General features: G+C 70.2%; 226 protein-coding genes and 4 tRNA genes (1 of these 230 cut by a window edge). 188 read left to right on the forward strand and 42 right to left on the reverse strand.

The features are described from left to right. Positions 1–131: 131 nt before the first annotated feature. The 5 genes from F1721_RS13300 to F1721_RS13315 all read left to right on the forward strand — a co-directional run bounded on the left by F1721_RS13300 (position 132) and on the right by F1721_RS13315 (position 4854). The gene (locus F1721_RS13300) at positions 132–338 is read left to right on the forward strand and encodes an HC3 family zinc finger protein (protein ID WP_150066988.1); all 207 of its coding nucleotides are present in this window, start codon (positions 132–134) and stop codon (positions 336–338) included. Between the two features lie 13 nt (positions 339–351). Continuing rightward, positions 352–708 carry a hypothetical protein gene (locus F1721_RS13305; protein WP_246154812.1) on the forward strand — a complete coding sequence of 119 codons (357 nt, stop codon included), beginning with the start codon at positions 352–354 and terminating at the stop codon, positions 706–708. A gap of 515 nt (positions 709–1223) precedes the next feature. Further along, the gene (locus F1721_RS13310) at positions 1224–3041 is read left to right on the forward strand and encodes a RiPP maturation radical SAM C-methyltransferase (protein WP_150066989.1); all 1818 of its coding nucleotides are present in this window, start codon (positions 1224–1226) and stop codon (positions 3039–3041) included. 5 nt (positions 3042–3046) lie between these two features. Continuing rightward, positions 3047–3637 carry a DUF5825 family protein gene (locus F1721_RS34420; protein WP_170301474.1) on the forward strand — a complete coding sequence of 197 codons (591 nt, stop codon included), beginning with the start codon at positions 3047–3049 and terminating at the stop codon, positions 3635–3637. Then, a complete protein-coding gene (locus F1721_RS13315; protein WP_170301475.1) occupies positions 3634–4854 on the forward strand; it encodes an MFS transporter in 1221 nt (406 codons plus the stop codon). The genes F1721_RS34420 and F1721_RS13315 overlap by 4 nt, the downstream gene beginning before the upstream one ends. On the opposite strand, the gene F1721_RS13320 is transcribed toward F1721_RS13315, so the two are convergent. Next, positions 4851–5210: a MerR family transcriptional regulator gene (locus F1721_RS13320; protein WP_150066991.1), complete on the reverse strand. Its 360-nt coding sequence runs from the start codon at positions 5208–5210 to the stop codon at positions 4851–4853. The two genes, F1721_RS13315 and F1721_RS13320, sit on opposite strands and share 4 nt — an antisense overlap. 60 nt (positions 5211–5270) lie before the next feature. Here F1721_RS13320 and F1721_RS13325 point away from each other — a divergent pair, with 60 nt between their 5' ends. After that, positions 5271–6326: an alkene reductase gene (locus F1721_RS13325; RefSeq protein WP_150066992.1), complete on the forward strand. Its 1056-nt coding sequence runs from the start codon at positions 5271–5273 to the stop codon at positions 6324–6326. Here F1721_RS13325 and purU read toward each other — a convergent pair whose 3' ends face one another. From purU to F1721_RS13345, 4 genes are all read right to left on the reverse strand, one after another. Then, a complete protein-coding gene (purU, locus tag F1721_RS13330) occupies positions 6327–7199 on the reverse strand; it encodes a formyltetrahydrofolate deformylase (protein WP_150066993.1) in 873 nt (290 codons plus the stop codon). It abuts the gene before it with no gap. 323 nt (positions 7200–7522) lie between these two features. Next, the gene (locus tag F1721_RS13335) at positions 7523–8263 is read right to left on the reverse strand and encodes a maleylpyruvate isomerase family mycothiol-dependent enzyme (RefSeq protein WP_150066994.1); all 741 of its coding nucleotides are present in this window, start codon (positions 8261–8263) and stop codon (positions 7523–7525) included. A 186-nt stretch (positions 8264–8449) separates the two neighbouring features. Next, on the reverse strand, positions 8450–9322 hold the full coding sequence (locus tag F1721_RS13340) for a class I SAM-dependent methyltransferase (protein ID WP_150066995.1): 873 nt from the start codon (positions 9320–9322) through the stop codon (positions 8450–8452). Beyond that, a complete protein-coding gene (locus F1721_RS13345; RefSeq protein ID WP_150066996.1) occupies positions 9301–9810 on the reverse strand; it encodes a DUF2505 domain-containing protein in 510 nt (169 codons plus the stop codon). Before F1721_RS13345 ends, F1721_RS13340 begins: the two co-directional genes overlap by 22 nt. A 37-nt stretch (positions 9811–9847) precedes the next feature. Here F1721_RS13345 and F1721_RS13350 point away from each other — a divergent pair, with 37 nt between their 5' ends. Further along, positions 9848–10966 carry a UDP-N-acetylmuramate dehydrogenase gene (locus F1721_RS13350; protein ID WP_387510890.1) on the forward strand — a complete coding sequence of 373 codons (1119 nt, stop codon included), beginning with the start codon at positions 9848–9850 and terminating at the stop codon, positions 10964–10966. A gap of 122 nt (positions 10967–11088) precedes the next feature. Continuing rightward, positions 11089–12063, forward strand: coding sequence for a hypothetical protein (locus tag F1721_RS13355; RefSeq protein ID WP_246154816.1), 975 nt, complete (start codon positions 11089–11091; stop codon positions 12061–12063). Between the two features lie 49 nt (positions 12064–12112). Here the strand turns inward: F1721_RS13355 and F1721_RS13360 are convergent, their stop codons facing one another. Further along, the gene (locus tag F1721_RS13360; protein ID WP_246154818.1) at positions 12113–12859 is read right to left on the reverse strand and encodes an SDR family NAD(P)-dependent oxidoreductase; all 747 of its coding nucleotides are present in this window, start codon (positions 12857–12859) and stop codon (positions 12113–12115) included. Positions 12860–13079: 220 nt separating this feature from the next. Between F1721_RS13360 and F1721_RS13365 the strand changes: the two genes are divergently transcribed. The 12 genes from F1721_RS13365 to F1721_RS13420 all read left to right on the forward strand — a co-directional run bounded on the left by F1721_RS13365 (position 13080) and on the right by F1721_RS13420 (position 25318). Then, positions 13080–14234, forward strand: coding sequence for a L,D-transpeptidase (locus tag F1721_RS13365; protein WP_150066999.1), 1155 nt, complete (start codon positions 13080–13082; stop codon positions 14232–14234). Between the two features lie 269 nt (positions 14235–14503). Continuing rightward, entirely contained in the window at positions 14504–15799 is a 1296-nt protein-coding gene (mshA, locus tag F1721_RS13370) for a D-inositol-3-phosphate glycosyltransferase (RefSeq protein ID WP_150067000.1), read from the forward strand. Then, entirely contained in the window at positions 15796–16308 is a 513-nt protein-coding gene (locus F1721_RS13375) for a type III secretion system chaperone family protein (RefSeq protein ID WP_150067001.1), read from the forward strand. Before mshA ends, F1721_RS13375 begins: the two co-directional genes overlap by 4 nt. Positions 16309–16369: 61 nt before the next feature. Next, positions 16370–17191 carry a DUF4349 domain-containing protein gene (locus F1721_RS13380; RefSeq protein ID WP_150067002.1) on the forward strand — a complete coding sequence of 274 codons (822 nt, stop codon included), beginning with the start codon at positions 16370–16372 and terminating at the stop codon, positions 17189–17191. Between the two features lie 564 nt (positions 17192–17755). After that, entirely contained in the window at positions 17756–18187 is a 432-nt protein-coding gene (locus tag F1721_RS13385; protein ID WP_150067003.1) for an OsmC family protein, read from the forward strand. Positions 18188–18229: 42 nt separating this feature from the next. After that, positions 18230–18973 (forward strand): phosphoglyceromutase, encoded by a 744-nt coding sequence (locus F1721_RS13390; RefSeq protein WP_150067004.1) that lies wholly within the window; start codon positions 18230–18232, stop codon positions 18971–18973. A 282-nt stretch (positions 18974–19255) separates the two neighbouring features. Continuing rightward, positions 19256–20488: a sensor histidine kinase gene (locus tag F1721_RS13395; protein ID WP_195141758.1), complete on the forward strand. Its 1233-nt coding sequence runs from the start codon at positions 19256–19258 to the stop codon at positions 20486–20488. Further along, the gene (locus F1721_RS13400) at positions 20485–21165 is read left to right on the forward strand and encodes a response regulator transcription factor (RefSeq protein WP_093145679.1); all 681 of its coding nucleotides are present in this window, start codon (positions 20485–20487) and stop codon (positions 21163–21165) included. Before F1721_RS13395 ends, F1721_RS13400 begins: the two co-directional genes overlap by 4 nt. A gap of 131 nt (positions 21166–21296) precedes the next feature. Next, complete coding sequence (locus F1721_RS13405) at positions 21297–22325, forward strand: Ppx/GppA family phosphatase (RefSeq protein WP_150067005.1); 1029 nt, start codon at positions 21297–21299, stop codon at positions 22323–22325. Then, positions 22322–23383 (forward strand): hypothetical protein, encoded by a 1062-nt coding sequence (locus F1721_RS13410; protein ID WP_150067006.1) that lies wholly within the window; start codon positions 22322–22324, stop codon positions 23381–23383. The genes F1721_RS13405 and F1721_RS13410 overlap by 4 nt, the downstream gene beginning before the upstream one ends. A gap of 109 nt (positions 23384–23492) precedes the next feature. Beyond that, positions 23493–24350, forward strand: coding sequence for a sugar phosphate isomerase/epimerase family protein (locus F1721_RS13415; protein ID WP_150067007.1), 858 nt, complete (start codon positions 23493–23495; stop codon positions 24348–24350). 179 nt (positions 24351–24529) lie between these two features. Next, complete coding sequence (locus tag F1721_RS13420; protein WP_150067008.1) at positions 24530–25318, forward strand: thioesterase family protein; 789 nt, start codon at positions 24530–24532, stop codon at positions 25316–25318. A gap of 195 nt (positions 25319–25513) precedes the next feature. On the opposite strand, the gene F1721_RS13425 is transcribed toward F1721_RS13420, so the two are convergent. After that, positions 25514–27142: a long-chain fatty acid--CoA ligase gene (locus tag F1721_RS13425; RefSeq protein ID WP_150067009.1), complete on the reverse strand. Its 1629-nt coding sequence runs from the start codon at positions 27140–27142 to the stop codon at positions 25514–25516. Positions 27143–27299: 157 nt separating this feature from the next. On the opposite strand from F1721_RS13425, the gene proC reads away from it, so the two are divergent. The 8 genes from proC (at position 27300) to F1721_RS13465 (ending at position 35927) form a co-directional block, all read left to right on the forward strand. Then, positions 27300–28115: a pyrroline-5-carboxylate reductase gene (gene proC / locus F1721_RS13430; RefSeq protein WP_150067010.1), complete on the forward strand. Its 816-nt coding sequence runs from the start codon at positions 27300–27302 to the stop codon at positions 28113–28115. A gap of 357 nt (positions 28116–28472) precedes the next feature. Continuing rightward, positions 28473–28697 carry a helix-turn-helix domain-containing protein gene (locus F1721_RS13435; RefSeq protein WP_150067011.1) on the forward strand — a complete coding sequence of 75 codons (225 nt, stop codon included), beginning with the start codon at positions 28473–28475 and terminating at the stop codon, positions 28695–28697. Positions 28698–28900: 203 nt separating this feature from the next. Continuing rightward, entirely contained in the window at positions 28901–29002 is a 102-nt protein-coding gene (locus F1721_RS13440) for a 30S ribosomal protein bS22 (RefSeq protein ID WP_010241351.1), read from the forward strand. 634 nt (positions 29003–29636) lie between these two features. Next, positions 29637–30701 carry an NAD-dependent epimerase/dehydratase family protein gene (locus F1721_RS13445; protein ID WP_150067012.1) on the forward strand — a complete coding sequence of 355 codons (1065 nt, stop codon included), beginning with the start codon at positions 29637–29639 and terminating at the stop codon, positions 30699–30701. Continuing rightward, the gene (locus F1721_RS13450; protein ID WP_150067013.1) at positions 30701–31612 is read left to right on the forward strand and encodes a lysophospholipid acyltransferase family protein; all 912 of its coding nucleotides are present in this window, start codon (positions 30701–30703) and stop codon (positions 31610–31612) included. Before F1721_RS13445 ends, F1721_RS13450 begins: the two co-directional genes overlap by 1 nt. A 476-nt stretch (positions 31613–32088) precedes the next feature. Further along, a complete protein-coding gene (locus tag F1721_RS13455; RefSeq protein WP_150067399.1) occupies positions 32089–34611 on the forward strand; it encodes an ATP-dependent Clp protease ATP-binding subunit in 2523 nt (840 codons plus the stop codon). 135 nt (positions 34612–34746) lie between these two features. Continuing rightward, on the forward strand, positions 34747–35328 hold the full coding sequence (locus tag F1721_RS13460) for an HdeD family acid-resistance protein (protein ID WP_150067014.1): 582 nt from the start codon (positions 34747–34749) through the stop codon (positions 35326–35328). A 191-nt stretch (positions 35329–35519) separates the two neighbouring features. Then, the gene (locus F1721_RS13465; protein WP_150067015.1) at positions 35520–35927 is read left to right on the forward strand and encodes a VOC family protein; all 408 of its coding nucleotides are present in this window, start codon (positions 35520–35522) and stop codon (positions 35925–35927) included. Positions 35928–36579: 652 nt separating this feature from the next. Here the strand turns inward: F1721_RS13465 and F1721_RS13470 are convergent. Further along, complete coding sequence (locus F1721_RS13470; protein ID WP_425474405.1) at positions 36580–37455, reverse strand: HAD family hydrolase; 876 nt, start codon at positions 37453–37455, stop codon at positions 36580–36582. 182 nt (positions 37456–37637) lie between these two features. Then, positions 37638–38264, reverse strand: coding sequence for a sigma-70 family RNA polymerase sigma factor (locus tag F1721_RS13475; protein ID WP_150067400.1), 627 nt, complete (start codon positions 38262–38264; stop codon positions 37638–37640). A gap of 390 nt (positions 38265–38654) precedes the next feature. On the opposite strand from F1721_RS13475, the gene F1721_RS13480 reads away from it, so the two are divergent. The 20 genes from F1721_RS13480 (at position 38655) to F1721_RS13575 (ending at position 57693) form a co-directional block, all read left to right on the forward strand. Continuing rightward, the gene (locus F1721_RS13480; protein WP_150067017.1) at positions 38655–38891 is read left to right on the forward strand and encodes a glutaredoxin family protein; all 237 of its coding nucleotides are present in this window, start codon (positions 38655–38657) and stop codon (positions 38889–38891) included. Positions 38892–39252: 361 nt separating this feature from the next. Beyond that, on the forward strand, positions 39253–40092 hold the full coding sequence (locus F1721_RS13485; protein ID WP_150067018.1) for a redox-sensing transcriptional repressor Rex: 840 nt from the start codon (positions 39253–39255) through the stop codon (positions 40090–40092). Then, positions 40089–41471, forward strand: coding sequence for a glutamyl-tRNA reductase (locus tag F1721_RS13490; protein WP_150067019.1), 1383 nt, complete (start codon positions 40089–40091; stop codon positions 41469–41471). Before F1721_RS13485 ends, F1721_RS13490 begins: the two co-directional genes overlap by 4 nt. Continuing rightward, positions 41468–42403, forward strand: a complete 936-nt coding sequence (gene hemC, locus F1721_RS13495) for a hydroxymethylbilane synthase (protein WP_150067020.1) — start codon at positions 41468–41470, stop codon at positions 42401–42403. The genes F1721_RS13490 and hemC overlap by 4 nt, the downstream gene beginning before the upstream one ends. Before the next feature lie 18 nt (positions 42404–42421). Next, positions 42422–43954: a bifunctional uroporphyrinogen-III C-methyltransferase/uroporphyrinogen-III synthase gene (locus F1721_RS13500; RefSeq protein ID WP_150067021.1), complete on the forward strand. Its 1533-nt coding sequence runs from the start codon at positions 42422–42424 to the stop codon at positions 43952–43954. A gap of 216 nt (positions 43955–44170) precedes the next feature. Next, positions 44171–45154, forward strand: coding sequence for a porphobilinogen synthase (gene hemB / locus F1721_RS13505; RefSeq protein WP_150067022.1), 984 nt, complete (start codon positions 44171–44173; stop codon positions 45152–45154). Further along, positions 45151–45720, forward strand: a complete 570-nt coding sequence (locus F1721_RS13510; protein ID WP_150067023.1) for a hypothetical protein — start codon at positions 45151–45153, stop codon at positions 45718–45720. The genes hemB and F1721_RS13510 overlap by 4 nt, the downstream gene beginning before the upstream one ends. A gap of 36 nt (positions 45721–45756) precedes the next feature. After that, the gene (locus F1721_RS13515) at positions 45757–46254 is read left to right on the forward strand and encodes a hypothetical protein (protein WP_150067024.1); all 498 of its coding nucleotides are present in this window, start codon (positions 45757–45759) and stop codon (positions 46252–46254) included. 50 nt (positions 46255–46304) lie between these two features. Beyond that, positions 46305–46850, forward strand: coding sequence for a hypothetical protein (locus F1721_RS13520; protein ID WP_150067025.1), 546 nt, complete (start codon positions 46305–46307; stop codon positions 46848–46850). A 51-nt stretch (positions 46851–46901) separates the two neighbouring features. Further along, on the forward strand, positions 46902–47591 hold the full coding sequence (locus F1721_RS13525; protein WP_246154820.1) for a hypothetical protein: 690 nt from the start codon (positions 46902–46904) through the stop codon (positions 47589–47591). Further along, a complete protein-coding gene (locus F1721_RS13530) occupies positions 47591–48001 on the forward strand; it encodes a hypothetical protein (protein ID WP_150067026.1) in 411 nt (136 codons plus the stop codon). Before F1721_RS13525 ends, F1721_RS13530 begins: the two co-directional genes overlap by 1 nt. After that, a complete protein-coding gene (locus F1721_RS13535) occupies positions 47998–48432 on the forward strand; it encodes a hypothetical protein (RefSeq protein ID WP_150067027.1) in 435 nt (144 codons plus the stop codon). The genes F1721_RS13530 and F1721_RS13535 overlap by 4 nt, the downstream gene beginning before the upstream one ends. Positions 48433–48968: 536 nt before the next feature. After that, positions 48969–49307, forward strand: coding sequence for a hypothetical protein (locus F1721_RS13540; protein ID WP_150067028.1), 339 nt, complete (start codon positions 48969–48971; stop codon positions 49305–49307). Positions 49308–49416: 109 nt separating this feature from the next. Beyond that, complete coding sequence (hemL, locus tag F1721_RS13545; protein WP_387510893.1) at positions 49417–50688, forward strand: glutamate-1-semialdehyde 2,1-aminomutase; 1272 nt, start codon at positions 49417–49419, stop codon at positions 50686–50688. Then, positions 50685–51320, forward strand: a complete 636-nt coding sequence (locus tag F1721_RS13550; protein ID WP_150067030.1) for a histidine phosphatase family protein — start codon at positions 50685–50687, stop codon at positions 51318–51320. Before hemL ends, F1721_RS13550 begins: the two co-directional genes overlap by 4 nt. Beyond that, positions 51317–51907, forward strand: a complete 591-nt coding sequence (locus tag F1721_RS13555) for a TlpA family protein disulfide reductase (protein ID WP_170301477.1) — start codon at positions 51317–51319, stop codon at positions 51905–51907. Before F1721_RS13550 ends, F1721_RS13555 begins: the two co-directional genes overlap by 4 nt. A gap of 614 nt (positions 51908–52521) precedes the next feature. Then, positions 52522–53307, forward strand: coding sequence for a cytochrome c biogenesis CcdA family protein (locus tag F1721_RS13560; protein ID WP_150067031.1), 786 nt, complete (start codon positions 52522–52524; stop codon positions 53305–53307). Then, positions 53307–54929 carry a cytochrome c biogenesis protein ResB gene (gene resB / locus F1721_RS13565; protein WP_150067032.1) on the forward strand — a complete coding sequence of 541 codons (1623 nt, stop codon included), beginning with the start codon at positions 53307–53309 and terminating at the stop codon, positions 54927–54929. The genes F1721_RS13560 and resB overlap by 1 nt, the downstream gene beginning before the upstream one ends. Then, positions 54929–55933, forward strand: coding sequence for a c-type cytochrome biogenesis protein CcsB (ccsB, locus tag F1721_RS13570; RefSeq protein ID WP_150067033.1), 1005 nt, complete (start codon positions 54929–54931; stop codon positions 55931–55933). Before resB ends, ccsB begins: the two co-directional genes overlap by 1 nt. Before the next feature lie 236 nt (positions 55934–56169). Continuing rightward, positions 56170–57693 (forward strand): MinD/ParA family ATP-binding protein, encoded by a 1524-nt coding sequence (locus F1721_RS13575; RefSeq protein WP_150067034.1) that lies wholly within the window; start codon positions 56170–56172, stop codon positions 57691–57693. Positions 57694–57734: 41 nt separating this feature from the next. On the opposite strand, the gene F1721_RS13580 is transcribed toward F1721_RS13575, so the two are convergent. After that, complete coding sequence (locus tag F1721_RS13580; protein ID WP_150067035.1) at positions 57735–57926, reverse strand: hypothetical protein; 192 nt, start codon at positions 57924–57926, stop codon at positions 57735–57737. Between the two features lie 222 nt (positions 57927–58148). Then, a complete protein-coding gene (locus F1721_RS13585) occupies positions 58149–58373 on the reverse strand; it encodes a BldC family transcriptional regulator (protein WP_150067036.1) in 225 nt (74 codons plus the stop codon). Positions 58374–58546: 173 nt separating this feature from the next. Between F1721_RS13585 and F1721_RS13590 the strand changes: the two genes are divergently transcribed. The 7 genes from F1721_RS13590 to F1721_RS13620 all read left to right on the forward strand — a co-directional run bounded on the left by F1721_RS13590 (position 58547) and on the right by F1721_RS13620 (position 62959). After that, positions 58547–58858, forward strand: coding sequence for a DUF4229 domain-containing protein (locus F1721_RS13590; RefSeq protein ID WP_246154823.1), 312 nt, complete (start codon positions 58547–58549; stop codon positions 58856–58858). 8 nt (positions 58859–58866) lie between these two features. Beyond that, positions 58867–59964, forward strand: a complete 1098-nt coding sequence (cds1, locus tag F1721_RS13595; RefSeq protein WP_150067037.1) for an L-cysteine desulfhydrase Cds1 — start codon at positions 58867–58869, stop codon at positions 59962–59964. A 42-nt stretch (positions 59965–60006) separates the two neighbouring features. Beyond that, entirely contained in the window at positions 60007–60543 is a 537-nt protein-coding gene (locus tag F1721_RS13600; RefSeq protein WP_246154826.1) for a DUF3558 family protein, read from the forward strand. A 175-nt stretch (positions 60544–60718) separates the two neighbouring features. Then, on the forward strand, positions 60719–61048 hold the full coding sequence (locus F1721_RS13605; protein ID WP_150067039.1) for a hypothetical protein: 330 nt from the start codon (positions 60719–60721) through the stop codon (positions 61046–61048). 11 nt (positions 61049–61059) lie between these two features. Continuing rightward, positions 61060–62016 carry a WXG100 family type VII secretion target gene (locus F1721_RS13610; protein WP_150067040.1) on the forward strand — a complete coding sequence of 319 codons (957 nt, stop codon included), beginning with the start codon at positions 61060–61062 and terminating at the stop codon, positions 62014–62016. 18 nt (positions 62017–62034) lie between these two features. Then, positions 62035–62463, forward strand: coding sequence for a hypothetical protein (locus F1721_RS13615; RefSeq protein ID WP_246154830.1), 429 nt, complete (start codon positions 62035–62037; stop codon positions 62461–62463). Between the two features lie 19 nt (positions 62464–62482). Next, on the forward strand, positions 62483–62959 hold the full coding sequence (locus tag F1721_RS13620) for a hypothetical protein (RefSeq protein WP_150067041.1): 477 nt from the start codon (positions 62483–62485) through the stop codon (positions 62957–62959). Between the two features lie 51 nt (positions 62960–63010). Here F1721_RS13620 and F1721_RS13625 read toward each other — a convergent pair whose 3' ends face one another. The 3 genes from F1721_RS13625 to F1721_RS13635 form a co-directional block, all read right to left on the reverse strand. After that, a complete protein-coding gene (locus F1721_RS13625) occupies positions 63011–63883 on the reverse strand; it encodes a 1,4-dihydroxy-2-naphthoate polyprenyltransferase (protein WP_150067042.1) in 873 nt (290 codons plus the stop codon). Between the two features lie 52 nt (positions 63884–63935). Further along, entirely contained in the window at positions 63936–65102 is a 1167-nt protein-coding gene (gene menE / locus F1721_RS13630; protein WP_150067043.1) for an o-succinylbenzoate--CoA ligase, read from the reverse strand. 272 nt (positions 65103–65374) lie between these two features. Continuing rightward, a complete protein-coding gene (locus F1721_RS13635; protein ID WP_150067044.1) occupies positions 65375–66298 on the reverse strand; it encodes a 1,4-dihydroxy-2-naphthoyl-CoA synthase in 924 nt (307 codons plus the stop codon). Positions 66299–66432: 134 nt separating this feature from the next. Here F1721_RS13635 and menD point away from each other — a divergent pair, with 134 nt between their 5' ends. After that, the gene (menD, locus tag F1721_RS13640) at positions 66433–68103 is read left to right on the forward strand and encodes a 2-succinyl-5-enolpyruvyl-6-hydroxy-3-cyclohexene-1-carboxylic-acid synthase (protein WP_150067045.1); all 1671 of its coding nucleotides are present in this window, start codon (positions 66433–66435) and stop codon (positions 68101–68103) included. A gap of 201 nt (positions 68104–68304) precedes the next feature. Then, positions 68305–69807 carry a M1 family metallopeptidase gene (locus F1721_RS13645; protein WP_150067046.1) on the forward strand — a complete coding sequence of 501 codons (1503 nt, stop codon included), beginning with the start codon at positions 68305–68307 and terminating at the stop codon, positions 69805–69807. A 195-nt stretch (positions 69808–70002) separates the two neighbouring features. Here F1721_RS13645 and F1721_RS13650 read toward each other — a convergent pair whose 3' ends face one another. Continuing rightward, the gene (locus F1721_RS13650; RefSeq protein WP_246154832.1) at positions 70003–71295 is read right to left on the reverse strand and encodes an isochorismate synthase; all 1293 of its coding nucleotides are present in this window, start codon (positions 71293–71295) and stop codon (positions 70003–70005) included. Between the two features lie 88 nt (positions 71296–71383). Here F1721_RS13650 and F1721_RS13655 point away from each other — a divergent pair, with 88 nt between their 5' ends. The 4 genes from F1721_RS13655 (at position 71384) to F1721_RS13670 (ending at position 75956) form a co-directional block, all read left to right on the forward strand. Further along, positions 71384–71881, forward strand: coding sequence for a DUF3592 domain-containing protein (locus F1721_RS13655; RefSeq protein ID WP_246154835.1), 498 nt, complete (start codon positions 71384–71386; stop codon positions 71879–71881). A gap of 748 nt (positions 71882–72629) precedes the next feature. Next, a complete protein-coding gene (paaC, locus tag F1721_RS13660; protein WP_246154841.1) occupies positions 72630–73430 on the forward strand; it encodes a 1,2-phenylacetyl-CoA epoxidase subunit PaaC in 801 nt (266 codons plus the stop codon). Between the two features lie 320 nt (positions 73431–73750). Continuing rightward, on the forward strand, positions 73751–74329 hold the full coding sequence (locus F1721_RS13665) for a hypothetical protein (protein WP_150067047.1): 579 nt from the start codon (positions 73751–73753) through the stop codon (positions 74327–74329). Between the two features lie 325 nt (positions 74330–74654). After that, on the forward strand, positions 74655–75956 hold the full coding sequence (locus F1721_RS13670) for an ISL3 family transposase (RefSeq protein ID WP_150067048.1): 1302 nt from the start codon (positions 74655–74657) through the stop codon (positions 75954–75956). A gap of 189 nt (positions 75957–76145) precedes the next feature. On the opposite strand, the gene F1721_RS13675 is transcribed toward F1721_RS13670, so the two are convergent. Beyond that, positions 76146–77006, reverse strand: coding sequence for an inositol monophosphatase family protein (locus F1721_RS13675; protein WP_150067049.1), 861 nt, complete (start codon positions 77004–77006; stop codon positions 76146–76148). A 224-nt stretch (positions 77007–77230) separates the two neighbouring features. Here F1721_RS13675 and F1721_RS13680 point away from each other — a divergent pair, with 224 nt between their 5' ends. From F1721_RS13680 to F1721_RS13770, 19 genes are all read left to right on the forward strand, one after another. Next, positions 77231–78355 (forward strand): glycosyltransferase family 4 protein, encoded by a 1125-nt coding sequence (locus tag F1721_RS13680; RefSeq protein ID WP_211840476.1) that lies wholly within the window; start codon positions 77231–77233, stop codon positions 78353–78355. A 43-nt stretch (positions 78356–78398) separates the two neighbouring features. After that, positions 78399–79088 (forward strand): demethylmenaquinone methyltransferase, encoded by a 690-nt coding sequence (locus tag F1721_RS13685; protein ID WP_150067050.1) that lies wholly within the window; start codon positions 78399–78401, stop codon positions 79086–79088. Positions 79089–79474: 386 nt separating this feature from the next. Further along, positions 79475–80773 (forward strand): geranylgeranyl reductase family protein, encoded by a 1299-nt coding sequence (locus F1721_RS13690; protein ID WP_150067051.1) that lies wholly within the window; start codon positions 79475–79477, stop codon positions 80771–80773. Positions 80774–80958: 185 nt separating this feature from the next. Then, positions 80959–81324: an NADH-quinone oxidoreductase subunit A gene (locus F1721_RS13695; RefSeq protein WP_150067052.1), complete on the forward strand. Its 366-nt coding sequence runs from the start codon at positions 80959–80961 to the stop codon at positions 81322–81324. A 34-nt stretch (positions 81325–81358) separates the two neighbouring features. Next, positions 81359–82033 (forward strand): NuoB/complex I 20 kDa subunit family protein, encoded by a 675-nt coding sequence (locus F1721_RS13700; RefSeq protein ID WP_150067053.1) that lies wholly within the window; start codon positions 81359–81361, stop codon positions 82031–82033. Positions 82034–82039: 6 nt separating this feature from the next. Then, positions 82040–82756, forward strand: a complete 717-nt coding sequence (locus tag F1721_RS13705; protein WP_150067054.1) for an NADH-quinone oxidoreductase subunit C — start codon at positions 82040–82042, stop codon at positions 82754–82756. 100 nt (positions 82757–82856) lie between these two features. After that, complete coding sequence (locus F1721_RS13710) at positions 82857–84197, forward strand: NADH-quinone oxidoreductase subunit D (protein ID WP_150067055.1); 1341 nt, start codon at positions 82857–82859, stop codon at positions 84195–84197. Then, positions 84194–84967 (forward strand): NADH-quinone oxidoreductase subunit NuoE, encoded by a 774-nt coding sequence (nuoE, locus tag F1721_RS13715; RefSeq protein ID WP_150067056.1) that lies wholly within the window; start codon positions 84194–84196, stop codon positions 84965–84967. The genes F1721_RS13710 and nuoE overlap by 4 nt, the downstream gene beginning before the upstream one ends. 10 nt (positions 84968–84977) lie before the next feature. Next, positions 84978–86309 (forward strand): NADH-quinone oxidoreductase subunit NuoF, encoded by a 1332-nt coding sequence (nuoF, locus tag F1721_RS13720; protein WP_150067057.1) that lies wholly within the window; start codon positions 84978–84980, stop codon positions 86307–86309. Further along, complete coding sequence (locus F1721_RS13725) at positions 86306–88825, forward strand: NADH-quinone oxidoreductase subunit G (RefSeq protein ID WP_150067058.1); 2520 nt, start codon at positions 86306–86308, stop codon at positions 88823–88825. The genes nuoF and F1721_RS13725 overlap by 4 nt, the downstream gene beginning before the upstream one ends. Then, positions 88822–90120 carry an NADH-quinone oxidoreductase subunit NuoH gene (gene nuoH, locus F1721_RS13730; protein ID WP_150067059.1) on the forward strand — a complete coding sequence of 433 codons (1299 nt, stop codon included), beginning with the start codon at positions 88822–88824 and terminating at the stop codon, positions 90118–90120. Before F1721_RS13725 ends, nuoH begins: the two co-directional genes overlap by 4 nt. Beyond that, on the forward strand, positions 90107–90709 hold the full coding sequence (gene nuoI, locus F1721_RS13735; protein WP_150067060.1) for an NADH-quinone oxidoreductase subunit NuoI: 603 nt from the start codon (positions 90107–90109) through the stop codon (positions 90707–90709). Before nuoH ends, nuoI begins: the two co-directional genes overlap by 14 nt. Further along, positions 90706–91641 carry an NADH-quinone oxidoreductase subunit J gene (locus F1721_RS13740; protein ID WP_150067061.1) on the forward strand — a complete coding sequence of 312 codons (936 nt, stop codon included), beginning with the start codon at positions 90706–90708 and terminating at the stop codon, positions 91639–91641. The genes nuoI and F1721_RS13740 overlap by 4 nt, the downstream gene beginning before the upstream one ends. Then, on the forward strand, positions 91638–91937 hold the full coding sequence (nuoK, locus tag F1721_RS13745; protein WP_093155324.1) for an NADH-quinone oxidoreductase subunit NuoK: 300 nt from the start codon (positions 91638–91640) through the stop codon (positions 91935–91937). The genes F1721_RS13740 and nuoK overlap by 4 nt, the downstream gene beginning before the upstream one ends. A gap of 38 nt (positions 91938–91975) precedes the next feature. Beyond that, on the forward strand, positions 91976–93976 hold the full coding sequence (nuoL, locus tag F1721_RS13750; protein ID WP_387510725.1) for an NADH-quinone oxidoreductase subunit L: 2001 nt from the start codon (positions 91976–91978) through the stop codon (positions 93974–93976). Between the two features lie 55 nt (positions 93977–94031). Beyond that, a complete protein-coding gene (locus tag F1721_RS13755; RefSeq protein WP_150067062.1) occupies positions 94032–95609 on the forward strand; it encodes an NADH-quinone oxidoreductase subunit M in 1578 nt (525 codons plus the stop codon). 32 nt (positions 95610–95641) lie between these two features. Further along, the gene (gene nuoN / locus F1721_RS13760) at positions 95642–97192 is read left to right on the forward strand and encodes an NADH-quinone oxidoreductase subunit NuoN (protein WP_387510897.1); all 1551 of its coding nucleotides are present in this window, start codon (positions 95642–95644) and stop codon (positions 97190–97192) included. A gap of 48 nt (positions 97193–97240) precedes the next feature. Beyond that, the gene (locus tag F1721_RS13765; protein WP_150067063.1) at positions 97241–98269 is read left to right on the forward strand and encodes a polyprenyl synthetase family protein; all 1029 of its coding nucleotides are present in this window, start codon (positions 97241–97243) and stop codon (positions 98267–98269) included. Between the two features lie 117 nt (positions 98270–98386). After that, on the forward strand, positions 98387–99358 hold the full coding sequence (locus F1721_RS13770) for a LapA family protein (protein WP_246154843.1): 972 nt from the start codon (positions 98387–98389) through the stop codon (positions 99356–99358). A gap of 4 nt (positions 99359–99362) precedes the next feature. Here the strand turns inward: F1721_RS13770 and F1721_RS13775 are convergent, their stop codons facing one another. Beyond that, positions 99363–99806: an Lrp/AsnC family transcriptional regulator gene (locus tag F1721_RS13775; RefSeq protein ID WP_195141733.1), complete on the reverse strand. Its 444-nt coding sequence runs from the start codon at positions 99804–99806 to the stop codon at positions 99363–99365. Positions 99807–99880: 74 nt separating this feature from the next. Here F1721_RS13775 and ddaH point away from each other — a divergent pair, with 74 nt between their 5' ends. Continuing rightward, positions 99881–100735, forward strand: coding sequence for a dimethylargininase (gene ddaH / locus F1721_RS13780; RefSeq protein ID WP_150067065.1), 855 nt, complete (start codon positions 99881–99883; stop codon positions 100733–100735). A gap of 102 nt (positions 100736–100837) precedes the next feature. Here the strand turns inward: ddaH and F1721_RS13785 are convergent, their stop codons facing one another. Then, entirely contained in the window at positions 100838–101743 is a 906-nt protein-coding gene (locus tag F1721_RS13785) for a YceI family protein (RefSeq protein WP_150067066.1), read from the reverse strand. 243 nt (positions 101744–101986) lie between these two features. Between F1721_RS13785 and htpX the strand changes: the two genes are divergently transcribed. Continuing rightward, entirely contained in the window at positions 101987–102862 is an 876-nt protein-coding gene (gene htpX, locus F1721_RS13790) for a zinc metalloprotease HtpX (RefSeq protein WP_150067067.1), read from the forward strand. Between the two features lie 7 nt (positions 102863–102869). Here htpX and rfbA read toward each other — a convergent pair whose 3' ends face one another. The 4 genes from rfbA to F1721_RS13810 form a co-directional block, all read right to left on the reverse strand. Further along, a complete protein-coding gene (gene rfbA, locus F1721_RS13795) occupies positions 102870–103751 on the reverse strand; it encodes a glucose-1-phosphate thymidylyltransferase RfbA (protein WP_150067068.1) in 882 nt (293 codons plus the stop codon). A gap of 406 nt (positions 103752–104157) precedes the next feature. Then, the gene (locus tag F1721_RS13800) at positions 104158–104649 is read right to left on the reverse strand and encodes a YajQ family cyclic di-GMP-binding protein (RefSeq protein WP_150067069.1); all 492 of its coding nucleotides are present in this window, start codon (positions 104647–104649) and stop codon (positions 104158–104160) included. Positions 104650–104793: 144 nt separating this feature from the next. Beyond that, a tRNA-Tyr gene (locus F1721_RS13805) sits at positions 104794–104875 on the reverse strand. 86 nt (positions 104876–104961) lie between these two features. Further along, the gene (locus tag F1721_RS13810; protein WP_150067070.1) at positions 104962–105270 is read right to left on the reverse strand and encodes a hypothetical protein; all 309 of its coding nucleotides are present in this window, start codon (positions 105268–105270) and stop codon (positions 104962–104964) included. A 79-nt stretch (positions 105271–105349) separates the two neighbouring features. Between F1721_RS13810 and F1721_RS13815 the strand changes: the two genes are divergently transcribed. Beyond that, entirely contained in the window at positions 105350–105592 is a 243-nt protein-coding gene (locus tag F1721_RS13815; protein ID WP_150067071.1) for a hypothetical protein, read from the forward strand. 9 nt (positions 105593–105601) lie between these two features. Here the strand turns inward: F1721_RS13815 and F1721_RS13820 are convergent, their stop codons facing one another. Beyond that, positions 105602–106015 (reverse strand): TIGR03668 family PPOX class F420-dependent oxidoreductase, encoded by a 414-nt coding sequence (locus F1721_RS13820; RefSeq protein ID WP_150067072.1) that lies wholly within the window; start codon positions 106013–106015, stop codon positions 105602–105604. A 28-nt stretch (positions 106016–106043) separates the two neighbouring features. Between F1721_RS13820 and F1721_RS13825 the strand changes: the two genes are divergently transcribed. From F1721_RS13825 to F1721_RS13855, 7 genes are all read left to right on the forward strand, one after another. After that, positions 106044–107027, forward strand: a complete 984-nt coding sequence (locus F1721_RS13825) for an alpha/beta fold hydrolase (protein WP_246154846.1) — start codon at positions 106044–106046, stop codon at positions 107025–107027. 311 nt (positions 107028–107338) lie between these two features. Beyond that, positions 107339–109966 (forward strand): putative bifunctional diguanylate cyclase/phosphodiesterase, encoded by a 2628-nt coding sequence (locus tag F1721_RS13830; RefSeq protein WP_150067074.1) that lies wholly within the window; start codon positions 107339–107341, stop codon positions 109964–109966. A 133-nt stretch (positions 109967–110099) separates the two neighbouring features. Next, positions 110100–110172 (forward strand) — tRNA-Thr (locus F1721_RS13835). A gap of 105 nt (positions 110173–110277) precedes the next feature. Beyond that, positions 110278–110353, forward strand: a tRNA-Met gene (locus F1721_RS13840). 67 nt (positions 110354–110420) lie between these two features. After that, positions 110421–110585: a 50S ribosomal protein L33 gene (gene rpmG, locus F1721_RS13845; RefSeq protein ID WP_010315521.1), complete on the forward strand. Its 165-nt coding sequence runs from the start codon at positions 110421–110423 to the stop codon at positions 110583–110585. Between the two features lie 207 nt (positions 110586–110792). Next, positions 110793–111251, forward strand: coding sequence for a MaoC family dehydratase N-terminal domain-containing protein (locus F1721_RS13850; protein ID WP_150067075.1), 459 nt, complete (start codon positions 110793–110795; stop codon positions 111249–111251). After that, the gene (locus F1721_RS13855; protein ID WP_150067412.1) at positions 111251–111676 is read left to right on the forward strand and encodes a MaoC family dehydratase; all 426 of its coding nucleotides are present in this window, start codon (positions 111251–111253) and stop codon (positions 111674–111676) included. The genes F1721_RS13850 and F1721_RS13855 overlap by 1 nt, the downstream gene beginning before the upstream one ends. Before the next feature lie 40 nt (positions 111677–111716). Here the strand turns inward: F1721_RS13855 and F1721_RS13860 are convergent, their stop codons facing one another. Then, positions 111717–112946: a pyridoxal phosphate-dependent aminotransferase gene (locus F1721_RS13860; RefSeq protein ID WP_150067076.1), complete on the reverse strand. Its 1230-nt coding sequence runs from the start codon at positions 112944–112946 to the stop codon at positions 111717–111719. A 201-nt stretch (positions 112947–113147) separates the two neighbouring features. On the opposite strand from F1721_RS13860, the gene F1721_RS13865 reads away from it, so the two are divergent. From F1721_RS13865 to rplA, 5 genes are all read left to right on the forward strand, one after another. Beyond that, positions 113148–113220 (forward strand) — tRNA-Trp (locus F1721_RS13865). 30 nt (positions 113221–113250) lie between these two features. Further along, entirely contained in the window at positions 113251–113652 is a 402-nt protein-coding gene (gene secE / locus F1721_RS13870) for a preprotein translocase subunit SecE (protein ID WP_150067077.1), read from the forward strand. A gap of 79 nt (positions 113653–113731) precedes the next feature. After that, a complete protein-coding gene (gene nusG / locus F1721_RS13875) occupies positions 113732–114565 on the forward strand; it encodes a transcription termination/antitermination protein NusG (protein WP_150067078.1) in 834 nt (277 codons plus the stop codon). Positions 114566–114716: 151 nt separating this feature from the next. Next, positions 114717–115151: a 50S ribosomal protein L11 gene (gene rplK / locus F1721_RS13880; RefSeq protein ID WP_150067079.1), complete on the forward strand. Its 435-nt coding sequence runs from the start codon at positions 114717–114719 to the stop codon at positions 115149–115151. A 91-nt stretch (positions 115152–115242) separates the two neighbouring features. Further along, positions 115243–115953, forward strand: a complete 711-nt coding sequence (gene rplA, locus F1721_RS13885; protein WP_150067080.1) for a 50S ribosomal protein L1 — start codon at positions 115243–115245, stop codon at positions 115951–115953. Between the two features lie 493 nt (positions 115954–116446). Here rplA and F1721_RS13890 read toward each other — a convergent pair whose 3' ends face one another. After that, positions 116447–117253 (reverse strand): hypothetical protein, encoded by an 807-nt coding sequence (locus F1721_RS13890; protein WP_150067081.1) that lies wholly within the window; start codon positions 117251–117253, stop codon positions 116447–116449. Positions 117254–117573: 320 nt separating this feature from the next. On the opposite strand from F1721_RS13890, the gene rplJ reads away from it, so the two are divergent. The 13 genes from rplJ (at position 117574) to F1721_RS13955 (ending at position 130576) form a co-directional block, all read left to right on the forward strand. Continuing rightward, positions 117574–118101 (forward strand): 50S ribosomal protein L10, encoded by a 528-nt coding sequence (gene rplJ, locus F1721_RS13895; protein WP_150067082.1) that lies wholly within the window; start codon positions 117574–117576, stop codon positions 118099–118101. Between the two features lie 87 nt (positions 118102–118188). Continuing rightward, positions 118189–118575 (forward strand): 50S ribosomal protein L7/L12, encoded by a 387-nt coding sequence (rplL, locus tag F1721_RS13900; RefSeq protein WP_150067083.1) that lies wholly within the window; start codon positions 118189–118191, stop codon positions 118573–118575. A gap of 586 nt (positions 118576–119161) precedes the next feature. Continuing rightward, entirely contained in the window at positions 119162–120358 is a 1197-nt protein-coding gene (locus F1721_RS13905) for an ABC transporter ATP-binding protein (RefSeq protein ID WP_150067084.1), read from the forward strand. Further along, the gene (locus F1721_RS13910; RefSeq protein WP_150067085.1) at positions 120355–121146 is read left to right on the forward strand and encodes an MlaE family ABC transporter permease; all 792 of its coding nucleotides are present in this window, start codon (positions 120355–120357) and stop codon (positions 121144–121146) included. Before F1721_RS13905 ends, F1721_RS13910 begins: the two co-directional genes overlap by 4 nt. A gap of 21 nt (positions 121147–121167) precedes the next feature. Continuing rightward, the gene (locus tag F1721_RS13915) at positions 121168–122007 is read left to right on the forward strand and encodes an MlaE family ABC transporter permease (RefSeq protein WP_150067086.1); all 840 of its coding nucleotides are present in this window, start codon (positions 121168–121170) and stop codon (positions 122005–122007) included. Positions 122008–122041: 34 nt separating this feature from the next. Then, positions 122042–123418, forward strand: coding sequence for an MCE family protein (locus F1721_RS13920; protein ID WP_150067087.1), 1377 nt, complete (start codon positions 122042–122044; stop codon positions 123416–123418). Then, positions 123415–124437, forward strand: a complete 1023-nt coding sequence (locus tag F1721_RS13925; protein ID WP_150067088.1) for an MCE family protein — start codon at positions 123415–123417, stop codon at positions 124435–124437. Before F1721_RS13920 ends, F1721_RS13925 begins: the two co-directional genes overlap by 4 nt. Next, the gene (locus F1721_RS13930; RefSeq protein ID WP_150067089.1) at positions 124434–125414 is read left to right on the forward strand and encodes an MCE family protein; all 981 of its coding nucleotides are present in this window, start codon (positions 124434–124436) and stop codon (positions 125412–125414) included. The genes F1721_RS13925 and F1721_RS13930 overlap by 4 nt, the downstream gene beginning before the upstream one ends. Beyond that, the gene (locus F1721_RS13935) at positions 125411–126583 is read left to right on the forward strand and encodes an MCE family protein (RefSeq protein ID WP_211840477.1); all 1173 of its coding nucleotides are present in this window, start codon (positions 125411–125413) and stop codon (positions 126581–126583) included. Before F1721_RS13930 ends, F1721_RS13935 begins: the two co-directional genes overlap by 4 nt. Next, complete coding sequence (locus tag F1721_RS13940; RefSeq protein ID WP_150067090.1) at positions 126580–127782, forward strand: MCE family protein; 1203 nt, start codon at positions 126580–126582, stop codon at positions 127780–127782. Before F1721_RS13935 ends, F1721_RS13940 begins: the two co-directional genes overlap by 4 nt. After that, positions 127782–128885, forward strand: coding sequence for an MCE family protein (locus tag F1721_RS13945; RefSeq protein WP_150067091.1), 1104 nt, complete (start codon positions 127782–127784; stop codon positions 128883–128885). The genes F1721_RS13940 and F1721_RS13945 overlap by 1 nt, the downstream gene beginning before the upstream one ends. A 15-nt stretch (positions 128886–128900) precedes the next feature. Next, positions 128901–129410: a nuclear transport factor 2 family protein gene (locus F1721_RS13950; protein WP_150067092.1), complete on the forward strand. Its 510-nt coding sequence runs from the start codon at positions 128901–128903 to the stop codon at positions 129408–129410. A 38-nt stretch (positions 129411–129448) separates the two neighbouring features. Next, positions 129449–130576 (forward strand): putative sodium/potassium/calcium exchanger, encoded by a 1128-nt coding sequence (locus F1721_RS13955; protein ID WP_150067093.1) that lies wholly within the window; start codon positions 129449–129451, stop codon positions 130574–130576. A 546-nt stretch (positions 130577–131122) separates the two neighbouring features. On the opposite strand, the gene F1721_RS13960 is transcribed toward F1721_RS13955, so the two are convergent. Continuing rightward, positions 131123–134251 carry a CHAT domain-containing protein gene (locus F1721_RS13960; protein ID WP_150067094.1) on the reverse strand — a complete coding sequence of 1043 codons (3129 nt, stop codon included), beginning with the start codon at positions 134249–134251 and terminating at the stop codon, positions 131123–131125. A 996-nt stretch (positions 134252–135247) separates the two neighbouring features. Between F1721_RS13960 and rpoB the strand changes: the two genes are divergently transcribed. The 4 genes from rpoB (at position 135248) to F1721_RS13980 (ending at position 143915) form a co-directional block, all read left to right on the forward strand. After that, positions 135248–138742, forward strand: coding sequence for a DNA-directed RNA polymerase subunit beta (rpoB, locus tag F1721_RS13965; protein ID WP_150067095.1), 3495 nt, complete (start codon positions 135248–135250; stop codon positions 138740–138742). Between the two features lie 107 nt (positions 138743–138849). After that, a complete protein-coding gene (locus F1721_RS13970) occupies positions 138850–142761 on the forward strand; it encodes a DNA-directed RNA polymerase subunit beta' (RefSeq protein WP_150067096.1) in 3912 nt (1303 codons plus the stop codon). 192 nt (positions 142762–142953) lie between these two features. After that, on the forward strand, positions 142954–143391 hold the full coding sequence (locus tag F1721_RS13975) for a hypothetical protein (RefSeq protein WP_150067097.1): 438 nt from the start codon (positions 142954–142956) through the stop codon (positions 143389–143391). Next, the gene (locus tag F1721_RS13980; protein ID WP_150067098.1) at positions 143388–143915 is read left to right on the forward strand and encodes a DUF3558 domain-containing protein; all 528 of its coding nucleotides are present in this window, start codon (positions 143388–143390) and stop codon (positions 143913–143915) included. Before F1721_RS13975 ends, F1721_RS13980 begins: the two co-directional genes overlap by 4 nt. A gap of 122 nt (positions 143916–144037) precedes the next feature. On the opposite strand, the gene F1721_RS13985 is transcribed toward F1721_RS13980, so the two are convergent. Further along, entirely contained in the window at positions 144038–144238 is a 201-nt protein-coding gene (locus F1721_RS13985) for a DUF397 domain-containing protein (protein WP_150067099.1), read from the reverse strand. A 24-nt stretch (positions 144239–144262) separates the two neighbouring features. Beyond that, positions 144263–145147, reverse strand: coding sequence for a Scr1 family TA system antitoxin-like transcriptional regulator (locus F1721_RS13990; protein WP_150067100.1), 885 nt, complete (start codon positions 145145–145147; stop codon positions 144263–144265). A gap of 340 nt (positions 145148–145487) precedes the next feature. Here F1721_RS13990 and F1721_RS13995 point away from each other — a divergent pair, with 340 nt between their 5' ends. Further along, a complete protein-coding gene (locus F1721_RS13995; protein ID WP_150067101.1) occupies positions 145488–145700 on the forward strand; it encodes a hypothetical protein in 213 nt (70 codons plus the stop codon). A 43-nt stretch (positions 145701–145743) separates the two neighbouring features. Here F1721_RS13995 and F1721_RS34425 read toward each other — a convergent pair whose 3' ends face one another. The 3 genes from F1721_RS34425 to pdxR form a co-directional block, all read right to left on the reverse strand. Next, positions 145744–146127, reverse strand: coding sequence for a hypothetical protein (locus tag F1721_RS34425; protein ID WP_170301478.1), 384 nt, complete (start codon positions 146125–146127; stop codon positions 145744–145746). Between the two features lie 216 nt (positions 146128–146343). Continuing rightward, on the reverse strand, positions 146344–146793 hold the full coding sequence (locus tag F1721_RS14005; RefSeq protein WP_150067103.1) for a DUF6319 family protein: 450 nt from the start codon (positions 146791–146793) through the stop codon (positions 146344–146346). A 93-nt stretch (positions 146794–146886) separates the two neighbouring features. Beyond that, positions 146887–148272, reverse strand: coding sequence for a MocR-like pyridoxine biosynthesis transcription factor PdxR (gene pdxR / locus F1721_RS14010; RefSeq protein WP_150067104.1), 1386 nt, complete (start codon positions 148270–148272; stop codon positions 146887–146889). A 178-nt stretch (positions 148273–148450) separates the two neighbouring features. Between pdxR and F1721_RS14015 the strand changes: the two genes are divergently transcribed. The 36 genes from F1721_RS14015 to map all read left to right on the forward strand — a co-directional run bounded on the left by F1721_RS14015 (position 148451) and on the right by map (position 184446). Beyond that, positions 148451–148996, forward strand: coding sequence for a YbaB/EbfC family nucleoid-associated protein (locus F1721_RS14015; RefSeq protein ID WP_246154851.1), 546 nt, complete (start codon positions 148451–148453; stop codon positions 148994–148996). Between the two features lie 28 nt (positions 148997–149024). Further along, on the forward strand, positions 149025–149333 hold the full coding sequence (locus tag F1721_RS14020) for an ESX-1 secretion-associated protein (protein WP_150067105.1): 309 nt from the start codon (positions 149025–149027) through the stop codon (positions 149331–149333). A gap of 256 nt (positions 149334–149589) precedes the next feature. Continuing rightward, positions 149590–155361, forward strand: coding sequence for a hypothetical protein (locus F1721_RS35330; RefSeq protein WP_150067106.1), 5772 nt, complete (start codon positions 149590–149592; stop codon positions 155359–155361). 6 nt (positions 155362–155367) lie between these two features. Further along, positions 155368–155625 (forward strand): hypothetical protein, encoded by a 258-nt coding sequence (locus tag F1721_RS14030; RefSeq protein WP_150067107.1) that lies wholly within the window; start codon positions 155368–155370, stop codon positions 155623–155625. A 93-nt stretch (positions 155626–155718) separates the two neighbouring features. Then, the gene (locus F1721_RS14035; protein WP_246154859.1) at positions 155719–157764 is read left to right on the forward strand and encodes a type VII secretion system-associated protein; all 2046 of its coding nucleotides are present in this window, start codon (positions 155719–155721) and stop codon (positions 157762–157764) included. A gap of 193 nt (positions 157765–157957) precedes the next feature. After that, positions 157958–160054, forward strand: coding sequence for an ADP-ribosylglycohydrolase family protein (locus F1721_RS14040; protein WP_150067108.1), 2097 nt, complete (start codon positions 157958–157960; stop codon positions 160052–160054). A 19-nt stretch (positions 160055–160073) separates the two neighbouring features. Beyond that, complete coding sequence (locus tag F1721_RS14045) at positions 160074–163922, forward strand: ADP-ribosylglycohydrolase family protein (protein ID WP_150067109.1); 3849 nt, start codon at positions 160074–160076, stop codon at positions 163920–163922. Further along, positions 163919–165559: a TNT domain-containing protein gene (locus F1721_RS14050; protein WP_150067110.1), complete on the forward strand. Its 1641-nt coding sequence runs from the start codon at positions 163919–163921 to the stop codon at positions 165557–165559. The genes F1721_RS14045 and F1721_RS14050 overlap by 4 nt, the downstream gene beginning before the upstream one ends. 494 nt (positions 165560–166053) lie before the next feature. Beyond that, positions 166054–166428, forward strand: coding sequence for a 30S ribosomal protein S12 (gene rpsL / locus F1721_RS14055; protein ID WP_093155402.1), 375 nt, complete (start codon positions 166054–166056; stop codon positions 166426–166428). Further along, a complete protein-coding gene (gene rpsG / locus F1721_RS14060) occupies positions 166428–166898 on the forward strand; it encodes a 30S ribosomal protein S7 (protein ID WP_150067111.1) in 471 nt (156 codons plus the stop codon). Before rpsL ends, rpsG begins: the two co-directional genes overlap by 1 nt. A gap of 79 nt (positions 166899–166977) precedes the next feature. Beyond that, positions 166978–169080, forward strand: coding sequence for an elongation factor G (fusA, locus tag F1721_RS14065; protein ID WP_150067112.1), 2103 nt, complete (start codon positions 166978–166980; stop codon positions 169078–169080). Between the two features lie 203 nt (positions 169081–169283). Then, positions 169284–170477 carry an elongation factor Tu gene (gene tuf, locus F1721_RS14070; RefSeq protein ID WP_150067113.1) on the forward strand — a complete coding sequence of 398 codons (1194 nt, stop codon included), beginning with the start codon at positions 169284–169286 and terminating at the stop codon, positions 170475–170477. Positions 170478–171194: 717 nt separating this feature from the next. Next, positions 171195–171500, forward strand: coding sequence for a 30S ribosomal protein S10 (rpsJ, locus tag F1721_RS14075; protein WP_009948626.1), 306 nt, complete (start codon positions 171195–171197; stop codon positions 171498–171500). A gap of 36 nt (positions 171501–171536) precedes the next feature. Then, positions 171537–172187: a 50S ribosomal protein L3 gene (gene rplC, locus F1721_RS14080; RefSeq protein WP_150067114.1), complete on the forward strand. Its 651-nt coding sequence runs from the start codon at positions 171537–171539 to the stop codon at positions 172185–172187. Then, positions 172187–172870 carry a 50S ribosomal protein L4 gene (gene rplD / locus F1721_RS14085; RefSeq protein ID WP_150067115.1) on the forward strand — a complete coding sequence of 228 codons (684 nt, stop codon included), beginning with the start codon at positions 172187–172189 and terminating at the stop codon, positions 172868–172870. The genes rplC and rplD overlap by 1 nt, the downstream gene beginning before the upstream one ends. Further along, positions 172867–173166: a 50S ribosomal protein L23 gene (gene rplW, locus F1721_RS14090; RefSeq protein WP_150067116.1), complete on the forward strand. Its 300-nt coding sequence runs from the start codon at positions 172867–172869 to the stop codon at positions 173164–173166. Before rplD ends, rplW begins: the two co-directional genes overlap by 4 nt. Before the next feature lie 29 nt (positions 173167–173195). Continuing rightward, positions 173196–174029 carry a 50S ribosomal protein L2 gene (rplB, locus tag F1721_RS14095; RefSeq protein WP_150067117.1) on the forward strand — a complete coding sequence of 278 codons (834 nt, stop codon included), beginning with the start codon at positions 173196–173198 and terminating at the stop codon, positions 174027–174029. An 18-nt stretch (positions 174030–174047) separates the two neighbouring features. Continuing rightward, positions 174048–174329, forward strand: a complete 282-nt coding sequence (gene rpsS, locus F1721_RS14100) for a 30S ribosomal protein S19 (RefSeq protein WP_093155222.1) — start codon at positions 174048–174050, stop codon at positions 174327–174329. Between the two features lie 43 nt (positions 174330–174372). Then, positions 174373–174792 (forward strand): 50S ribosomal protein L22, encoded by a 420-nt coding sequence (rplV, locus tag F1721_RS14105; protein ID WP_029536138.1) that lies wholly within the window; start codon positions 174373–174375, stop codon positions 174790–174792. Next, on the forward strand, positions 174792–175628 hold the full coding sequence (rpsC, locus tag F1721_RS14110; RefSeq protein WP_150067118.1) for a 30S ribosomal protein S3: 837 nt from the start codon (positions 174792–174794) through the stop codon (positions 175626–175628). Before rplV ends, rpsC begins: the two co-directional genes overlap by 1 nt. Before the next feature lie 3 nt (positions 175629–175631). Further along, entirely contained in the window at positions 175632–176051 is a 420-nt protein-coding gene (gene rplP / locus F1721_RS14115) for a 50S ribosomal protein L16 (RefSeq protein ID WP_093414186.1), read from the forward strand. Continuing rightward, positions 176051–176293, forward strand: a complete 243-nt coding sequence (rpmC, locus tag F1721_RS14120) for a 50S ribosomal protein L29 (RefSeq protein WP_093155216.1) — start codon at positions 176051–176053, stop codon at positions 176291–176293. The genes rplP and rpmC overlap by 1 nt, the downstream gene beginning before the upstream one ends. Further along, positions 176290–176568 carry a 30S ribosomal protein S17 gene (gene rpsQ, locus F1721_RS14125; protein ID WP_150067119.1) on the forward strand — a complete coding sequence of 93 codons (279 nt, stop codon included), beginning with the start codon at positions 176290–176292 and terminating at the stop codon, positions 176566–176568. The genes rpmC and rpsQ overlap by 4 nt, the downstream gene beginning before the upstream one ends. Before the next feature lie 153 nt (positions 176569–176721). Next, positions 176722–177090, forward strand: a complete 369-nt coding sequence (gene rplN, locus F1721_RS14130) for a 50S ribosomal protein L14 (RefSeq protein WP_150067120.1) — start codon at positions 176722–176724, stop codon at positions 177088–177090. 76 nt (positions 177091–177166) lie between these two features. Further along, positions 177167–177481, forward strand: coding sequence for a 50S ribosomal protein L24 (gene rplX, locus F1721_RS14135; RefSeq protein ID WP_093155211.1), 315 nt, complete (start codon positions 177167–177169; stop codon positions 177479–177481). A gap of 2 nt (positions 177482–177483) precedes the next feature. Further along, the gene (rplE, locus tag F1721_RS14140; protein ID WP_150067121.1) at positions 177484–178047 is read left to right on the forward strand and encodes a 50S ribosomal protein L5; all 564 of its coding nucleotides are present in this window, start codon (positions 177484–177486) and stop codon (positions 178045–178047) included. A gap of 3 nt (positions 178048–178050) precedes the next feature. Continuing rightward, positions 178051–178236 (forward strand): type Z 30S ribosomal protein S14, encoded by a 186-nt coding sequence (locus tag F1721_RS14145; protein ID WP_150067122.1) that lies wholly within the window; start codon positions 178051–178053, stop codon positions 178234–178236. 228 nt (positions 178237–178464) lie between these two features. Continuing rightward, positions 178465–178863: a 30S ribosomal protein S8 gene (gene rpsH, locus F1721_RS14150; protein WP_150067123.1), complete on the forward strand. Its 399-nt coding sequence runs from the start codon at positions 178465–178467 to the stop codon at positions 178861–178863. Between the two features lie 16 nt (positions 178864–178879). After that, entirely contained in the window at positions 178880–179419 is a 540-nt protein-coding gene (rplF, locus tag F1721_RS14155) for a 50S ribosomal protein L6 (RefSeq protein ID WP_150067124.1), read from the forward strand. A gap of 2 nt (positions 179420–179421) precedes the next feature. Beyond that, a complete protein-coding gene (gene rplR / locus F1721_RS14160; protein ID WP_170301479.1) occupies positions 179422–179823 on the forward strand; it encodes a 50S ribosomal protein L18 in 402 nt (133 codons plus the stop codon). A 35-nt stretch (positions 179824–179858) separates the two neighbouring features. Continuing rightward, complete coding sequence (gene rpsE / locus F1721_RS14165; RefSeq protein ID WP_150067126.1) at positions 179859–180470, forward strand: 30S ribosomal protein S5; 612 nt, start codon at positions 179859–179861, stop codon at positions 180468–180470. Between the two features lie 5 nt (positions 180471–180475). Then, the gene (gene rpmD / locus F1721_RS14170; protein WP_150067127.1) at positions 180476–180658 is read left to right on the forward strand and encodes a 50S ribosomal protein L30; all 183 of its coding nucleotides are present in this window, start codon (positions 180476–180478) and stop codon (positions 180656–180658) included. 1 nt (position 180659) lies between these two features. Further along, positions 180660–181109 (forward strand): 50S ribosomal protein L15, encoded by a 450-nt coding sequence (rplO, locus tag F1721_RS14175; protein WP_150067128.1) that lies wholly within the window; start codon positions 180660–180662, stop codon positions 181107–181109. 429 nt (positions 181110–181538) lie between these two features. Further along, the gene (gene secY / locus F1721_RS14180) at positions 181539–182852 is read left to right on the forward strand and encodes a preprotein translocase subunit SecY (RefSeq protein ID WP_150067129.1); all 1314 of its coding nucleotides are present in this window, start codon (positions 181539–181541) and stop codon (positions 182850–182852) included. A 172-nt stretch (positions 182853–183024) separates the two neighbouring features. Further along, on the forward strand, positions 183025–183579 hold the full coding sequence (locus F1721_RS14185; RefSeq protein ID WP_150067130.1) for an adenylate kinase: 555 nt from the start codon (positions 183025–183027) through the stop codon (positions 183577–183579). Positions 183580–183651: 72 nt separating this feature from the next. After that, positions 183652–184446 (forward strand): type I methionyl aminopeptidase, encoded by a 795-nt coding sequence (gene map / locus F1721_RS14190; RefSeq protein ID WP_150067131.1) that lies wholly within the window; start codon positions 183652–183654, stop codon positions 184444–184446. Positions 184447–184759: 313 nt separating this feature from the next. Here the strand turns inward: map and F1721_RS14195 are convergent, their stop codons facing one another. Continuing rightward, positions 184760–185362: a class I SAM-dependent methyltransferase gene (locus F1721_RS14195; RefSeq protein ID WP_150067132.1), complete on the reverse strand. Its 603-nt coding sequence runs from the start codon at positions 185360–185362 to the stop codon at positions 184760–184762. A gap of 207 nt (positions 185363–185569) precedes the next feature. Continuing rightward, positions 185570–186232, reverse strand: a complete 663-nt coding sequence (locus F1721_RS14200; protein WP_246154860.1) for a class I SAM-dependent methyltransferase — start codon at positions 186230–186232, stop codon at positions 185570–185572. Positions 186233–186615: 383 nt separating this feature from the next. On the opposite strand from F1721_RS14200, the gene infA reads away from it, so the two are divergent. From infA to truA, 8 genes are all read left to right on the forward strand, one after another. After that, entirely contained in the window at positions 186616–186837 is a 222-nt protein-coding gene (gene infA / locus F1721_RS14205) for a translation initiation factor IF-1 (protein ID WP_009948665.1), read from the forward strand. A 54-nt stretch (positions 186838–186891) separates the two neighbouring features. After that, the gene (rpmJ, locus tag F1721_RS14210) at positions 186892–187005 is read left to right on the forward strand and encodes a 50S ribosomal protein L36 (RefSeq protein ID WP_010315372.1); all 114 of its coding nucleotides are present in this window, start codon (positions 186892–186894) and stop codon (positions 187003–187005) included. Between the two features lie 151 nt (positions 187006–187156). Next, complete coding sequence (rpsM, locus tag F1721_RS14215) at positions 187157–187534, forward strand: 30S ribosomal protein S13 (protein WP_150067133.1); 378 nt, start codon at positions 187157–187159, stop codon at positions 187532–187534. Positions 187535–187559: 25 nt separating this feature from the next. Further along, a complete protein-coding gene (gene rpsK / locus F1721_RS14220) occupies positions 187560–187964 on the forward strand; it encodes a 30S ribosomal protein S11 (protein ID WP_150067134.1) in 405 nt (134 codons plus the stop codon). 27 nt (positions 187965–187991) lie between these two features. Continuing rightward, complete coding sequence (gene rpsD / locus F1721_RS14225; protein WP_150067135.1) at positions 187992–188597, forward strand: 30S ribosomal protein S4; 606 nt, start codon at positions 187992–187994, stop codon at positions 188595–188597. Between the two features lie 145 nt (positions 188598–188742). Then, positions 188743–189822, forward strand: a complete 1080-nt coding sequence (locus F1721_RS14230) for a DNA-directed RNA polymerase subunit alpha (RefSeq protein ID WP_150067136.1) — start codon at positions 188743–188745, stop codon at positions 189820–189822. A 47-nt stretch (positions 189823–189869) separates the two neighbouring features. Then, entirely contained in the window at positions 189870–190400 is a 531-nt protein-coding gene (gene rplQ / locus F1721_RS14235; RefSeq protein ID WP_150067137.1) for a 50S ribosomal protein L17, read from the forward strand. A 17-nt stretch (positions 190401–190417) separates the two neighbouring features. Then, positions 190418–191296 (forward strand): tRNA pseudouridine(38-40) synthase TruA, encoded by an 879-nt coding sequence (gene truA, locus F1721_RS14240; protein ID WP_150067138.1) that lies wholly within the window; start codon positions 190418–190420, stop codon positions 191294–191296. 235 nt (positions 191297–191531) lie between these two features. On the opposite strand, the gene F1721_RS14245 is transcribed toward truA, so the two are convergent. Further along, complete coding sequence (locus F1721_RS14245; RefSeq protein WP_246154861.1) at positions 191532–192530, reverse strand: helix-turn-helix transcriptional regulator; 999 nt, start codon at positions 192528–192530, stop codon at positions 191532–191534. Positions 192531–192670: 140 nt separating this feature from the next. Between F1721_RS14245 and F1721_RS14250 the strand changes: the two genes are divergently transcribed. After that, complete coding sequence (locus F1721_RS14250) at positions 192671–193240, forward strand: DinB family protein (RefSeq protein WP_150067140.1); 570 nt, start codon at positions 192671–192673, stop codon at positions 193238–193240. Continuing rightward, entirely contained in the window at positions 193237–193698 is a 462-nt protein-coding gene (locus tag F1721_RS14255; RefSeq protein ID WP_150067141.1) for a VOC family protein, read from the forward strand. The genes F1721_RS14250 and F1721_RS14255 overlap by 4 nt, the downstream gene beginning before the upstream one ends. A gap of 236 nt (positions 193699–193934) precedes the next feature. Here the strand turns inward: F1721_RS14255 and F1721_RS14260 are convergent, their stop codons facing one another. Both F1721_RS14260 and eccE read right to left on the reverse strand, forming a co-directional pair. Then, positions 193935–194666: a hypothetical protein gene (locus F1721_RS14260; RefSeq protein WP_150067142.1), complete on the reverse strand. Its 732-nt coding sequence runs from the start codon at positions 194664–194666 to the stop codon at positions 193935–193937. Next, positions 194663–195985 (reverse strand): type VII secretion protein EccE, encoded by a 1323-nt coding sequence (gene eccE, locus F1721_RS14265; RefSeq protein ID WP_246154863.1) that lies wholly within the window; start codon positions 195983–195985, stop codon positions 194663–194665. The genes F1721_RS14260 and eccE overlap by 4 nt, the downstream gene beginning before the upstream one ends. Before the next feature lie 175 nt (positions 195986–196160). Here eccE and eccB point away from each other — a divergent pair, with 175 nt between their 5' ends. The 3 genes from eccB (at position 196161) to F1721_RS14280 (ending at position 199733) form a co-directional block, all read left to right on the forward strand. Then, positions 196161–197747 carry a type VII secretion protein EccB gene (gene eccB, locus F1721_RS14270; protein WP_150067143.1) on the forward strand — a complete coding sequence of 529 codons (1587 nt, stop codon included), beginning with the start codon at positions 196161–196163 and terminating at the stop codon, positions 197745–197747. A 334-nt stretch (positions 197748–198081) separates the two neighbouring features. Beyond that, positions 198082–198393, forward strand: coding sequence for a hypothetical protein (locus tag F1721_RS14275; RefSeq protein ID WP_150067144.1), 312 nt, complete (start codon positions 198082–198084; stop codon positions 198391–198393). A 2-nt stretch (positions 198394–198395) separates the two neighbouring features. Continuing rightward, positions 198396–199733, forward strand: coding sequence for a WXG100 family type VII secretion target (locus F1721_RS14280; protein ID WP_150067145.1), 1338 nt, complete (start codon positions 198396–198398; stop codon positions 199731–199733). Positions 199734–199850: 117 nt separating this feature from the next. Here F1721_RS14280 and mycP read toward each other — a convergent pair whose 3' ends face one another. Together mycP and eccD are read right to left on the reverse strand one after the other, a co-directional pair. After that, entirely contained in the window at positions 199851–201248 is a 1398-nt protein-coding gene (gene mycP, locus F1721_RS14285; RefSeq protein WP_150067146.1) for a type VII secretion-associated serine protease mycosin, read from the reverse strand. 11 nt (positions 201249–201259) lie between these two features. Continuing rightward, positions 201260–202696, reverse strand: coding sequence for a type VII secretion integral membrane protein EccD (gene eccD / locus F1721_RS14290; RefSeq protein ID WP_150067147.1), 1437 nt, complete (start codon positions 202694–202696; stop codon positions 201260–201262). A 292-nt stretch (positions 202697–202988) separates the two neighbouring features. Between eccD and eccCa the strand changes: the two genes are divergently transcribed. Then, positions 202989–207098 carry a type VII secretion protein EccCa gene (eccCa, locus tag F1721_RS14295; RefSeq protein WP_150067148.1) on the forward strand — a complete coding sequence of 1370 codons (4110 nt, stop codon included), beginning with the start codon at positions 202989–202991 and terminating at the stop codon, positions 207096–207098. A 255-nt stretch (positions 207099–207353) separates the two neighbouring features. On the opposite strand, the gene F1721_RS14300 is transcribed toward eccCa, so the two are convergent. Beyond that, positions 207354–207680 (reverse strand): ArsR/SmtB family transcription factor, encoded by a 327-nt coding sequence (locus tag F1721_RS14300; RefSeq protein WP_150067149.1) that lies wholly within the window; start codon positions 207678–207680, stop codon positions 207354–207356. A gap of 95 nt (positions 207681–207775) precedes the next feature. On the opposite strand from F1721_RS14300, the gene F1721_RS14305 reads away from it, so the two are divergent. Next, on the forward strand, positions 207776–208936 hold the full coding sequence (locus tag F1721_RS14305; RefSeq protein WP_342782930.1) for an MFS transporter: 1161 nt from the start codon (positions 207776–207778) through the stop codon (positions 208934–208936). Between the two features lie 627 nt (positions 208937–209563). Here the strand turns inward: F1721_RS14305 and F1721_RS14315 are convergent. Continuing rightward, a complete protein-coding gene (locus F1721_RS14315) occupies positions 209564–209779 on the reverse strand; it encodes a hypothetical protein (protein WP_150067151.1) in 216 nt (71 codons plus the stop codon). A gap of 110 nt (positions 209780–209889) precedes the next feature. On the opposite strand from F1721_RS14315, the gene F1721_RS14320 reads away from it, so the two are divergent. The 20 genes from F1721_RS14320 (at position 209890) to F1721_RS14400 (ending at position 225032) form a co-directional block, all read left to right on the forward strand. Further along, complete coding sequence (locus F1721_RS14320) at positions 209890–210732, forward strand: helix-turn-helix domain-containing protein (protein ID WP_150067152.1); 843 nt, start codon at positions 209890–209892, stop codon at positions 210730–210732. A gap of 6 nt (positions 210733–210738) precedes the next feature. Continuing rightward, on the forward strand, positions 210739–210972 hold the full coding sequence (locus tag F1721_RS14325; RefSeq protein ID WP_150067153.1) for a DUF397 domain-containing protein: 234 nt from the start codon (positions 210739–210741) through the stop codon (positions 210970–210972). Positions 210973–211107: 135 nt separating this feature from the next. Beyond that, the gene (locus tag F1721_RS14330) at positions 211108–211506 is read left to right on the forward strand and encodes a hypothetical protein (RefSeq protein WP_246154867.1); all 399 of its coding nucleotides are present in this window, start codon (positions 211108–211110) and stop codon (positions 211504–211506) included. 13 nt (positions 211507–211519) lie between these two features. Further along, the gene (locus tag F1721_RS14335; protein WP_150067154.1) at positions 211520–212053 is read left to right on the forward strand and encodes a DUF3558 family protein; all 534 of its coding nucleotides are present in this window, start codon (positions 211520–211522) and stop codon (positions 212051–212053) included. Between the two features lie 110 nt (positions 212054–212163). Next, entirely contained in the window at positions 212164–213483 is a 1320-nt protein-coding gene (locus tag F1721_RS14340) for a PPE domain-containing protein (RefSeq protein ID WP_246154870.1), read from the forward strand. 11 nt (positions 213484–213494) lie between these two features. Continuing rightward, positions 213495–214319, forward strand: a complete 825-nt coding sequence (locus tag F1721_RS14345; RefSeq protein ID WP_150067156.1) for an ESX secretion-associated protein EspG — start codon at positions 213495–213497, stop codon at positions 214317–214319. Between the two features lie 278 nt (positions 214320–214597). Beyond that, the gene (locus F1721_RS14350; protein WP_170301480.1) at positions 214598–216385 is read left to right on the forward strand and encodes a type VII secretion-associated protein; all 1788 of its coding nucleotides are present in this window, start codon (positions 214598–214600) and stop codon (positions 216383–216385) included. 112 nt (positions 216386–216497) lie between these two features. Further along, positions 216498–216833 (forward strand): hypothetical protein, encoded by a 336-nt coding sequence (locus F1721_RS14355; RefSeq protein WP_170301481.1) that lies wholly within the window; start codon positions 216498–216500, stop codon positions 216831–216833. A gap of 138 nt (positions 216834–216971) precedes the next feature. Next, the gene (locus F1721_RS14360) at positions 216972–217283 is read left to right on the forward strand and encodes a WXG100 family type VII secretion target (protein ID WP_150067159.1); all 312 of its coding nucleotides are present in this window, start codon (positions 216972–216974) and stop codon (positions 217281–217283) included. A gap of 54 nt (positions 217284–217337) precedes the next feature. Then, on the forward strand, positions 217338–217628 hold the full coding sequence (locus tag F1721_RS14365; protein ID WP_150067160.1) for a WXG100 family type VII secretion target: 291 nt from the start codon (positions 217338–217340) through the stop codon (positions 217626–217628). A gap of 357 nt (positions 217629–217985) precedes the next feature. Beyond that, positions 217986–218432: a 50S ribosomal protein L13 gene (rplM, locus tag F1721_RS14370; protein WP_150067161.1), complete on the forward strand. Its 447-nt coding sequence runs from the start codon at positions 217986–217988 to the stop codon at positions 218430–218432. Positions 218433–218458: 26 nt separating this feature from the next. Beyond that, positions 218459–218911 (forward strand): 30S ribosomal protein S9, encoded by a 453-nt coding sequence (gene rpsI, locus F1721_RS14375; protein WP_387510902.1) that lies wholly within the window; start codon positions 218459–218461, stop codon positions 218909–218911. A 155-nt stretch (positions 218912–219066) separates the two neighbouring features. Next, complete coding sequence (gene glmM / locus F1721_RS14380) at positions 219067–220401, forward strand: phosphoglucosamine mutase (protein WP_150067162.1); 1335 nt, start codon at positions 219067–219069, stop codon at positions 220399–220401. A gap of 51 nt (positions 220402–220452) precedes the next feature. Then, complete coding sequence (locus tag F1721_RS34430) at positions 220453–220611, forward strand: hypothetical protein (RefSeq protein ID WP_170301482.1); 159 nt, start codon at positions 220453–220455, stop codon at positions 220609–220611. Between the two features lie 7 nt (positions 220612–220618). Further along, on the forward strand, positions 220619–220756 hold the full coding sequence (locus F1721_RS34435; protein ID WP_170301483.1) for a hypothetical protein: 138 nt from the start codon (positions 220619–220621) through the stop codon (positions 220754–220756). 149 nt (positions 220757–220905) lie between these two features. Then, a complete protein-coding gene (locus F1721_RS35070) occupies positions 220906–221070 on the forward strand; it encodes a hypothetical protein (protein ID WP_246154872.1) in 165 nt (54 codons plus the stop codon). Positions 221071–221089: 19 nt separating this feature from the next. Further along, positions 221090–221323 carry a hypothetical protein gene (locus F1721_RS35075; RefSeq protein ID WP_246154875.1) on the forward strand — a complete coding sequence of 78 codons (234 nt, stop codon included), beginning with the start codon at positions 221090–221092 and terminating at the stop codon, positions 221321–221323. A gap of 154 nt (positions 221324–221477) precedes the next feature. Then, on the forward strand, positions 221478–221789 hold the full coding sequence (locus F1721_RS14390; RefSeq protein ID WP_150067163.1) for a type VII secretion target: 312 nt from the start codon (positions 221478–221480) through the stop codon (positions 221787–221789). After that, complete coding sequence (locus F1721_RS35335; protein WP_281288760.1) at positions 221786–224416, forward strand: WXG100 family type VII secretion target; 2631 nt, start codon at positions 221786–221788, stop codon at positions 224414–224416. Before F1721_RS14390 ends, F1721_RS35335 begins: the two co-directional genes overlap by 4 nt. Before the next feature lie 16 nt (positions 224417–224432). Next, positions 224433–225032: a hypothetical protein gene (locus F1721_RS14400; RefSeq protein WP_150067164.1), complete on the forward strand. Its 600-nt coding sequence runs from the start codon at positions 224433–224435 to the stop codon at positions 225030–225032. A 45-nt stretch (positions 225033–225077) separates the two neighbouring features. On the opposite strand, the gene F1721_RS14405 is transcribed toward F1721_RS14400, so the two are convergent. Further along, positions 225078–225719, reverse strand: coding sequence for a hypothetical protein (locus F1721_RS14405; RefSeq protein ID WP_150067165.1), 642 nt, complete (start codon positions 225717–225719; stop codon positions 225078–225080). Positions 225720–225811: 92 nt separating this feature from the next. Between F1721_RS14405 and F1721_RS14410 the strand changes: the two genes are divergently transcribed. Together F1721_RS14410 and F1721_RS14415 are read left to right on the forward strand one after the other, a co-directional pair. Continuing rightward, positions 225812–226561, forward strand: coding sequence for a hypothetical protein (locus F1721_RS14410; protein WP_150067166.1), 750 nt, complete (start codon positions 225812–225814; stop codon positions 226559–226561). Positions 226562–226634: 73 nt separating this feature from the next. Next, on the forward strand, positions 226635–227345 hold the full coding sequence (locus F1721_RS14415; RefSeq protein WP_150067167.1) for a hypothetical protein: 711 nt from the start codon (positions 226635–226637) through the stop codon (positions 227343–227345). Between the two features lie 4 nt (positions 227346–227349). Here the strand turns inward: F1721_RS14415 and F1721_RS14420 are convergent, their stop codons facing one another. Next, on the reverse strand, positions 227350–228186 hold the full coding sequence (locus F1721_RS14420; RefSeq protein WP_150067168.1) for a dienelactone hydrolase family protein: 837 nt from the start codon (positions 228184–228186) through the stop codon (positions 227350–227352). Positions 228187–228302: 116 nt separating this feature from the next. Here F1721_RS14420 and glmS point away from each other — a divergent pair, with 116 nt between their 5' ends. Both glmS and F1721_RS14430 read left to right on the forward strand, forming a co-directional pair. Then, positions 228303–230165 carry a glutamine--fructose-6-phosphate transaminase (isomerizing) gene (glmS, locus tag F1721_RS14425; protein WP_150067169.1) on the forward strand — a complete coding sequence of 621 codons (1863 nt, stop codon included), beginning with the start codon at positions 228303–228305 and terminating at the stop codon, positions 230163–230165. Positions 230166–230629: 464 nt separating this feature from the next. Continuing rightward, on the forward strand, positions 230630–230686 hold the start of the coding sequence (locus F1721_RS14430; protein ID WP_150067170.1) for an NAD(P)H-hydrate dehydratase. It continues 1458 nt past the right edge of the window; 57 of the gene's 1515 nt are visible here — the first part of the coding sequence; its start codon is at positions 230630–230632; its stop codon lies beyond the right edge, outside the window.

Consider the following 230686-nt stretch of genomic DNA (forward strand, 5'->3'; position numbering starts at 1 on the left):
ACGTCCAGGCGGGCCGGGCGGCCACTCCCTTCGAGCCGCACCACCAAGGCCGGCAAGAAACTACAGCCTCACCCGGCCCGCCCGGGTGATCTACCCATCGGCAGATCAACTACCAACTTAAGGAGAAGCTCATGTACCTGACCTACATCTGGCGGCCGGTGACCGGTGGGCGGCACGCGTTTCCCGTCAGGGCGCGGGAGGTTCCGGCCGGTGAGCAGGTGGCCGCTTACTGCGGCGCTGAGGTCGATGCCGCCGAGCTGCACGGGCGGTCCGAAGTGGACTGGGTTCGGGAGAAGTCCTGCATGCGCTGCTGGCGCATCCTCGCCGACCGCGACTAGAGGTGCGGGGCTGGTGGCGATTTCGCGCGAGATCGTCGCCCCGCCCGCCTGGCAACCGCCGATTTCGCGCGAAATCGCCTACCGACCACGGAAAGGTACCGAGATGTTCTGGGTCCAGCTGAGCACGTTCCTGCTGTTCAACCTGCTCATCATCGCCATGCTCGCCACGCAGATCCCGCTGCGCAGCTTCGGTTTCACGGCCGGTCAGCACGCCGGAAGAGGCGACGGCGAGTACACCGTCTGGCACCTCATAGCCGACGTCGAAGCCGAAAGGCGCGCCGCTGCAGCAGAAGTAGAGCCGATACCCGTCAGGTTCCCCACCGAGGCCCCCGACGACCCGCCCACCGGACGCCACCACCTGCGCGTCTGACGCGACCACCCAGCCGGGCCGCTGCGGACATACCCCCGACCCGCCGCAGCGGCCCACCCCGGTGGCCGGGCGCACGCCTCCCCTCCCGGCGCGCCCGGCCACCGGTGATCGTCCCGAGAACTCCGCCCACCGGCTCAGCGGTCATTCCTCCGATTGCCGAATCCCCTTAGCGGAACGGGAAAACCGGGAAACGCATCGGCGGGGTGCAAGAGCTGATCAGGTGACTTCGGCCGTGTCCTGGATCATCCGGCTCTGGCACCATGGCGGCGATCGGTGCTCCCCCTCTCGTTGCGATCCGTCCGCCGTTGATCCCGTGGCGCGGTCCCGGGCCGGGACCTCGACCCGACGCGTGGGGGAGAGGGGGTGAGTCCTGTGGAGAAGAAGACGGTGCACAACGACCCGAAGGCGGCTGCCGGAACCGGCAGCACCGTGCGAGTTTCCAAGTGATGCCGGGTGGGGCGGCGGCTCCGGCCACCGCCCCACCTCTCCGTTCAACCTGGGGGTGATCGGACGACGTGGACCTGACCTTGGTGAACATGCCCTGGGCATCGGTCGGATACCCGTCCTTGGCCTGCGGGATCCTGAAGGCCGCGCTCTCGCGCGGCGGCGAGCACCGGGCGCGCGTGGTCGACGGCAACCTCGACTTCTTCGACTGGATGCACCGCGAGCTGGGCATCGGGCTGCGCGAGTACGACTTCTTCGCGCTGGATTCCTACTTCCACGGCTGCGGGGACTGGGTCTTCAGCGCCGCGCTGCACGGCGAGCGCACCTGGCGGGTCGACGAGTTCCGCGCAGCGCACGCCGAGGTCCTCGGCGAGGAGCGGGTGCAGCTGTGCCTCCGGTTGCAGGAGCTGGTCCCGTCCTGGCTCGCGGAATATGCCGACCAGCTCGTCGAAACCGCCGGTGATCTGGTCGGTTTCACCACCACGTTCCAGCAGAACACGGCCTCCCTGGCGCTCGCCCGCGAGCTCAAGCGGCGCGATCCCGATCTGCGCGTCGTGCTCGGCGGGGCCAACTGCGACGGGCCGCAGGGCGCGGCCTGGCACCGCAACTTCGACTTCGTCGACCACGTCGTCCGCGGCGAGGGCGAGCGCGCGTTCCCCGATCTGCTGGACCAGCTGGACCGCGGTGGCGAGCTGACCCGGATCCCCGGGCTGTGCTGGCGCGACGACTCCGGGGCACCGCGCGTCAACGACATGGACGCCGCGCCGCTGCTGCCGCAGCACATCGTCGCCCCCGACTTCGACGGCTACTTCGAGCGCTTCGCCGCCAGCGCCGCCGCGGCCGAGGTCGATCCGAAGCTGGTGGTCGAGGGAGCTCGCGGGTGCTGGTGGGGCGAGAAGCACCACTGCACGTTCTGCGGGCTCAACGGGTCGTTCATGCAGTTCCGCAGCAAGAGCCCGGACCGCTTCCACGACGAGCTGATCGGGCTCGTGGAACGGCACCGGGTCATGGACCTCTACCTGGTGGACAACATCCTGGACATGGAGTACCTGCGCACCGTCCTGCCGCGGCTGGAGGAAGCCGGGTACGACCTGCGGCTGCAGTGCGAGATCAAGTCGAACCTGCGCTTCGACCAGCTGGCGCAGCTCGCCCGGGCCGGTGTCGTCCAGGTGCAGCCCGGCATCGAGAACCTCAGCAGCCGGGTGCTGCGCCTGATGGACAAGGGGGTGGACGGGTGCCAGAACGTCCGGATGCTCCGGGACGGGCACTCGCTCGGGCTCACCGTCCTGTGGAACTACCTCTACGGCTTCCCCGGTGAGCGGGACGGCGACTACACGTCGGTGGTGGCGCAGTTCCCGGCGCTGTGGCACCTGCCGCCGATGGACGGCGCCAGCCGCATCGCGCTGGAGAGGTTCAGCCCCCACTTCAACGACCCGGAGCTGGGCTTCGCCGAGCGGGAACCGGATCCGCAGTACCGGCTGAACTACGACCTGCCGCCGGAGGAGCTGAACGACCTGGCCTACCTGTTCGCGACCGAGCCCGCGGGCATCGGCGGCGAGGTGGAAGCCGCGCTCCTCGACCAGGTCCGCGCGTGGCAGGAGAACCACTCGAAGAGCCTGCTCGAACAGCTCGACCGGGGCGACGAGATCGTCGTGCTGGACGACCGGCCCGGGTTCGGGCACCGCGAGCACGTGCTGCGCGGGTCCGACGCGGAGCTGTTCCGGGCGCTGGACCAACCGCGCTCCCGGTCCTACCTGGGGACGAGGTTCGGCCAGGCGGACGAGCGCGTCGCCGAGTGGCAGTCGCTGGGGCTGGTCTTCACCGACGCCGACCGGTTCGTCCACGTGGTCCCGCAGGCGAACAACCAGGCCTTGCTCCGGCTGAGGTGAACTGCATGCGCATCGAGCTGTACCAGCACTACACGGGTTCCGCCGCGGAGCAGGTGGTGGGGACCTGCGAGGTCTCCGACGCCCCGGTCGCCCAGGCGCGTCGACTGTTCGACGAGCGGGTGCGCAAGGTCGCGTTCACCGAACCGGTCCCGCTCGCAGACGGTTCTTCGCGGCACGTGCTGGACCTGCTGCGCGAGCTGGCCGCCTGGGGCGTGCACGTCGACTGGCGCGCGAGCGGATCTCCCGTCGGCTGGCCGCAGTTCTCCCACCTGCCACCGCCGACCAGCGCGGATGGCTCGGTGGACCTGGGCGCGTGGCGCGCCGGGTTCTTCCCCGGGAAGTGCGTCTTCCGGGAAGGGCCGGGGTTCATCCAGATCCGCGACCGGCGTCGCGGCGCGCTGGACTGCTACACGGTGGACGAGCCCGCGCTGATGTCGGCGATCCGCGAGCTGTCCGGCGGTGCGGAGCCGCGCAGCTGCGAGCCGGACGCCGTCGAGCAGTTCCTGGAGCACGGCCTGCTGGTCCGCGCCGGGCAACTCCAGTGGTGGGCGCCGGCGCGGGTGCGGCGCTGGCCGGTCCCCGCCATGGTCGCGTGAGCCGGGAGGTCGTGGTGCCGGTCGGTCTCGACGATTCCGCGGTGGGGGTGCACACGCGGCCGTTCCGCTGCTTGCTCGGTGCGTGGGCGTTCTCCTCGGTCGGCGACGGCGTCCGCTCGGCGGCGTTGCCGCTGTTCACGGCGGTGAGCACGAGAGATCCGGTGGCCGTGTCGGTGGTTGCGGCGGCGACCGTGCTGCCGTGGCTGCTGGTCGCGCTACCGGCCGGTGCGATGGTCGACCGCTGGCGGCTGCGCAACACCCTCGCCGTCGCCCACGTCTTCCGCTCCGCCGTGACGTTGGTGCTGGCCGGGCTGATCTTCGCCGACGGCGCGGGCGTCGTCGTGCTCGCGATCTGCGGGTTCCTGCTCAGCAGCGCCGAGACCTTCGCCGACTCGGCGAGCCAGTCCCTGCTGGTCTCGTTCGCCGGTCCGGCGGACCTGGAGCGGGCCAACGGTCGGTTGGTGAGCGTGGAGACCGTGGGCGTGCAGATCGCCGGGCCGCTGGCCGCGGCCGCGCTCTTCGCCTGGGATCCCGCGCTGTGCTTCGCGATCGACGCGATCGCGCTGGGGTGCGCCGCCGTCCTGCTGATCGGTGTGCCGTCCCGGGCCGGAGCGGCTCGCGAACGGAGCTCGCTGCGGGCCGATGTGCTGGCCGGGTTGCGGTTCCTGGTCCGCCACCGGGCGCTGCGGACCATCGTCGGCGTGGTCGGCCTGACCGCGCTGCTCACCAGCGGGATCAACGTGGTGGCCTTCCTCTACGCGATCGAGTCGCTGGCCGTCCCCGCGGCGGCGGTGCCGACGCTGCTCGTCTGCACCGCGCTCGGCACCCTGCTGGCGACGCACGTCGCGGTCCGGCTGTCGAACCGGCTGGGCAGCGGAACCGTGATGGTCGGCGGGCTGCTGGTCCTCGCGGCCGGGATCGGGGTGCTGGGCGCGGTCCAGGTCGCGGGGGCGGCGTGGCTCGCGTACTTCGTCATGGGCTTCGGCGCGGGGAGCTGGAACGTGCTGTCCGCGGCGAACCGCCAACGCCTCACCCCCGGCCCGATGATGGGCCGCGTGACCAGCGCGCACCGGGTCCTGGCCTGGGGCCTGATGCCGTTGGGTGCGGCGCTGGCCGGGCCGATCGCCGATGCCACGTCGATGCGCACCGTCATCATCGGCGCGGCCGTGCTCACCGCGGCCATCGCCCTCGCGGCCGCGCCCCGGCTGCGCGGTTAGCCCACCCCGGCGGCGATGCGGGCGTCGGTGATCATGTCGTCGAGGATCGCCCGGGAAGCCAGCAGGTCGTCGATCATGCCGTTGATCCGCTCCCGCTCCGCGCAGAGGTCCGCGACGACCTCGGTCGTCGGCTTGGACTGCTCGCCGAAGACGCACGGGAAGATCTGGGCCATCTTCGCGCTCGGCACCCCGGCGCTGATCAGCCGCTGCACCAGCGCCACCTTGTCCACATCGGACTCGGCGTACTCCCGGTGGCCGCCCGGAGTTCGCGCGGCGGACAGCAGTCCCTGCTGCTCGTAGTAGCGGAGCGCGCGCACGCTGACCCCGGTGCGCCGGGACAGTTCACCGATCCGCATCGTGTGCTCCATCACCTTCGGTGGAATCTGACATGCACGTCAGATTCTACCGTCGTCGGCATGACGAACTCGCTGCTCAAGCCGTACGAACCGCTGTCGCTGCCGAACCGGATCGTGATGGCCCCCATGACCCGGTTCCGGGCCGACGCGCAGGGCGTGCCTCAGCCCTTCGTGGCCGACTACTACGCGCAGCGTGCCGGTGCCGGGCTGATCGTGACCGAGGGGATCTGGCCGAGCGTGCAGGGGCAAGGCGCGCTGCGAGGTCCAGGTCTGGTCTCGCCGGAGCAGGTCGCGGGCTGGCGCGCGGTCACCGGGGCCGTCCACGCCGCGGAGGGGCGGATCTTCGCGCAGCTCATGCACGCCGGGCGGCTGACGGTTCCGGAGAACAACCTCGGCGCCCTGCCACCGATCGCGCCCTCGCCGGTGCCCGCGGACATCGAGCTGCACACCGCTGGCGGCAAGGTGCGGGCGCTGGTCCCGCGCGAGATGACCAGCGCGGACATCGCGCAGGCGATCGACGAGCACGTCGCTTCCGCGCGGCGGGCGATCGAGGCTGGCTTCGACGGCGTGGAACTGCACGGGGCCAACGGCTACCTGCTGCACCAGTTCCTCGCCGACAACACCAACCTGCGCGGCGACCGGTACGGCGGGGCCGGGCGCATCCGGTTCGCCGTGGAGGTGGCCGAGGCGGTGGTGGGCGCGATCGGCGCGCACCGGGTGGGAATCCGCCTGTCGCCGGGGAACCCGCTCACCGGGCTCGTCGAGGCCGACCCCGCGCCGGTGTACCGGGCGCTCGTCGACGCCCTGGAGCCGCTGGGCCTGGCGTACCTGCACCTGACCGACAACAGCCGCTACCCGGCGCTGCGCGACCTCCGTCCACGTTGGACCGGGACGCTGATCGGCAACACCGGGTTCGGGCACCCGACCACGGCGGAGTCCGGCGCGGCGCTGATCGAGGGCGGCGTCGCGGATCTGGTCTCGTTCGGGCGGCTGTTCATCTCGAACCCGGACCTGCCGCGGCGGTTCGCCACCGGGGCCCCGCTGGCCGGGATCGAGGAGAGCACGCTCTACTCGCACGGCCCGGAGGGCTACGTCGACTACCCGGCCGCGGCCTGATCAGAAGACGACGGTGCGGCGGTTGTGGACCAGGACCCGGTCCTCGAGGTGGGCGCGGAGACCGCGGGCCAGCACGAGCTTCTCGATGTCGCGGCCCTTGCGGACCATGTCCGCCACGTCGTCGGTGTGGTCCACGCGGATCACGTCCTGCTCGACGATCGGACCGGCGTCCAGCTCCGCCGTCACGTAGTGGCAGGTCGCGCCGATGAGCTTCACGCCGCGGTCGTACGCCTGGTGGTACGGGCGGGCCCCGGCGAACGACGGCAGGAAGCTGTGGTGGATGTTCAGCGCGCGCCCGGCCCACGCCTCGCACAGCTCGGGCGGCAGGACCTGCATGAAGCGCGCCAGCACGATCGCGTCCGGGTCGTGCTCGTCCACCAGCTCCTGGACCTGCTTGAACGCCTCCGCCTTCGCCGCCGGGTCCTTGGCGAAGGGCACGTGGTGGAACGGGACGCCGTGCGCCTCGGTGATCGGGCCGAGGTGCGGGTGGTTGCCGATCACCGCGCGCAGGTCCACGTCCAGCTCGCCGGAGCTGATCCGGCCGAGCAGGTCGTGCAGGCAGTGGCCGTCCTTCGACACCAGGATCACCACGCGGCGCCGCTCGCCGGTGTCCGAGATGCGCCAGTTGCTCCGGCTGCCGAACTCCTCGGCGACGGCCGCGAAGCGCTGGCGCAGCTCGTCGATGCCGAACGGCAGCGAGTCGGCCAGGACCTCCTGCCGGGTGAAGAACCAACCGGTCTCGATGTCGGTGTGGTAACCGGCCTCGACGATCCAACCGCCGAAGTCGGCGAGGAAGGTCGAGATCCGGGCCACGATGCCGGTCCGGTCGGGGCAGCCGAAGCTGATGACGAAACGCCGTTCGGGAGTGCTCACGATCAGTCATTATCGCAGGTGACAAAGGCCATGCAGCCCGCAGGGGCGGTGCCCCGGGCCCCGCTCGCGACACCCCGGGGGCAACCCGCCACGCCGCCCCGCCACCCCAACGACCGACCCGCTTCACCCGCCCCGTGCGCGCTCCCCCCGCGAACAGCCGTCCCCCCGGGTGACGACCGATTCCGCGAGGTGCCCGGGCTGAGCACGGAGCGCACGTTTGTGCAGGTGGAGACCCGTGAGCATTTTCCGGGGCCATAGCCCCACAAAGTGCTCACGGGGGCTGACCAGCGGAAACGTTGCGGATGGCTTAGTGCGCGGTCGGGTCAGCGGCCGTTGATCAGGGCGGCCAGCGCGGTGTCGCCGGTGACCACGGCCGTGCTCGGGCGGCCCCAGACCCGGCGGTACACCGCATCGGCCGTCCCGGCGATCGTCGCGTCGGCCTCCAGCGCGGTACCGGTCGGGGGCCCGGCCTGCGGCGGCTCGCCCGGCCGGAACTGCACCAGCCACGCCTGGCCCGCGTCCGGCGCGTGCACGAGCACCTGGCCCTCGGCCTCGGACCCGGTCCAGTCGCCGAGCGGCAGCAGCTCGGTCAGGAACTCGTCGATGCCGTCGGCCGCCAGCTCCGGGTCGAAGATCAGCTCGTGCACGTGGTCCGGGCCCAGCTCGGCGAGGGCGTGCTCGGCGTCCAGGCGGTGGATCGCCGTCTCGTGCGCCGCCCGCCGGATCCAGTTGCGCGGCGTGCCGCCGTTGCTGAACCACCGCACCGGGCGATCCGGATCCACTGTGGACAAGGTCTGCCGCAGTTCGGCCAGCCGTTCGTCCCACCAGGTGAGCACGTCGTCGAAATCGGCCGGTGGGCGCGGAACTTCGGGCCGGGGGCTGCCCGGTTCCAGGTGCAGCGAGCGCTCCATCCTGGTGTAGGCCTGCGCCAGGTGCTGCACCAGGTGCCGGACGTCCCAGCCCGGGCAGGTCGAGACCTCGGCGTTCGGACCGGCCTGGAGCGCGGCGCTGCGGAAGGCCGCAGCCTGGTCGTGAAAAGCGTGCTGCAGGAACTCGCTCGCCATACCCCCAGCCTAGGCCCCGGAGCCGCCCGGAGTCTCCGCTCGGAGCCCCGGGTCGACGCGATTTCAATGGAAATCAGACGTCCGATTTCCATTGAACTTGTTCATCCTGCCCGTGGACCGCAGCTGCGAAGGGCGTCCGGCACCGCCACGCAGAACGAGGTGGGAAAACCTCAATGGAAATCGCGGTCAGGCGGGGGCGACTGAGGACCAGGGGACGGTCAGCTCGCCGAGGCGCCAGCGGCGACGGCGGTCCAGGACCGGCCAGCCGCGGTCGGCGAACAGCTGCACCGCGTGCGCCCAGCGGGCCCGGGGGCCGAACGGCGCCATCGGCGCCGCCGTCGCCCAGCAGGCGTCGAGCTCGGCGAGCATCGCGTGCACCTTCTCGCCCGGCACGTTGCGGTGGATCAGCGTCTTCGGCAGCCGCTCGGCCAGGTCGGACGGCTTGTCCAGGTCGGCGGGCAGGCAGGCCAGGGTGAAGGTCAGCGGCCCGCTGCGGTCCAGCGTCACCCAGCAGCAGCGGCGGCCGATCTCGTCGCAGGTGCCCTCGACCAGCAGCCCGTCCGGGGCCAGCCGAGCGCACAGCTCGTCCCAGTACTTCCACGCCTCCGGCTCGGAGTACTGCCGGAGCACGTTGAACGCCCGCACCAGCGCCGGACCGGGGAAGTCGCGGATCCCGGCGGCCAGCCCGGCCAGCTCGAACCCGCCGCGGCGGAACTCCAGCGCGGGCGGATCGGCGACCGCCTTGCCCGCCGCCACCCGCTCCGGGTCGATCTCCAGGCCGACCACCCGCAGCTCCGGGTGCAGCGGGCGCAGCCGGTCGGCCAGCTCCACGGTGGTCACCGGCGTCGCGCCGTAGCCGAGGTCGATCACCACCGGCTCGGCCGCGTCGCGCACCGCGCCGGAGACCCACGGCGTGCCGAGGATCCACCGGTCGATGCGGCGCAGCCGGTTCGGGTTCGTCGTGCCCCTGGTGGGCATGCCGAGCGCGCGGGCCCGTCCGGCCGCGAGCCTCGGCGCCCGCTTCTTCGGGACCGACGTCATGCCCGGCGGGCCAGCCATTCGGCGGTGAAGCGCTCCTCGGCGCTGAGCAGCTTCTGCACCTGGTCGGCCACCAGGTCCTCCAGCTTGCCGCCCACGAACGGCACGTTCACCCGCACGTTGCCGGACACCACGAACTCGCTGTTCGCCGACTCGGCAACGTCGCGCAGCCACATCGAGCCGGTGATGGTGCACGGCGCCTTGGCGATCTCGGCGGCGATCTCGCCGGTGTAGTGCCCGTCCTCCTCGCGGCGCCACGACTCGCTGCGGTCGATGGTCAGGTCCCCGCCGACCACGGTGCGCGCCACCGACGGCAGCGAGTCCGCCGGGACGGAGTGGCGGATCTGGAACCGCGCGCCGTCATCGGTCGCCACGTGCTGCACCAGCTCGGCGTTGGCGCCGCCGAGCTCCTCGAGGCGGTCGTTGAGGTAATCGATGTCGATCAGCGCCTCGTACAACCGGACCGCGGGCCACTCGGAGGTGCTTCGGTGCTCGATGCGGCGTGCCATGCAGCGGAGGTTACCTTTGGCAACCGTGAACCCCTCCATGTCCGGTGCTGAAGAAGTGCGCGGTGACACAGCGCGCGCGGCCGAACTGCCCGGTGAACGCGCTGGTGTCCCCCTGGCCGACCACACCACCCTGCGGCTGGGCGGTCCGGCGACCGGCCTGGTGGTCGCGACCCGGCCCGACGAGATCACCGACGCGGTGCGCGCGGCCGACGCGGGCGGCCACCGGCTTCTGGTGCTCGGCGGCGGGTCGAACCTGGTGGTGGCCGACGAGGGGTTCGACGGCCACGTGGTGCGCATCGCCACCAAGGGCCGCCAGTACGACAGCGTCGGCGACGGGCTGGTGCAGCTCACCGCGGAGGCCGGTGAGGACTGGGACGACGTCGTCGCGGACACCGCGCGCCAGGGCCTGGGCGGGCTGGAGTGCCTGTCCGGCATCCCCGGCCTGACCGGTGCGACCCCGGTGCAGAACGTCGGCGCGTACGGCGTGGAGGTCTCCGAGCTGCTGGTCTCGGTCGACCTGCTCGACCGGCGCACCGGCCAGGTGCGCACCGTCCCGGCGGCCGAGCTGGGCCTGACCTACCGCAACAGCGTCCTCAAGCACAGCGACGCCGCCGTGGTGCTGCGCGTCCGGTTCCTGCTGCGCGACGACAACCGCTCCGCCCCGATCCGGTACGGCGAGCTGGCCCGCGCGCTCGACGTCGAGCCCGGCTCGCAGGTGGACGTGGCGAGCGCGCGCGAGGCGGTGCTGGCGCTGCGACGCGGGAAGGGCATGGTGCTCGACCCGGCCGACCACGACACCTGGAGCGCGGGCTCGTTCTTCACCAACCCGATCGTCCCCGAGGCCGAGCTGCCCGAGGTGCTGGCGCGCATCGCCGACCGGGTCGGCGCCGACCAGCGGATCCCGCAGTACCCGGCCGACGGCGGGGCCAAGCTGTCCGCGGCGTGGCTCATCGAGCGCGCCGGGTTCGCCAAGGGCCACCAGGGGCCGGGCGGCCGGGTGAGCCTGTCCACGAAGCACACCCTCGCGCTGACCAACCGCGGCACCGCCAGCACCCGCGACCTGCTCATTCTTGCGCGTGAAGTTCGGGACGGAGTACGCCTGGCCTTCGGCGTTTCGCTGGCACCCGAGCCCGTCTTGGTGGACTGTTCGCTGTAGCAGCCGAAGAGCCGAACGGCCGTAAGGGTGACTCTTCGTGACTGATGCGTAACCCTGAGTGTTAAATGGTGTAGGTGGAGGGGGCCACCATGCTGAGCATCAGGGAGCTGAGGGATCGGGCCGTGATACGCCCGATCAAGCGGGCGGTCGAGGATCAGCTGCTCGACCTGCCCGGAGTGACGGCTGTCGACATCGGCGACAAGCTCCGCGCCGGGCGCAGCACCGGCGAGCAGGTCATCGTGGTCTCGGTCGCTCGCAAGAAGTCGCGCGAGCAGCTGAAACCCGGTGCCTGCGTGCCGGCGGACGTCTTCGGCATCCCGACCGACGTCGTCGAGGAGCGGCCGGTCCTGCAGCACATCCACTGCGCCGAGCACGAGCCGCTGACGCCGCGCCCGCGGCGCGCCGAGCGGACCGGGGTGATCTGCGGCGGCAGCGGGATAGCGCCGTGCCGGGCGGTCCACCTCGGGCCGCCGGACGTGTCGGAAGCCGGTCCGCACCGGCGGATCGGCACGCTGGGCGCGCTGGTGACCGGTGCCGCGCCGATGGCGGTCGCGATGGGGCTGACCACGTTCGACGTGGGCTGCCTGGACGACGGCTGGTCGGTGGGCGATCAGATGCTGGACCCGGAGGGCGGGCGGGTGCACGCCGAGCTCGCGCGGGCAGCGCTGTCCGGCCGGGTGGACGCGGCGGCGGTCGCCTTAGCGCCGGGATCGGCGACGACCTGCGTGGTCGAGGGCATCGGTCCGATCACCGGCCCGGCGACGGCCTACCCGGGCGAGCGGGTGCGCAAGAACGGCTTCGGCACCGGGGTGACCACCGGTGTCGTGACCTCGGTCGATGCGACCGTCCGGATCGACCACGGCGAGGCCCTCGGGGTCCGGGTGCTGCGCGAGCAGATCCGAGTGGTCGGCTCGCGCGAGCGCTTCTGCGGGCCCGGTGACGCCGGGGCGGCCGTGCTCGGTCCGGGCGGCCGGGTGATCGGCCTGCACGTCGCGGGCAGCTGCGACGGCGAGGTCGGCTTCGCCAGCCCGATCGCCGACGTCCTGGTGGAGCTCGACGTAGAGCTCTGCACAGAACCCCAGCGCATCCACGCCTGACCTTCGAATGCCCGCGCGCCGTTCCCGGAACCGCGCGCGGGCGCGGTGCTCACTCGTGGCGGTGCATTCGGGTCGCGGAGTGCTGGTCGCGGGGTTTGACCTCGAGGAAGTCGATGTTGACGTGGGGCGGGCGGGTCACCGCGAAGGTGATGACGTCCGCGACGTCGTCGCCGGTCAGCGGCGTGATGCCGCGGTAGACGGCCGCCGCGCGCTCCTTGTCGCCGCCGAAGCGGACCTCGGAGAACTCCGTCTCCACCGCGCCGGGCGCGATCTCGGTGAACCGCACCGGCTCGCCCAGGTGCTCGCCGCGCAGCGTGCGGTGCAGGGCGCCCTGCGCGTGCTTGGCCGAGGTGTAGCCGCCGCCGTTGTCGTAGACGCCGGTGGCCGCCACCGAGGTCACCGTCACCACGTGGCCGTTTCCGGAGGCCACCAGCTTCGGCAGCAGGGCCCGGGTGATCCGCAGCGTGCCGAGCACGTTGGTCTCCCACATCCAGCGCCAGTCGTCCTCGACCGCGTCGGCGATCGGGGCCAGGCCCTTCGCGCCACCGGCGTTGTTGATCAGCACGTGGCACTCGGGCACCTGCGCGACGAACGCGTCCACCGACTCCTGGTCGGTGACGTCCAGCGGCAGCGCCGTGCCGCCGATCTCCTCGGCCAGCGCGGTCAGCCGGTCGAGCCGCCGCGCGCCCAGCACGACGTTGAAGCCCGCGGCGGCGAGCTGCCGCGCGGTGGCGGCGCCGATGCCGGAGCTCGCCCCGGTGACCACTGCCCAGCGACCTGCAGAACTTGTGCTCACGTCTACGTCCTCCCGCCGGTTTCGGGTTGCCCCCATCATCCGATCACGTCACCGGGAGGGGCTCGTCGTCACCCGATCGATGTGACGCGACACACTGGGAGGACCAGACATCTTTTCGGGACTTCGGACGTCTTATGAATGTGGGTCATTTTTCACCGGTTGTTCGGCCGAATTTCGGCAAAGGGGACAGCGCGGTCGCAATTTCTCGGAAGGGATCGAAGTGAGTGGTGCCAAGCTGCGGCTCCTGTGGACGGCGCTCGCCGGAACGCTTGCGGCAGTGCTGCTGATCTCCGGCTGCGGTTCCTCCGCGCCGGACGGGGGCAAACCCGCCGGACCGGTCGCGAAGGTCTCCTTCGAACCGGGGCCCGGCGCGGGTGAGGTCAACCCGGCCGCTCCGATCAGGGCCAGCGTCGAGCACGGCAAGTTCGACTCCGTCGAGCTGACCAACGACGAGGGCAAGCAGGTGGACGGCCAGCTCGCCCCGGACGGCAGGAGCTGGCAGGCGACCACGGCCCTCGGCTACGGCAAGACCTACACCTGGTCCGGCCGCGCCACCGGCGAGGACGGCAAGCAGGTCCCGGTCGAGGGCACCTTCACCACCCTGCAGCCGCAGCGGACCATCCGCGCCACCATCAACCCGACCGACGAGGCCGAGGTCGGCATCGCGATGCCGATCAGCGTGAAGTTCGACGCGCCGGTCGAGGACAAGGCGGCCGTCCAGCGGGCGCTGACCGTGCAGACCTCGGTCCCGGTCGAGGGCTCCTGGGCGTGGCTGAACGACCGGCAGGTCGACTGGCGGCCCAAGGAGTACTGGCCCGCGCACACCCGCGTCAGCGTCAGCGCCAAGCTCTACGGCCTCGCCTACGGCGGCGGCGCCTACGGCCTGGCCGACCTGACCACGGACTTCAACATCGGCCGCGCGCAGATCGTCAAGGCCGACGTGGGCACGCACCGGCTGGTCGTGATGCGCGACGGCCAGCAGGTGGCCAACTACGCGGCCAGCTACGGCGAGGAGTACGACCCGGGCCGCAACACGCCCAACGGCACGTACATCATCATGGAGAAGAACCCGGTGGAGATCATGGACAACCCCCGGTACGGCTACCGCGACGTGCGCAAGACGTGGGCGGCCCGGTTCTCGAACCACGGCGAGTTCATCCACGAGAACCAGGAGAACGCCGCGGCCCTCGGCAAGGTCAACAACTCGCACGGCTGCATCAACCTCAGCGCGGCGGACGCGAAGGCGTACTACGACAGCGCCCTGATCGGCGACCCGGTCGAGGTGACGGGCTCGGCGAGCAGCATGCCGCCGCAGTACGACGTCTACGACTGGCTCCTCAACTGGGACCAGTGGACGGCCAAGTCAGCGGTCTGACGGTTCTCCGGCGAACGGCGGTGGTCATCGCGGCCACCGCCGTTCTGCTTTTTCCGGGCCTCGCGACCGGGGTCGGCGGTCCGCACCAGGCGGTGTGAGTAGTGCCACCCGGGATCGGTCGAGCAGCTGGTCCCGCAGGTCCGGGGCGGTACCGTCGCGGGTCGGCCCGGTGTTGCGGGACTGCGGCGGGAATGTTTCCGCCACGCCGGATGTCGGGTCCTACGTGCACCCCGAAACCCTCGGGGCGCCCCGCTCGCGATGGACAGCAGATGACCTCCAGAACGTTACGCATGCGGCCGCGCCGCGCGGCCGTCTTCTCGTTGCACACCTCACCGCTGGAGCAGCCGGGCACCGGTGACGCCGGGGGCATGAACGTCTACATCGCGCAGACCGCGCGGCAGCTCGCCGAGTTCGGCACCGAGGTCGAGATCTTCACCAGGGCGACGTCCTCGGACGTCCCGCCGATCGCCGAACTCGCCCCCGGCGTCCTGGTCCGCAACGTCGTCGCCGGTCCCTTCGAAGGCCTGGACAAGAACGAGCTGCCGTCGCAGCTGTGCGCCTTCGCCGCCGGGGCGCTGCGGGTCGAGGCCCGCCACGAACCCGGCTACTACGACATCGTGCACTCGCACTACTGGCTGTCCGGGCAGGTCGGCTGGCTGGCGCGGGAGCGCTGGGGCGTGCCCCTGGTGCACACCGCGCACACCCTCGCCAAGGTCAAGAACGCCAACCTCGCCGAAGGCGACACCCCGGAGCCGCGGGTGCGCGTGCTGGGCGAGGAGCAGGTCGTCCACGAGGCGGACGTGCTGGTGGCCAACACCGAGTTCGAGGCCGCCGACCTGATCAACCGCTACGACGCCGACCCGGCCTCGGTCGCGACCATCCCGCCCGGCGTCGACCTCGACGTGTTCACCCCGGGCGACCGTGCCGCGGCGCGCGCCGAGCTGGACCTCCCGGAGGACGCCGTCGCGCTCGCCTTCGTCGGCCGGATCCAGCCGCTGAAGGCGCCGGACGTGCTGCTGCGGGCCACCGCCGAGCTGCTGGCGCGGCACCCGGAGCTGCGCGAACGCCTGGTCGTGCTGGTGGTCGGCGGGCCGTCCGGCAGCGGTCTGGAGCGGCCGAGGGCGCTGCAGGAGCTCGCCGCGGAACTGGGGATCACCGACGTGGTGCGGTTCCTGCCGCCGCGCTCCGGGTCGGCGCTGGCCGCCGTCTACCGGGCCGCGGACGTCATCGCGGTGCCGAGCCACAACGAGTCGTTCGGCCTGGTCGCGCTCGAGGCGCAGGCCTGCGGGACGCCGGTGGTGGCCGCCGCGGTCGGCGGGCTGCCGGTGGCCGTCGACGACGGCGTGTCGGGGCTGCTGGTGGACGGGCACCGCACCGAGCAGTGGGCGGACGCGCTGGGTTCCGTCGTGCTCGACCCGCAGCTGCGGGCGCGCTTGGCCGCCGGAACGACGGCGCACGCGGCGCAGTTCTCGTGGCGGAGCACCACCGAGGCGCTACTGGATGCCTACGCGCAGGCGAAAATGGCCTTCCACGCGCAGCTGCGCATCCAGGAGGTGACGGCGTGAGCCTCGACGAGGTGATCAGGTCCACTTTGGACGAGAACGGGCTGGAGCACCGGGAGAAGGGGCCCGGCCGGTTCTTCGTCTCGCTGCCCGGGACCAAGAAGCTGCAGACCAACTGCTGGCTGATCGTGGCCGAGCACGCCCTGGTCGTCGAGGCGTTCGTGTGCCGCCAGCCGGACGAGGCGCACGAGGAGGTGTACCGGTTCCTGCTGCGCCGCAACGCGAAGCTCTACGGGGTGCACTACACCCTGGACGCCAACGGCGACATCTACCTGATCGGCCGGATCGGCCTGCACGCGGTGACCCCGGAGGAGCTGGACCGGGTGCTCGGCCAGGTGCTGGAGGCCGCCGACGGCGACTTCAACACGCTGCTGGAGCTCGGGTTCGCCACCGCCATCCGCCGGGAGTGGGGCTGGCGCGAGTCGCGCGGCGAGTCCCTGGCGAACCTGCAGCCGTTCCGCCAGCTCGTGGAGCGCGACGGCCCCCTGGAACCGCTGCACGACCAGCAGTAGGTGCAACCGGGAGATCGCACCGCTCCGTCCTCGCTGTGTCCGAACCGACGCGGAGGAGTTGATGGTGCGATTACGTTGGTCGTTCCTGGTCGTGGTGGCGGCCGGGTTGCTCGCGGGGTGCTCGTCGCCGACGAGCACCGAGTCCGGCAGCAGCGCGAGCGAACTGGCGCCCCAGCGCAGCGCCGACTTCAAGGCGGAGCAGCCGACCGCCAACAACACCGCTGACCAGCAGCGCGAGGTGATCCGCACGGCGGAGCTGGACCTCGAGGTGGACGACGTCGCTGGCGCGAGCGCGGAGGTCCGCCGCCGCACCGAAGCGGCCGGGGGCCACCTGGAGCAGGAGAACAGCTACCGCACGAGCACGACCCTGACGCTCCGCATCCCGGCGGCGGAGCTGGACCGAGCGCTGTCCGACCTCTCCGCGCTGGGCCGGGTGACCTCCCGCAGCCAGCAGGCCCAGGACGTCACCGACCAGCTGGTGGACACCCGGAGCCGCATCGACTCCCAGAGGGCCAGCGTCCAACGCCTCCGCGAACTGATGAACCGGGCCCAATCGGTCACCGAGATCGTCTCGATCGAGTCGGAGCTGACCACCAGGGAATCGGAACTGGAGTCCCTCCAACGCCGCGAAGCGGCCATGGCCAACCAGGTAGAACTGGCCACCCTCACGGTCCGCCTCGACACCGAACCAACGACGTCGGACGAGGACACGGGCTTCCTAGCAGGCCTGACCACGGGCTGGCGAGCCCTCACCGAAGCCGGAGCAACAATCCTCACGGCAACAGGAGCGATCCTCCCCTTCGCAGCAGCCCTCTCGGTCCCAGCAACGGCCCTCTACGTCCTCCACCGCCGCAAAAAAGCCCTCAAGAACCCAACGCCCTAAACCCCGTCCCGGGTCATACACAAGTCAGGGCACCCGGAGTCCAGGCGGGCGCTGAGGTTCCGCTACCGGCACCGCTGCGCAAACCAGCCACTCATTGAACGGAGGACCGCGGGGGCGGCTCGGGAGAGAGGGGGAGTCACGAGCTCGAGCCGCCCCGCGCGGGGGGTCCCGCCTGACGGGCCGATGGGCGGGGGGCACCCCGGGCCCGGCGGGCGCGGTCCGTTGGGGGATTCGGACCGCGTTCACGCTCTCTCGTGATCGGGGAGTGCGTGGGAGCCGATCAAGGAGAGCGTTGTCAACTTCGCAGAGTCATGCAGTCGCCACAAGGCCGCCACATTACTCCATTGGTGTGATGTTCGCGGCAAAAAGTAACGCATAGGAATCAAACTGTCGTCGATTCTCCAACGAAGGTGATGGTCGCCACTTTCGTGTCACGTTGCCGCGATGATCGCATAACTGTCGAGTGAACCGCACAACCAAATGTGCGGGTCACGGCGCGTTGCGGGAGGGTGGGTGCGGCGGAGGTCGGCCGCCTCCGCGGACCCCCCCACCAGGAGCGGTGAGATGACCGATCGCAATGCCACCACGCAGTGGACCGGGGACCTCAAGTCCGGTTCCGGTTCCGTCACCCTCGACTCGTCCAACGCTGGGCAGTTCCCGGTCACCTGGGCGTCGCGCGCCGAGGAGCCCGATGGTCGCACCAGCCCGGAGGAGCTGATCGCGGCCGCCCACTCGGCGTGCTACTCGATGCAGCTGTCCGGGCTGCTGTCCGCGGCGGGCACCCCGCCGGAATCGATCGACACCAGCGCCGAGGTCTCCTTCGGGCCGCGCGGCGACGGGTTCGCCATCACCGGCATCGCGCTCACCGTCCGGGCGAAGGTGCCGGGCATCAGCCCGGAGGTCTTCAACGAGACCGCGCTGAAGGCCAAGGAGATCTGCCCGGTCTCGGCCGCGCTCACCGGTACGTCGATCACGCTCGACGCCGCGCTGGGCTGACCGGCGGCGAGGACCGGCGGCTCGGCTCTATAGCCTGGGGATATGACTTCGACCCTGGTGCTGCTGCGGCACGGTGAAAGCACGTGGAACGCCGAGAACCTGTTCACCGGCTGGGTGGACGTCCCGCTGTCGGAGAAGGGGGAGGCCGAGGCCAAGCGCGGCGGTGAGCTGCTGCGCGAGGCGGGCGTGCTGCCGGACGTGCTGCACACCTCGCTGCTGCGGCGGGCGATCTCCACGGCGAACATGGCCCTGGACGTGGCCGACCGGCACTGGATCCCGGTCCGCCGCGACTGGCGGCTCAACGAGCGCCACTACGGCGCGCTGCAGGGCAAGAACAAGAAGCAGACCCTGGAGACCTACGGCGAGGAGCAGTTCATGCTCTGGCGCCGCTCCTACGACACCCCGCCGCCGGAGATCGAGCTCGGCAGCGAGTTCAGCCAGGACGCCGACCCGCGCTACGCGGACCTCGGCGCCGACCTGCCGCGCACCGAGTGCCTGAAGGACGTGGTGGCCCGCCTGCTGCCGTACTGGGAGTCGGCGATCGTGCCGGACCTGCGGGCCGGTCGCACGGTGCTGGTCGCCGCGCACGGCAACTCGCTGCGCGCGCTGGTCAAGCACCTCGACGGGATCTCCGACGACGACATCGCCGGGCTGAACATCCCGACCGGCATCCCGCTGCGCTACGACCTGGACGAGGACTTCAAGCCGACCAACCCGGGCGGCACCTACCTCGACCCGGAGGCGGCGGAGAAGGCCGCGGCCGCGGTCGCCAACCAGGGCCGCTGACCGGATCGACCCGAGCTGGAGGGCACTCGGCGCGCGCCGGGTGCCCTCCGCGCTTCCCCGGACGAGCGGAAGGTGCCGTGCATTCGTCACTCATGTGGGGGACTGGTGGCGAGAAATCGCCGTGGTGGCGAACGGAGCGCGACCGGCGTCCCTGCGGTACGTGAACTGGCTGCCAGCGCCGGGTGAAGCGGAGGTGAAGAAGCCCCCGTTTCGTGTCACGGGTATCACGGAACGCCCTCGTAGACTGGCCTTTCCCCACCCCGGCGCGCTTACGATGCTGGCGTGACCGCTTTGGGCTACACCGCCCTGATCATCGGCGTGCTCCTGGTGGGCGCGGCCGGTGGCTTCGCCATCGCGCGACTCCGCTACTACGGCCGCGGCAAACCCGAGGGGCCGACCGTCGCGGAACTGCTCCAGCGGCTGGTGCACACCAGCGCCAACGGCGTCGTCGTGCTCAACAAGTTCGGCGACGTGGTGCTGCACAACCCCCGCGCCGACGAGCTCGGCATCATCCGCGACCACCGCGCCGACCCGCGCGCCCAGAAGGCCGCCGAGCAGGCCCTGGAGACCGGCAAGGCCGTCCCGGTCGACCTCTCCCCGCTGACCGACCGCCCCGCGCTGCGCGGCCGCGGCCCGGCCGCGGTGCTCGGCGAGGTCCGGCCGCTGGGCGACGGCTTCGCCGTCGTCGACGCCGGGGACGAGTCCGATTCGGTCCGCCTGGAGGCCACCCGCCGCGACTTCGTCGCGAACGTCAGCCACGAGTTGAAGACCCCGGTCGGGGCACTCGCGCTGCTCGCGGAGGCGGTTCTGGACGCCGCCGACGATGCTGAGGAAGTGCGGCGGTTCTCCACCAAGATCCTGCACGAGTCGACCAGGCTGGGCACCCTGGTCTCCGAGCTGATCGCGCTGTCCCGGCTGCAGGGTGCCGAGCGGCTGCCCGAGATGACCACGGTCGAGGTGGACGCCGTGGTCGAGGAGGCGCTGGGCCGCTGCAAGCTCGGCGCGGAGTCCGCGGGGATAGAGATCGCCGTCGACGAGCCCACCGGCTACCTGCTGGACGGCGACCGGACGCTGCTGGTCACCGCGCTGAGCAACCTGATCGACAACGCCGTGTCGTACTCCCCGCCGGGCAGCCCGGTGTCGATCAGCCGCCGGCTGTCCGGGGACTTCGTGGAGATCGCGGTCACCGACCGCGGCATCGGCATCGAACCCGAGTACCACGAACGGGTCTTCGAGCGGTTCTTCCGGGTCGACCCGGCCCGCTCGCGCGCCACCGGTGGCACCGGCCTCGGCCTGGCCATCGTCAAGCACGTCGCCGCCAACCACGGCGGCGAGGTCAAGCTCTGGAGCCGCACCGGTACCGGCTCCACCTTCACGCTTCGGGTGCCCGGGCACGGCGCTCGCACGACCGACGGCCAACCGGCCGTTGATCCGGATCGGGCGGCGCTGCCCGCCCGGTCCACCGACGAGAGTGCGGACGGGGTCACAACCGTCGAAACGGGAGGAGTCCGGTGACCAGGGTGCTGATCGTGGAGGACGAGGAGTCCTTCGCCGACCCGCTCGCTTTCCTGCTGCGCAAGGAGGGCTTCACGGCGGCAGTGGCCGCGAACGGACCGGAGGCGTTGGACGAGTTCGACCGCAACGGCGCGGACATCGTGCTGCTCGACCTGATGCTGCCCGGCATGAGCGGCACGGACGTGTGCAAGCAGCTGCGCCAGCGCTCCTCGGTGCCGGTGATCATGGTGACGGCCCGGGACAGCGAGATCGACAAGGTCGTGGGCCTGGAGCTGGGCGCCGACGACTACGTCACCAAGCCCTACTCGGCGCGCGAGCTGATCGCGCGGGTGCGCGCGGTGCTGCGCCGCCGCGGCGAGGCCGAGGAGCTGCAGCCGCAGGTGCTGGCCGCGGGGCCGGTGCGGATGGACGTGGAGCGGCACGTGGTGACCGTCGACGGCGAGGACGTCAACCTGCCGCTGAAGGAGTTCGACCTGCTCGAGTACCTGCTGCGCAACGTCGGCCGGGTGCTCACCCGCGGTCAGCTGATCGACCGGGTGTGGGGCGCGGACTACGTCGGCGACACCAAGACGCTGGACGTGCACGTCAAGCGGCTGCGCTCGAAGGTCGAGCCGAACCCGGCCGATCCGCGCTACTTGATCACGGTGCGTGGCCTCGGCTACAAGTTCGAAGCGTGATCCCGCTCGCGTGACCGGGAGCACGACTTGCACCGGCGGAGCAGGTCCGAGGGCCGTTCGGGGCGCTCGGGTGGGCCGTTCGCGGGCCCACCCGACCCCCGGTCGTGTGCGCAGCCGGTAATTTGTCGGTCATGCGCCTAGGGGTGCTCGACGTCGGATCCAACACGGTCCACCTGCTGGTGGTGGACGCGCATCGTGGTGCCCATCCGACCCCGATGACATCGGAGAAGACCGTGCTGCGGCTCGCCGAGCGGATCGACGCGCACGGCGGCCGCCTCAGCGAGGACGACGCCGCCGAGCTGGTCCGCACGGTCGCCGACGCGCAGGAGTCGGCGATCGCGGCCGGGTGCGAGGAGCTGATGGCCTTCGCGACCTCGGCGATCCGGGAGGCCGACAACGCCGGCGAGGTGCTCGGCCGGGTGACCGCCGAGACCGGCATCGAGCTGGAGGTGCTGCCCGGCGAGGACGAGGCCCGGTTCACCTTCCTCGCCGCGCGCCGCTGGTACGGCTGGTCCGCGGGCAACCTGCTGGTGCTCGACATCGGCGGCGGCTCGCTGGAGCTGGCGATGGGCATCGACGAGCAGCCCGACCTGGCGGTGTCGCTGCCGCTGGGCGCCGGGCGGATGGCCCGCACCATGCTGCACGACCCGCCCCGCCAGGACGAGGTCAAGAAGCTCCGCGAGTGGCTGCAGGGCCAGCTCGCGCCCACCGCCAAGCAGTTCCGCAAGCTCAGCCGCCCGGACCGGGCGGTGGCCAGCTCCAAGACCTTCCGGTCGCTGGCCCGGTTGACCGGCGCCGCCCCGGCCTCGGCCGGTCCGCGGGTGCCGCGCACCCTGACCGAGACCGGCCTGCGCCAGCTGATCTCCTTCATCACCCGGATGTCGTCGCAGGACCTGGCCACCCTCGACGGGGTCAGCGCCGCGCGGGCGCACCAGCTCGTGGGCGGTGCGCTGGTGGCGGAGGCCACCATGAAGGCGCTGGGGCTGAAGGAACTCGACATCTGCCCCTGGGCGTTGCGTGAAGGGGTGATCCTGCGGCGGCTGGACCACACCAACGGAGACAGTCACACTGCCATCCAGGACCGAGCGGCGTTGCGGCTCGCCGGGCCTGAGGACGGAACTGGACGCTGGACGGAGCACGGGGCACGGTGGGAGCGATGAATCGGGACAGCGGGGCCGATCAGCCCACCCAGCGCACCGTTGCGGAGCTGCTGGCCGAGTACGGCAGCAGCGGCCAGAAGAGCAGCCGTCGGCGGCGCAGGCGCGCCGAGGACCCGAGCGAGACCGCGCCGCAGGCGATCATCGAGCGGGTGCTGTCGGACAGCGGCCAGATGCGCGCCATCCAGCCCGACGCCGAGCCCCCGCAGTACCGCAGCCACCGGGCCACCGGTCGCCGCCCGGCCGCTCCGCCACCGCCGCCCGCCGCCAAGCCACCGGTGCCGCCCGCGCCGGAACCCCCGGCCCCGGAGCCGCCCGCCGCCGAGGCGCCCGCGGAGCAGCCGGGTGGCCCGAGCTACTGGGCGCAGCGGTTCGCCACCGCCGGTGGCAACAAGCAGCCCGCGCCCGTCGAGGGCGATGCCGAGGCGACCATCCAGCAGCCCGCGCTGCGCGCCGATGCGCCGCCGGTGCCGCCGACGGCCCCCAAGGCTCCGCCGGAGCCACCGGTGCCGCCCAAGACGCCGCCGGAGGGCGTCACCGAGCAGCTGCCGCGCGTCGCCCCGCCCGCGGCACCCGTCCCGGACGAGGGCACCGAGGTGCTGGCCGTCCCCGCCGCACTGCCGGAGCGGGCCGAGGAGGCACCGGAGCGCGCGGACGATGACCCGTACGACTTCGACTCCTACGAGGAGCCGGAGCCGGAGTACGCCGAGGACGACGACTACGACCCCGAGCTGCCCGCGGGCATGGGCGCCGACGACTACCGCGAGGACGAGGCGGAGGAGGAACCGGAGCCGCCGTCGCCCGCCAAGGAGTGGGGCACGCTGGCCGTGCAGGGCGTCGCCGGGCTGGTCGGCGGCGGTGCGGTCTGGTTCGGGTTCCGCTGGCTGTGGGGCTTCCACGCGCTGGCGGCGTTGGCCGCCGCGCTGCTGTTCACCGGTCTGCTGGTGCTGATCGCGTGGAAGTTCCTGCGCAACAACGACCTGCAGACGATCCTGCTGGCCGTGCTGGTCGGCCTGTTCTGCACGGTCTCCCCAGCAGCTCTGCTCCTGATCAGCCACTGATCCACGCGGATTTGGCAGACTCGCCCCGGGAGCTGCGGTGTGAGATATCCGCCGCTCGCGGGTACCGCAGCGTGACCCTCCAGCGATCGTCGGTCATCCTTGGCAGGACATGACAGTGCAACCGCCACCGCGCGAGGACGCCCCGGGACGCATCCCGGTCGGGTTGTCCAGCGCCTCGGTGTGGCCGCAACCGGCCCGCGCCGCGTTCGAGATGGCCGCCGACCTCGGCTTCGACGGGGTCGAGGTGATGGTCTGGGCGGACGCGGTCAGCCAGGACGTGGCCGCGCTGCACCGGCTCTCCGAGCAGCACGGCGTGCCGATCCTGGCCGTCCACGCGCCCTGCCTGCTGATCACCCAGCGGGTCTGGTCGCCGGAGCCGGAGGAGCGGCTGCGCCGGTCCGTGGTGGTGGCCAGCGAGCTCGGTGCGTCCACAGTGGTCGTGCACCCGCCGTTCCGCTGGCAGCGCCGCTACGCCGACGGCTTCGGCGAGCTGGTCGCCGAGCTGGAGGAGACCAGCGGGATCGCGGTCGCGGTGGAGAACATGTTCCCGCTGCGCCCGCCGAGCACGCTGAACCGGCTGCGCGGCGGGAAGTCCAGCGGGCTGTCGGCGTTCAAGCCGTCGCCGGACCCGACCGAGGTGGGCTTCAACAACTACACGCTGGACCTCTCGCACGCCGCCGCCGCGCACGTGGACGCCATCGACCTGCTCAAGCGCATGAAGGGCGGGCTCGCGCACGTGCACCTCGCGGACGGGACCGGGGCGCCGCGGGACGAGCACCTGGTGCCGGGGCAGGGGAACCAGCCCTGCGCCGAGGTCTGCGAGGCGCTCGCGGCCGACGGGTACCAGGGGTCGGTGGTGCTGGAGATCAACACCCGGAAGGCGCGCAATCCCCAGCAGCGGGCGGCGTTGCTGGCCGAGGCGCTGCTGTTCGCCCGGATGCACCTGCAGCCGCTGCAGTCGGCCTGACGGTTTCGCGCGAAATCGCCGGTTCGGCGGGCGCGCGGAGTCCCCGCCCGGTGCGGAATCGCCCGTTCCTGGCGTTACCCGGTGCCTGATGATCAACTTCTGTCAAGGTCACTAGAATCGGTGACCATGAACCCGTTGCGCGCATCGGTCGTCGAGCGCATCCGACCACTGGACCGCATGTGACCGAGGCCCTGGACCCCTTCGCGGCGGCCACCTCGGTGCGCTCGCTCGGCGACGGCAGCTACGTCGCCAACCTGCATCCGGACTGGGCCGTGGGCGACCACCCGCACGGCGGCTACCTGCTGGCGCTGCTGACCAGGGCGCTGGGCGACGTGACCGGGCTCGAGCCGCTGGCGGTCAGCGCCCAGTACCTGCGCCCGCCCCGGGTCGGACCGGTGCTGATCCGCACCGAGATCCTCAAGGCGGGCAAGACGGTCACCGCGGCCCGGGCGCTGCTCGAGCAGAGCGGGAAGTCCTGCGTCGACGCCACGATCACCCTCGGCAAGGCGCCCGAGGGCGAACCGGCGTGGTCGGAGCTGCCCGACATGCCGGTGAACCCGCCGTCGAACGCGATCGACCTCGGCGCCGGCGAGCAGCGCAAGTACTTCTCGCTGGCCCAGGTCTGCGACATGCGGCTGGACGCGGACACCGCGGAGTTCCTCGACGGCCGCACCGGACCGCCCCGCCTGCGGATGTGGGTCAAGCCCCGGGAGGCCCAGCCGGACCTGCTGTTCGGCCTGGTCGCCGGGGACCTGACGGTGCCGGTCACGCTGAACCTGGCCCGCTTCGGCTGGGCCCCGACGGTGCAGCTGACGGCCCTGCTCCGCACGGCCCCGGCCAACGGCTGGCTCCGCCTCGCGGTGGACTGCCGAGCGGTCCAGGGCCAGTGGTTCGACGAGGACGTGACGGTGGTGGACTCGATGGGCCGCCTGATCTGCCAGGCCCGCCAACTCGCCATGGCCCCCTGACCTGCCGCAACTTCCATTGAAATCGAAGATCCGATTTCAATGGAAGTTGCACTTCCCCGGCGCGTCGAGCACCCGACACGCCGGAAGGTGTTGGACGGGTCGTCCGGACGGTGCCGGACCTCCGCGATTTCAATGGAAATCAGACGTCCGATTTCCATTGAAATCGCGTTCGGTGACGTGCGCGTCCGGACGGGCTCAGCCCAGGCGGGTCACGTCGAGCTCGCCGTCGGCGTGCTGCTTGCGGAGGCGCTTCTTGTCGAACTTGCCCACGCTCGTCTTCGGCGCCTCCGGGATGAACGTCCAGTACTCCGGCAGCTGCCACTTCGCCACCGAGCCCGCCAGGAAGTCGCGCAGCTCCGCGGCGTCCACCTGCTGGCCGTCGCGCAGGACCACCGCGACCAGCGGGCGCTCCGACCACTTCTCGTCCGGCACCCCGATCACCATCGCCTCCGCGACCGCGGGGTGGCCCATCACCTTGTTCTCCAGGTCCACCGACGAGATCCACTCGCCGCCGGACTTGATCACGTCCTTGGCCCGGTCGGTCAGCTGCACGAAGCCGTCCGGGCTGATGTGCCCGACGTCGCCGGTGCGCAGCCAGCCGTCGTGGAACTTCTCCGGGTCGTCGTCGCCGTAGTAGGAGGCGGTGATCCACGGCCCCCGGACCTCCAGCTCGCCGACGCTCTCGCCGTCCCACGGCAGCACCTGGTCGTCGTCGCCGACCAGCCGCGCCTGCACCCCGGCCGGCGGGCGGCCCTGGCTGGCCCGGTACTTCCAGAGCTGCTCGCCGGTGACCCCGGCGGGCGGCCGGGCCACGCTGCCCAGCGGCGAGGTCTCCGTCATGCCCCAGGCGTGCAGCACCGGGATGCCGTACTTCTCCTCGAAGGTCTTCATCAGCGACGGCGGACAGGCTGCCCCGCCCACCACCACCTCGCGCAGCGAGGACACGTCGTGCGGGTCGGCCGCCAGGTGCTGCAGCACGCCCTGCCAGATCGTCGGGACCGCCGCGGCCATCGTCGGGCGCTCCGCCGCGGTCATCTTCACCAGCGGTTCGGGCTGCAGGAACCGGTCCGGCATGACGATCGAGGCGCCCACCATGAACGCCGCGTACGGCAGGCCCCAGGACATCGCGTGGAACATCGGCACCACCGCCAGCGCCCGGTCCGCCTGCGACAGCGCCATCCCGTCGGTCATGCACACCTGCATCGAGTGCAGGTAGATCGAGCGGTGCGAGTACACGACGCCCTTCGGGTTGGCCGTGGTGCCGGACGTGTAGCACATCGCCGCGGCCGACCGCTCGTCCAGCTCGGGCCAGTCGAACTCCACCGGCTGCCCGGCCAGCAGCTCCTCGTAGCCGTGCACCTCGACGCCCTTCGGCGCCTCCAGCGCGGCCTTGTCGCCGCCCGAGACGATCACGTGCCGCACCGTCTTGAGCTCCGGCAGCAGCTTGCCGAACAGCGGCAGCAGCGTCGCGTCGACCAGCACCACCTCGTCCTCGGCGTGGTTGGCCACGTAGACGAGCTGCTCCGGGAACAACCGGATGTTCAGCGTGTGCAGCACGGCACCCATCGACGGCACCGCGAGGTAGGCCTCCAGGTGCTCGGCGTTGTTCCACATGAACGTGCCGACCCGCTGGTCACCGGTGACGCCGAGACCGCGCAGCGCGTGCGCCAGCTGCGCCGCCCGGCGGCCGACGTCGGCGTAGGCCCGGCGCCGCGAACCCTCGCCGGTCCAGGTGATGACCTGCGCAGACGCGCCGTGCGGTCCGCTGCCTTGCTCGAGGATCCGGGCGATCGACAGGGGTGCGTCCTGCATCGTGCTGAACATGATCAGAGCTCCTTCGGGTCTGGATCGCACGGCCGTGGCGGGCGCTGTGGTGGCAGACACAGTAACTGCTGTGATCGAGCTGCGGGAGATCTCCGGACGAACCGGGCAGCGGTCGGCTGGTGCTGCTCGCGGAGCGTGGTCTGGCACCCTGAGCGGCATGACGACGATCGCCGTACTCGGAGCCGGAAAGATCGGGGAATCCCTGCTGACGGGGTTGCTGAAGGCCGGACGCGCCCCGGCGGACCTGCTGTTCACCGAGCGGTTCGCGACCCGCGCCGCGGAGCTGACCAAGGCCTACGGCATCACGCACGTGGACGTGGCCGCCGCCGTGCAGCGCGCGGACGTCATCGTCGTCGCCGTCAAGCCCCAGGACATCGAACCGCTGCTCGACGAGATGGCCCCGAACCTGCCCGCCGGCAAGCTCGTGGTGTCGCTGTGCGCGGGCCTGCCCACCAAGCTGTTCGAGCGGCGGCTGCCCGAGGGCACTGCGGTGGTCCGGGTCATGCCGAACACGCCGATGCTGGTCGGCGAGGCCATGAGCGCCATCTCCGGCGGCTCCCGCGCCTCGGACGAGGACCTGGCGCTGGTCGAGGAGCTGCTCGGCAGCGTTGGCAAGGTGGTGCGGGTGCCGGAGGCCCAGCAGGACGCGGTCACCGCGCTGTCCGGCTCCGGCCCGGCGTACTTCTTCTACCTGGTCGAGGCGATGATCGACGCGGGCATCCTGCTGGGCATCCCGCGCGCCACCGCCGCCGAGCTCATCGTGCAGTCCGCGGTCGGCGCCGCCGCGATGCTCCGCGAGGGCGGCGGGCACCCGGTGATGCTGCGCGAGGCGGTCACCTCGCCCGCCGGAACCACCATCGCGGGCATCCGCGAGCTGGAGAAGCACGGCGTCCGAGCGGCGATGATCGACGCGATCGAGGCCGCCCGGGACCGGTCGGTGGAGCTCGGCGCGGTCCACGAGGACCGCGACTGAGTGCCTGTTCGGTGCTTGCGTTGCTCGGGTGGTCGCTTGGCGGAACCTGAGCGCTTCCCCGGACTGCGGGTGCCCCTCCTGATGTATGTCCAATACGCGGCGGAGGGGCCGTCCTCGCCGGGAAACCGCTCAGAACCCGCCGGTGGTCGCCCTGCGCAGGTGGATGCAAGCAGCTGACGCCGCTTCCACGAGCGAGGACGGCTTCGCCGACAGCTTTTGAAGGACGGACGAATACTCAGGTAATTCGGCCATCGCAGGTTCCCCAGCCGTCCCGCTACTCTCGATAGAGCACGTGCGTGAGGTTTCCGTCGGAGGGGAAGCCGACGGCGCGACACGTGCCGAAGGGCACGGTGAAGCATGTCTGCGAACTCCGAACCCAGCCAACAGGCGCCACCGAACATGGGTCAGGTGCGGTTCCTCACCGTCGCCGAGGTCGCCAAGCTGATGCGGGTGTCGAAGATGACGGTCTACCGGCTCGTCCACGCCGGCGAGCTGCCCGCAGCACGCGTGGGCCGGTCGTTTCGGGTGGCGGAGAAGGACGTCCACGCCTACCTGGAGAGCGCCTACTACAACGCGGGCTGACACTGGTCGACGGGCACCGCCGCCGGTCGCCGCGCGCACGCGCGGGGCCGCCGGACGGTGCCCGGCGGCGTTTCGAGGGACCACGGCGGCAGGGGCCCGCACCAGGGCAGGTAAAGTTCTGGGGTGGTCGTGCCTGGTGCGCTCATCGCGGCTGCGCCGGCGCGGGAGACGTTCGAACTGCCGTCAAGAGTGAAGGAGTCCGCATGGGCTCGGTCATCAAGAAGCGCCGCAAGCGCATGTCCAAGAAGAAGCACCGCAAGCTGCTCCGCAAGACGCGCGTCCAGCGTCGCAAGTTGGGCAAGTGACCTGCGCGCCGCCGCCGACCACCCGCAGGGGTCGGCGGCGGCTTTTGTTTCTGGGGTGGTCGTCTTGCGTGGCGGTGCAAGTGGCGGAACCTCAGCGCCCGCCTGGCTGTGGGTGCCCTGACTTATGTATGACCAATACACGGCGTCAGGGCCGTCCTCGCCAGGCGAACGCTGAGAACCCGCGGCGGTGCAAGCTGCGAGGGTGGGTTATGCGCCTAGCGGCGCATGCGACGATCTAACGATCGGTGCCGGACGCCCACCGCGGTCGCTGTCTACCGCCGGAAGCGGCTTCGCCGCTTGCCTGACGGTGGCCGATTCGCCGACTTCCCCTCACCACTCTTGCTCGCCTTGCGGCTGCCGGTTCCGGCCGTGGTCGGCTTGTGCGCTCACCTTGCTGCTTCTGCTTTGGTTGTGGGTTGTTTTGGCTGGTCCTGGGTTGTGAGTGCTGTCTGGGGTTGTGGCGCCAGAAAGTGGTCACGGGTTCTGAGCAGGCTGAACCGTGGCTTTGGCCGTGCGATCGGGGGTGGGTGCTGCCGGGGACCCGGCACTTGTCGGTAACCGCGGTGTAGCTGGTTGTGGTGCTGGTGGCGGTAGCATCGGGCTTGGTGGCCGTGGTCGAGACGCGGGGAGACGCATGGGCCCGAACGTCGTGCTGGTGACCGGGGTCAGCCGGTTCCTGGGCGGGCACCTCGCCGCTCGGTTGGCCGCCAACCCCGCGGTCGGCCGGGTGCTCGGGGTCGACACCGTGCAGCCCGGTCGGGACCTGCTGCGTCGGATGGGGCGCACCGAGTTCGTCCGCGCCGACATCCGCAACCCGCTGATCGGCAAGGTCATCGCCAACGCCGGGGTCGACACCGTGGTGCACGCGGCGGTCAACACCCACTCCGGTCCCGGGGGCCGCGCCGCGGTCAAGGAGATGAACGTCATCGGCACCATGCAGCTGCTGGCCGCCTGCCAGCAGTCGCCGCAGGTGCGCAAGGTCGTGGTCCGCTCCACGTGCGCCGTGTACGGGTCGAGCTCGCGGGACCCCGCGGTGTTCACCGAGGAGATGGAGCCCAAGGACCTCCCGTCGTCCGGGTACGCCAAGGACGCCGTGGAGATCGAGGGGTACGTGCGCGGCTTCGGCCGCCGCCGACCCGACGTGGACATCACCACGCTGCGGTTCAGCAACCTGATCGGCCCGCGCATCGACGCGATGCTCACCCGCTACTTCGCCCTGCCGGTGGTGCCCACCGTGCTCGGCTTCGACGCCCGGCTGCAGCTGCTGCACTCCGAGGACGCGCTGGCGGTGCTGGAGCGGGCGACGCTGGCCGAGCGGCCCGGCGTCTTCAACGTGGCCGGAGAGGGCGTGCTCATGCTCTCCCAGGCGATCCGGCGGGCCGGGCGGATCGCGCTGCCGCTGCCGGGCCCGGCGGTGCTGCCGGTGACGCAGTTCTTCCGCAGCGCGCGGCTGGTCGACTTCTCCTCCGAGCAACTGCGCTACCTCAACTTCGGCCGGGTGCTGGACACCACCAGGCTCCGCGAGCAGTTCGGGTTCACCCCGCGCTGGACCACGCAGCAGGCCTTCGACGACTTCGTCCGCGGTCGCGGCCTGCGGCCGGTGGTGGACCCCGAGACCGTCCTGGCCGCCGAGCGCGGCGCCGGGGACCTGCTGGTGAAGCTGCGCGGCTCGTCCACCGCGCGGGATGTGGAGTCGTGATGGCGGATGCGCAGGTGATCCCGCTGCGACCGGAGGACCGGGACCGGCAGGCCCCGGAGCCCGCCGAGCCGGGCTGGGAGGACGCCGTCGCCGAGGTCCTGGCCTTCGCCCGGCGGCGGCTGCTCGGCGACTACCGCGTCGACGAGTTCGGCTTCGACGAGGAGCTGACCGACGAGGTGTTCCTGCGGCTGCTGCGGCCGTTCTACGACAAGTGGTTCCGGGTGGAGGCGATCGGCACCCACCACGTGCCCGCGGACCGCGGCGCGCTGGTGGTGGCCAACCACTCCGGCACGCTGCCCTGGGACGCGCTCATGACCACGGTCGCGCTGCACGACCACCACCCGGCGTCCCGCCACCTGCGGATGCTCGGCGCCGACCTGGTGTTCCAGCTGCCGGTGCTCGGCGCGCTGGCCCGCAAGGCCGGGCACACGCTGGCCTGCAACCCGGACGCCGAGCGGCTGCTGACCGGCGGTGAGCTGGTGGGCGTCTGGCCGGAGGGCTTCAAGGGCATCGGCAAGCCGTTCAAGGACCGCTACAAGCTGCAGCGGTTCGGGCGCGGCGGGTTCGTCTCGGCGGCGCTGCGCACCGGGGCGCCGATCGTGCCCTGCGCGATCGTGGGCGCGGAGGAGATCTACCCGAAGTTGGCCGACATCAAGCCGCTGGCCCGGCTGCTCGGGGTGCCGTACTTCCCGATCACGCCGCTGTTCCCGCACTTCGGGCTGCTGGGCGCGGTGCCGCTGCCGTCGAAGTGGTACATCGAGTTCGGCGAGCCGATCGAGACCTCCTCCTACCCGGAGGGCGCGGCCGACGACCCGATGCTGGTGTTCAGCCTCAGCGACCAGGTCCGGGAGAACATCCAGCACACCCTCTACCGCCTGCTCTCCCAACGCACCAACGTCTTCCTCGGCTGATCCGCACCTCGCGATTTCATTGAGGTTTTTCCAGCCTCGTTCTGCGTGGCGGTGCGGGTGGCGGAACCTCAGCGCCCGCCTGGACTCCGGGTGCCCTGACTGATGTATGCCGATACACGGCGTCAGGGCCGTCCTCGCCAGGCGAACGCTGAGAACCCGCGGCGGTGCGAGTTGCGAGGGCGGGTTATGCGCCTGCGGCGCATGCGACACCGGCCGGCCGGTGCCGGTCGCCCTTCGCGGCTGCGGTCCACGGGCAGGATGAACAAGTTCAATGGAAATCGGACATCCGATTTCCATTGAAATCGCGGGTCCACGCCCGGCGCCGGGGCGGGGGATTGTACGGCCGGGAGGGGGTTGGTGCCGCGTTGCGGCGGGGGCCGGTCGTTGGTGTATTTGGGCTGGTAGACGCGCTTTGCGCGGGTGGTTGAGCGCGGCGGCGTCCCGGTCCCGACCTACACGTTCCCTGGTGGTGGATGATGAGTTTCCCCTCCGGCTTCGGCGCCCAAGACCCGTTCGCCGATCTGCTCAACCGGTTCTTCGGCATGTCGCCGCGCACCTCGCCGCCCGCCGTGCAGCGGGTGCCGATCGGGCGGCTGCTCACCGAGTCCGCCACCGACCTGATCCGCCGCGCCTCCGCCCGCGCCGAGCAGGACGGCAGCGCCGACCTGGACACCGAGCATCTGCTCTGGGCCGCCACCCAGGTGGAGGCCACCCGCAAGCTGCTGGAGCAGGCCGGGGCGGAACCGGACCACCTGGCCGAGCGGATCGCCGAGATCCTGCCCGGGGAGAGCGCGCAGCCGTCGGCGAACCCCGGCCTGACCCCGGCGGCCAAGCGGGTGCTGATCGGCGCGCACGCCCGCTCGCAAGCCGTCGGCGCCTCCTACATCGGGCCGGAGCACATCCTCGCCGCGCTGCTCGACGACCCGGACGCGGCGACGGTGCGGATGCTGGACTCGCAGGAGATCAACACCGACCGGCTCCGCGACCGCGTGGAGCGCTCCGCCGCGGCCGAAGGCACCCCGGCCGCGCCGAGCAGCGAGACCCCGACCCTGGACGAGTACGGCCGCGACCTGACCGCCGAGGCCCGCGCGGGCAAGGTCGACGTCGTGGTGGGCCGCGGCGACGAGATCGAGCAGACCGTGGAGATCCTGTCCCGGCGCAGCAAGAACAACCCGGTGCTGATCGGCGAACCCGGCGTCGGCAAGACGGCGATCGTGGAGGGCATCGCGCAGCGCATCGTCTCCGGCGACGTCCCGGAGACGCTGCAGGACAAGCGGGTCGTCGCGCTCGACCTGACCGGGCTGGTGGCCGGGGCGCAGTACCGCGGCGAGTTCGAGCAGCGGCTGAAGAAGGTCATCGACGAGGTCCGCGCCGCGGAGGGCTCGGTGATCCTGTTCATCGACGAGCTGCACACCGTGGTCGGCGCGGGCGCGGCCGAGGGCAGCATGGACGCGGGCAACATCCTCAAACCCGCCCTGGCGCGCGGTGAGCTGCACGTCGTCGGCGCCACCACCATCGACGAGTACCGCAAGCACATCGAGAAGGACTCCGCGCTGGAGCGCCGCTTCCAGCCGGTGATGATCCCGGAGCCGACCGTCGAGGAGACGATCCAGATCCTGGAGGGCCTGCGCGACTCCTACGAGGCGCACCACGGCGTGCGGTTCACCGACGAAGCGCTGGCCGCCGCAGCGACGCTCTCCGACCGCTACATCAGCGACCGGTTCCTGCCGGACAAGGCGATCGACCTGATCGACCAGACCGGCGCCCGGGTCCGGCTGCGCACGCTGCACCGCAGCGCCGGGACCCGCGAGCGCGAGGACGAGATCGCCAAGCTGCGGCGGGAGAAGGACCAGGCGGTCGCCGCCGAGGAGTTCGACCGGGCCGCCGAGCTCAAGCACCGGATCGAGGTCGCCGAGGGCGAGCTGGCCGGGATCGCCGAGCGCCGGGAGGGCATCACCGACGTCACGGTCCAGGACATCGCCGAGGTGCTGTCCAAGCGCACCGGAATCCCGGTGTCGCAGCTGACCGAGAGCGAGAAGGAGCGGCTGCTGAAGCTGGAGGAGGCGATGCACGACCGCGTCGTCGGCCAGGACGAGGCGGTCACCGCGGTCGCCGAGGCGGTGCGGCGCAGCCGGGCCGGGATGGGCGACCCGAATCGGCCGATCGGCTCGTTCCTGTTTCTCGGCCCCACCGGCGTCGGCAAGACGGAGCTGGCCAAGACGCTGGCCGAGATGCTCTTCGGCGACGAGCACCGGCTGATCCGGTTCGACATGAGCGAGTTCCAGGAGCGGCACACGGTGTCCCGGCTGCTCGGCGCCCCGCCCGGGTACGTCGGCTACGAGGAGGCCGGGCAGCTGACCGAGAAGGTCCGCCGCCAGCCCTACAGCGTCCTGCTGTTCGACGAGATCGAGAAGGCGCACCGGGACGTGTTCAACGCGCTGCTGCAGGTGCTCGACGACGGCAGGCTCACCGACGCGCAGGGCCGCACGGTGGACTTCCGCAACACCGTGGTGATCATGACCAGCAACATCGGCGCCCAGCGCATCCTCGCCCACGAGGGCCCGGTGGAGGAGATCCGCGACCAGCTGATGGACGACCTGCACGGCAGGTTCGCGCCGGAGTTCCTCAACCGCATCGACGACATCATCATCTTCCACCGGCTCGCCGAGGACGACCTGTCGCACATCGTCGACCTGCTGCTGGACCGCAGCAAGCGGCTGCTGCGCGCGCAGGAGGTGGACCTGGAGGTCACCGACGAGGCGAAGCGGTGGCTCACCAAGCGTGGCTACCAGCCGGAGTTCGGCGCGCGCCCGCTGCGCCGAACCATCCAGTCCGAGCTGGACAACCGGATCTCGAAGCTGCTGCTCGGCGGCGAGGTGCAGCCCGGCGACACCATCCTGGCGTCGGTCGAGGACGACGAGCTGGTCTGCACCCTGGCCCGCCCGTCGGTCCCGGAGCAGCAGTCCGGCACCCGGGAGCAGGAGACGTCGTCGGTCTGAGGCCGGACCACGCCGGTGCCGGGCGACGCAGTTTCAATTGAAACTGTGGTCCGGCTCGGGCGTGGCGGTCACCCGGACTGATGATCCGCGAGGTTGGGGACTGCGACACTCGCTGCTGCGTGCGGAGATTGGTTCATGAGCGTCTTTCCGGAAGAGCCCGCGCTGATCGCACAGCGCCTGGCGAAGATGGCCTGGCAGTCGATCCTGGTGGTCGGGGTCTGCTCGCTGGTGGTGGGCGTGCTGGCGCTGGTGTGGCCCGCCGCGACGCTGATCGTGGTCGGCGTCCTGTTCGGCGTCTACCTGCTGGTCAGCGGGGTGCTGCAGATCGTCGCCGCGTTCGGCACGCACGCCTCGGTGGCCATCCGGGTGCTCGCGTTCGTCAGCGGTGCGCTGTCGATCCTGCTCGGGTTGCTGTGCTTCCGCGGCGAGATGCAGTCGATCCTGCTGCTGGGCCTGTGGATCGGGATCGGCTGGCTGTTCCGCGGCATCACGGAGATCACCGCGTCGGTGGCGGACCGGGACAGGCCCGCGCGCGGCTGGCAGATCTTCCTCGGCGTCCTCACCGCGCTGGGCGGGGTGGTGCTGATCGTGTCGCCGCTGGCCTCGGTCGCGCTGCTGGTGCTGTTCGGCGGGATCTGGCTGCTGGTGGTGGGCGTCGTGGAGATCATCACCGCGTTCCGCATCCGCAGCGCGGCCAAGCGCGTCGCGAGCGGCTGACCTCCGCCGTCCGGGCGTGCGAGCGGGGTGGGGTGCGCCCGGCCGGACGGACGGGCCGGTGCGGTGGGCGGGGATGCCACCGCACCGGCCCGCTTTTCGTCGGAGCTCGCCGCGAGGATTTCCAGCGCGCCGTCGCGTCGCGGCGCGCCTAGCCTGCAATTGCCGAAAAACCGAGCAGAGGGGGACTTCCGGTGTCTTCTCGTCTCAACCCGTACATCAGCTTCGACGGCACGGCCCGCCAGGCGATGGAGTTCTACCAGCAGGTCTTCGGCGGGAACCTGCAGATCAGCACCTACGGCGACGCCGGGGCCACCGACGTGCCGGACGCCGACAAGGTGATGCACTCGATGCTGGAGACGGACCGCGGCTTCACGCTGATGGCCTCCGACGTCCCGCCGGGCATGGAGCACCGCCCGGGCAACAACATCTCGGTGAGCGTCACCGGCGACGACGACGCGGAGCTGCGCGACTACTGGGCGAAGCTCTCGGCGGACGGCGTCGTCGCGGTCCCGCTGGAGAAGCAGATGTGGGGCGACGTCTTCGGCATGTGCACGGACCGCTTCGGCATCACGTGGATGGTCGACATCAGCGGCGATTGAGGTTTCCAGGCTCGTTTTGCGTGGCGGTGCGGGTGGCGGAACCTCAGCGCCCGCCTGGCTGTGGGTGCCCTGGCTTATGTATGAGCCGATACAGGGCGTCAGGGCCGTCCTCGCCGGAAGGAACCCCAGAGGGGTGGGCACCGTGAACCCGCGGCGGTGCCGGTTGCGAGGGTGGGTTATGCGCCTGCGGCGCATGCGACACCTGCCGGTCGTCCTTCGCGGCTGCGGTCCACGGACGGGGATGAACAAGTTCAATGGAAATCAGACGTCCGATTTCCATTGAAATCGCGGGGGGAACCGACCGGTGTCGGCGTGTCGGACGTCGACGCGCCGACGGTGCGCAACTTCCATGGAGGTTTTTCCAACCTCGTTCTGAGTGGGGGTGCGGGTGGCGGAACCTCAGCGCCCGCCTGGCTGTGGGTGCCCAACTTGATGTATGCCAATACACGGCAGTTGGGCCGTCCTCGCCAGGCGAACGCTGAGAACCCGCGGCGGTGCCGGTTGCGAGGGTGGGTTATGCGCCTGCGGCGCATGCGGCACCTGCCGACCGGTGCCGGTCGCCCTTCGCGGCTGCGGTCCACGGCCAGGATGAAAAAGGCTCATGGAAATCGGATCTTCGACTTCCATTGAAATCGTGGACTCCCGGGGTCGGTCAGGAGCGGTCGCGGCGGCGGTAGGCGAGGCCCGCGGCGACGGCACCGGCGATGGCGCTCGCGCCGAGCATCGAGTTCAGGCCGATGCGGGCCGCCTTGCGGCCGGTGCGGAAGTCGCGGACCTCCCAGCCGCGGGCGCGGGCGATGTCGCGCAGCCGCTGGTCCGGGTTCACCGCGACCGCGGTGCCCACCACCGACAGCATCGGGATGTCGTTGGCCGAGTCCGAGTACGCCGTGCAGCGGCGCAGGTCCAGGCCTTCGCTGGCGGCCAGCGCGCGGACCGCGTGCGCCTTGGCCCGGCCGTGCAGCATCTCGCCGACCAGCCGCCCGGTGTAGACGCCGTTTGCGCTCTCCGCGACGGTGCCCAGCGCGCCGGTCAGGCCGAGGCGGCGCGCGATGATCTGCGCCAGCTCGACCGGCGTCGCGGTCACCAGCCAGACCCGCTGCCCGGCGTCCAGGTGCATCTGCGCCAGCGCCCGGGTGCCCGCCCAGATCCGGTCGGCCATCAGCTCGTCGTAGATCTCCTCGCTGAGCTCCACCAGCTCGGAGACCTTGCGCCCGGCCACGAAGGACAGCGCCTGCTCGCGGCTGGCCTGCATGTCCTGGTGGTTCTCCCGGCCGCCGACCCGGAACTTCAGCTGCTGCCAGGCGAACCCGGCCAGGTCGGTGGCGGTGAGGAACTTGCGGGCGGCCAGTCCGCGGGCGAAGTGGAACAGCGAGGCGCCCATCATCATCGTGTTGTCCACGTCGAAGAACGCCGCCGCGGTGAGGTCGGGCGGGGTGGCCAGCGAGCCGTCCGGGCCGGGGGCCGCGGCCACGGCCGCTTCCGCCGAGGCGCGACCGGCCACCTTCGCGCTGTCGACCTGCGTGGTCAGGCCGCGCTGCTCCGCGCCATCGGCCGAGCCCTGACGTGTCGGCACCGCCGCGCCTCCCTGGGGGTCCTCCGGAGTGTGAAGTTCCTGGTCTTGCCGACCCTGGGCCATCCGGCTCAGCAGACTCCTAGCTTAGAGCCTCCCGGCAACCACCTTTGCGCACCTCCGGCGGGCGCGGCAACGCCTCAGCGGAGATCGTCCGGCAGCAGCTGCGCCAGACGGCGGATCGCCCGGTGCTGCAGGGCTTTGACGGCTCCTTCGTTGCGCTGCATCGCGGCCGCGGTCTCGGTCACCGACAGGCCCTGCAGGAACCGGAGCCGGATGCACTCGCGCTGGTCGGGGTTGAGCTGGCGGACGCAGCGCAGCAGCTCGTGGTGGGTGGCCTCGGTGAGCACGTGCTGCTCGGGGCCGAAGGACGCGCGGTGCGTCGGGAGGTTGTCGGTCCAGTCGGCGGTTGGGATTTCCAGCCGGTACCGGCTGGACTTGATGTGGTCCAGGATCAGGTTCTTGGCGATGGTGATGAACCAGGCCGCCACGTCGCGGCCCTGGTAGCTGATGGAGGCGATCCGGCGCAGGGCGCGCAGGAAGGTCTCGCTGGTGATGTCCTCGGCCAGGCAGTGGTCGCTGACCCGGAACAGCACGTAGCGGTAGACGGTCTGGGCGTACTCGTCGTAGAGGTGCCCGAAGGCGTCGTTGTCGCCCTGCTGCGCGGCGCTGACGTAGGCCCAGCTCCCCGACCTCGGGGCGACCGGTTCGACGCGGCGGTGGGCGACTTCCGGGGCGGGGGGTGCGAGCGTGTTCGGGCTGCTCATCTCTTGCGACCTCCTGCCGTCGTTGGCGGACCGGTCCTGGTGCTCGACGGGACGCACCAGGTCCGGCGTCATGTCGCGGTGTCCTTCGGACACCCGCCTCCGGTCGCGGAGCGAGCAGTCGTTCGTGGCGGTGTCGGGGCGCTCGTTCGGGACTCCAGGTGCACCGGGGGCGTGGCGCTGGAGCAGCAGCATACGTGTTGTTACTCAGAAGTAGGTAGTGCAACGCGGTGATCGTGTCGTCACGCACCGTGCTCGCGAGGGCTTCCCGACGTCGTTCCGGGAGGTGATTTTGGACACTTGACCAGCGGGATTCCGGGCGCGGTCCGCGACCGGCGGCTCGGTACCGTGGAGCGCTGGGAACCGGCCCGAATTTCTCCCTGGAGCGGCGGTATGCACCAAGTGACCGTGATGACCCGCGAGGGCTGCCACGCGTGCGAGGACGCGATCTCCGACGTGCGGCGGATCTGCGCTGAGCTCGACGTCGCGTGGTCCGCGGCGGACGTCGACGCCGACCCGGAGCTGCGGGCCGAGTACGGCGACCGGGTCCCGGTGATCTTGATCGATGGAGCCGAGCACGGCTTCTGGCGGGTCGAGGAGGACCGCTTCCGCCGCGCGCTGGCCGGCTGACCGCGATCCGGCCCCGCGCGACGCCCGTCACGTGCCCCAGACCACGCGTTTTGGCACGTCGGGGGGCTATCGGCAATGATGGCGGGGAAGGTTTGCGCCTCCTGGCCACTGCGACCGCGGCGACTTTGTGCATGCGTTCACAAGTGGTTACGGTGTAGGGGTCGGGCCGCCGGAATTCTCGGCGCGGATCAGCGGACCAGGTGCCGTCCGCGGCGCCGGGACGACGCCGCCGAGGAGCAGACCGGCCGGCGTCGGTGCTCCCCGCCTGCGGATGAAGTCGGGAAGTCGACGACCACGGCAGCCACCCGCGGCGGAGCGCGGGTGGACAGGTGAGCGAGCAGCAGGGCGAGGGAGATCCAGCGTGACGGCCCACGGAGCGGACGTGCAGGACGGAGACGGGCAGGCCGAGGCCGATTCCCGGATCGAGTCCAAGCAGTCGGTCGAGGTGCCCGCGGCCCGCGAGCGGGCCCGCGCGATCCCGGAAGCCGCCGTCGCCCGCCTGGCGGTCTACCTGCGGGCCCTCTCCGGCCTGGCCGACCAGGACGTCACCACGGTCTCCAGCGACGAGCTGGCCGCCGCGGCGGGCGTGAACTCCGCGAAGCTCCGCAAGGACCTGTCCTACATCGGCTCCTACGGCACCCGCGGGGTCGGCTACGAGGTGTCGGTGCTGATCGGCCAGATCGAGCGCACCCTCGGCCTGACCCGCAAGCACAGCGTCGCGGTGGTCGGGATCGGCAACCTCGGCCACGCGCTGGCCAACTACGGCGGCTTCCCGAGCCGCGGCTTCCCGGTGTCGGCGCTGTTCGACCTGGACCCCGACCTGGTCGGCGTGCCGGTCGGCGGCATCCCGGTCAGCCACATCGACGACATCGTCGAGGTGTGCACCGACCGCGAGGTCACCATCGGCGTGATCGCCACGCCCGCGCAGGGCGCCCAGGAGGTCTGCGACCGTTTGGTCGCCGGGGGCGTTACGTGCATCCTGAACTTCGCGCCCGTCGTGCTGCAGGTCCCCGAGGACGTCGAGGTGCGCAAGGTCGACCTGGCGGTGGAGATGCAGATCTTGTCCTTCCACGTGGCCCGGCGCCAGCAGGAAGCCGCAGCGCAGTCCGATGTGGACGGTGCGGACCTGGGGCCGCCGGGTACCGGCGAACAGGTGCCAGGCGAGGTCGAATCGGCGAACAGGATGGTGGAACGGCTGTGAACCTGCTCACCGTCGGGATTTCCCACCGCAGCGCCCCGGTCCGGGTGCTGGAGCGGGTCTCGATCAGCGGCGACGAAGTCCGCAAGGTGCTCGACGAACTGCTGCAGCAGGACCACGTGTGCGAGGCGTTCGTGATCTCGACCTGCAACCGGGTCGAGGTGTACGCGATCGCGGAGACCTTCCACGGCGGCCTGGACGACGTCAGCTCGGTGCTGACCCGGCACGCCGGTGCGGACTTCCGCGAGCTGGCCGACCACCTCTACGTCTACTACGCGGGCGCCGCCGTCGAGCACCTGTTCTCGGTGGCCGCCGGGCTGGACTCGATGGTCGTCGGCGAGGCGCAGATCCTCGGCCAGCTGCGGCAGGCCTACGGCACCGCGGACGAGAACGGCACCGTCGGCAAGACGCTGCACGAGCTGGCCCAGCAGGCGCTGCGCGTCGGCAAGCGTGTGCACAGCGAGACCGGCATCGACGCTGAAGGCGCGTCGGTGGTCTCCGAGGCGCTCGCGGACGCCGAGGTGGCGCTGGACGGCTTGGCCGGGCGCAGCGCGCTGATCGTCGGCGCGGGCTCGATGGGCGGTCTGGCCGCCGCGCAGCTCAAGCGCGTCGGCATCGGCGAGGTCGTGATCGCCAACCGCACCCCCGCCAACGGGCAGCGGCTGGCCGAATCGCTGCGCGCCGACGGCGTCGACGCGCGCACCGCGGACCTCAGCGACCTCTCCGGCGCGATCGCCGCCGCCGACCTGGTAGTGGCCTGCACCGGTGCGATCGGCGCCGTGGTCACCTCGGACGTGGTCGCCGCGGCGCTGGCCGAGCGCGACGGCCGACCGCTGCTGTGCTGCGACCTCGGGCTGCCCCGCGACATCGACGCCGACGTGGCCGAGCTGCCCGGCGTCACCGTCGTCGACCTGGAGAGCCTGCAGCAGCGGCTCTCCGACCGGCAGGGCGGCAACGAGTCCGAGCGCGCCGCCCAGATCGTCGCCGAGGAGCTGCGCGGCTACCTGGCCGCGCAGCGCTCGGCCGAGGTGACCCCGACCGTGACCGCGCTGCGCAAGCGCGCCGCCGAGGTGGTGGACAGCGAGCTGCTGCGGCTCGACTCGCGCCTGCCCGAGCTCGACGGCGACGTGCGCGACGAGCTGGCGCGCACCGTCCGCCGCGTGGTGGACAAGCTGCTGCACGCCCCCACGGTGCGGGTCAAGCAACTGGCGTCGGTGCCGGGCGGAGCCGGGTACGCCGACGCGCTCCGAGAGCTCTTCGAACTCGATCCGCAGACCACCGCGGTGCTCGGTGCCCCGCAGGCCGAGGACGGCCTGCCCGGGACCACCGTCGCCCAGGCCCGCAAGCGCGATCGAGCTGCACAAGACGGGGAGGACCGTTGAACAAGACCCTCCGCATCGGCACCCGCGGCAGCGCCCTGGCGATGGCGCAGAGCACGTGGGTCGCCGAACAGCTGGAGCAGGCGGGTTACCCGACCGAGCTGGTCACCGTGAAGACCCCCGGCGACCTCTCGATGGCGCCGATCGCCGAGATCGGCGTGGGCGTGTTCACCTCGGCGCTGCGCGAGGCGCTGGCCAACGGCGAGGTGGACGTCGCGGTGCACTCCTTCAAAGACCTGCCGACCGAACCGGACCCCCGGTTGTCGCTGGCCGCCGTCCCGGTCCGGGAGGACCCGCGGGACGCGCTGGTGGCGCGGGACGGTCTGACGCTCGGCGAACTGCCCCCGGGCTCCGTAGTGGGCACCGGTTCGCCGCGCCGCGCCAGCCAGCTCCGGGCCCTGGGCCTGGGGCTGGAGGTGCGCAGCATCCGCGGCAATGTGGACACCCGCCTGCGCAAGGTGACCGACGGCGAGCTGGACGCCGTCGTCCTCGCCCGCGCCGGGCTGGCCCGCGTGGGTCGGCTCGAGGTGATCACGGAAACGCTCGATCCACTGCAGATGCTGCCCGCGCCCGCCCAGGGCGCGCTCGCAGTGGAATGCCGCGTCGACGACGTGGACACCGAGCACCTGCTGCAGTCCGTTCTGGACGATCAGGCCAGCCGCGCCGCGGCGGCCGCCGAGCGCGCCATGCTGAACGCGCTCGAAGCGGGCTGTAGCGCGCCGGTCGGCGCGCTGGCCGAAGTGGTGGAGGACCTCGACGAGGACGGGCGCGTGGCGCTGCGGCTGTCCCTGCGCGGGGTGGTGGCGGCCGACGACTCCCGTCTGGTCCGCGCCTCCATCACTGGTGAGACGACCGCCGCTGACCAGCTGGGCCGCGAACTGGCCGCTCAGCTGATCGAAGCCCGGACCGCACTGCTCAGCGGTCCCGGGCAGTAGTTGATGGGGAGTGCCCTGATGACCCGAGCACGCAAGACCCCCGGACGGATCGCATTCGTGGGCTCCGGTCCCGGAGATGCCGGACTGCTCACCGTTCGGGCCCGGGACGCGATCACCCGCGCCGCGCTGCTGGTGACCGACCCGGACGTACCCGCCGACATCGTCGGCCTGGCCGCGGACGGCGCCGAGGTGCGCCCCGCCGTGGGCGACCCGGCGGACGTGGCCAAGGACCTGGCGAACGAGGCCGCGACCGGGCGCGGTGTGGTGCGCCTGATCGCCGGTGACCCGCTGACCGCCGACGCGGTGGTCCGCGAGGTCCAGGAGGTCGCCAAGACCGGTGCCGCCTTCGACGTGGTTCCCGGCGTCGCAGGTGGCAGCGCGGTCCCGGCGTACGCCGGTGTCGCGCTCGGCGCCGCGCACACCGAGGTGGACGTCCGCGGTGACGTGGACTGGGCGGCGCTGGCCGCCTCGCCCGGTGCGCTGGTGCTGCACACCACCGGCAGCCACCTGGCCGAGGCCGCCTCGCGGCTGGTCGAGCACGGCAAGGCCGCGACCACGCCGGTCGCGGTGACCGCCTCCGGCACCACGGTGCAGCAGCGCACCATCGACACGACGCTGGCCTCGCTGGCCGCGGACGCCGGTGAGCTGCAGGGCCACCTGGTGGTGACCATCGGCGACGTCGTGTCCGAGCGCAGCAAGCTCTCCTGGTGGGAGTCCCGCGCCCTGTACGGCTGGAAGGTCCTGGTGCCGCGCACCAAGGAGCAGGCCGGTGTGATGAGCGAGCGCCTGTGGTCGCACGGCGCCGTCTCGCACGAGGTGCCGACCATCTCCGTCGAGCCGCCGCGCAGCCCCGCGCAGATGGAGCGCGCGGTCAAGGGTCTGGTCGACGGCCGCTACCAGTGGGTGGTGTTCACCTCGGCCAACGCCGTGAAGGCGGTGTGGGAGAAGTTCGGCGAGTTCGGCCTGGACGCGCGGGCCTTCTCCGGCGTGAAGATCGCCTGCGTCGGCGAGGCCACCGCGGAGCGGGTGCGCGCCTTCGGGATCATCCCGGAGCTGCTGCCCTCCGGTGACCAGTCCAGCGAGGGCCTGCTGCAGGACTTCCCGCCGCACGACGACGTCCTGGACCCGGTGGACCGGGTCCTGCTGCCGCGCGCGGACATCGCGACCGAGACGCTGTCGGCCGGTCTGCGCGAGCGCGGCTGGGAGGTCGACGACGTGACGGCCTACCGCACGGTCCGCGCGGCCCCGCCGCCGGCCGAGACCCGCGAGATGATCAAGACGGGCGGTTTCGACGCGGTGTGCTTCACCTCGTCGTCGACGGTCCGCAACCTGGTCGGCATCGCGGGCAAGCCGCACGCCCGGACGCTGGTGGCCTGCATCGGCCCGAACACGGCGGAAACGGCCAAGGAGTTCGGCCTCCGAGTCGACGTCCAGCCGGAGGTCCCCCGCGTCGAGGACCTGGTGGACGCCCTCGCCGAGCACGCGGCCCGCCTCCGCGCGGAAGGTGCCCTCCCGCCCCCGCGCAAGGCCAAGCGAGCCCGCCGCAGCTGACGCAACGCCCGAAGGGCGCCTCCCGACCCCGGTCGGAAGGCGCCCTTCGGGCGTTTCCGGGGGACTTCACTCGGATTTGGTGCGTCAGATGCAGCACCAGCGCGGACGAGCACCTCCGGTGGGATCCGGGGTGGGCGGTGACCCTCCGGCGTCCGGTTCGTCGGGGTGGCTACGCTCGGGGTGTCACCCCCGTCGAGCTGCTTGGGGAGCTGCTGGATGTATCCCTCGCACCGTCCGCGTCGGCTTCGCCGGAATCCGGCACTGCGTCGACTGGTTTCCGAGACCTCCGTGGAACCTCGGCAGCTGGTGCTGCCGATGTTCGTGCGGGAGGGCCTCGACGAGCCCGCGCCGATCCCCTCGATGCCGGGTGTCGTGCAGCACACCCGCGACTCGCTGCGGAAGGCCGCCGTCGACGCGGTCAGCGCCGGGGTCGGCGGGTTGATGCTCTTCGGCGTGCCCGCTGAGCGGGACGCGACGGGGTCCGGGGCGATCGATCCGGACGGCATCCTCAACGTCGCGCTGCGCGACCTGCACGCCGAGCTCGGCGACGACACCGTGCTGATGGCCGACCTGTGCCTGGACGAGTTCACCGACCACGGGCACTGCGGCGTGCTGGACGAGGACGGGACCGTCGACAACGACCGGACGCTGCAGATCTACGGCGAGATGGCCGTGGTGCAGGCGCAGTCCGGGGCGCACGTGGTCGGGCCCAGCGGGATGATGGACGGCCAGGTCGGCGTGATCCGCGACTCGCTGGACGCGACCGGCTTCGGCGACACCTCGATCCTGGCCTACTCGGCGAAGTACGCCTCCGCCTTCTTCGGGCCGTTCCGGGACGCGGTCGACTCGCAGCTGCAGGGCGACCGCAACACCTACCAGCAGGACCCGGCCAACGGCCGCGAGGCGCTGCGGGAGGCCGACCTGGACCTGGCCGAGGGCGCCGACATGGTGATGGTCAAGCCCGCCATGTCCTACCTCGACGTGCTGCGCGACATCGCGGGCGTGGCCGACGTGCCGGTGGCCGCCTACCAGGTGTCCGGCGAGTACTCGATGATCGAGGCCGCCGCCGCCAACGGGTGGCTGGACCGGCAGCGGACCGTGCTGGAGTCGCTGACCTCCATCCGGCGGGCGGGCGCGGACATCGTCCTCACCTACTGGGCCGCCGAGGCCGCGCAGTGGCTGCGGGGCGCTCGCGCATGACCGAACCGGGGCAGCGGGTCGACGCGTTCGGCCGGCCGACGCCGGAACCCGAGCCGCAGGTGCCGCAGTCGCTGCTGGTGGCGCGGTGGCTGTGGATCGGGTCGGTGCTGATCGGCGTCGTGCAGTCCTTCATCCAGCTCGCCGACCGGTCCGGGCTGATCACCAAGCTGCGGCAGCTGAACCCGGACCTGGGCCAGCAGGAGCTCGACGCCGCGGCCAACAGCTCGATCATGTTCGCCTTCCTGCTGAAGGCGCTGATCCTGATGGTGTACGTGGTGCTCACCAAGCGGATGCTGGAGGGGCGGAACTGGTCGCGGGTCGTGCTCACCGTGTTCGGCGGGTTCGGCGCGTTCAACGCGCTGATCACGGTGCTGACCGTCGGAGTGGTCGGCACCGCGATGGTCCACCAGCTCACCGGGGTCGCCATCAGCTGGGTCGAGGTGCTGTTCTCGCTGGTCGTGACGGCCGTCGAAGTCACCGCGATCGTGTTCATGTTCCGGCCGGACGCCAACCGGTACATCCGGGAGGCCGGGGCGCGCCTGCGCCTCGGCCGCCCGCTGCGCTGAATTGTGGCCGGACCCGGGGGTTCCTAACCTGGGCATGTGACGTCGCAGGAGCCCGACTCCGCGGCCCGGCCTGCTCGGCCGGGCACGATCGACGGGGCCTTCTGGGCCGGTGTCGCCAGCGTCGTGGTGGGGTTCGCCATCCTCGCCACCTCCTTCCTGGCGGTCTCGGACGCCGAGCTGCAAGTGGTGGTGGAGGAGGCCGCGGCGCAGGGCCAGCAGCTCACGCCGGAGCAGGCCCGCGCCGTCTACTCCGGGGTGATGGTGCTGGTCGCCGCGGTCGTGGTGGTCATCGCGGCGCTGTGGATCATGTTCCTGGTCTTCCTGCGCAACGGCCGGAACTGGGCGCGGGTCGTGATCACCGTGGTGGGCGCGGCGTGGATCCTGCTGACCATGCCGTCGCTGGCCGGTACGACGGTCGGCGGGGTGGGCACGGCGCTGCTGGCGCTGGTGCAGGTGCTGGCCGTCGCCGCGACGCTCGTGCTCGCCTACCTCGCGCCGTCGAACCAGTACTTCCAGCACGCGCGGCAGCGGTGAGTTCGGCCGAACCGGTGGACCGAGGATGATCTCGCCTCTACTGTCCCCCCGTGACATCGCCGCAGAACCCCTGGCAGCAGTTCCCGCCGCAGCAGCCGTTTCCCGGCCCTCCGCCCCAGTACGCCGTCGCGCGCCCGACGCCGCCCGGCTCGGTCGTCTTCGCGCGCTGGCTGGCCGCGGTGTGCCCGCCGCTCATCGCGCTGCTGGGCGTCATCGGGTACGCGATCTCGACGGTGCAGATCCTCGACGCCGGGTTCGGTCCGACGCTCTGGATCCTGGTCAACGGTGTGCTGACCCTCGGTGCCGCGGTGTGCGGGGTGCTCTGGTTGGTGCTGTCCGGCGGATTGCGGAAGGGGCGCAGGTCGGCGCGGATCGTGCTCGTGGTGCTCGCCATCGCGTGGCTGCTGCACACCCTCTACTCCGCCACGACCTTCGTGCTGAGCTTCGCGCATGATTTCGGGAGCATCACCCTCAACCCGATCCTCCTCCTCGGCATCGGTGATCTGCTGTTGTCGCTGGTCGTCCCGATCGTCTTCCTGATCTTGGTGGCCACCCCGTCGGCGAACGCGTACTTCAGGGCGATGGCCGGGCGGTGAGTTTGCCCAACCAAGTGGACAGCACATGAGTCGGGTTCATACTGTTTGCCGGTGACTTCACCGCAAAATCCTTGGCAGCAGGGCGGGTACCCGCAGTACCCCCAGGGGGGTACGCCGTCCGGCGGCTTCCCCCAGCAGTACCCGCAGGGCGGGTACCCGCAGCAGAACCCCTACGCGGCGCCGCCGGTGCCCGCGCAGGAGATGGCCCAGATCCCGCCGCCGATCACCGTGGAGATCGCCTTCTGGATCGCGATCGCGGTGCCGCTGCTGGTGACGGTCCTGTCCGTGGTCAGCTTCATGACCCTGCAGGGCTACCTGAACGACACGCTGGCGGGCGTGACCTCCGATCCGGAGCTGCCGAGCGAGTTCCAGGACGGGATGTCCGCGTTCGTCAACGGGGTCATGCTGTTCACCTTCATCTTCTTCACGGTGATCTTCCTGATCCTGACCGGGCTGTGGATCCTGTTCGGCTTCAAGATGCGGGCCGGTCGGAACTGGGCGCGGGTCACGCTCACCGTCTTCGCCTCGATCTGGCTGCTCAACTCGATCTTCAACCTGATCCAGGGCGGCAGCACCACGACCTTCACCGGTGACATGCCGGAGATCGCAATGCCCACGTCGTACTACGTGCTGACCTACGTCCAGGCCGGGCTCGGCCTGCTGTCCATGGGCGGGTTCATCGCGCTGGTCTTCGTGAAGCCGTCGAACTGGTACTTCAACGCGGCGCGGCGCGCCTACTGATGCCACGACCGCTGCGCTACGCCGTCGTCCTGTGGTGGACGGTGGCGATCCTCCTGCTGCTGCAGGCCGGGCTGATGTGGTCCGGCCGCGCCGAGCTCGTGCAGCAGCTCGCCGTGCAGCAGCAGCTGGCACCGGCGGACGCGGCGGCCCGGGCGCAGCAGCTGATCCTGGCCAACACCGGGATCGCGGTTGCGCTCGCGGCGGCCTACCTGGGGTTCGGCGTGGCGCTGTTCAAGCGGCGCTCGTGGGGGCGGATCGGGGTGACCGCGTTCGCCCTGCTGCACCTGGTGCTCGTGCTGGGGTCGGGGGCGGTGTTCAGCGTGCACACCGTCCTGCTAGTCCTGGGCGGAACGGCTGCGGTGTTGTTGTGGCGGGCACCTTGCACGGAATGGCTGACGGGTGAGCGATGAGCGAACCGGTGCTGTACTCGGAACGCGGTAGCAGCTGGTGGCCGGTGCTGTGGGGACCGGCGTTCGCGCTGCTGGGGTTCGGTGTCGAGGCGTTGACGCCCGGCCCGCTGAGCCCGTGGATGTGGACCCTGACCGGGGGACTGCTGGCCGTCGCGGCGGCGGTCTGGGTGCAGGGCCGCCGTCGGCTGGTCTCGGTGCGGCTGACGCCGGACCGACTCGTGCTCGGGCGCGAGGAGATCGAGGTCAGCCGCATCGCGGCGGTCACGGACGTGGGCGCCCCGGTGGGGGCGCGGGTGCTCGGCGGGAGCTGGACGGTCCCGAAGGGCACCGGCGAGGTGCCGCTCCGGATCGACGACGACAAGGTCGTCCTGGCCTGGGCGAAGAACCCCGAGGCCCTGTCGGCGGCCCTGGCGAAGCTCGTGGAGAAGTGACCGGACACGATTTCACTGAGGTTTTCCAGCCTCGTTCTGCGTGGCGGTGCGGGTGGCGGAACCTCAGCGCCCGCCTGGCTGTGGGTGCCCTGACTGATGTATGACCCGATACACGGCTGTATGACCCGATACACGGCGTCAGGGCCGTCCTCGCCGGAAGGAACCCCGGAGGGGTGGGCACCGTGAACCCGCGGCGGTGCGAGTTGCGAGGGTGGGTTATGCGCCTGCGGCGCATGCGCCCCTCGCCGATCGGTGCAGTTCGCCCTTCGCAGCTGCGGTCCACGGGCAGGATGCGATTTCAATGGAAATCGGAGGTCTGATTTCCATTGAAATCGTGGAAGTCCGGCACCGCCCGGACGACCCGTCCACACGCTCCGGCATGTCGGGTGCCCGACGCGCCGGGGGACCGCAGTTTCAGTTGAAACTGTGATCCGTCGTGGGTGGGAGTCGCAGTTTCAATTGAAACTGCGATGTCACCGGATCGCCGGGGGCGGGCAGGCGGTGCGCGTGCGGTGGGTCATGAGACGCTTCTGAGCGTGACCACTCCGGAACCGTGGCCTGCGGACGGGCCGAAGTTCAGCGCCGAGACCCTGGAACGCGCCGAGCGGCAGGGCCGGTTGAACCAGCCGTGGCGGGCCGCCGTGGCCGGGATCGAGCTGGTCGTGGCCGTGGTGCTGGTGGCGGTCGGCTGGTGGGCGTGGCAGCACGGCACCGTGACCATCTACCTGCCCGGCCCGCACGGCGCGATCGACGTGGTCACCCGGTCGGTCGGGAGCTGGTTGGCGTCCGCGGTGGCCGCCTCGACGCTCGCCGGGTTGCTGCTGCTCGACGCGATCCGGCAGGTGGTGCTGGCGCTGCGCGCCCGCGGCCGGTAGTCGGGGTGCGGCAGGTCACCGAGCTGCGCCTGTCAGACTGGGGGACGTGACAGCTTCTGCGAACCCCGCATCGAATCCGAACCACGATCCGGCTCCGCGGTCGCGGCAGCTGTTCGACCGCGCGCAGGACGTGACGCCGGGCGGCGTCAACTCCCCGGTCCGCGCGTTCCACTCGGTCGGCGGCACGCCCCGGTTCATGGTTCGCGGCGAAGGCGCCTACCTGTGGGACGCCGACGACAACCGCTACGTGGACCTGGTGTCCTCGTGGGGGCCGATGATCAACGGGCACGCGCACCCGGACGTGGTCCGCGCGGTGCAGGAGGCCGCTTCGCACGGCCTGTCCTTCGGCACCCCCGGGGCCGGTGAGATCGACCTCGCGCAGGAGATCATCGACCGCGTCGAGCCGGTCGAGCAGGTCCGGCTGGTCAACTCGGGCACCGAGGCGACGATGAGCGCCGTCCGGCTGGCCCGCGGGTTCACCGGCCGCCAGAAGATCGTCAAGTTCGCCGGTTGCTACCACGGGCACGTCGACGCGCTGCTGGCCAGCGCCGGGTCCGGGGTGGCGACGCTCGGGCTGCCGACCTCGCCGGGCGTCACCGGTGCGCAGGCCGCCGACACGATCGTGCTGCCCTACAACGACCTCGACGCCGTGCGGCAGGTCTTCGCCGATCAGGGCGACGAGATCGCCTGCGTGATCACCGAGGCCGCGGCGGGCAACATGGGCGCCGTCGCGCCGCTGCCCGGCTTCAACGAGGGGCTGCGCGAGATCACCCGTGCGGCCGGTGCGCTGCTGATCATGGACGAGGTCATGACCGGCTTCCGGGTCTCCCGCGCCGGTTGGTTCGGCGTCGACGGCGTGGCCGGTGACCTCTACACCTTCGGCAAGGTGATGTCCGGCGGGCTGCCCGCCGCCGCCTTCGGCGGCCGGTCCGACGTGATGGCCCGGCTCGCCCCGTCCGGGCCGGTGTACCAGGCGGGCACGCTGTCCGGGAACCCCGTCGCGGTGGCCGCCGGGCTGGCGAACCTGCGGGCCGCCGACGCCGAGGTCTACGCGGCGCTGGACCGCAACAGCAAGCGGCTCGGCGACCTGCTCGGGTCGGCGCTGACCGAGGCGGGCGTGCCGCACCAGGTCGCTTACGCGGCCAACATGGTCAGCGTCTTCTTCAGCGAGACCCCGGTGCACAACTACGAGCAGGCGCAGGCCCAGCAGACCTGGCGCTTCCCGCCGTTCTTCCACGCGCTGCTCGACCGCGGCGTCTACGCGCCGCCGAGCGCGTTCGAGTCGTGGTTCGTGAACGCGGCGATGGACGACGCGGCGTTCGAGGTGATCGCCGAAGCCCTCCCGCACGCCGCCCGCGCCGCTGCGGAGGCGACCGCATGAGCGACGAGCGGACCGTGGTGCACTTCATGCGCCACGGCGAAGTGCACAACCCGGAGGGGATCCTCTACGGGCGGCTCCCCGGGTACCGGTTGTCGGACCGGGGTGAGCAGCAGGCGAAGCTCGTCGCCGAGTTCCTGGCCGGGCGCGACATCGTGCACGTGGTCGCCTCGCCCCTGCAGCGGGCGCAGCAGACCGCCGAGCCGATCGGCGCGACGTTCCAGGTCGACGTGGCCACCGACGAGCGGCTGATCGAGTCGGAGAACCGCTTCGAGGGGCTGAAGGTCTCGGTCGGCGACGGTGCGCTGAGCTCGCCGAAGCACTGGCCGAAGCTCTGGAACCCGCTGCGGCCCTCCTGGGGCGAGCCCTACCTGCAGATCGCGCACCGCATGCTCGGCGCCGCGCACCGCGCTCGCGCGGCCGCGGCCGGGCACGAGGCGGTGTGCGTGTCGCACCAGCTGCCTATCTGGACGCTGCGGCGGTTCCTGGAGGGCAAGCCGATGTGGCACGACCCGCGTCGGCGCCAGTGCTCGCTGGCGTCGCTGACCAGCCTGGTGTTCCGCGGCGAGGAGCTGGTGCGCATCGCCTACGTGGAACCGGCCGGGGCAACCGATCCGAAGGTGACAGGGGCATGAAGAAGCTGTTGGTACGCCTGGGCCTGGTGGCCGCGGCGGTGGCGCTGGTCGGCGGCTGCGCGACGCAGGGCGACGACGCGGTGGCCAGCGGTGGCGAGTTCACCTTCGTCTCGCCCGGCGGGCAGACCCGCCTCTTCTACAGCCCGGACGAGCGCGGCCGGGTGTCCGGGCTGTCCGGCGAGAACCTCATGAAGGAGGGCGAGCAGCTCGGCCTGGACAACTTCAAGGGCCAGGTCGTGGTGCTCAACATCTGGGGCTCGTGGTGCGGGCCGTGCCGGGCCGAGGCCGACGACCTGCAGGCCGTGCAGGACAAGGCCGGGCCGAAGGGCGTGCAGGTGCTCGGCGTCAACGTGCGGGACAGCCGCTCGGCGGCGCTGGACTTCCACCGCGACCGCGGGCTGACCTACCCGTCGATCTACGACCCGTCCGGGCGCTCGCTGCTCGCGCTGCGCCAGTTCCCGCGCAGCACCGTCCCGGCGACGATCATCCTGGACCGCCAGCACCGCGTCGCCGCGGTCTTCCTGACCGCGATGCTGGAGAGCGAGCTGCTCCCCGAGGTGGAGAAGGTCGCCGCCGAGCAGGCGTGAGGACCGGCTCCCGGGCTCGTTGCTGGCGGGTGGCGGGACCGGGTGCGGACGCGATTTCACTGAGGTTTTTCCAGCCTCGTTCTGGGTGGCGGTGCGAGTGGCGGAACCTCAGCGCCCGCCTGGCTGTGGGTGCCCTGACTTGTGTATGAGCCGATACAGGGCGTCAGGGCCGTCCTCGCCGGAAGGAACCCCGGAGGGGTGGGCACCGTGAACCCGCGGCGGTGCCGGTTGCGAGGGTGGGTTATGCGCCTGCGGCGCATGCGACACCTGCCGAGCGGTGCAGTTCGCCCTTCGCGGCTGCGGTCCACAGACCGGGATGAACAATTTCAATGGAAATCGGAGGTCCGATTTCCATTGAAATCGCGGGAATCCCGACACCCCGTCGGCGTGTCCGGTGCCCGACACGCCGGTGATGCACAGTTTCAACTGAAACTGCGGTGTGGTGAGCGGCGGGTGCCTGGCGCCGTGGTGGGGACCGGCGGTCCTGAAATTGCGGGACCAATGGCCCTGGTGGGGCGTTCTCGGCTGTGAGCAAGGCCATCACCAGGCACGATGTGGGCCGGTTCACCGAGCCCGGTGCAGGGTCGTGGTCTTGACTTTCCTACCCTCGAAGTGTGAACCCCACCGAGCTCGCCCAGTCCGGCCCGCTTCTCCTGGCGGCCGCGGTGGCGGTGCTCGCCGGGGCGGTCAGCTTCGCCTCGCCGTGCGTGGTGCCGCTGGTGCCCGGCTACCTGGCCTACCTGGCCGGAGTCGTGGGCGCTGAGACCCCGCCGGTGGACGCGAGCGAGGACAAGCTCTCGCGGAGCGGTCGCTGGCGCGTTGCCGGTGCCGCCCTGCTGTTCGTCGCCGGGTTCACCGTCGTCTTCGTCGCCGGGACGATGCTGCTGCTCGGCCTGTCCGACGCGTTGCTGGCCAACGAACTCCTGCTGCAGCGGATCGGTGGCGTGGTCACCGTCGCGATGGGGCTGGTGTTCCTCGGGCTGGTTCCCTCGCTGCAGCGCGACGTCCGCATCCACCGGGTGCCGCGCGCCGGGATCTGGGGGGCTCCGCTGCTGGGCGCGGTGTTCGGCCTGGGCTGGACGCCGTGCATCGGCCCGACGCTGGCGGGCGTGGCCTCGCTCGCCGTCGCCACCGAGGCGTCCTCGTCCGGGACCGCGGGGCGCGGCGTCCTGCTGATCGCCGCCTACTGCCTCGGCCTGGGGTTGCCGTTCGTGCTGCTGGCCCTCGGCGCGCGGTGGGCGCTGCGCAGCGCGGGCTGGCTGCGGCGGAACGGACGTGCCATCCAGATCGCAGGTGGCGTTCTGCTGGTCGTGGTCGGCCTGCTGCTCGTCACCGGTTTGTGGGGAGAGTTGATCGCCTTGCTCCGTGGCCCGATCGCCGGATACGAGACGATCCTCTGATGGGCGGCTACCTGAAGATGGCGCTGGCCTTCCTGCGCAACACCTGGCGCGGGTTGACGTCCATGCGCACCGCCCTGGTGCTGCTGTTCCTGCTCGCCCTGGCCGCCCTGCCGGGCGCGCTGATCCCGCAGCGCTCGCTGAACATCACCGAGGTGGACCGGTACTTCGCCGAGTACCCGACGCTGGCGCCGATCCTGGACAAGCTCGGTGCTTTCGAGGTCTTCGGTTCGGTCTGGTTCGCCTCCATCTACGTCCTGCTGTTCATCTCGCTGATCGGCTGCCTGCTGCCGCGCTGCTTCGAGTACTACAAGCAGTGGCGCAGCAAGCCGGTCCGCACCCCGCGCAACCTCTCCCGGATGCCGCACCACGAGACGGCCACCCTCGACGCCTCGGTCGACGAGGTGATGGCCGCGACCCGCACCCGGCTGCGCGGCTGGCGGATGGTCGAGCGGGAGGAGGACGACGGCGCGAAGTCGATCAGCGCGGAGCGCGGGTTCCTGCGCGAGATCGGCAACCTCGTCTTCCACTTCGCCCTGGTCGGGCTGCTGGTCGGCGTCGCGGGCGGCAAGCTGTACGGCTACGAGGGCCAGGTCATCGTGGTCGCCGACGGCTCCGAGTTCTGCAACTCCGGCACCTACAACTACGACTCCTTCCGCGCCGGGCTCACCGTCGACGGCACCCAGCTCACCCCGTTCTGCGTGCGCGTCGACGACTTCGACATCGACTACCAGCCCAACGGCCAGGTCGGCGACTACCGGGTGAACATGCACTACCAGTCCGGCGAGGACCTGGAGACCAACACCTGGCAGCCGTACCTGCTGCAGGTCAACCACCCGCTGCGCACCGCGGGCGACCGGATCTACCTGACCGGCAACGGCTACGCGCCGCGCTTCACCGTCACCTTCCCGGACGGGCAGCAGCGCACCGACGTCATCCAGTGGCAGCCCGCCGACCCGGCGACGATGCTCTCGCAGGGCGCGACCAAGTTCGACCCGCCCGGCGTGCTCGACGAGGAGCAGCGCCGCCGGAGCCAGATCGCCGTCACCGGGCTGTTCGCGCCCACCGCCGCGTTCGACGGCGCGGTGCTGAGCTCCCGGTTCCCGGACCTGCTGGACCCGGCCGCGGCGGTCGACGTGATGCGCGGTGACCTCGGGCTCGACTCCGGCCGCGGCCAGTCGATCTTCGGCGTCGACCAGTCCATGGTGGACCAGGGCAGGCTCCAGCGGGTGGCCCGCCAGAACCTGCGCGTCGGCGAGGAGATCCGCCTCGACGACGGCACCACGGTCCGCTTCGACGGCGTCGAGCGCTGGGCCAACCTGCAGGTGTCGCACGACCCGTTCCAGCCGTGGGTGCTGCTGTTCTCGGTGCTGGTCATCTTCGGCATCAGCACCTCGCTGATGATCAAGCGCCGCCGGGTGTGGGTCCGCGCGGTGCCGCACCCGGACCAGGACGGGTCCGGTTCCGCACGTACCGTTGTCGAAGTCGGCGGGCTCGCCCGCACCGATCAAGCTGGCTACGGCGAGGAGTTCACCAGGCTCGCCGCCGACCTCCTCGGCACGGGGGTCGCCCACTCGCCGAAGTCCCGCGCGGCCGCTGGCCCCGCGCGCGAAAGGAAGAGCTGATGCCGGTCAACCAGACGCTGTCGACCTACAGCGACATGGCCTACGCCACCTCGGTGGTGGTCTACATCCTGGCGATGCTGCTGTACTTCGCGGAGTTCTCCCGGGGTCGCGTCGCAACGGTCGCCCGCAGCCGCGAGGCCGCGCTGGTCGGCGCCGGCGGCGACTCGGACGCCACCTCGACGCCGGTCGTCGGGCACGTGCCCGCCCCGGAGAAGCGGCCGATGGCCGAGCGGCTGGGCGGCATGGCCGTCGCCATGACGCTGCTCGGTGCGGTGGTGCACTTCGCCTCCCTGCTGCTGCGCGGTCTGGCCACCGGCCGGGTGCCGTGGGGCAACATGTACGAGTTCGGCTCGGCGATCTGCCTGGCCGCGGTGGTGGCCTGGTTGGTCGTGCTGTTCCGGCAGACGCGCACCGCTCGGCGCGACGCGACCCCGAGCCAGCTGCGCGGGCTCGGCGGATTCCTGATGCTGCCGGTGGTGGTGCTGCTCTTCCTGTCCGGCACCGTGCTGTACGCGCAGGCGGCGCCGCTGATCCCGGCGCTGCAGTCCTACTGGATCGTGATCCACGTCGCCGCGGCGATCATCTCCAGCGGTGTCTTCGTGTTCGCCGGGGTGGCGAGCCTGCTGTACCTGGTGCGCTGCCGGTACGAGAACAACCCGCTGAAGATGGTGAAGGTCGGCTCCCGGCTGCCCACCAGCCAGGCGCTGGACCGGGTCGCCTACCGCGCCACCGTGATCATCTTCCCGGTGTGGACGTTCGCCATCGTCGCGGGCGCGATCTGGGCGGAAGCGGCCTGGGGCCGGTTCTGGGGCTGGGACCCGAAGGAGACCTGCTCCTTCGTCGCCTGGGTGGTCTACGCCGCGTACCTGCACGCCCGCGCCACCGCGGGCTGGCGCGGGGTGCGCGCCGCGTGGATCAACATCCTCGGCCTGGCCGTCATGATCTTCAACCTGTTCTTCGTCAACATCGTCGTCGCCGGTCTTCACTCGTACGCTGGACTGTGAGCGGATGATCAGCGCCCTCCGGGGCGCGGCGCGGAACCCGCCGTGCGCGGCGGGTTCCGGCGTGCGGAGTCCGCCACCTGCGCAATTCGCGCCCGGTCGGCGAACGGCGCCGGGGGGTTCGACCGCCCACCCCCGGTGACTGGTGGGTCTCCCTGCGACTACCGTGCCTTGCGGAGACGGGGAGTTCTCGATTCGGTCCGGCAGGGCCCGGCTCGATTGTGGGAGGGACGGCAACGGTGACCGGACAGTACGAAGAGCCTGAAGCGAGGCGGAACGCGGGGACCACCGCGGCGCAGGCCGACGGCGCGGACGTCGAGTCCGGCAGCGCGGGGTCGGCGCCCGACGGCCAGTACGTCGAGCCGGAAACCCGGCCGGCGCACCCCACTCCGTCGTACGTCGACCCGTCGCAGGTCGACCAGTCCGGGAACCCGGTCGGCGACGCGCCGCAGCCGTACTACCCGGGCGGTGCGCCCGCGGCCCCGGGCTACGCCGACCCGAACCAGTCCGGGCCGCAGCAGGCCTACTTCCCCGACCCGACTGCGTCCGGCCCGCACCCGCAGGTGTCGGGACCGCACCAGGTCCCGGGCGCGCAGTCGGGCCCGTACTCGGTCTCCGGTGGACAGTCCGGTCCGTACCCGCCGGTCTCGGGCGGGCCTTCCGGTCCGTACCCGCCGGTGTCCGGCGGGCCGTCCGGCCCGTACCCGACCGGCGCTCAGCAGTACCCGCCGCAGAATCCGCAGGGCGGACCGCAACCCGGTCCGCAGCAGTCGTTCTCGTCATACCCCCAGGCTGCCCCGAACAGCGGCCCCGGGGATCAGCCGTTCGGCCAGGACCTCTCGTCCGCTCAGCTGCTTCGGCAGACCAAACGGTCTCCCCAATCCGGGTGGCGCAAGGCCGTCTACCTGGCCACCGGGAAGACTGTCAACCTCGGCGAGGGACCGGCCGACCGGCGCCGCCGCGAGCTGATCGCCCGGGTCAACCAGCCGCTGCAGGGCTGCTACAAGATCGCGATGTTGAGCCTGAAGGGCGGCGTGGGCAAGACCACCACGACCGCCACCCTCGGCTCCACGTTCTCCTCGCTGCGGGGCGACCGGGTGATCGCGGTGGACGCGAACCCGGACCGCGGCACCCTGGCGCAGAAGATCCCGCTGGAGACCACCGCGACGGTGCGGCACCTGCTGCGGGACGCGCACCGGATCCGCAAGTACAGCGACGTCCGCGCCTACACCTCGCAGGGCCCGTCCCGGCTGGAAGTGCTGGCCAGCGAGCAGGATCCGGCGGTCTCGGAGGCGTTCAGCGAGGACGACTACCGGCGCACCGTCACGATGCTGGAGCACTTCTACAACGTGGTGCTCACCGACTGCGGCACCGGCCTGATGCACTCCGCGATGAAGGGCGTGCTGGACCTCGCCGACTCGCTGGTGATCGTCTCGTCCAGCTCGATCGACGGCGCGCGCAGCGCATCGGCCACGTTGGACTGGTTGGACGCGCACGGCTACGGCGACCTGGTGGCCCGGTCCGTGGCGGTGATCAACTCGGTGCGCCCGGCCTCCGGCAAGGTGGACGTGGACAAGCTGGCCGCGCACTTCAGCTCGCGGTGCCGCGCCGTGTCGAAGATCCCGTTCGACCCGCACCTGGAGGAGGGCGCCGAGGTCGAGCTGGACCAGCTCGGCGCGTCCACCCGGATGGCGCTGCTGGAGCTGGCCGCGACGGTGGCCGACGACTTCCCGCACGCGCCCGGCCGGAACCGGCAGGGCTGATCAGCGGACCGGGGGCACCTGCCGGGGCAGGTGCCGTTCGGTCACTCGTCCTCCGCCGGACGCGACTTCCGCCGCTGCTCGTCCAACCGGCGCAGGAAGTCGGGGTCGTCGTCGGGCGCGATCGGCGCCTGCCGGGAACGAGGCCGGTCCGGCCCGGTCGCGACGGGGCCGAACGCCTTCCACATCAGCACCGCGATCGTGAGCGCACCGATCGCTGCCAGGACGTAGATCATCAGGCCACCTCCAACTCTGCCGCTCACCCGAGACTAGCCAATTCCAGGCCCGGCTGTCGGAGCCGCAGGTAGCCGCGCTGGGGCGGGCCCAGGTGATGCCTCGCCGTCGACGAGGCGCCACCTGGACCCGCCGACCGCGGGGCGCTCTTCAGATCTGCGTCCGGAGCACTCGCCGACGAGGGGCGCTGGCGAGCGGAGCTCGGAACAAGTCGTGCGCGTGCTTCAGACCGCGCGGTTGACGTCGTTGGTGAGCTCGGCGAGCAGGGCGCGAACCTCAGACTCGCGGAAGCGGCGGTGGCCGCCGGGGGTCCGGATGGAACCGATCCGGCCGGCGGTGGCCCACCGCGTCACGGTCTTGGGGTCGACCCGGAAGAGCGCCGCGACCTCACCGGGCGTGAGGAGCTGCTCCTGGCCGTTCTGGCGCGGCTGCTGGGTCGTCGCGGTCACAGGTGACCTCCACGTTGCGAGATGGTCATTCGGGCAATCCGGTCGCATCCTGGCACCTCGATGGCCAGGTACTCGAACATTTGGGTTTAGGTAAAGGGAAGGTAAGGGACGAAAACGGCGCTTCGGGCGGGTGCGCGGGACGGCCGCGCGATCCCTTGCTCTACCCTGGTGACGTGCAGGAACAGCAGCCCGAACCCGCGACCCAGGGGGCGAAGTCGACCCTCGCACGTGACATCGCGTTGTACACCGTCGCCCGGTTCTCCATGGTGATCGTGGTCGCCTTCCTGTTGATGCTGGTCACCGTGCCAGCGCTGGTGGCGTTCGCGGTGTCGGTCGTGGTGGTGATGCCGCTGTCGCTGCTGGTGTTCGGCAACCTGCGGCGCCGGGTGGCGGTCGGGATGGCCGAGCGGGCCGCGGTGCGCAAGGCCCGCCGCGAGGAGCTCATGGCGCAGCTGCGCGGTGAGCGCGCCACGGACGCCGGGTGAACCCGGGGATGGTCGGCAGCATCGATCGCTCCTGCGCGCGGACCAGGGCCTGGACCAGCGAGGCGGTCCGGATCATCGAGGCCGATGCGAACCGCAGCGCGGACACCCACCTGCTGCGCTACCCGCTGCCCGCGGAGTGGGGGATCGATCTCTACCTCAAGGACGAGTCAACACATCCGACGGGTTCACTCAAGCACCGGCTGGCCCGATCGCTGTTCCTCTACGCCATCTGCAACGGCTGGGTGACCGAGAACACGCCGGTGATCGAGGCCTCGTCCGGTTCCACGGCGGTGTCCGAGGCCTACTTCGCCCGGCTGCTCGGGTTGCCGTTCATCGCCGTGATGCCCCGCTCCACCAGCCGCGAGAAGGTGTCGCTGATCGAGTGGCACGGCGGCCGCTGCCACTTCGTGGACGAGCCGGGCGCGATCTACACCGAATCGCGCCGGTTGGCCGCCGAGCTCGGCGGCCACTTCATGGACCAGTTCACCCACGCCGAGCGGGCCACCGACTGGCGCGGCAACAACAACATCGCCGAGTCGATCTTCGAGCAGCTGGCGCTGGAACCGCACGCCGAGCCGAGCTGGATCGTGGTCGGCGCGGGCACCGGCGGCACCAGCGCCACCATCGGCCGCTACCTGCGGTACCGGTGCCACCGCACCGAGCTGGCCGTGGTCGACCCGGAGTGCTCGGTGTTCTTCGAGGCCTGGCGGGACGGCGATCCGGACCGCACCAGCGATCGCGGCTCGCTGATCGAGGGCATCGGCCGCCCGCGGGTGGAGCCGTCCTTCGTCGGGCAGGCCATCGACCGGATGATCAAGGTCCCGGACGCGGCCTCGATCGCCACCATCCGCTACGTCGAGCAGGTGCTGGGGCGGCGGGTCGGCGGTTCCACCGGGACCAACCTGTGGGGCGTGTTCGCCCTGGTGTCGGAGATGATCGCGGCCGGTCGGCGGGGCAGCATCGTGACGCTGCTCTGCGACGGCGGTGAGCGGTACGCCAACACCTACTACGACGACGAGTGGGTCTCGGCCCGCGGTTTGGACCTCGACGCGCCGCGCGCGGTGCTGGAGCACTTCCACGCGACCGGCGAGTTCCGGGCGGTTTAGGGAGGTTTGGTGCCGGTGAGGCTTTGGCGTTGGGCTGCTGCGGTGGCGTTGCTCACCGCGGTCACCGGATGCGCTTCCGAGCAGTCGCCACCGGCCGGGACGCCGTCGACGTCGGAGACCTCGACGGCGGAGTCGTCCACGGAGTCCGCGGAGCCCTCGATCACCCGGAACATCCCCCCGGAGCAGCGCGCGCACCTCGCAGAGCTGTCCGGCGAGCAGATCTGCCGCTTGGCCGACCCCGCCGACCTGGAGGCGCTGGCCTTCGCCGTGGAGCCCGGACGGCCGCGCGAGCTCGGCTTCGACCCGCCGGTGCGCGGCTGCGAGTTCGACGCCCGCTCCGGCGGCCGCTCGGTGCTGATCGGCGCTCAGCGGGAGGGCTTCGCCGAGCTGGGGCGGGACGAGGTCGAGCTGGGCGCGGCCCGCGGCACCAGGACGCTGCGCGCCAGCGACTGCACGATCTACGCAGGTGCGGCCGGTGCCACCCTGCAGATCTCGGTGACCGCGGCGGAAGCCGACTCGGACGACTGCGGCGTGGCGAAGCGCGTCGCCGAGTACGTGCTGCCCGCACTGGTCGGCTAGCCCCGGAATCCGCTGTGCGCCCGGGGTCCTAGACCGGCCTGCCGCCGGGTGGAACCGGTCAATTCGGCCGCTGCTTGTCACGACTGGAGAACGAGTCCACCAATTCGGGGAACGCCGAGCCGCCGGGTGTCGTCGAATCGTTCCGAACTGATGTGGGGACGAGTCGGGGGTTCGGATGGCCGAAAACCTCAAGGCGATTCCGGAGGAGATGAAGGCCTTCGAAGGTCTTCTGGAGCGGAACGCCGGGTATTTCAAGAAGATCGACGAGTGGGCGGAGAACACCGCGTCCGACACCAGCGGGTTCACCGGCCTGATGATGGTGCTGATCCCGGTCGTCGAAATGGTGACCGCGCTGTACGGCGAAACCCTGGAGTGGGCCAACAGCGCGCTGTTGAAGGTCAAGGAAGATCTGGCTGACGCCTCCGCGGAGTACGAGGAGATCGAGCAGAAGATCGTCGGGGTCTTCCAGAAGATCCAGGCCGAGCTCGACGACATCAAGATCTGAGGAGGACGGGAATGGCATCGTTCGCAGACGCCGAAGACCCGATGGGGGTCCTCACGGCGGATCCGAGCCAGAGCAACGCGGAATCGCAGAAGCAGGCGATCGAGGACGCCGGCTGGCAGGTGCAGGCGGTCAACTGGGTCTACGAGAAGGTCACCGGCCAGAACCTCATCGAGACGCTGATCTCGCCGATCACCGGCGACTTCTCGAAGATCGAGACCAACGCCGAGGCCTGGGGGCAGGTCGGCGACGCGCTGCGCGCCATCCGGAAGAACCTGAACCAGGGCATCAGCGATCTGCGCGAGAGCTGGGACGGTTCCGGTGCGATCGCGTTCGAGACGCTGCTGGTCTCCACCTGGACCGTGGCGCTCGAGGGCGACGCCATGCTGGCGCAGCTGATCGGCCAGGGCTTCCAGAAGGCCGCGGACATGTCGCGGAAGATGACCGACAAGGCCCTGGAGCTGATCAAGAAGCTGGTCGACCGGCTGATCGAGACCGCGGCCACCGGGTGGATCCCGGTCGCGGGCTGGGCCAACGTGGTGCGCAACGTCGAGAAGTGCGTCGAGATCGTGATGGCGATCCTGGAGCTCTTCGAGGCGCTGCAGCAGATGTACGACTCGGTGGTGCAGCTGGTCGAGTCGATCAAGAACGCGGGCACCAACCTGGCCAAGATCAAGGACGCCAACAGCCTCGGCGACGCGGTCAACATCGGCCTGCAGGCCAAGGACGACGTCACCGCGGTGTCCGAAGCCGCGACCGGGGTGAAGAACTCCGCGACGGGCGTCAAGGACGCGACGACCGGAGTGAAGGACGCCACGACCGGCGGGAACGGCGACGGCAACGGTGGGAACGGCGACGGCAACGGCACCGGGAACGGTGGCAACGGCGATGGTTCCGGCGGGGACAACGGCGGCACGGGGTCCGGTGGCGGCAACGGCGGCTACCAGACGCTGGCGTCCGGCAGCCTGTGATCGGGAGGATGACGCGACGTGAGTGACGACTGGAAGACCCCGGAGATCCGCGACGCCGAGGCGATGCTCGAGGAGCGCATGCGCCAGGCCGAGGAGGTGCTGGACCGGGTCAGCCGGTACGAGGCGGAGCTGCCGGAGATCAAGCTGACCGACGACCAGATCGAGGACATCGAACAGCGCATCCGCTCCGGCCAGGCCCCGCCGGAGATCGCGGCGCTGCAGGCGCGCATCGACGCGGGCGAGTTCACCTGGCAGGACATCGCCAGCGGCGAGGCGCTGCACGACGAATCGGTCCAGGCCGCGTTCGCCAAGAGCGTGGAGAACGCACAGCAGGCCAAGGAGTTGCTGGACGCCGGATACGATGCGGCGACGGTCATCAACAACGACCCGAACCGCGCGCCGGAGGACACCTACGACGACGAACCGCCGGATTCGTTCCTGCGGTGAGGGACTGAGTGATTCGACTATGAACCGCAAGACCCTGATCGGCATCACCATCGGCTGGGGCGTCCTGGTCGCCGCGGTCTTCGCGGTGCTCCTGGGCATGGCGATGTTCAGCGGCACCTCGCTGGCGAAGGCGGACACGGCGGACGGCTCCACCGGCCCGTACTACCGCTGGGACGGCGAGCCGATGCTGATCACCAGCACGCAGAGCAACAAGTCCGCGGTGTGCAAGGTCGTGCCGGACGAGGGCGAGGCGCGCGACATCTCCACCTACCGCGCCGAGGGGCGCCGGTACGTGGACCCGGTCACCCCGTGGTTCTCCGGCGGGGCGCGGATGTCGTGCACGACCCCGGTGAAGATCCGGGTCGGTTCCGAGGTCACGAGCTACGAGCTGTTCGCCAAGAACCGCGTGGTGCAGATCGGTGCCGCCGTCATCGCCGCCGGTCCGTTCCTGGCGGTGAGCGTCTTCGGTCTCGGCAGCCGCAAGGCGCGAGCCTGACCGACCAGCGCGAACGGCCCGTCCACCACCGGTGGGCGGGCCGTTTCGCCGTCAGCCGAGGGCGAGGGCGCCGCCGGTGACGGCCGCCCAGATCAGCATCGCGAGGCCGGTGTCGCGCAGCGCCGGGATCAGCGCACGTCCCTGCGCGCCGCTGATCACCGCGCGCAGCGGGACGACGAGCGGCAGGAGCGCGGCGAAACCGAGCAGCACCCACGAGTTCCGCAGCCCGATCAGCACGGTGATCAGGAACGGGACCAGCGCGAGCGCGACGTAGAGGGTGCGGGTGTCCCGGTCGCCGAGCAGCACGGCCAGGGTGCGCTTGCCGGTGACGCGGTCGGACGGGATGTCCCGCAGGTTGTTGGCCACCAGCACCGCGCAGGACAGCGCGCCGACGCCCACCGCGGCGCCGATGCCGAAGCCGGTGATCTTCCCGGCCTGCACGTACATCGTGCCCAGCACCGCGATCAGTCCGAAGAAGACGAACACGGCCAGCTCGCCGAACCCGGCGTAGCCGTAGGGCCGCTTCCCGCCGGTGTAGAACCAGGCACCGGCGATGCAGAGAGCGCCGATCGCGAGCATCCACCACTGGCCGCTGCGGAAGAGCACGCCCAGACCGGCGACCGCGGCCAGCCCGAAGCAGGTGAAGGCCGCGGTGCGCACCGCGGCCGGCCGGGCGGCGCCGGAGCCGACCAGGCGGAACGGGCCGACCCGGTCGTCGTCGGTGCCCCGGATGCCGTCGGAGTAGTCGTTGGCGAAGTTCACCCCGATGATCAGGAACATGGAGACCAGGAGGGCGAGGACCGCGGTCAGCGGGTCGAACCCGTCGACCCCCGCGGCGGCGCCGGTCCCGGCGAGCACCGGCGCGATCGCGTTCGGGAAGGTGCGGATCCGAGCTCCCTCGATCCACTGCGCAACAGTCGCCATGTGAGCCATCTTCGCGCACCGGGGTCACCCGCTCGTGGCAGCCTCCCCCGGATCAGCCCCGGAACAGGGCCGCCAGCGCCCGCCGGTCCGGCTTGCCCGGGCCGCGCAGCGGCAGTTCCGGGAGGAAGGCGAAGCGCTTCGGCGCGGCGGCGGCGTTGAGCCGCGCGCGGACGGCGGCGCGCAGTTCCGGCTCGGCCGGTGGCCGGTCCCGGTCGGTCGGCACGACCGCGGCGACCACCGCCTGCCCCCACTCGGGGTCGGGGACGCCGAGCACGCACGCCTCGCGGACGCCGGGCTGCTCGGTGAGGACCCGTTCCACCGGCAGCGGGGCGACGTTGACCCCGCCGGTGATGATCATGTCGTCGGCGCGCCCGAGCACCTCCAGCCGCCCGTCCTGCCAGCGGCCGAGGTCGCCGGTCCGGAACCAGCCGCCGGTGAACGCGGCGGCGTCCGGCCGGTGGCGGTACCCGCGGGCCAGCATCGGCCCGCTCAGCAGCACCGGCCCGGTCTCGCCGTCGACGCGGACCTCCGCGACGTCCAGCGGCTGCCCGTCGTACACGCACCCGCCCGAGGTCTCGCTCATGCCGTAGGTCGTGGTCACGCGGATGCCGTCGTCCAGGGCCCGGCGCAGGAGCGCGGGTGGGGTCGCGGCACCGCCGAGCAGCACCGCGTCGAACTCTCGGAGCGCGGCGAGACCGTCCCCGCCTGCGTTGATCAGCCGGGACAGCTGGGTGGGCACCAGCGCGGTGTAGTGCGGGCCGTCCGCGGCGAGGACGCGCTGCGCGGCTGCGGCGAAGCGGTCCGGGCGGAAGCCGTCGGCGGTGTCCACGGCGTCCGGGCGGGTGCCCGCGAGCAGCGCCCGGACCAGGACCTGGATCCCGGCGATGTGGTGCGCGGGCATCGCCAGCAGCCAGTGGCCGGGCCCGCCGAGCCTGCGGTGGGTGGCCTCGGCGGAGGCGCGCAGCGCGGAGGCCGCCAGCAGCACGCCCTTCGGGGCGCCGGTGGAGCCGGACGTGGCGATGACCAGCGCCGTCGGATCCTCGGCGGAGTCCTCTGCGCTGGTCAACGGCCCTGCCAGCGCTTCGGTCAGGCTGCCGTCGCCCCCCTGGACCGGGAGCAGCGCCGGGCCCTCGCCGTTCAGCGCCCGCTCCAGCGCGGGCAGGACGTCCAGCGCGCCCGCTCCCGGCGGCACGGGCAGCGGCTGCAGGGATCTCGACATGCGCTCCATTGTCGGTCGGCTCGCGAGCGGCGCCCGCGTGATTCCCGGCATCGATCACCTGTTCTAGCGATCAAGTGTTCGAACCGGCCGGTCGATCTAGTGGGTACGCGCTTGGAGAGGAGTTGCCGATGTTGGTTCTGATCGTGCTGGTGCGCGCAGCCGACGGTGGTCGGGTTCGCGCGGGCGAGGGCTCCGGATGTGGTCCCGCGACCCCCGGCCCCGGAGCCGCGCGGCCGAACGGCCGCGCGGGCGGAGCTCGGGGGCCGTCCGGCTCAGAAGTACCAGGGGAAGGCGGACCAGTCCGGGGTGCGCTTCTGCAGGAAGGCGTCGCGGCCCTCGACGGCCTCGTCGGTCATGTAGGCGAGGCGGGTGGTCTCACCGGCGAAGAGCTGTTGGCCGACCAGTCCGTCGTCGATGGCGTTGAACGCGTACTTGAGCATCCGCTGGGCGGTCGGGGACTTGCCGTTGATCTCGCGGGCCCACTGCAGCGCGGTGGTCTCCAGCTCCTCGTGCGGGACGACCGCGTTGACCATGCCCATCTGGTGCGCCTGCTCGGCGGTGTAGGGGCGGCCGAGGAAGAAGATCTCGCGGGCGAACTTCTGGCCGACCTGGCGGGCGAGGTAGGCCGAGCCGAAGCCGCCGTCGAAGCTGCCGACGTCGGCGTCGGTCTGCTTGAACTTGGCGTGCTCGGCGCTGGCGAGCGTGAGATCGCACACCACGTGCAGGCTGTGCCCGCCGCCCGCGGCCCAGCCCGGCACCACCGCGATGACGACCTTGGGCATGAACCGGATCAGCCGCTGCACCTCCAGGATGTGCAGCCGCCCGGCGCGGGCCGGGTCGACGGTGTCGGCGGTCTCGCCGTCGGCGTACTGGTACCCGGAGCGACCGCGGATCCGCTGGTCCCCGCCGGAGCAGAACGCCCAGCCGCCGTCCTTGGCGGACGGGCCGTTCCCGGTGATCAGCACGCAGCCGACGTCGCTGGTCATCCGCGCGTGGTCCAGGGCGCGGTACAGCTCGTCGACGGTGTGCGGGCGGAAGGCGTTGCGCACCTCGGGACGGTCGAACGCGATGCGCACGGTGCCCTTCCCGGGGCCGTCCTCGACGCAGCGGTGGTAGGTGATGTCGGTGAAGTCGAAGCCCGCCACGGGCTCCCACGAAGCCGGATCGAACAGCTCAGAGACACGGGGATTCTGCACACCTGGGACAATAGGCGCAGCAAGTGCTCGGCGCGGGGGCCTCCCCGCAGCAGCCCGGCACCTGCGCGGACCACGGCGAGGAGGAGCATGGACTGCTCCGCCGGGGTCCGCCAACGAGGTTCAGAGGTGATGGGTTGAATCCGTCCACGGCTCAGGCTGAGGTCATCGTCGACGAGCTCGTCCGCAACGGGGTGCGGCAGGTGGTGCTCTCCCCGGGATCCCGCAACGCACCTCTCTCTTACGCACTGCACAAGGCCGACCACGCTGGGCGGTTGCGGCTGCACGTGCGTATCGACGAGCGCAGCGCGGGGTTCCTGGCCCTGGGGCTGGCCGCGCGCGCCCAGTCACCGGTGGCGGTCGCCTGCACGTCGGGGACGGCGGCGACGAACCTGCACCCGGCGGTCAGCGAGGCGTTCCACTCCGGGGTGCCGCTGATCGTGCTGACCGCGGACCGGCCGCCGGAGCTGCGGGCCGCGGGCGCCAACCAGACCATCGACCAGCACCGCCTGTTCGGCTCCGAGGTCCGGCTGTTCGACGAGCTCGCGGTCGCCGAGGAGCGGCCCGGGCAGAACGCCTACTGGCGGAGCCAGGTGTGCCGCGCCTGGCAGGCGGCGCGGGGCGAGGTCCGGGGCGGCCCGGTGCACCTGAACCTCCCGTTCCGGGAACCGCTGGTGCCCTCCGGGGACGACCACTGGTGCGAGTCGCTGGACGGGCGCCCGGACGGTGCGCGGTGGACCGACGGCTCCGACCTCGGGCGGGTGCCCAGCGAGCTGTCCCGCGTCCGCGCCCGGCACGGGCTGGTGCTGGCGGCGGACTCGGGCGTCGACGGTGCCGGGGAGTGGGGCGAGCGGTACGGCTGGCCGGTGCTGTCCGAGGTCGGCGCGGTGGGCGTGCCCGGCTCCGCGGTGATCAGCACCGGGATGTGGCTGCTCGGCCTGCCGGAGTTCCTCCGGGAGCACCGGCCGGAGCAGGTCCTGTGCGTCGGGCGGCCGACGGTGTTCCGGCAGGTGCAGCGGTTGCTGGCGGACACCGGGGTGGAGGTGCTGCTGGCGCACGGCGGGGTCGACTGGCCCGCGCCCGCGCACAACCTGCGGGAGGTCGCGGACACCTTCGGCCCGACGGCGACCCCGGCCGACCCGGACTGGCTGACCAGCTGGCAGCAGGCCGACCAGAAGGCCTCCGCCGCGCTGCACGCCGCGCTGGACCTGGAGCGCTGGCCGAACGGTCCGGTGGTGGCGCGATCGGTGGTGGACGCCTTACCGGAGCACGCGCTGCTGGTCCTGGGCTCGTCCAACCCGACGCGCGACGTCGCGCTGGCCGCGCGGCAGCGGCCCGACGTGGTCGTGCACCGAAACCGGGGCGTGGCCGGGATCGACGGCACCATCTCGACCGCGATCGGCGCGGCCATCGCCCACGGGCGACCGGCCTACGCGCTGCTGGGCGACCTGACCTTCCTGCACGACAACAACGGCCTGGTGCTCGGGCCGCACGAGTCGCGACCGGACCTGACGATCGTCGTGCTCAACGACGACGGCGGCGGCATCTTCTCGCTGCTGGAGCAGGGCAGCCCGGAGCACCGCGAGTCGTTCGAGCGGATCTTCGGCACGCCGCACGGCACCGACCTCGGGCAGCTCTGCGCCGCGCACGGCGTCGAGCACCAGCTGGTGCACCAGCAGTCCGAGTTCGTCGAGGCGTTGAAGTGGCGGCCGGGGCTGCGCGTGGTCGAGGTCCAGGCGGACCGGGCCGCGCTGCGGTCGGTGCACGAGCGCCTGCAGACCGCCGTCCGCTCCGCGCTGCTGGGCTGACCGCTTCCCAGCTCGTGGGACGGCCGGTGCCGGACCGGTCCCGGCCGGTTCGCGCAGCTGGCAGCACCTCGCGATGGCCCCGTCGGAGTGATTCGCGGATTCCGCGGCACTCTGGGAAAAACGTGCCGACGGAAAAACCCGCCCGCTGGTCACGACCTTCTCTAGGCTCCGACCGGAGCACGATTTTCGAGGAGGTGGCAGGTGTTCCGACGACACGGCCTGCGAGCGGTGGCCGCGGCCTGCTGTGCGACAGCGCTTTTCGCACCCCCGGCGCTGGCCGGAGGTGACGGACCTGGTGCGCCCGGCGCGGGCGACGAGTACTTCCCCGGCTACGGCAACGGCGGGTACGACGTCTCGCACTACGACATCCAGGTCCGCTACCAGCCCGCGGACGACCACCTGCGGGGCACCACGACGATCGTCGCGAAGCCGACGCAGAACCTGACCGCGTTCAACCTCGACTTCGCGCTGACGCCGAAGTCGGTGCGGGTCAACGGGTTGCCCGCGCAGTTCTCCCAGAACGGCACCGAGCTGACGGTGACCCCGGCGGAGACGCTGCCGGAGGGCAGCCTGGCGACCTTCGTCGTCGAGTACGAGGGCGTGCCGTCCACGGTGGAGGTCGACGGGCTCAACCCGTGGATCCGCACCTCCGACGGGGCGCTCGCGGTCGGCCAGCCGGAGATCTCCGCCTGGTGGTTCCCGGGCAACGACCACCCGCGGGACAAGGCGACCTTCGACATCTCGGTCACCGTGCCGGACGGCACCGAGGCCGTCGCGAACGGCGTGAACACCGACCGGAGCAGCCTGGCCGGGTGGACCACCTGGAAGTGGCGCACCACCAAGCCGACCGCCACCTACCTGGCGTTCTTCGGCGCCGGGCAGTACGAGATCAACCAGCGGACCGGCGCGTTCGGGCAGCCCTACGTCTCCGCCTACTCGGACGGGCTCGGCGAGCTCGAAGGCCCGGCGAAGGCGAGCGTGGAGCGCACCCCGGAGGTCCTGGAGTTCCTGAGCGGCGTGCTCGGCGAGTACCCGTTCGAGGCGCAGGGCGGCCTGGTGTCCTCGGAGGGGATGAACTTCGCGCTGGAGAACCAGACCCGGCCCACCTACAGCCACCTGTTCTTCCGCGACGGGGCGAACACCTCGGTGGTGGTGCACGAGCTCGCGCACCAGTGGTTCGGCGACTCGGTCTCGGTGGACACCTGGCGCAACATCTGGATCAACGAGGGCTTCGCGTCCTACGCGGAGTGGCTCTGGTCGGAGGCACAGGGCACCGGCACCGCGCAGGAGCTGTTCGACCACTACTACGCGCAGTACCCGGCCGACGACCCGTTCTGGCAGGTCACGCCGGGTGACCCGGGCAAGGAAGCGGTGTTCGACGGCGCGGTCTACGACCGAGGCGCGATGACGCTGCAAGCCCTGCGCAACGTGGTGGGCGACGAGGTCCTGCTCGACATCGTCCGCACCTGGGTGGCGGAGAAGAAGTACAGCACCGGCACGGTCGAGGAGTTCATCCAGCTCGCGGAGCAGAAGTCCGGCAAGCAGCTGGACGACCTGTTCAACGCCTGGCTGTTCACCAAGGGCAAGCCCCCGGTCGGCGAAGCCACCGGAGTCCCCGCCAGCGCCCTCCGCATCCAGGCCGCCCCGCCCGCAGCGGTGGCGGAGCTCGACCGAACCCACGCCCTCCTGCACCACGATCACTGACCGGTCGAGGATTTCCAGGCTCGTTCTGCGTAGCGGTGCGGGTAAGCGGAACCTCAGGGGCTTTCTCGCTGCGGGATCCCGTTTTCGTGTACGGGGACCAGTACACGGCAAACGGGCTGTCCTCGCGAGAAAGCCTCTGAGAACTCGCTCGATCGTCGCGGTGGCGGTTTTTACCGCTGGAAGCAGCTTCGCCGCTTAGTGGAGGCCTTCCAGGGCTTCGCGGACCGGGAGGAGCTTCGCCTCCGCTTCCGCGACCTCCAGGTCCGGGTCGGAGTCGGGGACGATCCCGCACCCGGCGAACAGCCGCACCTTGCCGCCGCTGCGGCCGGTTTCCCCACCGGGCGCAGCGGCGTTCTCCACCTGGGCGCAGCGGAGGGCGACGCCGAGCTCGCCGTTGCCGCTGCCGTCCAACCAGCCGACCGGCCCCGCGTAGCGGCCCCGGTCCATCCCCTCCAGCTCGCTGATCAGCCGCACCGCGTCCGCGGTGGGCGTGCCGCCGACCGCCGCCGTCGGGTGCACCGCGGCGGCCATGCGCAGGAGCGTCGCCACCCGGCCGTCCGCGTCGCTGAGCTTGCCCTCGACGTTCGTGGCCAGGTGCAGCACGTTGCGCAGCTGGAGCACCTCCGGCTCGTCGGGCGCGGTCAGGTCGCTGCAGAACGGGCGCAGCCGCACGGCCAGGGACTCCGCCGCGTAGGCGTGCTCGTTGCGGTTCTTCTCCGACGACAGCAGCTCCGCGGCGAGCTGCTCGGTGCTGTGGCCCTCGCGCGGCCAGATCGTGCCCGCCAGCACCCGGGAGCGGACTTCGTAGCCCGTCCGCTCCAGCAGCAGCTCCGGGGTGGCCCCGACCAGCCCGTCGACCGCGAAGGTCCAGCACGACGGGTAGCGGGCGGCCAGGTTGTGCAGCAGGAACCGCGCGTCCAGCGGTTCCGACGTGGTGGCCAGCAGGTCGTGCGCGAGGACCACCTTCGCCAGGCCGTCGGGCTGCTGCATCCGGCGGACGGCTTCGGCCACCGCCTGCCGGTAGCCGGTCGCGGAGAGCTGCCCGTCACCGTAGGAGACGGTGCCGGGCGGGTGGACCGGTTCGGGGTCGACCGGCTCGGCCGGACCGTTGCCGATCGTGGTGATCCAGCGCACCCCGTCGCGCTCCCCGATGACGACCTCGGGGACCACCAGCACCGAGTCCCCGGGGTCGTCGGCGAAGGCCAGGCTGGCGAACGCGACCGGGCCGCAGCCGGGCAGGCCCACCGCGTCGAGCACCTCGGTCCGCTCGCACAGCTGCCGCCACCAGGCGTCGGCCTGGCTGAAGCGGTCCGGACCGGCCACGTCGAGGCGGGCCGCGCAGCCCCAGCCGACCAGTCCGGCGCCGTCGCGGACCCAGCTCAGCGCCGACCCGCCGGGCAGCAGTTCCAGCAGCGGGCGGTCGTGTCGGGGGTCACCTGGTTCCAGCCGGCGGGTCCGCGCCACCAGCAGCCGCGATGTAGTCGCCACTCCTGGAGGGTATGCGGCGGGCTCGAGGAGGCGGACGCCCCCGAAGCCGCGCGGGCCCGCGACGGCGGGGCGCTTACAATCGGTCACCGTGGCGAGCGACGCGGTGGCAGCGAACGCGGCCGACTCGGTGACCGGTTCCAGCACGGAAGGTGACCAGCCGGTTGCGCGACCGGCGCGCCGCAAGGGCTGGTTGCGCGCCGCCCGCGGTGTCCTGGTGCTGGGCGTGCTGATGACCGCGATGGGCGTGTCCATCATCATCGCCTGCTTCATCAACGACCGGACCATCGAGGAGTCCAAGGGCGAGGCGGTCGCGGAGGTGGTCGACACCTCGCTGACCCGGACCGCAGTGCGCTTCAACACCGACGAGGGCCGCGTCTACATCCCGCCGAACGGCGTCCTGTACCCGGCCGACCTGCAGACCGGGCAGCTGGTGCGGGTGGAGTTCGACTCGCGCAACCCCGACCTGGTGCGGGTGGCGGGGCGCAACGCGATGCTGTCGCTGCTGCCGGTGGGCAGCATGCTGGCGGTCGTGTGGGCGGTGCTGCTGCCGCTGTACTGGCTCTTCCGCCGCTCGGCCAACCGCTGAGGCGGCGTCGTCCAGGGGCTGTTGTCCCGCGATTTCCACGAGGTTCCCCCAACCTCGTCCTGCGTGGCGGAGCGGGGTGCGAGGGTGGGCTACGCGCCTGCGGCGCATTGCGACACCTGACGGCCGGTGCAGTTCGCCCTTCGCGGCTGCGGTCCACGGGCAGGATGAACAAGTTCAATGAGGTTTTTCCAACCTCGTTCTGGGTGGCGGTGCCGGTGGCGGAACCTCAGCGCCCGCCTGGACTCCGGGTGCCCAACTTGATGTATGCCAATACACGGCAGTTGGGCCGTCCTCGCCAGGCGAACGCTGAGAACCCGCGGCGGTGCGAGCTGCGAGGGTGGGTTATGCGCCTGCGGCGCATGCGACACCTGCCGTCCGGTGCCGGTCGCCCTTCGCAGCTGCGGTCCACGGGCAGGATGAACAAGTTCAATGGAAATCAGACCTCTGATTTCCATTGAAATCGCGGAGGTTCTCCGCAGCCCGGGCTGCCTGTTCGCGTCCTTCGGCGTTCGGTGAGACCGCAGTTTCAATTGAAACTGTGGTCGGACTGCGTGCGGCGGGAGCTGGGGAGCAGGCTTCCCTAACCCGGTCGGGTGGTGTGACACTGGACCTGCCCCGACGGACGCCAGTGCGGTCGGATCCCCGGCGCTGGGAGTCGGCCCCGGGCTGCGAGGTCGCCATGATGAACGTCCGGGAAGCGCGAGCGGGCGCAGCGGATGTGCAGCAGTGGGTGCTCGGTGCGCCATCGATGTCCACTGTGGATCGATCGGTGCCGGGCGGGGTGCTCGCCGCTGAACTCTCCCAGTACTGCGCGATGCTGGGCGACGACGTGCTGATCCTCGCGCACCGGTTGAGCGAGTGGGGTGTCCGCGCGCTGGAGCTCGAGGAGTCCGCGGCACTCGGCGGAATCGCGCTGGACCTCTTGGAGCAGGCGCGGATCCTGCTGCACCGCGCGGGCGAGGTCGAGGGCGCGGGGCGGGACGAGGACCGCCTGGCCTACTTCCGCCCGGCCGAGGACTTCCGCAACGTCCGGCTCGTCGAGATCGACTGCGGTCCCGGCCCGGGCGGCGACTTTCCCGCCACCGCGGCCCGGTTGCTGCTGTTCGCGGCGTGGCGGCACGCGGTGTTCGAGCGGCTGGCGGGCAGCCGGGACGCGGTGCTCGCCGCCCTGGCGGCGGGCTCGCTGAACCGGCTCGCGCGGCACCGCGACCACGCGGCCCAGTGGGTGATCCGGTTCGGCGACGCGGACGGGGATTCGGCGCGCCGGATGGCGGCCGGGATCCAGCGGGTGTGGCCGCTGACGGCGGAGCTGTTCGTCCCGCACCCGGTCGAGGCCCGGCTGGCCGACCTCGGCTGCGGGGTCGACCCGGCGCAGGTGCGCGACCAGGTGGGCGGTGTGCTGGACGAGGTCTTCTCGGTGGCCCGGCTCCAGCGCCCGGAACCGGCCGACTTCGGCGTGTTCGCCCGCCCCGGTGGCCGCGACGGGGTGCACACCGGCGACTTCGAGTTCCTGGTGGCCGACATGCAGTACCTGGCCAGGTCCGGCTGACCCGCCGGTGCGGCCCGCACCCAACAGCGCCGGGAGCCCCGACGGCGACCGGGGCGATTTCGCGCGAAACCGGTGCCCTCCCCGCGCGCGGAACGCCGGTTTCGCGCGAAATCGGCGTTTTCCGCCCCGCCGCCCGGCTACGCAGGCACGGTGCCGGGTGAGATTGAGTACTTTTCCCCAAGACCTCCGCGGGGGATCGGAGCAGAGTGATCCGGAGGAGCTCGGGAACCCGGGTTCGGCGCACGGCGTCGGACCGGTGTCCGCGGGCGAGGACACCGGTTTCGACGGCTGCTCGCGGCCGAGTGGAAGGACGACCCGACGTGGACGGATTTTGGGTGCAGGTGCTGATCGCACTGGTCGCGGGCGGGTGCGGGGCCGGAGTGGTGCTGGCGGCCCGCACCGGGAGACGGCGGCCCGCCCCCGTCGCGGTCCCGCAACCGGTCCAACCGCCGCCCGCCCAGGCGCAGCCGCCCGACCCCTGGTTGCACGACGTCCGCCGCTGCGAGCAGGCGGTGCACCGAGCGGGTTGCGCGGTCGACGCGGTGTCCTCGACCCGAGCCCGCCAGAACCTGCAGGCGGTGGTCCGCCGCATGGACGCCGAGCTCCCGAACGTCCGAGCACTCGCCGAACTGGGACGGGGCCTGACGGCCAGCGGCGCGGACGCAGCGGTGCTGCGCCGGGTCCGGGCCCAGCTCGTGGACGCGGCGGTCCGCTTCGGCATGATCACCGACCACGTCGTGGAAGCGGTGGTCGAACTGGTCGCCAACCCCGACCTGAACCGGATGCACCAGCAGGTGGTGGTCCTGCGGGACCAGTTCCCCCTCCTCCGCCCGATGTCAGCGGTCTTCGGCCCCAAACCGGCCGCAACCCCCACCAGAACCCTCGCCCCAGCAGCCTGACCCCACCCCAACCAAACCAAAACCTCACCAAGCCCCGGCGAACCTCACCAAGGCCGGGACAATCTCACCAAGGCCCGGTGAACCTCACTGGGGCCCGGTGAACCTCACCACGGCCGTGCGAGGGGTGGTGACGTCCGCAATTTCGATTGAAATTGCCTCACCTCGCCACTGGAGGTTTCGTCGAGAACGCTGGCAATTTCGGGCTCTTGTGATGTATCCGTGGGTGGTGTGAGCTGCTGTTTTGGTCTTGGATGTGGGGGCACGCCGTTGCTGCGTCTAGATTTCTGGCTTGCGAAGGCTTGAAATCTAGGGACGGAGTAACGGCGTGCCGGAGTCCAGTTTATGGCGTGCTTTGTTGGGGGTCGACAGGCGCACGGTGATCGAGGATGTGGCTTTCGACGAGGCCGCGGAGCGCGTGGTGGTGCATGTGCGTCCTCGTAAGCGCATGCGTGCGGTGTGCGGGCGGTGTGGGCGCTGGTGCGGGCGGTATGACCGAGGTGCGGGACGGCGTCGGTGGCGGGCCCTGGATTTGGGGACTGTTCAGGTTCATCTTGAGGCCGCCGCGCCGCGGGTGCGCTGCCGGGAACACGGCCCGGCCGTGGCGCGGCTGCCGTGGGCCCGTCATGGCGCGGGGCACACCTACGCCTTTGATGACACGGTGGCGTGGTTGGCGGTGCGCACGTCGAAATCGGCGGTATGCCAGCTGATGCGGATCGCCTGGCGCACAGTCGGGGCGATCGTGGCGCGGGTGTGGGCTGACACCGAAACCCAGATCGACCGGTTCGCGGGGTTGCGGCGGATCGGGATCGATGAGATCTCCTACAAGAGACATCACCGGTATCTGACGGTGGTGGTCGATCACGACACCGGGCGGCTTGTCTGGGCCGTCCCAGGGCACGATTCGGCGACGCTGAACCGGTTCTTCGACGTTCTCGGGGACGGCCGGGCCGCCGAGATCACGCATGTCTCTGCTGATGCGGCAGCCTGGATCGCCGACACCGTGGCCCGCCGGGCACCGAACGCGATCCGCTGCGCCGACCCGTTCCACGTGGTGGCCTGGGCCACTGAGGCCCTGGATACCGAGCGGCGGCGGGCCTGGAACGACGCCCGCGCCCTAGCCCGCATCGAAGGCAAACGAGGTGCCGGGCGCCCTAGGGCCGATTCCCCGGCCCGCCCCGGGCACGAGACAACCAAGAAGCTCAAAGATTCCCGCTACGCGTTGTGGAAGAACCCCGAAGACCTCACCGGAAACCAGCAGGCCAAACTGGCCTGGATCGCCACAACCGACCGCCGCCTCTACCGCGCCTACCTGCTCAAAGAAGGACTCCGGCACGCCTTCAAGATCAAAGGCGAGGCCGGGAAACAAGCCCTGGACAAATGGATCGGCTGGGCACGACGCTGCCGCATCCCCGTCTTCGTCAAACTACAGAAACGCATCGTCAAACACCGCACCGCGATCAACGCCGCCCTCGAACACGGCCTGTCCCAAGGACTGACCGAGTCCATGAACACCAAAATCCGCCTCATGACCCGCATCGCCTTCGGATTCCGCAGCCCCCAAGCCCTCATCGCCCTAGCCATGCTCGCCCACGGCGGACACCCACCCACCCTCCCCAAACGCGCCTAACCCACCCACAGAAGAAGCAGAAGAGCCCAATTTCGATTGAAATTGCAACACCACGCAAAGCAACCCCCACCGCTTTGAACCCAAAATCAACCCCCCACGCAACGTCACCCCTCCTCGCAAGGCCGCCCCCGGTATCACCACCGATCCCCAGGTCCCCACCCCCAGGTCCCCCCAACCCCCGAACCCCGCTCAGCTGTGGGCCACCGCCTGGTACCACCAGTCGTGCACGTCGGCGGCGACGCCGGGGGCGGCCACCAGGAGTCCGTCCAGCGGCAGGGGGTTCGGTTCGCCGCGGCGGTCCAGGACGGTGGCACCGGCTTCGGTGGCCAGCGCGAGCGCCCCGGCGACGTCCCACTCCTGGTAGGAGTCCAGCACCGCGGCCACCGCGTGACCGAGCGCGACCTGGGTGATGGCCAGCGCCGGGGAACCCAGCAGCCGGACGCCAACCTGCGCGCTGGCCGCGTTGGTGATGAACCGGTCCATGCCCCGCCAGGGGCCGGTCCTGGTCAGCTCGGTGCACACGATCCCGCCGCGCGTCTCGCGCTGTTCGCCCAGCCGCACCGGGGTTCCGTTCGCCCGCATGCCGCGGCCGCGGGCGGCGGCGTAGATCTGCGTGCGGTAGGGGTCGGCGACCACCCCGACCACCGGGCCGTGCTCGTCGAGCATGGCCAGGCTGTAGGTGCACCAGGGCAGCCCGGCGACGTAGTTGGCGGTGCCGTCGACCGGGTCGACGGACCAGCGGAACTTGGCCGTCCCGGCGCGGGCCGCCCAGTGCTCGGCGACGGTGGTCGGGGCCGCGTCGAACTCCTCGCCGAACACCGGGATCCCGGGGAACTCGTCGGCCAGCACCCGCCGGGTGTGCCGCTCCAGGGTGCGCCCGGTGTCGGTGACCCAGTCGAACGGGGACTCGGTCGGGGCGGGCTGCGCCCCGCGCCCCGCCGTCGCGATGATCACGTCGGCGGCGTCGTTGGCGAGTCGCCCGGCGACTTCGAACGCTCGCGAGACCAGCGCCGGGTCGCTCTGCGCGGGCGGGGTAGGCAGGACCGTCATGCCGCCCCAGGTTCCGTGCGGCGGGTGACCGGGGCGCAACGCTCAGGTGACAGCTGGTGGAGAGGCAGATCACGATTGCGGGTGGCCGGATCCGCCGCCCGCGGGCACGTCCGGGACGCGGCTTCGCCGGTGACGGTCGCGGAAACGACTTCTTCGGTTGCCGTTGGCGGTGCCGTCACGTGGCGGTCGACTGCTCGCCGACCCGGGGCGCGACCGTGTTGCGCGTGCGCATAGCGATCGTGACCGAGAGCTTCCTGCCGCAGATCAACGGGGTGACGAATTCGGTGCTGCGAGTGCTGGAGCACTTGCGGCGCCGCGGGGATTCGGCGCTCGTCATCGCGCCCGGCGCGGGTCCGGAGGAGTACGCGGGGTTCCCGGTGATCCGGCTGCCCGCGGTGGACCTGCCGGTGGTGTCGTCGTTGCCGATCGGTTTTCCGACCCGCCGGTTGCTGCGCGGGTTGCAGGGCTTCCGGCCGGACGTCGTGCACCTCGCGTCGCCGTTCGTCGTCGGGGCGCGGGGGTTGGCGGCGGCCCGGCGGCTGGGGGTGCCGACGGTCGCGGTCTACCAGACCGACGTCGCGGGTTTCGCCGCGTCCTACGGGCTCGGGCTGACCGCGCGGGCGGCGTGGCGGTGGATCCGGCGCCTGCACGGCGCGGCCGACCGGACCCTGGCGCCGTCGACCTGGGCCGTGGAAACGTTGCGGGAGCACGGGATTCCGCGCGTGCACCGGTGGGGGCGGGGCGTGGACACGGCGCGCTTCTCGCCGCAGCAGCGGGATCCGGGCTTGCGGCGGGAGCTCGTCGCGGACGGCGAGCTGCTGGTCGGCTACGTCGGTCGGTTGGCCCCGGAGAAGCGCATCGAGCGGTTGTCGGCGCTGAGCGGGGTGCCGGGCGTGCGGGTGGTCGTCGTGGGCGACGGCCCGGACCGCGACCGGCTGGCCGAAGCGGTGCCGGACGCGGTGTTCCTCGGCCAGCGGACCGGCGACGAGCTGGCGCGCATCTACGCCAGCCTCGACGTGTTCGTGCACACCGGGCCGCACGAGACGTTCTGCCAGGCGGTGCAGGAGGCGATGGCCTCGGGCGTCCCGGTCGTCGCCCCGGACGCGGGCGGGCCGCGCGATCTGGTCGACCACGGCCGCACCGGCTACCTGCTCCCGGCCCACGACGCCGACCTCCACGCCGGGGCGCTGCGCGCCGCGGTCGAGCAGCTGCGCGACGCCGACCGCCGCCGGAGGTTCGGCGCGGCTGCCCGCGAGGCGGTCGCGGGGCGGACGTGGCCCGCGCTGTGCCAGCAGCTGATCGGGCACTACGACGCGGTCGCCTCGGGGGAGCAGCCGCTGGCCGCGTGAGGGCAGCGCCGGGCTCGTCCGGTTCGCCACGTACGCTGCGGGTGTGTCTCGGGCAGGTTTGGACAAGGACCCTCGCGAAGTCGCCGCGATGTTCGACGGTGTCGCGCGCCGGTACGACTTGACCAACACCGTGCTGTCCTTCGGCCAGGACCGGCGGTGGCGGGAGGTCACCAGGCGGGCGCTGGCGCCCAAGCGCGACGAGCGGGTGCTCGACCTGGCTGCGGGCAGCGGGGTGTCGACCGAGGAGTTCGCCCGGTCCGGCGCCTGGTGCGTCGCCGCCGACTTCTCGCTGGGCATGCTGTCGGTGGGCCGCCACCGCGGGGTCCCGATGGTCGCGGCGGACGCGCTCCGGCTGCCCTTCGCCGACGAGTCCTTCGACGCGGTGACGATCTCCTTCGGCCTGCGCAACCTGGTCGACACCGCGGCCGGGCTGCGGGAGATGCAGCGCGTGGTGCGCCCGGGCGGGCGGCTGGTGGTGTGCGAGTTCTCCACGCCGACCTGGCAGCCGTTCCGCACGATCTACCTGAACTACCTGATGCGCGCGCTGCCGCCGATCGCCCGCGCGGTCTCGTCGAACCCGGACGCCTACGTCTACCTGGCGGAGTCGATCCGCGAGTGGCCGGACCAGCGCGAGCTGGCGGAGCTGATCGCCGAGTCCGGTTGGACCGACGTCGCCTGGCGGAACCTGACCAGCGGCGTCGTCGCCATCCACCGCGCGGTCAAGCCCTCCTGACAGCACCCCCGTACCGCGCCGACCAGCGGAGCCGCGGTACCGATCAGGTTGGTTGTGCAACCGGTGTTCCGGATGTGGTTCCCGGTGCGGGAGGTGAGCCGCGGGCCGATCAACGAGGCCGCGGCGAAACCGACCAGCTGCCCTAGGCCGCCCTGGCGCGCCGCCGCCGACGTCGTCCGGTCCCCTGCGGCCCTGCCGCTTTCTGAGCCCGTCCGATGGCCGCCACCTGGGGCGATGGTCACTCGGGTGGCGTAGCGCGAGGGGTCGATCGCGGCGTTTGTCCGGCCTAAACTCGGAGTTAGTGAACTCGTTCACAAGCGGGTTCCCGGTGCGGTCCGCCGGGAGGGGAGGGCCGCACCGCGCACTGCACTAGCTCAAGGAGTGTCATGACCAGCGCCACCAGCCGCCGCCGACCGGACGACGACGCCGAGGTGATCGTCGTCGGGGCCGGGCCGGCCGGATCGACGGCTGCGACGTACCTGGCCCGGGCGGGCCTGGACGTCCTGCTTCTGGAGAAGAGCGTCTTCCCGCGCGAGAAGGTCTGCGGCGACGGCATCACCCCGCGAGGCGTCAAGCAGCTCATCGACCTCGGCATCGACACCCGCGAGGAAGCGGGCTGGCTGCACAACCGCGGCCTGCGCGTGGTCGGCGGTGGCGTGGAGATCGAGCTGGACTGGCCGAGCCTGGCCAGCTTCCCGCCGTACGGGGTGGTGCGGCCCCGCAACGACTTCGACGACCTGCTCGCCCGCAACGCGCAGCGGGCCGGGGCGCGGCTGCTGCAGCAGACGACCGTGACCGGCGCGGTCACCGACGAGCGGACCGGCCGGATCACCGGGGTGACCGCCAAGGCCGGGCCGGAGCGCACCCCGGTCACCTACCGGGCGCCGCTGGTGCTGGCCTGCGACGGGGTCTCCGCGCGGCTGGCGCTGTCGGTCGGCATCGAGAAGCGCGAGGACCGCCCGATGGGGGTGGCCGTGCGGCGCTACTACACCAGCCCCCGGACCAAGGACGACTTCCTGGAGTCCCACCTGGAGCTGTGGGACCGCTCGGACCCGGCCAGGCCGACGCTGCTGCCGGGCTACGGCTGGATCTTCGGCATGGGCGACGGGACGGTGAACGTCGGGCTGGGCATCCTGTCCACCTCCAAGGCCTACGGCAAGACCGACTACCGGCAGCTGCTGCGCTCCTGGCTGGACGGCACCCCGGAGGAGTGGGGCTTCCGCGAGGAGAACGCGACCGGCCGGGTCGGCGGCGCCGCGCTGCCGATGGGCTTCAACCGGACGCCGCACTACCGCAACGGGTTGCTGCTGGTCGGTGACGCGGGCGGGATGGTCAATCCGTTCAACGGCGAGGGCATCGCCTACGCGATGGAATCCGCCGCGCTGGCGGCCGAGTGCGCGGTGCACGCGCTGGCCCGGCCGACCGCGTTCTCCCGGGAGCAGGCGCTGCGCCGGTACCCGGCGGCGGTGCAGCAGGCGCTGGGCGGTTACTTCCGGCTGGGGAACATCTTCAGCAAGTTGATTGGCAATCCGGTGGTCATGCGGGCGGCCACGAAGCACGGTCTACCGAGGACCACGTTGATGCGTTTCGTGTTGAAGCTGCTGGCAAATCTCTACGACGCGAAGGACGGCGACGCGATGGACCGTGTGATCAACGCCACTACTCGCCTCACCCCTAGCGCCTGATGGCACAAGTCTGGTCAGATGTGCACGCAAGTGTGCGAGAGGTCATAAAGTTAGGTTCGCCTCACTACAGAGACGATACGTTCGACCGCATAGAGTGTGGACCAACGCCCGAGACGTGACCTGCGTCTCGGCGGGGGCCGACGATATGCCCCGCAGAACGCGGGGATGATCCGGAGGGCAGCGGAATGCTCGATCCCTACATCCCGCTCGTACTGATGTTCGCGCTGGCGCTCGGCTTCGCGCTCTTCTCCGTCGCGATCGCTCCGCTCGTCGGCCCCCGCCGCTACAACAAGGCGAAGCTGGACGCCTACGAGTGCGGCATCGAGCCCTCGCCGCAGCCGGTGATCGGCGGCGGCCGGATGCCGGTCGCCTACTACCTGACCGCGATGTTGTTCATCCTCTTCGACATCGAGATGGTCTTCCTCTACCCGTTCGCGATCTCCGCCGACGCCCTGGGCCTGTTCGGCGTCGTCGAGATCGTGCTCTTCATCGCCACCGTCGGCTTCGGCTACGTCTACGTCTGGCGCCGCGGCGGACTGGACTGGAACTAGGGAACTTCGCGCGGCGACTGGGAAGGAGTGCCAGGTGGGACTTGAGCAGCAGTTGCCCAACGGGATCCTGTTGGCCAACGTCGAGAAGCTCGTCAACTGGACGCGGAAGACCTCGATGTGGCCCGCGACGTTCGGGCTGGCCTGCTGCGCCATCGAGATGATGACGGTCGGCGGGTCCCGCTACGACATCGCCCGGTTCGGCATGGAGCGGTTCTCCGCCACCCCCCGGCAGGCCGACCTGATGATCGTGGCCGGTCGGGTCACCAACAAGATGGCGCCGGTGCTGCGGCAGATCTACGACCAGATGCCGGAGCCGCGCTGGGTGCTGGCGATGGGCGTGTGCGCCTCCAGCGGCGGCATGTTCAACAACTACGCCGTGGTGCAGGGCGTGGACCACGTGGTGCCGGTGGACATGTACCTGCCGGGGTGCCCGCCGCGGCCGGAGATGCTGCTGGACGCGATCCTCAAGCTGCACGCCAAGATCATGGACGAGCCGATCAACGCCAAGCGCGCGCAGCTGAAGCTGGAGAGCGGTGAGCGCACCCCGATGATCCCGTCCTCCGAGCGGTACGCGCCGAAGAACGAGGCGCAGCGGCGGCGCGTGGCGCGCAAGCAGGTCGCGCAGCGCCGGGAAATGGGCTCCGATCCGTCGCTGGGGGCGTTCGCGGATTCGCCGCAGCGGCCCCGCGAGCTCAAAGCGGGCAGGTGAGTTCGGTTGGCTGACAACGAATCCAAGCAGACCTGGGCGGTCGAACCGGCCCGGCCGCAGACCGGTCCGGTGGCCGGTCGCGCGCGGCGGGGCATGTTCGGCGTGCGCGGCACCGGGGACACCTCGGGCTACGGCGGGCTGCGGTTGCCCGCCTACGTGCCGCCCGCCGCGGAGCGCCCCTACGGCGGCTGGTTCGACGAGGTGGCCGACGCGCTGCTCGCCGGGCTCGGCGAGCGCGGGCTGCCCGCGGACACCGTGCAGCAGGTGACCGTCGACCGCGGGGAGATCACCTTCTACGTGCGCCGCGAGCACCTGCTGGAGGTCTGCCGGACGCTGCGCGACGACCCCGCGCTGCGGTTCGAGCTGTGCAGCTCGGTGTCGGGCGTGGACTACGGGCCGGAGGTGCCGCAGCGGCTGCACTCGGTCTACCACCTGACGTCGATGACCTACCGGCGGCGGATCCGCGTCGAGGTCGCGGTGGACGTCGAGGACCCGCACGTGCCGTCGGTGGTCGAGGTGTACCCGACCGCGGACTTCCAGGAGCGCGAGGCCTGGGACATGTTCGGGATCGTCTACGACGGGCACCCGGCGCTGACCCGGATCCTGATGCCGGACGACTGGGACGGCCACCCGCAGCGCAAGGACTACCCGCTGGGCGGCATCCCGGTGGAGTACAAGGGCGCCGAGATCCCGCCACCCGACCAGCGCAGGGCGTACTCGTGATGGCGACCAGGTTTTCCGCGACAGCAACGGGGATCAGCACTCCGGTCCCCGTTGAAATCGCGTTCCCGGAGGGCGGCGGCACCGCGGAGAGGTGTTGGAGATGAGTACCGAATCACTGGCCGGTACCGGGTTCGGCCCCGAGGCGGCCGAGGCGCGGGAGACGACGGAGGGCCGGGTCTACACCGTCACCGGTGGGGACTGGGACGAGTTCATCGACGAGACCGCCGGTGAAGAGCGCGTCGTCATCAACCTCGGCCCGCAGCACCCGTCGACGCACGGCGTGCTCCGGCTGGTGCTGGAGCTGGAGGGCGAGACCGTCACCAAGGCCCGCTCGGTGATCGGCTACCTGCACACCGGCATCGAGAAGAACACCGAGTACCGGACCTGGACCCAGGGCGTCACCTTCGTGACGCGGATGGACTACCTGGCGCCGCTGTACAACGAGGCCGCCTACTGCCTCGGGGTGGAGAAGCTGCTCGGCATCGAGGCGCCGCCGCGGGCCCAGACGTTCCGCGTGATGCTGATGGAGCTCAACCGGATCTCCTCGCACCTGGTGTTCCTGGCGACCGGCGCGATGGAGCTCGGCGCGACCACCGGCATGACCTTCGGCTTCCGCGAGCGCGAGGAGGTCCTGCACCTGCTGGAGTTCCTCACCGGCCTGCGGATGAACCACGCGTTCATCCGACCGGGCGGCACCGCGCAGGACCTGCCGGAGGGCTGGCAGCAGAAGGTGCTGTCGTTCATCGAGGTGATGGACTCCCGGCTGCCCTCCTACGACAAGCTGTTCACCGGCCAGCCGATCTGGAAGCAGCGGCTCAAGGACGTCGGCTACCTGCCGCTGGACGGCGCCCTGCAGCTGGGCGTCACCGGCCCGCTGCTGCGCTCCGCCGGACTGGCCTGGGACCTGCGCAAGATCCAGCCCTACTGCGGCTACGAGGACTACGAGTTCGAGGTGCCGACCAGTACCGACGCCGACTGCTACGCCCGGTACCTGCTGCGGCTGGAGGAGATCCACCAGTCGCTGAAGATCATCCGGCAGTGCGTGGACAAGATGGAACCCGGCTCGCACATGGTCGACGACCCCAAGATCGCGTGGCCGTCGAAGCTGAGCATCGGGCCGGACGGCATGGGCAACTCGCTGGAGCACGTCCGCAAGATCATGGGTCAGTCGATGGAATCGCTGATCCACCACTTCAAGCTGGTGACCGAGGGCTTCGACGTGCCCCCGGGCCAGGTGTACGCGCCGGTGGAGTCGCCGCGCGGCGAGCTCGGCGTGCACCTGGTCTCCGACGGCGGCACCCGGCCGATGCGGGTGCACGTCCGGGAACCCAGCTTCGTGAACCTGCAGGCGATGCCCGCGATGTGCGAAGGCGGACTGGTGGCCGACGTGATCGCGGCGGTCGCCTCCATCGACCCGGTGATGGGCGGGGTGGATCGATGACCGAGCAGTTCGAGTTCACCACCGACAAGAATCAAGAGGACCACGAGACGGTGTCTGATTCTGGTGACACGTCGGTGTTCGACGCGAAGACCCGCGACGAGGCGCAGCAGATCATCGCGCGGTACCCGGAACCCCGGTCGGCGCTGCTGCCGATGCTGCACCTGGTGCAGTCGGTGCAGGGGCACGTCAGCGCGGCGGGGATCCAGTTCTGCGCCGAGCAGCTGGCGCTGTCCACCGCCGAGGTCAGCGCGGTCGCGACGTTCTACACCATGTACAAGCGCAAGCCCTGCGGCCAGCACCTGGTGAGCGTGTGCACCAACACGCTGTGCGCGGCGCTGGGCGGCGATGCGATCTACCGCAAGCTCAGCGACCACCTGGGCGTCGGGCACGACGAGACCGCGGGCACGCCGGGCGAGGAGGGCTCGATCACCCTCGAGCACGCCGAGTGCCTGGCGGCCTGCGACCTGGCCCCGGTGCTGCAGGTGAACTACGAGTACTACGACAACCAGACGCCGGAGCAGGCGCTGGAGCTGGTGAAGGCGTTGCAGCGCGGGGAGAAACCGGCCCCGACGCGCGGTCCGGCCTTGTCCGACTTCCGCGGTGCGGAGCGTCAGCTGGCCGGGTTCTTCGACGACCTCGAGTCCACTGTGGCGGGTCCGTCGGCGGCGGTCGAGACGCTGCGCGGCGCGCAGCTGGCCAACGAGCGCGGCTGGACCGCGCCGAGCATGCCCGACGACGTGGAACTGCCGCCGGTGCCGGAGAAGAAGTGAGGTTGTGGGCATGACCCAAGCTCCAATCAGCCAGTCCAGCATCAGCCCGGTGACGCCGGTCCTGACCAAGCGGTGGCTGTCGCCGAACTCCTGGACGCTGCGCACCTACGAGCAGCTGGAGGGCTACACCGCGCTGCGCAAGGCGCTGGCGGGCACCCCCGACCAGCTCGTCGAGCTGGTCAAGTCGGCCGGGCTGCGCGGTCGCGGCGGGGCCGGGTTCCCGTCCGGCGTGAAGTGGAGCTTCATGCCCAAGGAGCCCACCAAGCCGCACTACCTGGTCATCAACGCCGACGAGGGCGAGCCGGGCACCTGCAAGGACATCCCGCTGATGATGGCCGACCCGCACTCGCTGATCGAGGGCTGCATCATCGCCAGCTACGCGATGCGCGCCAACAACTGCATGATCTACGTGCGCGGCGAGGCGCTGCACCCGATCCGGCGGTTGAACAACGCGGTCCGCGAGGCCTACCAGGCCGGTTACCTGGGCAAGGACATCCTCGGCTCCGGGTTCGACCTGGACATCGTGGTGCACGCGGGCGCCGGCGCCTACATCTGCGGCGAGGAGACCGCGCTGCTGGACTCGCTGGAGGGCAAGCGCGGGCAGCCGCGGCTCAAGCCCCCGTTCCCGGCCGCCGCGGGCCTCTACGCCTGCCCGACCACGGTGAACAACGTCGAGACCATCGCCACCGTGCCCTACATCGTCAACGGCGGCTCCGACTGGTTCCGCAAGATGGGCAGCGAGAAGTCGCCGGGGCCGAAGATCTACTCGATCTCCGGGCACGTGGAGCGGCCGGGCCAGTACGAGGCGCCGCTGGGCACCACGCTGCGGCAGCTGCTGGAGCTGGCAGGCGGCATGAAGGACGGCGTCCCGCTGAAGTTCTGGACGCCGGGCGGCTCGTCGACCCCGATGTTCACCGCCGAGCACCTGGACGTGCCGCTGGACTTCGAGGGCGCGGCCGAGGCCGGGTCGATGCTGGGCACCACCGCGGTGATGGTGTTCAACGAGACGGTGTCGGTGCCGTGGGCCGTGATGAAGTGGACCCAGTTCTACGAGCACGAGTCCTGCGGCAAGTGCACCCCCTGCCGCGAAGGCACCTACTGGCTGGCGCAGGTGCTGGAGCGGATGGTCGAGGGGCGCGGCACCCAGGAGGACATCGACACCCTCCTGGACGTCTGCGACAACATCTTCGGCCGCTCGTTCTGCGCCCTCGGCGACGGTGCGGTCAGCCCGATCGTCAGCGGCATCAAGTACTTCCGCGAGGAGTTCCTCGCGCTGTGTCAACAAAACACGGGTGGAATGAAAAATCCCGGCGAGCCGGAACTGGTAGGAGCGGCCCGATGACGGTGGCACCAGAATCAGAAGCCCGCCCGGTGCCGGAGGGCTACGTCCGCCTGACCATCGACGGGATCGAGGTCGAGGCGCCCAAGGGCGAGCTGCTGATCCGCACCGCCGAGCGGATGGGCATCACCATCCCGCGGTTCTGCGACCACCCGCTGCTGGACCCCGCGGGGGCCTGCCGGCAGTGCCTGGTCGAGGTGGAGATGGGCGGGCGGCCGATGCCCAAGCCGCAGGCGTCCTGCACCATGACCGTCGCCGACGGCATGGTGGTCAAGACGCAGCAGACCTCGCCGGTGGCGGACAAGGCGCAGCAGGGCGTGATGGAGCTGCTGCTGATCAACCACCCGCTGGACTGCCCGATCTGCGACAAGGGCGGCGAGTGCCCGCTGCAGAACCAGGCGCTCAAGCACGGCCGCGCCGAGTCCCGCTTCCGGGACACCAAGCGGACCTTCGCCAAGCCGGTGCCGATCTCCTCGCAGGTGCTGCTGGACCGCGAGCGCTGCGTGCTGTGCCAGCGCTGCACCCGGTTCTCCAAGCAGATCGCCGGGGACCCGTTCATCGAGCTGCTGGAGCGCGGGGCGCTGCAGCAGATCGGCACCGGCGAGCAGCAGCCGTTCCAGTCCTACTTCTCCGGCAACACCATCCAGATCTGCCCGGTCGGCGCGCTGACCAGCGCGGCCTACCGGTTCCGGTCCCGGCCGTTCGACCTGGTGTCCACGCCGGGCCAGTGCGAGCACTGCGCGTCCGGCTGCGAGATCCGCAACGACTGGCGGCGCGGCAAGGTGATGCGCCGCCTGGCCGGGGACGACCCGGAGGTCAACGAGGAGTGGATCTGCGACAAGGGCCGGTTCGCCTTCCGCTACGCCACCGCCGCGGACCGCATCACCCGCCCGCTGGTCCGGGAGAACGGCGAGCTCCGCGAGGCGTCCTGGACCGAGGCGCTGCAGACCGCGGCGAAGGGCCTGGCCGAGGCGCGCGACGCGCGCGGGGTCGGCGTGCTGCCCGGCGGTCGGCTGACCGTCGAGGACGCCTACGCGTACTCGAAGTTCGCGCGGATCGCCTTGCGCACCAACGACATCGACTTCCGGGCGCGGCCGCACTCCGAGGAGGAGCTGCGGTTCTTGGAGTCCACTGTGGTCGGTGTGACGCCGGGGACCGGGGTCACCTACCGGGACCTGGAGTCCGCGCCCGCGGTGCTGTGCGTGGCCTTCGAACCGGAGGAGGAGTCGCCGATCGTCTTCCTGCGGCTGCGCAAGGCGGCGCGGCAGGGCAGGACCAAGGTGTTCCACCTCGGGCCGTGGTCCTCGCCGGGCGTGGAGAAGACGACGGTCATCGTGCACAACGGCGGCCCGGTCCGGACCGGTGACCTGGTGCCGTGCGTGCCGGGCGGGGAGGCCGCCGCGCTGCGGTCCCTGCCGTCCGAAGTGGAGGAGTCCCTGCAGCAGCCGGGCGCGGTGCTCGTCGTCGGCGAGCGCGCGGCGGAGGTCCCCGGGCTGTACTCGGAGATCCTGCGCGCCGCGCAGCGGACCGGCGCCCGGGTCGCCTGGATCCCGCGCCGGGCGGGGGAGCGCGGTGCGATCGAGGCGGGCGCGCTGCCGACGCTGCTGCCCGGCGGTCGGCCGGTCGCGGACGCCGCGGCCCGCGCCGAGATCGAGCAGGCCTGGGGCGTGGGCTCCGGCGCGCTGCCCGCGGCCGTCGGCCGCGACCTCACCGGCATCCTCACCGCCGCGGCGTCCGGGGAGCTGTCCGGCCTGGTCGTCGGCGGCGTCGACCCCGACGACCTGCCCGACCCGGCGCTGGCCGAGCGGGCCCTGCGCCGGGCGGACTTCGTGGTCAGCCTGGAGCTGCGGACCAGCGCGGTCACCGAGCGCGCCGACGTGGTGCTGCCCATCGCGCCGAGCGTCGAGAAGGCGGGCAGCTACCTGAACTGGGAAGGCCGCCGCCGCGAGTTCGGTACCACCATCGAGGGCACCGGCGCGCTGTCGGACTGCCGGGTCCTGGACACCCTCGCGGTGGAGATGGACGCCGACCTGTTCACCCAGACCCCGGCCGCGGCGGCCGCCGAGCTCAACCGCATCGGCCCGAACATCGGCGAGCGGCTGCCCACCCCGGACGAACCGGCACCCACCGCACCGGCCCCGGGCCCGGGCCAGGCGGTGCTCGCGACCTGGCGGCAGCTGCTGGACAACGGCTCGCTGCAGGCCGACGAGCCGAACCTCGCGGGCACCGCGCGCCGCACCGTCGCCGTGCTCTCGCCGCGCACCGCGCAGCGCATCGAGCTCGGCCACGCGCAGCGCATCGAGGTCCGCACCGCCAAGGGCGCGATCGTGCTGCCGGTGGAGCTCGCCGAGATGCCCGACGACGTGGTGTGGCTGCCCAGCGACTCCGGGACCTCGCGGGTGCACCGCGCGCTCGGCGTCGGGCACGGCGCGCTCGTCGACATCGCCGCCACCACGCCGATGTCCCCCGCGGCCGGCAACGGCCACGGCACCACCCACCTCGACGGGGGGAGAGCATGACCACAACCGCGGAACTGCTCGCCGACGACCCGATCTGGCTGATCCTGCTGAAGGTCGTGGCGATCTTCGCCTTCCTGGTCGTCATGACGCTGCTGACGATCTGGGCGGAGCGCCGGGTGATCGGCCGGATGCAGAACCGGCCCGGTCCGAACCGGGCGGGCCCGTTCGGCATCCTGCAGTCGCTGGCGGACGGTCTGAAGCTGGCGTTCAAGGAGGACATCCGCCCGGTCCTGGCCGACAAGTGGATCTACTTCCTGGCCCCGGTGATCTCCGCGACGCCCGCGCTGGTGTCGTTCTCGGTGATCCCGATCGGCCCCGAGGTGACCATCTTCGGCGAGCGCACCGCCCTGCAGCTGGTGGACCTGCCGGTCGGCCTGCTGGTGGTGCTGGCCTGCGCGTCGGTCGGCGTGTACGGCATCGTGCTGGCGGGCTGGGCGTCCGGGTCGCCGTACCCGCTGCTCGGTTCGCTGCGCTCCGCGGCGCAGGTGATCTCCTACGAGATCGCGATGGGCCTGTCGTTCGTCGCGGTGATCATGTACGCGGGGACGATGTCCACCTCGGGCATCGTCGAGGCGCAGGCCAACGGCTGGTTCTTCCTGCTGCTGCCGTTCAGCTTCGCGGTCTACGTGGTCTCGATGGTCGGTGAGACCAACCGGGCCCCGTTCGACCTCCCGGAGGCCGAGTCGGAGCTGGTCGGCGGCTTCCACACCGAGTACTCGTCGCTGAAGTTCGCGCTGTTCTTCCTCGCCGAGTACATCAACATGGTCACCGTCTCGGCGCTGGCGACCACGCTGTTCCTCGGCGGCTGGCACGCGCCGTGGCCGCTGTCGCTGATCGGCGACGGGGTGCTCAACACCGGTTGGTGGCCGGTGCTGTGGTTCCTCGGCAAGACCCTGGCGTTCCTGTTCTTCTTCATCTGGCTGCGCGGCACCCTGCCCCGCCTGCGCTACGACCAGTTCATGAACCTGGGCTGGAAGGTCCTGGTCCCGGCGAGCCTGCTGTGGATCATGGCGGTGGTCGTGATCCGCGCGCTGCGCAACGACGAGGCGGTCACCACGCAGCAGTTCCTCATCGGTGGCGCCGTGGTGATCGCGGTGCTGCTGGTGGCCACGTTCCTGATCCCGGACCGCCGTCCGGCCAAGGACACCGACGAAGTGCCGCTGGCGGGCAGCGGCTACCCGATCCCGCCGATCGACCTGCAGGTCCCCGAGGCCCCGCCGCGCCCGGTGCGCGCGGGTGCCGCGGGCGAGGTCGAGCGCGCGGAGGGCGAGGAGGCGCCTCATGGGAATGTTTGATCCGATCAAGGGCTTCGGCGTCACCTTCTCGACGATGTTCAAGAAGGTCGTCACCGAGGAGTACCCCGAGGTCAAGAAGATCCCGGCGCCCCGGTTCCACGGCAGGCACCAGCTCAACCGGCACCCGGACGGGCTGGAGAAGTGCGTGGGCTGCGAGCTGTGCGCCTGGGCGTGCCCGGCCGACGCGATCTTCGTGGAGGGCGGGAACAACACCGAGGAAGCGCGCTACTCGCCCGGCGAGCGCTACGGCAAGGACTACCAGATCAACTACCTGCGCTGCATCGGCTGCGGGTTGTGCATCGAGGCCTGCCCGACGCGGGCGCTGACGATGACCAACGAGTACGAGACCGCCGACGACAACCGCCAGGACCTGATCTACACCAAGGAGGACATGCTGGCGCCGCTGCTGCCCGGCATGGAGCAGCCGCCGCACCCGATGCGGCTGGGCGAGGACGAGCAGGACTACTACGTGCGCGGTCCTGAGCTCGCGCGAGACCTGCTTGCAGGGTCGAGCCATGGACACGGTCAGCGCGTCGATGATTCCTCCAAGCAGACGGCCGAGTCCGGGCACGAGGAGGCCGGGAGATGACCCTCGAAACCGCTCAGGTCCTGGCCCAGGGCGCTGCCGTCGGAGCCGGTGAAGCCGCGGCCTTCTGGATCCTCGGTCCGCTGGCGCTGCTCGGCGCGCTGGGCATGGTGTTCGCGCGCAACGCGGTGCACTCGGCGCTGTGGTTGGTGCTGACGATGCTGTGCCTCGGCGTGCTCTACATGGCGCAGAGCGCGCAGTTCCTCGGGTTCACGCAGATCATCGTCTACACCGGCGCGATCATGATGCTGTTCCTGTTCGTGCTGATGATGGTCGGCCGCGACTCCTCCGACTCGGTGGTGGAGGTGCTGCGCGGGCAACGGCTGTGGGCCGGGCTCGGCGGCATCGGCCTGGCCGCGCTGCTGGTGACCGGGCTGGCGCGGGCGCTCACCGACGTTCCGGTCGCCGCGCCGCTGAACCCGTGGAGCCCGCAGGGCGGCGGTGCGGGCGGCCTCGGTCGGCTGATCTTCACCGACTACCTGTTCCCGTTCGAGCTGACCTCGGCGCTGCTGATCACCGCCGCCATCGGCGCGATGGTGCTGGCCTACGGCGGAAAGGGCCGCGGCCCGAAGCTGAGCCAGAAGGAGCGGGCCAACGCCCGCTTCCGCAGCTCGCGCCCGTCGCCGCTGCCCGGCCCCGGCGTGTACGCCACCACGAACTCGGTGGCCGTCCCGGCGCTGCTGCCGGACGGTTCGGTGGCGCCGGAGTCGCTGTCCGAACTGCTGGAGAACCTGCCCGCGGAGCGGCTCGGCGAGGAGCGCCGGGCGGTCGCGGGCGACACGGCCGCGCCCGACCCGCACGCGCTGACCGGCGGGCACCACGAGGAGTCGCCCGAGGTGCCCGAGCAGCAGTCGGCGGAGCCGCGCGCCAACGGCAACCGGTCGAACAACGGCCGCGATTCCGAGCACGTCGCTGGCGAGGAGGTCCGGCAGTGACTCCCACCTACTACCTGCTGCTGTCCGCGCTGCTGTTCACCATCGGCGCGGTCGGCGTCCTGGTGCGGCGCAACGCGATCGTGGTGTTCATGTGCATCGAGCTGATGCTCAACGCGGTCAACCTGACCCTGGTGACCTTCGCCCGCATCGAGGGGTCGGTGCACGGGCAGGTCATGGCCTTCTTCGTGATGGTGGTCGCGGCGGCCGAGGTGGTGGTCGGCCTGGCCATCATCATGTCGATCTTCCGGACGCGTCGCTCGGCCTCGGTCGATGACGCCAACCTGCTGAAGTACTGAGAGGGCGCGTGGTGACGGCAAACACGATTCCCGCGGCGATGAATCACGGGGCCTTCCTCGCCGGGACCAGCCCCGAAGTGACGGCGGCTGCCGGTGGCATCCAGCAGAACGCCTGGCTGCTGGTCGCGTTCCCAGCGCTGGGCGCGCTGGTCCTGCTCGTCGCCGGACGCCGCGCCAACGGCTGGGGGCACATCCTCGGCTGCGCCACGGTGATCGCGTCCTTCGCGTACGGGGTGCTGCTGTTCAGCTCCATCGCCGGGATTCCGGAGAGCGGCCAGGTGCGGGAGCTGCACCTGTTCTCCTGGATCCCGGTCAACGCCCTGCAGGTCGACTTCGGGCTGCGGCTGGACCCGCTGTCCATGGTGTTCCTGCTGCTGATCACCGGTGTCGGATCGCTGATCCACATCTACTCGATCGGCTACATGTCGCACGACCAGGAGGGCCGCACCGGCCGGGACAACACCGAGCGGCGCCGGTTCTTCGCCTACCTGAACCTGTTCGTGGCCGCGATGCTGGTCCTGGTGCTGGGCAACAGCTTCGTGACCCTGTACCTGGGCTGGGAGGGCGTCGGCCTCGCCTCCTACCTGCTGATCGGCTTCTGGCAGGGCCGCCCGTCGGCGGCCGCGGCGGCGACCAAGGCGTTCGTGATGAACCGGGTCGGCGACGTCGGCCTGGCACTGGCCATCTTCCTGCTGTTCGCCAACCTCGGCACCACGCAGTACACCGAGGTCTTCGCCCGGGCCGGGGAGCTCTCGCCGGGCGTGCTGCTGGCCATCACGCTGCTGCTGTTGCTGGGCGCCTGCGGCAAGTCCGGCCAGGTGCCGCTGCAGGCGTGGTTGCCGGACGCGATGGAGGGCCCGACGCCGGTCTCCGCGCTCATCCACGCCGCGACCATGGTCACCGCGGGCGTGTACCTGATCGCCCGCGCCAACCCGCTGTTCTCGCTCTCGCCGGGCGGGCAGCTGGCGGTGACCATCGTCGGTGCGGTGACGCTGCTGGTCGGGTGCGTCATCGGCTGCGCCTACGACGACATCAAGAAGGTCCTGGCGTACTCCACGGTCAGCCAGATCGGCTACATGATGCTGGCCGTCGGGCTCGGCCCGGCCGGGTACGCGCTGGGCATCATGCACCTGCTCACCCACGGCTTCTTCAAGGCCGGGCTGTTCCTCGGCGCCGGTTCGGTGATGCACGGCATGAACGACGAGGTCGACATGCGCAAGTTCGGCGGCCTCCACCGGTACATGCCGATCACCTTCGCCACCTTCGGGCTCGGCTACCTGGCGCTGATCGGCTTCCCGTTCCTGTCCGGCTTCTACTCCAAGGACGCCATCATCGAGGCGGCGTTCGGCCAGGAGGGCTGGCGCGGCTGGGTGTTCGGCGGCGCGGCGCTGCTGGGCGCGGGCATCACCGCGTTCTACATGACCCGCCTGGTGCTGATGACGTTCTTCGGCGAGAAGCGCTGGCAGAACCTGACGGCCAGCAACGGCAAGGAGTTCCACCCGCACGAGTCGCCGACCGTGATGACCGCGCCGATGATCGTGCTGGCCGTCGGCTCGGTGGCGGCGGGCATGTTCTTCGCCGGTGGCGACCGGCTGGTCGGCTTCCTGTCGCCGTCGCTGGGCGAGCTCCAGGAGTCCGGGCACAGCGCCATCCCGCACGCGATGATCCCGGTGCTGACCGTGGTGATCTCCGCGCTCGGCGCGCTGATCGCCTGGCTGGTGGTGGGGCGCAAGCCGGTGCCGGTGGAGCGCCCGGCGCGGGTGTCGCCGATCGTGCGCGCGGCCCGCGCCGACCTGGGCGGCAACGCGCTGAACGACGCCATCGCCGTCAAGCCCGCGTTCGGCCTGGCGCGCGGACTGGTCACCGTGGACGAGAAGGGCGTGGACGGCGCGGTCAACGGCGTCGCCGGGGTCCTGGGCTTCACCTCCGGGCGGCTGCGCCGCTGGCAGACCGGTTTCGTCCGGTCCTACGCCCTGTCCATGCTCTTCGGCGGCATCGTGGTGATCGCCGCCCTGATGGCCGTGGGGATCCCGACATGACGACTCGTGACCACTGTGGACTCGGTCGGCTGAGCGAGCTCCGGGAGGAGATCCGATGACCCTGCTCGTCGCACTGATCCTGCTGCCGATCGCCGGGTCGGTGGTGGTGGCGCTGCTGCGCGGCAACGCGCCGGTGGCGAAGTGGACCGCGCTCGGGTTCTCCCTGGTGGAGGTCGTGCTCGCGCTGGCCGCGTGGGCCGCCTACGACCCGGCCGGACCGCGCATGCAGCTCACCAGCTCGGTGGCGTGGATCCCGGCGTTCGACATCAACCTCTCGCTCGGCGTGGACGGCATCGCGCTGGTGATGATCGCGGTGATCGCGCTGCTCACCCCGCTGGTGCTCGGCTACAGCTGGGGCGAGCGGCTGCCGGAGGGGCGCACGCACGGCGGGTTCTTCTCACTGCTGCTGCTGGAGCAGGCGCTGACGGTGGCGGTGTTCGCCGCGACCGACCTGTTCCTGTTCTACGTGCTGTTCGAGATCATGCTGATCCCGATGTACTTCCTCATCGGCGGCTACGGCGGCGAGAAGCGCACCTACGCCGCGGTGAAGTTCTTCCTGTACTCCTTCCTCGGCGGCCTGATCATGCTGGCCGCGGCGATCGGCGCGTACGTCTACGCCGCCGACGTCACCGGCCGCGGCACCTTCGACTGGGCGGCGCTGGTCCCGGTGCTGCGGGACGCGCCGACGAGCGTGCAGGTGTGGCTGTTCCTCGGCTTCTTCGCCGCGTTCGCCATCAAGGCCCCGCTGATCCCGTTCCACACCTGGCTGCCGGACGCCGCGCAGCAGGCGCCGATCGGGGTCGCGGTGATCGTGGTCGGCGTGCTGGACAAGGTCGGCACCTTCGGCTTCCTGCGCTACAGCCTGCCGCTGACGCCGGACGCCTCGCAGCTGCTGGCCCCGCTGGTGCTGGTGCTCGCGGTGATCGGCGTGCTCTACGGCTCGTTCCAGGCGTTCGGGCAGACCGACTTCAAGCGGTTCATCGCCTACGTCTCGATCGCGCACTTCGGGTTCATCGCGCTGGGCATCTTCGCGTTCACCTCGCAGTCGCACGTCGGCGCGGTGTCGTACATGGTCAACCACAGCATCGCGACCGGCATGCTGATCCTGGTGATCGGCATGGTGATCACCCGCGGCGGCTCCACCCGCATCGCCGACTACGGCGGCATGGCGAAGGTGACGCCGCTGCTGGCGGGCACCCTGCTGATCGCCGGGCTGAGCACCCTGTCGCTGCCCGGCACGAACTCGTTCATCAGCGAATTCCTCGTGCTCATCGGGTCTTTCGAGACCCGGCCGGTGTACACCGTGCTGGCCACCATCGGCATGGTGCTGGCCGCGGTCTACGTGCTGTGGCTCTACCAGCGGACGATGCAGGGCCCGGTGCGCGGCGACGCGCTGCTGGGCACCGCGGGCGGGCCGGGCGCGGTGACCGACCCGGGCAAGCCGGGCGCGCACCGGCTGCGGGTCGCCGACCTCGGCGCCCGCGAGATCGCCGTGCTGACCCCGCTGATCGTGCTGGTGCTCGCGTTGGGCTTCTACCCGAAGCCGGTGCTGGACGTGATCAACCCGTCGGTCGCGGCAACCATGAGCGAGGTCGGCGTCACCGACCCCGTGACCTCGCAGGGAGGTAACTGACAGTGGGTGTCTTGACGAGGGACCTGGGTGCGCTGGCGCAAGCGCAATCCGTCGAAATCCCGCCGATCGACTACGCGGCGATCGCCCCGATCCTGATCGTCCTCGGCGCGGCCTGCCTGGCGGTCCTGGTCGAGGCGTTCCTGCCGCGGCACCAGCGCTGGCCGGTGCAGGTCGGGCTGAGCCTGGTGACGGTCGTGGTCGCCGGGGTGGCGCTGGCGGTCTACGCCCGCTCGGCGGGCACCGGGGTGACCACGCTGTCGGACACCCTGGCGATCGACCCGCCGACCCTGTTCCTGTGGGGCACCCTGCTCGCGCTCGGCCTGGCGGCGATCCTGCTGATCGCGGACCGCTCGGTGGAACCGGGCGGCTCGTTCGTCGCCGAGTCCCGGCCCGCCGAGGGCCCGGGCACCATGAGCCGCGCCGCCGCCGCGGTGTCCGGCATGCGCACCGAGGTCTTCCCGCTCGCCCTGTTCTCCCTCGGCGGGATGATGGTGTTCATCGCGGCGAACGACCTGCTGACCATGTTCATCGCGCTGGAGGTGCTGAGCCTCCCGCTGTACCTGATGTGCGGCCTGGCCAAGCGGCGCCGCCTGCTCTCGCAGGAAGCGGCGGTGAAGTACTTCCTGCTCGGTGCCTTCGCCTCCGCGTTCTTCCTGTACGGCCTGGCGCTGCTCTACGGCTACGCGGGCTCGGTGAAGCTGCAGGCCATCGCCGACGCCACCGCCGGTTCGGACCGCTCCGACACGCTGCTGTTCGCCGGGCTCGGCCTGCTGCTGGTGGGCCTGCTGTTCAAGGCCTCGGTCGGCCCGTTCCACACCTGGACCCCGGACGTGTACCAGGGCGCCCCGACCGCGGTGACCGGGTTCATGGCCGCCTGCACCAAGGTCGCCGCCTTCGGCGCGATCCTGCGCGTGCTGCAGGTCGCGTTCCAGGCGTCGAGCTGGGAGTGGAAGGGCGTGCTGTGGGCCATCGCGATCGCCTCGATGGTCATCGGCGTGGTGCTCGGCCTCACCCAGCGCGACGTCAAGCGGATGATCGCCTACTCCTCGGTGGCGCACGCCGGGTTCATGCTGATCGGCTCGATCGCGCTCACCGAGCGCGGCCTGTCCGGCACGCTGTTCTACCTGCTGGCCTACGGGTTCACCACGATCGCCGTGTTCGGTGTGATCAGCCTCGTCCGCCGCGCCGATGGTGAGGCAACTCACCTCTCCGACTGGGCCGGGCTGGCGAAGCGCTCGCCGCTGGTCGCCGGGGTGTTCACCTTCCTGCTGTTCGCCCTCGCCGGCATCCCGATGACGAGCGGTTTCGTCGGGAAGTTCGTCGTGTTCGAGGCGGCGCTGGCCGACGGGATGGCCCCGCTGGTGGTGGTGGCCCTGCTGGCCAGCGCGGTTGCCGCGTTCTTCTACCTTCGTGTCATCGTGCTGATGTACTTCAGCGAACCCGCCGCGGACGGGCCGACCGTCAGCGTGCCGGGTGCGTTCACGACAGCCGCGATCACGCTCGGTGTGGTCGTCACGCTGTTGCTGGGCGTGCTGCCGACCTTGGCGCTGGACTGGGCGAACGTCGGCGGCTTCGTGTCGTAGAGTGCACGCCGGTAGGGCGATCGTTGGGGGAGCGAAGGCGACGGTGACGTGAGCAGGCCAGCGGGAGACCCGATCAGCGAGCTGATCAAGGGCAGTGGGATCGGGATCGACATCGCCGACGCGGCGTTGGCCGACTCGGTGCAGCAGGGCATCGGTCGGGTGGAGCGGTTGCTGCACGACTCGGTGCAGAGCGACTTCGACTTCGCCACCCGCACCTCGCTGCACCTGGTCGACGCGGGGGGCAAGCGGTTCCGGCCGCTGTTCACCCTGCTGGCCGCGCAGTTCGGGAACCCGCAGGCGGACGAGGTGATCACCTCCGCCGCGGTGGTGGAGATGATCCACCTGGCCACCCTCTACCACGACGACGTGATGGACGAGGCGACCATGCGGCGCGGCGCGACCAGCGCCAACGCCCGCTGGGACAACTCGATCGCCATCCTGACCGGGGACTTCCTGTTCGCGCAGGCGTCGGCGCTGATCGCCGACCTCGGCGCGGAGGCGGTCCGCGAGATGGCGCGCACCTTCGAGCTGCTGGTCACCGGGCAGATGCGGGAGACCGTCGGGGTCGGTCCGGACGAGGACGCCGTCGAGTTCTACCTGCAGGTGATCTTCGAGAAGACCGGTTCGCTGATCGCCACCGCGGGCCGGTTCGGCGCCTGGTTCTCCGGCGCGGACGAGGCGACCGTCGAGTCGCTGGAGCGGATCGGCCGGTTGATCGGCATCGGGTTCCAGATCTCCGACGACATCATCGACATCGCCTCGCCGCCCGAGGAGTCCGGCAAGACGCCGGGCACCGACCTCCGCGAGGGCGTGCGCACGCTGCCCATGCTGTACGCGCTGGCGGACCCGGACACCGACCCGCGGCTGCGCGACCTGCTGTCCCGAGCGCTCACCGAGGACGCCGAGGTGCACGAGGCGCTGGACCTGCTGCGCGCGTCGAACGGCCTCGAACGCACCCGGGCCACGTTGGACGAGTACGCCAACGACGCCCGCAAGGAGCTCGCGTCGCTGCCGGACACCCCGGCCCGCGAAGCGCTCTCGGTGCTGGTCGACTACGTGGTGGCGCGGACTCGCTGAGTCGTGTTCCAGGTGATCACGAGCAGATCACACCGCCTCGGCGCGGTGGCGCTGCGTGGTAGGCATTCCGGGACCGACCGGCTGCGCCGCCGGAGCCCGTGAGGAAGGACATCTCTCGTGATCACCTGGCTGTTCACCCAGGTGTGGCTGTGGAGCCTCGCAGCGTTCGCGCTCGGCGCCCTGATCACCTGGCTGTTGTTCGTCCGCCCGCTGCAGCGGCGCCTGGCCGAGCTGTCGGCCGAGTACCCGGACTACGAGTACGACCGGGACGACTACCAGGAGCCGGACACCGCGCGGGAACCGCTGGACCTGCTGGATTCGGCGCGCCCGCACGACCCGGACGAGCCGCCGATCGGCGACTGGGACCGGCCCCCGCGCGCCTGGGCGGACCCGCGCCTGCGCGCGGCGGAGGACGAGGACACCGAGAACACCTGGTTCCGCAAGTGGGACGAGGAGGCGCAGCACGCGCCGGACGGCCCGCCCGACGTCGCGGTGACCGCGGTGCAGCCGCGCGTCCCGGCGGCCGCGGAGCCGAACGGTTCGGACACGGTCACCTGGGACGCGCCCGAGACCTCCGGCAGCTCGGACGCCGTCGACGACCCCGGCGAGAAGCCGGACCGCCGCGACGAGCCGGTCGCCGAGGAGCCGGACACGGAGGTGACGCCGGTCGAGGCGGAACCCGAGGTGCAGGCGAACCCCGCGGCGGCGTCCAGCTTCTCCGGCCAGCTGGAGGACGCGGAGCGCCTGTCCGGGCAGCTCCGGTCGCTGTTCGAGTCGGAGCCGAAGAGCGGCGCCGACACCCCGTACGTGCCGCCGGTCGGCGCGGAGGCGACGCAGGTCATGCCCGCCGTCGCCGACGACGAGGACGTGCCGCCGCTGCCGCGCCGCACCCCGGGCGCTGGCCCGCACCCCGGTCGCGACAGCGGGTGGTCCGGCCCGATGGTCAAGGGCCACTCGGCGTCCCGGCAGTACCACACCCCGGAGTCGCCCCAGTACGAGGAGATCGTCGCCGACGTCTGGTTCCGCTCCGCGGCGGACGCCGAGATCGCCGGTTTCGAACCCTGGAACGGCCAGCGGGTCCGCGACTGACCGCTCACTCGGGCTGGGGCTGGCGCTCCAGGAGCCGGGACAGGACCATCGTGGAGACCGTGCGGCTCACGAACTCGACCGAGCGGAGGCGCTCCATCGCCTCCTCCAGGTGGTGGATGTTCGCCGCGCGCATGTGGACGATCGCGTCCGCCTGGCCCGAGACGGTGTAGGCCGCGACCACCTCCGGCAGCGGTTCCAGACCGGTGCGGATCCGGTGCGCCGGGACGTTCCCGGCGCAGTGCACCTCCACGAACGCCTCGGTGCCCCAGCCCAGCGCCTCCGGGTCCACCACCGCGGTGAACCCCTGCAGCACGCCGAGGTCCAGCAGCTTGTCCACCCGCCGCTTCACCGCCGGGGCGGACAGCCCCACCTCCGCGCCGATCTCCGCGTAGCTGGCCCGCGCGTCCGCCACCAGGTGCGAAATGATTCGTTGATCCAAGGCGTCCATACGCAACATTCTGCCGCAAAAATCGAATGGAGCGTTGTTGATGGCGGTTCCCGCCACCGCTTACATTTCGATTCATGACGGTCATCGCCGATCAGGCTGCCCAAACGATCCAGACGCCGCGGGCGACCCCGCGGCACTACCTGATGTGCCCGCCGAAGTACTTCACCGTCGAGTACTCGATCAACCCGTGGATGGACCCGGGGACCCCGGTGGACACCGACCGGGCGATGGCCCAGTGGGACGAGCTCAAGCGCACCTACGAGCGCCTCGGCCACACCGTCGACGTCATCGAGCCCCAGCCGGGCCTGCCGGACATGGTCTTCGCGGCCAACTCGGCGACGGTGATCGACGGCCGGGTGCTCGGCGCCCGGTTCCGCGCGCCGCAGCGGGCGGCGGAGGCCGAGCACTTCCGGCGCTGGTTCATCACCCGCGGCTACCGCGACCTGGTCATGCCGTCCCGGATCAACGAGGCGGAGGGCGACTTCGCCTGGACCGGGCAGGTGCTGCTGGCTGGCAGCGGCTTCCGCACCGACCCGGAGGCGCACGCCGAGGCGCAGGAGGTGCTGGGCGTCCCGGTGGTCTCGCTGCGCCTGGTGGACCCGCGCTACTACCACCTGGACACCGCGCTGTTCGTCCTGCAGCGCGGCGCGGACGCGCGGATCGCCTACTACCCGGAGGCGTTCTCGGCCGGGTCCCGCCGGGTGCTGGAGCGGATGTTCCCGGACGCGGTGATCGCGAACGCCACCGACGCGGCCTGCCTGGGCCTGAACGGAGTCTCCGACGGCAAGCACGTGGTGCTCCCCGGCGAGGCGACCGGACTGGCCGCGCAGCTGGCCGACCGCGGCTACGAGCCGGTCCTGCTGGACGTCTCGGAGCTCCGCAAGTCGGGCGGCGGCCCGAAGTGCTGCACGCTCGAACTGCACTCCTGACCGAGGGGGCGGGGCGGCGAAGGGGACCGCGGGCGAAGTGGTCCCCTTCGCGGCAGTTGTGAGCGGCGATGGTGGTAAGCGCGACCATCGCCGCTCACGAGTTCACTGCTCCAGGACGCCCTGGACACCGATCTCGATGTCGATGGTCGGGCCGACCACCGCGATCCCCTTGGCCAGCGTGGCCTTCCAGTCCACCGAGAAGTCCTCGCGGCGCAGCGTCGTGGTGGAGTGGCAGGCCACCCGCAGGTCGCCGTCGAAGCCCGGCCCCTGCCACTTGCGCTGGCCCAGGTAGGTGGTGGCCAGCTCGACCGGGCGGGTGGTGCCGCGCAGCGTCAGGTGCCCGCTGACCGACCAGCGGTCCGCCCGCAGGTGGGTGAACCGGTCGCTGGTGAACCGGATGTGCGGGTGGTTGGCCACGTCGAAGAAGTCCGCCGAGCGCAGGTGGTCGTCGCGCATCTTGACGCCGGTCTCGATGCTCGCCGCGTTGATCGCCACCTCGATCCGCGAGTCCTCGAACCGCTCCGCGACCTGCACGACGCCGTCGAACTCCTTGAACATGCCGTGGATCTTGGACATGCCGATGTGCGGGGCGACGAACCGGATCTCGGTGTGGTACGGGTCGAACCGGTACCGGCCGGGCAGCGGCGGCTCCAGCGACTCGTCCGGCTGCAGCTGGACGGTGCCCAGCTGCAGGTGCCGGTTGACGCCCACCTCCACCTGCGTGCTGTAGCGGCGGTAGCCGCCCGCGCTGATCGACAGCCGGTGCGTGCCGGGCGCGATCGAGGTGGCGAAGCTGCCGTAGCTGTCGGTGACGCCGTGCGCGGTCCGCTGGTTGAGCCGACCCGTCAGCGTGACGACCGCCCCCGGCAGCAGCTGCCCCCGCTCGTCCTGCACCTGGCAGGTGATGACGCCGCTGTCCAGCGGAGTCGGGAGGAGGTTGGCGACGCCGGGGCGCGGTGAACCGCTCTTGCCCGAGGCACGACGTCGCCGCAGCTTGGCGAAGATCATCTGGATCCTTCCTGCCCGACCGCCGGGTACGGTGGACAAAGTTTCAACTTCAACTACCGGCGGGTCATGCTAGATCGCGACGCCGGAGCGGCTCGCGTTGCCTTCGGCACATCCGCCCAGCGGAACTACGACTCGCGCCGGCTCGTTCTCTGAGTGACCTTCGAGAAGAGCGGGGAGAGATCGTCCGAAACGGCCATCCGGTAGGTGTCGGCCCCCGTTGGGCCCTTGGTGGAGGCAGGCACGGTGCACAGTCACTTCAACGGTTTGAAAACGGCGTTGCTGCTCGGCGGCATGAGCGCGCTGGTGCTGCTGGTCGGGTCGCTGTTCGGGCGCACCGGCCTGGTCATCGGCCTGGTCGTCGCGCTGGGCATGAACGGGTACGCCTACTTCAACTCGGCCAACCTGGCCCTGCGCGCGATGCACGCCCGGCCGGTGTCGGAGGCCGAGCAGCCCGCGATGTACCGGATCGTCCGGGAGCTGGCCACCTCGGCCAAGCAGCCGATGCCCGCGCTCTACGTCAGCCCGACCCGCGCCCCGAACGCCTTCGCCACCGGCCGCAACCCGCGCAACGCCGCGGTGTGCTGCACGGCCGGGATCCTCGAACTGCTCAACGAGCGCGAGCTGCGCGCGGTGCTCGGCCACGAGCTCTCGCACGTGTACAACCGGGACATCCTGATCTCCAGCGTGGCCGGGGCCCTGGCCAGCGTGGTGACCTTCCTGGCCAACTTCGGGATGTTCTTCGGCGTGGTCGGCGGGCAGGACGAGAACCGCCCGAACCCGTTCGCGATGCTGCTCGTCGCGCTGCTCGGGCCGATCGCGGCGGCGGTGGTGCAGATGGCCGTCAGCCGCTCCCGCGAGTACCAGGCCGACGAGTCCGGGGCGCACCTCACCGGCGATCCGCTCGCGCTGGCCTCCGCCCTGCGGAAGCTGGAGCGCGGCACCCAGCAGGCGCCGCTGGCACCGGAACCGCAGCTGGTCTCGCAGTCGCACCTGATGATCGCCAACCCGTTCCGCCCCGGCGAGCGGCTGGCCAAGCTGTTCTCCACCCACCCGCCGATGGCGGACCGCATCCGCCGCCTCGAGGGCATGGCGGGCCACCAGCTGCCCCCGGCCTGGTGAGGCGGGGTCAGGCCGTGGCGCCCGCGCGGCGGGCGACCTCCATGACGTACTGGCCGTAGCCCGACTTCGCCAGGCGGGCGCCGAGCTGGTAGCAGTCGTCCGCGGAGATGTAGCCCATGCGCAGCGCGATCTCCTCCAGGCAGGCGATCCGCACGCCCTGGCGGTGCTCCAGGACCTGCACGAACTGCCCGGCCTCCACCAGGGAGTCGTGCGTGCCGGTGTCCAGCCAGGCGAAGCCGCGGCCCAGCGAGGTCAGCCGGGCCCGGCCCTCGCGCAGGTAGGCGAGGTTGACGTCGGTGATCTCCAGCTCGCCGCGCGCCGACGGGGTGAGCCCCTTGGCGATGTCCACCACGTCGTTGTCGTAGAAGTACAGGCCGGTGATGGCCATGTTGGACTTCGGCTCGGCGGGCTTCTCCACGATGGACACCAGGCGGCCCTCGCCGTCCACCTCGCCGACGCCGTAGCGCTCCGGGTCGCGGACCGGGTAGCCGAACAGCGTGCAGCCGTCGAGATCCCGCACGCACTGCTGCAGGATCCCGGAGAAGCCCTGCCCGTAGAAGATGTTGTCGCCGAGCACCAGCGCCACCGGGTCGTCTCCGACGAAGTCGGCGCCGATCACGAACGCCTCGGCCAGCCCGTTGGGCTCGGGCTGCTCGGCGTAGGAGATCTCGATGCCGAACTGCGACCCGTCGCCGAGCAACCGCTGGAACAGCGGCATGTCGGCGGGCGTGGTGATGAGCAGCACCTCCCGGATCCCGGCGAGCATCAGCACCGAGATCGGGTAGTAGACCATCGGCTTGTCGTACACCGGCAGCAGCTGCTTCGACACGACCTGGGTCAACGGGTGCAACCGCGTCCCGCTGCCCCCGGCCAGCACGATCCCCTTCACCCGAGCACCTCCACGTAGAACCCCCGGAAACCCTGCGTCCCGATGGCAGACGAACGATCAGCGACAGGACCGCGACAACGCCACCAGCAGTCCCTCCACCGAGCCAACGGCAGCGAGGCGAGCCCGGCATCAGCCATCGTCAGGCAAGCGGCGCCAGCCGCTTTCGGCGGTAAACAGAGACCGCGACGGGCGACTGGCACCGATCGTTAGCTGCCGCATGCGCCGCCAGGCGCATAGCCCACTCTCGCAGCTGGCACCGTCGCGGGTTCTCAGCGTTCGCCTGGCGAGGACGGCCCTGACGCCGTGTATTGGTCCATACATAAGTCAGGGCACCCGCAGTCCAGGCGGGCGCTGAGGTTCCGCTACCGGCACCGCTACGCAAAAGGACCACTGGAACTTACGGAGCTCAGCGGAAGTTCTCGAACTGCAGGGGCGCGTCGAAGTCGGACGCCTTCAGCAGCTGGATGACGGCCTGCAGGTCGTCCTTCTTCTTGCCGGAGACGCGCAGCTGCTCGCCCTGGATCTGGGCCTGGACGCCCTTCGGGCCCTCGTCGCGGATCTTCTTGGAGATCTTCTTCGCCACGTCCTGCGAGATGCCCTGCACGATCTTGCCGGTGACCTTGTAGATCTGACCCGAGCTGGCCGGTTCGCCCATGTCCAGCGCCTTCAGCGAGATGCCGCGCTTGATCAGCTTCTCCTTGAAGACCTCGATCGCGGCCTTGCAGCGCTCCTCGGTCTCGGATTCCAGCGCAACCGCGTTCTCCCCGGACCACTGGATCTTGGTGCCGGTGCCGCGGAAGTCGAACCGGTTGGCGAGTTCCTTGGCCGCCTGGTTGAGCGCGTTGTCCACCTCTTGGTGGTCCACCTTGCTCACCACGTCGAAGGACGGGTTTGCCACGTGTCTTACCTCCCGTTGAGACGCAGCCTCGTGTCGTGCGGACACGCTACCGGGTGCGGCGGCGGGCCGGGCGGGTTCGCGCCCGACCCGGCCCAAAACGAAACCGGCCCCATGACCTGCTGGTCACGGGGCCGGTTCTGCGGGTGCCAGGTGGAGGATTCGAACCTCCGAAGGCAATGCCGGCTGATTTACAGTCAGCTCCCTTTGGCCGCTCGGGCAACCTGGCGTGCGCTCACCAGCAGCGCTGGCTTGCGGGGAAAAGAATACATCCCCGCGTCCACCCCGTTTCGCCGGGGTGGTGGTTTCCGGGGTTCAGTCCCGCTCGGGGTCGTAGATCAGCGCGTTGGCCTGCGCGGAACCGGTGTCCAGCGCGGCCTGCGCCGCCGCGGGCAGGGTGCTCCGGAAGTCCGGTCCGGCCGCCTTGACCAGGACCAGCAGCCGCTTGGCCAGGCCGCGGGCCTGGGTGAGCCGGATCTCCTCGGCGGTCAGCGTCCGCTGCGAGTCGGCGAGCATCCTGCGGTAGCGGTGGTCGAGCTCGGCGTGCTGGTCGACCACTTCCAGCGCCCGCCGGAGGTCCGCGAGTTCCGCGGTGCTGACCTGGACGAAGTACGGATCGGGCACGGGTTCGCAGCGTACGCGAGCCGTGGCGCATTGGCGGCAGGTCCGGTTCCGGTGCGTTTCGTCCGGCTAGCCTGGTGGCATGGCCATTGACCGGGCGGCCCGCGCGAAGCGGCGGCAGGAGCAGCGCGCGGCTGCGCGACCGGAGGTCGAGCCGCGCCCGTCCGCCTCGGCGGTGCTGGGCGTCGAGGGCCTGTTCAACGCGGGTGCGAAGCACCAGCTGGAGCACCTGGCCTGGGTGGAAGTGGTGAAGGAGGACGACCGCGAGTCCGGCGGCCCCCTCGACCTCGAGTCCGACGTCGTCCGCCTCGACCCCCGCGACTGACCGCACCGCTCAGGCCGACCGCCAGCCGGTCCACCGCTCCACCCGGATCACGATCAGTCGTCCGGTCGGGGGTTTTCGCCGGTACTGCGGGTACTTCTCGACGAGCGCGGCGACGAGGTCCGGGTGCGCGGCCGCATCGGTCACCTCGGCGCGGCCGTCGGCGCGGGTCCACCACAGCTGGTCCCAGTCCTCGTCGTAGTGGTCCGCGAGCAGCGCGACCTGCGGGTTCTCCGCCACGTTGCGCAGCCGCCGGAGATCGGAGGTCCGCTTCGGCTTGTGGTTGACTGCGGTGACGATCACACTCCCGCGGACCGCGAACACGATCGGCACCAGGTGCGGCCGTCCCACCGCATCTGCGCTGGCCAGGCGGGCCACGCGCGCCCGCTCGAACCAAGCGCGGGCCTGCTCCCGGTCGATGCGCACAGTCCTGTTCTCTCCGTATGTTCGAAGTGTGCCTTCGAGCGCTCCATCCACCCCAGGGTCCGCCACCGCCGTCGGCCCCGGCTACCGCGAACAGCTCTACTGGCTGCGCTACCAGGATTTCTTCCCCGGTGCCCTGCGGGTCACCGCGGAGAACGCGCCAGCCGAGCAGTGGTGGTCGTGGCGGGACGTCCAGGTGCACGTCGACCGCGTCGCGCGCGAGCACGCGCCGACCAAGCTGATCGCACTGCACGGCATCGGCACCTACGGCCGGGTGCTCGCCCCGTACGGGCGGCTGCCGACGCTGGCCGACCTCGAGTTCATCGCCCCCGACCTGCCCGGGTTCGGCCTCACCCGCGCGTCCCGGCGCGGCACCACCTACCAGGACTGGGTGGACTGCGTCCTCGACCTGGTCGAGCTGGAGCGCGCCCGCGACGACCGCCCGATCGTGCTGCTCGGCATGAGCACCGGCGGTCGGCTGGCCTACGACGTCGCCGCGCGCGCCGGTGGCGAGGTGGCCGGGGTGATCGCCACCTGCCTCATCGACCCGCAGCGCAGCGAGGCGCGCCGCCGCCTGGCCGCCCGGCCGGAGATGGCCCGCTGGTCGGGCCTGCTCGGGCTGGTGCCGGGCCCGCTGTCGACCGCGCGGGTGCCGACGCACTGGCTGGCCAACATCGCCGCGGTGTCCAACCACGCCCAGCTGGCCAACCTGGTGTGGGCCGACCCGATCGGCGGCGGCAGCTGGCTGGCGCTCGGCTTCGTCCGCAGCTGCCTCGCCGCGCCGCCCGCGGTCCGGCCGGAGGCCTTCACCGGCACGCCGGTGCTGCTGGCGCACCCGGCGGAGGACCGCTGGACGCCGCCGCTGCTGTCCCAGCGGTTCCACGACCGGATCGGCGGGCCCACCCGCTTCGCCGCGCTGACCGGCGCCGGTCACCTGCCCGTCGAGGAGTCCGGGCTGGCCGACCTGGACCGGGCGATCCGCGACTTCCTGGACGAGTTCGGGCTGCAGTGGTGACCTTGCGTGATCGGCGTGCGCGGACCGTGCGCGACGATTTGGTTGCTGCGGCGATCCTCACAGGATCGTCGCGGTCGCGGCGCTGAGCCCAACGAGCCGTGGTGCTCGCAGATCGTTGTGAAATATTTGCAGGTCAACTCCCGGTCTCGGATGAAGATGTCCAGACCTGCTGTCGGCACCGGTGCCGATGTTCGCGTCCGCCAGGTGCGACGGGGGCCATTCGCCCCTGGCCAAGGCGTACCGGCGTGCGTCACGATCGGCCACGGCGTTTTTGTGGTACGCCCGCACAGCTCGGGCGGGGAGGAGCGTGGATGATCGGGCGTCACCGCTCCCTCGGTCCGCAGTCCGAACTGGAGCCCGCACGACCGCCGGTGCGCCCCGAGGTCGACCCGGCGCGGCGGCGGGCCTTCACCGGGTTCTCCTTCGCGGTCCTGGCCGCCGGGGTGCTGGCCTCGGTGCTGACCTCGGTCTGGATGCCCTTCCACTACCGGGCCGACCTGCTGTTCCTCGGCCCGCTGCTGGCCATGGGCTTCCTGCTGGCCGAGCAGCTGACCATCGACGTGGACGTCAAGCGGGTCGGCTGGACGATCTCCTTCACCGAGATCCCGCTGATCCTGGCGCTGCTCACGGTCCCGTTCGAGGTGGCGCTGACGGCGAACCTGCTGGCCGGGCTGGGTGCGCAGGTCGGTCGCCGCGCGGCCACCCACGTCGCCTACAACGCCGGGGTCATGTGCCTGGAGATCGCGGTGCCGTTCGCGGTCGCCTACGCGGTCAACCAGGCGCTGGCCACCGTCGCCCCGATCTGGTTCGGCCCGGTCGTGGGCACCCTCACCTCGTCGCTGATCAGCTGCGGCTTCGCGCTCGCCGCGCTGCACGTGCTGGGCGGCGCGATGCGGGTCGCCGCCGGTGCGCGGCTGGCGGTGCGCACGCTGGCCGTCGGCCTGCTGAACACCTCGGTCGGCCTGGTCAGCTACGAGGTGGCGCTGAGCACCCCGTGGGGCTGGCTGCTGGTGGCGCTGGTCGCCGCCGCGGTGATCGGCCTGTACCGGGCCTACTCCGACCTGATGCGCGAGCAGCGCGACCTGGAAGCGCTCAGCGACGTGAGCCTGAGCGTGGCCCGCTACGGGCAGCGCAGCGCGCAGAGCCCCGGCGAGGCCGCGGAGGCGGAGCCGGAGGTCGGCGAGTGGGAGCCCGTCGCCGAGCGGATCCGCGAGCAGCTGAACGCCACCCGGGTGGTCCTGCGCCTGCGGCTGGACCCGAGCGGCGAGGTGAGCACGCTCGTCGCCGGTGAGGACCTGCCGGACGCGGCCTGGCAGGCCGCCCCGTCGGCGCTGCGCGAAGATCCGCTGCTGCAGCTGCCCGGCAGCCACGTGCGCTCGTTCCGGACGCTGGAGGCCCCGGAGGAGGTCCGCCGGGCGTTGCGCCAGCGCGGCGCGTACGAGGCGCTGGTCGTCCCGCTGCGCGGCGCGACGCAGCTGCTCGGCGCCGTCGAGGTGCACGACCGGGTCAGCCGCTGGCGCGGGTTCGGCCGGGCGGACGTGCGGCTGCTGCACACCCTCGCCAGCCACCTGGCGACCGCGATGGACAACCGCCGCCTGCTCGCGCGGCTGCGCCACGACGCCTACCACGACCCGCTGACCGGCCTGCTCAACCGGACCGGGTTCCGCGAGATGGCGGCCGAGGAGCTGCGCAACGGCCGCACCGCGGTCGTGCTGCGCATCGACCTCGACGTGCTCACCACGGTCAGCGAAGCCCTCGGCTACACCTGGGGCGACCGGATGGTCGTCGCCGCCGGGCAGCGGATGAGCGAGGAGCTCGGCGAGGCCCCGCTGGCCCGCCTGGAGGCCAACTCCTTCGCGGTCCTGCTGCTGGACCGCAGCGAGGCCCAGGCCCACGAGGTGGCCCAGCACCTGCGCGAGACGATCGCCCGCCCGTACCCGCTGGACCGGATCGTGGTGGAAGCCGCGGGCGTCGCCGGGTACGCCTCGTCCGCGCCCTCCGACGGCGAGTGCGAGAACGACATCGACACCCTGCTGCAGCGCGCCGACGTCGCGGTGCGCGCGGCGCGCAACGGCGAGGACGGGGTGCGCGGCTACGCGCCCGCGATGGGGCAGGTGTTCCTGCGCCGGTTCCAGCTGGTCACCCAGTTCCGGCAGGCGCTGGACACCGGCCAGGTCGAGGTGCACTACCAGCCCAAGGTGGCGCTGCCGGAGCGCCGGGTGGTCGGCGCGGAGGCGCTGGTGCGCTGGTCGCACCCGGAGTACGGGCGGCTGGACCCGGACGAGTTCGTGCCGCTGGTCGAGGCCACCGGCCTGGTCGACGCGCTCACCTCGTTCGTGATGGAGTGCGCGCTGGTCAAGATCCGGCAGTGGCTGGACGCCGGGCTGCGGATGTCGGTGGCGGTGAACCTCTCGGTGCGCAACCTCGCCGACGAGACCTTCCCGGACCGCGTGGCCGAGGCGCTGCTGCGCCACGACATCCCGCCCGAGCTGCTGACCTTCGAGCTCACCGAGTCCAGCGTGATGGCCGACCCGGAGCGCTCGCTGCCGGTGCTGAGGCGGCTGCACGCGATGGGCGTGGTGCTGGCGGTGGACGACTTCGGCACCGGGTACTCGTCGCTGGCCTACCTGCGGCAGCTGCCGGTGGACGAGGTGAAGATCGACAAGAGCTTCGTGCTCGGCATGGGCACCGACCTCGGCGACATGGCGGTGGTCCGCTCGATCGTCGAGCTGGGCCACTCCCTGGACCTCGTGGTGGTCGCCGAGGGCGTCGAGGACGACGCGGCCCGGGACCAGCTGGTGCAGATGGGCTGCGACGTGGCGCAGGGCTACCTGATCTCCCGCCCGCTGTCCGAGGAGCGCTTCGAGGCGTGGCTGCAGGCCCGCACCAAGCGCGGGACCGGCTCCCGATCCGAGACCGTCCTCACACTCCTGCACTGATCCCGGTTTTGCCGCCCAGAACGCCTCCTGGCGCCGAAAAAGCGGCTCTGACCAGGGTTTTCACCAAAAGTGGACCCCCCTGTTCCGGGTCCCTTCCGGGGTGTGTAAAGTTCTAGACGTTCCGCAGGGACACGCCCCAATAGCTCAGTCGGCAGAGCGTCTCCATGGTAAGGAGAAGGTCTACGGTTCGATTCCGTATTGGGGCTCGAAAGACAGCCGCAGTGCTCGGTAAACTAGGTGCTGTGGCTGTTTTGCGTGGGATATCCTGCGTCGGCTGAGGCTGCCGGTGCTCGCATCGAAGGTCCCAGCATGGCGGTGTAGCTCAGTCGGTAGAGCAAGCGGCTCATAATCGCTGTGTCGCCGGTTCAAGTCCGGCCACCGCTACCAGTCACCGGTTCGCGCGGATCACCCGCGAACCGTCCCAGCAGTATCACCGAGACAGAAAGGCACCCCCGTGGCCGCCACCGACGTCCGACCCAAGATCACGCTGGCGTGCGAGGAGTGCAAGCACCGCAACTACATCACCAACAAGAACCGGCGCAACGACCCGGACCGCTTGGAGATGAAGAAGTTCTGCCCGAACTGCGGTACGCACAAGCTGCACAAGGAAACCCGCTGAGCGAGGTGTGCTCGCGGAAGCCCCCGGTTTCCGCCAGCGCCTAGCGAGGGGTCCGCACCGGATCTCCCGCCTCCTCTCGAGGCTTTCAGCCCGTCCCCGATTGTCGGGGGCGGGCTTTTGTGTTGCTCGCTTCGCGTGGTGTGGGGAGGGGCACTGGTGTTCGTGCAGGTGGGTTGGGGCTGGTCGGGGGTCGGGTAGCCTGCGCGGGTGCCGCTTGACCAGTCATTCATCGGACGTGAGTACCCGCCGACCGCGCCTTACGAGGTCGGGCGGGAGAAGATCCGGGAGTTCGCCGCCGCGATCAAGGACGAGTCGCCGCTGTACCGGGACGCCGAGGCCGCGAGGGCCGCCGGGTACCCCGACGTGATCGCGCCGCCCACCTTCGCGGTGATCCTGTCCATGGGCTCGCACGACGCGATCGTCGAGGACCCGCAGCTCGGGCTGGACTACAGCCGGGTGGTGCACGGGCAGCAGGAGTTCACCCACCACCGGCCGATCCGGGCCGGTGACCGGCTGGTCACCGTGGTGCACGTGGACGACATCAAGACCCGCGCGGGCAACGACTTCCTGACCGTCCGGTCCGAGATCAGCACCGTCGAGGGCGAGCCGGTGTGCACCGCGAAGTCGATGCTGGTGGCCCGCGGCGCGGCGGAGGGCGAGGCGTGATGAACGTGCGGATGTCCGAGGTCGCCGTCGGCGACCAGCTGCCCGAGCTGAGCGTGCCGCTCACCCGCGCCGACCTGGTCCGGTACGCGGGCGCCTCCGGCGACTTCAACCCGATCCACTGGAACGAGCGGTTCGCCACCGAGGTCGGGCTGCCGGACGTGATCGCGCACGGCATGCTCACCATGGCCGTGGCCGGTCGGGTGGTCAGCGAGTGGACCGGCGACCCCGGCGCGATCGTCCACTACAGCGTCCGCTTCACCCGCCCCGTGGTGGTGCCCGACGACGGCACCGGCGCCCGGGTGGACGTCTCCGGCAAGGTCTCGGCGATCAACGACGACGGCACGGTCAAGGTCACCATCACGGCCAAGAGCGCGTCCCAGGGCGTCCTCGGCGGTGCCAGCGCCATCGTCCGCCTGCCCCAGTAGCGGGACAGGGGCACCCGCGGGCGCGGGTGCCCCGCACCGGCTACTCCGCCTCGGAGAGCAGGGACGCCAGGCGGGTCACGCCGGTGACCAGGTCGTCGTCGCCGAGGGCGTAGGAGAGGCGGAAGTAGCCGGGGGTGCCGAAGGCCTCGCCCGGGACCACCGCCACCTCGGCCTGCTCCAGGGCCAGCGCCGCCAGCTCCACGCTGGTCTGCGGGCGGACCCCGCGGATCTCCTTGCCCAGGAGCTCCTTCACCGACGGGTACGCGTAGAACGCGCCCTGCGGCTCGGGGCAGCTGACGCCGGGGATCGCGGACAGCAGCTCGACCATCTTGCGGCGGCGCCGGTCGAACGCCGCGCGCATCTCGTGCACCGCGTCCAGCGGGCCGCTGACGGCCTCCAGCGCGGCCCGCTGCGAGACGTTCGCGACGTTGGACGACAGGTGCGACTGCAGGTTCGTCGCCGCCTTGATCACGTCCGCCGGGCCGATCATCCAGCCGACCCGCCAGCCGGTCATCGCGTAGGTCTTGGCGACGCCGTTGAGCACCACGCAGGTGTCCGCCAGCTCGGGCACCACCGCGGGCATCGACACGTGCCGGGCGTCGCCGTAGACCAGGTGCTCGTAGATCTCGTCGGTGATCACCCAGATGCCGTGCTCGACGGCCCAGCGGCCGATCGCCTCGACCTGCTCCGGCGGGTAGACCGCGCCGGTCGGGTTGGACGGCGAGTTGAACAGCAGGACCTTGGTGCGCGGCGTGCGCGCCGCCTCCAGCTGGTCGACGGAGACCAGGTAGCCGGTCGACTCGTCGGCCGGGACCACCACCGGAACTCCACCCGGCAGGGTGATCGCCTCCGGGTAGGTGGTCCAGTACGGGGCGGGCAGCAGCACCTCGTCGCCCGGGTCCAGCAGGGTCTGGAACGCCTGGTAGACGGCCTGCTTGCCGCCGTTGGTGATCAGCACCTGGCCTGCCTCGACGGCGTAGCCTGAGTCCCGCCGGGTCTTCGCGGCGACGGCTTCGCGCAGCTCCGGCAGGCCCGCGGCCGGGCTGTACCGGTGGTTCTTCGGGTCGGTGCAGGCGGCGACGGCGGCGTCCACGATCGGCTGGGGCGTCGGGAAGTCGGGTTCCCCGGCGCCGAACCCGATCACCGGGCGCCCGGCGGCCTTGAGCGCCTTCGCCTTGGTGTCCACGGCCAGCGTGGCGGACTCGCTGATGCCGCCGATCCGCGCGGACACCCGCGCTCCGGTCTGGTGGTCTGCGTCAGGTGTGGCCATGCCGGCATCCTGGCAGAAGTGGCCACCGCCACGCTTCTCACCTGCGGCGGAGTTGTTCTTGGTGCGACACGGGGGGTGCCGTTGGAAACCGCTTGTCGGTGTGCCGTACACTTTCGAACCTGGGATGCCTGAGCACCGTGGAACCCCGGTTCCATGGCGGTGCAGGGCGTCCCGAACTGCGGTCGGGCTCCATGGCCGCAAAGGGGTGTAGCTCAATTGGCAGAGCAGCGGTCTCCAAAACCGCAGGTTGCAGGTTCAAGTCCTGTCACCCCTGCGTCGATGCGACGGTGAGCGGAGGATTGGCGTGAGCGAGGACCGCGAGCAGGAGCAGGGCGGGGCGCGCGACGACGCCAACCGTCCGTCCAGCGCTGCGGCGCGGCGCGAGCGCCGTGCTTCCTCCCGTCCGACCGGCCGCAAGGGCCGGTCCGGCGAGTCGGGTTCCGGCTCGACGCGCACAACTGAGTCGAAGGGTCGGCCGACCCCATCGCGGGACGGTCGGCAGGGTCGGGTTTCGCTGTTCCGGAAGATCGGACGCTTCCTGCGCGAGGTCGTCGCCGAACTGCGCAAGGTCATCTGGCCGACGCGCAAGGCGCTGGTGACCTACACGTTCGTGGTGCTGGTGTTCGTCAGCGTCATGGTGGCGTTCGTGGCCGGCGTGGATGTGCTCTTCGCCAAGGGCGTGGGCTGGCTGTTCGGCTCCGGCTGAACCTTCGGGCCCGCGCTTTAGGTGGTGCCGGCGGAGCAACGACCCGGCACGGAACGCACGAGAGGAAGCGAGACCGACTGTGACCTCCCACGAGGGCCAGGAAACCACCGGCCTCACCGACGAGCAGGTGCAGCCAGCGGCCGACGAGGTCGAGGCGGCCGCGGACTCGGTCGACGCAGTCGAGTCCGCCGAGGGTGCCGACTCCGGCGAGGACACCGGTTCCACCGACGACACCGAGGCTCAGACCGAGGCCGACGCCGCCGACGAGGCCGGTGCGGAGGCCGAGGACGAGGGCGAGGAGCCCGACCCGGTCGAGGAGCTGCGCGCCGCGCTGCGCCGCGCGCCCGGCGACTGGTACGTCGTGCACTCGTACGCCGGTTACGAGAACAAGGTCAAGACCAACCTCGAGACCCGCGCCCAGACGCTGGACGTCGAGGACTTCATCTTCCAGGTCGAGGTGCCGACCGAAGAGGTCACCGAGATCAAGAACGGCCAGCGCAAGCTGGTGCAGCGCAAGGTGCTGCCCGGCTACATCCTGGTCCGGATGGAGCTCAACGACGCGTCCTGGAGCGCGGTGCGCAACACGCCGGGGGTCACCGGCTTCGTCGGCGCCACCTCCAAGCCGTCGCCGCTGACCATCGACGAGGTGCTGAAGTTCCTCGCGCCGCAGGTGGAGGAGAAGAAGGCCGAGCCGGGCAAGAAGGCCGCGGCCGCGCCGAGCGCCGCCAAGCCCGCGGTGGAGGTCGACTTCGAGGTCGGCGAGTCCGTCACCGTCATGGACGGGCCGTTCGCGACCCTGCCCGCGACCATCAACGAGGTCAACCCGGACGCCCAGAAGCTCAAGGTCCTGGTGTCGATCTTCGGCCGCGAAACGCCGGTTGAGCTGTCGTTCAACCAGGTTTCCAAGATCTGACCGGCTCCCCTCGGGAGCACGGCGGCTGCGCGCGGATCTGGCAGGACCGCGCGCAGAAGCGGGCGATGCCACCGTTTCGTGGTCTCGCCAGATTCGGCCCCGCAACTGGGCGGGGCCGGGCAACCGGATAGCGAAGACACAGGAAGCAAACATGCCGCCCAAGAAGAAGAAGCTGGCAGCGATCATCAAGCTGCAGATCCAGGCGGGCCAGGCCAACCCGGCCCCGCCGGTCGGCCCCGCGCTGGGTCAGCACGGCGTCAACATCATGGAGTTCTGCAAGGCCTACAACGCCGCGACCGAGCAGCAGCGCGGCAACGTGGTGCCGGTCGAGATCTCCGTCTACGAAGACCGGTCCTTCGACTTCAAGCTGAAGACCCCGCCGGCCGCGAAGCTGCTGCTGAAGGCCGCGGGCGTGCAGAAGGGCAGCGGCGAGCCGCACAAGACCAAGGTCGGCAAGGTGTCCATGGACCAGGTCCGCGAGATCGCGCAGACCAAGATGGAAGACCTCAACGCCAACGACATCGACCAGGCCGCCAAGATCATCGCCGGCACCGCCCGGTCGATGGGTCTGACCGTCGAGGGCTGACCCCGGGGCCGGTTCCGACCGGGCACCTCTGTGGGAGGGCTCCAGCGCAGCCCGACCAACCACAACTGATCCACCGCTGATAGGGACAGAAATGGCAAAGCGCAGCAAGGCATACCAGCAGGCGGCCGAGCTGATCGACCGGGCGCGGCTGTACGCCCCGGCGGAAGCCGCCGAGCTGGCGAAGAAGACCGCCAAGGTCAAGTACGACGCCACCGTCGAGGTGGCGCTGCGGCTGGGCGTCGACCCCCGCAAGGCAGACCAGATGGTCCGCGGCACCGTGAACCTGCCGCACGGCACTGGTAAGACTGCCCGCGTCATCGTGTTCGCCGTCGGCGACAAGGCCGCTGAGGCCGAGGCCGCCGGGGCGGACGCGGTTGGTTCCGAGGACCTGATCGAGCGCATTCAGGGCGGCTGGCTCGATTTCGACGCGGCGATCGCCACCCCGGACCAGATGGCCAAGGTCGGCAAGGTGGCCCGCATCCTGGGCCCGCGCGGCCTGATGCCGAACCCGAAGACCGGCACCGTCACCCCGAACGTCACCAAGGCGGTCGCGGACATCAAGGGCGGTAAGATCAACTTCCGCGTCGACAAGCAGGCCAACCTGCACTTCATCATCGGCAAGGTGTCGTTCGACACCGAGAAGCTGGTGGAGAACTACGCGGCCGCGCTGGACGAGATCCTGCGCGCCAAGCCGTCGGCGTCGAAGGGCCGGTACCTGAAGAAGGTCACCTTCACCACGACGATGGGCCCGGGCATCCCGGTCGACCCGAACGTCACCCGCGGCATCGCGGCTTCCGCCTGATCCCGCAATCCCGCCGAAGGGGCGGGCCGACCACCCGGTCGGCCCGCCCCTTTCGCGTCCGGTGCTCGCCAGGAGCGGACGTCGACCGCGGTCCCGCGATTTCAATGGAAATCAGACGTCTGATTTCCATTGAGGTTTTTCCAACCTCGTTCTGCGTGGCGGTGCCGGTGGCGGAACCTCAGCGCCCGCCTGGACTCCGGGTGCCCAACTTTATGTATGCCAATACACGGCAGTTGGGCCGTCCTCGCCAGGCGAACGCTGAGAACCCGCGGCGGTGCGAGCTGCGAGGGTGGGCTATGCGCCTGCGGCGCATGCGACACCTGCCGACCGGTGCCGGTCGCCCTTCGCAGCTGCGGTCCACGGGCAGGATGAAAAAGGCTCATTGAAATCGCGGGAGTTCTCCGCCGGACGGCGGAGCTGTTCGCCTCCCTCAGCGCGGGGCGCCCGACACGCCGACGGTCACAGTTTCAATTGAAACTCTGGTCGGGGCAGGTCAGGGGCAGGTGGAGGTCTGTCGGTCGTAGGCGCTGATCGCCCAGCCGCCGTCCTGCTGCTGGGTGAGCTTGAGGCTGCCCAGCTGGGGGCCGCCCGTCACCTGGATCCGGCAGCCGTGCACCACGGCCTCCCGGCCGATCATGGCGATCGCGTCGTAGCCGATCTTCGGGTTCGCGTACGCGCTCCCGTTGGTGATCTGGTCGTGCACCTGGCGGGCGGCGGTGGCGCAGTCGGGGGCCCCGTGGGCGGTGGCGAAGCCGTTCTCGCCCGCCGCGTCGAACAGGCCGCACGCCTGCGTCGGGTCGTCGCCGCGCAGCAGGTTGTAGATGTCGAACAGCGCGTCCTGCGGGGTCGGTGCCTTCCGCGGCTGCGGGCGGACCGGGGGCTGGCCGCTGCTGCTGGTGTCCGAGCTGCTGTTGCTGCTGCCGAAGTAGTAGTCGTAGGCGTAGTTCAGGAGGAGCAGGAGGACGAGGAGGTAGATCAGGCGGCGGACGAACTTGTAGCGGAGGAGGCCGAGGGCCGTCTTCCACCAGGGCTTCTTCGGCTTGTCCGCGGGTTGGGCGCTGGTCGGCGGGGGGACCGCGACGTCGCCGCCCTGGGATTCCTGCCATTCCCGGAACTTCTGGAACTGCAGGAACTGCTGGTACTGCCGGAACTCCTCGTCGTCGGTCGGCTGCGCCGGTTTGGCCGGTTCCGGCGCGGCGACCACCTCGTTCTCCACGACCTCCGCGTCGACGACGTCCGCGGGGCGGGGCTTGTCCGGCAGGTTCGAGCCGGGCTCCGGCGACTCGTGCTGATCAGCCACGCCTCACATGATGCCCGCCCGTGCGGTGGAGGTCACCACCAGCGCGGATGTCGAGGGGTGGTTGGAAGCGCCGGGGAGGCGTCGCGTACTCTTGAGGAGGTTCCACCCAAGACCGCTGGTCTTCTCCGCTCCCCGCGAGGGGTTGGTGGAGAACTAAGGTCCCGTGAGATGCGGGCGGCCCGCGCAGGAGGGACGAGGCTACGCGTGCGCGCCCAGGCGCGCCCATGATCTTGACGCCCCGTGCTTGCTGCGCCGGGGCGTTTTGTCGTCTCAGGACCGACTGGATGCGGATCACAGTCGGAGATGAGAGAGGAGGCGACATGGCGAAGCCCGACAAGGTCGATGCGGTCACCGAGATCGCTGAGCACTTCAACACCTCGACCGCTGCGGTCGTGACCGAGTACCGCGGGCTGTCCATGGCGCAGCTGTCCGAGCTGCGCCGCGCCCTCGGGGCGGGCACGACGTACCGTGTCGCGAAGAACACGCTGGTCAAGCGTGCCGCCGAGCAGTCGGGCGTCGAGGGGCTCGACGACCTGTTCGTCGGCCCGACCGCGATCGCCTTCGTCGAGGGCGAGCCGGTCGACGCCGCCAAGGCCCTGAAGGAGTTCGCCAAGGCCAACGACGCCTTGGTGATCAAGGGCGGTTACATGGACGGCCGCGCGCTGTCCGTGTCCGAGGTCGAGAGCATCGCCGACCTCGACTCGCGCGAGGTCACGCTGGGCAAGCTGGCCGGTGCGATGAAGGCCAAGATGGGCCAGGCCGCCGCGCTGTTCGCCGCGCCGGCGTCCCAGGTGGCTCGGTTGGCCGCTGCTCTGCAGGAGAAGAAGGGCAGCGACGCCGACGCCTGAGTCCCCCGCGGATGCAGTTGTCGGTCGCAAGAACTCCCCTCCCGGGTGCCGCCGGTGCTCGGGCACTGAACGGAAAGGAACGCCGTCGTGGCGAAGCTGAGCAACGAAGAGCTGTTGGACGTCTTCAAGGAGATGACCCTCCTGGAGCTGTCGGAGTTCGTGAAGCAGTTCGAGGAGACCTTCAACGTCACCGCCGCCGCCCCGGCCGCCGTCGTGGCCGCCCCGGGTGCCGCGGGTGCCGCCCCGGCCGCTGAGGAGCAGGACGAGTTCGACGTCATCCTCGAGGGTGCCGGCGACAAGAAGATCCAGGTCATCAAGGTCGTCCGCGAGATCGTCTCCGGCCTGGGCCTGAAGGAGGCCAAGGAGCTGGTCGAGGGCGCTCCGAAGCCGATCCTGGAGAAGGTCGAGAAGGAGAAGGCCGAAGAGGCCAAGGCCAAGCTGGAAGAGGCCGGCGCCTCCATCTCCCTCAAGTGAGCTGATGCCTGTCTGACGAACTCGTTCTGCGTGGCGGTGCCGGTAGCGGAACCTCAGCGCCCGCCTGGACTGCGGATGCCCAGTCTTAGCCAATACACGGCGGCTGGGCCGTCCTCGCCGGAAGGAACCCCAGAGGGGTGGGCACTGAGAACCCGCGGCGGTGCGAGTTGCGAGGGTGGGCTAAGCGGCTTCGCCGCTTCAAAAACAAAGACCACCACGGGATTCGAAGACAGGCTGGAGGGGCCATCCGCCGCTCCTGACTCACCGTGATAGGGCGGGCACTCGCAGTTGCGGGTGCCCGCCCTTATTTTGCTTCGCGGAATTCTCGAATCCCGTCATTCGGACCATTCCGCCGGTTTCGAATTCGATCTTCCCGGCGGCGAACCCGCTGGCCGGGGGCCGCCAACGCAAAACGGGGCTGGAAAAACTGCATTGGCAGAAGTTCTGGTGAACTGGTGAGTAACCCCTTCGCGTCGGGCTCGTTGCACAGGTGTGACGCTGATGACCTTCGTTGTCCGCGTCACATGTGTCAGGCTGCCTCTCCAGGTGGTTCGGCTGAGTTGCATTCGAGGACGCGGAGGTTCGGATGGGCGTCGAGGTGGTTGTCGACGGGCTGTCGAAGTCCTTCGGCGCGCAGACCATCTGGCGGGATGTCACGCTGACGCTTCCTCCCGGCGAGATCAGCGTGCTGCTGGGGCCTTCCGGGACCGGGAAGTCGGTCTTCCTGAAGTCGTTGGTGGGGCTGCTCAAGCCGGAGCGGGGCAAGATCGTCATCAACGGCGTGGACATCTGCACCTGCCCGGAGCGCGAGCTCTACGAGGTCCGGAAGCTGTTCGGCGTGCTGTTCCAGGACGGCGCGCTGTTCGGGTCGATGAACCTGTTCGACAACATCGCCTTCCCGCTGCGCGAGCACACCCGCAAGAGCGAGTCCGAGATCCGCCGGATCGTGCTCGAGAAGATGGAGATGGTCGGGCTCATCGGCGCCGAGGAGAAGCTGCCGGGCGAGATCTCCGGCGGCATGCGCAAGCGCGCCGGGCTGGCCCGGGCGCTGGTGCTGGACCCGGAGATCATCCTGGTCGACGAGCCGGACTCCGGGCTGGACCCGGTCCGCACCGTGCTGCTGAACCAGGTGATCGTCGACCTCAACGCGCAGATCGACGCGACGATCCTGATCGTCACCCACGACATCAACACCGCCCGCACCGTGCCGGACAACATCGGCATGCTCTACCGCCGGAACCTGGTGATGTTCGGTCCGCGCGAGGTGCTGCTGACCTCGCCGGAGCCGGTGGTGGTGCAGTTCCTCAACGGCCGCCCGGACGGGCCGATCGGCATGACCGAGGAGAAGGACACCGGGGCCGACGAGCTGGCGCGGCTGAGCGAGATCTCGGTGCCGCCGATGATGCCGCAGCTGGACGTCACCCCCGGCATGCCGGAGCGGACCGCGGTGCGCCGCCGCAAGGAACGGGTGCTGCGGCAGCTGCGCAGCCTGGCCCCGTCGGCGCAGCAGGAGATCCTGAAGACGTTGACCCCGGAGGAGCTCGCGCTCTACGGCTTCTCCGCGCCCGCGACCGGCGCGTGGCCGCAGCAGACCGAGCCGATCGCGCCGACCCCGGCCCCGCTGCCGCAGGACGAGGTCGCCGACGTGCCGCAGCAGGTGCGCCCGACGCCGTACCCGCGGGAGCCGGAGGCGCCGCCGTGGGGCGGGGCGCCGGAGCAGACCGCCGAGCCGGTCGAGTCGTCGCGCCGCCGCTGGTTCGGCCGCAAGCGGGGTGAGCAGTGAGTTCGCCGTCGCAGGCGCGGTTTCCGGGTGCGGCGGGCTTGCGGGAGACCGGGCGCCTGTTCGCGCTCGGGCTGGACGTGCTGCGCTCGCTGCCGAAGCGCCCGTTCCAGCTCCGCGAGTTCATCCAGCAGTGCTGGTTCATCGCGAGCGTGACGATCCTGCCGACCGCGCTGGTGTCCATCCCGTTCGGCGCGGTGATCGCGCTCCAGCTCGGTTCGCTGACCCGGCAGATCGGCGCGCAGTCGTTCACCGGTGCGGCCAGCGTGCTGGCCATCATCCAGCAGGCCGCGCCGATCGTGACCGCGCTGCTGATCGCCGGTGCCGGTGGTTCGGCGATCTGCGCGGACCTGGGTTCGCGGAAGATCCGCGACGAGATCGACGCGATGGAGGTGCTGGGCATCTCGCCGATCCAGCGCCTGGTGGTGCCCCGGGTGCTGGCCGCGATGCTGGTGGCCGTGCTGCTCAACGGCATGGTCAGCGTGGTCGGCGTGCTGGGCGGCTACACGTTCAACGTGATCATGCAGGGCGGCACGCCCGGCGCCTACATGGCGAGCTTCAACGCGCTCGCGCAGCTGCCGGACCTGTGGATCGGCGAGATCAAGGCGCTGATCTTCGGCTTCCTGGCCGGTGTGGTGGCGGCCTACCGCGGCCTGCACCCGCCGCCCGGCCCGAAGGGCGTCGGCGACGCGGTGAACCAGTCGGTGGTGATCACCTTCCTGCTGCTGTTCGCGGTGAACTTCGTGCTCACCACGATGTATCTGCAACTCGTGCCGCCCAAGGGCATGTGACGGGCCACCAGGGGAATTGACATGGTGACGATCTCGCAGCGCGCCAAGCGCGCGGCCCGGCGGCCGTTGCAGCTGCTGGACGAGCTGGGCGACCAGCTGTCGTTCTACGTGCGGTCGCTGGTGTGGGTTCCGCGCGCGATCACGCGCTACGCCAAGGAGACGCTGCGGCTGCTGGCCGAGGTGAGCTTCGGCAGCGGGGCGCTGGCGGTGATCGGCGGCACGGTCGGCGTGATGATCGGGCTGACCCTGTTCACCGGCACCGTGGTGGGCCTGCAGGGCTTCGCCGCGCTGGACCAGCTGGGCACCTCGGCGTTCGCCGGGTTCGTCTCGGCGTACTTCAACACCCGCGAGATCGCGCCGCTGGTGGCCGGTCTGGCGCTGTCGGCGACGGTCGGCTCCGGTTTCACCGCGCAGCTGGGCGCGATGCGGATCTCCGACGAGATCGACGCGCTCGAGGTGATGGGCGTGCCGAGCCTGCCGTACCTGGTGACCACGCGGGTGATCGCCGGGTTCATCGCGGTGATCCCGCTGTACGTGCTGGGCCTGCTCACCTCGTACGTGGCGGCGCGGGCGGTGACGGTCTACGTCTACGGCCAGTCCGCGGGCACCTACGACCACTACTTCAACCTGTTCCTGCCTCCCGAGGACGTGCTGTGGTCCTTCGGGAAGGTGCTGGTGTTCAGCGTCGTGGTGATCATGACGCACTGCTTCTACGGCTACCGGGCCAGCGGCGGCCCGGCCGGGGTCGGCGTGGCGGTGGGTCGCGCGGTGCGGACCGCGATCGTGACCACCGCGCTGCTGGACTTCTTCCTCAGCCTCGCGATCTGGGGCACCACTACGACGGTTCGGATCACCGGATGAGTACCAAGGGTGCTTTGACAACGCTGGAGGCGTCATGAGCGACAATCGGCGCAGCCCGCTCATGAAAGCCGACCGGGTGCGGGTGGCCCGCAAGACACTGCGGCGCCGGGCCCTGGGCCTCGCGTTCCTGCTGTGCATGGTGCTGTTCGTCAGCCTGACCGTGGCCACCTACCAGAAGGCGTTCACGTCCAGCGTGGACGTGGTGCTCAAGGCCGCCTCCACGGGAAACCAGCTGCTGCCCGAGTCGGACGTGAAGGTGCGCGGCATGGTCGTCGGCCGCGTGGTCAAGGTCGAGTCCACTGGGGACGGTGCGGAGCTGCACCTGGCGCTGGAGCCGGACAAGGTGGAGCACCTGCCGTCCAACGTCTCGGCGCGGCTGCTGCCGCGGACCCTGTTCGGCGAGCGCTACGTCTCGCTGGAGCTGCCCGAGCAGGCCGCGTCCACCACGCTGGCCGCCGGTGACGTCATCGAGCAGGACCGCACCAGCGCGGGCATCGAGCTGGAGAAGGTGCTGGCCGACACCATGCCGGTGCTGCAGGCGGTGCACCCCGACGACCTCGCGGTCACGCTGAACGCGCTGGACCAGGCGCTGTCCGGGCGCGGGGAGCAGCTGGGCGAGACGCTGTCGCAGCTGAACACCTACCTGGACGGCCTCAACCCGTCGGTGCCGGACCTGCAGCGCAACCTCAAGGAGCTGGTCGGCGTCGCCGAGACCTACGAGGAGGCCGCGCCGGACGTTCTGGAGGCGCTGGACAACTTCAGCACCACGGCGCGAACCCTGGTGGCGCAGCGGGAGAACCTGAAGACCCTCACCGGTCAGCTGACCACCACCGCGGGCGACACCACCGCGTTCCTGGAGAACAACCGGAAGAACATCATCCAGCTCGGCGAGGCGCAGCGGCCGACGCTGGACGTGCTGGCGAAGTACTCGCCGGAGTACAAGTGCTTCCTGGACGAGATGGCCGCCTACGTGCCGCGCATCCGGAAGGTGTTCGGCGAGGGCACGAACGAGCCCGGCCTGCACATCACGCTGGAGGTCGTGGCGCACCGCGGCAAGTACCGCCCGAACCAGGACGAGCCGGAGTACAACGACAAGCGCGGCCCGCGCTGCTACAACCTGATGCCGCTGCCCGACCCGATCCCCGAGTACCCGCCGGACGGGCCGTTCGACGACGGTTCGGTGCCGCCCGCGCCGTCGCACCAGGTCGACAAGGGCCTGAACCCGCCGCAGATGGGCGAGGGCTACCTGCCGGCCAGCACCTCCCCGCAGTGGGTGAACTCCCCGGCGGAGCGGGACATGGTGTCGGTGGTGCTGGCCCCGGCCGTCGGCCGGAGCGCCGCTGACCTGCCCGACTGGGGGTCGCTGCTGGTCGGCCCGGTCCTGCGCGGAGCGGAGGTGAGCTACCGGTGAACGGTCGCAGCATCACCGGACCGCTGGTCAAGTTCCTGATCTTCGTGCTGGTCACCGTGCTGGCCACCGGGCTCCTGGTGCTGACCATCGCCAACCGGGACCTGCGCTCGGCGGAGTCCTACAGCGCGCGGTTCACCGACGTGACCAGCCTCAACGAGGGCGACGAGGTGCGCATCTCCGGGGTGAAGGTCGGCGAGGTGGAGAGCATCGAGCTGGTGGACCACCGGGTGGCGGAGGTGCGGTTCAACGTGGCCGACCGGCCGCTGCCGGCCACCGTGACCGCCACCATCAAGTACCGGAACCTGGTCGGCCAGCGATACATCGCGCTGGAGCCCGGCCCGGGCGACAACGGCGTGCTGCGGGCGGGCTCGACGATCCCGCTGGAGCGCACTAAGCCCGCGCTGGACCTCACGGTGCTGCTGGGCGGGTTCAAGCCGCTGTTCCAGGCGCTGTCGCCGGAGGACGTCAACAAGCTCTCCTTCGAGATCATCCAGGTGCTGCAGGGCGAGGGCGGCACGGTGGAGAGCCTGCTGGCCCACACCGCCTCGCTGACCTCCACCATCGCCTCCCGCGACCAGGTGATCGGGCAGGTGATCGACAACCTCAACGGGGTGCTGGACACGGTCAACGCCCGCGACCAGCAGCTGTCCGAGCTGGTCGGCCAGCTGCGGCAGGTGGTCTCGGGGCTGTCCGAGGACCGGCACGCCATCGGCGACGCGGTGACCGCGATGGACGGTCTGACCAACAGCACCGCCGGGCTGCTCACCGAGGCCCGCCCGGGGCTGCAGCAGGACATCGCCGGGCTCGGCTCGCTGTCGCAGAACCTCAACGACAACGAGGAGATCGTCGAGCGGTGGATGCAGAACATGCCGGGCAAGGTCGAGATGCTCACCCGGACCGCCTCGCACGGCTCCTGGTTCAACTTCTTCAACTGCAAGATGACCGGAACCGTGGGCGTCGGTGAGCTGAACCTGCCGCTACCGCTGGTGCCGGTGTCCCAGCCGAGGTGCCAGCGATGACTGCATTCTCCAAGCGCGACCCGCTCAAGATCGGCATCGGCGGCCTGCTGGTGCTGGTGCTGATGTTCGTGCTCGCGATGAACTTCGAGCGGCTGCCGCTGGTCGGCGGCACCACCTACACCGCGCAGTTCACCGAGGCGGCCGGGCTGCGGCCGGACAACGAGGTGCGCATCGCCGGGGTGAAGGTCGGCTCGGTCTCCGACGTGGAGCTGGAGGACGGCCACGTGCTGGTCAGCTTCCGGGTCGACGACGCCTGGATCGGCGACCACACCACCGCCGCGATCAAGATCAAGACGCTGCTCGGGCAGAAGTACCTGGCGCTGGACCCGCAGGGCGGCCAGGAGATGGACCCGTCCGAGCCGATCCCGCTGCAGCGCACCATGTCGCCCTACGACGTGATCAACGCCTTCAGCGACCTTTCGTCCACTGTGGACAAGGTGGACACCAAGCAGCTCGCGGACAGCTTCCGGGCGATGTCGGAGACCTTCTCCGGCACCCCGGACGAGGTCGGCGGCGCGCTGGACGGGCTGTCCCGGCTGTCGCAGACCATCTCCTCCCGCGACGAGCAGCTGGAGCACCTGCTGAACAACACCTCGCAGGTCTCCCGGACCATCGCCGACCGCAACGCCGACTTCGAGAAGCTGCTCGCCGACGGCAACCTGCTGCTGGAGGAGATCCGGGCGCGGCGGGACTCGATCAGCGCCCTGCTGGAGGGCACCCGCCAGCTGTCCCAGCAGCTGACCGGCCTGGTCGACGACAACGCCGCGCAGATCGGCCCGGCCCTGCAGCAGCTGGACCGGGTCACCAAGATGCTGCAGCGCAACCAGGACAACCTGAACCGGAGCCTGGAGATGTTCGCGCCGTTCACCCGCCTGTTCTCCAACGTCGTGGGCAACGGCCGGTGGTTCGACAGCTACGTCTGCGGTCTGCTGCCGCCCGCCGTCGGTCCGATCAACCAGAAGGGCTGCCAGCCATGACCAGCGCACGCCCCTCGCCCGTCCGGATCCTGTCGATCGCGGTGGTGCTGGTGCTCGCCGCGACCGCCGCCGTCTGGTGGCTGTTCTTCGGCGCCGCCGAGCGCAAGGTCACCGCCTACTTCAACGCCGCGGTCGGCATCTACCCCGGCGGCGACGTCCGCGTCCTCGGCGTCCCGGTGGGCACCGTCGACGAGGTCGTCCCGCAGGGGAAGCTGGTGCGGGTCGTGATGAGCGTGGACCGCGACGTCGAGGTGCCCGCCGACGCGGGCGCGGTCGCCGTCGCGCCGAGCGTGGTCAGCGACCGGTACGTGCAGCTGACCCCGGTCTACCGCGGCGGGCCGACGCTCGAGGACGGCGCGGTGATCCCGAAGGAGCGCACCGCCACCCCGGTCGAGCTGGACTCGATCTACCGCAGCCTCAACGACCTGGCCAGCGCGCTCGGCCCGACCGGCGCCAACGCCGACGGCGCGCTGACCGACCTGCTCAACACCGGTGCGGCCAACCTGCAGGGCAACGGGCAGGCGCTGTCGGACACCATCCGCAACCTCGGCGAGGCCGGGACCACGCTGTCCGGCAACAGCGAGCAGCTGTTCGCCACCGTCGACAACCTGCAGAAGTTCACCTCGATGCTGGCCGCCAACGACGACCAGGTGCGCCGGTTCAACACCCAGATGCAGCAGGTCAGCTCGTTCCTGGCGGGCGAGCGCGAGGACATGGGCGCGGCGATGGCCGAGCTCGCCGTGGCGCTGGGCAAGGTGGAGTCCTTCGTGCGGGACAACCGCGAGCTGCTCAAGTCCAACGTGGACCAGCTGCACGGGGTGTCCGAGGTGCTGGTGCGGCAGAAGGAAGCGCTCCGCGAATCGCTGGTGAACACGCCGCTGGCGCTGTCCAACCTCTCCAACGTCTACAACGGCGCGGCGGGGACCCTGGACACCCGGATCGCCATCAACGAGCTGGCCCAGCCGCCCGCGGTCGCGGTGTGCAAGCTGCTGGAGCAGCAAGCCCCGGCGGACGTGCCGAAGGAGGTCAGCGACGCGTGCCAGTCGCTGCAGCCGGTCCTCGACGGCGTGGCGAAGCTGCCGACGCCCGCGGAGGCGCTCAACGCCATCCAGACCGGCAAGCTGCCGGAGCTGCCGCTCCCGCTGACCCCGCAGGGAGGCACCCGATGAACCTCCGCCGAATCCGCCGTCCGCGCCTCCCGAAACGGGCGTGGCGCGTGGGAGCTGCCGCGGCGTTGGCGCTGGTCGTGGTCGGGGGGTGCAGTTCTCGCGGGGTGTACGACATGCCGCTGCCCGGCGGGGCCGACGTCGGTGATCACCCGTACGAGGTGAAGGTGCACTTCGACGACGTGCTGGACCTGGTGCCCAACGCCGGGGTCCGGGTCAACGACGTGCCGGTCGGCCGGGTCAGCACCATCGGGCTCGCCCCCGGGTCCTGGGACGCCGAGGTGACCGTGCTGGTCAACGGCGACGTGCGGCTGCCCGCCAACGCCACCGCCCGGCTGCGCCAGTCCAGCCTCCTCGGCGAGAAGTACGTCGAGCTCGCCGGGCCGCCCGAATCGCAGCCGCCGGTCGGGAAGCTGTCCGACGGCGACGTCATCGACCGGGCCAGCACCGGCCGCAACCCCGAGGTCGAGGAGGTGCTGGGCGCGCTGTCGATGCTGCTCAACGGCGGTGGCGTCGCCCAGATCCAGAACATCACCAAGGAGCTCAACGCCGCGCTGGAGGGCCGCGAGTCCGACGTGCGCGGCCTGCTGTCCAACTTGGACGAACTGGTGTCCGGTCTGGACGCCCAGCGCGACGACATCACCCGCGCCCTGGACAGCGTCAACCGGCTCAGCGCCCGCATCAACGAGCAGCGCGGCAGCATCGACACCGCGCTGCGCGACCTGGAACCGGGCCTGCGGGTGCTCAACGAGCAGCGCACCCAGCTGGTCGACATGCTGAAGGCGCTGGACCGGCTCTCGGTGGTGGCCACCGACGTGGTCAACCGCTCCGGCGACGACCTGGTGCACAACCTCGACCAGCTCGCCCCGGTGCTGCAGCAGCTGACCGCGGCGGGGGAGAACCTGCCGAAGTCGCTGGAGGTGCTGCTCACCTTCCCGTTCCCGGACAACGTGGTGGACGGCATCCAGAACAGCGACTACGTCAACCTCTACACCGACGTCAACCTCAACCTCACCGACGTGCTGCAGAACCTGGGCCGCAGCAGGCAGCCGCTGATCCCGCTGCCGGACGCGGTGCAGAACCTGCCGCTGCCCCTGACCCCGCCCGCGCAGGGCACCGCACCACCACCGCCGCCGCCCGCCGAGCCGGAGAAGGACTCCGGCGGCGGCCTGCTGGGCTCGCTGCTGGGAGGTGGCCGCTGATGCTCACCCGTCGAGTTCGCCTGCAGATCGTCGCGTTCGTCGCGATCGCCCTGGTCGGCGTCAGCTTCGCCGGTGCCCGCTACGCCGGGCTGGACCGGCTGTTCGGCCCCCGCGGCTACGTGGTCACGCTGCAGCTCGCCGACACCGGCGGTGTCTTCGAGAACGCCGAGGTCACCTACCGCGGCGTGCCGGTCGGCCGGGTCGGCACCATCGAGCTCACCGCCAGCGGGGTGAACGTCCCGCTGGACATCGAGTCCAGCGCCCCGAGCATCCCGAGCGACGTCGAGGCCGTGGTGACCAACCGGTCCGCGGTCGGCGAGCAGTACGTGGACCTGCGGCCCAAGCGGGACGACGGCCCGTTCCTGGAGCAGGGCTCGGTGATCACCCAGGAGTCGGCGACCACCCCGCTGCCGGTGGAGACGCTGATGACCAACCTGGACGGGCTGGCCAACTCGGTGCCGGAGGACTCGCTGCGCACCGTGGTCAGCGAGCTGGGCACCGCGTTCCGCGACAACGGCGGCCACCTGCAGACCATCGTCGACACCAGCCGCGAGTTCATCTCCACCGCCCAGCAGCACCTGCCGCAGACCGTGCAGCTGCTGGAGGACGGCAAGACCGTGCTGGCCACCCAGAACGAGCAGGGCTCGTCGATCAGGTCCTTCGGCCGCGACCTCCGCCTGCTGTCCGAGCAGCTGGAGCGCTCCGACGGCGACCTGCGCGCGGTGATCGAGAAGGCCCCGCCGGCCGCCCAGCAGGTCAGCGGGTTCATCCGGGAGAACCAGCAGCTCACCCCGCTGCTGGCGAACCTGACCACCACCTCACAGCTGATCGCCAAGCACGTCGACGGCATCGAGCACGCCCTCGTCGTCTACCCGGCCGCGGTCACCGTGAGCCGCACGGTGGTGCCCGGCGACGGCACCGCGCACTTCGGCCTGGTGCTCAACGCCTTCGACCCGCTGCCCTGCACCAAGGGCTACGAGAACAGCGATCGCCGCAACGGCATCGAGATGGACCCGGTGCCGGTCAACACCGAAGCCCGCTGCGCGGAACCCCCGGGTAGCGAGACCTCGGTGCGCGGCGCGCAGAATGCACCCGGGCAGTAGGAGAGGAGCCCGACAATGTCCGCTGGAACCCGACGGCGCCCGGTCGTCGCCCTGGTGCTGTTCGCGGTGAGCCTGGTCGCGTGCCTGGTCACCGGGGTCTCCTGGGCGCTGGCCGCGAACGACTCCTCGATCGCCTACGCGGAGGTCCGCGACGAAGCGCTGCGCGACGGGCAGAACGCGATCATCAACTTCAACACCCTGGACTACCGGGACGTGGAGCGCGGCCTGCAGAACTGGGAGAACAACTCGACCGGCCCGCTGCGCGACGAGATCCGCCAGGGCCGCAAGGACTACGCGACCCAGATCGAGCAGAAGCGCAGCACCACCACGGCCCGCGTCCTCGACTCGGGAATCGTGGAGCTCGACGAGCGCGCCGGGAAGGCGCGCATGATCGCGGTCCTCCAGGTCACGGTCGCCGTGGAGGGGCAGCCACCGGCCACCAAGCAGGACCGCTACCAGGCGGAGCTGACCCGCGAAGGCGACACCTGGAAGCTCAGCGCCCTCGGCCTGGTGCCGGTGGGCTGACCACCGGCCCGCGCAAGCAACACGAGGAGTCACCCCCAGTGCCAACGAACCGCCGCCCCAACAAGCAACCAACCCGCCGCCCCAAGGTGGCAGGCCTCCGCAAGCGCCAGACCCGCAACGAGGAACTCCTCACCGAGGCCCGCTCGGCGGACCCCGCCGACGCCGCGGAGCGGCCGGAGGTCGGCCGGGCTGCGGCGGAGCAGCCGGAGGCTGCGGAGTCGGGACGGTCGGAGGCTGCGGACCGGACCGGCGGAGTTGTGGCGGAGCCGGAGGTCGGCCGCGCTGAGGAGGCTGAGCCGGAACTGGGCGGCGAAGCCGTGGCGGAGCGCGAGGGCGGAGCTGCGGCGGAGAATCCGGGAACTGCGGAGGCGAAGCCGGAACGGGCCAGCAAGGCGGCGGAGCCGGAGCAAGGTGGCGAAGCCTCGGCGGAGCGGACCGAGGAAGCTGCGGAGCCCGAGCGGGCTGGGCTGACCGGTGGTGCGCGCGAGGACGCTGGCGGAGCTGGCGGCGCGGCGGACGGCGGAACCTCGGAGCGCAGTGGAGCGGCGAAGTCCGCGGAACGCAGCGAAGCTGACGGGCTCCCGGAGCGCGGCGAAGCCGCGGTGACGGAGCCGGAGAGCGCGGAGCGCAGCGGAGCGGCCGGGGAGGCGGAAGCCGACACGGGCAAGCGGGGACCGGCGTGGACGCTGTGGGCGGCGACGGTGGTGCTGGCCGCGCTGGCGGTGTGGTTCGGCTTCGAGGCCTACGCAGCCCGCTACACCGGTCCCGCCGCGAACGAGGCGCTGGTCTCCGCGGGGGAGACCAGCGAGGTCAGCGGCCAGGTCTCCGACGCGGTGGAGAAGCTGTTCTCCTACGACTTCAACGACACGGCCAAGACCGAGGAAGCGGCCCGGAACCTGCTGACCGGTGACGCGGTCCAGCGCTACGAGGAGCTGTTCGCGGTGGTCAAGGACCAAGCCCCGCAACAGCAGCTGATCGTCACCACCACGGTCAAGGAGCGCTCGGTGACCCGCCTCCAGGGCAACCGAGCGGAACTCCTCCTCTTCGTCGACCAGCACGCGAGGCGAGCCAACGCCCCCGGCGAGAACGCGGGCCCGGCCCAGATCTCGGTGAGCGCGGAAAAGCAGGGCGAAACCTGGAAGATCACCCAGATAACCCTCCGCTGACCCACCGACCTACCCAAAACCCGCAAAACACCCGAACCCCAACACCCACGACGGCCACCCACCGAACAAGCACGACGCCCGCCCGCGAAACAGATACGACGCCAGTCCAAGGGGGACGTCCTGCGACGGTCGCCCGAGGGAAATGCCCCACGACGCCAGTCCGAGGGGGACGTCCTGCGACAGCCGTGCGAGGGGTGGTGACGTCCGCAATTTCGATTGAAATTGCCTCACGTCGCCACCGCAGGTTTCGTCGAGACGCTGGCAATTTCGATTGAAATTGCAACACCACGCAGAGCAACCCCCCACCGCTTTGAACCCAAAAGCAACCCCCCGCGCAACGTCACCCCTCCTCGCCAGGACGACCCCGGTATCACCACCGATCCCCCGGCACCCCCACCGCCCACCCGACATCACCGCAGGTCACCAAGGCTGTCCCGCACCCCCGCCCCGACTACTGCTGGCCCGGTGCTGGAACGCCTCGGCGGCGAACATCTCCGCCTTCAACATCGGCAACGCGGTCGGCCTGCTCCTGGCCTGGCTCACCGCTCACGGTCCGATGTGGACGTGGGCGGACCACCGCGAGGGCTCGTCCGGGTAGTGCGCTCGGAGCTGGCGGACGGCGTTGTGCAGGGCGTAGGCCGCGCGGTCGGTGTCGAAGTGGTCGGTGAACAGGTCCGCGTAGACGTCCGCGTGGATCGCCACCGCGCTGTCCTCGTCGACCTCCCACAGGGTGCCGATGGTGTGGGTGTAGCCCGCGAAGCCCAGCGCTCCCGGCAGGGACACCGCCGCCGCGCACGGCTCGTCCGCCGCCGTCGCGCACTGGCCGAGGTAGCAGAACTCGGCTTCGTCCAGCGACACCTGGCCCAGCTCGACCAGGCCCAGCGGGCGCTGCGGCGCTTCGCGGTCCAGCAGCATGCCCGCCGCCGGTTGCGTCGGGAACTGCGAGCTCGGCTCGCACACGTGCAGCCACGGGTGGTTCGGGATCATCCGCAGCATCTCCGCCGCGCTGGCCGTCTCCACCGCCGCGATCTCCGCGGACGGCCAGCGCTGCGCCAGGACCTGGTTCTGCCGCGGCAGCTCGCGCGCCACCAGCTCCGCCGAACCGGCCGCCACCAGCGGGGTCCCCGACTCCGGCACCGGTCGCTGGCCCGCCCGCAGCAGGCAGCCCAGGGTCGGGGTGTAGGAGGAGACCACTCTGTCCAACGTGGACTCCCCGGTGCGCGCGGTCGCCGCGTGCACCGGCAGGAACGCCGGGGCGCCGAAGGCGCTCCACCAGATCCGCGGCCACCGGGCGCCGGGCTCCGGGGTGTTCAGGTAGCCCATCCGGTCCAGGACCGGCCGGGCGATGCGGCGCCAGGTCCAGTCCAGGCCGTCGGCGAGCACGGAGTGCTGGTCCTGGTGCGCGGCCTCCAGCACCTGGGCGGCGCGCTCGGCCGCGTTCTCCGGGGTGACCTCGGGCAGCGGCACGGTCAGCACGCGGCCCGCGATGAGCACCAGCGCGTCGGAGCGGTAGCGGCTGAGGTTGATCAGCACCGCCGAGCCCTCCGGCGCGGCTTCGGCCAGCTTCGCGAACGGGGTGCGCCGCAGGTGGTCGGGCTGCACCGCGCGGGCTTCGGCCAGCAGGTCGTCCCAGGCGCGGGCCAGCCGCGCCCGGTCGTCGGACTCGGCCAGCCCCGGCTCGGCCACCGGCCGGTCCAGCAGCCGCCGCAGCCGGACCACCTCGTCGGCCAGGTCCGGGTGGGTGCGGTGCAGCTCGCCCAGCTCGCCGCCGGTGGGCAGGAAGTCCGCCAGGATCGCCGACCGCCCGTGCTCCAGCAGCTCCACCGCCAGCTCGGGCTCCCCGCTCTCCACCGCGCACGCCGCCGCGTCCGCGGCGATCAGCGCCCACCGCTGCTGCGCGGCCGGTGGCGCCACGACGCGCTTGCCCCTGGTGACCAGCGGCAACAGGTCCACGGCGCAGGTGAACGCCTCCAGCGCCTCGGACCAGCGGCTGGCCTGCGCGCAGATCCGCCCGGCCAGCGCGGCGGCCCGCAGCCGCTGGTCGGCGGGGGCGTTGTTCTGCTCCGCCGCCTCCATGAGCACCTTGCGCGCCCACCGGTAGTAGCGGCGGCGCCCGCTGCGCTGGTAGAGCGACTGCAGCGCGCGGCCCTGGTGGATCGCCACGTTCGCGCGCTCGGGGGCGTCCACCGGCATGGCGCTGAGGGCCTGCTCGAACAGCTCGATCGCCGTCTCGATGTCGCGGGTCCTGGTGGACAGCCGGAACCGGTGCGCCGAGACGATGCCCAGCTGCGTCCACGCGGTGTGCTGCGCGGCCGGACCGCTCTTGGCGGCTTCCCGCGCCAGCTCCGCCGCGCGGTCCAGGTCGACGCTGTCCCCGTTGTGCTCGAAGCGCTCGATGAGCGTCGTGATCAGCGCGTTGAGCGCCGCGCCGCGCTGCTCGGGCGCCGCTGCCTCGGTCGCCGCCTCGCCCGCGGTGACCGCGGTGTCGAGCACCTTGGCCTCGGCACCGTGCAGGAAGTGCCTGCGCAGCAAGGTCGCGTAGCCGGTGAGGGCGATGGCGCGGTGGGGGTCGTCCGCGGACATCGCGCGCACCGCCGGGGCGATCGGGCGCAGCACCCGGCGCAGCTGGCTCGCCTCGCCCGTGGCGTCGACGTGCTCGACGGTGGTGGCGGCCAGGTTCCAGATCGCGGTGCCGAGCAGCGGGTGACCGGTGTCGAGCACCCCGAGCACCCCGACCACCTCGCTGATCGCCGAGTTGAGGTCGGTCAGGTCGCCGTACTCCCGGAACCGCAGCCGCAGCGCCCGCGCCAGCTGGCACAGCGCGCTGCGCCGCGGGTCGCCGTCGGCCAGCGCCCCGGCACCCGTGCCGAGGTGCTTGATGGCCTCGTCCAGGTCGTCCGCCGAGCCGCCGCGCTCGTACCGGCGCAGCAGCGCCGCGCCGAGGTTGACCAGCAGCTCGGAGGTGGCGGCGTCGTTGGCCGGGGAGATCCGCGCGGCCTCCCGGAACACCTCGATCGACTCCTCGTCGGAGGCGGCCGAGTCGGCCAGCTGGGCGTGCAGCTTGAGGGCGTTGGCCAGCCTGATCAGCGCCATCGCGCGCCGCTGGTCGCGCCGCGGCGCCTGCTCGACGGCCTCCCGCGCGACCTGCGCGCTCTCCGCCGCGGTCGCCGCGCTCTCCGTCTTGGCAGCGAGATCGGCCAGCGCCAGCGCCAGGTTGCACTGGTAGAGGATCCGGTCGCGGTCGGTGTCGTGCGCGGCGGTGGTGGCCGACCGGTAGTAGCCGATGGCGTCCTCGAGGTCGGCCAGCTGGCCGGTGCGCAGGTGGGTCAGCTGCGCGGCGCTGCCGAGGTTGTTGAGCACGCCCGCGCGCGCCGGGTCGCTGTCGCGCAGCACGCCCGCGGTCGCGCGGAACACCTCGGTGACCCAGGGGAGCGGCTCGAAGTCGAGGGTGGTGACGATCTGGTTCATCGCCGCGATCGCGTCGGCGTAGCGCTGCTCGGCGCTGCGGCGGGGGTCCGGTGCCGGAGTCGGGGGTTCCGGTGCCGGGGGCCCGGGGGTGGCTTCCTGCTCATCGGTGAACCAGCTGGAGCGGGTACCGCCGCGACCTCCTTGCCCCCCGGTCCAACGCTGCAGCCCGCCGAACCGCTCGCTCGCGCGGCTTGCATCGTCTGTCATCGGTATTTCTCCTGTGGCTTGCTCACCGGGGCCACCGGTCGGGGAGTTCGGTGGGGCGTAACACGCTACCGGCGCGCGGGGTCGCCGAATAGCCCATGTGCATCACCTGAGATCGCTCCGGTGGGCAGTTGCGCCCTCCGGAGCAGTCCGCTGATCTCCGAACCTACTCGGCCCGCGCGACGGGGGGGTTCCGGTTGAGATCATTAATACTCACGGCTAACACGCAGTGCTCGAGTTCCGACTGCGGTGGTTGGGGCCGGTGCGTCCGTCGTGCGGCGAACCGGTGCGAGTGCCCTGGTGGGGCCGGAGCGGTGCGCGGGATCCGCCGAACGCGCCGGGTGCCGGGAACGCGGCGCTGAGTGCTCGGTCGCAAATCGGCCTCCCCGTCCGAGATCCCGAATTCGAAGATCGAATTCAGCGGTCCCGATGACCGCTGGTGCAGATGTGAGCACAAGGGGTGAGTTGCCGAGGGCGGCTTCGTCGGATTGACTCCGTTCGGCCCAGCGGCCCGGGAATGGGATGGCGGTTCCGGATGTTGAGTCGCTCGTCACCCCGACGGCGGCCGCAGCGGATCCGGCGGGGGACTGTCAAGGGCCGTTCGGAGGGGTGTCGCAGGTGTCGCGCGAAGGTGTCCGGAGGTGTCGCGGGGTGGTGCTCTGACCTGCCGAAAGACCGCTCCCGGTGGTCACGACCGGTGATCGTGTTTTGCGCCACGAGGGTGATCGGAGCGTGATCTCTTGACTGGCGGCGCGCTGGGGTTCACTCTGGTGCTCGACGCGGGGCTGGGCCGCCATCGGTGGGCCCCCTCGACAGCTGGCGAGGTTCCGGCTAGACTGCTACTTTGCGCTGCCCTCTTTCCGTCTACTCGTGCACCGGGTCGTAGGATTGCGGGCGCCACTTGCACCCTTGACAGCTGTGTTAGCGGACTGTGCGTTTAGCTGACGCGCGCTTTGATGACGCGGCTGTAGCCAGTTCAGAGTCCCGGAAGGACGCATCTTGGCAGTCTCCCGCGCGACCAAGGTCTCTGCAGCTTCCAACTACACGTCGGGGATCCCTGGGGCACCCAAGCGGGTCTCGTTCGCGAACATCCGCGAGCCGTTGAACGTGCCGAACCTGCTAGACCTGCAGATCCAGTCCTTCGAATGGCTTGTCGGTAACGAAGCCTGGTTCCAGCGCCGGGTCGACGCCGGCGAGGAAGTTCCGGTTGGTGGTCTCGAGGAGGTCCTCGGCGAGATCTCCCCGATCGAAGACTTCTCCGGATCGATGTCGCTGTCCTTCTCCGACCCACGCTTCGACGAGGTCAAGGCCTCCGTCGAGGAGTGCAAGGACAAGGACATGACCTACGCCGCGCCGCTGTTCGTCACCGCGGAGTTCACCAACCACACCACCGGCGAGATCAAGAGCCAGACGGTGTTCATGGGTGACTTCCCGATGATGACGGACAAGGGCACCTTCATCATCAACGGCACCGAGCGGGTCGTGGTCTCCCAGCTCGTCCGGTCCCCCGGTGTCTACTTCGACCAGTCGGTCGACAAGACCACCGACAAGGACGTCTTCAGCGTCAAGATCATCCCCAGCCGCGGTGCGTGGCTGGAGTTCGACGTCGACAAGCGCGACACCGTCGGCGTCCGCATCGACCGCAAGCGCCGCCAGCCGGTCACCGTGCTGCTGAAGGCGCTGGGCTGGTCGGCCGAGGCGATCCGCGAGCGGTTCGGCTTCTCCGAGACCCTGATGGCCACCCTGGAGAAGGACCACACCGCAGGCACCGACGAGGCCCTGCTCGACATCTACCGCAAGCTGCGTCCGGGCGAGCCGCCGACCAAGGAGAGCGCGCAGACCCTCCTGGAGAACCTGTTCTTCAAGGAGAAGCGCTACGACCTGGCGCGCGTCGGCCGCTACAAGGTCAACAAGAAGCTCGGCCTGGGCATGCCGTACGAGACCGGCGTGCTGACCGAGGAAGACATCGTCACCACGATCGAGTACCTGGTCCGCCTGCACGCCGGCGAGACCGAGATGCCCGCTCGCGGTGAGGGCGAGGGCGCCACCGTGCCGGTCGAGGTCGACGACATCGACCACTTCGGCAACCGGCGCCTGCGCACCGTGGGCGAGCTGATCCAGAACCAGGTCCGGGTCGGCCTGTCCCGCATGGAGCGCGTCGTCCGCGAGCGGATGACCACCCAGGACGTCGAGGCGATCACCCCGCAGACCCTGATCAACATCCGCCCGATCACGGCGGCGATCCGGGAGTTCTTCGGCACCTCGCAGCTGTCCCAGTTCATGGACCAGACCAACCCGATCGCGGGCCTGACGCACAAGCGCCGCCTGTCCGCGCTCGGCCCGGGCGGTCTGTCCCGCGAGCGCGCGGGCATGGAAGTCCGCGACGTGCACCCCTCGCACTACGGCCGGATGTGCCCGATCGAGACGCCGGAAGGCCCGAACATCGGTCTGATCGGCTCGCTGGCTACCTTCGCCCGCGTCAACCCGTTCGGCTTCATCGAGACGCCGTACCGCAAGGTCGTCGACGGCCGGGTCACCGACCAGATCGACTACCTGACCGCCGACGAGGAGGACCGCTTCGTCAAGGCGCAGGCCAACGCGCCGATCGACGACGACGGCAACTTCCTCGACGACCGCGTGCTGGGTCGCCGGAAGGGCGGCGAGGTCGAGCTGCTGGCGCCGACCGAGATCGACTACATGGACGTCTCGCCGCGGCAGATGGTCTCCGCCGCGACCGCGATGATCCCGTTCCTCGAGCACGACGACGCCAACCGCGCCCTGATGGGTGCGAACATGCAGCGCCAGGCGGTGCCGCTGCTGCGCAGCGAGGCCCCGCTGGTCGGCACCGGCATGGAGCTGCGCGCCGCGGTCGACGCCGGTGACGTGATCACCGCCGAGAAGGCCGGTGTGGTCGAGGAGCTGTGCGCCGACTACGTCACGATCATGGCCGACGACGGCACCCGCCGCTCGTACAAGATGCAGAAGTTCTCGCGGTCCAACCACGGCACCTGCATCAACCAGAAGCCGATCGTGAACGAGGGCGACCGCATCGAGGCCGGTCAGGTCATCGCGGACGGCCCGTGCACCCAGAACGGCGAGATGGCGCTGGGCAAGAACCTGCTCGTCGCGATCATGCCGTGGGAGGGGCACAACTACGAGGACGCGATCATCCTGTCCCAGCGCCTGGTGCAGGACGACGTGCTCACCTCGATCCACATCGAGGAGCACGAGGTCGACGCCCGCGACACCAAGCTCGGCGCCGAGGAGATCACCCGGGACATCCCGAACGTCTCCGACGACGTGCTGGCCGACCTCGACGAGCGCGGCATCATCCGCATCGGCGCCGAGGTCCAGGGCGGCGACATCCTGGTCGGCAAGGTCACGCCGAAGGGCGAGACCGAGCTGACCCCGGAGGAGCGGCTGCTGCGCGCGATCTTCGGCGAGAAGGCCCGCGAGGTCCGCGACACCTCGCTGAAGGTGCCGCACGGCGAGACCGGCAAGGTCATCGGCGTCCGCGTGTTCAACCGCGAGGACGACGACGAGCTGCCCCCGGGCGTCAACCAGCTGGTGCGGGTCTACGTCGCGCAGAAGCGCAAGATCCAGGACGGCGACAAGCTCGCCGGCCGCCACGGCAACAAGGGCGTCATCGGCAAGATCCTGCCCGCCGAGGACATGCCGTTCCTGTCCGACGGCACCCCGGTCGACATCATCCTGAACACCCACGGCGTGCCGCGACGGATGAACATCGGCCAGGTGCTGGAGACGCACCTCGGCTGGATCGCCTCCCAGGGCTGGTCCATCGACGGCGACGCCGAGTGGGCCAAGCGCCTGCCGGAGGAGCTCTACGACGTCGAGCCGGGCACCAACACCGCCAGCCCCGTCTTCGACGGTGCGCGGGAGGAGGAGATCACCGGTCTGCTGGCCTCCACGAAGCCGAACCGCGACGGTGAGCGCATGGTCGGCGGCGACGGCAAGGCCCAGCTGTTCGACGGGCGCAGCGGCGAGCCGTACCCGTACCCGACCGCGGTCGGCTACATGTACATCCTGAAGCTGTCGCACCTGGTGGACGACAAGATCCACGCCCGGTCGACCGGTCCGTACTCGATGATCACCCAGCAGCCGCTGGGCGGTAAGGCCCAGTTCGGCGGCCAGCGCTTCGGTGAGATGGAGTGCTGGGCCATGCAGGCCTACGGCGCCGCCTACACGCTGCAGGAACTGCTCACCATCAAGTCCGACGACGTGGTGGGCCGCGTCAAGGTCTACGAAGCGATCGTCAAGGGCGAGAACATCCCCGAGCCGGGCATCCCGGAGTCCTTCAAGGTGTTGCTGAAGGAGCTCCAGTCGCTGTGCCTGAACGTCGAGGTGCTCTCCAGCGACGGTGCGGCGATCGAGATGCGCGACAGCGAGGACGAGGACCTGGAGCGCGCTGCTGCCAACCTCGGCATCAACCTGTCCCGCAACGAGTCGCCGTCGGTCGACGACATCGCGCACTGACCCTCGCCGCCGGTCCGCGGGACCTGATCCCGCGGACCGGCGACCGACCCAACCTGGCACCCTGCCGCCGCGCGGCAGAACCTCTCGACCAAGGGAGAAGACCCGACGTGCTTGACGTCAACTTCTTCGATGAACTCCGCATCGGCCTGGCCACGGCCGACGACATCCGCCAGTGGTCGTACGGCGAGGTCAAGAAGCCCGAGACCATCAACTACCGCACCCTGAAGCCGGAGAAGGACGGGCTCTTCTGCGAGAAGATCTTCGGTCCGACCCGGGACTGGGAGTGCTACTGCGGCAAGTACAAGCGGGTCCGCTTCAAGGGCATCATCTGCGAGCGCTGCGGTGTTGAGGTCACCCGCGCCAAGGTGCGCCGCGAGCGGATGGGCCACATCGAGCTGGCCGCCGCCGTCACCCACATCTGGTACTTCAAGGGCGTCCCGTCCCGGCTGGGCTACCTGCTCGACCTGGCCCCCAAGGACCTCGAGAAGATCATCTACTTCGCGGCGTACGTGATCACCGGGGTGAACACCGAGCTGCGGCACAACGACCTGTCCACGCTCGAGAGCGAGATCAGCGTCGAGCGCAAGCGGATCGCCGACCAGCGCGACGCCGACCTCGAGGCGCGGGCCCAGAAGCTCGAGGCCGACCTGGCCGCGCTCGAGGCCGAGGGCGCCAAGAGCGACCAGCGCCGCAAGGTCAAGGAAGGCGCCGAGCGCGAGATGAAGCAGCTGCGCGACCGCGCGCAGCGCGAGCTCGACAAGCTCGACGAGATCTGGGAGACCTTCACCAAGCTGGAGCCCCGCCAGCTCATCGCCGACGAGGTCCTGTACCGCGAGCTCTACGACCGGTACGGCGAGTACTTCACCGGCGGCATGGGCGCCGAGGCCATCCAGGCGCTGCTGGCCAACTTCGACATCAACGCCGAAGCCGAGCAGCTGCGCGAGACCATCCGCAGCGGCAAGGGCCAGAAGAAGCTGCGCGCCCTCAAGCGGCTCAAGGTCGTGGCGGCCTTCCAGGCCACCGGCAACGACCCGAGCGGCATGGTGCTCAACTGCGTGCCGGTCATCCCGCCGGACCTGCGTCCGATGGTGCAGCTGGACGGTGGCCGCTTCGCCACCTCCGACCTCAACGACCTGTACCGCCGGGTGATCAACCGGAACAACCGCCTCAAGCGGCTGATCGACCTCGGCGCGCCCGAGATCATCGTCAACAACGAGAAGCGGATGCTCCAGGAGTCCGTGGACGCGCTGTTCGACAACGGCCGTCGCGGGCGTCCGGTCACCGGCCCGGGCAACCGGCCGCTGAAGTCGCTGTCCGACCTGCTCAAGGGCAAGCAGGGCCGCTTCCGCCAGAACCTGCTGGGCAAGCGCGTCGACTACTCGGGCCGTTCGGTCATCGTGGTCGGCCCGCAGCTGAAGCTGCACCAGTGCGGTCTGCCGAAGGAGATGGCGGTCGAGCTGTTCAAGCCGTTCGTCATGAAGCGGCTGGTCGACCTCAACCACGCGCAGAACATCAAGTCCGCCAAGCGGATGGTGGAGCGCCAGCGCCCGCAGGTGTGGGACGTGCTGGAAGAGGTCATCGCCGAGCACCCGGTGCTGCTCAACCGTGCTCCCACGCTGCACCGCCTCGGCATCCAGGCCTTCGAGCCGCAGCTGGTCGAGGGCAAGGCCATCCAGCTGCACCCGCTGGTCTGCGAGGCGTTCAACGCGGACTTCGACGGTGACCAGATGGCGGTGCACCTGCCGCTGTCGGCCGAGGCCCAGGCCGAGGCCCGGATCCTGATGCTGTCCAGCAACAACATCCTGTCCCCGGCGTCCGGTCGCCCGCTGGCGATGCCGCGCCTGGACATGGTGACCGGCCTGTACCACCTGACCAAGCAGGTGGACGGGGCCAAGGGCGAGGGCCTGGCGTTCTCCTCGGTCGGCGAGGCGATCATGGCCTTCGACCGCGGTGCGCTGGACCTGCAGGCCAAGGTCAAGATCCGGCTCCGCGACGTGGTGCCGCCGCGCGACAACACCCCGGAGGGCTGGGAGCCCGGTCAGCCGTGGCTGGCCGAGACCACCCTGGGCCGGGTGTGGTTCAACGAGCTGCTGCCGGAGGACTACCCGTTCGTCGACGACCTGCTGCCGAAGAAGAAGCAGGCCGCGATCGTCAACGACCTCGCCGAGCGGTACCCGATGGTCACCGTGGCCCAGACGCTGGACAAGCTGAAGGACGCCGGTTTCCACTGGGCGACCCGCTCGGGCGTGACCGTGTCGATCTCCGACGTGGTCGTGCCGCCGAACAAGACCGAGATCCTGGACGCCTACGAGGCCAAGGCCGACCAGGTCGAGAAGCGGTACCGCCGCGGTGCGCTGTCCTACCAGGAGCGCAACGCCGAGCTGGTCAAGGTCTGGACGGCCGCCAAGGACGAGGTCGCCGAGGCCATGGAGGCGAACTTCCCGGAGGACAACTCGATCAGCACGATCGTGAAGTCCGGGGCCGCCGGTAACATGACCCAGGTCGTCCAGCTGGCCGGTATGCGCGGTCTGGTGTCGAACCCGAAGGGTGAGTACATCCCGCGCCCGATCAAGGCGAACTTCCGCGAGGGCCTGTCCGTGCTGGAGTACTTCATCTCCAACCACGGTGCCCGCAAGGGTCTCGCCGACACGGCGCTGCGCACCGCCGACTCGGGTTACCTGACCCGTCGTCTGGTGGACGTCTCGCAGGACGTCATCGTCCGCGAGACCGACTGCGGCACCGAGCGCGGCATCAAGATGCCGGTCGCGGAGCGGCTGCCGGACGGCAAGCTGCTGCGCGACGCGCACGTCGAGACCAGCGTCTACGCCCGCACCACGGCCGAGGACGTCACGGACTCGGACGGCAACATCGTGCTGGCCCGCGGTTCGGACCTGGGCGACCCGGCGATCGAGAAGCTGCTCGCCGCCGGTGTCACCAAGGTCAAGGTCCGCAGCGTCCTGACCTGTGAGTCCGGCGTCGGCGTCTGCGCGGTCTGCTACGGCCGCTCGATGGCCACCGGCAAGCTGGTGGACGTCGGCGAGGCCGTCGGCATCGTCGCCGCCCAGTCGATCGGTGAGCCGGGTACGCAGCTGACGATGCGTACCTTCCACCAGGGCGGTGTCGCCGGTGACGACATCACCACCGGTCTGCCGCGCGTCCAGGAGCTGTTCGAGGCCCGCGTCCCGAAGGGCAAGGCGCCGATCGCCGACACCTCGGGCCGCATCCGGCTGGAGGACAACGACCGCTACTGGAAGATCACCATCATTCCGGACGACGGCGGTGAGGAGATCGTCTACGACAAGCTGTCCAAGCGGCAGCGGCTCGCGGCGATCTCGGTGGACGGCAGCGAGCGGCAGATCTCCGACGGCGACCACGTCGAGGTCGGTCAGCAGCTGCTCGAAGGTGCCGTCGACCCGCACGAGGTGCTGCGCGTGATGGGCCCGCGCGAGGCCCAGCTGCACCTGGTGCGCGAGGTGCAGGAGGTGTACCGGTCGCAGGGTGTGGGCATCCACGACAAGCACGTCGAGGTCATCGTCCGCCAGATGCTGCGCCGGGTCATCATCATCGACTCGGGTGCCACCGAGTTCCTGCCCGGTTCGCCGGTGGAGCGCTCGCAGTTCGAGGCGGAGAACCGCCGCGTCGTGGCCGAGGGCGGCGACCCGGCGTCCGGCCGTCCGGTGCTGATGGGCATCACCAAGGCGTCGCTGGCCACCGAGTCGTGGCTGTCGGCGGCCTCCTTCCAGGAGACGACCCGCATCCTCACCAACGCCGCGATCGAGGGCGCGAGCGACAAGCTGGTCGGCCTGAAGGAGAACGTGATCATCGGTAAGTTGATCCCGGCCGGTACGGGCATCAACCGGTACCGCAACATCCAGGTGCAGCCGACGGAGGAGGCGCGGGCCGCGGCGTACGCGATCCCGTCCTACGACGACAGCTACTACACCCCGGATGTCTTCGGCGCCGGAACCGGTGCGGCCGTCCCGCTGGACGACTACGACTTCGGGCGCGACTACCGCTGACCCGCAGTTGACCCGAAGGGCCCCTGTCCGACTCCTCCGGACAGGGGCCCTTCCTCGTTCCGGGGTCAGCTCGGCTGAACGAGTGATCGTGCTGACGGTTACATGATTGCTCTTCGGGTTCGTCTGTGCGCAGAGCCGTGGTTCCGTAGAGTCCCCTTTCGGGTGATTGATCAGTGTCGGAGGGGGCCCGAAATGGCTGATGCGCACATGGCGGGGAGCTTGGGCGACGCGGTCGGCTTCGCGGGAGCCGGTGCGGCTCTGGGGGCGATCAGGCAGGAGAACAACCAGCTTTCCCAGCAGATATCTGCTGGGCGGCTGAGGATGAACCCAGAGTCCGCGAACAAGGCCGCAGCCGTTTACGAGCGCATGGCCGAAGACGTCGACGACCTCGTTCAGAAGGCTGATGCTCTGGTACGGGTGGAGGGTCTCGGTGACTACAACTCGGGCCAGCAGCTGGCGCAGAAGTTCGTGCTGAAAGCTAAGAACGGATCAACTGGCGCTGCGGACCTGTTGGGGCAGCTACGTGATGAGTTGCTGCGGAAGGCAGATCTGCTCCGCGAGGCGGCGAAGGACTACATTGCTACCGACGAGCAGATTGCTGAGGACTTGCAGAGGGGTAGTCAGGCGTGAACAGGTTGTCTCAAGCAGTGGTTGCTGCGTGTGCCAGCGTGGTCGTGCTGGCGCTAGCAGGCTGCGGCCCGTCGCGATCGAGCGAAGAGCCTGCTCCGGGTGCGCAGCAGCCGCAAGGGCTTGCTGCGGTCGATCCTTGCACGTTGCTGACGCCAGAAGAGCTGCAGTCGTTCGGCTTTGAGGCGCCAGGTGAGCCTGACACGGGAATCTCTTCTGAACCTGGCTGTCGCTTTAACGGCCGACCTTTTAGGGCGACGTTCTCCAAGAATCAGGAGAAGACGGTCGACTCATATGGCCGCCAAAAGGACACCTGGGCGAAGTACGACCGACTCGAAATCGACGGACGTCCAGCTGCAAGCGCAATTGCTGAAGGGTCGACTCAGGCTCGACTCTGCTCCGCGTTGTTCGACGCTGGTGGTGGGGTGATCATCATTACTGTCTCCGAGTTCCGTGACCAGGGGTTGGACGAGTGTGCTGAGGGCGTGAAGATCGCTGAGGCTATTGCTCCTCGAATGCCGAAGTAGTCGGGACTGCTGCCACTGACCCGGAGCTGACCCGAAGGCCCCTGATCCGAGCGAAGGCCACCACCTGACGACCAGAGCCCCATCCCGGACCGGAACTGGGATGGGGCTCTGCTCGTTCGGTGTCAGAGGTCGAGGTGGCCCGCCTTGACGTTGGTGAGGAAGGCGTGGAGCTGGGCCTTGGTGAAGACCAGGGCGCCCTGCTCGGGGGCCTTCGAGTCACGGACGGCGGAGACGCCGGGCAGGTTCAGCGCCAACTCGACGCACTGGCCCTGCTCGTGGCTGCGGCTCGACTTGCGCCACAGGGCGCCGTTGAGATCGGGCATTTCGAGTTTCTCCTTGCGGATGTCTCACAGGGACATCGCAAGGCTATCCACGAACTCCACGGATTCCTCCGGGGTGAGGGCCACGTTCTTGAGCCGCGCGAACACTTCGGAGTAGTGGCTGATGTCGGCTGGCCGCTCCAGCCACACCGCTCCGCGTTGGTTTTCGAGGTAGACGGCGTCCATGTCGTCGTAGCCCTCTGGGAAGCGGATCATCGAGAAGGAGCTGTTGCCGCTCGGGTACGCACCGATGCTGAACGGCACGACCTGGATGGTGATGTTGGGGCGTTCGGCGGCTTTGACGAGGTAGCGGAGCTGTTCGCGCATCACGTCGGGACCACCCACCATCCGGCGCATCGCCGCTTCGTCGTGAATGACGTGCAAGTGCGTCGGGTGGTTCGTGCGGTTGACCCGGTCTTGGCGTGCCTGCCGCAGCTCAACGGCACGTTGGATGCTGCGTTCTTCAGCATCGGGCCGGACTGCGGCGTATGCCTCGGCGTACTCCGGGATCTGCAACAGGCCGTCGACGACGGTGGTCGAGTAGTTCCACAGCTCCGCAGCGTCGGATTCCAGGCCGACGTACTTCTCGAACCAGTCGGGCATGTTGTCTGAGTACATGGCCCACCAGCCGCGCTCGTTCGACTCCTCGGCTTGGCGGACGAGGGTGTCCGAGAGCGGGGCCTCGACTCCGTAGAACTGGCAGAGCAGGCGGACGTTGCGCGGCAGGATGACCTGCTTGCCGCCCTCGATGCGGTTGATCGTGGTCACGGTCAGTCCCGCGTACTTGGCGGCGTCGGCGACCTTCTTCCCGACCTGCTCCCGCAGGGCGCGCAGTTCGCGGCCGAGTTCCCTGCGGCGCAGGTTCGGGCCCGGACCCTCGTCGTCCAGCAGGTCATCGGTCAAGTCGGCCATCGGAAATCTCCTCGCGGCGCAGTTCTGTCGTTGTGCTGAATCTTGCCCGATAAGTCTTCACATTGAAGTCGCCTGATCAGGTAATTGATCCCATGTGTACACATGGAATAGCTTGATCAGTGTGCAGCCGGAAGGTGTCGACTCTGGCGGCGCAGCCCGTCCCGCCGGTCTTGCAGGGACAGCAATTGGCGGGGCGGGCCTTCCATCCGGGCTGGTGCGGTGTTTGCCCCCGACCTCCGCCGCGCCAGCCCACCTCGGTGACCGGGCGCCAGCGCCCCCCTCCCCGCGCGCCCGGTCACCGGTCAAAGCAGAGCCGCGCGTTCAGCAGTGGAGGTTGCGCATGTCCGGTTACTTGACCTACGTCTGGCGTCCGGTCGTCGGAGGTCGCCACGCTTTTCCCATCGCAGCGATGAAATCCCCGCCGGACGCCACGGTCGATGCCTACTGCGGAGCGCAGACCGAAGCGCGGCAGCTGCACGACCGGTCCGAAGTGGACTGGATCCGCGAGCGGTCGTGCATGGAGTGCTGGCGGATCCTCGCCGCGCGGTCCTGAAGTGCTCGTGAGCGGCGATGGTCGCTCTTGCGGCCATTCGCGCTCACGAAGTCCGAGCGTTCACAACGAGAGAGGGAGCACACCTGTCGTCATGTTCTGGGTTCAGCTGAGCACTTTCGTCCTGTTCAACCTGCTCATCCTCGCCCTGCTCGCAACCCAGCCCCCGCTGGGGGGACTGCGATTCGCCGCTGGTCAGCACGCTGGCGCCGGGGACGGGGAGTACACGGTCTGGCACCTCATAGCCGACATCGAAGCGGAGAGGGCCGAAGCCCGCGGCGCCGGACAACGAAACGTCCCTGCTCGCGAACTCCCCGAAATACCCCCGCAATTCCCGCGAACCGACCCGGACCGGCCAACCGGCCGACACCACCTCCGGGCCGACCGCGAACTCCTGTGCGGCGATCCCCAGCTCCTGCTCGGCACCCACGACTAGGGCGTGGTCGTGCCAGGGGCGGAGGCGCACTTCGGGTTGCGGCTTGTGCAGCGGTGCGGGTTACCGTGGCGGCGGTCGGCTGCGGCCGATCTGGGCAGGCTGCGGCGCGGGCATGCCGTGTCGTCGAGGGGCCGACACGGCATGCCCGGCCTGCGGCCTTAGCCCGGGGCAGGCCTCTCGGCGGTGGTCACCGCCCGGGTGCTGGCTCGCTCAGCCTTCGAGCTCGGCGAGGGCCTTGCGGACCCGCTCGACCTCGGCCTCGAGCTCGGCGAGCTTGGCCTCGTGCTGCTGGCGCGCCTGGTTGATCACGCCCTCGATGGTCTCCGAGATGTCCTGGTGCAGTTCGGCCGCGGCCTTGGACACCGCGGCGGCGGCGATCGGCAGGCCCTGCACGACGCGCTTGCCCGCGTGCATCAGGTCCGCCTGCCACTCGCCGTCGGCGGTGCCGGTGACCGTCAGCGTGAGCTCGACCGTGCGGGTCTTCTTCGCGGTGCTCTGCTTGCGGGCGCGCGGCTTCTTGGGGGGCTCCTCGGCCGGTGCGGCCTCCGGCTGCGGCGCGGGAGCGGCCTGAGCCGGGGTGTCCGCGGTCGGCTCGACCGGGGACGACGCCGACTCGGGCTGGGTCGCGGCGTTCTCGGTGCTCGACTGTTCCTCGGTCAACTCTGTCTCCTGTGTCTCGCGGCGGGGAAACCAGAATAGAACAGGTGTTCCCCTGCTGTGCTGTGGACATGCCGGGCGTGTGGCCCGATCGGGTCACCGCTGCAGGACGGCGACCAGTGCTTGCAGCGCGGGGCGGAAGGCGTGCTCCGCCGGGGCGGCGTAGCCGACCACCACGCCGGGCGGACGGGCTCCCGCGCGCACCCAGTGCGGCCCGAGCACCTCAAGTTCCACCGAGTGCTCCCGCGCCCGGGTCAGGACTTCTCGCTCCGTCGGTCCCTCCGGGTCGAGCTGCAAGGTGATGTGCAGTCCGGCCGAGATCCCGGCCGGGTGCGGCCGGTGGTTCGCGCGCAGGTCGTCCAGCGCGGTGCCGAGCAGCTCCAGCCGCTTCCGGTACGCCGCGCGCGATCGGCGGACGTGCTGATCGTATGCGCCCGAGCGGATGAGCTCCGCCATGGCCAGCTGTTCGAACAGCGGCGCGTGCAGCCCGCTGTTGATCTTCAGCGCGCGGACCGGCTCGACCAGCTGCGGGGGCAGCGCCAACCACGCCAGGCGCAGCGCCGGGGCGAGCGTCTTGCTGGCCGTCCCCGCGTAGGCGACGTGGTTCGGCGCCATGCCCTGGAGCGAGCCGACGGGCTGGCGGTCGAAGCGGAACTCGCCGTCGTAGTCGTCCTCGACGACCAGCAGGTCCTCGGCCTTGGCGCGCTGCACCAGCGCCATCCGCCGCGCGGAGCTCAGCGCGACGCCGAGCGGGAACTGGTGCGCCGGGGTGACCACCACCGCCCCGCTGCGCACCTGCTCGACGTCGATGCCGTCGTCGTCGACCGGCACGCCGCGCACCGCCATGCCGAGGCTGGCCGGGATGGTCCGCAGCTGCGGCGCGGACGGGTCCTCGAAGTCGATCGAGCTCACGCCCTGGTCGTGAAGGGCCTTGCTGAGCAGCGACAACGCCTGCGTGTAGCCGTTGCAGACGATGATCCGCTCCGGTGCGGTGGCCACCGCGCGCACGCGCGCGAGGTAGTCGGCGAGGGCCTCGCGCAGCAGCGGGTGACCCTGCGGGTCGCCGTAGTCGAGGTCGTCGGCGGGGATGTTCCGCAGCGCCCGGCGGCTCGCGGCCAGCCAGTCCCGGCGCGGGAAGGCGCTGAGGTCCGGCCGCCCCGGGCGGAAGTCCCAGCGCGCGGCGGGCGGCGCCGGGGACGGCGGGGCGTCGACCGGGTCCGGCTCGGCGAGCCGCTCGGCCACCGTGGTCGGTGCGCCCTGCCGGGACAGCAGGAAGCCCTCGGTGATCAGCTGGTCGTAGGCTCGGGTCACGGTGCCGCGCGCGACACCGAGCTCCTGCGCGAGGGCGCGGGTGGACGGCACCCGGGAACCGGCGGGCAGGCGTCCGTCGCGGATCGCGGTGCGCAGCGCCTCGGCCAACCCGCGGCTGTCCGGGCGTCCCCGGGCCAAGCCCAGGTCAGCAGGGGCCCATCCAACCGTCACGCCCTCCGACCCTAGAGGATCCGCGCCAGCACGGGGGCCGTCCGCGGGGCGAAATGTCCGATAGGTGCCCCGGGGTGATCATCGCTACACGCTTGGTCATCGGTTTCGCCCCTGCGCCCCGCTCGCCGTTGGTACTGTTCTTCGCCGCAGTGCTGGTGGGATTCGTGGCAGGGGACAGGTGACCGAGGGCATCGAGCGGAGCATCGCCGACACCGAGCGGATGGTCCGCGAGTGGCAGGAGCGAGCTGCGGAGAAGGCCGAGAAGTACGGCCAGCTGCAGCAGCAGATCGAGCAGATCGTGGTCACCGAGTCGTCGCGCGACGGCGCGATCCAGGTGACGGTGAACTCGAGCGGGATCCTCCAGTCCCTGGAGCTGACGGAGAGCGCGAGCAGCCGTCCGATGGCCAAGCTCGGCGCCGAGATCATGCGCACGGTCCAGCTGGCGCAGTCGAAGGTCCCCGACCTCGTGCAGCAGGTGGTCGACGACACGGTCGGCATGGACGACTCGGCCGCGGCGCACATGGTGAGCGAGTCCCGCAGGTTCTTCCCGGAGCCGCCGGAGGACGAGGAGGAGCAGTCGCGCACCTCCGGTCTGCGGGAGATGGAGGTTCCGATGGAGGACGACTACGAGCCTCCGCCGAAGCCGCCCCAGCAGCCACCGCGTCGGCGCCCGGTCGAGGACTTCGACGACGACGACTTCGGAAGCGGTTCGTTCCTGCGCTGAGCACATCTGACCTGGGGGAGATCTCGCGATGCCCGACGAGATGAACGTCGTCATCGAGAACCTGCGCACGCACGCGTCCAAAGTGGACGCGGTGGTCGACCAGCTGAACGTCGCGGTCGACGCGTCCCAGCAGGTGAAGATGGACAACGGCGCGTACGGGGTGCTGTGCCAACCCTTCGCGATGCTGATCGACATGGTGGAGCAGAACGGCGTCCAAGCCCTGACCAAGGCGGTCGAGGCCATGCAGCAGGTCGCCCAGGAGGTCCGCGGAGCGGCCGAGGACTACCAGTCCGTCGACGACGAGAACCGCGACCTGATCGGCGGCATCGAAGTATGACCAGCCGATTCCAGCCCAGCCGCAGCTCGGTGAACCGAGCTCTCCCCAACGGCACCCCAAGGGGCCTGGTCCTGCCGAACGGCACCTCAGCCGCTCGAGCCCTACCCAACAGCACCCCGGGCGCCGAGTTCCACCCAACCGCACCTCAGGGGACCGTGACGCAACCCGGCCACGGAAACCTCCGAACCGCAGCCTCCCCCGGAAACGCCACCACCACTGCGAATCGCGGAGAGGCGGTACTGGGAGGCGGGCCAGCATGAGCAACCCGCTGATCGCGCAGCCGGAGAAGTCGGGCGGCGACGGCTTCTTCACCGAAGGCAACGGGTGGACCAGCGGTATCGGCATCATCGACGCGGTCCAGGGGGTCTCCGAGCTCGACGACGGCGCGAACTGGGTCGAGTCCGGCCTGGCGTACGGCGGCGTGGGGCTGGAGATGATGAGCCTCATGACCGACCCGGTCGGCACCCTCGCGTCGTACGGCGTGGGGTGGCTGATCGAGCACGTCCAGCCGCTGCAGGACGCGCTGGACTGGCTCGCCGGTGACCCGGCCGGTGTCGCCGCCTACGGGCAGACCTGGGCGAACGTGTCGGAAGCGGTGGGCGCGGCCGCCACCGCCTACCAGGACGCGGTGGCGGCCGACACCGCGTCGTGGACGGGGCAGGCCGGGGACGCCTACCGCAAGCTGGCCGCGGAGAAGGGCGAGGCCATCGCCGGGGCGGCCAAGCTCTCCGGCACCATCAGCTCCGTCGTGACCACCATGGGCGAGGTCGTCTCGTTCGTCCGGGACTTCGTCCAGCAGCTGGTCACCGACTGCATCTCCCAGCTGATCAGCTACCTGGTCGACGCCTTGACGCCGCCCCTCGCCGGGGCGATCAAGGCGATCCCGAAGGCGATCGCGTTCATCTCCAAGACGGTCAGCCGGATCGCCGAGATCATCTCGAAGCTGATCAAGACGATCAGCAACGTCGCCCCGAAGCTGGCCAAGATGATCGAGGTCTTCGGCCAGGTGATGAAGACCCTCGCCAAACTCGCCGGAGCGGGCGCGCAGGGCATCGCCAAGATCGCCGACAACGTCGACATCGCGGGCAAGGTGTCCGGCAAGATCGCGGACAAGTTCGCCGACAACGCCTGGAAGAAGTTCGACGACGTCTTCGGCACCGACGTCGTGGGCAGGCGCAACGCCAAGCTGGGCTCCCCGGACCTGCCGGACGGCGACTCCGACGACTCGGGGGACAGCCCGCGCACCCGCCCGGACACCGGGCGGGGATCGGACGGCGGCCCGGACTCCGGCTCGACGGGCGGGGACACCGGAACTCCCGGTGACGGCCAGGACTCGGACTCGCTGCGGGGTGGTGACCACGACACCGGTGCGCCCGGCGGCGGGGCGGACACGACTCCAGGGCCGGGCGAGCAGACCCGTTCGTCGTCCTCAGTGGACGGTAGCGGAAACGCCGACGGGACAACGGATTCGCCGCGCTCCGCGATGTCGGACAGCCCGGCTTCCGGGAGCCCGGGCGGAAGCCACCAGGACGGACCGAACCCGGGTGGTTCGCACTCCGACGGTTCGCCCTCCGATCGGCCGCACTCCGACGGCTCGCCTTCGGGTGGGCAGAACCCCGGTGGCACGGCTTCGGACGGCCCGAACCCCGGCGGTTCTCACCAGGGCGGACCGAACCCCGGCGGTTCGCACAGCGGCGGCACGTCGCCGGATGGGCCGAACCCGGGGAGCTCGCACGGCGGCGGACCGGTGTCCGCGAATTCTGACAGCCCGAATCCGGGCGGTTCCCAGAGCGGAGGGCCGAACCCCACCGGTTCGCACTCCGAGAGCGTGAACTCCGGCGGCGGGAACGCTGGCGGTGGCAACCCCGGCGGTGGTCCGAACCCGGGTGGCTCGACGTTCGGTGGCGGGACGGCGAATTCCGGTTCCGTCGGCGGGGGTCCGACTCCGGGCGGCCCCGGAGGCTCGGGTGGCGGGTCCGTTGCGGGATTCGGTGCTCCTGGCGGTCCGGCCGGGCACGGCGGGAACACGCCGAACACCCCGGCCAGCACCTCGTCGGCCAACGTCGACGCCCCATCCCGGTCGCCCGAGATGGGTCCCGCAGCACCAGTCGCCGGACCGCCGCCCGCCCGTTCCGACCAATCGACCGGAGGCGCAGGCGCCGGGCCGGTCGGCGGCGGAGCCGCCGGAGCACCGGCAGGCGGCGGCGCAACCCCGACCGCCGGAGGCGGCGGCCGCACCGGATCCGGCGCCGGGTGGACCGGAACCCCGGGAAGCCCCGGCGCAGCCGGGAGAAGCCCGGAGACCCCGCGCCAGCGGGGATCGGAGGGCCCAGCGGAGCGCCCGGCCGCGCGCGGACCGGCGAAGCCGGACGCGCCGGAGCGGCGCGGGCCGGGTGAGGCCGGACAGCGTCCGGCCCGCCCCGGAGGCCCGGCGCAGCCGGGACACCCGGACAGCCGGTCACGGCCGGAGGCAGGCCCGCGGCCGCAGGCCGCGCCGGGACGGCCCGAAGGGCCGGGACACCCCGGAGGGACGGGGAGGCCGGAGGCCGGACCCGGGCGCCCGGAGGGCCCGGGGAGGCGCGCGGACGCGCCGACCGGGCACCCGGACGGCAGGCAGAACACTCCGCCACCACCGGCAGCTTCGCGCCCTCAGGACGCCCCACCGCGCCCCGGCGCAGCACCGCACCCCGGCGGCGCTCCGCGCCCAGACGCACCAGCGCCGAACCCTCGTGCCGGTCACCCCGATGGCCCGGCACGTCCGAACCCGCAGCACCCGGGCGGCCCTTCGCGCCCCGACGCCCCGGCCCGCTCCGGCCACCCCGACGGCCCGCCGCGCCCGACACCGCGCGCTGACATGCCTGCGGGCCGCCCGGACGGCCCTGCACGCCAGGACCCGTCGCGTCCGGATGCGCGCCCGAACGGCGCTGGTCCGCGTCCGGACGGCCCTACGCGCCAAGACAATCCGTCGCGTCCGGATGCACGCCCCAACGGCTCGGGTCCGCGTCCGGACGGCCCTACGCGCCAAGACGACCCGTCGCGCTCTGACGGCCAGCGCCATCAGCCGCGCCCCGACGACCAGCCCGCTCGCCAGCCACGCCCGGACAGCCCGACTTCCGACCGCTCGATGCGTCCGGACGGCCCGCAGCGGCAGACCCCGGACGCCCCGCACCGCAACAGCGACCCGGACGCGCCGCGCCAGCGCCGCCAGGAGGCCCAGCACGACGGCGTCCGACCCCAGCGAGCGGACGCGCCGCACCAGAACGCCCCCAACCCGCACCAGCCGGGACCACGCCACGCGGGTGCCGACCGCTACGAGCACGGCACCGTGCGCCCCGACTCGTTCTCGAACGTCAGGGGCGACGACGGCAAGTGGGGCCTGGGGCAGCGACCGGGGACGTCCGAGGCGTCCCCCGACCACGACCGGAAACCCGACGCCGCGGACCGGGGAGAGCAGAAGTACTCCACCGCGGAGTCGATGGCCGCCGAGCGCCCGCCGGAGAACCCGTCCGAGCACCGGTGGGACGTCGGCCGCGCAGGCGAGTTCGAGCGGCTCGACGTATCCCCCGAGCTGCGGCAGAAGCTCGCGGGCGACGACGGCTACACCGGCATCCGCAACACCCCGTCCGGCCTGTCGGTGGTGCACTACCCGAAGTCGATGATCGGGGACCGCGCCTACTACGACAGGGTCCCGAAGCCAGCGGTCGACCCGAAGCGCTTCACGGTCGAGGTGCACGGCAGCCCGGACGGCGTGGAGTTCCGCGGCCAGCAGCTCTCCGCCAAGGAACTGGCCGAGATCATCAAGGCAGCCCCCGGCTACGACCCGGGCACCCCGATCCGCCTGCTGTCCTGCAAGACCGGCGCGGACACGCCGGACGGCTCGCCGAACTTCGCCCAGCAGCTCTCCAAGGAGCTGGGCGTCGAGGTCCTGGCGCCGAACAAGGACGCCTGGGTCGACAACTTCGGCAACATGTACGCGAGCGACTCCCGAGCGAAGTTCGAACCGGACGCCGCGGGAACGCCCCAACCGAAGCTCGACGAACCGGGCCAGTGGATCAGCTTCGCCCCCGACGGCACCAAAGCGGTCCACGACAGCCCCTTCCCCCCAGGCCACGAACCAGAATTCACCCGCCACGGAGTCCAAGCCCACAACGCCGAACAACGCGGCATCGGCGACGTCTTCCGGAAGATGCTCGGCCTGGAGAAGAAGCCGGACACGTTCGAAACGGACCCGGTCACGGGCGAAAGGCACCCCGCCCCGCACCAGGCCTACACCCAACACCCGCAGAACGGCCAACCCCCGTTCCAGCAACCCCAGCCGGGCCAATCACCGAACCTCCCGCAGGAGTGGCAGCGACAGCCCCAAGCCCCTGCCCAACAGGGCCAAATGCCCTACCAACAGGGCCAGCAGCCTCCGGCGGTCCAACAGCAGCAAGCGGGCCCGTACCCCCAGCAGCAGCCCTACCCTCAGCAACCCCAAGGCGGCTACCCGCAGCAGCAAGGCGGCTTCCCGCAGCAGCCTCCCCAGAACGGCCCGGGATTCGGCCAGCAACAACCCGGACCGAACCCGCAGGGGATGAGCAACCAGCCGGGTGGCCCGCAGTACCCGCAGGGTGTCGGCAACAACCAGGGCGGCCCGCAGTACCCGCAGGGTGCGGGTAATCAGCCAGGTGGCCCGCAATACCAGCAGGGAGGCGGCTACCCGCAGCCCCAACACCCAGGAGGCATGCACCAGCAAGCCCCGGGCCAACCACAGCCCCCGGTGGCACAGCCTCCACGAGGTCCGCAGCAGTCCGGGCCGACCCCGCCACCTGCGGCTCAGCCCCCACGCGGCCCACAACAACCGCAGGGCATGCCCCAGCAGAGCGGCCGCCCGACCTTCAACGGCCCTGGCCCCCAGGGACCGCACACCCCGGCCCACGGCCCGCACCCGAACGGCCAGCAGGGACCCCGATCCCCGCAAGTCCCGGGACAACCGGCACCGAGGCCGTACGACGTCTCGGGGCCCCGCCAAAACCCGCCAGGCCCAGGCCAACAGGCCCCGCGCCCGAACGTCAGCGGGCCGAACCCCGGTACGCCGTCGTTCCCCCGGAACGACGGTCCGCCGCTCGACGTCTCGGGTCCGCGCAGTGCGCCCGGAGGACAGCGACCAGGTACACCGCTCGACGTCAGCGGCCCACCGTCGAGGGCTGGCCAACAACCTTCGACGGGTACCGAGCCAAACACGTCGCTTCCTGCGGTTCCGTCGCCGACGCCGTCTCCGCACCAGCCGTCTCGTTCGTACGAAGACTTCATGCGGGACAACGGATTCGACCGGGACTCCTTGAGCCTGGACGATTCCCCGTCCGATCAGCGTGCTGCGCAGGACTCCGACGACCGCAATCCGCTCGACGAGTTCGACTTCTTCGGAAACGAGGATTTCCGGGCGACATCCGATGATCATGCAGAATTCCGCGAGCTGGGCAGGGTGCTGGACGAGCGCACTCTGCGGGAGTTCCGGCTGCAGCGGCCGGACCTCGATCACATCACCGATGAAGAGCTTTCGGCGATGTACATCTACACAGGTCCGGACTTCGAGGACTGGAACAAGGCGCTGCGCAGCGGTGACCCTGATGAGGTGCGCAAGTACGAGACCCTGATCAGGAACGCCGTGTCGGGTATGAACAAGTTGCCTGACTGGACCTCGACGCCGGGTGAGCCGCGAGTCTTGCGAGGGATTCAAATTGACGGGAACATGGATGAATTCCTTGACAGGTATGGGGTCGGGAATTCTCTGACTGAGAATTCTTTCACCAGTACCACGAAGGATGACGCGAATGCCCCGGAGGGCGAGCGCGGAGCGGCGATGACTGGAAATGTCCAGTTCGTGATCGACCCGCAAGTGGGCGGTAAGGATATTGAATTTTTGAGACCCTACGGCGGAATGAGGGAAGTCATCTTCCCGCCGGGAACTAGATTTGAAGTGACGCACAGGGAATTTGATAGAGAAACTAATACGTGGATAATTCACATGACTGCCCTGGGAAGGTGATTTTGAGTGGATCACGACGAGCTGGTTCGCAAGTACAGCGTGGACCCCAGCACGTTGTCGCCCGAGATGCGGGCGAAGGTTGAGGCTGCGCGCGAGTCGATCAGGAGGCGCAAGAGGGCCAGCGATCCGGCCGCAGAGGTGAACCCGGCGGACAACTTTCCCATCGGGCTGGACGATAACTTCAACCCGTTCCCGGCTTCGCGGAACTCGGCTGCCAACCGAGGTGCCAGTGACCCAACCGACGGAGACGCGCACGACAAGTAGATTTCCCGGTCAGGACGGCTTTGGCTGATCCGGCCGGTGCTGTGAGCTGGGCCAGGTCGTGGACGACACGTTGAGTCGACGGGGAGGCAGAGGGTGACTGCGCTGGAGCAGGCCATCGAGAGGTATGCGAGCGATCCTTCCGCGATCGACCAGGTGTACCGGGAGTTCCTGGTTGCGAAGATGCTGCTGGTGTCCGCCGGTGACTCGCCGGATCCTGCGCTGATCAAGGTAGACGGGCAGGAGAAGGAGCAGATCTGGGTGTGCACCACCCGGAGCGCCGTGCCGGATTTCGCACCCGGTACGACGGCGGTGAACGGGTATCAGCTGCTGCCGCTACTGGCGGACCGGGACGTGCACGTCGCCACTTCGCCGCAGGTGCAGGCGCAGGACATGATGTTGAGCGGCGAGTTGGCGATCGTTCATTCAGCGCCCGACGTCACTGACGAACTGCGGTCGGAAGCTCAGCAGCGGCCGGGTTCCTGGATTGCCGTGCCCGACCGCATGTACCAGGGCCAATCGCGTGACAAGATCCCCGAGCACGCGTTCGTCGGCGAGTACTGGGTCGATGAGACGGGCACTGTGACGAGCCAGTACCGAATCAACTCGAAGTACCGGCCTTCGCCTCTGACGCTCGGGTTCCCCAAGCCGGTGAGCGCGCTCGAGCACGTACTGCATTTGTACGAGACCGGCTACGTCTCAGCTGACGCCCTTCTGGTCGTCCTCTCGGACAACGATTTCGCCCTGGTGGCGGAAAGTGACGGGGTGGCGTCGATCTTCCCGTTCGGCGGTAAGAAGGTATTGGTCGCGGCATCTGGAGTTGGGTACGTTCCGGATTTTGCGAAGCGGGTCAACAAGGTGAACCTGGCCGCGCTCGAACCCCTTCTGGCCGAAGCGGACTTGGTGATCGACCTCGGTGCGAGGCATCAAACGCAGATCGCCGGTTCAGTGCTTCTGCGGGAACTTGAACGGCGGAGAACAGCTCAGCGGCACGCACCGAACCAGCCACGGGGGGCACGCCCAGATGCGGCCCCAGCTCTGCCAGCGGATCCGATTGACCCGCACGAGCGATTCGTCGGGTCGGTGCTCGCGGGCGCGGTTGGGGATGCGCTGGGATACTCCATCGAGTTCCATGACATCGGGACGATTCGGCAGGAGCACGGGGATGCTGGGCTGACCGCTCCGGTGCTGCGGGATGGCGTTGCGCGGATCTCCGACGACACGCAGATGATGTTGTTCACGCTGGAGGGGCTCATCCGGGCGCACGTCGCCCGGCGGATGAATCCGGTGGACAACGATCCGGTTCCTGAGGTGCAGCACGCTTATCAGCGGTGGTTCCACACGCAGAACCAGCCGTGGCCGCAGGCCGGTGGCCCCTACGCGCAGCGTCTTCAGCAGCCGGATGGATGGTTGATCACGAACCATGGACTGTTCGCCGCGCGCGCACCGGGAAGTACCTGCATGTCGGCGCTGGCGAGGTTCGCGCAGACCCACCAGCACGCAACTCCGCAGCACGCCATCAACGATTCCAAGGGCTGCGGCGGTGTTATGCGCGCTGCACCGGTAGCGGTGTGGTCCGGTGATCCGGCCGAGGTGTTCTACGCCGCGGTCGGCACCGCCGCACTGACGCACAGTCACCCCAGCGGATACCTGTCAGCTGGCGTGCTCGCGGTGATCGTGCACCAGCTCATCCGAGATGTTCCGCTGCCAGAAGCCGTGCGGATCGCGCGGGAGCTGTTGCTGCGGTGGCGCGGGCACGAGGAGCAGCTGCAGATCCTCGACAAGGCCGTCGAACTCGCGAAGAGGGGCCCGGTCAGCCCGGAGGAGCTCAAGGACGCGCTCGGGCAGGGCTGGGTCGGCGAGGAAGCTCTCGCGATCGGCCTGTACGCGGTGCTGGCCACCGACAACCTGCGCGACGCGCTGCTGCTGTCGGTGAACCACTCCGGCGACTCGGACTCGACCGGGATCGTGGCTGGCAACATCGGCGGAGCCCTGTACGGAACTCGCGCTATTCCACAGGAATGGCTGAACACGTTGGAACTCCGCGAGGTCGTCGAGACGCTGGCCAAGGACGCCCTCGCCGAGTTCAGCCCCGGCCCGCCCAGCGACCAGGCGTGGCTGCGCCGGTATCCGGCGTGGTGAGTCGGCGGTTTGCTGAGGTCACGCGGTACTACAACCACCAGGGAATCTGGCTGGAATCCGAGAACCGCGTGGTGCTCACCAGCGAGGGCCCCGCGTTCATGCGCGCGTTGCTGAAGCAGAGCGGCAAGCGCTACTACAGGTTCGTTGACGAGAGCGCGAAGGGCGAGCGAGGAACTGGGACGAGGAGGGCGACATGGCGCAGCCGCAGGGCGTCGAGATGACCGCGCTGGAGCGTGCGATTACGCGGGTCGGTGCTGGGGAGGGGCCTGTTGAAGACGTCTACCGGGAGTTCCTGGTCGCGACGACGTTCTTGATCACCTCACCGGGGTCGTCGCCTGCGTTCTTCCAGATGTCGGATCAGCCGAAGGAGCAGATCTGGGTTTGCACCGATGAAAGCGCAGCACCGGAACTGGGCTTCCCGGGAATGGAGTCGCCTGGCACAACCCCGGTCAACGGCTACCGGTTGCTGCCGCTGCTCCCCGAGCGGAACGTGCGCATCGTCACCCGCGAAGGCCTGATGGACCTGATGATCATCGGGTCGCGGGCGGTGCGGATGTCGGCGCCGGAGATCACGGATCAGGTGCGGGCAGCGGGGCTGAAGAAGCCCGGCTCCTGGCTGGGCGTGCCGGATCGCATGTTTCGCGAGCAGCCGTGGGAAACCGCCCCCGCGCACGGCATCGTCGGCGAGTACTGGGTCGATGAGAACGGGGCTGTCACCGAGCAGTACCGGCCGAACCCCGAGTACCGGCCGTCCCCGCGGACCTTGGAGTTCCCGGAGCCCCGGACCAAGCTCGGGCACTTCCTCCAGCTCTACGTCACCGACCACGTTTCCGAGCAGACCCTGGTGGAGGTGCTCAACGAATCGGTGATCGCCCTCGCGGCGCACGAAGACGGTGTGCCCGCAGCGTTCCCGCTGCGCGGGCGATCGACGCTCGTCGCCGGTTCCGATCCCGAGTACATCCCCGATTTCGCCAAGGGAAAGGTCAAGGCGACTTTTGCCGAGATGACACCGGCCTTCAAGGACGTCGACCTGGTCATCGATCTGGGGACCCGTCATCAGGTCCACTTCTCCGGGCAGCGGCTGATGGAATTGCTGGAATCGCTGGGGCAGGAAAAGTCGAGTGGTGGAGCTGGAAACACGGCCCAGCAGTCTGGGCCAGCGCAGCCAGAACCACCCCAGCAACCTCAACCCGCTCCGCCGCCGGACCCGCAGGAGCGGTTCATGGGTTCCATGCTGGCCGGGGCTGTTGGTGATGCTCTCGGGTACGCCATCGAGTTCCACGACATCGACATGATTCGGCGGAACCACGGCGATTCCGGGCTCACCGAGCCGGTGCTCCGGGACGGCGTCGCGCAGATCTCCGACGACACGCAGATGATGCTGTTCACCCTCGAAGGGCTCATCCGCGCGCACATCGCTCGGCGCATCAAGCCGGTCGACAACGATCCGGTGCCCGAGGTGCAGCACGCCTACCAGCGGTGGTTCCACACCCAGAACCAGCCCTGGCCGCAGGCCGGTGGCCCCTACGCGCAGCACCTGCAGCAGCCCGATGGCTGGCTGATCACCAACCACGCGCTGTTCGCCGCGCGGGCTCCGGGGAGCACGTGCATGTCCGCGCTCGCGCGGTTCGCGCAGACGCACCAGCACGCCACCCCGCAGGCCGCGATCAACGACTCCAAGGGGTGCGGCGGCGTGATGCGGGCCGCGCCGGTCGCGGTGTGGTCGCACGATCCCGCCGAGGTGTTCTACGCCGCGGTCGGCACCGCCGCGCTCACCCACAGCCACCCCAGCGGGTACCTCTCCGCCGGGGTGCTCGCCGTGATCGTGCACCAGCTCATCCGCGACGTTCCCCTTCCGGAGGCCGTGCGGATCGCGCGGGAGCTGCTGCTGCGGTGGCGGGGGCACGAGGAGCAGCTGGCGATCCTGGACAAGGCCGTCGAGCTCGCGCAGCGCGGACCGGTCGCCCCGGAGGTGATCAAGGACACCCTCGGGCAGGGCTGGGTCGGGGAGGAAGCTCTCGCGATCGGGCTCTACGCCGCGCTGGCCACGGATAACCTGCGGGACGCGCTGTTGCTGGCCGTGAACCACTCGGGGGACTCGGACTCCACGGGGATCGTGTGCGGCAACATTGCGGGGGCTTTGCACGGGGCTCGGGCTGTTCCGCCGGAGTGGCTCGCCACCTTGGAGCTGCGGGACGTGATCGAGACGTTGGCCGGGGACGCGCTCGCCGAGTTCAGCCCCGGGCCGCCGACCGATCCGGCCTGGACCCGGCGCTACCCGGCCTGGTGACCACGAGGGAGACATCGCGATGACCGACGCTCGACCGCAGCTGTCGTGGGCGGAACGCTTCCGCGGAGCCATGCTCGGCGGGGCCGTCGGCGACGCGCTCGGCGCCGGCGTGCGGCACGCCAGCGCCGCCGAGATCCACCAGTGGTTCGGCCCGCAGGGCGTGGTCGACTACCTGCACGGGTACGGGCGGCGCGGCGCGGTCACCGACCTCTCGCAGCTCACCGCCTTCACGCTGGAGGCCATGCTGCGGGCGAAGGCGGCCAACCCGGTCAGCAACGGGTGGCTGCCGAAGGAGCTCGTGCTCGCCAACTACCTGCGCTGGCTGCACACGCAGGGCGTGCCGTGGGACCACGCGATGGCCGCCCACCTGGCGGCCGAACCCGCGCCCACCGGCTGGCTGCTCGGCCGTCCCGAGCTGTACTCGACCCGCAACCCAGACGGTTCGGCGATCGCGCTGCTCGGTCGGATGGCCCGGTGGTCGCCGGTCGGCCCCGACGGTCTGGTGCACCCGCCGACCGATGTGGACGGTTCGGCGGAGTACGCGGTCCTGGCCGCGCCCGCCATGGTGTGGTCGAACATGCCTGGGGTCGTCTACTCGACCGCTTCCGCGATCGCGCACATCTTCACCTCCGGTCGCAACGCCGTCGCCGCCGCGGGCTTGCACGCCGACGTGCTGGCGCAGCTGATCCGCGGGGTGCCGCTGTGGGACGCGGTGGCCGCCGCCGACCGCGACCGGCTCGGCACCGCCTTCCAGGGCGAGGTCGCCGCCGACGTCCGGCGGACCGTGCACGCCGCGATGTTCGTCGGGCAGCGGGGCGCGCGTCCCTCCCCGGCGGACGTGGACATCGAGTTCGACACCGACAACAAGCCCGGCGAGCTCGGCATCGCGCTGGCCGCGGTGGGCAGCACCCGGAACTTCGCCGACGCGCTGCGGGTCGCGGTGAACCACTCCAGCGACAGCGCGGTCGCCGGGGCACTGGCCGGGCAGCTGGCCGGTGCGATCCACGGGGTGGGCGGGATTCCCGCGCGCTGGCTGGACGAGCTGGAGCTGCGGGAGATCATCGAGGTCCTCTGCGCCGACGCCACCGAGGCGTTCGCCCCGCCACCGCCGCCGCAGTGGGCCCAGCGCTACGTGCCGAACTCGCGGCCCCGCCCGCGGGAGCTCACCGCGCCGACCACCGTCGAAGGCGCCGCCGAGCAGACCATGATCCTGCCGCCCGTGCAGGACGACGTCGACACGCCGCCGCAGGGCCAGCCGCAGCAGAGCCCCCGCTCGGCGAACATCGGCGCGCCGACGTTCCCGACCGCCCGCGCGGACTTCTCGGCGAGCGATCCGTCGAGCACCGGGCCGATCCCGGTCCCGAACCTGCGCTCCGCCGAGGCTCCGGCGGAGACCACCGCGGTGTTCCCCGCGATCGACGACGCGCCGCAGGTCGGGGCCTTCCCGCCGCCGAACGACGCCCGGAACGCCGACCCCGGGCGCATCGTCGTGCCGTCCGCCGACGACATCGCACCGGAGCCGGAGCCCGCTCCCGAGTCGGCGGAGGTCGGTACCGCTTTGTCGGAGCCGGTGGACGAGGCCGATCCCGGTCAGGTCGTGGAGCCGGAGCTGGACGCCGCTCCCGACGCGGAGCAGGGCCGAGCGGCTGTCGACCGGGAGGTCGCGGAGCACGAGTCGGCGGACGTGCGGATCGCGGTCCCGGATGCCGACGCCGCGCCGGTTGCGGAATCCGCGCCGGTCGATGAGCCGGTTGCCGACCAGGGGGGATTCGGTTCCGAGTCGGCTGATCTCGGGGAGTCCGCGGAGCTGGAGCCGGTCTCCGACGCGGAGCCGGACGAAGCCGCTGTCGACCGGGAGGTCGCCGCGCGGATCGTCCGTGAGTCGGCTGGCCGGCTGGCGATGCCGGACGCGGGCGAAGCTCCGGGGTCGAACGGCGATGCCGCAGCGGAGTCCGGGGACGACCGGGAGATCGCGGAGCGGATCGTTCGCGCGTCGGCGGACATCGGGCGGATCGCCGTGCCCGATGCCGGTGCCGTTGCTGCCGCGTCGAAGCGGGCCGAGCCGGTGGAGCAGGACGAGGCCGCAGACCGGGAGCTCGCCGAGCGGATGGTTCGCGAGTCGGCCGACCGGTTCGCGGCCCCGGACGTCGACGAAGCCCCGGAGTCCGACGATGCCGCCTCGGCGGGGTCCGGAGCGGAACCGGACGAGGCGATTGCCGTTGCCGCCCCGTCGGAGTCGGTTGCTGACTCCGAACCGGTGGACCCCGAGCCCGTCGAGGCGGAGCGCGCGGCCTCCTCGCCGGAGGACGACGCTGCCGCCCCGGTGGAGGCTTCGCAACCATCGGTGGAGCGCGAGCCGGTCGACCTGGAGCCGCCCGCGCGCGCCCCGATCGACCTCGAACCGGAACCCGAGGACGACGAACCGGAGACCCCGGCCGACGAGGTCGAGCCGCAGGAGCGCGACGACGCCGAGCCGACCGAAGTGGACTCCGACGTCGAGCCCGACCAGGACGACGACACCGCGGCTGCGGAAGAGCCGTCGAGCGCCGCTGCTCCGGCGCCGGTCGCGCCGCCGATCGTGCGCGGCGGGCACGCCAAGGCGGACAGCCCCGGGGACAGCGCCCCGTCGCTGACCGAGCGGGTGCTGGGCTGCTTCCTCGGCGGCGCGCTGGGCGACTCGCTCGGCTCCGACCTGGAGTTCATCACCGCCGAGGCGATCTCCGCGCGCTTCGGCCCCGACGGCCCGTCCGGCCTGCGCGAGGCCTACGGCGTGCACGGGGCGATCACCGACGACACCCAGATGACGCTGTTCACCGCCGAGGGCCTGATCCGCGGCAGCATCGCGAACCGGATGCTCGGCAGCGACGACCCGCTGCCCGAGGTGCAGCTGGCCTACCAGCGCTGGCTGCACACGCAGGGCGTGGACTGGGAGGCCGCGGCCGGTGCGTTCCTCGCCGACTACCCGGCGCCCGACGGCTGGCTGATCGAGGTGCCCGGCCTGTTCGCCACCCGCGCGCCCGGCAAGACAGTGTGGCGCGCGCTGGCCCGCTTCGGCGACGGCGGACCGGCCGGTTCGTTCACCGAGCGGATCAACGACTCCAAGGGCTGCGGCGGTGTGATGCGCGCCGCCCCGGCCGCGCTGTGGTCCACCGACCCCGCCGAGGTGTTCCGGCTCGCCGCCCGCACCGCCGCGCTGACGCACAGCCACCCCGCGGGCTACCACTCCGCCGGGGCGCTGGCGGTGATCGTCCAGCAAGCGCTGCTCGGCCGCGGCCTCGACGACGGCGTGTGGCTGGCCCTGCAGGTCCTGGAGACCTGGGAGGACCACGAGGAGACCAGCGCGGCGCTCAAGGCCGCGGTGGACCTGGCCGAGGCGGGCGAGCCGACGCCGGAGCAGGTCGCCGAGCAGCTCGGCGGCGGCTGGGTCGGCGAGGAGGCGCTGGCCATCGCGGTCTGCGCGGCGCTGGTCGGCGAGGACGTCGAGCAGGCGCTGCGGATCGCCGTGCACCACGACGGCGACAGCGACTCGACCGGCGCGATCTGCGGGAACATCGTCGGCGCGCTGCACGGCGTCGCGGCGCTGCCGGTCGACTGGCTGGCCGACCTGGAGCTGCGCGACGTGGTCGAGCAGATCGCGCTGGACTGCGTGGCCGAGTTCGGCCGGGACGCCTTCCAGCCCGCCCAGGCCGCGATCGAACCGCCCACCGGCGAGGACTGGAACGAGCGCTACCCGGTCCGCCCGCACTGGTCCGCGGCGCCCGAGCCGGTCGCCGCCGCGCCGGGGCCGGAGTTCCCGGCGCCCAAGCCCGCGCCGCGGCGGATCAACGGAGTCATGCACGACGAGCTGTCCGAGGGGGAGGACGAATGATCCTGGGGACGCCGATCCCCGGCGCGCACGTTCTGGTCGACGGGACCTGGTGGCCGCTGCGCGAGCTGAGCGAGCAGGGCGCGGTGCTGGAGGGCCGCGACCAGCCCGTCCCGCTCGACCAGCTCGGCGAGGTGCTGCTCGCGCAGCACGAGGACGCCGCACCGGTGCGGCCGCAGTTCCCGGCCCCGGCGCCCTACGGGGAGTTCCCGGACCGGACCGAGCAGCAGCGCGACCTGGAGCGAGCGCTGCGCGAAGCGGTCGTCGCCGGGCTGCCGGACGGCTGGCAGCGGGCGGAGATCACCTGCGCCGCGCTGGGCACCCGGATCGAGATCACCGCCGCGGTCACCACCGACGCCGAGCACCGGTGGATCCCCACCCAGGACGTCGTCGAGGCGCTCCGGCGGCACCGGAACGTCTCCTACCGCCCGGAGACCGGGGCGTGGACCGCGGCGCGCTTCCAGCTCGACCAGGACGGCGCAGACCTGAGCACCGGGCACGACGAGCCGAGCTGGGTCGCCGGTCCCGAGGACGGTCGCGCGCACTACGAGGAGCTGCGCTACTACCCGCGGTCCACCGCGCCGGGCTGGCTGCTGAACCCGGCTTGGGAGCACTACGGCCTCCACCGCGACGCCGGGCGCCCCGAGCCGGTCCGGATGGTCCAGGTCTTCGACGGCCGCGACGCCGACGGCCGCCCGCTGGTGCACCGGCCCGCGCTGACCTCGGTCGAGAAGCGGCTGGTCGCGCACTACCTGCACGGCGGCGAGATCCTGCTGCGCGCGTACAGCAGCGACCCCGACGAGCTGGACCCGCAGCGCCCGCCAGCGGTGCCCAAGCAGTTCCACACCGACGGCACCTGGGTGTGGCCGCTCGCGCTCGCCTACTACCTGGACGAGCACGACATCGCCCCGCCGCGCGAGTTCCTCGACCACATCCGCGGCCGGAACCACCAGCCGACGACGGAGGTCGCCGACCGGTCGGCCGCCGAGGCCAAGGCGCTCGTGCTCGGCGGCGACCCCGACGCGCTGCAGCAGTACGACCCGGCAGAGGCGATCAAGCTGGCTCGCGGCTTCATCAGCGCGATGGGCATGAGCACCCGCTTCTACAGCTTCGAGGAGCCGCTGGAGGGCGGCTGGAGCATGCTGCGCGGTTCGGACGGCTGGTGGGTGGTGTTCTGCGTGGACCAGGGCGAGGTCCGGAACCGCTCGACCTTCCCGGACCCCTACGCCGCCGCGGCCCACCTCATCGGTGCGATGTCGCTCACGCGGACCCGGTTCCTGCGCGAGCCGGACGAGCCGCTGCAGGACTTCGAGTGCCGGTACGAACCGTTCCCCGGCGAGCCGCCGCTGGCCGCCTACGACGACAAGTTCCTGGTGACCCTCCGCGCCGGCGACGAGGTCGACCGGTTCGGCGAGCCGACCGGCAACACGGTCTTCGTGGCCGGGACCACGCTGCCGCAGCGGTCGGTCCCGCCGCAGCAGCAGCCCGGGGAGTACCACCGGTACCGGGTGGTCACCGGCTTCGAGGTGATCTCCGGGGTGGCCAAGCCGGACTTCGGCCAGGTCGGCGGCGGCACCGCCTTCGTGCTGCCGAACGACGTCCGGACCCTGGTCGCCGACGGCTGGCTGGTCGAGGTCTGAGGCGCGTGGCCCGCCCGGCTGTGATCCATCTCGCCCACCGGGACGCCCTTGTCCCGGTGGGTAGAGTGGCCCCGGCACGTAGACGCGAGCTCGCACTCCGAGGTGGCGCAGCGGCAGCGCCGGGTGATCGAGCAGGTCAAGGGGGACCCCGTTTTGACCCTCTGAGAACGGGGCAGGTATCTTTGTTTATCGGACCCGACACCCATCGGGTCGATCCGCATGCCCGTGCATGACGTGGTCCCCGCCTCCGGGCGACCACGCCAGCGCCGAGGATGTGTGGAACTCCTCTCGACAACCCCTCCGGGGTCGTTCCCGTCGGGGCGCATCAGCGCCGCAGAGGCCGAGGAGAGGGCGACACGCCCGACCTCGTGGTGCGGGGGGAGTCCCGAAACACAGTGCCTGACAGGTGCTCGACGCCAGGGCACGCCGAAGCTCGAACGAGCGGCCGCTTGGTCGAGTACCAGAAGACGCGAACGCTGACAGAAAGCCGGTCCATGCCCACCATCCAGCAGCTGGTCCGTAAGGGCCGCCAGGACAAGGTCGCGAAGACCAAGACCGCGGCGCTCAAGGGGAGCCCGCAGCGGCGTGGCGTGTGCACCCGCGTGTACACCACCACCCCGAAGAAGCCCAACTCGGCCCTGCGCAAGGTCGCCCGTGTCAAGCTGAGCAGCGGCATCGAGGTCACGGCCTACATCCCCGGTGAGGGTCACAACCTGCAGGAGCACTCGATCGTGCTCGTTCGTGGCGGCCGTGTGAAGGACCTGCCCGGTGTGCGCTACAAGATCCTCCGCGGTTCCGCTGACACCCAGGGTGTGAAGAACCGCAAGCAGTCTCGCAGCAAGTACGGTGCGAAGAAGGAGAAGAGCTGATGCCCCGCAAGGGTCCGGCCCCGAAGCGGCCGCTGCACGCCGACCCCGTCTACGGGTCGCCGCTGGTCACGCAGCTGGTCAACAAGGTCCTGGTGGACGGCAAGCGTTCGCTGGCCGAGCGGATCGTCTACGCGGCGCTGGAGGGCTGCCGGGAGAAGACCGGCACCGACCCGGTCGTCACGCTCAAGCGCGCCCTGGACAACGTGAAGCCGACCCTGGAGGTCCGCAGCCGCCGCGTCGGTGGTGCCACCTACCAGGTGCCGATCGAGGTGCGTGCCGGTCGTTCGACCACCCTCGCGCTGCGCTGGCTGGTCTCCTACTCGCGGCAGCGCCGTGAGAAGACCATGGTCGAGCGCCTGATGAACGAGCTGCTGGACGCGAGCAACGGTCTCGGCGCGAGCGTCAAGAAGCGCGAAGACACGCACAAGATGGCGGAGTCCAACAAGGCCTTCGCGCACTACCGCTGGTGACGTCGGGTCGGCTCTTGCCCGCCTTGGCGCACCGATTCACAACAGCTTGCACCTGCTGTAGGGAACGGGGAAGAAACTCGTGGCACGCGACGTGCTGACAGACCTGACCAAGGTCCGCAACATCGGCATCATGGCCCACATCGATGCGGGCAAGACCACCACGACCGAGCGGATCCTGTTCTACACCGGGATCACGTACAAGATCGGCGAGGTGCACGACGGCGCCGCGACGATGGACTGGATGGAGGAGGAGCAGAAGCGGGGTATCACCATCACCTCGGCTGCTACCACCACCTTCTGGGGCGACACTCAGATCAACATCATCGACACCCCCGGCCACGTCGACTTCACCGTCGAGGTGGAGCGCTCGCTGCGCGTGCTGGACGGTGCCGTCGCGGTGTTCGACGGCAAGGAAGGTGTCGAGCCGCAGTCCGAGCAGGTCTGGCGCCAGGCGGACAAGTACGAGGTCCCGCGCATCTGCTTCGTCAACAAGATGGACAAGCTGGGTGCGGACTTCTACTACACGGTCCGGACCATCGAGGAGCGCCTCAACGCCCGGCCGCTGGTGCTGCAGCTGCCGATCGGCGCCGAGTCGGACTTCGAGGGCGTCGTCGACCTGGTCCGCATGAAGGCGCTGACCTGGCGCGGTGAGGTCCAGAAGGGCACCGACTACGCCATCGAGGACATCCCGGCCGAGCTCGCCGACAAGGCCGCGGAGTACCGCGAGAAGCTGGTCGAGGCCGTCGCGGAGACCGACGAGGCCCTGATGGAGGCCTACTTCGGCGGCGAGGAGCTGACCGAGGACCAGATCAAGGCCGGCATCCGGAAGCTCACCAACACCCGCGAGGCCTTCCCGGTCCTGTGCGGCACCGCGTTCAAGAACAAGGGCGTGCAGCCCATGCTCGACGCGGTGGTGGACTACCTGCCGTCGCCGCTGGACGTCCCGCCGGTGCAGGGCACCCTGCAGGACGGCGAGACCCCGGCGGAGCGCAAGCCGAGCGTCGACGAGCCGTTCGCCGCGCTGGTCTCCAAGATCGCGGTGCACCCGTTCTTCGGCAAGCTGACCTACGTCCGCGTCTACTCGGGCAAGGTCGCCGCCGGTTCCCAGGTCATCAACTCGACCAAGGGGAAGAAGGAGCGCATCGGGAAGATGTTCCAGATGCACTCCAACAAGGAGAACCCGGTCGAGGAGATCCAGGCGGGCCACATCTACGCGGTGATCGGCCTGAAGGACACCACCACCGGTGACACCCTGTGCGACCCGGCGAACCCGATCGTGCTGGAGTCGATGACCTTCCCGGAGCCGGTCATCGAGGTGGCCATCGAGCCCAAGACGAAGGCCGACCAGGAGAAGCTGTCCACGGCGATCCAGAAGCTCGCCGAGGAAGACCCCACGTTCCAGGTCAAGCTGGACGAGGAGACCGGTCAGACCATCATCAAGGGCATGGGTGAGCTGCACCTCGAGGTCCTGGTCAACCGGATGAAGACCGACTTCAAGGTCGAGGCGAACATCGGTAAGCCGCAGGTGGCCTACCGCGAGACGATTCGCAAGTCGATCGAGAAGTACGAGTACACGCACAAGAAGCAGACCGGTGGTTCCGGTCAGTTCGCGCGCGTGATCATCGCCCTCGACCCGATCGAGCAGGGATCCGACGCCCCGACCTACGAGTTCGAGAACAAGGTCACCGGTGGCCGGGTCCCGCGGGAGTACATCCCGTCGGTCGACCAGGGTGCGCAGGACGCGATGCAGTACGGCGTGCTGGCCGGCTACCCGCTGGTCGGCGTGAAGGTGACCTTGCTCGACGGCCAGTACCACGAGGTCGACTCCTCGGAGATGGCGTTCAAGGTCGCGGGTTCGATGGCGCTCAAGGAAGCCGCCGCGAAGGCTGCCCCGGCGCTGCTCGAACCGATGATGGCGGTCGAGGTGACGACGCCCGAGGACTACATGGGCGACGTCATCGGCGACCTGAACTCCCGCCGTGGCCAGATCCAGGCCATGGAGGAGCGCAGCGGTACCCGCGTCGTCAAGGCCCTCGTGCCGCTGTCGGAGATGTTCGGGTATGTCGGCGACCTGCGGTCCAAGACCCAGGGACGGGCCAACTACTCGATGGTGTTCGACTCCTACGCCGAGGTTCCTTCGAACGTGGCTAAGGAGATCATCGCCAAGGCAACGGGCGAGTGAACCGCTGCTCGGTCCCGGGTCACCGGGGCCGAGCTCGGGCGACGCCTCGCGAAGGCGACCCGGGGGAGCAATCCCCTCCAGTTCGGCGGCGTGCGGGCCGCCACCCGCAAGGGCTGCGGTCCGCACGTCACCTACCCGACAGGACTCCGCCTGGCACACCAAGTCGTACGGCGGAAAGTTAACAAGTCCAGGAGGACAATCCAGTGGCGAAGGCGAAGTTCGAGAGGGACAAGCCGCACGTCAACATCGGGACCATCGGTCACGTTGACCACGGCAAGACCACGCTCACCGCAGCCATCACCAAGGTTCTGCACGACAAGTACCCGGAGCTGAACCCCTTCACGCCGTTCGACGAGATCGACAAGGCGCCGGAGGAGCGCGAGCGCGGCATCACCATCCAGATCGCGCACGTCGAGTACCAGACGGAGAAGCGTCACTACGCCCACGTCGACGCTCCGGGTCACGCCGACTACGTGAAGAACATGATCACCGGTGCCGCGCAGATGGACGGCGCGATCCTGGTGGTCGCGGCGACCGACGGCCCGATGCCGCAGACCCGCGAGCACGTGCTGCTGGCCCGCCAGGTCGGCGTGCCCTACATCCTGGTCGCGCTGAACAAGGCCGACATGGTCGACGACGAGGAGATCCTCGAGCTCGTCGAGATGGAGGTCCGCGAGCTGCTGTCCGCCCAGGAGTTCCCGGGCGACGACGTGCCGGTGGTCCGCGTCTCCGCGCTGAAGGCGCTGGAGGGCGACGCCGAGTGGGGCGAGAAGATCGTCGAGCTGATGAACGCCGTCGACGAGAACGTCCCGGACCCGGTCCGCGACGTCGAGAAGGCGTTCCTGATGCCGATCGAGGACGTCTTCTCGATCACCGGCCGCGGCACCGTGGTCACCGGCCGCATCGAGCGCGGTGTCATCAAGGTGAACGAGGAGGTGGAGATGGTCGGCATCAAGGAGAAGCCGATCAAGACCACCGTCACCGGCGTCGAGATGTTCCGCAAGCTGCTCGACGAGGGCCAGGCGGGTGACAACGTGGGTCTGCTGATCCGCGGCGTCAAGCGCGAAGAGGTCGAGCGCGGCATGGTCGTCGTGAAGCCCGGCACCACCACCCCGCACACCGAGTTCGAGGCGCAGGTCTACATCCTGTCCAAGGACGAGGGCGGGAGGCACACGCCGTTCTTCAACAACTACCGTCCGCAGTTCTACTTCCGCACCACCGACGTGACCGGTGTGGTGACCCTCCCCGAGGGCACCGAGATGGTCATGCCGGGCGACGACACCGCCATGTCGGTGCAGCTGATCCAGCCCATCGCGATGGACGAGGGTCTGCGCTTCGCCATCCGCGAGGGTGGCCGCACCGTCGGTGCCGGTCGCGTCACCAAGATCATCAAGTGACGTGGCGAGGGCCCGCCTCCGCTCCGGCGGGGGCGGGCCCTCTGCGTTAGGTCCAAGGACGTGCTGTGGAGAGCCAGTCTTTGAAGCGGCGAAGCCGCTTAGCCCACCTGCGCAGGGTCACCACCGGCGGGTTCTCAGGCGTCGTCCTCGCGAGGACAGCCTCGACGCCGTGTATTGGACATACATAAGTCGAGGCTCCCGCAGTCGAGGCGGCGTCTGAGGTTCCGCTACGGGACCACCTATGCAAGTTGGGTGCAGCACAGTTCTTGGCCGAAATGCACCCCCGATTTTGGCTGGCACAGCCCGTGTGTCATCCTGTATGGGTTGCTCGTTCAGGGCGGCTGGAAATTCGAAGCAGTTCGAAGCTCCGGCCGCCTTGCTGCGAGGGCCTCGGGCCCTTGTTCCGGTTCAGGACCGCCCTCCGGCGGTGCTGATGCCACCGGTTCCCGGTAGGCGGACCGAACGGGGCGCAAGAAGGTGTACGGGCCGCAAGGCCCACCCCATCGGCGACGTTCGAGGGGACCGGTGTGCGGTAGCCGGGCGACACGCCCGACCGCGTGTACCGGGCACCAGATACCTGAACAGGGGCGGACTGAGAGCTGTGGCGGCTCCCGGGATCGGGGACCACACCAGGCTGAGGCCGCGTGGGGCACCGGTGCGGTGCACCCGCACCCAAGACCAAACCGCGGCACGAGACTAGAGGAACGGCAAGCCACTATGGCGGGACAGAAGATCCGCATCCGGCTCAAGGCCTACGACCACGAGGCGATCGACGCGTCTGCGCGCAAGATCGTCGAGACCGTGACGCGCACCGGCGCTCGGGTCGTTGGGCCGGTGCCGCTGCCCACGGAGAAGAACGTCTACTGCGTCATCCGCTCCCCGCACAAGTACAAGGACTCGCGGGAGCACTTCGAGATGCGGACGCACAAGCGGCTCATCGACATCCTCGAACCGACGCCGAAGACGGTTGACGCGCTGATGCGCATCGACCTGCCGGCCAGCGTCGACGTGAACATCCAGTAAGGCACGGCGACGAGGTAGCTGGAGAGAACGAGACCTATGTCTGACAGGCAGATCAAGGGGATTCTGGGCACCAAGCTCGGCATGACCCAGGTCTTCGACGACAAGAACCGGGTCGTCCCGGTGACCGTCGTGCAGGCCGGGCCGAACGTGGTCACCCAGATTCGGACCCCCGAGAAGGACGGCTACTCGGCCGTGCAGCTGGCGTTCGGCGCCATCGACCCGCGCAAGGTGAACAAGCCGCGGAGCGGCCACTTCGCCAAGGCCGGTGTCACCCCGCGCCGCCACGTCGTCGAACTGCGCACCGCGGACGCCGGCGAGTACGAGCTGGGCCAGGAGATCAGCGCCGACCTCTTCGAGGCGGGCGCCGTGGTCGACGTCGTCGGCACCAGCAAGGGCAAGGGCTTCGCGGGCACCATCAAGCGCCACGGCTTCCGCAGCCAGGGCGCGAGCCACGGTACCCAGGCGGTGCACCGCAAGCCCGGTTCCATCGGTGGCTGCGCCACCCCCGGCCGCGTGTTCAAGGGCATGCGGATGGCCGGGCGCATGGGTCGGGACCGCGTCACCACCCAGAACCTGAAGGTCCACAAGGTGGAGGCCGAGACCGGCCTGCTGCTGATCAAGGGCGCAGTGCCCGGCCCGAAGGGCGGCCTGGTCCTGGTTAAGAGTCCTGCGAAGGGTGGTGCGTGATGAGCCTGACGCTCGACGTCCGTACCCCGGACGGTAAGACCGACGGCACCGTCGAACTGCCCGCCGAGATCTTCGACGTGCAGGCCAACGTGGCGCTGATGCACCAGGTCGTGGTGGCCCAGCTGGCCGCTGCGCGCCAGGGCACCCACGCCACCAAGACGCGCGGCATGGTGTCCGGCGGCGGCAAGAAGCCGTACCGCCAGAAGGGCACCGGCAACGCCCGCCAGGGCTCGATCCGCGCCCCGCAGTTCACCGGCGGTGGCACCGTCCACGGCCCGCAGCCGCGGGACTACTCCCAGCGGACCCCGAAGAAGATGAAGGTCGCCGCGCTGCGCGGTGCCCTCTCCGACCGGGTTCGCGCCGGCCAGCTGCACGTGGTGACCGGTGTGGTCGGCGGCGAGCAGCCGTCCACCAAGTCGGCCAAGACCGCGCTGCGGAACTGGACCGAGGCCAAGAAGGTTCTGGTTGTGCTCAACCGCAACGAGGAGGAGACCTCGTGGCTGAGCCTGCGGAACCTGCAGAACGTGCACCTGATCGACCCCGGTCAGCTGAACACCTACGACGTGCTCAACAGCGACGACGTGGTGTTCACCAAGGCCGCGTTCGAGCGCTTCGTCGCGGGCCCCGTCAAGGGCCGGTCGGTCAAGGCCGCCGCGTCTTCCGCAGAGGAGGCAGAGCAGTGAGCGCCGACCCGCGAGACATCATCCTTGCGCCGGTGATCTCCGAGAAGAGCTACGGGCTGCTCGAGCAGGGGCAGTACACCTTCCTGGTGGACCCGCGCTCGAACAAGACCGAGATCAAGATCGCGGTCGAGAAGATCTTCGACGTCAAGGTCACCAGCGTCAACACGATCAACCGCCAGGGCAAGCGCAAGCGGAGCCGCACCGGCTTCGGCAAGCGCAAGAACACCAAGCGGGCGATCGTCACCCTGTCGCCGGAGAGCAAGCCGATCGAGATCTTCGGCGGACCGGCCGCCTGAGGGCTGATTAGGACGAGGTTGCGTTAACCATGGGCATTCGCAAGTACAAGCCGACGACGCCGGGTCGTCGCGGCTCGAGCGTGTCCGACTTCGCCGAGATCACCCGGTCGGAGCCGGAGAAGTCGTTGGTGCGGCCGCTGAACCGCAAGGCGGGCCGCAACGCTCAGGGCAAGATCACCACGCGGCACAAGGGCGGCGGCCACAAGCGGGCCTACCGCCTGATCGACTTCCGCCGCAACGACAAGGACGGTGTGCCGGCCAAGGTCGCGCACATCGAGTACGACCCGAACCGCAGCGCTCGGATCGCGCTCCTGCACTACGCCGACGGCGAGAAGCGGTACATCATCGCGCCGAACGGGGTCAAGCAGGGCGACGCCATCGAGAGCGGTGCGCGGGCCGACATCAAGCCGGGCAACAACCTGCCGCTGCGCAACATCCCGACCGGCACCGTGATCCACGCGATCGAGCTCCGCCCCGGACAGGGCGCGAAGATCGCTCGCTCGGCCGGCGCCCGGGTGCAGCTGGTGGCCAAGGACGGGCCGTACGCCCAGCTGCGGATGCCTTCGGGCGAGATCCGCAACGTGGACGCGCGGTGCCGGGCCACCGTCGGCGAGGTGGGCAACTCGGAGCACGCCAACATCAACTGGGGCAAGGCCGGCCGCATGCGGTGGAAGGGCAAGCGCCCGACCGTCCGCGGTGTCGTCATGAACCCGGTGGACCACCCGCACGGTGGTGGTGAGGGCAAGACCTCCGGTGGTCGCCACCCGGTCAACCCGAAGGGCAAGCCGGAGGGCCGCACCCGCCGCCGCAAGCCCAGTGACAAGCTCATCGTCCGCCGCCGTCGCACCGGCAAGAAGCGCTGAGCAGGGAGGTAAGCAAACATGCCACGCAGCCTGAAGAAGGGCCCGTTCGTGGACGACCACCTGCTCAAGAAGGTGGACGCGCTGAACGAGTCGGGCAAGAAGACCGTGATCAAGACCTGGTCCCGCCGGTCCACGATCATCCCGGACATGCTGGGTCACACCTTCGCGGTGCACGACGGCCGCAAGCACGTCCCGGTGTTCGTCACCGAGGCGATGGTCGGGCACAAGCTGGGCGAGTTCGCCCCGACCCGAACCTTCAAGGGCCACGTCAAGGAAGACCGGAAGTCGCGCCGCCGCTGAGGCGGGTCTGTGACACGAACGAGTAAGAGCAAGGGGTAGCAGGATGACAGCCCGTACCGACTCCACTGCTGCGGAGGAATTCCCGCACGCAGTGGCGCGGGCCCGGTTCGTCCGCGTGTCGCCGATGAAGGCGCGCCGCGTGGTCGAGCTCATCAAGGGCCGGAGTGCCGCCGACGCCCTGGCCGTGCTCCAGTTCGCGCCGCAGACCGCCAGCGGTCCGGTGTCGAAGGTGCTCGCCAGCGCGATCGCCAACGCTGAGAACAACCTCTCCCTCGACCCGGAGACGCTGGTCGTGCGCCACGCGTACGTGGACGAGGGGCCGACGTTGAAGCGCTTCCGGCCGCGTGCGCAGGGTCGCGCGTACCGGATCCGCAAGCGGACCAGCCACATCACGGTCGAGGTCGAGTCCCGGCCGAAGGCGGCGACCAAGTCCCGAAAGAGCCAGAAGGGGAGTGCCCGGTAGTGGGTCAGAAGATCAACCCGCACGGCTTCCGACTCGGCATCACCACGGACTGGAAGTCCCGCTGGTACGCCGACAAGCAGTACTCGGAGTACGTCGCGGAGGACGTCAAGATCCGCCGGCAGCTGTCTCGCGGCATGGAGCGCGCTGGGATCTCCAAGGTCGAGATCGAGCGCACCCGCGAGCGGGTCCGGGTGGACATTCACACCGCTCGGCCGGGCATCGTCATCGGCCGTCGCGGTGCCGAGGCGGACCGCATCCGCGGTTCGCTGGAGAAGCTGACCGGCAAGCAGGTCCAGCTCAACATCCTCGAGGTCAAGAACCCCGAGGCGGACGCCCAGCTGGTCGCGCAGGGCGTGGCCGAGCAGCTGTCCAACCGCGTGTCCTTCCGGCGCGCGATGCGCAAGGCCATCCAGTCGGCCATGCGCTCGCCGCAGGTCAAGGGCATCCGGGTGCAGTGCGGCGGTCGCCTGGGCGGCGCGGAGATGTCCCGCTCGGAGTTCTACCGCGAGGGCCGGGTTCCGCTGCACACGCTGCGCGCGGACATCGACTACGGCTTCTTCGAGGCCCGCACCACCTTCGGCCGCATCGGCGTCAAGGTGTGGATCTACAAGGGCGAGCTGGTCGGTGGCCTGAAGCAGAAGCAGCAGGAGTCCGAGGTCCGTCCGCCGCGCGGCGGCGACCGCGGTGAGCGCGGTGGCCGTTCCGACCGCGGTGGTCGTCGCCGGGGCTCCGGCGGCGCGGACCGCGCTGCAGCTGACAAGTCCGCCAAGGCCGACAAGGCCGCGGAGGGCGAGCAGCCGCAGGCTGCTGCGGCTGAAGAGAAGACGGAGGGCTGAGACGTGCTCGTCCCACGCAGGGTGAAGTGGCGCAAGAGCCACGCACCGAAGCGCAAGGGCTTCGCCAAGGGTGGCACCAGGATCAGCTTCGGTGAGTACGGCATTCAGGCGATCGAGCACGGCTACGTGACCAACCGCCAGATCGAGTCGGCCCGTATCGCGATCACCCGGCACGTCAAGCGTGGCGGCAAGGTGTGGATCAACATCTTCCCGGACCGCCCGCTGACCAAGAAGCCCGCCGAAACCCGTCAGGGTTCCGGTAAGGGTTCGCCGGAGTCCTGGGTCGCCAACGTCAAGCCCGGACGCATCATGTTCGAGCTGACCTTCCCGAACGAGAAGACGGCGATCGAGGCGCTGACCCGTGCGGCGCACAAGCTCCCGATGAAGTGCAAGATCGTGTCCCGCGAGGGTGGTGACTTCTGATGGCAGCGGGTGTCACCGCTTCCGAGCTCCGCGAACTCAACGAGGAGGAGCTCGTCCAGCGGCTGAAGGAGGCGAAGGAGGAGCTGTTCAACCTCCGCTTCCAGATGGCCACCGGTCAGCTGAGCAACAACCGGCGGCTGCGCACGGTCCGGCAGGACATCGCCCGGATCTACACGATCATGCGAGAGCGCGAACTGGGCCTGACGGTTTCCCCCGAAGGCGCTGAGGAGGGCGCGGCATGAGCGAGAAGGAAGGTCAGGGCGTGGAGCGCAACCGCCGCAAGGTGCGCGAGGGCTACGTCGTCTCGGACAAGATGGACAAGACGATCGTGGTCTCCCTCGAGGACCGCAAGAAGCACGCCCTCTACGGCAAGGTCATGCGGCAGACCAGCAAGGTCAAGGCGCACGACGAGGCCAACACGGCCGGTGTCGGCGACCGCGTGCTGCTGATGGAGACTCGGCCGCTGTCGGCCAGCAAGCGCTGGCGGCTCGTCGAGATCCTCGAGAAGGCCAAGTAAGACGAAGGTGTGCGGCCCGGTCGGCCGCGGGGGAGACCCAGCGGCCGGCCGGGCCTCGTGCCGGAAGTTGACCGCGCGCGTCAGGTCGGAAATTTGGCGCGCCAGAGTGTGCTCGGGCAACCGAGCCCGAGTACTTAGGGTCAGGAGAAAGACGTGATCCAGCAGGAGTCGCGACTGCGCGTCGCCGACAACACCGGGGCCAAGGAGATCCTCACGATCCGTGTCCTCGGTGGGTCGGGTCGGCGCTACGCGGGCCTCGGGGACATCATCGTGGCCACCGTCAAGGAGGCCATCCCCGGCGCCAACGTCAAGAAGGGCGATGTGGTCAAGGCCGTCATCGTCCGGCAGAAGAAGGAGAAGCGTCGTCCGGACGGGTCCTACATCCGGTTCGACGAGAACGCTGCGGTGCTGGTGAAGCCGGGCGGCGAGCCGCGCGGTACCCGCATCTTCGGGCCGGTCGCCCGTGAGCTGCGCGACAAGAAGTTCATGAAGATCATCTCGCTCGCGCCGGAGGTCTTGTGATGAAGGTCCAAGCAACACGGCGCGACACGGGGTTTGCCAGCCGGACCACCGCACTGTCTCCGGAGGTGTCGATCTGATGAAGGTCAAGAAGGGCGACACGGTCGTCGTCATCTCCGGCAAGGACAAGGGCGCCAAGGGCAAGGTCATCAAGGCCATGCCGCAGGAGCAGCGGGTCCTGGTCGAGGGTGTCAACCGGATCAAGAAGCACACCAAGGTCTCCCGGACCGAGCGTGGCGCGCAGTCCGGCGGCATCGTGACCCAGGAAGCGCCGATCCACGTGAGCAACGTGATGGTCGTGGACTCCGACGGCAAGCCCACCCGAGTCGGCTACCGCATCGGTGAGGACGGCAAGAAGGTTCGCATCTCTCGTCGTAACGGTAAGGACATCTGATCATGACGACCGCTGAGAAGATCGTCCCGCGGCTCAAGACCCGTTACCGCGAAGAGATCCGCCAGGCGCTGAACGAGGAGTTCAACTACTCCAACGTCATGCAGGTGCCCGGCGTGGTCAAGGTCGTGGTCAACATGGGTGTTGGCGACGCCGCTCGGGACAGCAAGCTGATCGAGGGTGCGGTTCGCGACCTGGCCACCATCACCGGTCAGAAGCCGGAGATCCGGCGGGCCCGCAAGTCCATCGCGCAGTTCAAGCTGCGCGAGGGCATGCCGATCGGCGCGCGGGCCACCCTGCGCGGCGACCGGATGTGGGAGTTCCTGGACCGCCTGGTCACCATCGCGCTGCCGCGCATCCGCGACTTCCGCGGGCTGTCGCCGAAGCAGTTCGACGGCCGGGGCAACTACACGTTCGGCCTGAACGAGCAGTCGATGTTCCACGAGATCGACCCGGACAGCATCGACCGTCCGCGCGGCATGGACATCACCGTCGTGACCACGGCCACCAACGATGAGGAGGGCCGGGCGCTGCTGAAGCACCTGGGCTTCCCGTTCAAGGAGAACTGAGCGATGGCCAAGAAGGCGCTGGTTATCAAGGCTTTGCGCAAGCCGAAGTTCAGCGTTCGCGGCTACACCCGCTGCCAGCGCTGCGGGCGTCCGCGTGCGGTGTTCCGCAAGTTCGGGCTGTGCCGGGTGTGCTTCCGCGAGATGGCGCACGCGGGCGAGCTGCCCGGCGTGAGCAAGTCCTCCTGGTGATGTGCCCGCCTGCTGGGGTGATGCCGGCTACCGGTACCCTCAGCAGGCGCTACCAGGGCTGATGCCCACGCTCCGCGGCTCTGAGCCGTGCTTGCACGCGAAATGACTAGGAGCTGGCCCCCCGGGCCGGGCTCCCGAACTTCGTCCAGGCCAGGGCCCAGACGCGCCACCCCCGGGTGGTGTCCGGTCGGGGCCCATCGGAACCAGACGAGAAAGGTTGAGCAGGTCATGACGATGACCGATCCGATCGCAGACATGCTGACGCGTCTGCGCAACGGAAACTCGGCATACCACGACGAGGTCGTGATGCCGCACTCCAAGCTGAAGGCGAACATCGCCGAGATCCTCAAGCGGGAGGGCTACGTGTCCGGCTCCCGCGTCGAGGAGGGCGAGAAGGGCAAGCAGCTCGTCGTCGAGCTCAAGTACGGCCCGAACCGCGAGCGGAGCATCGCGGGCCTGCGCCGGGTCTCCAAGCCCGGTCTGCGGGTCTACGCCAAGTCCACCAACCTGCCCAAGGTGCTGGGTGGCCTGGGCGTCGCCATCATCTCGACCTCCGGCGGTCTGCTGACCGACCGGCAGGCCATGAAGAAGGGCGTGGGCGGGGAAGTCCTCGCCTACGTCTGGTAAGGGAGGAGGAGCGGCAATGTCGCGCATCGGAAAGCTGCCGATCACCGTCCCCTCCGGCGTCGAGGTGACCATCGACGGCCAGGCGGTGACGGTCAAGGGCCCGAAGGGCACGCTGCAGCACCAGGTCGCCGAGCCCATCGTCGTCGAGCGGGACGAGGATGGTGCGGTGCTGGTCAAGCGCCCCGACGACGAGCGGGAGAGCCGTTCGCTGCACGGGCTCACCCGGACCCTGGTGAACAACATGATCATCGGGGTCAGCCAGGGCTACGAGAAGGCCCTGGAGATCCACGGCGTCGGTTACCGCGTGCTGCTGAAGGGATCGAACCTCGAGTTCTCCCTCGGTTACAGCCACCCCATCGTGATCGAGCCGCCGGAAGGCATCCAGTTCGCCGTTGACGGGCCGACCAAGCTGTCGGTCAAGGGCATCGACAAGCAGCTGGTCGGCGAGATCGCGGCCAGGATTCGCAAGCTGCGCAAGCCCGACCCGTACAAGGGCAAGGGTGTCCGCTACGCAGGTGAGAACATCCGCCGCAAGGTCGGGAAGACGGGTAAGTGACCATGAGCGAGACGACAGCTACCAAGCGCAAGCCGGTGGGCAAGGACATCTCGACCAAGCGTCGGCTTGCCCGCGCCAAGCGGCACACGCGCATCCGCAAGAAGATCCTCGGCACGGCCGAGCGCCCGCGCCTGGTCGTGACCCGGTCGCTGCGCCACATCGTCGCCCAGGTCATCGACGACACCAAGGGGCACACCCTGGCGTCGGCCAGCAGCCTGGAAGCCGACGTCCGTGCGTTCGAGGGCGACAAGAAGGCCAAGGCCACCAAGGTCGGCGAGCTCGTCGCCGCCCGGGCCAAGGACGCCGGCATCGAGAAGGTCGTCTTCGACCGCGGCGGCAACGACTACCACGGTCGGGTCGCTGCGCTGGCGGACGCCGCGCGTGACGGCGGACTGGAGTTCTGACAAGTGGGTAAGAACGAGAACGGAAGGGACGCCTGATGCCTGGACGCACTCGGCGTGAGGGCGGGGAGTCCGGCGGCAAGGACCGCCGGGACCGCCGCGACGGCGGCCGTGGCGGGGCGGCCCAAGAGAAGACCCCGCAGTTCGAACGCGTCGTGACCATCAACCGCGTCGCCAAGGTCGTCAAGGGTGGTCGGCGCTTCAGCTTCACCGCGCTGGTCGTCGTCGGCGACGGTGACGGCATGGTCGGTGTCGGTTACGGCAAGGCCAAGGAAGTTCCGGCGGCCATCGCCAAGGGCGTCGAGGAGGCGAAGAAGAACTTCTTCCGCGTCCCGCGCCTGGGCGGCACCATCACGCACCCGGTGCAGGGCGAGGAGGCGGCCGGCATCGTGCTGCTGCGCCCGGCCAGCGCCGGTACCGGTGTCATCGCCGGTGGCCCGGTGCGCGCGGTGCTGGAGTGCGCCGGCATCCACGACGTGCTGAGCAAGTCGCTGGGCAGCGACAACCCGATCAACATCGTGCACGCCACGGTCAATGCGCTGAAGCAGCTGCAGCGGCCGGAGGAGGTCGCGGCTCGTCGTGGCCTCCCGCTCGAGGACGTCGCTCCGGCGTTCATCCTGCGCGCGCGTGCTGCGGGGCAGGGGGTCTGACCGACATGGCACAGCTGAAGATCACCCAGGTTCGCGGTCTGGTCGGCAGCAAGCAGAACCAGCGCGACACCATGCGCACCCTCGGGCTGCGCAAGATCCGTCAGTCCGTGGTTCGTCCGGATGACTCGAACGTGCGCGGCATGATCAAGACCGTCCGTCACCTGGTGACGGTCGAGGAGGTCGACTGACATGGTCATCAAACTGCACGACCTGCGTCCGGCCCCCGGTGCCAAGCGCGACAAGATCCGCGTCGGCCGCGGTGAGGGCTCCAAGGGCAAGACCGCGGGCCGCGGCACCAAGGGCACCAAGGCCCGGAAGAACGTCTCCCCGCGCTTCGAGGGCGGGCAGATGCCGATCCACATGCGGCTCCCGAAGCTCCGCGGCTTCAAGAACCGCTTCCGCACCGAGTACCAGGGTGTGAACGTCGGTCGGCTGGCGCAGGCGTTCCCGGAGGGCGGCACCGTCGGCATCGACGAGCTGGTCGCCAAGGGCCTGGTCAAGAAGAACGAGCTGGTGAAGATCCTCGGCGACGGGGACCTCGAGGGCGTCAAGCTGGACGTGACCGCGCACGCGTTCACGGGCAGCGCCCAGGAGAAGATCACCGCTGCGGGTGGTTCGGTCACCAAGCTGGACCGCTGACGAAGCAGCACCGATGAGGGCCGGTCGACTTCGCGTCGATCGGCCCTCACCGTTTTTCCCAATCGGGTGATGTCGAGAACTCGCCACTTCCCACGTCACCCCGCGGACGCACAATTTCGTGAGGAATTGACATTCACCCGGGTGACGGTCGATTTCGCGCGGAATTGCGCCTGGCGCCGGTGACCGGTGCTGCGGGGTTCCCTTGCTGCGCAGGGGTTTTGGTGGTGCGGTGGGGTGCTCCGGAGTGGTGCTGGCGGGGGTGTTCGCCATCGGCGTACGCCGTGATCAGGTGTGAGGCTTCGGTCGCCGAACGTGGCGGGCTCGCGGCCTGCTAGAGTCGCCCCGGCAGTGCCGTGATGAACGGGTGCTGCGGAAATTGCCGCATCTTTCCCCGGCCGGTTCCGACCGGCTCGCGTACAGGAGGTTCGCGTGCTCGGCGCCTTCCGCTCGGCTCTGGCGACGCCGGACCTGCGCCGCAAGATCCTGTTCACCCTCGGCATGGTGGTGCTGTACCGGCTCGGCGCGACGATCCCCTCGCCGGGGGTGTCGTACCCGAACATCCAGCAGTGCATCGAGCAGATCGAGGGCAGCGGCTCGCAGAGCGTCTACTCCCTGCTCAACCTCTTCAGCGGTGGCGCGCTGCTGCAGCTGTCGGTGCTGTCGCTGGGCATCATGCCCTACATCACCGCGAGCATCATCATCCAGCTGCTGCAGGTGGTCATCCCGCGCTTCGAGCAGCTGAAGAAGGAAGGCCAGTCCGGCCAGGCGAAGCTGACCCAGTACACCCGGTACCTGACGATCGCGCTGGCGATCCTGCAGGGCACCGGCGTGGTGGCGCTCGCCGTGCGCGGTCAGCTGTTCCAGGGCTGCTCGGTCTCGCCGATCCCGGACGACTCGGTGCTGAACCTGATCACCATCGTGATCGTCATGACCGCCGGTGCGGCGGTGCTGATGTGGATGGGCGAGCTGATCACCGAGCGCGGCATCGGCAACGGCATGTCGCTGCTGATCTTTGTCTCCATCGCGGCCCGCATCCCGGCCGAGGGCGGCGCGATCCTGCAGTCGCACGGCGGCCTGGTGTTCGCCGTGGTCTGCGCCTTCGCGGTCGTGATCATCGGCACCGTGGTGTTCATCGAGCAGGCCCAGCGCCGGATCCCGGTGCAGTACGCCAAGCGCATGATCGGCCGCCGGATGTACGGCGGCACCTCCACCTACCTGCCGCTGAAGGTGAACCAGGCGGGCGTCATCCCGGTCATCTTCGGTTCCTCGCTGCTGTACCTGCCGCAGCTGATCGGCCAGCTGGCCGGCAACCAGGACACCTGGTGGGCGCGGTTCATCCAGACCTACATCGTCGACCCGTCCAGCTGGGTGCACATCCTGCTGTACATGGCGCTGATCGTCTTCTTCGCCTACTTCTACGTGTCGATCACGTTCAACCCGGAAGAGCGCGCCGACGACATGAAGAAGTTCGGCGGCTTCATCCCGGGCATCCGGCCGGGGCGGCCGACCGCCGAGTACCTGAACTTCGTGCTCTCGCGGATCACCCTGCCGGGCGCGCTGTACCTGGGCATCATCGCGATCCTGCCGAACTTCTTCCTCGGCATCACCGGTGGTCAGGGCCAGAACCAGAACTTCCCGTTCGGCGGCACCGCGGTGCTGATCATGGTCAACGTCGGCCTGGACACCGTGAAGCAAATCGAGAGCCAGCTCACGCAGCGCAAGTACGAGGGATTCCTCCGGTAAGCTGTGCGGTCCGGGCGCGGCTTCGCCGTGCCCGGAAACCGCAGGTTCCGGCATGCCTGGTGCGACCCAGGTCCATGCGTGGGGTTGAGCAGCGGTCGCTCGCAGGCAGGTGGGCGCCGCGCAGCGCTCGTCAGGAGTTGGCGTGCGATCGGATTGATTCGGAGGCAGACCCTTGGTGCGATTGGTTCTCGTCGGCCCGCCCGGTGCGGGCAAGGGCACCCAGGCGGCCGTGCTGAGCGAGCAGCTCGGCGTTCCGCACATCTCCACCGGTGACCTGTTCCGCGCCAACATCGGCAACGAGACCCCGCTCGGCCAGAAGGCCAAGAGCTACATGGACGCCGGTGAGCTGGTTCCGGACGAGGTCACCAACGAGATGGTGCGCGACCGCCTCGCCGACGAGGACGCGGCCAAGGGCTTCCTGCTGGACGGCTACCCCCGCAACACCGCGCAGGCCGACGTGCTGCGCGAGATGCTGGCGGAGAAGGGCGTCGAGCTCACCGCCGTGCTGCAGTTCGACGTGCCGGAGGAGGAGCTGGTCAAGCGCATGCTGGCGCGCGGCCGCTCGGACGACACCGAGGACGTCATCCGCCGTCGGCTGGCGGTCTACCGCGAGGAGACCGAGCCGCTGCTGTCCTACTACCGGGACCGGATCATCAAGATCGACGCGGTGGGCTCGGTCGAGGAGATCACCGCCCGCGCGCTGGACGCGCTCCGCGACCGCGGCTGAGCCGGACGCGGCAGCCCGGACCGGCACCGGCGGGTCCGGGCAGTTCCGAGATTCTTTGCGAAGGTGAGTGCGTTGTTGCGTCGGGGGAAGGGCATCGAGCTCAAGTCTCGTGGCGAGATCGAGGCGATGCGCGCGGCGGGCCTGGTGGTCGCCCGCGCGCTCGCAGCGGTGACTGCCCAGGCCAAGGCCGGGGCGAGCACCGGTGAGCTGGACGAGGTCGCCGAGCAGACCATCCGCGATGCGGGGGCGGTGCCGTCCTTCAAGGGCTACCACGGCTTCCCGGCGTCCATCTGCGCCTCGCTGAACGAGAAGGTCGTGCACGGCATCCCGTCGCGCGACGAGGTCCTGGCCGAGGGCGACCTGCTCTCGGTGGACTGCGGCGCGATCCTGGACGGCTGGCACGGCGACTCCGCGGTGACGCTGGCGATCGGCGAGGTCAGCGCGAAGGACCGCGCCCTGTCGGCCGCCACCGAGGCCTCGATGTGGGCCGGGATCGAGCAGGTCCGGGCGGGCAACCGGCTGACCGACATCTCGCACGCGGTGGAGACCGCGGCGCTCGCGGCGGCGAAGGCCGACGGGCTGGAGTACGGGATCATCGCCGAGTACGGCGGCCACGGCATCGGCACCCAGATGCACATGGAGCCGTTCCTGCCGAACCTCGGCAAGCCGGGCCGCGGGCCGAAGCTGCGCGTCGGGATGGCGATCGCGGTGGAGCCGATGCTGACCCTGGGCACGGCGGAGACCGAGGAGCTCGACGACGAGTGGACCGTGGTGACGGCCGACGGCTCCCGCGCCGCGCACTGGGAGCACACCGTGGCCATCACCGAGGACGGCCCCTGGGTCCTCACCGCCCCCGACGAGGACTGACGCGCCGCGATTTCCATCGAAATCGGATCTCCGACTTCAATGGAAATCGCGCTAGTCGTCCACGACCTCCGGTTTGTCGGGTTTCGGTGCGCCGGTGGGACGCGATTTCAATGGAAATCGGATGTCCGATTTCCATTGAACTTGTTCATCCTGTCCGTGGACCGCAGCTGCGAAGGGCGACCGGCACCGGTCGGCAGGTGTCGCATGCGCCGCAGGCGCATAGCCCACCCTCGCAGCTTGCACCGGCGCTGAGGTTCCGCCACTTGCACCGCCACGCAGAACGAGGTTGGGAAAACCTCAGTGAAATCGCACCTCACTTCGGGCGGCGGCAGGCGTAGACGCGGGCCGGGGGGACGTTGCGCCAGATCGTGGACCTCGGCATGACCTCGTCGAACGTGTCGTGCAGGGCGGTGAGGAACTCCCGCGTCGGCGGTCGCCACAGCGTCGTCAGGTAGGTGACCGTGGTGAACACCCCGTCGGCCGACATCACCGAGGCCGCCTCGTGCAGCAGGTCGCGCTGCTTCTCCGCGGGCAGGAGGGTCCACGGGATGCTGCTGATCACCGCGTCGACCCGGTCCACGCCCGCCGCGTCGAGGAGCTTGCGCAGGTGGGTGGCGTCGCCCTCGATCACCTCCAGCCACGGCTTGGTGCGCTGCAGGAACCGGACCATCTTCGGGTCGATCTCGACGGCCAGGTGACGCGCGCCCTCGGCGAGGCGCCGCTGGATCGGCCCGCTGAGCGCGCCGGTGCCGGGCCCGAGCTCCAGCACCGTCGGTGCGCCCGAGCTGGGCACCACGGCGGCCACCGCCTCCGCGACGTACCGAGACGTCGGCAGCACCGCGCCCACCGTGGACGGCTGCCGGGCTGCGCTGTTCAGGAACGTCCAGTACTCGCGCAGCTTCCTTCGCTTGCTCACGCCTTCTCCTACCATCCAGTGGAACGCCGCGACGGTAACCCCTCCACGGTCCGCAGCGCGCAACCGTTCACGGCCCGTCGCGGGGTGTGGCGGAGCGGAGTTGGCCCATCGCGCTGCGTGGTCGGCGGCCGCGTCGGTCGGGTCATGCTCCGAGCATGCGCCGACGGGCGGCCGGGGACCTCCGGGAGCTTCCCGGGGAGACCCCGGTCACTGCAGCGGGCGGCGGCAGATGTAGTGCAGGATCGGCGGCAGGTTCCGCCACGTGGTGTGGGTCAGCACCTCGTCGAAGACGTGCTCCAGCCGGTTGCGGAACCGGCGGCCGCCGGGCGTCTGGTCGGCGGGCAGGTAGGTGAGCGCGGTGAACGCGCCCTGCGGCGCGAGCGCCTCCGCGGCCTGGCGCAGGACGTGGTCCTGGGCGTCGGCGTGCATCAGCGACCACGGGATGCTGCTGATCACCGCGTCGACCTGGGTGATGCCGCGCTTGTCCAGCAGGGCCAGCAGGTCGCCGGCGTCGGCGTGCACGACCTCCAGCCACGGCTTGTGCTCCCGCAGGTGCTCGACCATGCCCTCGCCGAGCTCGATGCCGATGTGCCGCGCCCCCTGCGGCAGGCGGGCGTGGATGCCGTTGCTCAGCGAGCCGGTGCCGGGCCCCAGCTCGACCACCACGGGCGTGCCGGTGGTGGGCACCACCTGGGCGACGGTCGCCGCGACGGCGGCCGAGGTCGGGGTGGCGGCACCGACCATCCTGGGGTTGCGGACCGCGGTCCGGAGGAAGGTCCGGTACTCGCCGAGCTTGCGGTTGGCGGTCCGGGCTACCCGGTCCAGCCACGGCGCGGTGCGCGGGTCGCGTTGGTCCTGCTGGGATGTCACGCTGCTCCTCGGTTCTCCCCTGTTGTGGGCCTCGACCGCGGTGTCGATGATTGATCGAACGTAGTGAGGCCGGGAGCGCCCCCGCAAGCCGCCGCGGTGACGCAGTGACCCGAGCGTGGAAGTTCGGTTACCCTGCGTGTGCGGAACCGCGTTGAGCTGCCCCGATGTGGAGGGGCGAATCGGCGGCGCGTACGATGGAACATCGGCGCGCTCCTGGCGTCGGTTCGTTGTGCCTGGTTAACCGTTCCCGAGTGTGCGGGACGGGACTTCCGCGGTGTACCGGACCGGGGGCAGGTGTGCGTCCGTCGCGGGTGCCGGGGCCTCCGGTGCCGGCGGCAGGGACTTAGGTCCGCAAACCGTCACCGTCACGAAACGCGGAGGACATGGGCAAGAAAGACGGGGCCATTGAGGTCGAGGGTCGGGTGATCGAGCCACTCCCCAACGCGATGTTCCGCGTCGAGTTGGAGAACGGCCACAAGGTCCTCGCACACATCAGTGGCAAGATGCGCCAGCACTACATCCGCATCCTGCCTGAGGACCGGGTCGTGGTGGAGCTCTCGCCGTACGACCTTTCCCGTGGGCGCATCGTCTACCGCTACAAGTGACCTCCACGGTGTTCGGGGGATCCCGGACACGCGTTCGAGCAGGAGAGCACGACCGTGAAGGTCCAGCCGAGTGTGAAGCGAATCTGCGACAAGTGCCAGGTCATCCGCCGTCACGGGCGGGTGCTGGTGATCTGCGACAACGCCCGACACAAGCAGCGTCAGGGCTGAGCTCGCACCAGTCGCGAAACGACAAGTGAAGGAACTCCCGCCACCAATCGACCCGTGAGTGGGTCGGCTGACCCCCGGACCAGGCCGGGGCCCCGCTGCTGCGGGGACGGGGCGGGAGCAGACCTGGACTGACAGAAGGAGAAGGAGCCGCATGGCACGGCTCGTCGGAGTCGACCTCCCGCGCGAGAAGCGCATGGAGATCGCGCTCACCTACATTTTCGGGATCGGCAAGACCCGGGCGAAGGAGATCCTCGCCGGGACCGGCGTCTCGCCCGACGCCAAGCCGCGCGACCTCGATGACGAGCAGCTCACCAAGCTGCGCGACTTCATCGAGAACAACTACCGCGTCGAGGGCGACCTCCGCCGCGAGGTCCAGGCCGACATCCGCCGGAAGATCGAGATCGGGTGCTACCAGGGGCTGCGGCACCGCCGCCACCTCCCGGTGCACGGGCAGCGGACCAAGACCAACGCCCGCACCCGCAAGGGCCCGAAGAAGACGGTCGCCGGCAAGAAGAAGGCCAAGAAGTAAGCCTCGCTAGGAGTTAGCTAAAGCTATGCCACCCAAGGCTCGCCAGGGCGCCGTCAAGAAGGTGCGGCGCAAGGAAAAGAAGAATGTCGCGCACGGTCAGGCGCACATCAAGAGCACCTTCAACAACACCATCGTCTCGATCACCGACCCGACCGGTGCGGTGATCAGCTGGGCCTCCGCGGGCCACGTCGGGTTCAAGGGCTCCCGCAAGTCCACCCCGTTCGCCGCGCAGATGGCCGCCGAGAACGCGGCCCGCAAGGCCGCCGAGCACGGCATGAAGAAGGTCGACGTCTTCGTCAAGGGCCCGGGCTCGGGTCGCGAGACGGCGATCCGGTCGCTGCAGGCGGCCGGTCTCGAGGTCGGCACCATCCAGGACGTCACCCCGCAGCCGCACAACGGCTGCCGCCCGCCGAAGCGTCGTCGGGTCTGAGTCGCGGGAAAGGAGTAAGGAACAAAGATGGCTCGTTACACCGGTCCCGCGACCCGCAAGTCCCGCCGTCTGAAGGTTGACCTCGTCGGCGGTGACCAGGCGTTCGAGCGCCGCCCGTACCCGCCGGGGCAGCACGGTCGCGCGCGCATCAAGGAAACCGAGTACCTGCTGCAGCTCCAGGAGAAGCAGAAGGCCCGGTTCACCTACGGCGTGCTCGAGCGGCAGTTCCGCAACTACTACGAGGAGGCCAACCGGCGCCCGGGCAAGACGGGTGACAACCTCCTGCAGCTGCTGGAGTCCCGGCTGGACAACGTCGTGTACCGCGCCGGCCTGGCCCGGACCCGCCGCATGGCGCGTCAGCTGGTCAGCCACGGCCACTTCACGGTCAACGGCAAGCGCGTGAACGTCCCCAGCTTCCAGGTCTCGAAGTGGGACATCATCGACGTCAAGCCGAAGTCCCTGGGCACCACGCCGTTCATCATCGCCAAGGAGACCCTGGGCGAGCGTCCGGTCCCGGCCTGGCTCCAGGTCGTGCCCTCGAACCTGCGGATCCTGGTGCACCAGCGCCCGGAGCGCGCGCAGATCGACACCCCGGTCACCGAGCAGCTCATCGTCGAGCTCTACTCGAAGTGACGCGTCCCGCCGACGGCCGCCGCTGCGGTCGTCGGCGGCTCGCAGCCAGCGGTGGCGGTGCAGGAATCCGCCACCGGCCCGCGCAACGCGGGCACGCCATTCCATCGGCGTCAAATAGCGGGCGCCGTGAGGAAAGGAAAGTCAAGTGCTCATCTCCCAGCGACCCACACTGTCCGAAGAGGTGGTGTCGGAGACCCGCTCCCGGTTCGTCATCGAGCCGCTGGAGCCGGGCTTCGGTTACACCCTGGGCAACTCGTTGCGCCGCACGCTGCTCTCCTCCATCCCGGGGGCGGCGGTCACCAGCCTGCGCATCGACGGTGTGCTGCACGAGTTCACCACGATTCCGGGTGTGAAGGAGGACGTCACCGACGTCATCCTGAACATCAAGGAGCTGGTCGTCAGCTCCGAGGAAGACGAGCCGGTGACGATGTACCTGCGCAAGCAGGGGCCGGGTGAGGTCACCGCCGCGGACATCGTGCCGCCGGCGGGTGTCACGGTGCACAACCCCGATCTGCACATCGCCACGCTGAACGCGAAGGGCAAGCTGGAGATCGAGCTCGTCGTCGAGCGTGGTCGTGGCTACGTCCCCGCGATGCAGAACAAGCAGACCGGCGCCGAGATCGGCCGCATCCCGGTGGACTCGATCTACTCGCCGGTGCTGAAGGTGACCTACAAGGTCGAGGCGACCCGTGTCGAGCAGCGCACGGACTTCGACAAGCTGGTCCTCGACGTGGAGAGCAAGCCGTCCATCACCCCGCGGGACGCGGTGGCGTCGGCCGGTCGCACCCTCGTCGAGCTGTTCGGGCTCGCCCGCGAGCTCAACGTCGATGCCGAGGGCATCGAGATCGGCCCGTCGCCCGCCGAGGCGGACACGATCGCGGCCTACGCGATGCCGATCGAGGACCTCGACCTGACGGTGCGCTCCTACAACTGCCTCAAGCGGGAGGGCATCCACACCGTCGGCGAGCTGGTCTCGCGCAGCGAGGCCGACCTGCTGGACATCCGCAACTTCGGTGCGAAGTCCATCGACGAGGTCAAGATGAAGCTGGCCGGCCTTGGGCTCGCGCTCAAGGACAGCCCGCCCGGGTTCGACCCGTCCGCGGCGGCTGCCGAGTACCCGTCCGAGGGCTGGTCCTCCGAGGAGGCCACCGTCGGTTCGGTCGGCCCCGTCGAGGACAACGGCTACGACGACGGTCAGGACTACGCGGAGACAGAGCAGCTGTAGCTGTGTTGCGCGTCCGGGGTTCCGGCGCGCCCTGAGAGGAGCAACCGATGCCCACCCCGACCAAGGGTCCGCGTCTCGGCGGGTCGCCGGCGCACGAGCGGCTCATCATGGCCAACCTGGCCACCGCGCTGTTCGAGCACGGTCGGATCACCACCACCGAGGCGAAGGCGAAGCGGCTGCGGCCGATCGCCGAGCGGCTGATCACCAAGGCCAAGAAGGGTGACCTGCACAACCGTCGCGAGGTCCTGAAGACCATCCGCGACAAGGACGTCGTGCACAAGCTCTTCGCCGAGATCGGCCCGCACTTCGCGGACCGCCCCGGCGGTTACACCCGCATCATCAAGACGATGCCGCGCAAGGGTGACAACGCGAAGATGGCCGTCATCGCGCTGGTGACCGAGCAGCTGGTCACCACCGAGGCGGAGGCCGCTCGCGGCACGAAGTTCGCCAAGGACGAGCCGAAGGCGGAGGAGGCCCCCAAGGCCGAGGCCGCTGAGGCTGCCGAGGCTCCGGCGGAGACCGCCGAGGCCGAGGCCAAGGCCGAGGACACCGCTGCCGAGAAGAAGGACGAGTCCTGATTCCGGCACGCAGTGCTGTGGACGAGCCCGCCGCTCCCGCTGGGGAGGGCGGGCTCGTTCGCGTGCGCCTCGACGTGTCCTACGACGGCACGGACTTCTGCGGCTGGGCCAAGCAACCGGGTCAGCGCACCGTGCAGGGGCTGCTGGAGGACGCGCTGGCGAAGCAGCCGCCGGGGCGGTCCGTGCCGCGCTCGGTGGTGGTGGCCGGTCGCACGGACTCCGGGGTGCACGCCTCGGGGCAGGTCGTGCACCTCGACGCGGTGCCGCACGAGCCCGGAGCCGGGCGGATTCCCGTTGACGCGCAAGGAGTTCCGGACCTGGCGCGGATGGTGCACCGGTGGAACCGGATCCTGCCCGCGGACGTGCGGGTGCTGGGCGCGCGAGTGGTCCCGCAGGCCTTCGACGCCCGCTTCTCGGCGCTGCGGCGCCACTACCGCTACCAGGTGTCGGACGCGCCCTGGGGCGTCGACCCGCTGCGCCGCCGCGACACCCTCGCCTGGAACCGCCCGCTGGACGTGACCGCGCTCAACGCCGCGTCGCAGGACCTGTTGGGCCTCAACGACTTCGCGGCGTACTGCAAGCCGCGCGAAGGCGCGACCACGGTGCGCGAGCTCCAGCGCTTCGAGTGGGAGCGCGTCGACGACCACCTGATCGTCGCGCACGTGAGCGCGGACGCCTTCTGCCACTCGATGGTCCGGAGCCTGGTGGGCACCCTCCTGATGGTCGGCGACGGCCGCCGCACCACCCCCTGGCCCGCGGAGGTCCTGACCTCGGAAACCCGCACCACGGCGGTGGCCCCGGCCCACGGCCTCACCCTGACCGCGGTGGACTACCCGCCGGACGAAGAGCTGGAGGCCCGGGCCGTCCAGACCCGAGCAGTCCGCACCCGTCCCTGACCGGTTCCCGTCCCGCCGGTGCTCCGGGGTGGACGCGATTTCAATGGAAATCGCACGTCTGATTTCCATTGAAATCGCGGAGGTTCTGCTCAGCCTGGACGACCTGTCCACATCCCCCGGCGTGTCCGGCACCCGACACGCGGTGGGACCGCAGTTTCAATTGAAACCGCGGACTCCACGCAGCGCGGATCACAGTTTCAATTGAAACTGCGGATCCGGGTGGGGAGGTTCGTGCTCAGCGCGTGGCCATCGCGGCCAGGTGGTGGGCGAGGCGTTGGGCTGCTTCTCGGAGCTCCGGGGGGTCGAGGACCTCCGTTTCGAAGCCGAGGCGGGCTATGTGCATCGCCAGCCAGTCGAGGTCGTCTCCTCCGGCGGTGAGGGTGCACCAGCCTTCTTCGGCTTCTTCGACCTTCGCGACCTGGGGTGGGACCAGTTCTCGGACTCGGGTCGCGGTGGCTCGGAGGCGTACTCGGGCCAGGTGGCGGTACGGGGCTTCGGAGGTGGCGCGCTGGACGTAGGCCACCGGGTCCGGGTGTTCTCGGGGGCGGAAGCGCCAGGTCGTCGCCGTCGCGTCGTGCATCCGGTCCAGGCGGAAGGTGCGCCAGTCGTCGCGGTCGACGTCGAAGGCCATCAGGTACCAGCGGTGACGGGTGGCGACCATGCGGACCGGTTCGACCGTGCGCTCGCGCTCTTCGCCGTTGCGCGCCGCGTAGCGGAAGCGCACGCGGACGGCGTCGCGGCAGGCCCGGGCGAGGGTGACCAGCAGGTCCGCGTCGATCTCGGTGCCCGGGCCGACGAGGGTGTCGGTGGCGCCGTGCACCGCTCGGACCTCGGCGCGCAGCCGCGGCGGCATCACCTGGTCGAGCTTCGCCAGCGCGCGCAGCGCTGCCTCGCCGGTCCCGGCGACCGTGCCGCCGGAGGCCAGGCGCAGCGACACCGCGGTCGCGATCGCCTCCTCGTCGTCGAGGAGCAGCGGCGGTAGCCGGGTGCCCGCGCCGAGCTGGTAGCCGCCGCCGACGCCCGCCGTCGCGTGCACGGGGTACCCGAGCGCCCGCAAGCGCTCCACGTCGCGCCGCACCGAGCGGTCGGTCACACCCAGCTCGGCGGCCAGCTCGGTGGCGGTCCAGGACGGCCGCCGCTGGAGCAGCGCCAGCAGCCGTAGAACCCGCTCGGTCGTCGCAGTCCCGCCTCTCCGCGATTTTTCAGTGGTGGTTGCGTCCGGGAGTGATCTCACGTTTCGCGGTTTCTTGTGGCTGGGTTGCATCGCGGTCCCCTGAGATGCGGTTGATCAGGAGTCGGCGCTGGGGGCCGATGCGCAGATCCTCGCACGAATCACGGAAGGCACCTGTCCGCAATATCGGTGACGATGTGCGCATGACCGACTGGAACTTCTTGCTCCGCGACCAGCTCACCTGGCACTGGAACGCGCAGCTGCGCCCGCGCCTCGACGGGCTCACCGACGACGAGTACTTCTGGGAGCCCGTGCCCGACTGCTGGAACGTGCGCCCGCGCGGTACCGGGACCGCGCCGATGCAGGGCGGCTCGGGCGCGATGACCATCGACTTCGCGTTCCCGGAGCCCGTGCCGCCGCCGTTCACCACGATCGCCTGGCGGCTCGGGCACGTGATCGTCGGCGTCCTCGCGATGCGCAACGCCTCGCACTTCGGCCGCACCCCCACCGACTACTGGTCCTTCGAGTACGCGGCGACCGCCGCCGAGGCGCTGGAGCAGCTCGACGCGGAGTGCGCCGCGTGGCTCGCCGGGGTGGAATCCCTCGGCGAGGCCGGGCTCGCCGAACCGTGCGGTGAGGCGGAGGGTCCGTTCGCCGAGCGGTCGATGGCGGAGCTGGTGCTGCACATCCACCGCGAGCTCATCCACCACCTGTCCGAGGTGTGCCTGCTGCGCGACCTCCACCTGCACGCGAACGGAGCTGTTGTTCGATGAGCCGCGAGATCCAGCTCACCTTCGACGCGCGCGATCCGCGGGCGCTGTCGGCGTTCTGGCGCGATGCGCTGGACTACGTGATCCCCGGGCCGCCCGGCGTCGAGCTGGCCGAGGGCGACGATCCGCTTGCCGCGTGGGACGAATTCCTCGCGCGGGTCGGTGTTCCGGCGGAGGAGCGCAACGCGAGGTCGGCGGTCGAGGACCCGGACGGGCGCGGCCCGCGGGTGTTCTTCCAGCGGGTGCCGGAGGGCAAGACCGCCAAGAACCGCGTCCACCTCGACATCCGCGCGGCACCCGGGTTGCAGGGCGCGGAGCGGATGGCGGCGCTGGAAGCGGAGTGCGACCGGCTCGTCTCGCTGGGCGCGACCCGGGTGCGCCGTCACGAGCCCGCTCCGCCGTTCAGCGGCGGGCACATCGTGATGGCCGATCCCGAGGGCAACGAGTTCTGCCTCGACTGACCACTTCGGACGGACCACGGTTTCAATTGAAACTGTGGTCCGACGGCGTGTCGGGCGCACGACATGCCGAGACCTGTGGACAGGTCGTCCGCGCTGCGGCGGACTTCCGCGATTTCAATGGAAATCGGACGTCCGATTTCCATTGAAATCGCGTGACCCCGGGGCGGGAGCGGGAGCCCGGGAAGACGAAGGAGCCCCGACCAGCAGGCCGGGGCTTCTTCGCGGAACGTCCAGGATCAGTCGCCGCGGCGGATCGGGCCGAGGATCTCCTGCTCCTTCTTGCTGGTCACCAGGCGGATCATCGTCCAGGTCATGTTGCCGAGGGCGATGACCTGGTCGTCCTTGAGCTGGGTCAGCTGCTGGACCTGGGGGTTCTTCAGGCTCCAGATGCGCTGGGACAGCTGGGCCTGGTTCAGCGGGAGGCGCTGCAGGAGCACCAGGTCCGCCGTGTTCGCCGCGGTGCCGCTGCTCACCTGCGGGTGCAGGTAGGGCAGGACGTACATCGTGGTCTGCCACGGGGCGCGGGGCGGGAACAGCTCCTGCGGCACCGCACCGCCGTCGTGGATCACCAGCAGCGGGGTGTCCTCAGTGGACCTCGGCAGGTCGAACGGGGCCAGTCGGCGGATCTGCACCAGCGGCACCGGCTTGCCGTCCGGGGTCTGCCCGGCGGCCCGCTCCAGGACCTTCCACGCGCCCGGGCGCCCGGTGGCGATGATCACCCACGCGCCGGTGGCCATCGCGCGCAGCGCCAGCTGCCGGGCGAGGTACAGGCCGCCGACGGTGACCATGCGGGTCGGGTGCGGGCGGAGGATGGACGCCGCCTCCGCCTCGTTCTGCGGGTTGGAGCCGATGATCACCCCGCCGCGGTCGCCGGACGGGGCGATGGCGTCCAGGGTTTCCGGGGTGACCAGGAACTCCGGTGCCGCCGCCTTGTTCCCGGGGACGTCGATCGTTCTGCTTCGGCTCATGCCGCACCTCCGAGCGGCAGCGTCGCTGCGTAACCGGCCAGTTGCGAGCCGCGCAGCGGGGTCAGGGTCAGCCCGAGTCGGTTGCTGATCGCCTTCAGCCGCTCGTCGGCGGTGTCCAGCTCGGCGGGGGTCCGGGCGCTGACCCGCACCAGCCCGCGCAGCCCGACCTCGCCCTCCTCGCCGACCGGCGAGATGGACAGCGCGATGCTGGTGGACAGCGCGCGGATGCCGGTGAGCGCGTTCAGGCTGTCGTTCATCTGGTTCGGCCAACCAGTGATGGCGTAGCTGGAGTGGCCGACGCCACCGGCGGTCACGCCGTCCCAGCGCTCCTTCAGGCCCACCGGGCGCTGCGAACCGAGCACGTTGTGCAGCTCCGCCGAGGAGATCCCGGCCTGCAGCAGCTCGTCCGGGTCCAGCGGGCGGCTCGGGATGCCCTGCCGCTCCAGCGCGTTGCGCACTCGCGACATCGCACCGATCAGCGCGCGCTGCGCACCGAGGATGCCGCCACCGCGCTCGCCGATCGCCTTGGCGCAGCGCTGCGGGTCCAGCCGCACCGCGATCCAGGTGGTGCGCCGCGCCGCCGCGGGCAGCCGACCGAGGACCTCCAGGTAGGAGTTCAGCGCCGGGGAGTTCGACGGCAGCGCCGCGCTGCCCGGGTAGCAGTGCCAGATGACCTGGATCGCGTCGAGCACCACACCGCGGTCCTCCAGGCAGGGCGCCAGCACGCCCAGCGGCAGGTTCGGCGCGCTGTCAACGGGGTTCAGCAGCGACGGCGGCGGCTCGACCATCAGCACGCCGGTCCACTTGCCGTTGTGCCAGGACATGCCGACCGGGTTGCGGTCGTGGTCCTGGGTCCGGGCGATCACCAGGTCCTCGACGACCAGCCGCAGCAGCGCCACCCGGTGGTTCTCGTCCGGCCCGATGATGCCGTCACCGTCCTTGTCCTCGGCCGGTTCCATGGCGTCGACGTTGGCCGGGTGGGAAACCCGGGTGTGGTTGCGGCCGCGGTACTCCAGCACCAGGCCGAACCACTGGGTGAACCAGCGGCCGCGGCGCCGCAGCAGCGCGATGATGAGGCACAGCAGCGCGATGCCACCGCCGACCGGGAGCAGGACCTGCACCAGGTTCAGCTTCGCGCCGACGATCGTCAGGACGAGCCCGATGGCGAGGCCCACCTCGATGAGCACGATGTTGGCCGCAGGGATGCCGCCGAGCGTTACGCCGTTGATGCGCCGCCGCCGCGCGCGGATGCGAGCGCGGGGCGGGTTGGCGGGCCCGGGAGCTTTCGGCTGGGCCGGATGTTGCGTGGTCACGGACATCCGTTCGGTCTCTCCCCCTCGCAGGTAGGTGCGGCACTCGGCGCGCTGGGACGCGAATCTTCGATCAGCCGCGTGAAGAGAATACTGACGGACTCGGTCGAACCGCACCCATTCGGTATCTCTCTGCGACTATCCTGCGAAACCGTACCTCGGACGGGAGAGCTGTAGGCGAAGAATGGCATCAACACCCACAACGAAGTCACAGGTTCAGGCGTACCGGTTCGTGCTCCGCCGCATGGAGTCGGCGCTGGTGCGCAAAGACGCGGTGATGCTCCACGATCCGATGGGTTCGCACAAGCGGGCCACGGTGGCCGGGGCCGTGCTCGCGGCGATCGCGTGCATCGGGTTCCTGGTGTGGGGCCTGTTCGGCGGCAAGGGTTCGGTGCCGCAGCCGGGTTCCATCGTCATCGGCAAGGAGACCGGCGCCGTCTTCGTCGTCACCTCGGACGAGCAGGCGGAGAAGCGGCTCATCCCGATGCTCAACGTGGCCTCGGCGAAGCTGCTGGTGATGGCGCAGGGCGGCGCGCAGGGCGGCGGCGCGATCCCGACCACGGTGGTGAAGGAATCGGCGCTGGGCGACTTCCCGCGCGGTTCGCTCACCGGCCTGGTCAACGCCCCGACCTACCTGCCGGACGCGAAGAACATCGCCGAGCCGTCGTGGGCGATCTGCGACGTCGGCCAGGTCAAGGACACCCTCAACGACGCCCGCGTGGAGGAGGCGACCAAGGTCCAGACGACGGTGATCGGCGGTGACGGCAACCACGGCACCGAGCTGGCGCCGGACCAGTCGCTGTACGTCAAGGACCCGACCTCCGAGCGCGAGTACCTGATCTACCGGGTGGAGGACCTGCCCGGCCAGCCGCACACCCGCGTGGTCAAGTCGCTGATCAAGAGCACCGAGACCACCGTGCTGGACATGTACGGGCTCCGGGGCGCGACGCCGCGGACCATCAGCACCAACATGCTCAACGCGATCCCGGAGGTCCCGGCGCTGCACGTGCCGCAGATCGACGGTGACGGTCAGCAGCTGCAGGGCTACATGACCAACCGCAAGGTCGGCGACGTGGTCCGCCGGACGGTTCCGGGCCAGCCGGACGAGTTCTACCTGCTGCTGCCCAGCGGCAAGCAGAAGATCAGCGAGGGCGCGGCGGCGGTGCTGCACGCGGCCAAGACCAACAGCCGGGACATCCCGAACGCGACCGGTGCGATCACCGACGCCGAGGAGGCCGATCGGAGCGAGCAGATCAACCTGTCCGGCTTCCCGGTGGCGGTGCCCAAGCCGGTCACCTTCCAGCAGGCCGACACCTCGTGCCTGAGCTGGAAGAACGTCAACGGCGACCAGAACATCACGGCGACCCTGAACAAGGGCACGCCGGCTGCGAAGGCGGCCGTGAAGCTGGCGCAGTACGACGGCACCGGCCCGAAGGTCGACTACTTCTACATGCCGGCGGGCAAGGCGGCCGTGGTGCGCGGCGCCTCCAACGAGGCGGGTGCGGGCAGCGGTCCGATCTTCATGGTGTCCGACCAGGGCGTGCAGTACGGCATCAAGGACGTCGCCACCGCGCAGGGTCTCGGTGTGATCGGCGGTGGCGGTGACATCAAGGCGGGGCCGTCCTGGCTGACGCGGGTGCTGCCGAAGGGCGACTTCCTCGACCCGGCCAACGCCAGCATGACCTACGACGCGGTTCCGGTCGGCCCGGGCGTGAACCGCCCGCCGCAGAACCCGCAGCAGCAGGCCGGAGTGGCCCAGGCGGGCAGCTGATCCGCTTCCGGCGCAGCCGGAGGGGGAACCGAACAGGCCCGCTCGAACGTCCGAGAGAACAAGCGATCCGCCCGCAGCAACGGTGATGCTGCGGGCGGATTGCTATCAAGAGCGGTTTCCAGTGGCTGGTTTGCGTGGCGGTGCCGGTGGCGGAACCTCAGCGCCCGCCTGGCTGCGGGTGCCCTGACCGATACACGGCGTCAGGGCCGTCCTCGCCAGGCGAACGCTGAGAACCCGCGGCGGTGCGAGTCGACTGCCCGCTCACCAGAAAGAACATGCGGCTCACGCCGCATCGTCAGAGATCTGAAGCAGTGAGCTACGCGGGAGGTGCCGGATGTCGGGGATCCGGGTCGATGTCGAATGGTTGGCCACGTACGCGCGCGAAGTGCGCACGGCGGGTGAGGAGATCGCCGCCGCGCCGCAGAAGCTGGCCGCCGCGGAGCTGGCCCCGGAGGCGTTCGGCGAGCTCGGGCGCAACGCCGGGGCCGCCGAGTCCTACCAGCGGCTGGTCGAGCTGCTGGTGGACCAGAGCCGCCGCGCCAGCGAGGCGCTGACCCGCGCCGGGGACGAGCTGCGGGAGGTCGTGGACTTCCACGCCGGTGGCGATGACGACGGTGCCGTCGAGATCCGGAAGCAGGGGAGCTGAACATGGCGCGCGACAAGAACGCGGTGGCCGAGCACCTCGACTACCTGGCGCGAGTCTCGCGCGAGCTGGACTTCGCCAGCTCGATCCCCGCGGATCTCGCGGACCTGGTCGGCCACCACGAGGACCTGCGCGGAGCGGCCCGGATCTGGCGGGAGACCGCCGACGCGATCGAGCAGGCGACCGGGGACGTGCAGGGCCGCCTCGGCGGCATCGACTCGGCCTGGCAGGGCGCGGACGCCGATGCGTTCCTCGGGCACATCCGCGAGGTGGGTCTGGCGGGCCACGACCTGATCGACGCGATGCGCGCGCTGGCGGAGGTGCTGGAGCACACCGTCGAGGGCGTTCAGACGCAGGTGGACGACCTCGGCGAGCTGATCGCGGAGGCGGCGGACTCGGTGTCCGCGGCGATGCTGACGCCCGAGGACGGGCCCGAGCGCGCCCGCAAGCACCTGGCCGAGCTGGCCAAGCCCGCGCTGGAGCTGACGGAGTCCATTTCGGACACCTATCGGGCGTTCGCCCGGTTCTGCGAGGACCTCGAGGCGGGCCGCTCGACGGGATCGGTCCAGTTCGACGAGCGGATGCCCGCGCAGGCCTGGGACTTCAACGCCCCCACCCCGCCCCCGGCGGAGACCGAGGCGGCATCGGCCGAAGGCACCGGGGCAGGTGGTGCCGGTGCGGCTGGCGGTGGTGAGGCTGGTTCCGGTGCGACTGGCGCTGGGGCTGGAGCGGTAGGCGGTGCTGGCGCGACCGGCGCTGGAACTGCTGCGGCCGAAGCCCCGTTGGCAGAAGGCGGCCGGACCGCGGCCGGGGAGCCCTCGGCGGCGTCGCCGCCCGCCGCCGCTGCTGGTGCTGCGGTCGCTGCGGGCGGTGCAGGTGCCGTCGCGGCGGGCGGGATGTACGGCGGCATGATGCCCATGGGCATGATGGGCGGGATGATGGGCGCCCAGGGCACCGGCCAGGAGCGCAAGAACCAGTCCCGCTTCAAGTCCAAGCCGGAGGAGCTGTTCGGCACGCCCCCGGACACGGCCCCACCGGTCTTCGGAGCAACCCCGCAGGACCAGAAGCAGCAGCCCCAGGAACCGGTGACCCGCAAGGGAAAGCTGGACATCCCGTCGGTCCTCCAAACCGACAAACCCCGCAAGTCCATCGACGACGCCCTCCACCCCAATCCCGCCAACGCGGAAGCCCCCAAGCCGAAGTCAGCAGCGGTAGGCGACGCGCCCCCGCCCAAGCCGAGAACTGGCACGGCATCGGTGGGCGATGCCCCGCCACCCAAGCCGAAGACAGGCACGGCCTCGGTCGGAGACGCGCCCCCTCCCAAGCGGCGCAAGCAGAGCTGATCTGAACCGCATCAGACTCGTGAGCGGCGATGGTCGTAAGAGCGGCCGTCGCCGCTCACGAGATGCAGAACGGCCCGGTGTCCAGTTCGGACACCGGGCCGTTTCGCGTTGGTGCTGCTAGCGGTTGCCGCGGGTTCGGGCCCGGACGTTGCGGACCGCGTTGGTGAGGAACGCCGTGAAGATGATCGCCGCGATTCCCGCTCCCGCACCGCCGAGGGCGATGATCAGGGCCGGGTAGTCCTTCTGCGGGATCACGTCGGCACCCAGGTGGGCCTGCTTCTGCGGCGGGTCCTTCTTGCCCCACTCGGACGGCACCACGTCGCCGAGCGCCGCCGCCACGTCGACCGTGCCGTAGCCGACGATGTCGTTGCGCCCGTTGGCACCGCCGGGGTGCAGCGCCGTCTCCTTGATCCGGTCCATGATCTGCTTCGCGGTGAGGTGCTTGCCCTCCGCCGCGAACTTCTGCTTGATCAGCACCGCCAGTCCGGACACGTACGGGGCGGCGAAGCTGGTGCCCTCGATCGGACCCATCTGGCCGTCCTGGCCGTGCGCGATCTGGCTGGCCAGGCCGGTGCCCCCGTTGCCGGGGTCGAGGGTGATCAGGTTCTGGCCCGGCGCGGCCACGTCCACCCACGGGCCCGGCACGGTGAACTCCGAGGGCGCGCCCTGCTCGTTCACCGAGGCGACGGTGAGCACGTAGTCGTCGAACCAGGCGGGCAGCACCGCGGTCGTCGGGCTGCCGGTCGGGTTCTTCTGGCACGTGCCGCCGACGTTGCCTGCCGCGACGACGATCACGACGCCCGCGTCGTAGGCCTCCTTGACCGCCGTCTGCAGCTGCTGGTTGCCGGTGTTGCGCGGGTCGGCGGCCTGCGCGATCGGCTGGCAGGAGGACTGCGAGATGTTGATGACGTCGACCCGGTCGGCCACCGCCCGGTTGATGGCCTGCGCCATCGTCTCGGTGTTGCCGACCGTCTTGTTCGTCTCGTCCTCGATGAACAGGCTGGAGGACTGCCTGAGGGACAGGATCGACGCCTCCGGCGCGACCCCGACGTAGCCGGTCTGGTTCGTCGGGTCCGGGGCGGCCGCGATGATGCCCGCCACGATGGTGCCGTGCCCGTCGCAGTCGGTGAGCGGCCCGCCCTTGGGGATGCTGCTGTCACCGGCGATCAGTCGGCCCTGCAACCGCGGGTGGTTGTTCACGCCGGTGTCGATGACCGCGACGCTCATGCCCTGACCCTTGAAGCCCTGCTCGTGAGCTCGCTCGTAGCCCAGGGTCAGCTGGCTCCACGGCTTTTCCTCGATCAGGCCGCCGCCGGGGTTGCCCTGCATGCACGCCTGCTTCTGCGGGTAGCCGAACGTGTCCAGCTTGCTACCGGTCCGCTTGGACAGGTCCAGCTCCGGCGGACCGACCGTCTGCGCCATCGCGGGTGCCGTCGGCCCACCCAGCGCGAGCACGCCGACCGCGGCGAGCAGCGCGGATGTGCGCAGCGTGCTGCGGGAGAACCTTGAGCGCATCGAGCCGTCCCTCAGAAGTTGATGTTGAGGTCGCGGATGTACATGTAGAGGTCCATCGCGGCCAGGGCCAGCGGCAGCACCAGGGCGATCAGGACCGCCTCCAGGATGTCCACCATGCGGCGCTGCACCGGGGAGAACCGGCGGTTCGGGAACACCACGCCGAAGATGATCGACAGCACGCCGAGCAGCAGCAGCGGCGGGAACACCCAGGCCACCGCGATCGGCATCGTCCCGACCTGCGCCAGCAGGCCGATGGTCACGCCCAGCGAGGACAGCAGACCGCTGAACAGCAGCGCGATCGCCTGGCTGCCGTTGGCGTAGTTGCGGCCGCGCAGCAGCAGGACCGCGGAGACCACGACGGCGAACGCCGCGCCCCAGATCGGGCTGAACGCCGCGGCGACCACCGCGCCGATCGCGGCGACCACGCCGCAGCCGACGATCAGACCGGTCATGTACTGGTGCGCCAGGCCGGTCTGCCGCTCGATCATCCGGTAGTCCGGGAAACCGGTGTCTTCCTTCAGGTCCTCGGCGCTGCCCGGCACGTGCGGCAGCGGCAGCTTCGCGAGCTGGATGGTGATGCGCGGCAGCAGCGAGATGCCGGCCAGGCCGATGGCGGCGGCACCGGCGGCGATGCCCGCCTCGTTCGCCTGCGGCACCAGCGTCGCGATGATGAAGGCGATGGTGCCGAAGGCGCCCGCGGTGGCCGCGGCGATGAACGTGACGATGCCCGCGCCGATGACCATGATGGACACCGAGGCGAAGATCAGCGTGAGCGCGCTGGCCAGCAGCAACCGCGGTTCCAGCGCGTTGCCGGGCACGATGTTGAAGCCCGCCACGAAGGCGAACGGCAGACCGCCCGCCGCCGCGATCACGGTTCCGGTGGTCGGCGCGGCGTACGCGCGGGTCACGATGGAGCCGACGCCGGTCGCGAAGATCGCCACGACCACGCCGATCACGGCGGCCACGATCTGGTACACGACGGACGTCGTGGTGTCCAGGTGGTGCAGCAGCCCGGCCGGTCCGGCCAGCCCGAGCGCCGCGGCCGCGCCGATCATCGCCAGCGCACCGGCGGTGTGCCCGACCTTCGCCGCGGTTTCCTTGGTCCAGGGCCGGTAGCTTCCGGGCTCGGCCTCGGCGAGCGCGTCGACGACGTCGTCGTACAGCGGCGGCGGCGGGTTGTCCGCGCCGCGCCGCAGCTGCAGCATGTCACCGTCCACGATGCCCTGCGCGGACAGCGACTGGTTCGGTTCGAGCGGCTGGCTGTCGCCAAGCCTGGCCAGGACCCAGCCGCCGTGCCGCGAACCGCCGTCCGGGGTCGTCTCGCGGGCCATTTCCAGCAGCATCGGCAGCAGGTCTGCCACCGACACGTCGGAAGGCAGCGCCAGGTCGATGCGAGTTGTAGGCGCCACCACCGTCACGCGGCTGAACACCGTGGTCCCGGTCGCCACTTGGGCCCCCTACTCCCTGAAGGTTGATTGCCTTGCATTCATTTGTCGTCTGGGGCTCGATCCAACCAAGGCCGGTTTTTTCTTCCGAAACCGACCCGCCCGGTCGGAGAGCGCCCCTAGTATGGCCACACCGACCGTCGAGGGGTGACGGGTTTGGCGGAACTCGTGCCAACGACTTCGTATCTGCTTGGTCACGTCCGACTCCCACCCCGCCGCCGGTGGCGCCGCAGCTGTGCAGAATGCTGGGCGCGACATCGAGAGCACGTTTGACACGGAAAGGTTGTTGCGTCCGGTGAGCACGCTGCAGTTCAAGCGAACGCCACGCCTGGCCGCTCCCAGGCCACCGGGCGGGGAGGTGCACCTCGAACCACCGCCGGAGATCCCGCGGACGATTCCGGGCAACATCGTCCAGAAGGTCCTGCCGGCCGTCATGATCGTCGCTTCGCTGGGAATGATGGTCTTCATGCTCCAGCGGGCGCAGAACAACCCGATGATGATGATGATGCCGATGATGATGCTCATCTCAACGTTCGGGATGATGGCCGGTGGCGGCAAGGAGGGCAGCCAGAAGAAGGCTGAGATGAACGAGGACCGCAAGGACTACCTGCGGTACCTCGGTCAGATGCGGGACCGCGCGCGGGAAGCTGCCGACGAGCAGCGGCTGGCGCGGGAGTGGGTGCACCCGGACCCGCAGACCCTGTGGTCGCTGGCGGCCGGCCCGAGCCGGCGCATGTGGGAGCGACGCCCGAACGACAACGACTTCTGCCAGGTGCGCGTGGGCCGCGGTTCGCAGCGGCTGGAAACCCGCCTGGTGCCGCCGCAGACCGGCCCGGTCGACGAGCTGGAGCCGATCACCACGCTGGCGCTGCGCCGCTTCGTCCGCGCGCACTCGCTGGTGCCGGACCTGCCGATCGCCACCTCGCTGCGCGGCTTCGCCGCGGTCGGCCTGCAGGGCGACAAGGAACTGGTGCGGGCGCTGGCCCGCGCGATGGTGTGCCAGCTGGCCACCTTCCACACCCCCGACGACGTGATCATCGCGGTCGCCAGCAGCGGTCGCGCGCGCACCGAGTGGGAGTGGGTGAAGTGGCTGCCGCACGCCCAGCACCCGACCGAGACCGATGGCATCGGCCAGATGCGGCTGATGGCCGGTTCGCTGGCCGCGATCGAGCAGATGCTCTCCGAGCAGCTGGCCGAGCGCCCGCGCTTCCAGCGCAACGCGGCGCCGCCGGACGGCCAGCCGCACGTCGTGATCATCATCGACGACGCCGAGATCAGCCGCGAGGAGGCGCTCTACGTCGAGGGCGGCCTGGCGGGCGTCACCATGATCGACCTGTCCGACCTGCTCGGCCAGCTCACCGCGCGCCGCGGCATGCGGATGGTCGTCGAGGAGGACCGGATCGGTGCCCGCGGCGGCAGCGGTGTCGAGTGGTTCGGCAAGCCGGACTCGCTGACCATGGAGGAGGCCGCGGCGCTGGCCCGCCAGCTGTCCCCGTACCGGGTCGCCGGTGGCGCGGGCGCGTCGGAGGCGGACAGCGGCGGCTACGAGCCGCTGACCACGCCGCTGAACTACATCGAGCAGCTGGGCCTGGCCGGTGACGTCGTCACCTTCGACCTCAACGAGGCCTGGCGGCCGCGGTCCCGCGACGACCTGTACCGCGTCGCGATTGGCCCCGGCGAGCAGGGCGAGATCGTCCACCTGGACATCAAGGAGACCGCCTCGGGCGGTATGGGCCCGCACGGCCTGTGCATCGGTGCGACCGGTTCCGGTAAGTCCGAGTTCCTGCGCACCATCGTGCTCGGCCTGATCGCCACCCACTCGTCGTCGATGCTCAACTTCGTGCTCGTCGACTTCAAGGGTGGTGCGACCTTCAACGGGTTCGACCCGGCGCCGCACGTGTCGGCGAACATCTCGAACCTCGAGGGCGACGGCTCGCTGATCGACCGCATGCAGGACGCGCTGGCCGGTGAGATGAACCGCCGCCAGGAGGTCCTGAACAAGGCGGGCGCGAAGAACGTCTGGGACTACCGGAAGATGGCCGAGGCGGGCGACGACCGCTGCCAGGAGCCGCTGCCCGCGCTGTTCGTGGTCATCGACGAGTTCTCCGAGCTGCTGTCCCAGCAGCCGGACTTCGCCGAGCTGTTCGTGATGATCGGTCGTCTGGGCCGATCGCTGCAGGTCCACCTGCTGCTGGCCTCCCAGCGGCTGGAAGAGGGCAAGCTGCGCGGTCTGGACTCCCACCTGTCGTACCGGATCGGTCTGAAGACCTTTAACGCGGCCGAGTCCCGCGCGGCGATCGGCGTGCCGGACGCCGCGGACCTCCCGGCCACCGGTGGTCACGGGTACCTGAAGCACCCCAACGGCATGGAGCGGTTCCGCGCCGCGTTCGTGTCCGGGCACGTGCACCAGACCAGCGGTCGCCGCCCGGCGATCAAGGGCGCTGCTTCGCCGGTCACCGGTGACAAGATGCCGCGGTTCTTCATCCCGGACTACATCGAGAAGCCGAAGGAACCGGAGAAGCCGGCGGTCGAAGAGGTCAAGGAGGAGAAGAAGAGCGACCTCGACCCGACCGACTTCCAGATCGTCATCAACAAGGTCCAGGGCCAGGGCCCGCCCGCCCACCAGGTGTGGCTGCCCCCGCTGGACACCCCGCCGACGCTGGACAGCCTGCTGCCGCCGCTGCAGCAGACCGACGACCGCGGCTACACCGCCGCCGGTTACGCGGGCAGCGGTCGCCTGCAGGTCCCGGTGGGCCTGATCGACGTGCCGTACAACCAGCGCCAGGACCCGATGATCCTCGACCTGAGCGGTCAGGGCGGGCACGGCGCGATCGTCGGCGGTGTCGGTGCGGGCAAGTCGAACACGGTCCGCGCGATGATCGCCTCGATGGCGCTGACCCACACCCCGCAGGAGGTGCAGTTCTACTGCATCGACCTCGGTGGTGGTTCCATCGGCGCGCTGCGCGGCCTGCCGCACATGGGTGGCTACGGCACCCGCCGCGACGCGGACACCGTCCGCCGGTCGATCGCCGAGCTCAAGACGATGATGGCCGAGCGGGAGGCCCGCTTCGCGCAGCACGGCGTCGAGGGCATGAACGACTACCGGAACAAGCGCCGTCGCGGTGAGTTCGAGGACGACCCGTTCGGCGACGCGTTCCTGATCATCGACGGCTGGCGGACCTTCCGCGAGGAGTTCGAGGCCCTCGAGCAGGACGTGCTGAACCTGGCGGCCAACGGTCTGGCCTACGGCGTGCACGTGTTCGTGACCGCGGCGCGCTGGGCGGAGATCCGCCCGGCGATGAAGGACCTGATGCAGACCCGCATCGAGCTGCGGCTGGGTGACCCGAGCGAGTCCGAGATCGACCGCAAGTTCGCGGTGAAGGTGCCGCAGGGGCGGCCGGGTCGCGGTATGCACGGCTCCAAGCTGCACTTCCTGACCGCGCTGCCCCGCGTGGACTCGGAGAAGATCGGTGACCGGGTCGAGGCGGAGATCGAGCAGGTCAAGCGGGAGATCGACGAGGGCAAGCCGGTCCGCGCCCCGCGGATGGGCTGGGAGCTCTACAACGACGACGTCTCCGAAGGCGTCGCGGACCTGGTGAACCGGGTCAAGAGCTCCTGGAAGGGCCGTCCGGCGCCGCAGGTCCGCCTGCTGCCGGAGATGCTGCCGTACCAGCAGCTGCCGCGGCCGGAGCAGCAGCCGAACCCGAAGCTGGTGCCGATCGGCATCAACGAGGACGGCCTGCACCCGGTGTACCTGGACTTCAACGCCGAGCCGAACTTCTACGCGTTCGGCGAGCGGGAGTCGGGCAAGACGGCTCTGCTGCGCACGATCATCAAGGGCATCACCGAGCGGTACACGCCGAAGGAAGCGCTCATCCTGCTGGTCGACTACCGGCGCACGATGCTGGGCTTCCTCAACACCGGCCACCTGCTGGAGTACTCGGTGAGCGCGGACCAGCTCAAGAGCAACGTCAAGGACGTGGTGGGGTCGCTGAAGAAGCGGCTGCCGGGTCCGGACGTGACGCAGGAGCAGTTGAAGAACCGCTCCTGGTGGAAGGGTCCGGAGCTGTTCGTCATCGTCGACGACTACGAGCTGGTGGCCCCGCAGGGCAACAACCCGCTGGCGCCGCTGGCGGAGTTCATCCCGACGGCCAGCGACGTGGGTCTGCACATCGTGCTGGCCCGCAACTCCGGTGGCGCGGGTCGCGCCCTGTACGAGCCGCTGATCGGCAAGATGCGCGAGACGTCGGCCCCGGGTCTGGCGATGAGCGCGAACAAGGACGACGGCCAGCTGGTGGCCAACATCAAGTCCCGCCAGCTCCCGGCGGGCCGCGGCACCCTGGTGAGCCGCAGCCTGCGGGGTGGTCCGCAGATGATCCAGACGGCGTTCATCCCGCCGGAGTGATCGTCACGGTCTGATCAGGAGAAGCCCTCCTCGGCCTCGGCCGGGGAGGGCTTCTTCCGTTCTCCGGCAGGGTCTTCCGCTGCTGTGCCGGGACCGGATGTCCCCGATTTCAATGGAAATCAGGTCTTCGACTTCAATGGAAGTTGCGCACCATCGGTGCGTCGGGCGCCCGACACGCGGACGGTGCGTCCGGGTTTCGTGCGATTTCAATGGAAATCGGACGTCCGATTTCCATTGAAATCGCGGCACGACGGGTCAGGACGGGCGGTGCTCGTACCCGGCGAGGACGGATTCGAGCAGGCCGGGGAAACGAGCGGCCAGGTCCTCGCGGCGGATCTCCACCCAGCGGTTCCGGCCGTTGACGAAGGTCGTGGTCAGCCCGGCCTCGCGCAGCACCCGCCAGTGGTGGGAGAGCGTCGGCGCGCTGACGTCGACGTCGTACGCGTCCAGCGAGCACACCGCCGGTTCGGTCTCCTGGCTGAGCGCGTGGATCAGTTCGAGCCGCACCGGATCGGCCAGGGCGTGCAGGACCTTCACGATGTCGAGGTCGTCGCGTCCGGGCTGCGGGAGGGTGCGCGTCACGAGCGGCGAGTCTACTTCCTTCGATAGTTTGACAATCATCGAATAGTTGACCATGATCGTGCCTCGTGACTATTCGACGATCATCAAATGATCGGTTGCGGCTGAGCACGCTGGTCGTGCTCGCGGTGGGCACCTTCGCGGTCGGCGCGGACGGCTTCATCCTCAACGGGCTGCTGCCCGAGATCGCCCGCGACCTGAGCGTCCCGGAGTCGGTCGCGGGCCAGCTCACGACGATCTTCGCGGTGACGTACGCGGTGGGTTCGCCGGCGATCGCCTCGGCGACGGGGACCTGGGACAGGCGGGTGCTGCTGGGCGTCGGCCTCGCGCTGTTCACGGTCGGGATGGCCGGGCAGGCGCTGGGCACGACCTTCGCGGTGGTGGCGGTGGCCCGGGTGCTGGCGGCGCTCGGCGCGGCGGCGTTCCAGGCGAACGCCTACGCGGTGGCCGGTGCGCTCGCGGCTCCGGAGCAGCGCGGCCGGGCGCTGGCGACGGTCGCGGCGGGGATGACGGTGTCCACGGTGCTCGGCGTTCCGCTCGGGGTGCTGGGCGGGCAGTGGTTCGGCTGGCGCGCTGTCATGTGGCTGATCGGCGCGGTCGGGGTGCTGGTGGCGATCGCGATCCCGACCCTGCCGCGGGTGCAGCTGCCGGTGGTGCGGTTGCGGGAGCGGATGGCCGTCCTGGTGCGCCCGGCTGTGCTGCAGGTCCTGCTGATCACTGTCGTCGGCATGTTCGCGAGCTTCACGGTCTTCGCGTACCTGCCGCTGCTGCTCGGTTCCGCCGCGCCCGGCGCGGTGCTGTCCTGGGTGCTGGCGACCTTCGGCGTCGGCCAGGTGGTGGGGAACTCGCTGTCCGGCCGCGGCACGGACGGCTTCGGCGCGAAGCCGGTGCTGCTGCTCTCGCTGGGTGGCATGGCCCTGGTGTTCGCCCTGCTCAACTGGGCTGCGCTGACCTTCCCGACGACCCTCGTGATCGGCTTCGGAGCGGGCGCGTTCAGCGGCATGCTGATGGTCCCGCAGCAGCACCGCCTCTACGAGCTGGCCCCGGACACCCCGACGGTGGCGCTCGGCCTGAACGGCTCGGCGATCTACGTCGGAGCGGGCCTCGGCTCGGCGATCGGCGGAACGGTCCTGGCGACAGCGGGAATTCCCTGGCTGGCCCCGACAGCAGCGGCGGTCGCCGTTCTGGGCCTCGTCCTCACCCTCGTCACCGCGAACCGCCGCGCCCCGGCGGCCCCGAAACCCCGAGTAGCGGCCTGACCGGTGACGTGTGCCTGAACTCCTCCCCGTAGCAGGGGAAACGGTGGCCGGGCGCGGGGAGGGGGTCGCGCCCGGCCGCCGGGGTGGGCCGGTGCGGCTGGTGGCCGGGGGATCGTCGAGCCGCACCGGCCCGGCCTTGGGTGGTGGGTGGGGTCGTGAGTGCGTAACAGTGTTCGAACACTGTTACGCACTCACGACCCCTTTCACCTGCCTGTGGAGGACGTTTTTCACGTGCGGAGGTGGTGGCGGCCGGTGGGGTGGTCGTCGGGGTCGAATGCTGGGAACTCGGGTTGTGGTGGTGCTGGTGGTTGGGCTGGTTGCGCTGGGGGTATCGGTGGGTGTTCGCGGTGGCGGGGTCCTGGGGTGGCCGCGGTGGTGCGTTCGTTTTCGATGTCGGCGATGAGGTGCCAGACGGTGTATTCGCCGTCGCCTGTTCCCGCGTGCTGGCCCGCTGCGAATCTCAGACCTCCGAACGGGACCTGGGTGGCGATCATCGCCAGGAGCAGGACGTTGAACAGGACGAAGGTGCTGAGCTGGATCCAGAACATGAGGATGGGTGTTCCTTTTTCTTGGTGTGGCTGGTCAGGGTTCGTGAGCGGGGATGGCCGTAAGGGCGGCCATCCCCGCTCACGAATGCGTGTCGGCGAGCAGGCGCCAGCAGGTCATGCAGGACTTCTCACGGATCCAGTCCACTTCGGACCGGTCATGCAGCTCCGAGGCATCGGTCTTCGCCCCGCAGTAGGCCTCGACCCGCCCATCCGGTGGGGCTTTCGTTGCCGCGATGGGAAAAGCGTGACGGCCACCCGTGACCGGACGCCACACGTACGTCAAGAAACCAGACATCCCGACTCCCTTCGATCCGGATGCGGCAAGTCTTGCAATCATCAGCAAGGCTTGCAATTACCCGATCGAGCGGGATCAACTTTGCGGGGGTGAGCCCGTAATCTGTGTCTATGCAGGACACACCTCGGGCGAGGGCATTGGCGAAAGAGCTTCGCGCTGCGCGCAATGCGGCTGGTGCAACGATGCGGCAGGTCGGTGACGTGCTGGGGTGGTCCGAGGCGAAGGTCAGCCGTTTCGAAACCGCGCAGCGGGGCTTGAACCTGGAGACGACCAAGGCGTTCCTGGATGCGCTCTCGGTTACCGGCGTGAAGCGGGATCGACTGCTGAAGATGGCCCGCGAGCTCGATCAGCCGGTCTGGTGGGAGTTCGGCGGCGGTGTTCCTGTGCAGCTGAGCGAGCTCGCGGACGCGGAGAGCAGGGCAACCCGCATCACCTCGGTTGCGGAGATCCGAATTCCTGGCCTGTTGCAGACGCGGGAGCACACGCGGGCACTGCTGGCCGCCTTCGGAGTCGAGCCCGACGATCGTGTTGAGCAGCTGGTTGCGATTCGTCAGGTCCGCCAAGGGATCCTGACCAAGTCCGACCCGGTGGAGTACGAGGCGATCCTTGACGAAGCGGTGCTCTGTCGAGCTGTTGGCGGCGGAAGGTCGATGGCGGAACAGCTTGATGAGCTGGTCAGAGTCGCATCCCGTGACAACATCACCATCCGAATCGTCCCGTTCTCCGCTGGTGAGCACACCGGTCTGGACGGGGGCTTTCATCTGCTTGAGTTCGTGAGTTCACGTCCAGTGGTCCACCTGGAGCAGCGCCGTTGCGGAGTGTTCCTGGATGACCCGGATGACGTAGCCCCGTTCGTGCAGGCCCGGTCTACGCTGCGTCAGACAGCGTTGGGGCCGGATGACTCCCTTGAGCTCATCTCGACCTACGCGAGGCGGCACGAGCGCGAAGGGTGAGCCTTGATGGACGCGATCAACTGGCGGAAATCGAGCTACAGCGGCAGCCAGTCTGAATGCGTTGAAGTGGGTTGGTCGAAGTCCTCTTACAGCGGAAGCACGTCCAACTGCGTCGAGGTGGCGTTGGAGCCTGAGGTGGTCGGGGTTCGGGACTCGAAGGATCCGGGTGGGGCCGTGTTGGCGTTCCCCCGGCGGCAGTGGATGGCCTTCGTCTCAGGGCTGCGGGATCGCCGCAGGTAGGTAAGGCCGTCCGGGCGGTTCGCGGAAGAAGTTTCGCGAACCTTGTCCACCTTCGGGACGCCCTCTTGTACCCTCTGCAATCGTGATCACACCAGTGTGTGACCTGCAATGATCACGAAGGGGTAGGGGGACTCCGTGACCACGGGGATGGAAGGCTTCGCCGCAGGCGCCAGCGCACTCGCCGGACAGGCCGCAGGCCTCCGCGCTGCAGTCGACAGCGGCAAGGTCGTCATGACGCCGGAGGCGGCCGAGCGCGTGGCCAAGATCTACGAGGACAAGGCCGACAAGCTGCAAGTCAAGATGCGACGCACCGAACGTCTCATCGCTAAGGGCGCCTTCGGCGATTGCAACATCGGGCGTGCTCTTGGGCAGAAGTTTGAAGACAAGGTCAATGCTCCTGAAGTTGGCCTCGTGGCAATTCTGACCAAGATGCAAGAAATTCTGCGGAACATGGCGCAGGCGTACCGGGACTCCGCCCGGGACATGCAGAACACGGACGACGAGCACGCTCGCAACCTGAACCGGAACGTCTGATCTGATGGTGGTTATGCGTACGACACGACTCACGGTCGCCGTGGTTGGGACTGCTGCCGGGTTTCTCCTCGCTGGATGCTCCACTGGTGGTGGGAGCGTTGACCCTACGACTGCACCTGCACCCAAGAACGTCCTCGCGGACGTCGACCCCTGCACCGTGCTGTCTGCCGAGGAGTTGCAGCAGTTCGGCGTCACTGAGCCAGGGGAACCCGTTGACCAGGGCATTGGCGAGCAGGGCTGCGACTTCGACACGGACACTTCCGGCTTCACGATCTACAAGGGCGAGACCGACAGCATCGCCTACTGGCAGGGACAGCGGGACAAGTTCGCGATCTTCGAAGAGAACAAGGTTGGTTCGAGCAACGGCATCAAGCAGGTCACCAAGGGTGCTGTTGGCCAGAGCTTGTGCAGCCAGGTCATCGAGGTCGGTAGTGGATCTGTGAGCGTCCAGTTCGGGTACGACGCCGACAAGAAGCAGAGCGACGAGGCCACCTGCGCCAAGGCGATGGAGATCGCGCAGGTCGTCGAGACGAAGCTGCCGAAGTAGGGGATTAGCCGAGGGGGAACGGCATGGTTGACGTTTTCGGGGCGATTGGAGACGGCTTCTCCAGAGTCACCGGGATAGGCGAGACGCGGGCTGAGGAGCACCAGCGTCTCATGGCGGAAGCCGCCACCGCTGCCAGCCAGAAGCGCAGCCAGCAGCTGGCTCAGCAGCAGCAGGGTCTGCAGATCGAGGGCACCGACCCGGCGTCGATCACTCAGCACGACAACTGGAACAACTGGGACCACGCCCGGCTGTACAACCAGCTGAGGGAGTCGCTTCAGCCGAAGGACATCAACGAGTCCGGCGACGCCTGGATCAAGCTGGGCGAGGAGATCGCCGAGATCTTCGCCGACCTGGAGCCGGAGACCCGCAAGGCGGCAGGTGACCAGCTGCAGGGCGAGGCTGCTGAAGCGGGCCTCAGCGCTGCGAAGCCGTTGCAGGACTGGGGGCAGAAGTTCGGCGACTCCTTGAGTGGTACCGGCTACAAAATCCAGGAAGCCGGGAACGCTGCTGCGCAGACGAAGGCGACGCTGGAGCCTCCGAAGGAGTTCGACGGCCTCCGCAACGGGATTCGGAGTCTCGCTCCTGGCGGCGGCATCGTTGACGGCGCTCAGCAGATGATGGAGCAGCGGGAGGCTGAGCAGCAGGCTCGGCAGCTCGTGCAGAACGTCTACGCCTCCGGTTACCAGGCCGTCGACACCAGCACCCCGACGTTCCCTCCGCCCGTCGACCCCCTGAACCCGCCTCCGCCGCCGGACCAGGGGCGGAGCACTCCGCAGGGGATTTCCTCCACGCCGTCCGGGATTTCCGGGCAGCCGTCCGGGAGCGTCACAGGCGGCGGCAGCGTGTCGGGTGGTGGCGGCGTCACGGGCGGCGGCAGCGTGCCCGGCGGCGGTCTGCCGGGTGGTGGCTACACGCCTCCGGCGCAGAGCGGTTCGCAGTGGGCCGGGCAGCAGCCGAACGTTCCCGGGCCGGGCCTGGGCGTTCCGTCGCCCGGTAGCACTCCGCCCGGTGGCGGTGGCGGCGGTTTCCTCGGCGCGATGCCGCCCGGCGGTCCGGGTGGTCCGGGTGCAGGTGGCCGCGGTGCCGGTGGGCTCGGCGGCGCTGGTGCGCGCGGTGCCGGTGCCGGTGGCATGGGCGCTGGTGGTCGGGCCGGTGCTGGTGGTCCGGGCGGGCCCGGGATGGGCGCTGGCGGTCGTGCGGGCGTCGGCGGGCTCGGGGCCGGTGGTGCTGGTGGCGTTGCTGGCGGTGGAGCCGCTGGGGGGCGTGGTGCCGGTGGCGGCATGGGCGCCGGTGCTGGTGCTGGTCAGCGCGGGCAGGGCAGCGAGGACCAGGAGCACGACCGGCCGAGCTGGCTCGAGGAGCAGGACGACATCTGGCTGGACGACATGCCCAAGACCGCTCCGCCGGTCTTCGGCGACTGGGGCAAGTGACGGGGGTAGGCGTGTCCGAGCGTTGGCTGCTGCCACCGCTGTGGTTCGACTTCTGCTGGGAGATCGGGCGTTTCGACGAGTACCCGTTCCCGATCGCGGTGCGCTCGCACGGCGCGACGCTGGAGGAGCGCGCCGTGCTGCGCCAGCGGGCCCTGCCCGAGATGCAGGCGGCGGGGCTGCTCGGCGGAACCGGTCTCGCACCGCGGTTCGGGCAGGTGCTCGCCCAGCTGGCCAAGCCCGGCCTGTGGGTCGAAGGGCTCTGGCTGCCAGACGAGACCACCGATTCGCCGGTCCGGCTGATGTCGGTGGCCAGCGAGGAGGGCGCGCTGCTGCTCGTTCAGGACTCCGGCGAGTCCGAGAGCTACGGCGGTGACCTGCGGATCTCCGTGCACCCGCGGACTTCGGTGGTCGCGGCGGCGATCCAGGGCATGCCCCCGGCGCCGCCCGGCAAGCGCCCGCGCCTGGCGGTCCCGTGCGCCGAGCTCGCGCAGCAGCAGGGGCCGGTCCCGGACGAGAGCTTCGACGAGATCGACATGATGCAGTCGGCGTCGACGCCCAAGCGCACCCCGTCGGGCGCCGAGGCGCTGCGCGCGGTCCTGGAGGAGCAGCACCTCCGGGACGGGCAGTTCACGGTGAACATGCGCGACCGGCACGGCCGCACGCGCCGTTCCCAGGTCCTCAAGTGGTTCGACGCGCGCGAGCCCGACGGCCGCTACGGCGTGACCCAGCAGCAACGCCCCGGCGTCGGCCCCGAGCTGGTCCTGGCCCCGCTCGCCCCGCCGGACCTCGGCAAAGCCCTGGAGAACCGCGTCGCCGAGGTCCGCACCGCGGCCTGACGTCGTCTACGCGATTTCCATTGAAATCGAAGACCCGATTTCAATGGAAATCGCGCGCGGAAGCCCCGACCCCGTCCGGAATGTCCGGTAAGTTTCGGGGCGGAGCCGCCACGGCCGGTGATCGGACCCCACGCGGGGTGCTCGATCAGGGGCAGACTGTTGGTGCGCTCGCACCCTTAACCTCTAGGGTGCTCGGGGGGAGTCGGCGCGCCGAGCGATCGGCGGTCGGACGACGACGTCGCCGGGGCCGCGCTCCGGCGACGGTGAAGGAGTTCTGGGTGTCCCTGCACGTCTCGATCGACTTCGGCACGTCGAGCACATGCACGGTGGTCTCGGTCGGTGGTGCCGAACCACAGGTCGTGGTCATCGACGGTCAGCCGCTGGTCCCGTCCGCGGTGTTCGCCGCCGCCGACGGCACGCTGTTCGTCGGTCACGAGGCCGAGCGGCAGGCGGCGGTCGACCCCGCCCGGTTCGAACCGCACCCCAAGCGCCGCATCGACGAGGGCGAGCTGCTGCTGGGCAGCACCGTGCTGAAGGTCGGCGACGTGATCCGCGCCGTGCTGCAGCGCGCGGTGAACGAGGCCCGCCGCTTCGCCGGTGGTGCGGCCGTCGACCTGCTGGTCCTGACCCACCCCGCGGACTGGGGATCGGTGCGCGCCGGGGAACTGCGCCAGGCCGCCACCGGACTCGGCAAGGAGATCGTGCTCGTGCCCGAGCCGGTCGCCGCCGCGGTCTTCCACTCCGCCGGGTACGGGCTGCCCGACGGCGGCGCGCTCGCCGTGCTCGACCTCGGCGGCGGCACCGTGGACGCCAGCGTGGTGCGCAAGCAGGGCGCGTCCTTCCAGGTGCTGGCGACCCGCGGCGAACCGAACTTCGGCGGCGCGGACATCGACCAGGCGCTGCTGGAGCACATCGGCCAGCTCGTCTCCAGCACCGACCCCGAGGCCTGGGCCAAGCTCGTCGAGGGCCGCGAGATGGCCGACCGCCGGCGCCGCCGCGTGGTGCGCCAGGACGTGCGCGGCGCGAAGGAGACCCTGTCCCGGCACACCTACACCGACGTGCCGATGCCCCCGCCGTTCTCCGACGCGCACGTCACCCGCGTCGACCTGGAATCCCTGATCGCCGCCCCGCTGGGCAAGGCCGCCGACCTGGTGCTGACCACGCTGCGCGAGGGCCGGGTGCAGCGCCAGCAGCTCGCCGGGGTGTTCCTCGTCGGCGGGTCGAGCCGAATCCCGTTGGTGTCGCGGCTGATCCACGAGCGCACCGGCGTGGTACCGACCACTTTGGACCAGCCGGAGACGGTCGTCGCGCGCGGCGCGCTGCGCGCGGTGCGGCTCGACCCGGAGCGCACCGGGGGCCTGGCGCCCGCCGGGGCGTGGGCCGGGACGAAGACGGTCCGCTCCGTGCCGATGCCCACCACCCCGCCGCCCGGCATGACCGCGGGCGACTCGCTCAGCCGCGCCCGCACGGTCGTCATCGGCGGCAGCGACACCACGCTCCCGGTCGCCAAGCCGCAGCGCCGCGCCAAGAGCAAGCTCCCGTGGCTGATCGGCGGCGGTGCCGCCGCCGCGATCGCCGTCGGCGCGGTCGTGACGGTGCTGCTCACCAGCAGCGGCGGGGACGCCGTGGCCGCGCAGAAGGTCACCGCCTACGACTACGCGTTCAGCTACCCCGGCCACTGGGAGGAGGCCGGGGGCGACAAGGCGAAGTTCCAGACGCTGCTCCAGCCCAAGGACGGCGAGCAGGGCTCGATGATCGCCGTCGAGGAGGGCCGCCTCGGCTTCGACACCGACACCGACCGGGCCCGCGCGGTGCAGATGCTGCGCTCCGAGTACGAGCAGTCCGTCGCGCAGGGCAAGCCGTTCTCCAAGTTCACCGCAACCGCCAGCTTCGGCGGCCAGGAAGTGGTCTACTACCAGGAAACCCTGCCGGAGACGACCGTCGAGTGGTACACGCTCTACCGCGGTCAGTTCAAGATGAGCGTCGGCTGCAAGTACGGACCGGCAGGCAAGGAAGACGTGGCCCGCGCGTGCGAGCAGGTGGTCCGAACGTTGGCGGTCGGCTGAACCGCAGGTGAAAACGCGGCGGAATGCCGTTGTCGAACGCTTTCGAACCCACCCCGTGACCGCGCGCAAAATGCAATTCGCTCGCGCCGAGCCGGGCGGGGAAGGCTTTGACATGGACGCAGCAGCGGAATCGGTCCGCAAATTCCGCGCCGAACTGGCCGCCGCGATCGGCCGCGGGCACCGCGCCCGCGCCGAAGCGCACCGCCGCGCCGTCGACTTCCAGCGCGGCACCCGGGAACTCGCAGCGCAGGCCGGTACCACCGGCGAGGGCGAGCAGCGCGAGGCGGCGCTGGCGCACCGCAACCGGATGGGGCTGGAAGTTCCCGAAGCGGCGAATCCGAGTGCCCGCGATGCCGAGGAGAAGGCGCAGCCGACCGGGAAATCGCAAGAGCAAACGCCGTCCGATGGCAGCGACCTCGACTTTTCCCGAGCGCAAATCATGCGATGACCTGCGGGTTCCGCGCGCGGCGTTTACATCAGCAACGGGTTCCGCAGAAATCCAGGACAACGTGGAACCGAACGTGGCAATGTCTGCGTCGCAGGTTCATCCGAACTTGTTGACGAGTTTGAAGGGGGTCATCCGAAGATGGCTGGGATTGGTGCAGACACCGAGGCGATCCAGCAGGCGTCCGTCGACATCGACGAGGCGCGCAACGCTGTCGAGCAGGCGCTCCAGCAGCTGCAGGGTCAGCTCGAGGGCCCGGTCGCGAACTGGAAGGGCGCGGCTGCGGACGTCTTCCGCAAGCTGATGGACCAGTACGAGCAGAGCGGCAAGAAGATCATCCAGAAGCTGGACGAGCTGGGCCAGAACGTGAAGTCCTCGGGTCAGGACTACGCGCAGACCCAGGAGGACCAGGCCCAGGAGATCTCCAAGATCGCCAGCCTGCTCGACGGCTGACGCTTCCGAGTCGCACACTCCACTTTCTTCAGAGGCATTTGAGGGGATAACGCAATGAGCGAGATCAACGTCAACTTCGCGGAGCTGCAGCAGGCTTCCGACGACCTGCAGGCCGCGGCCCAGAAGATCCAGGGCGAGCTGGACGACCTGGAGGGCAAGATCCAGAAGCTGATCTCCACCTGGGAGGGCGAGGCGCAGGAGTCGTACCACGCCGCCCAGAGGGAGTGGGACGCCGAGGCGGCCAAGATGCAGGAGACCGCGGCCAAGATGGGCATGGCCGTCGGCGCCGCCAACGAGGCCTTCCAGGCCGGTGAGAAGAAGAACGCCGGCCGCTTCGGTGGCTGAGCTCACCCGCTGAGCGCTCTCGCGGCCCCGGCGATCCGCCGGGGCCGCGTGCTGTGCCCGGGACCTGCCCGTCGGCGGGGACCCGGGCATTGCTATGCTGGATTCGGCGATCTGCCAGGTCAGAAACCTCGCCCCCGCTACCGAGGACCCGTTTTGACCGGGCCAGAAGCCACCAAGTACCCTCATTCTTTGTTGTGCGGTGCGCGGCTGCAGTTCGCGCCAGCGGATCGGATCTGCGGATCACGGTCCCGGCGGCGGTGCTGACGGACGTGCCGGTCCCCGAGGAGGGGCCGACCGACGTGATCGAGACGGGCTCCGCACTGACGATTCCGACGCGAACGACGACGAGGTAGACCCGTGCGCACGTACAGCCCGAAGCCCGGCGAGGTGACCCGCGCCTGGCACGTGATCGACGCCGAGGATGTTGTGCTCGGCCGGTTGGCAACTCAGGCCGCGACGCTGCTGCGCGGCAAGCACAAGCCGACCTACGCACCGCACGTGGACACCGGCGACTTCGTCGTCGTCATCAACGCGGAGAAGGTTGCCCTCACCGGCAACAAGCGTGAGCAGGCGTTCCACTACCGGCACAGCGGCTACCCCGGTGGTCTGCGCAAGCAGTCCTTCGGTGAGGTGCTGGAGAAGCACCCCGAGCGGCTGCTCGAGAAGGCGATCAAGGGCATGCTCCCGAAGAACAAGCTCGGCCGGGCCATGGGCAAGAAGCTCAAGGTCTACGCCGGCCCGGAGCACCCGCACCAGGCCCAGAACCCGCAGCCGTTCGAGATTAAGGCGAAGGTCCAGAAGTGACTGACGAACTTCAGCAGGAAGAGGCAGTGAACGCCCCGGAGGAGACCGTCGAGGCCGTGGAGGCCGCCCCGGCTCCCCTGCCGGTGCCGACCGGTCGCCCGGTGCAGACCGTCGGTCGCCGCAAGGAGGCCGTGGTCCGCGTCCGGCTGGTGCCGGGCAACGGCGGCTTCAAGCTCAACGGCAAGAGCCTCGAGCAGTACTTCCCGAACAAGGTCCACCAGCAGATCGTCAAGGAGCCGCTGGTGACCGTCGAGCGCCTCGAGGGCTTCGACGTGCTGGCCACCCTGCGCGGCGGCGGCCCGTCCGGTCAGGCCGGTGCGCTGCGCATGGCGATCGCCCGTGCGCTGGTCGCGTACGACGCCGACGACCGCCCGGCGCTGAAGAAGGCCGGCATGCTCACCCGTGACGCGCGGGAGAAGGAGCGCAAGAAGTACGGCCTCAAGAAGGCCCGCAAGGCGCCGCAGTACAGCAAGCGCTGACGCGAACCAGACACGATTTGCGGGAGCAGTCGGAAGTCCACAACGGACTCCCGGGCTGCTCCCGCAGTCGTTTCGGGGGCTGTTTCTCCCGCGCGCGGTCGCGAGGCGCCGCCGTGCAGAATGAGCACGAGGATCGAGAAGGGGACTTGCTGCTGATGTCTCGGTTGTTTGGCACCGACGGGGTGCGTGGACTGGCCAATGCCGATCTCACCCCGGAACTGGCGATGTCGGTGGCCGCTGCGGCGGCCCGGGTGCTCTACGACCGGGACGATTCGAAGCGCCGCGTGGCGCTGGTCGGCCGCGACCCGCGGGCCAGCGGCGAGATGCTGGAGGCGGCCGTCACCGCGGGCCTGACCTCGGCCGGTGCGGACGTGCTGCGGGTCGGCGTGCTGCCCACCCCGGCGGTGGCGCACCTGGTGGCCGAGCTGGGCGCGGACCTCGGCGTGATGATCTCCGCCTCGCACAACCCGATGCCCGACAACGGGATCAAGCTCTTCGCGGCGGGCGGGCACAAGCTGCCGGACGCGGTCGAGGACGAGATCGAGGCCCGTCTGGACGAGCAGGTCGAGCGCCCGACCGGCGTGCACGTCGGCCGGGTCCGCGACGTGCCGGACGCGGTGCAGCGCTACGTCGACCACCTGCTCGAAGCCGCCCCGCAGCCGCTGAACGGGCTCAAGGTCGTGGTGGACTGCGCGAACGGCGCGGCCTCGGCGGCGGCCCCGGAGGCCTACCGCCGCGCGGGCGCCGACGTGGTGGCGATCAACGCGGAACCGGACGGCCTCAACATCAACGACGGCGTCGGCTCGACCCACCTCGACGTCCTGCAGGCCGCGGTCGTGGAGCACGGCGCGGACCTGGGCGTGGCGCACGACGGCGACGCCGACCGCTGCCTGGCGGTGGACGCCTCCGGCGCGGTGGTGGACGGCGACCAGATCATGGCGGTCCTCGCGGTGGCCATGGCAGAGGCGGGCGAGCTCACCGAGAACACGCTGGTCGCGACGGTCATGAGCAACCTCGGCCTGCACCTGGCGATGCGCGAGCAGGGGGTGGCCCTGCGCACCACGGCGGTCGGCGACCGCTACGTCCTGGAGGAGCTGCGCGCCGGTGGCTTCGCCCTCGGCGGCGAGCAGTCGGGCCACGTCGTGCTGCCCGCCCACGCCACCACCGGTGACGGCCTGCTCACCGCCCTGCGCCTGATGGGCCGCGTGGCGGCCACCGGCACCCCGTTGTCCTCGCTGGCCAAGGTGATGCGCCGCCTGCCGCAGGTGCTGATCAACGTCCGCGTGGCGGACAAGGTGGCGGCGGTGGCGTCCCCCGAGGTGATCGCGGCGGTGTCGCAGACCGAGACCGAGCTGGGCGAAACCGGTCGCGTCCTGTTGCGCCCATCGGGTACTGAGCAGCTCGTTCGGGTCATGGTGGAGGCCCAAACGGAGCAGAGCGCACAGGACGCTGCGGAGCGTTTGGCGGAAATCGTTGCCGCGATCCGGTGAAGTTGTGATGTAGATCTCTCGCGGATGGTCAAAGTGTGAGATCCTGCTCACATGGGTGCCATCGTTGTCGCCATGATCGTCGGGCTCGTCGCTGTCGGGCTCGTCGTGGGTCTCGTGATCTTCTCCGCCCTCGCGGTCGCCGGTCTCAAGGCCGTGAACGCCGCGCACGAGGGAAGGTCCTGGTTCGTGAACCGCCGGAACCGGAGCTGACCCGACCATGCGCGGCCAGTTCTTCGGCGACCTCCTGATGGTCCTGATCATCCCCCTGGTCTGCATGCTCGTCGCAGCCTTCCTGGCGGTCCTCCTCGCCCACGGCGGAAACCTCCAGCAGTTCCTCCCCAGCAGCGGCTACTGACCGCTGCGCGCCCGCGGCTCGATCGACCCGCGGGCATTCTGCGTGCGGGCTGCTCGGTCGACGATGGTGATGTGTTTCGACGCTCTCCTGCCGCTCGGCATGGCGCCTCCGATAGGTTCGGGGTCCGGAACCGATGATGGGAGGCTTCGGTGCTTGGTGATCTTCTGCCGGTGCTTGTGCTGAGCATCCTGGCCGGGGCGGGCTGTGGTGCGCTCGTCGCCGTCGTGATGACGAAGAACAAGGCGCCGCAGCAGCAGTTCCCGGCGCAGGGCGTGCAGCAGTACCCGCCGCAGCAGGGCCCGTACTACCAGTGACTTCTTGGGGAGGAAGCTCGTGCTCCTGATCGCGTTGGTGATCAGCATCCTGTTCGGCGGTGGTGCAGGCGCCCTGACCGCTTTCCTGATCGTCAAGAACAAGACCCGTGCCCCGCAGCAGCCGATGGGCTACCCGCCCCAGCAGGGCTTCGCCCAGCAACCCCAGCAGTTCCAGCAGCAGCCGGGCTTCCCGCAGCAGCCGCCGCAGCAGGGTTACGGCCAGCCGCCGCAGGGCCCGTACCCGCCGCAGTGATCGACTTCTCCCCTTCGCGGATGCAAGTACCTGGCCGGATCTGCCATTTGGCGGGGCGGAGGCTGTCAAGATTGGGAACCGAGGAAGGACTGGGCGCCGTCGGATACAGCAGTAGCCGACGTGCTGTGGGCTGACGGCGGAGGGGAGATTCACGGTGAGTGGGCTGGGCGCCAATACTGGCGAACTTGCATCAGCCGCGACATCGGTCAAAGGGTGCTCGCAGGCCATCGGAGAGCTGAAGAACGGCGTTGCAGCATCCAAACTGGGAAAGAACGACTTCGGGCGCGAGCACACCGGTGCGGCTGACCCGTACTTCGAGGGGCTGAAGAAGATCTCCAAGGCGTTGGAGAAGAACGCCTCGGTCACCGATGAGTTCGCGAACAACGTCAATTCGGCTGCTCGTGGTTACGAGTGGGACGACAGCAACAACGCAGCCGAGGTCGGCAAATCTGGTGGTGACCAGTGAGCGATCCGAACCGGGAATACCCGTCTTGGCCGGACGTCAAGAAGGTTCTCGACGATCCCAACGTGCCGGAGGAGCACAAGCGGGATCTCGTGCGGAACCTGAAGGACAACAGCACGCTCTACGGGGGGTTGGAGCGCCGTCGGGCCGAGGAAGCTGACTCGGACGATCCGGGGGCGGCTGTTGACCGCTTCGAGGAAGACCTCGGCAAGTACGAAGAGAAGTACAAGGTCAAGTACGACCAAACCCACGAGGCCTCCAGAGATTCCGACATCCGCGATGTCTACGACGAGGCGAAGAAGGCTGGCTCGGACGAGAGCGGCTACGACGACGCGGTCAAGAAGAACAAGGGCGCGCTGGAGGACATCACGCGCAAGGCCTCCGATGGAGGCGCGGGGTGCTCGAACTCCAACGAGATCCTGGATCAGGGTGCGCCTGCGCTGGAGTACTTCGGCAACTTCGCCCCGCTCTACAAGGAGATGCCGCAGCACTTGCAGCAGGCGCAGGGCGACATCTCGAAGGAAGGCGTCCAGAAGCGCTACGACGAGCAGCGCGACATCAACTTCGCGAACTTCAAGGCGGACGCCGACGAGTTGAAGGAAGCCGCGAAGACGCAGCGCGAGCAGAGCCAGGCCATGGCCGACAAGATGGCAGCGGCCTGGGGGAACTGGAGCGGTTCCGCATCTGAGGCGTCGCAGAAGAACTTCGCGGACATCAACGCCGGTGCCACGAAGGTCGGCGACTACCTCGGCGACACCTCGCAGATCATCAACGATGCCGTCCACAACGTGTCCAAAACGGTCGTGGACAAGGCCAAGAACGTGCTCGACGCGATTCCGGACCGCAACACCGTCGGTGGCAGGACTTCTCAGCAGATCCGCAACATCATCGACTGTGCGTCCAAGACGCCGAGCGAAGACCAGATGATCGAGGTCTGCGGGTACTTCGGCATCGAGGTCGACAACGGTTGCACTGAGAGCGATACCTTTAAAACGAAGGTCGCGCAGGAATCGACGTCGTGGCTGGCCGGGACCTTCAAGCCCGACTTCGAGGAGAAGTACAACGCCGTCATCAAGATCTGCGATGACACCAAGAAGGCCGTGGACGACCACTGGAAGGTGTTGACGGACCACCTCGCCGGGGTGGAAGAAGACCCGTTCAAGAACCCCGGTGGCAAGGACGACGGCGGCCAGCCCGACGGTCAGCAGGGCGGCGGCAACAACGGTGGTGGCGGCACCCCGGGCGGCGGCGGTGGTGGCGGTGGCACCCCCGGCGGCGGTGGCGGGGGTGGTGGCGTCCCCGGTGGTGGCGGTGGCGGCACCGGTGCAGGGGGCGGCGGCGTCGGCCCGGACGGCGGCGGAATCCCCAAACCGCCGGAGGCGCCGGAGATGCCCAAGCCACCGGAGATGCCCATGCCTGGCGAAGGCGGGGCTGGTGGTGCAGGTGCCGGGGGCGAGAACGAGAAGGTCACCCTCGGCGAGGGCAAGGACGCGGTCAGCGTCGAGGCTCCGGGCGCAGACGGCAAGACCAAGGTCGAGTTGATGGGCCCCGACGGCCAGCCGAAGACCTACGAGGTCGACTTCGGCGGCCAGGGCGGTCCTGGGCAGCCGATGCCGGGGCAGCCGGGCGTTCCCGGGCAGCCGGTGCCCGGCGTGCCGGGCGGCGTTCAGACCATGCCCGCACCGGCGCCGGGCATGGGTGCCCCGGGCCAGGGCGGCGAAGGCGCCATCCCGGTGCAGCCCGGTGAGGACGGCAAGGCCGTGATCAACGAGGGCGACCGCACGATCACCCTCGAACGCACGCCGACCGGTGAGGTCAAGGTCAGCGTGGACAACGGCGGTGGTCAGCCGCCGCTGAACCAGACGATCGGGTTCGGGGGCGACCAGCCGAACGCGCCGATCGGCGGCCCGGAGGGCGTGCAGCCCGCCGAGTTCCGCGAGGCGTTCCGGGCGGAGCCGACGATGCCCGAGGCAGGCGTCAGCACGCCGCCGGCAGCAGGCACGGCGATGCCCGCACCCGACATGGGTGCTCCGCTGCCGCCCCCCGACGCCGGAGCGGGCTCGGCCATGCCGACCTACGACGGCGCAGGCTCCGCGATGCCCGGCTCCGACGGCGTGGGCACGATGCCTGCTCCTGGCAGCCCGGCACCAGGGATGGTGGATCCCACCGCGCCTGCGCCTACCACGGCTCAGGCCGCGAGCTTGTCGAGCTTCAGCCCGACCGGTGAAGGCGTGCAGAACTCGTTCGGCAGCGCCTCCGGCCAGCTGTTCGGCGACGGCCCGGGGCAGCCGGGAGCCCAGACCGGGTCTACTGGCCTTTCGTCGTTCGGTGACTCCGCGTCCAGCGATTCGCAGGGCGCTACCGGCCTGTCGTCGTTCGGAGGCGAAGCAGGGCAGGGACAGGGAAGCGGTCAGCAGAGCTCCCAGAACCCGAGCGCTGCCGCGGGCGGCGGCATGATGGGTGGCGGCATGATGGGCGCGATGGGCGGTGCGCACGGCGGCCAGCAGGGCGGCGAGCAGGAGCGCTCCAACTCCAGCCCGTGGCGCACCCAGGGGCAGCTGTTCGACGATGGCGTCCAGGCGTCCAACGTTCGCTTCCAGTCGGTGCTCGGTGAGGACCGGGATCGGTGACCAGTAGGTGGGGACGATGAGCGATTCGCCGAGCGAGGCTGTGCTCGCAGCCCGGCGGAAGTTCGATGAGATCAGCACGACCACGGCAGCGAAGCTCAGCGAGAGCGCTCAGCGCTCCATCGAGTCGAGCGAGAAGGCCAAGGAGTCGACGAAGAACTTCACTGAACGACTTCACAAACTGGAAGACAGAGTGCGCGACCTGATCGCGCAGCGGGATGCCGCCCGAGGGTCCGAGAAGGACAACGAAATCCAGGTCGGCTCGGAGGACGACGAAGAACCGCAGGATGAGATCGCCGTGGAGTACGCGGATCTCATCGCCAATTACCCCAGTCCGGAACCGGCAGGAGTCACCCCTGCTGCGGCATCGCCGGTCTCATCCGACTCCGCACAGGTGGGGCTGGGGGCGCAGGTGCCGCAAGGTGGGGCGGACCAGCAACAAGCAGACTCGCGTTGGCAAGTCCAGGCGGGGCGTTTCGGACGGCGGGACCAGCAGGTGAGTGCTCCTCAGCCGCCTCCGGTGCCGCCGAAACCACCGGCTGCGCCCAAGCCTGCGCCACGTCGTCAGCCTGCGTTCGACGATGACGACGACTACGAGAACCAGAGCTGGCTGAGGTGACGATCCGGGGCTGGAACTTTCGAGTTCCAGCCCCGGTTTGCGTTGTCAGCGCAATCCGCGTTTGAGCGGGGGGAGCAGGCCGAGCACGAGGGGAACGAGTGCGATCACCGCTGCGACCACCGAAATCGGGCGGATCACGTCGAACAACGAGGCCGCGGAGTTCAAGTAGGCGTTCGAAAGCTCGAAGTGGTTCTGGTAGGAGATTGCCCAGGTCGCGCTTCCACCCCAGTCCAGGGGGAATCCGAGGACCCCGAGCGCGCCCCCGAGCCAGGTGAGCAGGGCGCCGGTCCTCTTCTCCCGGAAGAGGTTCACCGCGCCGAAGATCAGGAGGCCGGTGGCGGCCAGGAACGCCAGACCAGCGACAACTCCAAGGATTACTGCCGGAACCGACACGAAGTCTTCGTCGCTCAGATCGCCAATAGACCTGATGACGAGCAGGACACCCAGGAATGCGAAGAACAGGCCAGCCGCGATGTTCAGGATCGCGGTCGTGATCGTCAGCGGCTTGTTCGGCTTGCCGACGGGTGGTTGTCCCGGGGCCGACGCGAAACCGGGCTGCTGAGGCTGCGCGAACTGACCAGCCTGCGGGTACTGCTGCTGGTAACCCTGTTGCGGGTAGCCGGGCTGTTGCGGGTAACCGGGCGGAGGCCCAGGTTGGTGCCCGTAGGGTGGCTGCGGTGAGGTCATGTTGGGGATTGTGACAGTTGGTCCCGCGCTTCCGGTCTCTCCTTTGCGTAGTTCCGCCAGATCCCGGTGATGTTGTTCGTTACCCTCGGCCCGTGCATCCTCAGCAGCCGGGCTCGTGGGGGCCTCCGCCTGGCGGCCAGTTTCCCCAGCAGCCGATCCAGCAGCCCTATCCCCAGACGCAACCCGGGTATCCCCAGGCGCAGCCGGGATATCCGCAGTTCCAGCAGCAACCGCCGCGGAAGAAGCGCGGGAAGCGCATCGGGCTGATCGTGGGCATCAGCCTCGGCGCGCTGGTGCTGCTCGGTGGCGGCGGCTATCTCGTGACGGCCTACATGAAGTACTCGAAGCCCGCCGGGGACCCGCCGACGAACGCTGCGCTGCCCGCCGAGTGTGACCTGGTCAGCGAGCAGATCCTGCAACGGCTGCACGTCACGAACCCCGATCCGACCATCATCGGAGAGGACCCGGAGAGCGGCCGTTCCACCTGCGGTTGGGGACCGACGGAGGGCCGCGACGGCAACAACGAGCGGACCCTGCGCGTCGACGTCCGGGACGTGTCGAAGGCCGCCGACGGAACCGGTGCGGCGGAGATGTTCGAGAGGTTCCGGGACAGCGGGTCGGGCGAGCTTCAGGAGCTGTCGGGTCTCGGTGACGAGGCTTTCCTCGTCGCCCGCGGACCTGGCGGCGCTTCGGAGGTGAACTTCCGCAAGGGGCAGAAGATCGTGACCGTCACCTACAGCGGCTGGGACAAGAACTTCCTCAGCAGCAGCACCAGGATCTCCCGAGCGGAATCCGGGCAAGCGGTCAAAACGGTCGCGAAAGAGCTCGTTTCCAAGCTCTGAGGCCTCGTGAGCGGCGATGGTCGCGCTTGCCACCATCGCCGCTCACGACCGCGCGGTTGTTTAAGCTCTGGCGGTGCAACCGCAACAGCCCGGGCAGTGGGGTCCGCAGAACCAGCAGGTCCCTCCGGGGCCGCAGTTCCAGCAGTGGCAGCAGGTTCCGAGGAAGAAGAGCCGGGCCGGGTGCATCACGCTCGTCGTGATCGGCATCGTCGTGCTGCTGGGCGTCGGGATCGTGGTCGGTGGTTACTTCTACTGGCGGCACGGGATCATCAACACCCCCGCTGGGGAGGAGCCCTCGGGCGAGAACGTGATCTCGCCGTGCGACCTGGTCAGCGAGGAGACCCTGCGGCAGCTGCGCACCACGAACCTCATCCACGGGTACGAGTCGGAGGACGGCAGCTCGGCGAGCTGCACGTGGCGGCCGACCAAGGGCCAGGACGGCAACAACGAGCGCTACCTGGACATCACCGTCTCCCGGGCGGTGTCGAGCGATCCCGAGGAAGCGGTTGCGGAGGCCGAGGAGACCCTCGAGAACTACCGGCAGACCGACGGCAAGCGCGCGGCGCGGGTGGTCGACGTCGAAGGCCCGTGGGACGAGGCGTTCCTGGCCACCGGGACCGAGGTGAAGCAGGCCCTGCTGGTCTTCCGCAAGGGCACCACGACGGTCTCGGTCGGCTACGACGGCTACGACAAGACCTACTGGTTCGAGGACGAGCGCATGCCCGCCGCCGACGCCGAGCGCAACGCCAAGGCAGCCGCCGAGGAGTTCGCCGCGGGCATCTGACCGGTCACGCCGCGGTGAGGGTGCCTCGGGTGTGGGTTTGGTCGATCTGGGTGCCCTTGATGTCCGTGGTCAGGAGGGCTTCTCCGCGGCGGTCTCCGGTCAGGGTGCTCAGGAAGTAGGCCGTGAGGAGGGCTTTGGTCGCGCGCTGGGTGGCGTACTCGGACTTGCCGTGGAGGACCAGCTGGGTCCAGTGGCGTCCTTCGGTGAAGCCGAGGTGGCTGGCCTTGGGCACGGTGCGCAGCTGCACCGCTCCTCCCCAGGCGCGGGCGATCGGTTCGGCGTTGGCCACCGCCGGGGTCAGCAGGTCGTTGCCCGCCGCGATGTGCAGGCCGGGCACCTTCACCCGGGCCGCGGCTTCCAGCGCGGACGGGCGGGTCTCGGCGGCCGCCAGGGTCGCGACCGCGCGGATCCGCTCGTCCTCGGCTGCGGCCAGGACCGCGCAGCCGCCGCCCATGGCGTGACCGGCGACACCCAGCTTCTTCTCGTCGACGCTGATCTCGCCCTCGCCGAGCCGGACCCCGACGGCGACGTCCAGCGCCGTGCGCAGGTCGGTGGCGAACATCCGGTGCGAGGCGAACACCCCGCGCTGGGTGGCGGGCGCGGCGACCACGAAGCCCCACGAGGCGAGGTGCCGCAGCAGGCCCAGGTAGCGGCGCGGCGGCTGCAGCCAGCCGTGGCCGAACGCGATCGCGGGCAGTCCCAGGCCGCTGCGCGGGGTGCAGACGATGCCGGGCAGGCCGACGAGAGCCAGATCACCGTGCAGGACGTCGTGCGGTCCGCGGCGGGACAGCTCTTCGAACGCGTTCTTCGCGGAGGGGGCCTTCTTGGCAGTGCGCGCCATGGTCAGCAACGGTAGCGGACCAGCGCGTGCGCGCGCGGTAGCCGCCGCGCGAGCGTTCCCCCGGCCGGGCCGATGCGAACAGGTTCAGACCATATGCAGTAGCTACGCTGGGCCGAGTGTGCGGCATCGTTGGTTACGTAGGACATCGCCAGGCGCTCGACGTGGTGCTCAACGGGCTCCGACGGCTCGAGTACCGGGGCTACGACTCGGCGGGCGTGGCAATGCTCGACGGTGCGGGCAGCCTCGCCGTGGAGCGCGCCGCGGGCGCGCTGTCGAACTTGGAGAAGCGGCTCGCTGAGGTCGACGGCGACCGGTTCGCCGGGCACAGCGGCATGGGGCACACCCGGTGGGCGACGCACGGCGCGCCGACCGACCGCAACGCCCACCCGCACCGCGACGCCACCGGGCAGGTGGCCGTGGTGCACAACGGCATCATCGAGAACTTCGCGGTCCTGCGCGCCGAGCTGGAAGCGTCCGGCATCGAGATGGCCAGCGACACCGACACCGAGACCGCGGCGCACCTGGTCGCCGCCGCCTACGCCGGTGGACCGACCGCCGGTGACCTCAGCGCCAGCGTCTGCGCGGTCGCCCGCCGCCTGGAGGGCGCCTTCACGCTGGTCGTCACGCACGCCGCCGAACCGGACAAGGTCGTCGCGGCGCGCCGGTCGTCGCCGCTGGTCGTCGGGGTCGGCGACGGCGAGCACTTCCTCGCCTCGGACGTTGCCGCGTTCATCGAGCACACCCGCGACGCGGTGGAGCTCGGCCAGGACCAGGTGGTCACCATCACCCGCGACGGCTACCGGGTGACCGACTTCGACGACGTCGAGGTCGAGACCAAGCCGTTCAGCGTGGACTGGGACCTGTCGGCCGCCGAGAAGGGCGGTCACGACTACTTCATGCTCAAGGAGATCGAGGAGCAGCCCGAGGCGCTGGAGAACACGCTGCGCGGGCACTTCGCCGACGGCGGCATCGTGCTCGACGAGCTGCGCCTCACCGAGCAGGACCTGCGCGACGTGGACAAGGTCTTCGTGGTCGCCTGCGGCACCGCCTACCACTCCGGGCTGCTCGCCAAGTACGCCATCGAGCACTGGTGCCGGGTGCCGGTGGAGGTCGAGCTGGCCAGCGAGTTCCGCTACCGCGACCCGGTGCTGGGCCGCGACACCCTGGTGGTGGCGATCTCCCAGTCCGGCGAGACCGCCGACACCCTGGAGGCGGTGCGGCACGCCCGCACCCAGCGGGCGCGCGTGCTGGCGATCTGCAACACCAACGGCGCGCAGATCCCGCGCGAGTCCGACGCGGTGCTCTACACCCACGCCGGGCCGGAGATCGGGGTCGCGGCCACCAAGACGTTCCTCGCCCAGATCGCGGCGAACTACCTGGTCGGGCTGGCCCTGGCGCAGGCGCGCGGCACGAAGTACTCCGACGAGGTGGCGCGCGAGTACGCCGAGCTGTCCGCGATGCCGGACGCGGTGCGCCGGGCGCTGTCCACCGTGGACCAGGTCCGCGAGCTCGGGAAGGAGCTGGCCGACTCCAAGGCGGTGCTGTTCCTGGGCCGCCACGTCGGGTACCCGGTGGCGCTGGAGGGCGCGCTCAAGCTCAAGGAGCTCGCCTACATGCACGCCGAGGGCTTCGCGGCGGGCGAGCTCAAGCACGGCCCGATCGCGCTGATCGAGGAGGGCCTGCCGGTGGTCGTGGTGATGCCGTCGCCGACCGGGCGCGCCCTGCTGCACGCGAAGATGGTGTCCAACATCCGGGAGATCCAGGCGCGCGGCGCGCGCACCATCGTGATCGCCGAGGAGGGCGACGAGACGGTGCGGCCCTTCGCCGACGAGCTGATCACCATCCCGGCGGTGCCGACCCTGCTCCAGCCGCTGGTGTCCACGGTCCCGCTCCAGGTCCTGGCGGCGGAGATCGCCCGGGCCCGCGGCTACGACGTGGACAAGCCCCGCAACCTCGCCAAGTCCGTCACCGTCGAGTGATCTCCACCGCGATTTCAGTGGGGTTTTCCAGCCTCGTTCTGCGTGGCGGTGCGGGTGGCGGAACCTCAGCGCCCGCCTGGCTGTGGGTGCCCTGACTGATGTATGAGCCGATACACGGCGTCAGGGCCGTCCTCGCCAGGCGAACGCTGAGAACCCGCGGCGGTGCCGGTTGCGAGGGTGGGTTATGCGCCTGCGGCGCATGCGACACCTGCCGGTCGGTGCCGGTCGCCCTTCGCGGCTGCGGTCCACGGGCAGGATGAACAAGTTCAATGGAAATCGGACCTGCGATTTCCATTGAAATCGCGCACCACCCGGTCCGGTGTGTCGTGCTCCGGACGTTCCGGGAGGGCGGTTTGAATGGGACCGTCGTCCCGGGGCTCCCGGGATGAGCGGTGCTGTTCGTCGTCGGTGGGGCTGCAGGCAGACTGTGCGAAATCTCGTCGGCGGTTTCGAGGGAGGACGCGATGCACGGAGTGTGGACGCCGGACCAGATCCGCGCCGCTGAGCAGCAGCTCTTCGCC

The organism is Saccharopolyspora hirsuta (genome assembly GCF_008630535.1).
In the GTDB taxonomy this organism is placed as follows: Bacteria; Actinomycetota; Actinomycetes; order Mycobacteriales; family Pseudonocardiaceae; genus Saccharopolyspora; species Saccharopolyspora hirsuta.

Bases quoted from the DNA above. Each gene is read 5' to 3' on its own strand.
- F1721_RS13930 (WP_150067089.1), top strand. From the start codon at position 124,434: ATGACTGCATTCTCCAAGCGCGACCCGCTCAAGATCGGCATCGGCGGC.
- F1721_RS13445 (WP_150067012.1), top strand. From the start codon at position 29,637: ATGGGCCCGAACGTCGTGCTGGTGACCGGGGTCAGCCGGTTCCTGGGC.
- F1721_RS14250 (WP_150067140.1), top strand. From the start codon at position 192,671: ATGACCGACTGGAACTTCTTGCTCCGCGACCAGCTCACCTGGCACTGG.
- F1721_RS14420 (WP_150067168.1), bottom strand. From the start codon at position 228,186: ATGGCGCGCACTGCCAAGAAGGCCCCCTCCGCGAAGAACGCGTTCGAA.
- ddaH (WP_150067065.1), top strand. From the start codon at position 99,881: ATGACGGTCATCGCCGATCAGGCTGCCCAAACGATCCAGACGCCGCGG.
- rpsD (WP_150067135.1), top strand. From the start codon at position 187,992: ATGGCTCGTTACACCGGTCCCGCGACCCGCAAGTCCCGCCGTCTGAAG.
- F1721_RS13605 (WP_150067039.1), top strand. From the start codon at position 60,719: ATGGCCGAAAACCTCAAGGCGATTCCGGAGGAGATGAAGGCCTTCGAA.
- F1721_RS13345 (WP_150066996.1), bottom strand. From the start codon at position 9,810: ATGGCACGCCGCATCGAGCACCGAAGCACCTCCGAGTGGCCCGCGGTC.
- F1721_RS13340 (WP_150066995.1), bottom strand. From the start codon at position 9,322: ATGGCTGGCCCGCCGGGCATGACGTCGGTCCCGAAGAAGCGGGCGCCG.
- F1721_RS14360 (WP_150067159.1), top strand. From the start codon at position 216,972: ATGGCTGGGATTGGTGCAGACACCGAGGCGATCCAGCAGGCGTCCGTC.
- rplQ (WP_150067137.1), top strand. From the start codon at position 189,870: ATGCCCACCCCGACCAAGGGTCCGCGTCTCGGCGGGTCGCCGGCGCAC.
- rplJ (WP_150067082.1), top strand. From the start codon at position 117,574: ATGGCGAAGCCCGACAAGGTCGATGCGGTCACCGAGATCGCTGAGCAC.
- rplK (WP_150067079.1), top strand. From the start codon at position 114,717: ATGCCGCCCAAGAAGAAGAAGCTGGCAGCGATCATCAAGCTGCAGATC.
- F1721_RS13550 (WP_150067030.1), top strand. From the start codon at position 50,685: ATGAGCGACGAGCGGACCGTGGTGCACTTCATGCGCCACGGCGAAGTG.
- F1721_RS13580 (WP_150067035.1), bottom strand. From the start codon at position 57,926: ATGATCTACGTCCTGGCAGCGATCGGTGCGCTCACGATCGCGGTGCTG.
- F1721_RS13775 (WP_195141733.1), bottom strand. From the start codon at position 99,806: ATGGACGCCTTGGATCAACGAATCATTTCGCACCTGGTGGCGGACGCG.
- F1721_RS13990 (WP_150067100.1), bottom strand. From the start codon at position 145,147: ATGGCCGACTTGACCGATGACCTGCTGGACGACGAGGGTCCGGGCCCG.
- infA (WP_009948665.1), top strand. From the start codon at position 186,616: ATGGGCAAGAAAGACGGGGCCATTGAGGTCGAGGGTCGGGTGATCGAG.
- F1721_RS13425 (WP_150067009.1), bottom strand. From the start codon at position 27,142: ATGTTCAGCACGATGCAGGACGCACCCCTGTCGATCGCCCGGATCCTC.
- F1721_RS13455 (WP_150067399.1), top strand. From the start codon at position 32,089: ATGAGTTTCCCCTCCGGCTTCGGCGCCCAAGACCCGTTCGCCGATCTG.
- F1721_RS13440 (WP_010241351.1), top strand. From the start codon at position 28,901: ATGGGCTCGGTCATCAAGAAGCGCCGCAAGCGCATGTCCAAGAAGAAG.
- mshA (WP_150067000.1), top strand. From the start codon at position 14,504: ATGACCTCCAGAACGTTACGCATGCGGCCGCGCCGCGCGGCCGTCTTC.
- F1721_RS14325 (WP_150067153.1), top strand. From the start codon at position 210,739: ATGGACGCGATCAACTGGCGGAAATCGAGCTACAGCGGCAGCCAGTCT.
- F1721_RS13460 (WP_150067014.1), top strand. From the start codon at position 34,747: ATGAGCGTCTTTCCGGAAGAGCCCGCGCTGATCGCACAGCGCCTGGCG.
- F1721_RS14315 (WP_150067151.1), bottom strand. From the start codon at position 209,779: ATGTCTGGTTTCTTGACGTACGTGTGGCGTCCGGTCACGGGTGGCCGT.
- F1721_RS13435 (WP_150067011.1), top strand. From the start codon at position 28,473: ATGTCTGCGAACTCCGAACCCAGCCAACAGGCGCCACCGAACATGGGT.
- F1721_RS13610 (WP_150067040.1), top strand. From the start codon at position 61,060: ATGGCATCGTTCGCAGACGCCGAAGACCCGATGGGGGTCCTCACGGCG.
- F1721_RS35330 (WP_150067106.1), top strand. From the start codon at position 149,590: ATGAGCAACCCGCTGATCGCGCAGCCGGAGAAGTCGGGCGGCGACGGC.
- F1721_RS13510 (WP_150067023.1), top strand. From the start codon at position 45,151: ATGACCGAACCGGGGCAGCGGGTCGACGCGTTCGGCCGGCCGACGCCG.
- F1721_RS13385 (WP_150067003.1), top strand. From the start codon at position 17,756: ATGACCGATCGCAATGCCACCACGCAGTGGACCGGGGACCTCAAGTCC.
- F1721_RS14255 (WP_150067141.1), top strand. From the start codon at position 193,237: ATGAGCCGCGAGATCCAGCTCACCTTCGACGCGCGCGATCCGCGGGCG.
- F1721_RS14045 (WP_150067109.1), top strand. From the start codon at position 160,074: ATGACCGACGCTCGACCGCAGCTGTCGTGGGCGGAACGCTTCCGCGGA.
- F1721_RS34420 (WP_170301474.1), top strand. From the start codon at position 3,047: ATGCGCATCGAGCTGTACCAGCACTACACGGGTTCCGCCGCGGAGCAG.
- mycP (WP_150067146.1), bottom strand. From the start codon at position 201,248: ATGCGCTCAAGGTTCTCCCGCAGCACGCTGCGCACATCCGCGCTGCTC.
- rpsL (WP_093155402.1), top strand. From the start codon at position 166,054: ATGCCCACCATCCAGCAGCTGGTCCGTAAGGGCCGCCAGGACAAGGTC.
- rpsK (WP_150067134.1), top strand. From the start codon at position 187,560: ATGCCACCCAAGGCTCGCCAGGGCGCCGTCAAGAAGGTGCGGCGCAAG.
- eccB (WP_150067143.1), top strand. From the start codon at position 196,161: ATGGCATCAACACCCACAACGAAGTCACAGGTTCAGGCGTACCGGTTC.
- F1721_RS14405 (WP_150067165.1), bottom strand. From the start codon at position 225,719: ATGACCTCACCGCAGCCACCCTACGGGCACCAACCTGGGCCTCCGCCC.
- F1721_RS13450 (WP_150067013.1), top strand. From the start codon at position 30,701: ATGGCGGATGCGCAGGTGATCCCGCTGCGACCGGAGGACCGGGACCGG.
- rplA (WP_150067080.1), top strand. From the start codon at position 115,243: ATGGCAAAGCGCAGCAAGGCATACCAGCAGGCGGCCGAGCTGATCGAC.
- F1721_RS13500 (WP_150067021.1), top strand. From the start codon at position 42,422: ATGACCCGAGCACGCAAGACCCCCGGACGGATCGCATTCGTGGGCTCC.
- F1721_RS13325 (WP_150066992.1), top strand. From the start codon at position 5,271: ATGACGAACTCGCTGCTCAAGCCGTACGAACCGCTGTCGCTGCCGAAC.
- F1721_RS13960 (WP_150067094.1), bottom strand. From the start codon at position 134,251: ATGACAGACGATGCAAGCCGCGCGAGCGAGCGGTTCGGCGGGCTGCAG.
- F1721_RS13390 (WP_150067004.1), top strand. From the start codon at position 18,230: ATGACTTCGACCCTGGTGCTGCTGCGGCACGGTGAAAGCACGTGGAAC.
- rpsH (WP_150067123.1), top strand. From the start codon at position 178,465: ATGACGATGACCGATCCGATCGCAGACATGCTGACGCGTCTGCGCAAC.
- F1721_RS13620 (WP_150067041.1), top strand. From the start codon at position 62,483: ATGAACCGCAAGACCCTGATCGGCATCACCATCGGCTGGGGCGTCCTG.
- F1721_RS13530 (WP_150067026.1), top strand. From the start codon at position 47,591: ATGCCACGACCGCTGCGCTACGCCGTCGTCCTGTGGTGGACGGTGGCG.
- F1721_RS14050 (WP_150067110.1), top strand. From the start codon at position 163,919: ATGATCCTGGGGACGCCGATCCCCGGCGCGCACGTTCTGGTCGACGGG.
- F1721_RS14280 (WP_150067145.1), top strand. From the start codon at position 198,396: ATGGCGCGCGACAAGAACGCGGTGGCCGAGCACCTCGACTACCTGGCG.
- nuoF (WP_150067057.1), top strand. From the start codon at position 84,978: ATGACCCAAGCTCCAATCAGCCAGTCCAGCATCAGCCCGGTGACGCCG.
- F1721_RS13555 (WP_170301477.1), top strand. From the start codon at position 51,317: ATGAAGAAGCTGTTGGTACGCCTGGGCCTGGTGGCCGCGGCGGTGGCG.
- ccsB (WP_150067033.1), top strand. From the start codon at position 54,929: ATGCCGGTCAACCAGACGCTGTCGACCTACAGCGACATGGCCTACGCC.
- F1721_RS13860 (WP_150067076.1), bottom strand. From the start codon at position 112,946: ATGGCCACACCTGACGCAGACCACCAGACCGGAGCGCGGGTGTCCGCG.
- nuoE (WP_150067056.1), top strand. From the start codon at position 84,194: ATGACCGAGCAGTTCGAGTTCACCACCGACAAGAATCAAGAGGACCAC.
- F1721_RS13950 (WP_150067092.1), top strand. From the start codon at position 128,901: ATGTCCGCTGGAACCCGACGGCGCCCGGTCGTCGCCCTGGTGCTGTTC.
- rplX (WP_093155211.1), top strand. From the start codon at position 177,167: ATGAAGGTCAAGAAGGGCGACACGGTCGTCGTCATCTCCGGCAAGGAC.
- F1721_RS13300 (WP_150066988.1), top strand. From the start codon at position 132: ATGTACCTGACCTACATCTGGCGGCCGGTGACCGGTGGGCGGCACGCG.
- F1721_RS13475 (WP_150067400.1), bottom strand. From the start codon at position 38,264: ATGAGCAGCCCGAACACGCTCGCACCCCCCGCCCCGGAAGTCGCCCAC.
- cds1 (WP_150067037.1), top strand. From the start codon at position 58,867: ATGGTCGGCAGCATCGATCGCTCCTGCGCGCGGACCAGGGCCTGGACC.
- F1721_RS13755 (WP_150067062.1), top strand. From the start codon at position 94,032: ATGACCCTGCTCGTCGCACTGATCCTGCTGCCGATCGCCGGGTCGGTG.
- rpsM (WP_150067133.1), top strand. From the start codon at position 187,157: ATGGCACGGCTCGTCGGAGTCGACCTCCCGCGCGAGAAGCGCATGGAG.
- F1721_RS14340 (WP_246154870.1), top strand. From the start codon at position 212,164: ATGGCGGAAGCCGCCACCGCTGCCAGCCAGAAGCGCAGCCAGCAGCTG.
- F1721_RS13710 (WP_150067055.1), top strand. From the start codon at position 82,857: ATGAGTACCGAATCACTGGCCGGTACCGGGTTCGGCCCCGAGGCGGCC.
- F1721_RS34430 (WP_170301482.1), top strand. From the start codon at position 220,453: ATGGGTGCCATCGTTGTCGCCATGATCGTCGGGCTCGTCGCTGTCGGG.
- rplR (WP_170301479.1), top strand. From the start codon at position 179,422: ATGAGCGAGACGACAGCTACCAAGCGCAAGCCGGTGGGCAAGGACATC.
- F1721_RS14145 (WP_150067122.1), top strand. From the start codon at position 178,051: ATGGCCAAGAAGGCGCTGGTTATCAAGGCTTTGCGCAAGCCGAAGTTC.
- rplC (WP_150067114.1), top strand. From the start codon at position 171,537: ATGTCTGACAGGCAGATCAAGGGGATTCTGGGCACCAAGCTCGGCATG.
- F1721_RS13855 (WP_150067412.1), top strand. From the start codon at position 111,251: ATGAACGTGCGGATGTCCGAGGTCGCCGTCGGCGACCAGCTGCCCGAG.
- rpsE (WP_150067126.1), top strand. From the start codon at position 179,859: ATGCCTGGACGCACTCGGCGTGAGGGCGGGGAGTCCGGCGGCAAGGAC.
- rplB (WP_150067117.1), top strand. From the start codon at position 173,196: ATGGGCATTCGCAAGTACAAGCCGACGACGCCGGGTCGTCGCGGCTCG.
- rpsJ (WP_009948626.1), top strand. From the start codon at position 171,195: ATGGCGGGACAGAAGATCCGCATCCGGCTCAAGGCCTACGACCACGAG.
- F1721_RS13625 (WP_150067042.1), bottom strand. From the start codon at position 63,883: ATGGCGACTGTTGCGCAGTGGATCGAGGGAGCTCGGATCCGCACCTTC.
- F1721_RS14020 (WP_150067105.1), top strand. From the start codon at position 149,025: ATGCCCGACGAGATGAACGTCGTCATCGAGAACCTGCGCACGCACGCG.
- paaC (WP_246154841.1), top strand. From the start codon at position 72,630: ATGTCCACTGTGGATCGATCGGTGCCGGGCGGGGTGCTCGCCGCTGAA.
- F1721_RS34435 (WP_170301483.1), top strand. From the start codon at position 220,619: ATGCGCGGCCAGTTCTTCGGCGACCTCCTGATGGTCCTGATCATCCCC.
- F1721_RS13985 (WP_150067099.1), bottom strand. From the start codon at position 144,238: ATGCCCGATCTCAACGGCGCCCTGTGGCGCAAGTCGAGCCGCAGCCAC.
- rpsG (WP_150067111.1), top strand. From the start codon at position 166,428: ATGCCCCGCAAGGGTCCGGCCCCGAAGCGGCCGCTGCACGCCGACCCC.
- F1721_RS13535 (WP_150067027.1), top strand. From the start codon at position 47,998: ATGAGCGAACCGGTGCTGTACTCGGAACGCGGTAGCAGCTGGTGGCCG.
- F1721_RS13920 (WP_150067087.1), top strand. From the start codon at position 122,042: ATGAGCGACAATCGGCGCAGCCCGCTCATGAAAGCCGACCGGGTGCGG.
- F1721_RS14365 (WP_150067160.1), top strand. From the start codon at position 217,338: ATGAGCGAGATCAACGTCAACTTCGCGGAGCTGCAGCAGGCTTCCGAC.
- F1721_RS13940 (WP_150067090.1), top strand. From the start codon at position 126,580: ATGAACCTCCGCCGAATCCGCCGTCCGCGCCTCCCGAAACGGGCGTGG.
- F1721_RS13690 (WP_150067051.1), top strand. From the start codon at position 79,475: ATGACCAGCGCCACCAGCCGCCGCCGACCGGACGACGACGCCGAGGTG.
- F1721_RS13725 (WP_150067058.1), top strand. From the start codon at position 86,306: ATGACGGTGGCACCAGAATCAGAAGCCCGCCCGGTGCCGGAGGGCTAC.
- rpsQ (WP_150067119.1), top strand. From the start codon at position 176,290: ATGAGCGAGAAGGAAGGTCAGGGCGTGGAGCGCAACCGCCGCAAGGTG.
- F1721_RS13405 (WP_150067005.1), top strand. From the start codon at position 21,297: ATGCGCCTAGGGGTGCTCGACGTCGGATCCAACACGGTCCACCTGCTG.
- F1721_RS13995 (WP_150067101.1), top strand. From the start codon at position 145,488: ATGTCCGGTTACTTGACCTACGTCTGGCGTCCGGTCGTCGGAGGTCGC.
- F1721_RS13480 (WP_150067017.1), top strand. From the start codon at position 38,655: ATGCACCAAGTGACCGTGATGACCCGCGAGGGCTGCCACGCGTGCGAG.
- F1721_RS13415 (WP_150067007.1), top strand. From the start codon at position 23,493: ATGACAGTGCAACCGCCACCGCGCGAGGACGCCCCGGGACGCATCCCG.
- rplD (WP_150067115.1), top strand. From the start codon at position 172,187: ATGAGCCTGACGCTCGACGTCCGTACCCCGGACGGTAAGACCGACGGC.
- F1721_RS13905 (WP_150067084.1), top strand. From the start codon at position 119,162: ATGGGCGTCGAGGTGGTTGTCGACGGGCTGTCGAAGTCCTTCGGCGCG.
- F1721_RS14260 (WP_150067142.1), bottom strand. From the start codon at position 194,666: ATGAGCCGAAGCAGAACGATCGACGTCCCCGGGAACAAGGCGGCGGCA.
- rpmD (WP_150067127.1), top strand. From the start codon at position 180,476: ATGGCACAGCTGAAGATCACCCAGGTTCGCGGTCTGGTCGGCAGCAAG.
- nuoI (WP_150067060.1), top strand. From the start codon at position 90,107: ATGGGAATGTTTGATCCGATCAAGGGCTTCGGCGTCACCTTCTCGACG.
- menE (WP_150067043.1), bottom strand. From the start codon at position 65,102: ATGTCGAGATCCCTGCAGCCGCTGCCCGTGCCGCCGGGAGCGGGCGCG.
- F1721_RS13320 (WP_150066991.1), bottom strand. From the start codon at position 5,210: ATGCGGATCGGTGAACTGTCCCGGCGCACCGGGGTCAGCGTGCGCGCG.
- F1721_RS13675 (WP_150067049.1), bottom strand. From the start codon at position 77,006: ATGACGGTCCTGCCTACCCCGCCCGCGCAGAGCGACCCGGCGCTGGTC.
- F1721_RS13945 (WP_150067091.1), top strand. From the start codon at position 127,782: ATGCTCACCCGTCGAGTTCGCCTGCAGATCGTCGCGTTCGTCGCGATC.
- F1721_RS13695 (WP_150067052.1), top strand. From the start codon at position 80,959: ATGCTCGATCCCTACATCCCGCTCGTACTGATGTTCGCGCTGGCGCTC.
- F1721_RS14040 (WP_150067108.1), top strand. From the start codon at position 157,958: ATGGCGCAGCCGCAGGGCGTCGAGATGACCGCGCTGGAGCGTGCGATT.
- F1721_RS13350 (WP_387510890.1), top strand. From the start codon at position 9,848: ATGTCCGGTGCTGAAGAAGTGCGCGGTGACACAGCGCGCGCGGCCGAA.
- proC (WP_150067010.1), top strand. From the start codon at position 27,300: ATGACGACGATCGCCGTACTCGGAGCCGGAAAGATCGGGGAATCCCTG.
- rplE (WP_150067121.1), top strand. From the start codon at position 177,484: ATGACGACCGCTGAGAAGATCGTCCCGCGGCTCAAGACCCGTTACCGC.
- rplV (WP_029536138.1), top strand. From the start codon at position 174,373: ATGACAGCCCGTACCGACTCCACTGCTGCGGAGGAATTCCCGCACGCA.
- nuoL (WP_387510725.1), top strand. From the start codon at position 91,976: ATGAATCACGGGGCCTTCCTCGCCGGGACCAGCCCCGAAGTGACGGCG.
- hemB (WP_150067022.1), top strand. From the start codon at position 44,171: ATGTATCCCTCGCACCGTCCGCGTCGGCTTCGCCGGAATCCGGCACTG.
- F1721_RS13915 (WP_150067086.1), top strand. From the start codon at position 121,168: ATGGTGACGATCTCGCAGCGCGCCAAGCGCGCGGCCCGGCGGCCGTTG.
- rplO (WP_150067128.1), top strand. From the start codon at position 180,660: ATGGTCATCAAACTGCACGACCTGCGTCCGGCCCCCGGTGCCAAGCGC.
- eccE (WP_246154863.1), bottom strand. From the start codon at position 195,985: ATGTCCGTGACCACGCAACATCCGGCCCAGCCGAAAGCTCCCGGGCCC.
- F1721_RS14355 (WP_170301481.1), top strand. From the start codon at position 216,498: ATGGACGCAGCAGCGGAATCGGTCCGCAAATTCCGCGCCGAACTGGCC.
- F1721_RS13975 (WP_150067097.1), top strand. From the start codon at position 142,954: ATGGCTGATGCGCACATGGCGGGGAGCTTGGGCGACGCGGTCGGCTTC.
- glmM (WP_150067162.1), top strand. From the start codon at position 219,067: ATGTCTCGGTTGTTTGGCACCGACGGGGTGCGTGGACTGGCCAATGCC.
- F1721_RS14400 (WP_150067164.1), top strand. From the start codon at position 224,433: ATGAGCGATTCGCCGAGCGAGGCTGTGCTCGCAGCCCGGCGGAAGTTC.
- F1721_RS14275 (WP_150067144.1), top strand. From the start codon at position 198,082: ATGTCGGGGATCCGGGTCGATGTCGAATGGTTGGCCACGTACGCGCGC.
- F1721_RS14335 (WP_150067154.1), top strand. From the start codon at position 211,520: ATGCGTACGACACGACTCACGGTCGCCGTGGTTGGGACTGCTGCCGGG.
- F1721_RS14320 (WP_150067152.1), top strand. From the start codon at position 209,890: ATGCAGGACACACCTCGGGCGAGGGCATTGGCGAAAGAGCTTCGCGCT.
- F1721_RS13410 (WP_150067006.1), top strand. From the start codon at position 22,322: ATGAATCGGGACAGCGGGGCCGATCAGCCCACCCAGCGCACCGTTGCG.
- nuoH (WP_150067059.1), top strand. From the start codon at position 88,822: ATGACCACAACCGCGGAACTGCTCGCCGACGACCCGATCTGGCTGATC.
- F1721_RS13830 (WP_150067074.1), top strand. From the start codon at position 107,339: ATGATCGGGCGTCACCGCTCCCTCGGTCCGCAGTCCGAACTGGAGCCC.
- F1721_RS13935 (WP_211840477.1), top strand. From the start codon at position 125,411: ATGACCAGCGCACGCCCCTCGCCCGTCCGGATCCTGTCGATCGCGGTG.
- F1721_RS13380 (WP_150067002.1), top strand. From the start codon at position 16,370: ATGGTGCGATTACGTTGGTCGTTCCTGGTCGTGGTGGCGGCCGGGTTG.
- resB (WP_150067032.1), top strand. From the start codon at position 53,307: ATGGGCGGCTACCTGAAGATGGCGCTGGCCTTCCTGCGCAACACCTGG.
- F1721_RS13815 (WP_150067071.1), top strand. From the start codon at position 105,350: ATGGCCATTGACCGGGCGGCCCGCGCGAAGCGGCGGCAGGAGCAGCGC.
- F1721_RS13740 (WP_150067061.1), top strand. From the start codon at position 90,706: ATGACCCTCGAAACCGCTCAGGTCCTGGCCCAGGGCGCTGCCGTCGGA.
- rplF (WP_150067124.1), top strand. From the start codon at position 178,880: ATGTCGCGCATCGGAAAGCTGCCGATCACCGTCCCCTCCGGCGTCGAG.
- rpsS (WP_093155222.1), top strand. From the start codon at position 174,048: ATGCCACGCAGCCTGAAGAAGGGCCCGTTCGTGGACGACCACCTGCTC.
- F1721_RS13785 (WP_150067066.1), bottom strand. From the start codon at position 101,743: ATGATCTTCGCCAAGCTGCGGCGACGTCGTGCCTCGGGCAAGAGCGGT.
- F1721_RS13335 (WP_150066994.1), bottom strand. From the start codon at position 8,263: ATGGCGAGCGAGTTCCTGCAGCACGCTTTTCACGACCAGGCTGCGGCC.
- rpmC (WP_093155216.1), top strand. From the start codon at position 176,051: ATGGCAGCGGGTGTCACCGCTTCCGAGCTCCGCGAACTCAACGAGGAG.